At 45.1% G+C, this 230085-nt stretch carries 241 protein-coding genes, 17 tRNA genes, 7 pseudogenes and 1 riboswitch (2 of these 266 only partly in view); of the genes and pseudogenes, 71 read left to right on the top strand and 194 right to left on the bottom strand.

Annotated features, from left to right (window positions below; translation table 11 throughout):
* The 13 genes and pseudogenes from upp to AC5SXE_RS06625 all read right to left on the bottom strand — a co-directional run.
* Positions 1 to 356: pseudogene (upp, locus tag AC5SXE_RS06685) on the bottom strand (uracil phosphoribosyltransferase); it reaches 743 nt to the left of the window's first position.
* Positions 357 to 360: 4 nt separating this feature from the next.
* Positions 361 to 1302: a methylmalonyl Co-A mutase-associated GTPase MeaB gene (gene meaB, locus AC5SXE_RS06680; RefSeq protein ID WP_493916975.1), complete on the bottom strand. Its 942-nt coding sequence runs from the start codon at positions 1300 to 1302 to the stop codon at positions 361 to 363.
* Positions 1303 to 1329: 27 nt separating this feature from the next.
* Positions 1330 to 3141, bottom strand: a complete 1812-nt coding sequence (locus AC5SXE_RS06675; protein WP_303881683.1) for a hypothetical protein — start codon at positions 3139 to 3141, stop codon at positions 1330 to 1332.
* A gap of 47 nt (positions 3142 to 3188) precedes the next feature.
* Positions 3189 to 3410: a flagellar biosynthesis protein FliR gene (locus tag AC5SXE_RS06670; RefSeq protein WP_310849773.1), complete on the bottom strand. Its 222-nt coding sequence runs from the start codon at positions 3408 to 3410 to the stop codon at positions 3189 to 3191.
* A 32-nt stretch (positions 3411 to 3442) separates the two neighbouring features.
* Entirely contained in the window at positions 3443 to 3628 is a 186-nt protein-coding gene (locus tag AC5SXE_RS06665) for a hypothetical protein (RefSeq protein ID WP_493916974.1), read from the bottom strand.
* A 142-nt stretch (positions 3629 to 3770) separates the two neighbouring features.
* On the bottom strand, positions 3771 to 4760 hold the full coding sequence (locus AC5SXE_RS06660; protein ID WP_303882078.1) for a Gfo/Idh/MocA family protein: 990 nt from the start codon (positions 4758 to 4760) through the stop codon (positions 3771 to 3773).
* A 177-nt stretch (positions 4761 to 4937) separates the two neighbouring features.
* Complete coding sequence (locus AC5SXE_RS06655) at positions 4938 to 6197, bottom strand: bifunctional folylpolyglutamate synthase/dihydrofolate synthase (protein WP_493916973.1); 1260 nt, start codon at positions 6195 to 6197, stop codon at positions 4938 to 4940.
* 11 nt (positions 6198 to 6208) lie between these two features.
* Positions 6209 to 8875, bottom strand: coding sequence for a valine--tRNA ligase (locus tag AC5SXE_RS06650; RefSeq protein WP_493916972.1), 2667 nt, complete (start codon positions 8873 to 8875; stop codon positions 6209 to 6211).
* Between the two features lie 48 nt (positions 8876 to 8923).
* The gene (clpX, locus tag AC5SXE_RS06645) at positions 8924 to 10207 is read right to left on the bottom strand and encodes an ATP-dependent Clp protease ATP-binding subunit ClpX (protein ID WP_303882084.1); all 1284 of its coding nucleotides are present in this window, start codon (positions 10205 to 10207) and stop codon (positions 8924 to 8926) included.
* Between the two features lie 160 nt (positions 10208 to 10367).
* The gene (gene clpP, locus AC5SXE_RS06640; RefSeq protein WP_303882085.1) at positions 10368 to 10946 is read right to left on the bottom strand and encodes an ATP-dependent Clp endopeptidase proteolytic subunit ClpP; all 579 of its coding nucleotides are present in this window, start codon (positions 10944 to 10946) and stop codon (positions 10368 to 10370) included.
* The gene (gene tig / locus AC5SXE_RS06635; RefSeq protein ID WP_493916971.1) at positions 10912 to 12396 is read right to left on the bottom strand and encodes a trigger factor; all 1485 of its coding nucleotides are present in this window, start codon (positions 12394 to 12396) and stop codon (positions 10912 to 10914) included. Before tig ends, clpP begins: the two co-directional genes overlap by 35 nt.
* 77 nt (positions 12397 to 12473) lie before the next feature.
* Positions 12474 to 12557: transfer RNA gene (locus AC5SXE_RS06630), tRNA-Leu, on the bottom strand.
* A 16-nt stretch (positions 12558 to 12573) separates the two neighbouring features.
* Positions 12574 to 12649, bottom strand: a tRNA-Lys gene (locus AC5SXE_RS06625).
* A gap of 638 nt (positions 12650 to 13287) precedes the next feature.
* Here AC5SXE_RS06625 and AC5SXE_RS06620 point away from each other — a divergent pair.
* Complete coding sequence (locus tag AC5SXE_RS06620) at positions 13288 to 14247, top strand: PLP-dependent cysteine synthase family protein (protein ID WP_303883435.1); 960 nt, start codon at positions 13288 to 13290, stop codon at positions 14245 to 14247.
* Between the two features lie 261 nt (positions 14248 to 14508).
* Positions 14509 to 15177 carry a hypothetical protein gene (locus tag AC5SXE_RS06615; protein WP_303883436.1) on the top strand — a complete coding sequence of 223 codons (669 nt, stop codon included), beginning with the start codon at positions 14509 to 14511 and terminating at the stop codon, positions 15175 to 15177.
* Between the two features lie 138 nt (positions 15178 to 15315).
* Here the strand turns inward: AC5SXE_RS06615 and AC5SXE_RS06610 are convergent, their stop codons facing one another.
* The 4 genes from AC5SXE_RS06610 to AC5SXE_RS06595 all read right to left on the bottom strand — a co-directional run bounded on the left by AC5SXE_RS06610 (position 15316) and on the right by AC5SXE_RS06595 (position 16469).
* On the bottom strand, positions 15316 to 15552 hold the full coding sequence (locus tag AC5SXE_RS06610; RefSeq protein ID WP_303883437.1) for a tyrosine-type recombinase/integrase: 237 nt from the start codon (positions 15550 to 15552) through the stop codon (positions 15316 to 15318).
* Positions 15549 to 15752, bottom strand: a complete 204-nt coding sequence (locus tag AC5SXE_RS06605; protein WP_303883438.1) for a hypothetical protein — start codon at positions 15750 to 15752, stop codon at positions 15549 to 15551. The genes AC5SXE_RS06610 and AC5SXE_RS06605 overlap by 4 nt, the downstream gene beginning before the upstream one ends.
* A gap of 145 nt (positions 15753 to 15897) precedes the next feature.
* Positions 15898 to 15973 (bottom strand) — tRNA-Arg (locus AC5SXE_RS06600).
* Positions 15974 to 16250: 277 nt separating this feature from the next.
* Positions 16251 to 16469, bottom strand: a complete 219-nt coding sequence (locus tag AC5SXE_RS06595) for a hypothetical protein (protein ID WP_303883439.1) — start codon at positions 16467 to 16469, stop codon at positions 16251 to 16253.
* Positions 16470 to 16968: 499 nt separating this feature from the next.
* Between AC5SXE_RS06595 and AC5SXE_RS06590 the strand changes: the two genes are divergently transcribed.
* Both AC5SXE_RS06590 and AC5SXE_RS06585 read left to right on the top strand, forming a co-directional pair.
* The gene (locus AC5SXE_RS06590) at positions 16969 to 17664 is read left to right on the top strand and encodes an AzlC family ABC transporter permease (protein ID WP_493916970.1); all 696 of its coding nucleotides are present in this window, start codon (positions 16969 to 16971) and stop codon (positions 17662 to 17664) included.
* A gap of 2 nt (positions 17665 to 17666) precedes the next feature.
* Entirely contained in the window at positions 17667 to 17981 is a 315-nt protein-coding gene (locus tag AC5SXE_RS06585) for an AzlD domain-containing protein (RefSeq protein WP_493916969.1), read from the top strand.
* Between the two features lie 106 nt (positions 17982 to 18087).
* On the opposite strand, the gene AC5SXE_RS06580 is transcribed toward AC5SXE_RS06585, so the two are convergent.
* The 7 genes from AC5SXE_RS06580 to AC5SXE_RS06550 form a co-directional block, all read right to left on the bottom strand.
* Positions 18088 to 18768 (bottom strand): M48 family metallopeptidase, encoded by a 681-nt coding sequence (locus AC5SXE_RS06580; RefSeq protein WP_493916968.1) that lies wholly within the window; start codon positions 18766 to 18768, stop codon positions 18088 to 18090.
* A gap of 1 nt (position 18769) precedes the next feature.
* Positions 18770 to 21988, bottom strand: a complete 3219-nt coding sequence (locus AC5SXE_RS06575; protein ID WP_493916967.1) for a type I restriction endonuclease subunit R — start codon at positions 21986 to 21988, stop codon at positions 18770 to 18772.
* Between the two features lie 2 nt (positions 21989 to 21990).
* A complete protein-coding gene (locus AC5SXE_RS06570; RefSeq protein ID WP_493916966.1) occupies positions 21991 to 22215 on the bottom strand; it encodes a restriction endonuclease subunit S in 225 nt (74 codons plus the stop codon).
* 376 nt (positions 22216 to 22591) lie between these two features.
* The gene (locus AC5SXE_RS06565) at positions 22592 to 23212 is read right to left on the bottom strand and encodes a restriction endonuclease subunit S (RefSeq protein WP_493916965.1); all 621 of its coding nucleotides are present in this window, start codon (positions 23210 to 23212) and stop codon (positions 22592 to 22594) included.
* A gap of 333 nt (positions 23213 to 23545) precedes the next feature.
* Entirely contained in the window at positions 23546 to 23767 is a 222-nt protein-coding gene (locus AC5SXE_RS06560) for an AlbA family DNA-binding domain-containing protein (RefSeq protein ID WP_493916964.1), read from the bottom strand.
* Entirely contained in the window at positions 23739 to 26294 is a 2556-nt protein-coding gene (locus AC5SXE_RS06555; RefSeq protein ID WP_493916963.1) for a type I restriction-modification system subunit M, read from the bottom strand. Before AC5SXE_RS06555 ends, AC5SXE_RS06560 begins: the two co-directional genes overlap by 29 nt.
* Positions 26295 to 26562: 268 nt before the next feature.
* Positions 26563 to 26625 (bottom strand) — tRNA-His (locus AC5SXE_RS06550).
* Positions 26626 to 26749: 124 nt separating this feature from the next.
* On the opposite strand from AC5SXE_RS06550, the gene AC5SXE_RS06545 reads away from it, so the two are divergent.
* The gene (locus AC5SXE_RS06545) at positions 26750 to 27706 is read left to right on the top strand and encodes a tyrosine-type recombinase/integrase (protein WP_493916962.1); all 957 of its coding nucleotides are present in this window, start codon (positions 26750 to 26752) and stop codon (positions 27704 to 27706) included.
* An 83-nt stretch (positions 27707 to 27789) separates the two neighbouring features.
* Here the strand turns inward: AC5SXE_RS06545 and AC5SXE_RS06540 are convergent.
* Positions 27790 to 28968: pseudogene (locus AC5SXE_RS06540) on the bottom strand (IS3 family transposase).
* Positions 28969 to 29107: 139 nt separating this feature from the next.
* Here AC5SXE_RS06540 and AC5SXE_RS06535 point away from each other — a divergent pair.
* A complete protein-coding gene (locus AC5SXE_RS06535) occupies positions 29108 to 29314 on the top strand; it encodes a hypothetical protein (protein ID WP_310849738.1) in 207 nt (68 codons plus the stop codon).
* A gap of 92 nt (positions 29315 to 29406) precedes the next feature.
* Here AC5SXE_RS06535 and AC5SXE_RS06530 read toward each other — a convergent pair whose 3' ends face one another.
* The 8 genes from AC5SXE_RS06530 to AC5SXE_RS06495 form a co-directional block, all read right to left on the bottom strand.
* The gene (locus AC5SXE_RS06530; RefSeq protein WP_493916961.1) at positions 29407 to 29940 is read right to left on the bottom strand and encodes a hypothetical protein; all 534 of its coding nucleotides are present in this window, start codon (positions 29938 to 29940) and stop codon (positions 29407 to 29409) included.
* Positions 29941 to 30315: 375 nt separating this feature from the next.
* Positions 30316 to 30804 (bottom strand): DUF722 domain-containing protein, encoded by a 489-nt coding sequence (locus tag AC5SXE_RS06525; RefSeq protein WP_493916960.1) that lies wholly within the window; start codon positions 30802 to 30804, stop codon positions 30316 to 30318.
* On the bottom strand, positions 30801 to 31034 hold the full coding sequence (locus tag AC5SXE_RS06520) for a hypothetical protein (RefSeq protein ID WP_493916959.1): 234 nt from the start codon (positions 31032 to 31034) through the stop codon (positions 30801 to 30803). The genes AC5SXE_RS06525 and AC5SXE_RS06520 overlap by 4 nt, the downstream gene beginning before the upstream one ends.
* Positions 31035 to 31065: 31 nt before the next feature.
* Positions 31066 to 31254 (bottom strand): hypothetical protein, encoded by a 189-nt coding sequence (locus AC5SXE_RS06515; RefSeq protein WP_493916958.1) that lies wholly within the window; start codon positions 31252 to 31254, stop codon positions 31066 to 31068.
* The gene (locus AC5SXE_RS06510; RefSeq protein WP_323721439.1) at positions 31251 to 31748 is read right to left on the bottom strand and encodes a type IV toxin-antitoxin system AbiEi family antitoxin domain-containing protein; all 498 of its coding nucleotides are present in this window, start codon (positions 31746 to 31748) and stop codon (positions 31251 to 31253) included. Before AC5SXE_RS06510 ends, AC5SXE_RS06515 begins: the two co-directional genes overlap by 4 nt.
* Positions 31749 to 32459: 711 nt before the next feature.
* The gene (locus AC5SXE_RS06505) at positions 32460 to 33095 is read right to left on the bottom strand and encodes a DUF5906 domain-containing protein (RefSeq protein ID WP_493916957.1); all 636 of its coding nucleotides are present in this window, start codon (positions 33093 to 33095) and stop codon (positions 32460 to 32462) included.
* 168 nt (positions 33096 to 33263) lie between these two features.
* A complete protein-coding gene (locus tag AC5SXE_RS06500) occupies positions 33264 to 33833 on the bottom strand; it encodes a hypothetical protein (protein ID WP_493916956.1) in 570 nt (189 codons plus the stop codon).
* Positions 33823 to 34458, bottom strand: coding sequence for a phage NrS-1 polymerase family protein (locus AC5SXE_RS06495; RefSeq protein ID WP_493916955.1), 636 nt, complete (start codon positions 34456 to 34458; stop codon positions 33823 to 33825). The genes AC5SXE_RS06500 and AC5SXE_RS06495 overlap by 11 nt, the downstream gene beginning before the upstream one ends.
* A gap of 145 nt (positions 34459 to 34603) precedes the next feature.
* Between AC5SXE_RS06495 and AC5SXE_RS06490 the strand changes: the two genes are divergently transcribed.
* From AC5SXE_RS06490 to AC5SXE_RS06480, 3 genes are read left to right on the top strand one after another with little or no spacing between them, the layout of a single operon-like run.
* Positions 34604 to 34894 carry a hypothetical protein gene (locus AC5SXE_RS06490; RefSeq protein ID WP_493916954.1) on the top strand — a complete coding sequence of 97 codons (291 nt, stop codon included), beginning with the start codon at positions 34604 to 34606 and terminating at the stop codon, positions 34892 to 34894.
* Complete coding sequence (locus AC5SXE_RS06485; RefSeq protein ID WP_493916953.1) at positions 34891 to 35325, top strand: hypothetical protein; 435 nt, start codon at positions 34891 to 34893, stop codon at positions 35323 to 35325. Before AC5SXE_RS06490 ends, AC5SXE_RS06485 begins: the two co-directional genes overlap by 4 nt.
* Complete coding sequence (locus AC5SXE_RS06480) at positions 35322 to 35750, top strand: hypothetical protein (protein WP_493916952.1); 429 nt, start codon at positions 35322 to 35324, stop codon at positions 35748 to 35750. Before AC5SXE_RS06485 ends, AC5SXE_RS06480 begins: the two co-directional genes overlap by 4 nt.
* A 145-nt stretch (positions 35751 to 35895) precedes the next feature.
* Here the strand turns inward: AC5SXE_RS06480 and AC5SXE_RS06475 are convergent.
* From AC5SXE_RS06475 to thrS, 12 genes are all read right to left on the bottom strand, one after another.
* A tRNA-His gene (locus AC5SXE_RS06475) sits at positions 35896 to 35972 on the bottom strand.
* Between the two features lie 27 nt (positions 35973 to 35999).
* Positions 36000 to 36075 (bottom strand) — tRNA-Arg (locus AC5SXE_RS06470).
* Positions 36076 to 36134: 59 nt separating this feature from the next.
* Positions 36135 to 38507, bottom strand: coding sequence for an endonuclease MutS2 (locus AC5SXE_RS06465; protein WP_332636043.1), 2373 nt, complete (start codon positions 38505 to 38507; stop codon positions 36135 to 36137).
* Positions 38507 to 39055 carry a CvpA family protein gene (locus AC5SXE_RS06460; RefSeq protein ID WP_332636042.1) on the bottom strand — a complete coding sequence of 183 codons (549 nt, stop codon included), beginning with the start codon at positions 39053 to 39055 and terminating at the stop codon, positions 38507 to 38509. Before AC5SXE_RS06460 ends, AC5SXE_RS06465 begins: the two co-directional genes overlap by 1 nt.
* Positions 39056 to 39061: 6 nt before the next feature.
* On the bottom strand, positions 39062 to 39334 hold the full coding sequence (gene zapA, locus AC5SXE_RS06455) for a cell division protein ZapA (RefSeq protein ID WP_332636041.1): 273 nt from the start codon (positions 39332 to 39334) through the stop codon (positions 39062 to 39064).
* A gap of 5 nt (positions 39335 to 39339) precedes the next feature.
* Positions 39340 to 39654: a hypothetical protein gene (locus tag AC5SXE_RS06450; protein ID WP_493916951.1), complete on the bottom strand. Its 315-nt coding sequence runs from the start codon at positions 39652 to 39654 to the stop codon at positions 39340 to 39342.
* A gap of 14 nt (positions 39655 to 39668) precedes the next feature.
* Complete coding sequence (pheT, locus tag AC5SXE_RS06445; RefSeq protein WP_493916950.1) at positions 39669 to 42065, bottom strand: phenylalanine--tRNA ligase subunit beta; 2397 nt, start codon at positions 42063 to 42065, stop codon at positions 39669 to 39671.
* Positions 42062 to 43108, bottom strand: a complete 1047-nt coding sequence (pheS, locus tag AC5SXE_RS06440) for a phenylalanine--tRNA ligase subunit alpha (protein WP_332636038.1) — start codon at positions 43106 to 43108, stop codon at positions 42062 to 42064. Before pheS ends, pheT begins: the two co-directional genes overlap by 4 nt.
* Before the next feature lie 298 nt (positions 43109 to 43406).
* Positions 43407 to 43766 (bottom strand): 50S ribosomal protein L20, encoded by a 360-nt coding sequence (gene rplT / locus AC5SXE_RS06435; RefSeq protein WP_303884545.1) that lies wholly within the window; start codon positions 43764 to 43766, stop codon positions 43407 to 43409.
* 28 nt (positions 43767 to 43794) lie between these two features.
* Positions 43795 to 43995: a 50S ribosomal protein L35 gene (gene rpmI / locus AC5SXE_RS06430; protein ID WP_332636037.1), complete on the bottom strand. Its 201-nt coding sequence runs from the start codon at positions 43993 to 43995 to the stop codon at positions 43795 to 43797.
* 87 nt (positions 43996 to 44082) lie between these two features.
* The gene (gene infC, locus AC5SXE_RS06425) at positions 44083 to 44628 is read right to left on the bottom strand and encodes a translation initiation factor IF-3 (RefSeq protein ID WP_332636618.1); all 546 of its coding nucleotides are present in this window, start codon (positions 44626 to 44628) and stop codon (positions 44083 to 44085) included.
* Between the two features lie 216 nt (positions 44629 to 44844).
* Complete coding sequence (gene thrS, locus AC5SXE_RS06420; protein WP_493916949.1) at positions 44845 to 46716, bottom strand: threonine--tRNA ligase; 1872 nt, start codon at positions 46714 to 46716, stop codon at positions 44845 to 44847.
* Between the two features lie 204 nt (positions 46717 to 46920).
* Here thrS and AC5SXE_RS06415 point away from each other — a divergent pair.
* Together AC5SXE_RS06415 and rsmA are read left to right on the top strand one after the other, a co-directional pair.
* A tRNA-Pro gene (locus AC5SXE_RS06415) sits at positions 46921 to 46998 on the top strand.
* A 161-nt stretch (positions 46999 to 47159) separates the two neighbouring features.
* Complete coding sequence (rsmA, locus tag AC5SXE_RS06410; protein WP_493916948.1) at positions 47160 to 48002, top strand: 16S rRNA (adenine(1518)-N(6)/adenine(1519)-N(6))-dimethyltransferase RsmA; 843 nt, start codon at positions 47160 to 47162, stop codon at positions 48000 to 48002.
* 85 nt (positions 48003 to 48087) lie between these two features.
* On the opposite strand, the gene AC5SXE_RS06405 is transcribed toward rsmA, so the two are convergent.
* The 3 genes from AC5SXE_RS06405 to AC5SXE_RS06395 all read right to left on the bottom strand — a co-directional run bounded on the left by AC5SXE_RS06405 (position 48088) and on the right by AC5SXE_RS06395 (position 48963).
* Positions 48088 to 48162: transfer RNA gene (locus AC5SXE_RS06405), tRNA-Ala, on the bottom strand.
* Positions 48163 to 48182: 20 nt separating this feature from the next.
* Positions 48183 to 48259 (bottom strand) — tRNA-Ile (locus AC5SXE_RS06400).
* A gap of 146 nt (positions 48260 to 48405) precedes the next feature.
* Positions 48406 to 48963: a flavodoxin family protein gene (locus AC5SXE_RS06395; protein WP_493916947.1), complete on the bottom strand. Its 558-nt coding sequence runs from the start codon at positions 48961 to 48963 to the stop codon at positions 48406 to 48408.
* 495 nt (positions 48964 to 49458) lie between these two features.
* Here AC5SXE_RS06395 and AC5SXE_RS06390 point away from each other — a divergent pair, with 495 nt between their 5' ends.
* The 3 genes from AC5SXE_RS06390 to AC5SXE_RS06380 all read left to right on the top strand — a co-directional run bounded on the left by AC5SXE_RS06390 (position 49459) and on the right by AC5SXE_RS06380 (position 51199).
* Positions 49459 to 49953: a hypothetical protein gene (locus tag AC5SXE_RS06390; protein WP_493916946.1), complete on the top strand. Its 495-nt coding sequence runs from the start codon at positions 49459 to 49461 to the stop codon at positions 49951 to 49953.
* Positions 49954 to 50036: 83 nt separating this feature from the next.
* Positions 50037 to 50936, top strand: a complete 900-nt coding sequence (locus tag AC5SXE_RS06385) for a ComEC/Rec2 family competence protein (protein ID WP_493916945.1) — start codon at positions 50037 to 50039, stop codon at positions 50934 to 50936.
* Between the two features lie 41 nt (positions 50937 to 50977).
* Complete coding sequence (locus AC5SXE_RS06380; protein WP_332636034.1) at positions 50978 to 51199, top strand: DUF3006 domain-containing protein; 222 nt, start codon at positions 50978 to 50980, stop codon at positions 51197 to 51199.
* A 236-nt stretch (positions 51200 to 51435) separates the two neighbouring features.
* Here the strand turns inward: AC5SXE_RS06380 and AC5SXE_RS06375 are convergent.
* Positions 51436 to 51512 (bottom strand) — tRNA-Arg (locus tag AC5SXE_RS06375).
* A 390-nt stretch (positions 51513 to 51902) separates the two neighbouring features.
* Here AC5SXE_RS06375 and AC5SXE_RS06370 point away from each other — a divergent pair.
* Complete coding sequence (locus AC5SXE_RS06370; RefSeq protein ID WP_332636033.1) at positions 51903 to 52709, top strand: DUF169 domain-containing protein; 807 nt, start codon at positions 51903 to 51905, stop codon at positions 52707 to 52709.
* Positions 52710 to 53130: 421 nt separating this feature from the next.
* On the opposite strand, the gene AC5SXE_RS06365 is transcribed toward AC5SXE_RS06370, so the two are convergent.
* Together AC5SXE_RS06365 and AC5SXE_RS06360 are read right to left on the bottom strand one after the other, a co-directional pair.
* Positions 53131 to 53207 (bottom strand) — tRNA-Arg (locus AC5SXE_RS06365).
* Between the two features lie 13 nt (positions 53208 to 53220).
* Positions 53221 to 53297: transfer RNA gene (locus AC5SXE_RS06360), tRNA-Gly, on the bottom strand.
* Between the two features lie 655 nt (positions 53298 to 53952).
* On the opposite strand from AC5SXE_RS06360, the gene AC5SXE_RS06355 reads away from it, so the two are divergent.
* Positions 53953 to 57084, top strand: a complete 3132-nt coding sequence (locus AC5SXE_RS06355) for an autotransporter family protein (protein ID WP_493916944.1) — start codon at positions 53953 to 53955, stop codon at positions 57082 to 57084.
* A 274-nt stretch (positions 57085 to 57358) separates the two neighbouring features.
* On the opposite strand, the gene AC5SXE_RS06350 is transcribed toward AC5SXE_RS06355, so the two are convergent.
* Together AC5SXE_RS06350 and AC5SXE_RS06345 are read right to left on the bottom strand one after the other, a co-directional pair.
* A tRNA-Pro gene (locus AC5SXE_RS06350) sits at positions 57359 to 57436 on the bottom strand.
* A 12-nt stretch (positions 57437 to 57448) separates the two neighbouring features.
* Positions 57449 to 57523 (bottom strand) — tRNA-Ala (locus AC5SXE_RS06345).
* Between the two features lie 127 nt (positions 57524 to 57650).
* Between AC5SXE_RS06345 and AC5SXE_RS06340 the strand changes: the two genes are divergently transcribed.
* Genes AC5SXE_RS06340 through AC5SXE_RS06330 form a run of 3 tightly spaced genes read left to right on the top strand, consistent with a single transcriptional unit; the run spans position 57651 to position 60406 of the window.
* Entirely contained in the window at positions 57651 to 57839 is a 189-nt protein-coding gene (locus AC5SXE_RS06340; RefSeq protein ID WP_303882533.1) for a MoaD/ThiS family protein, read from the top strand.
* A 6-nt stretch (positions 57840 to 57845) separates the two neighbouring features.
* Complete coding sequence (locus AC5SXE_RS06335) at positions 57846 to 58784, top strand: tRNA lysidine(34) synthetase (RefSeq protein WP_303882534.1); 939 nt, start codon at positions 57846 to 57848, stop codon at positions 58782 to 58784.
* Positions 58763 to 60406 (top strand): Rqc2 family fibronectin-binding protein, encoded by a 1644-nt coding sequence (locus AC5SXE_RS06330; RefSeq protein ID WP_493916943.1) that lies wholly within the window; start codon positions 58763 to 58765, stop codon positions 60404 to 60406. The genes AC5SXE_RS06335 and AC5SXE_RS06330 overlap by 22 nt, the downstream gene beginning before the upstream one ends.
* Here the strand turns inward: AC5SXE_RS06330 and AC5SXE_RS06325 are convergent.
* The 7 genes from AC5SXE_RS06325 to AC5SXE_RS06295 all read right to left on the bottom strand — a co-directional run bounded on the left by AC5SXE_RS06325 (position 60354) and on the right by AC5SXE_RS06295 (position 67984).
* On the bottom strand, positions 60354 to 61274 hold the full coding sequence (locus AC5SXE_RS06325) for an RluA family pseudouridine synthase (protein WP_493916942.1): 921 nt from the start codon (positions 61272 to 61274) through the stop codon (positions 60354 to 60356). The genes AC5SXE_RS06330 and AC5SXE_RS06325 overlap by 53 nt on opposite strands.
* A 14-nt stretch (positions 61275 to 61288) precedes the next feature.
* On the bottom strand, positions 61289 to 61657 hold the full coding sequence (locus AC5SXE_RS06320) for a TraR/DksA family transcriptional regulator (RefSeq protein ID WP_493916941.1): 369 nt from the start codon (positions 61655 to 61657) through the stop codon (positions 61289 to 61291).
* Between the two features lie 27 nt (positions 61658 to 61684).
* A complete protein-coding gene (gene ileS / locus AC5SXE_RS06315; RefSeq protein WP_493916940.1) occupies positions 61685 to 64468 on the bottom strand; it encodes an isoleucine--tRNA ligase in 2784 nt (927 codons plus the stop codon).
* 104 nt (positions 64469 to 64572) lie between these two features.
* Entirely contained in the window at positions 64573 to 66501 is a 1929-nt protein-coding gene (locus AC5SXE_RS06310) for a TRAP transporter permease (protein WP_493916939.1), read from the bottom strand.
* Positions 66502 to 66540: 39 nt separating this feature from the next.
* Entirely contained in the window at positions 66541 to 67014 is a 474-nt protein-coding gene (locus AC5SXE_RS06305; protein WP_493916938.1) for a DUF1850 domain-containing protein, read from the bottom strand.
* Positions 67014 to 67664 carry a protein-L-isoaspartate(D-aspartate) O-methyltransferase gene (locus tag AC5SXE_RS06300; protein WP_493916937.1) on the bottom strand — a complete coding sequence of 217 codons (651 nt, stop codon included), beginning with the start codon at positions 67662 to 67664 and terminating at the stop codon, positions 67014 to 67016. Before AC5SXE_RS06300 ends, AC5SXE_RS06305 begins: the two co-directional genes overlap by 1 nt.
* Positions 67665 to 67907: 243 nt before the next feature.
* Positions 67908 to 67984, bottom strand: a tRNA-Arg gene (locus tag AC5SXE_RS06295).
* A 71-nt stretch (positions 67985 to 68055) separates the two neighbouring features.
* Between AC5SXE_RS06295 and AC5SXE_RS06290 the strand changes: the two genes are divergently transcribed.
* Both AC5SXE_RS06290 and AC5SXE_RS06285 read left to right on the top strand, forming a co-directional pair.
* On the top strand, positions 68056 to 69060 hold the full coding sequence (locus AC5SXE_RS06290; protein WP_493916936.1) for a tyrosine-type recombinase/integrase: 1005 nt from the start codon (positions 68056 to 68058) through the stop codon (positions 69058 to 69060).
* Positions 69061 to 69102: 42 nt separating this feature from the next.
* Positions 69103 to 69405 carry a hypothetical protein gene (locus AC5SXE_RS06285; protein ID WP_493916935.1) on the top strand — a complete coding sequence of 101 codons (303 nt, stop codon included), beginning with the start codon at positions 69103 to 69105 and terminating at the stop codon, positions 69403 to 69405.
* Positions 69406 to 69515: 110 nt separating this feature from the next.
* Here the strand turns inward: AC5SXE_RS06285 and AC5SXE_RS06280 are convergent, their stop codons facing one another.
* From AC5SXE_RS06280 to AC5SXE_RS06245, 8 genes are all read right to left on the bottom strand, one after another.
* Positions 69516 to 69950, bottom strand: a complete 435-nt coding sequence (locus AC5SXE_RS06280) for a DUF722 domain-containing protein (protein ID WP_310849646.1) — start codon at positions 69948 to 69950, stop codon at positions 69516 to 69518.
* A 4-nt stretch (positions 69951 to 69954) separates the two neighbouring features.
* On the bottom strand, positions 69955 to 70404 hold the full coding sequence (locus AC5SXE_RS06275; protein ID WP_310849645.1) for a hypothetical protein: 450 nt from the start codon (positions 70402 to 70404) through the stop codon (positions 69955 to 69957).
* A complete protein-coding gene (locus AC5SXE_RS06270; protein ID WP_310849643.1) occupies positions 70404 to 70901 on the bottom strand; it encodes a hypothetical protein in 498 nt (165 codons plus the stop codon). The genes AC5SXE_RS06275 and AC5SXE_RS06270 overlap by 1 nt, the downstream gene beginning before the upstream one ends.
* A 110-nt stretch (positions 70902 to 71011) precedes the next feature.
* The gene (locus AC5SXE_RS06265) at positions 71012 to 71173 is read right to left on the bottom strand and encodes a hypothetical protein (protein WP_310849641.1); all 162 of its coding nucleotides are present in this window, start codon (positions 71171 to 71173) and stop codon (positions 71012 to 71014) included.
* A 146-nt stretch (positions 71174 to 71319) separates the two neighbouring features.
* The gene (locus tag AC5SXE_RS06260; protein ID WP_310849639.1) at positions 71320 to 72672 is read right to left on the bottom strand and encodes a DNA primase family protein; all 1353 of its coding nucleotides are present in this window, start codon (positions 72670 to 72672) and stop codon (positions 71320 to 71322) included.
* Positions 72665 to 73480, bottom strand: a complete 816-nt coding sequence (locus AC5SXE_RS06255) for a phage NrS-1 polymerase family protein (RefSeq protein ID WP_310849637.1) — start codon at positions 73478 to 73480, stop codon at positions 72665 to 72667. The genes AC5SXE_RS06260 and AC5SXE_RS06255 overlap by 8 nt, the downstream gene beginning before the upstream one ends.
* Entirely contained in the window at positions 73477 to 73818 is a 342-nt protein-coding gene (locus tag AC5SXE_RS06250; RefSeq protein WP_310849635.1) for a hypothetical protein, read from the bottom strand. Before AC5SXE_RS06250 ends, AC5SXE_RS06255 begins: the two co-directional genes overlap by 4 nt.
* Positions 73819 to 73882: 64 nt before the next feature.
* Positions 73883 to 74107, bottom strand: coding sequence for a helix-turn-helix domain-containing protein (locus AC5SXE_RS06245; protein ID WP_310849633.1), 225 nt, complete (start codon positions 74105 to 74107; stop codon positions 73883 to 73885).
* 85 nt (positions 74108 to 74192) lie between these two features.
* Between AC5SXE_RS06245 and AC5SXE_RS06240 the strand changes: the two genes are divergently transcribed.
* Complete coding sequence (locus AC5SXE_RS06240; protein WP_310849630.1) at positions 74193 to 75287, top strand: hypothetical protein; 1095 nt, start codon at positions 74193 to 74195, stop codon at positions 75285 to 75287.
* Between the two features lie 181 nt (positions 75288 to 75468).
* On the opposite strand, the gene AC5SXE_RS06235 is transcribed toward AC5SXE_RS06240, so the two are convergent.
* The 54 genes and pseudogenes from AC5SXE_RS06235 to AC5SXE_RS05970 form a co-directional block, all read right to left on the bottom strand.
* Positions 75469 to 75537, bottom strand: a tRNA-Arg gene (locus tag AC5SXE_RS06235).
* A gap of 256 nt (positions 75538 to 75793) precedes the next feature.
* Complete coding sequence (gene ribF / locus AC5SXE_RS06230; protein WP_303884667.1) at positions 75794 to 76762, bottom strand: riboflavin biosynthesis protein RibF; 969 nt, start codon at positions 76760 to 76762, stop codon at positions 75794 to 75796.
* Between the two features lie 32 nt (positions 76763 to 76794).
* A complete protein-coding gene (gene truB / locus AC5SXE_RS06225) occupies positions 76795 to 77709 on the bottom strand; it encodes a tRNA pseudouridine(55) synthase TruB (protein WP_493916934.1) in 915 nt (304 codons plus the stop codon).
* Positions 77702 to 78721, bottom strand: coding sequence for a DHH family phosphoesterase (locus AC5SXE_RS06220; protein ID WP_493916933.1), 1020 nt, complete (start codon positions 78719 to 78721; stop codon positions 77702 to 77704). Before AC5SXE_RS06220 ends, truB begins: the two co-directional genes overlap by 8 nt.
* Positions 78693 to 79061, bottom strand: coding sequence for a 30S ribosome-binding factor RbfA (gene rbfA / locus AC5SXE_RS06215; protein WP_303884672.1), 369 nt, complete (start codon positions 79059 to 79061; stop codon positions 78693 to 78695). Before rbfA ends, AC5SXE_RS06220 begins: the two co-directional genes overlap by 29 nt.
* Positions 79042 to 79362, bottom strand: coding sequence for a DUF503 domain-containing protein (locus AC5SXE_RS06210; RefSeq protein WP_303884674.1), 321 nt, complete (start codon positions 79360 to 79362; stop codon positions 79042 to 79044). The genes rbfA and AC5SXE_RS06210 overlap by 20 nt, the downstream gene beginning before the upstream one ends.
* 5 nt (positions 79363 to 79367) lie before the next feature.
* Positions 79368 to 81389, bottom strand: coding sequence for a translation initiation factor IF-2 (infB, locus tag AC5SXE_RS06205; protein ID WP_303884675.1), 2022 nt, complete (start codon positions 81387 to 81389; stop codon positions 79368 to 79370).
* A gap of 22 nt (positions 81390 to 81411) precedes the next feature.
* Positions 81412 to 81711, bottom strand: coding sequence for an RNase P modulator RnpM (rnpM, locus tag AC5SXE_RS06200; protein ID WP_303884677.1), 300 nt, complete (start codon positions 81709 to 81711; stop codon positions 81412 to 81414).
* Positions 81708 to 82826, bottom strand: coding sequence for a transcription termination factor NusA (gene nusA / locus AC5SXE_RS06195; RefSeq protein ID WP_303884678.1), 1119 nt, complete (start codon positions 82824 to 82826; stop codon positions 81708 to 81710). The genes rnpM and nusA overlap by 4 nt, the downstream gene beginning before the upstream one ends.
* Before the next feature lie 27 nt (positions 82827 to 82853).
* Positions 82854 to 83339 carry a ribosome maturation factor RimP gene (gene rimP, locus AC5SXE_RS06190; RefSeq protein WP_323720492.1) on the bottom strand — a complete coding sequence of 162 codons (486 nt, stop codon included), beginning with the start codon at positions 83337 to 83339 and terminating at the stop codon, positions 82854 to 82856.
* A 192-nt stretch (positions 83340 to 83531) separates the two neighbouring features.
* A complete protein-coding gene (locus tag AC5SXE_RS06185) occupies positions 83532 to 83810 on the bottom strand; it encodes an HU family DNA-binding protein (RefSeq protein WP_303884681.1) in 279 nt (92 codons plus the stop codon).
* Positions 83811 to 83879: 69 nt separating this feature from the next.
* Positions 83880 to 85223: a ribosome biogenesis GTPase Der gene (der, locus tag AC5SXE_RS06180; protein WP_493916932.1), complete on the bottom strand. Its 1344-nt coding sequence runs from the start codon at positions 85221 to 85223 to the stop codon at positions 83880 to 83882.
* Between the two features lie 4 nt (positions 85224 to 85227).
* A complete protein-coding gene (locus tag AC5SXE_RS06175) occupies positions 85228 to 87027 on the bottom strand; it encodes a primosomal protein N' family DNA-binding protein (RefSeq protein WP_493916931.1) in 1800 nt (599 codons plus the stop codon).
* On the bottom strand, positions 87017 to 88246 hold the full coding sequence (gene coaBC / locus AC5SXE_RS06170; RefSeq protein WP_493916930.1) for a bifunctional phosphopantothenoylcysteine decarboxylase/phosphopantothenate--cysteine ligase CoaBC: 1230 nt from the start codon (positions 88244 to 88246) through the stop codon (positions 87017 to 87019). The genes AC5SXE_RS06175 and coaBC overlap by 11 nt, the downstream gene beginning before the upstream one ends.
* Positions 88247 to 88280: 34 nt before the next feature.
* A complete protein-coding gene (rpoZ, locus tag AC5SXE_RS06165; protein ID WP_303884688.1) occupies positions 88281 to 88493 on the bottom strand; it encodes a DNA-directed RNA polymerase subunit omega in 213 nt (70 codons plus the stop codon).
* Positions 88490 to 89074: a guanylate kinase gene (gene gmk, locus AC5SXE_RS06160; protein WP_303884689.1), complete on the bottom strand. Its 585-nt coding sequence runs from the start codon at positions 89072 to 89074 to the stop codon at positions 88490 to 88492. Before gmk ends, rpoZ begins: the two co-directional genes overlap by 4 nt.
* Positions 89064 to 89331: pseudogene (locus AC5SXE_RS06155) on the bottom strand (DUF370 domain-containing protein). The gene gmk and the pseudogene AC5SXE_RS06155 overlap by 11 nt, the downstream one beginning before the upstream one ends.
* Before the next feature lie 12 nt (positions 89332 to 89343).
* Positions 89344 to 90228, bottom strand: coding sequence for a YicC/YloC family endoribonuclease (locus tag AC5SXE_RS06150; protein WP_493916929.1), 885 nt, complete (start codon positions 90226 to 90228; stop codon positions 89344 to 89346).
* 75 nt (positions 90229 to 90303) lie between these two features.
* On the bottom strand, positions 90304 to 91446 hold the full coding sequence (gene hflX, locus AC5SXE_RS06145; RefSeq protein ID WP_493916928.1) for a GTPase HflX: 1143 nt from the start codon (positions 91444 to 91446) through the stop codon (positions 90304 to 90306).
* Complete coding sequence (locus AC5SXE_RS06140) at positions 91439 to 92080, bottom strand: lysophospholipid acyltransferase family protein (RefSeq protein WP_493916927.1); 642 nt, start codon at positions 92078 to 92080, stop codon at positions 91439 to 91441. Before AC5SXE_RS06140 ends, hflX begins: the two co-directional genes overlap by 8 nt.
* A complete protein-coding gene (gene cmk / locus AC5SXE_RS06135; protein WP_493916926.1) occupies positions 92070 to 92753 on the bottom strand; it encodes a (d)CMP kinase in 684 nt (227 codons plus the stop codon). The genes AC5SXE_RS06140 and cmk overlap by 11 nt, the downstream gene beginning before the upstream one ends.
* The gene (locus AC5SXE_RS06130) at positions 92750 to 93640 is read right to left on the bottom strand and encodes an HDOD domain-containing protein (RefSeq protein WP_493916925.1); all 891 of its coding nucleotides are present in this window, start codon (positions 93638 to 93640) and stop codon (positions 92750 to 92752) included. Before AC5SXE_RS06130 ends, cmk begins: the two co-directional genes overlap by 4 nt.
* Positions 93641 to 93671: 31 nt before the next feature.
* Entirely contained in the window at positions 93672 to 94439 is a 768-nt protein-coding gene (locus tag AC5SXE_RS06125) for a pseudouridine synthase (RefSeq protein ID WP_493916924.1), read from the bottom strand.
* Positions 94420 to 94968, bottom strand: a complete 549-nt coding sequence (gene scpB, locus AC5SXE_RS06120) for an SMC-Scp complex subunit ScpB (protein WP_493916923.1) — start codon at positions 94966 to 94968, stop codon at positions 94420 to 94422. The genes AC5SXE_RS06125 and scpB overlap by 20 nt, the downstream gene beginning before the upstream one ends.
* Positions 94949 to 95680, bottom strand: coding sequence for a segregation and condensation protein A (locus AC5SXE_RS06115; protein WP_493916922.1), 732 nt, complete (start codon positions 95678 to 95680; stop codon positions 94949 to 94951). The genes scpB and AC5SXE_RS06115 overlap by 20 nt, the downstream gene beginning before the upstream one ends.
* Before the next feature lie 76 nt (positions 95681 to 95756).
* Positions 95757 to 96746: a tryptophan--tRNA ligase gene (trpS, locus tag AC5SXE_RS06110; RefSeq protein WP_303884730.1), complete on the bottom strand. Its 990-nt coding sequence runs from the start codon at positions 96744 to 96746 to the stop codon at positions 95757 to 95759.
* Between the two features lie 219 nt (positions 96747 to 96965).
* On the bottom strand, positions 96966 to 97760 hold the full coding sequence (locus AC5SXE_RS06105; protein ID WP_493916921.1) for a Nif3-like dinuclear metal center hexameric protein: 795 nt from the start codon (positions 97758 to 97760) through the stop codon (positions 96966 to 96968).
* 68 nt (positions 97761 to 97828) lie between these two features.
* Positions 97829 to 97905 (bottom strand) — tRNA-Ile (locus AC5SXE_RS06100).
* A gap of 80 nt (positions 97906 to 97985) precedes the next feature.
* The gene (locus tag AC5SXE_RS06095) at positions 97986 to 98168 is read right to left on the bottom strand and encodes a ferredoxin (RefSeq protein WP_303884705.1); all 183 of its coding nucleotides are present in this window, start codon (positions 98166 to 98168) and stop codon (positions 97986 to 97988) included.
* A gap of 63 nt (positions 98169 to 98231) precedes the next feature.
* Complete coding sequence (locus tag AC5SXE_RS06090) at positions 98232 to 99023, bottom strand: phosphoribosyltransferase family protein (RefSeq protein ID WP_303884706.1); 792 nt, start codon at positions 99021 to 99023, stop codon at positions 98232 to 98234.
* A 6-nt stretch (positions 99024 to 99029) separates the two neighbouring features.
* Positions 99030 to 99896, bottom strand: a complete 867-nt coding sequence (locus tag AC5SXE_RS06085; RefSeq protein ID WP_310849588.1) for a 4-(cytidine 5'-diphospho)-2-C-methyl-D-erythritol kinase — start codon at positions 99894 to 99896, stop codon at positions 99030 to 99032.
* Between the two features lie 279 nt (positions 99897 to 100175).
* Positions 100176 to 100424 (bottom strand): Veg family protein, encoded by a 249-nt coding sequence (locus AC5SXE_RS06080; RefSeq protein ID WP_303884708.1) that lies wholly within the window; start codon positions 100422 to 100424, stop codon positions 100176 to 100178.
* Between the two features lie 186 nt (positions 100425 to 100610).
* Positions 100611 to 101060 carry a YbhB/YbcL family Raf kinase inhibitor-like protein gene (locus AC5SXE_RS06075; protein ID WP_303884710.1) on the bottom strand — a complete coding sequence of 150 codons (450 nt, stop codon included), beginning with the start codon at positions 101058 to 101060 and terminating at the stop codon, positions 100611 to 100613.
* Positions 101061 to 101179: 119 nt separating this feature from the next.
* Entirely contained in the window at positions 101180 to 101935 is a 756-nt protein-coding gene (locus AC5SXE_RS06070; RefSeq protein ID WP_303884712.1) for an ABC transporter ATP-binding protein, read from the bottom strand.
* Positions 101936 to 101938: 3 nt separating this feature from the next.
* Entirely contained in the window at positions 101939 to 103762 is a 1824-nt protein-coding gene (locus AC5SXE_RS06065) for a branched-chain amino acid ABC transporter ATP-binding protein/permease (RefSeq protein ID WP_310849585.1), read from the bottom strand.
* A 3-nt stretch (positions 103763 to 103765) separates the two neighbouring features.
* Positions 103766 to 104674: a branched-chain amino acid ABC transporter permease gene (locus AC5SXE_RS06060; RefSeq protein ID WP_493916920.1), complete on the bottom strand. Its 909-nt coding sequence runs from the start codon at positions 104672 to 104674 to the stop codon at positions 103766 to 103768.
* Positions 104675 to 104706: 32 nt separating this feature from the next.
* Complete coding sequence (locus AC5SXE_RS06055) at positions 104707 to 105867, bottom strand: branched-chain amino acid ABC transporter substrate-binding protein (protein ID WP_493916919.1); 1161 nt, start codon at positions 105865 to 105867, stop codon at positions 104707 to 104709.
* 185 nt (positions 105868 to 106052) lie between these two features.
* Positions 106053 to 107255 carry an aspartate kinase gene (locus tag AC5SXE_RS06050; protein WP_493916918.1) on the bottom strand — a complete coding sequence of 401 codons (1203 nt, stop codon included), beginning with the start codon at positions 107253 to 107255 and terminating at the stop codon, positions 106053 to 106055.
* 24 nt (positions 107256 to 107279) lie between these two features.
* The gene (gene dapD, locus AC5SXE_RS06045; RefSeq protein WP_493916917.1) at positions 107280 to 107978 is read right to left on the bottom strand and encodes a 2,3,4,5-tetrahydropyridine-2,6-dicarboxylate N-acetyltransferase; all 699 of its coding nucleotides are present in this window, start codon (positions 107976 to 107978) and stop codon (positions 107280 to 107282) included.
* On the bottom strand, positions 107960 to 108613 hold the full coding sequence (locus AC5SXE_RS06040; protein WP_493916916.1) for a 4-hydroxy-tetrahydrodipicolinate reductase: 654 nt from the start codon (positions 108611 to 108613) through the stop codon (positions 107960 to 107962). Before AC5SXE_RS06040 ends, dapD begins: the two co-directional genes overlap by 19 nt.
* The gene (gene dapA / locus AC5SXE_RS06035; protein ID WP_493916915.1) at positions 108598 to 109497 is read right to left on the bottom strand and encodes a 4-hydroxy-tetrahydrodipicolinate synthase; all 900 of its coding nucleotides are present in this window, start codon (positions 109495 to 109497) and stop codon (positions 108598 to 108600) included. Before dapA ends, AC5SXE_RS06040 begins: the two co-directional genes overlap by 16 nt.
* Before the next feature lie 419 nt (positions 109498 to 109916).
* Positions 109917 to 110879: a type IV pilus biogenesis protein PilM gene (pilM, locus tag AC5SXE_RS06030; protein ID WP_310849569.1), complete on the bottom strand. Its 963-nt coding sequence runs from the start codon at positions 110877 to 110879 to the stop codon at positions 109917 to 109919.
* Positions 110880 to 110981: 102 nt separating this feature from the next.
* Positions 110982 to 112076, bottom strand: a complete 1095-nt coding sequence (locus AC5SXE_RS06025; protein ID WP_493916914.1) for an iron ABC transporter substrate-binding protein — start codon at positions 112074 to 112076, stop codon at positions 110982 to 110984.
* A gap of 2 nt (positions 112077 to 112078) precedes the next feature.
* Positions 112079 to 112831, bottom strand: a complete 753-nt coding sequence (locus AC5SXE_RS06020; RefSeq protein ID WP_493917290.1) for an ABC transporter ATP-binding protein — start codon at positions 112829 to 112831, stop codon at positions 112079 to 112081.
* A gap of 54 nt (positions 112832 to 112885) precedes the next feature.
* Entirely contained in the window at positions 112886 to 113935 is a 1050-nt protein-coding gene (locus AC5SXE_RS06015) for a FecCD family ABC transporter permease (protein WP_493916913.1), read from the bottom strand.
* A 118-nt stretch (positions 113936 to 114053) separates the two neighbouring features.
* Complete coding sequence (gene larC2 / locus AC5SXE_RS06010; protein ID WP_493916912.1) at positions 114054 to 114560, bottom strand: nickel pincer cofactor biosynthesis protein LarC2; 507 nt, start codon at positions 114558 to 114560, stop codon at positions 114054 to 114056.
* 83 nt (positions 114561 to 114643) lie between these two features.
* Positions 114644 to 116428, bottom strand: coding sequence for a hypothetical protein (locus AC5SXE_RS06005; RefSeq protein ID WP_493916911.1), 1785 nt, complete (start codon positions 116426 to 116428; stop codon positions 114644 to 114646).
* Between the two features lie 191 nt (positions 116429 to 116619).
* Entirely contained in the window at positions 116620 to 117489 is an 870-nt protein-coding gene (locus tag AC5SXE_RS06000) for an Mrp/NBP35 family ATP-binding protein (protein ID WP_303881826.1), read from the bottom strand.
* 24 nt (positions 117490 to 117513) lie between these two features.
* The gene (locus AC5SXE_RS05995; RefSeq protein ID WP_416358705.1) at positions 117514 to 118431 is read right to left on the bottom strand and encodes an ATP-binding protein; all 918 of its coding nucleotides are present in this window, start codon (positions 118429 to 118431) and stop codon (positions 117514 to 117516) included.
* A gap of 30 nt (positions 118432 to 118461) precedes the next feature.
* Positions 118462 to 119340 carry an ATP-binding protein gene (locus AC5SXE_RS05990; RefSeq protein ID WP_323720511.1) on the bottom strand — a complete coding sequence of 293 codons (879 nt, stop codon included), beginning with the start codon at positions 119338 to 119340 and terminating at the stop codon, positions 118462 to 118464.
* Between the two features lie 150 nt (positions 119341 to 119490).
* Positions 119491 to 119844, bottom strand: coding sequence for a NifB/NifX family molybdenum-iron cluster-binding protein (locus AC5SXE_RS05985; protein ID WP_323720512.1), 354 nt, complete (start codon positions 119842 to 119844; stop codon positions 119491 to 119493).
* A gap of 100 nt (positions 119845 to 119944) precedes the next feature.
* Complete coding sequence (locus tag AC5SXE_RS05980; protein ID WP_323720513.1) at positions 119945 to 120415, bottom strand: NifB/NifX family molybdenum-iron cluster-binding protein; 471 nt, start codon at positions 120413 to 120415, stop codon at positions 119945 to 119947.
* On the bottom strand, positions 120381 to 120797 hold the full coding sequence (locus AC5SXE_RS05975) for a DUF5320 domain-containing protein (RefSeq protein WP_323720514.1): 417 nt from the start codon (positions 120795 to 120797) through the stop codon (positions 120381 to 120383). The genes AC5SXE_RS05980 and AC5SXE_RS05975 overlap by 35 nt, the downstream gene beginning before the upstream one ends.
* Positions 120798 to 120944: 147 nt before the next feature.
* The gene (locus AC5SXE_RS05970) at positions 120945 to 121418 is read right to left on the bottom strand and encodes a DUF134 domain-containing protein (protein ID WP_323720515.1); all 474 of its coding nucleotides are present in this window, start codon (positions 121416 to 121418) and stop codon (positions 120945 to 120947) included.
* Positions 121419 to 121727: 309 nt separating this feature from the next.
* Between AC5SXE_RS05970 and AC5SXE_RS05965 the strand changes: the two genes are divergently transcribed.
* The 5 genes from AC5SXE_RS05965 to AC5SXE_RS05945 all read left to right on the top strand — a co-directional run bounded on the left by AC5SXE_RS05965 (position 121728) and on the right by AC5SXE_RS05945 (position 125184).
* Positions 121728 to 123308 (top strand): AAA family ATPase, encoded by a 1581-nt coding sequence (locus tag AC5SXE_RS05965; RefSeq protein WP_323720516.1) that lies wholly within the window; start codon positions 121728 to 121730, stop codon positions 123306 to 123308.
* 181 nt (positions 123309 to 123489) lie between these two features.
* The gene (locus AC5SXE_RS05960; protein WP_493916910.1) at positions 123490 to 123687 is read left to right on the top strand and encodes a hypothetical protein; all 198 of its coding nucleotides are present in this window, start codon (positions 123490 to 123492) and stop codon (positions 123685 to 123687) included.
* A gap of 62 nt (positions 123688 to 123749) precedes the next feature.
* Positions 123750 to 124322 (top strand): FAD-dependent oxidoreductase, encoded by a 573-nt coding sequence (locus AC5SXE_RS05955; protein ID WP_493916909.1) that lies wholly within the window; start codon positions 123750 to 123752, stop codon positions 124320 to 124322.
* A complete protein-coding gene (locus AC5SXE_RS05950) occupies positions 124232 to 124753 on the top strand; it encodes an FAD-dependent oxidoreductase (RefSeq protein ID WP_493916908.1) in 522 nt (173 codons plus the stop codon). The genes AC5SXE_RS05955 and AC5SXE_RS05950 overlap by 91 nt, the downstream gene beginning before the upstream one ends.
* 20 nt (positions 124754 to 124773) lie before the next feature.
* Positions 124774 to 125184, top strand: coding sequence for a rhodanese-like domain-containing protein (locus tag AC5SXE_RS05945; RefSeq protein WP_493916907.1), 411 nt, complete (start codon positions 124774 to 124776; stop codon positions 125182 to 125184).
* A 72-nt stretch (positions 125185 to 125256) separates the two neighbouring features.
* Here AC5SXE_RS05945 and AC5SXE_RS05940 read toward each other — a convergent pair whose 3' ends face one another.
* Complete coding sequence (locus AC5SXE_RS05940; protein WP_310849512.1) at positions 125257 to 125682, bottom strand: bifunctional nuclease family protein; 426 nt, start codon at positions 125680 to 125682, stop codon at positions 125257 to 125259.
* Positions 125683 to 126047: 365 nt separating this feature from the next.
* On the opposite strand from AC5SXE_RS05940, the gene AC5SXE_RS05935 reads away from it, so the two are divergent.
* From AC5SXE_RS05935 to AC5SXE_RS05885, 11 genes are all read left to right on the top strand, one after another.
* The gene (locus tag AC5SXE_RS05935; RefSeq protein ID WP_493916906.1) at positions 126048 to 126242 is read left to right on the top strand and encodes a hypothetical protein; all 195 of its coding nucleotides are present in this window, start codon (positions 126048 to 126050) and stop codon (positions 126240 to 126242) included.
* Complete coding sequence (locus AC5SXE_RS05930; protein WP_493916905.1) at positions 126205 to 126849, top strand: M20 metallopeptidase family protein; 645 nt, start codon at positions 126205 to 126207, stop codon at positions 126847 to 126849. The genes AC5SXE_RS05935 and AC5SXE_RS05930 overlap by 38 nt, the downstream gene beginning before the upstream one ends.
* 207 nt (positions 126850 to 127056) lie before the next feature.
* Positions 127057 to 128646: an ABC transporter substrate-binding protein gene (locus AC5SXE_RS05925; RefSeq protein WP_310849504.1), complete on the top strand. Its 1590-nt coding sequence runs from the start codon at positions 127057 to 127059 to the stop codon at positions 128644 to 128646.
* 153 nt (positions 128647 to 128799) lie between these two features.
* Positions 128800 to 129810 carry an ABC transporter permease gene (locus tag AC5SXE_RS05920; RefSeq protein ID WP_310849502.1) on the top strand — a complete coding sequence of 337 codons (1011 nt, stop codon included), beginning with the start codon at positions 128800 to 128802 and terminating at the stop codon, positions 129808 to 129810.
* Positions 129811 to 129822: 12 nt separating this feature from the next.
* The gene (locus AC5SXE_RS05915; protein WP_303881390.1) at positions 129823 to 130710 is read left to right on the top strand and encodes an ABC transporter permease; all 888 of its coding nucleotides are present in this window, start codon (positions 129823 to 129825) and stop codon (positions 130708 to 130710) included.
* A gap of 8 nt (positions 130711 to 130718) precedes the next feature.
* Positions 130719 to 131687, top strand: coding sequence for an ABC transporter ATP-binding protein (locus AC5SXE_RS05910; protein ID WP_323720518.1), 969 nt, complete (start codon positions 130719 to 130721; stop codon positions 131685 to 131687).
* 12 nt (positions 131688 to 131699) lie between these two features.
* The gene (locus tag AC5SXE_RS05905; RefSeq protein WP_310849497.1) at positions 131700 to 132659 is read left to right on the top strand and encodes an ABC transporter ATP-binding protein; all 960 of its coding nucleotides are present in this window, start codon (positions 131700 to 131702) and stop codon (positions 132657 to 132659) included.
* Between the two features lie 23 nt (positions 132660 to 132682).
* The gene (locus AC5SXE_RS05900; RefSeq protein WP_323720519.1) at positions 132683 to 133126 is read left to right on the top strand and encodes an MOSC domain-containing protein; all 444 of its coding nucleotides are present in this window, start codon (positions 132683 to 132685) and stop codon (positions 133124 to 133126) included.
* A gap of 218 nt (positions 133127 to 133344) precedes the next feature.
* Positions 133345 to 134268, top strand: coding sequence for an acetamidase/formamidase family protein (locus AC5SXE_RS05895; protein WP_323720520.1), 924 nt, complete (start codon positions 133345 to 133347; stop codon positions 134266 to 134268).
* A 39-nt stretch (positions 134269 to 134307) separates the two neighbouring features.
* Positions 134308 to 135636: an APC family permease gene (locus AC5SXE_RS05890; protein WP_310849491.1), complete on the top strand. Its 1329-nt coding sequence runs from the start codon at positions 134308 to 134310 to the stop codon at positions 135634 to 135636.
* A gap of 149 nt (positions 135637 to 135785) precedes the next feature.
* Positions 135786 to 136544 carry a DUF364 domain-containing protein gene (locus tag AC5SXE_RS05885; RefSeq protein ID WP_303882906.1) on the top strand — a complete coding sequence of 253 codons (759 nt, stop codon included), beginning with the start codon at positions 135786 to 135788 and terminating at the stop codon, positions 136542 to 136544.
* A gap of 42 nt (positions 136545 to 136586) precedes the next feature.
* Here the strand turns inward: AC5SXE_RS05885 and selB are convergent, their stop codons facing one another.
* The 5 genes from selB to AC5SXE_RS05860 form a co-directional block, all read right to left on the bottom strand.
* Positions 136587 to 138509: a selenocysteine-specific translation elongation factor gene (gene selB / locus AC5SXE_RS05880; protein WP_323720521.1), complete on the bottom strand. Its 1923-nt coding sequence runs from the start codon at positions 138507 to 138509 to the stop codon at positions 136587 to 136589.
* Positions 138509 to 139912: an L-seryl-tRNA(Sec) selenium transferase gene (selA, locus tag AC5SXE_RS05875; protein WP_323720522.1), complete on the bottom strand. Its 1404-nt coding sequence runs from the start codon at positions 139910 to 139912 to the stop codon at positions 138509 to 138511. The genes selB and selA overlap by 1 nt, the downstream gene beginning before the upstream one ends.
* Positions 139913 to 140009: 97 nt before the next feature.
* Complete coding sequence (locus AC5SXE_RS05870) at positions 140010 to 141248, bottom strand: Zn-dependent hydrolase (protein WP_323720523.1); 1239 nt, start codon at positions 141246 to 141248, stop codon at positions 140010 to 140012.
* Between the two features lie 15 nt (positions 141249 to 141263).
* Positions 141264 to 142430, bottom strand: a complete 1167-nt coding sequence (locus AC5SXE_RS05865) for a M20 family metallopeptidase (protein ID WP_323720524.1) — start codon at positions 142428 to 142430, stop codon at positions 141264 to 141266.
* A gap of 37 nt (positions 142431 to 142467) precedes the next feature.
* On the bottom strand, positions 142468 to 143664 hold the full coding sequence (locus AC5SXE_RS05860) for a hypothetical protein (RefSeq protein WP_323720525.1): 1197 nt from the start codon (positions 143662 to 143664) through the stop codon (positions 142468 to 142470).
* A 444-nt stretch (positions 143665 to 144108) separates the two neighbouring features.
* Between AC5SXE_RS05860 and AC5SXE_RS05855 the strand changes: the two genes are divergently transcribed.
* On the top strand, positions 144109 to 144684 hold the full coding sequence (locus AC5SXE_RS05855) for a nicotinamidase (protein WP_323720526.1): 576 nt from the start codon (positions 144109 to 144111) through the stop codon (positions 144682 to 144684).
* A gap of 113 nt (positions 144685 to 144797) precedes the next feature.
* Positions 144798 to 145424, top strand: coding sequence for a sulfurtransferase-like selenium metabolism protein YedF (gene yedF, locus AC5SXE_RS05850; protein ID WP_323720527.1), 627 nt, complete (start codon positions 144798 to 144800; stop codon positions 145422 to 145424).
* A 43-nt stretch (positions 145425 to 145467) separates the two neighbouring features.
* On the opposite strand, the gene hemW is transcribed toward yedF, so the two are convergent.
* Positions 145468 to 146643, bottom strand: coding sequence for a radical SAM family heme chaperone HemW (gene hemW, locus AC5SXE_RS05845; RefSeq protein ID WP_323720528.1), 1176 nt, complete (start codon positions 146641 to 146643; stop codon positions 145468 to 145470).
* A complete protein-coding gene (lepA, locus tag AC5SXE_RS05840; RefSeq protein WP_323720529.1) occupies positions 146630 to 148429 on the bottom strand; it encodes a translation elongation factor 4 in 1800 nt (599 codons plus the stop codon). Before lepA ends, hemW begins: the two co-directional genes overlap by 14 nt.
* Positions 148430 to 148546: 117 nt before the next feature.
* On the opposite strand from lepA, the gene AC5SXE_RS05835 reads away from it, so the two are divergent.
* Together AC5SXE_RS05835 and AC5SXE_RS05830 are read left to right on the top strand one after the other, a co-directional pair.
* Positions 148547 to 149344, top strand: coding sequence for an adenine nucleotide alpha hydrolase family protein (locus AC5SXE_RS05835; RefSeq protein WP_493916904.1), 798 nt, complete (start codon positions 148547 to 148549; stop codon positions 149342 to 149344).
* Positions 149345 to 149393: 49 nt separating this feature from the next.
* Complete coding sequence (locus AC5SXE_RS05830; RefSeq protein ID WP_493916903.1) at positions 149394 to 149546, top strand: hypothetical protein; 153 nt, start codon at positions 149394 to 149396, stop codon at positions 149544 to 149546.
* A gap of 52 nt (positions 149547 to 149598) precedes the next feature.
* Here AC5SXE_RS05830 and AC5SXE_RS05825 read toward each other — a convergent pair whose 3' ends face one another.
* Positions 149599 to 150366, bottom strand: a complete 768-nt coding sequence (locus tag AC5SXE_RS05825; protein WP_323720531.1) for an HpcH/HpaI aldolase family protein — start codon at positions 150364 to 150366, stop codon at positions 149599 to 149601.
* 239 nt (positions 150367 to 150605) lie between these two features.
* Between AC5SXE_RS05825 and AC5SXE_RS05820 the strand changes: the two genes are divergently transcribed.
* Positions 150606 to 151613 carry a 3'-5' exoribonuclease YhaM family protein gene (locus AC5SXE_RS05820; RefSeq protein WP_323720532.1) on the top strand — a complete coding sequence of 336 codons (1008 nt, stop codon included), beginning with the start codon at positions 150606 to 150608 and terminating at the stop codon, positions 151611 to 151613.
* Positions 151614 to 151747: 134 nt separating this feature from the next.
* Here AC5SXE_RS05820 and AC5SXE_RS05815 read toward each other — a convergent pair whose 3' ends face one another.
* From AC5SXE_RS05815 to mobA, 8 genes are all read right to left on the bottom strand, one after another.
* Positions 151748 to 152377, bottom strand: a complete 630-nt coding sequence (locus AC5SXE_RS05815) for a response regulator (RefSeq protein WP_323720533.1) — start codon at positions 152375 to 152377, stop codon at positions 151748 to 151750.
* Positions 152346 to 153743 (bottom strand): sensor histidine kinase, encoded by a 1398-nt coding sequence (locus tag AC5SXE_RS05810; RefSeq protein ID WP_323720534.1) that lies wholly within the window; start codon positions 153741 to 153743, stop codon positions 152346 to 152348. Before AC5SXE_RS05810 ends, AC5SXE_RS05815 begins: the two co-directional genes overlap by 32 nt.
* 147 nt (positions 153744 to 153890) lie before the next feature.
* Positions 153891 to 155021: a succinylglutamate desuccinylase/aspartoacylase family protein gene (locus AC5SXE_RS05805; protein WP_323720535.1), complete on the bottom strand. Its 1131-nt coding sequence runs from the start codon at positions 155019 to 155021 to the stop codon at positions 153891 to 153893.
* A gap of 16 nt (positions 155022 to 155037) precedes the next feature.
* Positions 155038 to 155184 carry a hypothetical protein gene (locus tag AC5SXE_RS05800; protein ID WP_323720536.1) on the bottom strand — a complete coding sequence of 49 codons (147 nt, stop codon included), beginning with the start codon at positions 155182 to 155184 and terminating at the stop codon, positions 155038 to 155040.
* Between the two features lie 16 nt (positions 155185 to 155200).
* Positions 155201 to 156490: a TRAP transporter large permease subunit gene (locus AC5SXE_RS05795; RefSeq protein WP_323720834.1), complete on the bottom strand. Its 1290-nt coding sequence runs from the start codon at positions 156488 to 156490 to the stop codon at positions 155201 to 155203.
* A gap of 14 nt (positions 156491 to 156504) precedes the next feature.
* The gene (locus tag AC5SXE_RS05790) at positions 156505 to 157059 is read right to left on the bottom strand and encodes a DUF6305 family protein (protein ID WP_323720537.1); all 555 of its coding nucleotides are present in this window, start codon (positions 157057 to 157059) and stop codon (positions 156505 to 156507) included.
* Between the two features lie 77 nt (positions 157060 to 157136).
* The gene (ggt, locus tag AC5SXE_RS05785; RefSeq protein WP_323720538.1) at positions 157137 to 158846 is read right to left on the bottom strand and encodes a gamma-glutamyltransferase; all 1710 of its coding nucleotides are present in this window, start codon (positions 158844 to 158846) and stop codon (positions 157137 to 157139) included.
* A gap of 376 nt (positions 158847 to 159222) precedes the next feature.
* Entirely contained in the window at positions 159223 to 159933 is a 711-nt protein-coding gene (gene mobA / locus AC5SXE_RS05780; RefSeq protein ID WP_323720539.1) for a molybdenum cofactor guanylyltransferase, read from the bottom strand.
* A gap of 122 nt (positions 159934 to 160055) precedes the next feature.
* Here mobA and AC5SXE_RS05775 point away from each other — a divergent pair, with 122 nt between their 5' ends.
* Positions 160056 to 161090 carry a dipeptidase gene (locus AC5SXE_RS05775; protein WP_323720540.1) on the top strand — a complete coding sequence of 345 codons (1035 nt, stop codon included), beginning with the start codon at positions 160056 to 160058 and terminating at the stop codon, positions 161088 to 161090.
* Between the two features lie 107 nt (positions 161091 to 161197).
* Here the strand turns inward: AC5SXE_RS05775 and AC5SXE_RS05770 are convergent, their stop codons facing one another.
* Positions 161198 to 161716, bottom strand: coding sequence for a nitroreductase family protein (locus AC5SXE_RS05770; protein WP_323720541.1), 519 nt, complete (start codon positions 161714 to 161716; stop codon positions 161198 to 161200).
* A 259-nt stretch (positions 161717 to 161975) separates the two neighbouring features.
* Here AC5SXE_RS05770 and AC5SXE_RS05765 point away from each other — a divergent pair, with 259 nt between their 5' ends.
* The 6 genes from AC5SXE_RS05765 (at position 161976) to AC5SXE_RS05740 (ending at position 169811) form a co-directional block, all read left to right on the top strand.
* A complete protein-coding gene (locus AC5SXE_RS05765) occupies positions 161976 to 163556 on the top strand; it encodes an OpgD/OpgG family glucan biosynthesis protein (protein WP_323720542.1) in 1581 nt (526 codons plus the stop codon).
* Positions 163544 to 164383, top strand: a complete 840-nt coding sequence (locus AC5SXE_RS05760) for a hypothetical protein (RefSeq protein WP_493916902.1) — start codon at positions 163544 to 163546, stop codon at positions 164381 to 164383. Before AC5SXE_RS05765 ends, AC5SXE_RS05760 begins: the two co-directional genes overlap by 13 nt.
* Complete coding sequence (gene mdoH, locus AC5SXE_RS05755; protein ID WP_493916901.1) at positions 164358 to 165947, top strand: glucans biosynthesis glucosyltransferase MdoH; 1590 nt, start codon at positions 164358 to 164360, stop codon at positions 165945 to 165947. The genes AC5SXE_RS05760 and mdoH overlap by 26 nt, the downstream gene beginning before the upstream one ends.
* Before the next feature lie 218 nt (positions 165948 to 166165).
* Positions 166166 to 166897 (top strand): endonuclease/exonuclease/phosphatase family protein, encoded by a 732-nt coding sequence (locus AC5SXE_RS05750; RefSeq protein WP_323720544.1) that lies wholly within the window; start codon positions 166166 to 166168, stop codon positions 166895 to 166897.
* Positions 166898 to 166928: 31 nt separating this feature from the next.
* The gene (gene cls / locus AC5SXE_RS05745) at positions 166929 to 168392 is read left to right on the top strand and encodes a cardiolipin synthase (RefSeq protein ID WP_323720545.1); all 1464 of its coding nucleotides are present in this window, start codon (positions 166929 to 166931) and stop codon (positions 168390 to 168392) included.
* A 21-nt stretch (positions 168393 to 168413) separates the two neighbouring features.
* Positions 168414 to 169811, top strand: a complete 1398-nt coding sequence (locus AC5SXE_RS05740) for an MFS transporter (RefSeq protein WP_493916900.1) — start codon at positions 168414 to 168416, stop codon at positions 169809 to 169811.
* A gap of 192 nt (positions 169812 to 170003) precedes the next feature.
* Here AC5SXE_RS05740 and AC5SXE_RS05735 read toward each other — a convergent pair whose 3' ends face one another.
* On the bottom strand, positions 170004 to 170255 hold the full coding sequence (locus AC5SXE_RS05735; protein WP_323720547.1) for a hypothetical protein: 252 nt from the start codon (positions 170253 to 170255) through the stop codon (positions 170004 to 170006).
* Positions 170256 to 170366: 111 nt separating this feature from the next.
* On the opposite strand from AC5SXE_RS05735, the gene AC5SXE_RS05730 reads away from it, so the two are divergent.
* The 4 genes from AC5SXE_RS05730 to AC5SXE_RS05715 all read left to right on the top strand — a co-directional run bounded on the left by AC5SXE_RS05730 (position 170367) and on the right by AC5SXE_RS05715 (position 173083).
* Positions 170367 to 171020: a lactate utilization protein gene (locus tag AC5SXE_RS05730; protein ID WP_323720548.1), complete on the top strand. Its 654-nt coding sequence runs from the start codon at positions 170367 to 170369 to the stop codon at positions 171018 to 171020.
* 197 nt (positions 171021 to 171217) lie between these two features.
* The gene (locus AC5SXE_RS05725) at positions 171218 to 171832 is read left to right on the top strand and encodes a PAS domain-containing protein (protein ID WP_493917289.1); all 615 of its coding nucleotides are present in this window, start codon (positions 171218 to 171220) and stop codon (positions 171830 to 171832) included.
* 55 nt (positions 171833 to 171887) lie between these two features.
* Complete coding sequence (locus tag AC5SXE_RS05720; protein WP_493916899.1) at positions 171888 to 172220, top strand: PAS domain-containing protein; 333 nt, start codon at positions 171888 to 171890, stop codon at positions 172218 to 172220.
* A 20-nt stretch (positions 172221 to 172240) separates the two neighbouring features.
* The gene (locus tag AC5SXE_RS05715; RefSeq protein ID WP_493916898.1) at positions 172241 to 173083 is read left to right on the top strand and encodes an HD-GYP domain-containing protein; all 843 of its coding nucleotides are present in this window, start codon (positions 172241 to 172243) and stop codon (positions 173081 to 173083) included.
* Positions 173084 to 173194: 111 nt separating this feature from the next.
* Here AC5SXE_RS05715 and AC5SXE_RS05710 read toward each other — a convergent pair whose 3' ends face one another.
* The 7 genes from AC5SXE_RS05710 to trkA all read right to left on the bottom strand — a co-directional run bounded on the left by AC5SXE_RS05710 (position 173195) and on the right by trkA (position 178503).
* Positions 173195 to 173560: a P1 family peptidase gene (locus AC5SXE_RS05710; RefSeq protein WP_493917288.1), complete on the bottom strand. Its 366-nt coding sequence runs from the start codon at positions 173558 to 173560 to the stop codon at positions 173195 to 173197.
* A gap of 124 nt (positions 173561 to 173684) precedes the next feature.
* Positions 173685 to 173963 (bottom strand): P1 family peptidase, encoded by a 279-nt coding sequence (locus AC5SXE_RS05705; protein ID WP_493916897.1) that lies wholly within the window; start codon positions 173961 to 173963, stop codon positions 173685 to 173687.
* Between the two features lie 23 nt (positions 173964 to 173986).
* The gene (locus AC5SXE_RS05700; protein ID WP_493917287.1) at positions 173987 to 174169 is read right to left on the bottom strand and encodes a P1 family peptidase; all 183 of its coding nucleotides are present in this window, start codon (positions 174167 to 174169) and stop codon (positions 173987 to 173989) included.
* Complete coding sequence (locus tag AC5SXE_RS05695) at positions 174120 to 174422, bottom strand: hypothetical protein (protein WP_493917307.1); 303 nt, start codon at positions 174420 to 174422, stop codon at positions 174120 to 174122. The genes AC5SXE_RS05700 and AC5SXE_RS05695 overlap by 50 nt, the downstream gene beginning before the upstream one ends.
* Before the next feature lie 126 nt (positions 174423 to 174548).
* A complete protein-coding gene (locus AC5SXE_RS05690; protein WP_493916896.1) occupies positions 174549 to 175463 on the bottom strand; it encodes a DMT family transporter in 915 nt (304 codons plus the stop codon).
* A gap of 127 nt (positions 175464 to 175590) precedes the next feature.
* A complete protein-coding gene (locus tag AC5SXE_RS05685; protein ID WP_323720551.1) occupies positions 175591 to 177042 on the bottom strand; it encodes a TrkH family potassium uptake protein in 1452 nt (483 codons plus the stop codon).
* Positions 177043 to 177114: 72 nt separating this feature from the next.
* The gene (gene trkA, locus AC5SXE_RS05680; RefSeq protein ID WP_323720552.1) at positions 177115 to 178503 is read right to left on the bottom strand and encodes a Trk system potassium transporter TrkA; all 1389 of its coding nucleotides are present in this window, start codon (positions 178501 to 178503) and stop codon (positions 177115 to 177117) included.
* Positions 178504 to 178621: 118 nt separating this feature from the next.
* Between trkA and AC5SXE_RS05675 the strand changes: the two genes are divergently transcribed.
* The 6 genes from AC5SXE_RS05675 (at position 178622) to AC5SXE_RS05650 (ending at position 184369) form a co-directional block, all read left to right on the top strand.
* Entirely contained in the window at positions 178622 to 179611 is a 990-nt protein-coding gene (locus tag AC5SXE_RS05675) for an asparaginase (protein WP_323720553.1), read from the top strand.
* Positions 179612 to 179747: 136 nt separating this feature from the next.
* Positions 179748 to 180755: a hypothetical protein gene (locus AC5SXE_RS05670; RefSeq protein ID WP_323720554.1), complete on the top strand. Its 1008-nt coding sequence runs from the start codon at positions 179748 to 179750 to the stop codon at positions 180753 to 180755.
* 17 nt (positions 180756 to 180772) lie between these two features.
* Complete coding sequence (locus AC5SXE_RS05665; RefSeq protein ID WP_323720555.1) at positions 180773 to 182527, top strand: carbon starvation CstA family protein; 1755 nt, start codon at positions 180773 to 180775, stop codon at positions 182525 to 182527.
* 9 nt (positions 182528 to 182536) lie between these two features.
* Positions 182537 to 182794: a DUF7990 family protein gene (locus AC5SXE_RS05660; protein ID WP_323720556.1), complete on the top strand. Its 258-nt coding sequence runs from the start codon at positions 182537 to 182539 to the stop codon at positions 182792 to 182794.
* Complete coding sequence (locus AC5SXE_RS05655; protein WP_493916895.1) at positions 182730 to 183764, top strand: ArsA family ATPase; 1035 nt, start codon at positions 182730 to 182732, stop codon at positions 183762 to 183764. The genes AC5SXE_RS05660 and AC5SXE_RS05655 overlap by 65 nt, the downstream gene beginning before the upstream one ends.
* Positions 183761 to 184369 carry a hypothetical protein gene (locus AC5SXE_RS05650; RefSeq protein ID WP_323720558.1) on the top strand — a complete coding sequence of 203 codons (609 nt, stop codon included), beginning with the start codon at positions 183761 to 183763 and terminating at the stop codon, positions 184367 to 184369. Before AC5SXE_RS05655 ends, AC5SXE_RS05650 begins: the two co-directional genes overlap by 4 nt.
* Before the next feature lie 165 nt (positions 184370 to 184534).
* On the opposite strand, the gene glmS is transcribed toward AC5SXE_RS05650, so the two are convergent.
* The 39 genes and pseudogenes from glmS to AC5SXE_RS05455 form a co-directional block, all read right to left on the bottom strand.
* Positions 184535 to 186391 (bottom strand): glutamine--fructose-6-phosphate transaminase (isomerizing), encoded by a 1857-nt coding sequence (glmS, locus tag AC5SXE_RS05645; RefSeq protein WP_323720559.1) that lies wholly within the window; start codon positions 186389 to 186391, stop codon positions 184535 to 184537.
* Between the two features lie 363 nt (positions 186392 to 186754).
* Entirely contained in the window at positions 186755 to 188035 is a 1281-nt protein-coding gene (locus AC5SXE_RS05640; protein ID WP_323720560.1) for a DVU_1553 family AMP-dependent CoA ligase, read from the bottom strand.
* Positions 188032 to 189385, bottom strand: a pseudogene (gene trsS, locus AC5SXE_RS05635) (radical SAM (seleno)protein TrsS). Before trsS ends, AC5SXE_RS05640 begins: the two are co-directional and overlap by 4 nt.
* Complete coding sequence (locus AC5SXE_RS05630) at positions 189385 to 189849, bottom strand: DVU_1555 family C-GCAxxG-C-C protein (protein WP_493916894.1); 465 nt, start codon at positions 189847 to 189849, stop codon at positions 189385 to 189387. The pseudogene trsS and the gene AC5SXE_RS05630 overlap by 1 nt, the downstream one beginning before the upstream one ends.
* 239 nt (positions 189850 to 190088) lie before the next feature.
* Positions 190089 to 190331 carry a methyltransferase domain-containing protein gene (locus AC5SXE_RS05625; RefSeq protein WP_493916893.1) on the bottom strand — a complete coding sequence of 81 codons (243 nt, stop codon included), beginning with the start codon at positions 190329 to 190331 and terminating at the stop codon, positions 190089 to 190091.
* Positions 190229 to 190600, bottom strand: coding sequence for a class I SAM-dependent methyltransferase (locus tag AC5SXE_RS05620; RefSeq protein WP_493916892.1), 372 nt, complete (start codon positions 190598 to 190600; stop codon positions 190229 to 190231). The genes AC5SXE_RS05625 and AC5SXE_RS05620 overlap by 103 nt, the downstream gene beginning before the upstream one ends.
* Before the next feature lie 215 nt (positions 190601 to 190815).
* Positions 190816 to 191064, bottom strand: a complete 249-nt coding sequence (locus tag AC5SXE_RS05615; protein ID WP_493916891.1) for a hypothetical protein — start codon at positions 191062 to 191064, stop codon at positions 190816 to 190818.
* 1 nt (position 191065) lies between these two features.
* Entirely contained in the window at positions 191066 to 191368 is a 303-nt protein-coding gene (locus AC5SXE_RS05610; protein WP_493916890.1) for a hypothetical protein, read from the bottom strand.
* Positions 191369 to 191575: 207 nt separating this feature from the next.
* A complete protein-coding gene (locus AC5SXE_RS05605) occupies positions 191576 to 191878 on the bottom strand; it encodes a hypothetical protein (protein WP_493917306.1) in 303 nt (100 codons plus the stop codon).
* 142 nt (positions 191879 to 192020) lie between these two features.
* A pseudogene (locus AC5SXE_RS05600) lies at positions 192021 to 192119 on the bottom strand (hypothetical protein); the annotation flags it as partial.
* The gene (locus tag AC5SXE_RS05595) at positions 192106 to 192264 is read right to left on the bottom strand and encodes a hypothetical protein (protein WP_493916889.1); all 159 of its coding nucleotides are present in this window, start codon (positions 192262 to 192264) and stop codon (positions 192106 to 192108) included. The pseudogene AC5SXE_RS05600 and the gene AC5SXE_RS05595, both read right to left, overlap by 14 nt.
* 52 nt (positions 192265 to 192316) lie before the next feature.
* Positions 192317 to 192514 (bottom strand): hypothetical protein, encoded by a 198-nt coding sequence (locus AC5SXE_RS05590; protein WP_493916888.1) that lies wholly within the window; start codon positions 192512 to 192514, stop codon positions 192317 to 192319.
* A complete protein-coding gene (locus AC5SXE_RS05585; protein WP_493916887.1) occupies positions 192492 to 192878 on the bottom strand; it encodes a hypothetical protein in 387 nt (128 codons plus the stop codon). Before AC5SXE_RS05585 ends, AC5SXE_RS05590 begins: the two co-directional genes overlap by 23 nt.
* The gene (locus tag AC5SXE_RS05580; RefSeq protein WP_493916886.1) at positions 192844 to 193038 is read right to left on the bottom strand and encodes a hypothetical protein; all 195 of its coding nucleotides are present in this window, start codon (positions 193036 to 193038) and stop codon (positions 192844 to 192846) included. The genes AC5SXE_RS05585 and AC5SXE_RS05580 overlap by 35 nt, the downstream gene beginning before the upstream one ends.
* A gap of 170 nt (positions 193039 to 193208) precedes the next feature.
* Positions 193209 to 193959, bottom strand: a pseudogene (locus AC5SXE_RS05575) (molybdopterin cofactor-binding domain-containing protein).
* A complete protein-coding gene (locus tag AC5SXE_RS05570) occupies positions 193940 to 194509 on the bottom strand; it encodes a molybdopterin cofactor-binding domain-containing protein (RefSeq protein ID WP_493916885.1) in 570 nt (189 codons plus the stop codon). The pseudogene AC5SXE_RS05575 and the gene AC5SXE_RS05570 overlap by 20 nt, the downstream one beginning before the upstream one ends.
* Positions 194400 to 194648 carry a molybdopterin cofactor-binding domain-containing protein gene (locus AC5SXE_RS05565; RefSeq protein WP_493917286.1) on the bottom strand — a complete coding sequence of 83 codons (249 nt, stop codon included), beginning with the start codon at positions 194646 to 194648 and terminating at the stop codon, positions 194400 to 194402. Before AC5SXE_RS05565 ends, AC5SXE_RS05570 begins: the two co-directional genes overlap by 110 nt.
* 68 nt (positions 194649 to 194716) lie before the next feature.
* The gene (locus AC5SXE_RS05560; protein ID WP_493916884.1) at positions 194717 to 195943 is read right to left on the bottom strand and encodes a molybdopterin-dependent oxidoreductase; all 1227 of its coding nucleotides are present in this window, start codon (positions 195941 to 195943) and stop codon (positions 194717 to 194719) included.
* A gap of 365 nt (positions 195944 to 196308) precedes the next feature.
* A riboswitch (molybdenum cofactor riboswitch) is annotated at positions 196309 to 196430 on the bottom strand.
* A 221-nt stretch (positions 196431 to 196651) separates the two neighbouring features.
* On the bottom strand, positions 196652 to 197098 hold the full coding sequence (locus tag AC5SXE_RS05555) for a hypothetical protein (RefSeq protein WP_323720567.1): 447 nt from the start codon (positions 197096 to 197098) through the stop codon (positions 196652 to 196654).
* A gap of 3 nt (positions 197099 to 197101) precedes the next feature.
* Positions 197102 to 197917: a DUF3100 domain-containing protein gene (locus AC5SXE_RS05550; protein ID WP_303884149.1), complete on the bottom strand. Its 816-nt coding sequence runs from the start codon at positions 197915 to 197917 to the stop codon at positions 197102 to 197104.
* A gap of 48 nt (positions 197918 to 197965) precedes the next feature.
* On the bottom strand, positions 197966 to 198748 hold the full coding sequence (locus AC5SXE_RS05545) for a M20 metallopeptidase family protein (RefSeq protein ID WP_493917285.1): 783 nt from the start codon (positions 198746 to 198748) through the stop codon (positions 197966 to 197968).
* A gap of 43 nt (positions 198749 to 198791) precedes the next feature.
* The gene (locus AC5SXE_RS05540; RefSeq protein ID WP_493916883.1) at positions 198792 to 199169 is read right to left on the bottom strand and encodes a M20 metallopeptidase family protein; all 378 of its coding nucleotides are present in this window, start codon (positions 199167 to 199169) and stop codon (positions 198792 to 198794) included.
* Positions 199170 to 199183: 14 nt separating this feature from the next.
* A pseudogene (gene glyA, locus AC5SXE_RS05535) lies at positions 199184 to 200458 on the bottom strand (serine hydroxymethyltransferase).
* A 91-nt stretch (positions 200459 to 200549) separates the two neighbouring features.
* Positions 200550 to 200978, bottom strand: a complete 429-nt coding sequence (locus AC5SXE_RS05530) for a hypothetical protein (RefSeq protein WP_493916882.1) — start codon at positions 200976 to 200978, stop codon at positions 200550 to 200552.
* Entirely contained in the window at positions 200936 to 201493 is a 558-nt protein-coding gene (locus AC5SXE_RS05525; protein WP_493916881.1) for a S66 peptidase family protein, read from the bottom strand. Before AC5SXE_RS05525 ends, AC5SXE_RS05530 begins: the two co-directional genes overlap by 43 nt.
* 21 nt (positions 201494 to 201514) lie before the next feature.
* Positions 201515 to 201802, bottom strand: coding sequence for an oligopeptide/dipeptide ABC transporter ATP-binding protein (locus tag AC5SXE_RS05520; RefSeq protein WP_493916880.1), 288 nt, complete (start codon positions 201800 to 201802; stop codon positions 201515 to 201517).
* Positions 201753 to 202490, bottom strand: a complete 738-nt coding sequence (locus tag AC5SXE_RS05515; protein ID WP_493916879.1) for an ATP-binding cassette domain-containing protein — start codon at positions 202488 to 202490, stop codon at positions 201753 to 201755. The genes AC5SXE_RS05520 and AC5SXE_RS05515 overlap by 50 nt, the downstream gene beginning before the upstream one ends.
* 30 nt (positions 202491 to 202520) lie before the next feature.
* Positions 202521 to 203495 carry an ABC transporter ATP-binding protein gene (locus AC5SXE_RS05510; RefSeq protein WP_323720572.1) on the bottom strand — a complete coding sequence of 325 codons (975 nt, stop codon included), beginning with the start codon at positions 203493 to 203495 and terminating at the stop codon, positions 202521 to 202523.
* 18 nt (positions 203496 to 203513) lie between these two features.
* The gene (locus tag AC5SXE_RS05505) at positions 203514 to 204380 is read right to left on the bottom strand and encodes an ABC transporter permease (protein ID WP_323720573.1); all 867 of its coding nucleotides are present in this window, start codon (positions 204378 to 204380) and stop codon (positions 203514 to 203516) included.
* Positions 204381 to 204388: 8 nt separating this feature from the next.
* The gene (locus AC5SXE_RS05500; RefSeq protein WP_323720574.1) at positions 204389 to 205312 is read right to left on the bottom strand and encodes an ABC transporter permease; all 924 of its coding nucleotides are present in this window, start codon (positions 205310 to 205312) and stop codon (positions 204389 to 204391) included.
* A 330-nt stretch (positions 205313 to 205642) separates the two neighbouring features.
* Positions 205643 to 207256, bottom strand: a complete 1614-nt coding sequence (locus tag AC5SXE_RS05495) for an ABC transporter substrate-binding protein (RefSeq protein ID WP_323720575.1) — start codon at positions 207254 to 207256, stop codon at positions 205643 to 205645.
* A 287-nt stretch (positions 207257 to 207543) separates the two neighbouring features.
* On the bottom strand, positions 207544 to 208023 hold the full coding sequence (locus AC5SXE_RS05490) for an Hsp20/alpha crystallin family protein (protein WP_323720576.1): 480 nt from the start codon (positions 208021 to 208023) through the stop codon (positions 207544 to 207546).
* A gap of 188 nt (positions 208024 to 208211) precedes the next feature.
* Positions 208212 to 208700 carry a YbaK/EbsC family protein gene (locus tag AC5SXE_RS05485; RefSeq protein ID WP_323720577.1) on the bottom strand — a complete coding sequence of 163 codons (489 nt, stop codon included), beginning with the start codon at positions 208698 to 208700 and terminating at the stop codon, positions 208212 to 208214.
* Positions 208701 to 208718: 18 nt separating this feature from the next.
* Positions 208719 to 210683: a lytic transglycosylase domain-containing protein gene (locus AC5SXE_RS05480; RefSeq protein ID WP_323720578.1), complete on the bottom strand. Its 1965-nt coding sequence runs from the start codon at positions 210681 to 210683 to the stop codon at positions 208719 to 208721.
* Between the two features lie 110 nt (positions 210684 to 210793).
* Positions 210794 to 211297 (bottom strand): metal-dependent transcriptional regulator, encoded by a 504-nt coding sequence (locus AC5SXE_RS05475; protein WP_323720579.1) that lies wholly within the window; start codon positions 211295 to 211297, stop codon positions 210794 to 210796.
* A 134-nt stretch (positions 211298 to 211431) separates the two neighbouring features.
* Complete coding sequence (locus AC5SXE_RS05470; protein ID WP_323720580.1) at positions 211432 to 212601, bottom strand: ABC transporter permease; 1170 nt, start codon at positions 212599 to 212601, stop codon at positions 211432 to 211434.
* Complete coding sequence (locus AC5SXE_RS05465) at positions 212601 to 213677, bottom strand: ABC transporter permease subunit (protein WP_323720581.1); 1077 nt, start codon at positions 213675 to 213677, stop codon at positions 212601 to 212603. Before AC5SXE_RS05465 ends, AC5SXE_RS05470 begins: the two co-directional genes overlap by 1 nt.
* Positions 213677 to 215272, bottom strand: coding sequence for a sugar ABC transporter ATP-binding protein (locus AC5SXE_RS05460; protein WP_323720582.1), 1596 nt, complete (start codon positions 215270 to 215272; stop codon positions 213677 to 213679). The genes AC5SXE_RS05465 and AC5SXE_RS05460 overlap by 1 nt, the downstream gene beginning before the upstream one ends.
* A gap of 109 nt (positions 215273 to 215381) precedes the next feature.
* On the bottom strand, positions 215382 to 216509 hold the full coding sequence (locus AC5SXE_RS05455) for a DUF3798 domain-containing protein (RefSeq protein WP_323720583.1): 1128 nt from the start codon (positions 216507 to 216509) through the stop codon (positions 215382 to 215384).
* A 442-nt stretch (positions 216510 to 216951) separates the two neighbouring features.
* Here AC5SXE_RS05455 and AC5SXE_RS05450 point away from each other — a divergent pair, with 442 nt between their 5' ends.
* Both AC5SXE_RS05450 and AC5SXE_RS05445 read left to right on the top strand, forming a co-directional pair.
* The gene (locus AC5SXE_RS05450) at positions 216952 to 218391 is read left to right on the top strand and encodes an MATE family efflux transporter (protein ID WP_323720584.1); all 1440 of its coding nucleotides are present in this window, start codon (positions 216952 to 216954) and stop codon (positions 218389 to 218391) included.
* A gap of 47 nt (positions 218392 to 218438) precedes the next feature.
* Positions 218439 to 219809, top strand: coding sequence for an MATE family efflux transporter (locus tag AC5SXE_RS05445; RefSeq protein WP_323720585.1), 1371 nt, complete (start codon positions 218439 to 218441; stop codon positions 219807 to 219809).
* A gap of 113 nt (positions 219810 to 219922) precedes the next feature.
* Here AC5SXE_RS05445 and AC5SXE_RS05440 read toward each other — a convergent pair whose 3' ends face one another.
* The gene (locus AC5SXE_RS05440; RefSeq protein WP_323720586.1) at positions 219923 to 221083 is read right to left on the bottom strand and encodes an HD-GYP domain-containing protein; all 1161 of its coding nucleotides are present in this window, start codon (positions 221081 to 221083) and stop codon (positions 219923 to 219925) included.
* A 247-nt stretch (positions 221084 to 221330) separates the two neighbouring features.
* On the opposite strand from AC5SXE_RS05440, the gene AC5SXE_RS05435 reads away from it, so the two are divergent.
* The 5 genes from AC5SXE_RS05435 (at position 221331) to AC5SXE_RS05415 (ending at position 223523) form a co-directional block, all read left to right on the top strand.
* On the top strand, positions 221331 to 221804 hold the full coding sequence (locus AC5SXE_RS05435; RefSeq protein ID WP_493916878.1) for a tetratricopeptide repeat protein: 474 nt from the start codon (positions 221331 to 221333) through the stop codon (positions 221802 to 221804).
* Between the two features lie 67 nt (positions 221805 to 221871).
* The gene (locus AC5SXE_RS05430) at positions 221872 to 222306 is read left to right on the top strand and encodes a YrbL family protein (RefSeq protein ID WP_493916877.1); all 435 of its coding nucleotides are present in this window, start codon (positions 221872 to 221874) and stop codon (positions 222304 to 222306) included.
* 66 nt (positions 222307 to 222372) lie between these two features.
* A complete protein-coding gene (locus AC5SXE_RS05425; protein WP_493916876.1) occupies positions 222373 to 222651 on the top strand; it encodes a hypothetical protein in 279 nt (92 codons plus the stop codon).
* A 30-nt stretch (positions 222652 to 222681) separates the two neighbouring features.
* Complete coding sequence (locus AC5SXE_RS05420) at positions 222682 to 223197, top strand: DUF72 domain-containing protein (protein ID WP_493916875.1); 516 nt, start codon at positions 222682 to 222684, stop codon at positions 223195 to 223197.
* A complete protein-coding gene (locus tag AC5SXE_RS05415; protein ID WP_493916874.1) occupies positions 223194 to 223523 on the top strand; it encodes a DUF72 domain-containing protein in 330 nt (109 codons plus the stop codon). Before AC5SXE_RS05420 ends, AC5SXE_RS05415 begins: the two co-directional genes overlap by 4 nt.
* Before the next feature lie 127 nt (positions 223524 to 223650).
* Here AC5SXE_RS05415 and AC5SXE_RS05410 read toward each other — a convergent pair whose 3' ends face one another.
* From AC5SXE_RS05410 to AC5SXE_RS05395, 4 genes are all read right to left on the bottom strand, one after another.
* Positions 223651 to 224535, bottom strand: a complete 885-nt coding sequence (locus AC5SXE_RS05410) for a DMT family transporter (protein WP_493916873.1) — start codon at positions 224533 to 224535, stop codon at positions 223651 to 223653.
* A 300-nt stretch (positions 224536 to 224835) separates the two neighbouring features.
* Positions 224836 to 225618 carry a glycyl-radical enzyme activating protein gene (locus tag AC5SXE_RS05405; RefSeq protein ID WP_493916872.1) on the bottom strand — a complete coding sequence of 261 codons (783 nt, stop codon included), beginning with the start codon at positions 225616 to 225618 and terminating at the stop codon, positions 224836 to 224838.
* A 102-nt stretch (positions 225619 to 225720) separates the two neighbouring features.
* Positions 225721 to 226743, bottom strand: a complete 1023-nt coding sequence (locus AC5SXE_RS05400; protein ID WP_493917284.1) for a pyruvate formate lyase family protein — start codon at positions 226741 to 226743, stop codon at positions 225721 to 225723.
* A gap of 100 nt (positions 226744 to 226843) precedes the next feature.
* Entirely contained in the window at positions 226844 to 227257 is a 414-nt protein-coding gene (locus AC5SXE_RS05395) for a helix-turn-helix domain-containing protein (protein WP_493916871.1), read from the bottom strand.
* A gap of 196 nt (positions 227258 to 227453) precedes the next feature.
* Between AC5SXE_RS05395 and AC5SXE_RS05390 the strand changes: the two genes are divergently transcribed.
* The 4 genes from AC5SXE_RS05390 to AC5SXE_RS05375 all read left to right on the top strand — a co-directional run bounded on the left by AC5SXE_RS05390 (position 227454) and on the right by AC5SXE_RS05375 (position 229236).
* The gene (locus AC5SXE_RS05390; RefSeq protein ID WP_493916870.1) at positions 227454 to 228011 is read left to right on the top strand and encodes a hypothetical protein; all 558 of its coding nucleotides are present in this window, start codon (positions 227454 to 227456) and stop codon (positions 228009 to 228011) included.
* Positions 228012 to 228326 carry a hypothetical protein gene (locus AC5SXE_RS05385; RefSeq protein ID WP_493916869.1) on the top strand — a complete coding sequence of 105 codons (315 nt, stop codon included), beginning with the start codon at positions 228012 to 228014 and terminating at the stop codon, positions 228324 to 228326.
* Positions 228327 to 228674: 348 nt separating this feature from the next.
* Positions 228675 to 228833, top strand: coding sequence for a hypothetical protein (locus AC5SXE_RS05380; RefSeq protein WP_493916868.1), 159 nt, complete (start codon positions 228675 to 228677; stop codon positions 228831 to 228833).
* A complete protein-coding gene (locus tag AC5SXE_RS05375; RefSeq protein WP_493916867.1) occupies positions 228805 to 229236 on the top strand; it encodes a hypothetical protein in 432 nt (143 codons plus the stop codon). The genes AC5SXE_RS05380 and AC5SXE_RS05375 overlap by 29 nt, the downstream gene beginning before the upstream one ends.
* 122 nt (positions 229237 to 229358) lie before the next feature.
* On the opposite strand, the gene AC5SXE_RS05370 is transcribed toward AC5SXE_RS05375, so the two are convergent.
* The gene (locus tag AC5SXE_RS05370; protein WP_493916866.1) at positions 229359 to 229928 is read right to left on the bottom strand and encodes a hypothetical protein; all 570 of its coding nucleotides are present in this window, start codon (positions 229926 to 229928) and stop codon (positions 229359 to 229361) included.
* Positions 229925 to 230085, bottom strand: partial view of a hypothetical protein gene (locus AC5SXE_RS05365; RefSeq protein WP_493916865.1) — the 3' portion only. Its footprint extends 175 nt past the window's final position; 161 of the gene's 336 nt are visible here — the last part of the coding sequence; its start codon lies beyond the right edge, outside the window; it ends in the stop codon at positions 229925 to 229927. Before AC5SXE_RS05365 ends, AC5SXE_RS05370 begins: the two co-directional genes overlap by 4 nt.

The raw sequence follows: 230085 nt of genomic DNA, 5'->3' as shown, positions 1-230085 counted from the left end.
GTAAAGCCTCATCGATATTTATAACTCTGCCTCCCAACACCAAGATATTTGCATTGTTATGGAGGCGGCTCATCTTCGCCATGTAAGTATTGGTACAAAGAGCGGCGTATGCACCGCGAACCTTATTCGCTGCAATCGACATTCCTATGCCGGTGCCACATGATAGAATGCCGCGGTCACACTCCCCGTTGGCTACCATTTTCGCAGCCTTTATTCCGATATCAGGATAATCAACTGGTTCCTTATCTGAATCGGTCCCCAAATCCAACACTTCTATTTGCTCTTTGAATTAAGTATTGTTTAGCTGCATTTTTTAAAACGCAGCCGGCATGATCAGCTCCAAGAACGGCCTTCACCTTACTACCCCCTCGAAAAAATATCGCCCAGAATTTTGCCAGCTACTGTGTAAGGGTCGATCCTTCGGGCAGATAGTGCATCTATCAAATCCTCATCGCAGCATTCTTTCCACTTTTCTTCCACTATCTTTGCTATCTCTCGCTTTAAAATTTCTTCGACTTCCATCTTTATTCTTGTTGTGAACCTCTTTTTGCCTTCGGCACTTTCAGATAAGTATTTTTTATGGTCCAACAAAGCCTTAGAAAGTTCTTCTATCCCTTCGCCGCTCTCGGCGATGGTTTCAATTACCGGGGGCCTCCACGCCATGCTCCCGCAGAGATCTAGCATAACGTTGACTTCAGCAACTAGTCTATCGGCACCCTCGCGATCTGCCTTGTTAATGACGAATACATCAGCTATCTCCATTATACCCGCCTTCATTATCTGAACATCATCGCCCATGCCGGGAACGAGGAGTAAACAAACAGTATCGGCAATTTTCACTATGTCCACTTCAGACTGGCCCACGCCCACTGTTTCGATAAATATTACATCCTTGCCACAGGCGTCTAATATCATAGCAGCTTCGTATGCGGCCCTGCTCAGCCCTCCAAGGGATCCCCGGGTACCCATGCTTCTTATGAATACGTCTGGATCCAATGCATGACTTTGCATCCTGAGTCTATCGCCCAAAATTGCACCACCACTGAAAGGGCTTGTTGGGTCTACGGCTATGACGCCTATTTTTTTGCCAAGTTTTTTGAAACTGCTAATTAACTTATCTAAAAGAGTGCTTTTTCCGGCTCCCGGGCTTCCCGTTATCCCTATAATGTGGGCATTCCCAGTGTACGCATATAGCTCCTTCATTATCTGACTCGCAAAGGATGACTCGTTCTCAACCAATGAAATTAACCTTGCTATTGCACGATGATCTCCATCTAACGCTTTTCTTACAAGAAAGTTCATAGTTAATCCTCCTATCGGTTGCATTAGTTAGTAGTTGAATAAAAAATCCATGGGGATCCAGTCTCGGAAGGGGATGCCGTTTATATTCCCGAAAACGGCCAAAAGCGGCTCAAAAACAACCGCTTTGAGCAAAATGCTCTTTTCGGGGAGGCTTACAAAAACTTCCCCTTCAAGTCCCATTGACTTAGAGTCATCGCTTTGATGTGACGAGGAGAACTTAATTTTTCCTCCCGATATGTACGAAAGCATTGTCAAACTCAATGGCAATGGTCCGTCTTTCATGTGCAAATCAATGGCTATGCCTTCTCTGAGACTTAACCCTGCCAACATTAGCACAAAATCGTCAGTTATTCCAGAAAGATGGGGTCCTTGTTTCATCACAAGTCTGGAAGGCCACACGTTGCCAACGGTATAGATTTTCCTTAAAAAAATTTCGTAGTTATCTGCCAAAGCAATCTCAAGGACTGGCTTTTGGTTCATATAAGTTTTTCGTTCCCATTTGCTTGGGAGGAAGTTTTCGCCAAAACCCACTATAAGGGAAGGGGTCTTTTGCTCATAATTAGAAATTGCGGGAATATTTAAATTGGCCTTTAAGCGTAAAAAACCGAGATCGGGCCCTTTTTCCAACATATATAAGTTAGCAAAGGCGATGAGATTTTCTAATTTTAAAACTTGCTCGATCAAAAAGGTGTTTTTCAAAGCCGTATCAAGCGCTATAATTTTATCTTCATACCTTGCTAAACACCAGCAGTTTTCGAGTTTTTCTTCGATAGGTTTTTTTAGCGAATCTTTTAAGATGTTTCCTATGTATAGTGATCCATCCTCGCTCAAGACGACGTAATCTATTGGTGAAATCCATTCTACATCTCTTAAAAGTTCTACTTGCTCTTTAAAAACGACTTCCTTAGCCCAAGGATCCATGAAGATTACAGAGTTGGATCCCCTATCCGCAATGGCTACCAAGTAGCCGCCATAAGACAAAGCCAGTGGCTCAAAACGTCCTTCATCCGTTGGCGTCCAAGTATATGAAATATTTCCATCTTCAAGATCGACACACGTTAATTTGCCTTCTTTTACGTCGCCCACAAGTATAAATTTTTCGCCTATGACAACAGCATCCGAGGCAATTATAGGAAGGCTTGCCACCTTTTTAACGTGCATGTGTTCGAGGTTTTTGTTGTTTTCACTCACATTGACTTTATATATCTGCCCTTCCTTGGTTACGATAATCGCCTCGTCAAAATCCAAGGGCACTACTGAAACGGGATTGTCAATGTCAAATGGGACCGGTTTTTTGTTTCTTTCGATCATAAAAACTTTATTGCCTTCCGTATCAGAGATCCACAACCTACCTTCGAAAGAGCTTGCTTTTCCTAGGGCTTTTGTCTTCGGCTTTGAACCCAAGGGAAGATTGTAGAATAATGAGAAAGGTTGTTTATATGCCTGAATCGAATTGACTTCGATTTTACCTGACAATACATTCTTTAAAAAACTCTTTTCTTTTTCAATTTGATCTTCAATTAACCTGGCACGTACGTCTGCGCTTTCAACTTCCAAATAATAGTGTATAGATGTTAACGATTTATCCCACATGCCCAGACGCCTTTCGCATAAGGATCTTAAAAGATACACGCCTACCAGATAAATATTTTCTCGTTGGGCTGCACTTAATTCTTCAATGCAATTGAGATAATCTCCGCTTAAAAAATATCGCCTTGCAGCTACCATATGTTTTTCGGCTTCTATCTTGTTGACCTCCGGCAAAGTGTAGGTTACACTAGCATCTGCACATGATAATATATTAAAAAGCAAAATAAGTAAAATAATGGCAATTCGCATTATATCACCCCACGTCATAGCTGAACCTAGCTGAATTTGGTTTAAGTTCAGTTCAGTATGCTTATCCCAGCGAAGGCATAAAATCCCAGAACCACTGAAGCAGCAAGCATGAAGCCCAGAAGCACTCGCAAATAAAACACCCATAATGCTCCACCTGGCCACTTTTTCGAGTTGATATTATTAATGATCCTTGCGATTAGCAAAGAGGCCAGAAAAAGCCCCAAGGCCAACAATGCTTGTATATTCACATCGGGAATTGCGCGAAACATGAGACGACTGACACCTCTATCTTAAAAAAATATTAATGAAGTCCCTTTGAGTGTTTCTCATATATGAGTTTTAAAATTATATTTTCCATAAAAACCCTGTCAGGCCTAGAATACGTACATGCAATAATCACAACCGATAGAGCAGCTATGACAACTATCAATAAAATGACGATTTGACGAGCAAGGCTGTTTTGTTGCCACCTTTTTCTTTTCGTCAAGGTTGCATCACCTCATAATAAATAGAGGGAGCCTCTTTCTCCCTCTATTCTACAACAGTCTCCGTCATAAATAAACAAAACTGGCGAAAAGCTACTTTAACGTTGCTTCACTAGCAAATAAGTTCATAAAGACTAGTTTTATTTAGTGCGATGTTTTGATGCTTTTTTGTTGGCTTACCATATTATTATGTATCTGATTATTATGTATCTGTCTTAAAACCTCAATGGCCACCTCCAAGGCTCTTTTGCCATCAGCTATGCCGACCATCGGTTGCCTTCCCTCTCTAACGCAGGATATAAAATGTTGCAACTCCATTTTAAGCGGTTCGTGTTTCGGAAATACAGGATGTTCTATTACTTCCATCAATCCCATTCCGTTGTCTCTAATACATCTGTGTATGGACACGTCTTGACTCTCGTAATCAAGAGTTATGTATCGCTCTTTTTCCATGATTTCAAGCGTTCTAAGTCTCTTTTCGGAAACCCTGCTCACCAATATATGGGAAATAGTGCCGTTCTTAAAGGTAAGATGGGCAGAAGCGATATCTTCATGTTCAGTATATATAGAGCGCCCATATGCCGAAATCTCGCTTATTTCGGAACCCACCAGAGACAAAATAATGTCAATATCATGAATCATCAAGTCCAAAACTACGCCAACGTCGGCAACTCTAGAGGAAAAAGGGCCCAACCTCCTTGTTTGAATATAAAAAGGTGGTTTACAGATACCCCTCACATATTGTACGGCGCTATTAAAACGTTCTATATGTCCTACCTGAAGCACCAGGTTTCTTTTGGCGGCAATCTTGAGGAGATCTTCGGCTTCATTCACTGTCTTGGTGACCGGCTTTTCTATGAGCACGTGGATATTTTTTTCCATAACCTTTTTTGCCACCTCGTAATGTGCCACGGTAGGTACGACTATGCTCAAGGCATCGGGACGGGCCTTCATTAAAAATTGGTCTAAATTACCATAATATGGCACTTGAAGAGTCTCTCCCACGGAAGCAGCCCTTTCCTCATCGATGTCCATCACGCCCACCAGCTTGGTCTCCAAAAGCTCGGTGTATATCCTTGCGTGGTGATAGCCCAAATGACCCACCCCAATGACACCCACACGCAATGGATTCATGTTTTACTCACCTCTTGTAATTGAGTCCACATTTAAAAGCCTCTTTTACCATTATCACTTTATTTTCATGTTTTTGGCCTTACGCAAGAAAGAAAATCTTCATTCAAATATATCATTTTTTTTATTGCTCCCAATAGGTAAAGGCTGCCGCATATCACTATGTATTTACATTGGTTATCATACAGTGTTTTGGTTAAGATATTTTCTATTTCGGGTTCTATTTGAACTGATGAGTTGGGAAAGATGTCCTTTGCGATGGCTGCCAAGGTTTTCGAAGTCATGCTTCTTTCGAGATTGGGCACCTCGGTGCATATAAACTTTCGAATCGGCAAATCTGCTAATTTCCTTAAAGCTCCTTCGACAGTTCTTGTCCTTCATCATGGCCATAATGATTGCAAAAGTTTCGTTGGCTGGCAGTGCCAGTTTTAGTGAAGTAGCCAGTGCTTCCATTCCTTCAGGATTGTGCGCCCCGTCTAATATAAGTATTTTACCCCCATTGAGCCTCAGGACTTCGAATCGGCCTGCCCAAGAAGCTGATAGTAAACCCTCCCTTATGGATTTGTGCGATATCATTGGAAAGGTTTCCATTAAAAGAACTGCACCAAAAGCTGCTATCGCGGTGTTACGAATTTGGTAAGCACCTGCTAATCTTGTTTCCAAGGCATCGAAATAATGTCCACGAGAAGTCCACAGATCGTATACCACGCCGTCTATAGAAATATGCCATGGTCTTACAACACACTCTCGCGAAAATAAGTGACCCTCAGACATTATCTTTTTGCAACGAGCGACGAATATGTCTTCTATGCCATTTGCTTGGCCGCCAACATAAAGTGCCTTGATTATGGGTCTTATAGCGGCAAACTTCTCGCTAGCTATTTGTGAGAGCGTATCGCCTAGAAAGTTTGTGTGATCAAGGGAAATCGATGTAAAAACGGACAATATCACATTACCCAATAGATTTGTAGCATCAAGTCTTCCACCCATGCCTGCTTCAACAACTGCGACGTCTACGTTTTCATTCGCCATGATCAAAAAACTAATGGCAGTCATGAGTTCGAATGCTGTTGGGCGTGTTTCTGTTGTAGAATTGACTTGCAACGATTCCCTGACTTTATGCCAAGCATCACACCACTTTTGTGGGCTCAAGACAGATCCGTTAATGCGTAGGCGCTCGCCCATATGTATTAAATGAGGGCTAGTATATAATGCTGTCTTTAAACCTGAACTGGTTAAAATGCTTGCAAGCGTCGATGCTGTCGAGCCCTTCCCATTGGTGCCCAATACATGAATTGCTTTAAAATTTCTTTGTGGATTGCCAAGCGAATTCAAACACTTTGCTATCCGTGACAAGCCCGGGCGAATGCCCGGGCTTGATTCGTTTAAAATGTCCTGCTCCAAGAGATCAAAGGTTTTCACAATATCTTTATCGACCATTTCGGATCGCCTTAACTTTCTTTAAGCGAAGTAATGTTTTCATCAATCCTCTCAATGCGTTCCCTTGCTTTCTTCAGGCGTTCCTTCTCTTTTTCCACCACCTCTTTGGGAGCTTTTTGCAAGAAAGATTCATTGGATAGCTTCGACAAGCTTCTTTGTTCCTCTAATGCCAACTCTTCTTTTTCCTTCTTCAGTCTTTCGATCTCAGAAGGTATATCTATGATATCGCCTACTATCAAGTAGACATTGCCCCAAGGTAGCACTGAAACCAAGGAGCCCCTCGGCCTTCTTGAGACAAAGCTAATTTGGCCAACCTTCGACATGAGTTTTATCATGTCTTCATTTTCGGCGATCACCTTAGCGGCTGTCTCATCGGTGGGATCAAAAGCCAAATGAGGCACTACAACCTGAGGAGCTACGTTGGCTTCCGCCCTTAAGTTTCTAGCCGACCGAATGGTTTCTTGAACTATGTACATCTCCTTGGCAAGTAGTGCTGTTGTAGTCTCATCGAACATTTCTTCCACTGATGGCCATGACTCTTCTTCTATGGAATTCGAGCTAAAGCCGAATATGTGCCATAATTCCTCGGTTACAAAGGGAATAAAGGGATGAAGGAGCAGAAGAACTTTCCTGAAGACGTAATAAAGTATTTCTTGCGAGGCAACCTTTCTGTCGCTGCCTTCTTCTTCCTTTAACGCGGGCTTTGCCATCTCGATGTACCAATCGCAGAGTTCTCCCCATACGAAGTCATAAAGCAATCTGCTCGCTTCGCCGAAAAAGTAGCCCTCAAGAAAATCAGTGACCTCCTTGGTGACTTGGTTGGCGCGCATGAGGATCCATTTGTCGTGGAGTCTGAGATCGCTTTTATGCGCTATCCTTCCGTTTCCCTCGAAACCCTCTAAGTTCATTAAGGCAAAGCGCGCTGCATTCCAGATCTTGTTCATGAAATGTCTGCAGGATTCTATTTTTTGGGCGCTTAAGATGATGTCACGTCCCTGAACTGTTAGCGAAGACAAGGTAAATCTGAGCGAGTCAGCTCCATATTCGTTTATGACGTCCAAGGGATCTATTACGTTGCCCTTGGATTTGCTCATCTTTTGCCCCTTTTCGTCACGTACCAAGGCGTGTATGTATACATCCCTAAATGGTACGTCTCCCATGAATTTCAATCCCATCATTATCATTCTGGCTACCCAGAAGAATATTATGTCAAAGCCCGTGACAAGGAGCGATGTAGGATAAAAATATCTAAGTTCAGGCGTATCATCCGGCCACCCCATGGTGGAAAAGGGCCATAACGCGCTTGAAAACCAAGTGTCTAATACGTCTTCGTCTTGTTTTATTTCTTTTGAACCGCATTTTTCGCAATAGATCGGATCTTCTTCTGAAACCGTGACATGACCGCATTCATCGCAGGTCCAAGCAGGAATTCTGTGTCCCCACCAAAGCTGTCTTGAGATGCACCAATCCCTGATGTTTTCCATCCATTGGTAGTAAGTGTTGGTCCATTGTTCAGGTACCCAGCGAATTTGACCTTCCTTAACAACTTCTATTGCTCTTTTGGCCAACGGTTCGGTGCGGACAAACCACTGCTCCGACAAGAAGGGCTCCAAAACTGTATTGCACCTGTAGCAATGTCCGATGGCGTGTTCGTGGTCTTCGATTTTTACCAACAACCCGGCGGCCTTTATGTCCCTCGTGATTGCTTCTCTTGCCTCGAATCTGTCCATACCTTTATAGGGACCGGCGTTTTCGTTCATGCGACCATCTGCATCGATAACTTGAATAAGTTTGAGTTCATGTCGTTCACTAACCAAAAAGTCGTTGGGATCGTGGGCCGGAGTTATCTTGACTAATCCTGTACCAAAGGATGGATCGACCATCTGATCCTCGATTATGGGTACAATTCTGTCTGTCATAGGGACCCTTACTTTTTTGCCTACTAATCCGGTGTTTTCTTGGTCATCGGGGTTTACTGCTATTGCAACATCTCCCAATATGGTTTCGGGGCGTGTTGTGGCGACCACTACTGAACCTTCTTCGCCCTCGATGGGATAGGCAACGTAATAAAGTTTTCCTTTTGTTAACACATGTTCAACTTCTAAATCAGATAAAGCCGTATGGCAGCGCGGGCACCAATTAATGATGTACTTGCCTTTGTATATGAGTCCCTCTTTATACAAACGTACAAACACACACCTGACAGCCCTAGACAAACCCTCGTCCATAGTAAAGCGTTCTCTGGTCCAATCGCAAGAGGCCCCCAGCCGCTTTAGCTGCGAAATAATCCTGCCACCGTATTCGTGTTTCCACTCCCAAACCTTCTTTAAGAAGGCATCCCTGGTTATATCTTTTCTTTGAATGCCCTCTTTGGCTAATTCTCGCTCTACAACGTTTTGCGTAGCTATGCCTGCATGATCCGTTCCGGGAATCCACAGTACATTGAATCCCTTCATGCGCTTATAGCGACATACAATGTCCTGCAGGGTATTGTTTAACGCATGTCCCATGTGAAGCGATCCCGTTACGTTAGGCGGCGGTATGACCATGCTGAAAGGTTTTTTAGTTTCGTCGACCTCAGCGTGAAAAAGCCCTCTTTTTAGCCACCATTCATACCACTTTTGCTCTATCTCTTTAGGTTCGTACTCCTTTGGAATAAGCATATCGTCAGCCCGCATTTTGCAATGGTCTCTCCTTATATCTTAAGTTTTATGCCTTACGCAGCGTTAGGCTACTTCTTCATCTCTCGATATGTATACTGGAGATGCTCCTTCCAAAACGCACTTTTCGGTGATCCTCACCTTTGCAACTTCGTTCGATATATTGGGCAACTCGTACATTATGTCGAGCATTACCTTTTCCATGATCGACCTTAAACCTCTTGCACCAGTATTTCTTTTCTGAGCCTGGCGAGCGATGGCCCGCAAAGCTTTTTCCGTAAATTCCAATTCCACTCCCTCGTAGCTGAAAAGTTCTTTGTACTGTTTCAGTAAGGAGTTTTTAGGCTCTCTTATTATGTGCACCAATGCATCTTCATCAAGACCTTCCAGCGGAACAATTACCGGAAGCCTGCCAATAAATTCCGGGATAAATCCGTACGTCATTAGATCCTCGGGCTGCACTTCCCTTAATATATCCCACGATGCTTTTTGTTTAGTGCCTATTATATCGCCGCCAAATCCGATGACTCTTTTGTTGATTCTTCTTGCTATGATGTTTTCTATGCCTCCAAAAGCCCCGCCACAAATGAAGAGGATGTTTGACGTATCGACCTGGATGAAATCTTGGTAAGGGTGCTTCCTTCCTCCCTTAGGAGGAACGCTGGAAATAGTCCCTTCAAGCAGACGAAGAAGACCTTGCTGTACACCCTCGCCCGATACGTCTCGCGTGATCGAGGGCGAATAGCTCTTGCGGGCTATTTTATCGATCTCGTCTATGTAGACTATTCCTTTTTCCGCTAAAGCCACGTCATAATCACAGTTTTGCAGTAATCTAACCAAGATGTTTTCAACGTCCTCGCCCACGTAACCCGCTTCAGTCAGGGTTGTAGCATCGGCAATGGCGAAGGGTACATTTAATATTTCAGCCAATGTCTGGGCCAATAAAGTCTTACCGCATCCCGTTGGCCCCAACAGGAGAATGTTGCTTTTTTGAACCTCCACGTCGCTTTCGCTTTTTTTGTGCTTGACAATACGTTTATAGTGATTATGCACTGCAACCGAGATGACTTTTTTGGCGTATTCTTGTCCTATGACATGTTGGTCCAAATAAGCTTTTATCTCGGCGGGTTTTGGCAATACGAAAGTCTTGGAAACATCTCTCTCACGGCAATCTATAGTGTGTAAAATTCCTCTTTCTTCATTTAAGATAATATTGCATAAATGAATGCATTCATTGCAAATGCAAACACCTGGTCCTGTTATGATCTTTCCAACCTCATCCTGATCTTTTCCACAGAAGGAACATCGAAGCCCCTTCCTTTTAGGATCTTTGTCACTACCCTTTGGCATTTCCTTTTTCCTTCCTCCTTGAGGTCCCGTAGAAATATTTTGACCGGCCGCGAAGAATAACCAATCATATTATAGCCTAATCTCAGAAGTCTTTATAAACAAGCGAGAGAGCTCGTGCATTGCCCCCTCGCTTGTTTATAAAGGAGTTTGCATCAACAACCTATCGTTTTTCTATGACTTTGTCAACTATTCCATAGGATAGGGCTTCTTCTGCAGACATGAAAAAGTCTCTATCAGTGTCGCGGGCTACTTTTTCGATGTCTTGATTTGTGTGCTTTGCAATGATCTGATTGAGCCTGTCTCGTATATTTTTTATTTCCCTGGCGTGTATCTCTATATCAGTTGCTTGTCCCTGCACTCCCCCTAATGGTTGATGAAGCATTATCCTCGAGTTAGGGAGAGCTATTCTCTTGCCCTCAGTTCCTGCGGCCAAGAGTACGGCAGCCATGCTTGCTGCCTGACCTACACATATAGTTGACACAGGACACTTTATGTATTGCATCGTGTCGTATATTCCTAGCCCTGCCGTCACAGAGCCTCCAGGGCTGTTTATGTAAAGGTTGATATCCTTTTCGGGATCTTCGCTTTCTAGAAACAGCATTTGGGCCACGACTAAGTTGGCGAGATGTTCTTCTATGACCTCTCCTAGAAAGATAATTCTATCCTTCAGTAATCTGCTGTATATGTCATAAGCCCGCTCGCCTCTACCCGTCTGTTCTATCACTATCGGTACTAACATCCTCATTACCTCCTCTTGCTTCATTGCCCGAATCTTGTTCGCTTTCTTCTGTTTCTTCTTGTTCGGCCGATGCAGCCTTCATCTTTTCTAACAAGTCCTTCAGGGCTTTTTCATATTCTTTCTTTTCAAGTTCCCTCACATTTACAAAATCTAGGATTTTATCCAAGGTCTTTTCGGTCATGATATCATAACTCAGCTTATATAATCTATCTTGGTCAGACACGATAAAAGAGGACAATTCTTCAGCGCTTAAGTTATAGGCGGTTGCCATCCTTTCTACATGAGACCTGATGTCCCCCGGGTCCACCTTAATCTCAAAGCGCTTTGTAAGCTCCTCAAGTACCAGGGAATTTAAGACTCTCCTGAAAGCCTGATCTCGTACTTTTTTCTTATATTCTTCGAAATCAATACCAGATTGTTTCACGTACTCCTCCAAGGTTATATTATAGGCTTGCTTAATCCTTTGCTCCTCTTCGTATAGCAAGCTTTGAAATTCTCTATCTACCAGTCTTTCGGGCACATCTATCTTTGTTTGATTCACTATTTGCTGTAAGGCTAAATTTATCGCTTCGTTTTTTGCTCTGTTTTCGAGAACATCTTGTAGCTGTTCTTTGATGTGTGTTTTGAATTCATCTAAATCTTTGCCATCTGCTCCGACCTTTTTTAAAAATTCCTCGTCAAGTTCGGGAAGGATTTTTTTCTTTATTCCCTTTACTTCCATAGTATATGTAATGCGCTTGCCGGCCAGCTTACTGCCATCATCTGGATGAGTTATTGTTGTCGTTATGGTGCTTCCTGCGCTTTGTCCCACTAAATCCTTTTTTACGTTCTCGTCTAAATAATCGGCCGTTAAATCGATGGTGTCTTCCACCTCTTTGCCTTCAAAATCGAACTTCTCGATGTCATCGCCTTCTTCGCGTTCTACTTGAGCAGTGGCGTTTACGACAACGATGTCATTCTCCTCAATAGGTCTTTCTTCTTCAACGTCCACGTGCTCGGCATTTCGTTCGCGCAGATCCTTTATGACCTGCTCTACCATCTCATCGGTGACGATGGGCTTTAGTTTTGGAACTTCTATCTGACTCAAGTCTGGCAGTTCAATCTCGGGCGCGACTTCGTATTCTATCTCTAAAAGGACCGGCGAACCTTCCTTTACTTCGCCTTCCAATTTAACCCTAGGCTCGGCTATTAGTTCCAACCCATATTCCTCTTTAATTTGTGTCACCACTTCGGGTATTAGATTTTCTAAAGCCTCGCGATAAATACTTTCTCTGCCAAAATAGAGTTCGATGACATTGCGCGGCACTCTTCCTTTTCTAAATCCCTTTATGTTGGCTTTTTGACTTATTTCCTTAATAACATCCTTGACGGTTTCCTCGAACCTTTCGGGCTCAACTTCTACTTTTATCTTAACGATATTTTTCTCCTGAGATATAAGCTCGGACCTCATCGTCACCAAACTCCTTTCTTCAACATGAAAAAGCCTCGGTGTGTATTTTAACACCGAGGTCGCACCTAATATTTTAATGGTGCGAGAGGTGGGATTTGAACCCACACGGACGAAGCCACGGGATCCTAAGTCCCGCGTGTCTGCCATTCCACCACTCTCGCCCAAGGTCAATGCAAATGGTGGGCCGTACAGGGATCGAACCTGTAACCCCGGGATTAAGAGTCCCGTGCTCTTCCAGTTGAGCTAACGGCCCACATACAACCTCGTGATAAATAATACGCCAGACAGAATATGAATCCGCGACCAACTGATCCGAAACCCGTCATCGGCGCTTGAAATTTGAAAACCAGCCCTCTTTATGTGCCTTCTCGCCAATGTGGCTGGCTTTTCATGTCGCGAAAATTATATTACCATGCACGTATTTTATAAGTCAAGTTCAACGAGGCTTTATTTCAAATAGTGTGGAAAACTTCCGGTGGCAAGAACCCTAGCATAATCTTTTTGACGTAGACCTCCACGTTTCTTAAGCGTGTTACACATTTTCGCATAGGCGCTTGTAGTCTTTGATCCTTCCACGATTTGCAGGATACGAACTTAAGGCTATAATCCAACCTGTATAAACCACACCAAGTGTCCTGCAGGAAGCCAGTCGCGCATGTCGGGGGCAAAAGGTATAATTGTTTTACGTCGTAAGGCTTGAAGTTATATGACAATTCTTTCACCTCATCTGTATTTGAATATGCTTGAACTTAATGCCTGTAACTACTTTATTTTGTTGCATTTCGTGACCTTGGAGAGATGTGTTGTGAAACAGGTTCTTTTATTGTTATTTTTAAGGTTGTCTGGCGCAAAAAGAAAATCTGTGCGCGACATGCAGAGGAGAGATATCTGATGGAAAAGGTCTTTGATAGTGTATTGAAGACGATAGGAAAGACCCCAATGGTACAGCTTGACCGTCTCAAGGCCGCATGGAAGCTCGAGGGGACGCTTCTCGCTAAGCTAGAAAACCTCAATCCCGGATCAAGTAAAAAAGACCGGATCGCCCTGAGAATGATCGAGGAGGCCGAGTCATCCGGTGAACTTGAGCCAGGGCAACCCGTAGTGGAGCTCACTAGTGGCAACACCGGCACGGGGTTGGCCATAGTCTGCGCCGTCAAGGGCTACCCCTTTATAGCCGTCATGTCCAAGGGCAATTCCATGGAAAGGGCGCGGATGATGAGAGCCTTAGGAGCCGAAGTAATCCTAGTGGACCAAGCGGTGGGATCGCCGCCTGGTCAGGTTTCAGGACAGGACCTTGATCTGGTGGAAGAGCGTACACAGAAGATCGTGCAGAAACTCGGTGCTTTTAGGGCCGACCAGTTCAGGCTGGAAGGAAACATACGTGCCCATGAATACGGTACCGGCGAGGAAATCTGGGAGCAGACTGAAGGTTGCCTCGATGGCTTCGTCGATTTTGTCGGGACAGGCGGGTCTTTTGCGGGGTGTTCGAAGGCTCTGAAGAAGCATAATCCCGAGATCCGTTGTTATCTTCTGGAGCCAACTTCTTGCCCGTGGCTTGCAAAGCGGGAAGTGACCAATCCGAATCACAGGATCCAGGGTGGAGGTTACAGTCGAGACCTCCCTTTCGTCGATCCGTCACTGGTTACGGAATACCTGACGGTAACTGACGAGGAGGCCATTGAGGGGGCCCGGGCGTTGGCTCAGCACGAGGGGATATTTGGGGGGTTCTCCACAGGGGCCCACGTTTCTGCGGCTGCAAGGCTCCTGGAGGGTCAAGAAAAGGGAAGCACTCTTGTTTTTCTGGTCTGTGACTCGGGACTCAAGTACGTTAGTACCGACCTGTATCTCTAACGAGTGAAGTCAGTGCTGTAAAAAGGATGAGCGCAGGTAAGCGTGGCCCAGGTTGTAGGCGGCTAACTTCGTTTGGTTTAACATGAACCCCAGCCTTCGGACGTATCCGGACAATGTAGCGGAAATTATGATATGGACAGTATTCCAACCTATCCGAACACCTTAAGGCTTCAACCATACTTTCTGGTCAAATTGTCCGCACGAATTGGTAGTAATAGTCGCAATAAGTTTTACGTTCATAAGGAAGGGGGTCTTTAGGCATTGTTTAAATTTGACGAAAGTATAGAAACCTCTTTTCCTGGAGTGAAGATGGGATTCTTAATTATGTGTGGAGTCTCCTCTTCCCATCCGCATGAGGAAAGGGAAGTTAGAGAGGCGATTGCAGGATTACGTAAAAAATACGGCCAACTGGATAGGAAAGAGCTAAAAAAGCTTAACCCGATTCAGGCCTACGTAGCCTATTATAAGAGGTTTGGATATAGTTATCACGTTCTTGCCCAACTGGAATCCGTGTTGCAAGGGAAAAAATCACTGCATACCGAATCCGGCTTATTGCAGGCAATGCTCTTTTCTGAGTTAGAGAGTATGCTCCTTACTGCTGGCCATGATTTGGCCCAATTGCATCTGCCATTGCAATTGAAGGTGGCTACCGGTGCTGAGGTTTATCAATCCGTCTCTGGGAAAGAAGTGAGCACCGTAAGTGGAGATATGATGCTTTGTGATTGCAGTGCCACGATATCAAGTATTTTGAGAGGCCCAGATTACAAAAGCCGTATTATGCTATCTACATCAGACGTCCTTTTCTCAATTTATGCACCACCTGGGATTGATGAAAATTATATCAAAACCGATCTACAGAAATTAGAGAAAAGAATTATAGCTCTTTCCCAATCCTCGAAAACAGAACTGCTTCATGTTTTTTCCACTTAACTCGCCAAGAGTTAAACACTCTCAAAGTATAGGGCGTAAATATGGGTCTAATCTTTGCTATTTGTTTTTAAGTACAATTTCACTCCTACATATACATATATAATCGTAGACAATCAAGATGGTTTAAAGCCAAGCCAATCACCCCACCTTTTCCACCCTCTTCCTCGCTGGCACAAACTTGTTCAACGGCGAGGCCATAGCGTGCTGTTCTTTTATGTCGCCTAGGGTATAAGTTACATAACGCTTGGTCATCGTGAGGTTCGTATGTCCCATGATGCGCTGCCAAGAAAGCGTATCTCCGCCGTTTCGCAGGTAAGAAAGGGCAAGGGCATGGCGCAGGTAAGCAAGGTGCAGGTTGTAAGTAGCCGGCTTCATTTGGTCTGGCATGCACTCGAGTACGCACTTTCTAGTCTTTTGAGGATCGAAAGCGTCGGGATAGCGCTTGAAGAAGCGCGACAGATAATATGTGTAGTCCTGATGGTGCGTTCTGCCCTTCCTTCGGCCATCTTGAAGTATATAAATTCATCTGCCGTCTCTTGCCATGAAACGTCTTTCCTGAAAGGTATTACAACCATAAAAACACTCCCTTTCGCCTCATGCTGGCGGCAAGGGAGTGTAAAAGCAGCTTTTTCATGGACAACGGATTATGCATTTTTTGCCTAAATTGCAAGTTTAACGAAAAGTGTCGAGATTGCAGGTTATGCCTGTGTTTTTTAATCATGGCGCGCCCGGCAGGATTTGAACCCGCGACCAACGGATCCGAAGTCCGCCGCTCTGTCCACTGAGCTACGGGCGCACGAGAATTACACATCGGACAGCACTAGGAAAATTACCACAGGTAAGCGGATTAGTCAACAGACGACTATAAAATCTCCTACAAATATTTTACGCGATCTTATAAAATTTCGACTCCAGTGTAAAAAGCCCTCCCTTGCTAACTAAACATTGAACGACAGGTTGGGAAAATGCCGGCAAATCATCGTAACATATAAAATCATCGTAACATATAAAAGAAGATTTATTGGATAACACGCTGTCCTAAAAATCTAGAGTAAATTTCGTATGGTTTGTTTTTAGCCATTATTATTTATTAAATTCTCTGCTTTATCGTGCTGGTTTGGAAACAAGTCAGCAGGAACTTTTTCCCTGCCCAAAGTGCTTGCTACCATAAATCTGGCACACTTTGAGTTGTCTTTAAGACAATAGCGCTTCTTCATTATGCCGGCAGTTGCTGGCATATTCTCCATCTTATCACGGAAAAAATTGCAGGTTTTTAAAAGCGGACATTCCATAAAGTCTTTTCCCCCTTAATACTAGAAGATATTTATTTGAGTAATTTATTATCTTACAAATCTGCCATATCACTAATCCACAAACTGATGACACAACTCATCAATTAGACAACTTTGATTCTTGCTGTTGCCTACTTTTATAGACCTGACATAAAATCGATTTATTTAGCATTGTTTTTTATTTCGAAGTGGATTTCTAATCGGGTGTAACTTTATCTGGACGCAAATATCCGATACAGGCAATTGGCTTTACTAAATCGCACTGCATTATATCATATTGTATAATTTTTTTGTATTATATAAGATTTGACTTTATATGCTATTTTGAATGCAAGAAAAGGCCTCTTATTTGATACTTGCAAAGGCGATTTTTTTGATCTTTATTTTCCTTTAAGAGACGGCTAAAATAAAGTAAGAGACGGCTAAAATAAAGGTTACTGTTTATTACTGCGAAACTTTTTATCGCGCTTTAATTTTTACAAGAGGGGTGCCACAGAGGATGAACCATAAAAGTGCCTTAGATACTTTTTTGGAAGGGGTTCGCGACGAAGTTCCTTTACTGCTTGCCGTTATTCCCTTTGGCGTAATCTACGGCATTGTAGCTTTAGAGGCAGGTCTGACTAAACTTCAGGCTCAGTCCATGTCTTACATTGTTTTTGGAGGCTCTTCACAGTTTGTGGCGAGTAAATTAATTGCCGAAGCTGTTCCGGCGTCTTTGATCGTGCTTACGGTGGCAGTGGTAAATTTGCGTCATATGCTTTACAGTGCTTCAGTTGCACCCTATGTGCAGGACCTTCCCTTTAGATGGAAAGCATTGCTGGCTTATCTTTTGACAGATGAAGCCTATGCAGTAGTTATAAATTATTATCAAAGACAGGAAGAACACCGCTATAGTCATTGGTATTTTTTAGGCGCCGGCCTTATCCTGTGGATTACTTGGCAGATGAGTACCGCTGCCGGCATCTTTATGGGTAAAGTACTCCCCCCAAGTTGGCCATTGGATTTTTTCCTTCCCCTAACCTTTATAGCCATCGTAGTCCCTTTTTTAAAGGATTGTCCCAGCGTTGCCGCTGCTGTTGCTGCGGGGGTTTCATCTTTGATTTTTTATAAACTTCCCTATAGATTAGGTTTAATTGCAGCTTCCTTGGTCGGCATAACTACTGGATTCGTTTCTGAACATTGGAGGAAAAAATAGCTATGAACGTATGGCTGGTCTTGCTTTTAGGGGGAATTTTGACATACTTGACGAGATTGTCTTTTATCTTCCTTTTAGGAATTTGGGAAATGCCCTCGTGGATGCAGAGGTGTTTGCGGTATGTGCCTCCGGCTGTAATGACAGCTTTGATATTTCCGGAGCTTTTTATACAATCGGAAAAGTTTTTTGTTTCCTTTGGAAACGTGCGGTTATTGGCGGGCATAGCTGCCATCGTCACCGCACTTTTGACTAAAAGCATCCTTTTTACTATATTGGCGGGGATCCTTACCATGATGCTCTTTAATTTCTTAGTGTAAAGACGCAGTAAAAAATGAAGTGTTGTTCCTTCATCGAGGAGGTTGCGCACAATACAACCCATTGCGCGCGAAACTTTTAAACAGCTACTATTAGTTTCCTGCGTCATCATAATTTCAAAAGATAGCCGTTTCTTTTTAACCAATCTCTTTGTTTTTTATGATCGGGCATCAGCATTTTGACTTTATCCCAAAAAGATCTTCCATGGTTTCTTTCTTCCAGATGAACGAGTTCGTGGATGACGACGTAGTCCAGAACTGGCAAGGGAGCCATTACCAACCGCCAGGAAAAGTTCAAATTTCCCTTAGAAGAACACGAACCCCATCTTTTTTGAGCATTGGTTATGTTTATTTTGTTATATTTTAATCCTCGTTTCTTGGCGTAGAGATCGACCCTTTCGGAAATTTTTTCAAAGGCTTTGTCTTTATACCACTGTATAAATACTTCTTGCGCGTGCGGAAGCGCATATCTTGAAAGATAAAATGCGCCTCCTAATTTCAACGGTTCACTTTGGTCTTCTACTATATTTAATTTGTAGTATCTGCCTAAATACAGAAACCCTTCCCCGTTGACGAATTCTTTTGGGGAAAGTTTTTGGTTTCTAGTAGAGACCTCTTTTTGCTTTTTTTCGACCCAACGCCTGTGTTTAGAGACGATCTCAGCGATCGTCTCGTCATCAAGGTTAAAAGGAGCCCTGATGATCAATTTGGCATCGTCCGTCACGTACAAAGCTACCGTTTTTCTTTTCGTTCGGATTATTTTCTCGATCTGCACGTCCATGGGCTTCATTTTATTTTTCTCCATAAATGTGATAAGCAAGCTCGATCAATTTCTGCGCTATCTCGTTTCTTTTTTTGAACCAAGTTTTCTTAATACCCGTAACGTAAGGTTCAGACGATTCGCTTGCCATATAAATCATTTCAGGGGGTTGTGTTTTATTGCTGGGCTGTACGCTAATTAACAGGCGTGATATGATGTAGGACTTTAGCTGCCTCTGTTTTGTATAATTTTCCCAGAAGTCAACGACCTTGATTTCCCTTTTTGTGATTTCGATTACGTCTTTTGTTAAATCCACCAGAAAGTCTATGTCTTTCTTGCTCAGCTTTTCAATTGGTTTTTTACCGAACATTTCCCGCTTAAGGAGCCCGAAAAAGGGCATTTCCTTCCTGGGATCAAAGCCAAAGGTCTCTTCAGCGCTTCTGCCCTCTTTCATGGACTCCCTTATCTTTTCCAGTTCAAGGGCAAGGATTTCCCAGTTTTCTTTGTACTCTCTAAGAATTCTATTCAATAAATCAGAAAATCTCTCGTAGAATTCAGGGTCTTCTTCGAAATGTGTGCTGATATGTTCTACTATGGCATATTTCAGCTCTTGCGCTTTAGCCTTGCTCGACCTCTGCTTTTTTATTTTTTCCATAAAATTGTCGTCAAAAAGGGGTGTAGGAGGTATTTTAGGATCAACGCCCTTCGATACCAGATATTCCTCGACTATTTCCCTTATCTTTCTGCTTGCGTCTCTTATACTAAGCCTGTCATCCCTGTACCTGTTTCTAGCCGATTCTTTAATAAAATTAAGAACTTTCAAGTCTGCAGCGTATTTTAAGCCTTCCGGGTCAGGGAGGACGGCGTCCATGACCTTGTTAAATCGCCTCACGAGCATTATGAATTCGTTTCTCGTCTCCTCGTCGACCAAAAGATCTATGCATGCATCCACATCATCGCGCCAGTTCTTTATGTAGTTCTTTTTAAAGAAATCGTCTATTTGACAACTGATGTATCTTAATTCATCGATGCTTTGGGCCTTATCTTTGACCACCTGCGCAATTTCTTCTATGTCTTCGTCGGCGTAAATTGAAAGAGATTCCCTTAAATGCTTTAAGACCCCTACGTAATCTACTACAAAGCCGCAAGTCTTATTTTTGTAAACCCTGTTTACCCTAGCTATGGCCTGCAGTAAATTATGACCCTTGATCACATTATCCAAATACATCACCTGCTCAACGGGAGCATCAAAGCCCGTGATGAGCATGCTCTGTACGACCAAAATGCAGACGTCGCCGGAAATACCGTCTTCGCCTGTTCTGTCAAAGGGAAGTTTAAAGCTTCGTATGATCCTGTCATGCTTCCTTTCATCGGTGTAGGGTTGATATTCGGGGTCGTCATCGGGAAGTCCGGATATTACTACTTCTACTTTTATTTTTTCGAGCGCCTTTATGTCCTCGTTAGAGCCTTTCTTTTTCATTTCTTCTATCTTTTCTTTTAACGCCTCTTCAAGGGCTTTTTTATACCTTATGGCAGCAAGTCTAGAGACAGTGACGACCTGAGCCTTAAATCGATTAGGAAAGACATGGGTAATGTAGTGTTCTATCATGTCTCTTGCTTTGTCTTTTATGACGCTCTCGTTTTCTAAATAGGCCCTCCACGTGTACCTTCCCATAATTTTCGCCTTTTCATCGGCATCGATGATTGAAAAGACGTCCTCGAACTTCGCGTTTGCAGCTTCTTCGTCAGAAAGCTCTGCACTATGGATTCTACCCTCGTATACGATTTCAACGGTTACCTCGTCCTCGACGGCTTGCTTTATGCTGTATTTGTCAATATATTCCCCAAATGTCATCTCCGTTTTTTCGATGGGCGTTCCCGTATAGGCAATCCTTACGGCGTTTGGCAAGGCTCTTTTTAGGTTAGCGCCAAGCAATTTATATTGCGTCCTGTGCGCTTCGTCGATCATAACAAGAATGTTAGGCGATGTATTTAGCACGGGGAATTGAGTTTTAAGATCTCTTTCCTGAAATTTATGGATCATGCACATGACGAGATCCGGGGTATCTGTTTTTAAAAGCTTTTTTAGCTCCCGCGTGTTTCTTGCAAGGTGAACGGTAAATCCGACGCTTCTCGACGTATCTCTCAGCTGTTTTTCGAGGTCTCTTCTGTCTGTTACAAAGATAATTTTAAAATTTCTGAATTCGGGGCTATGGTACATCTCCCTTACGGTGAACATCATCGTCAATGATTTTCCCGACCCCTGGGTGTGCCAGACGATTCCCCCTCTTTCTTCCGGAGTTTTGCCCTCCCTAAGCCTTTTTATTATTTTTTTAACGGCTCTAAACTGCTGGTATCTTGCCACAACTTTGATGATGCCGCCCTTTGAGTCTTCCTTAAAAATTGTATAAGTATGAAGGATGTCCAAGAAGTTGTCTTTTGAGAGCATCCCCTGAACCAGGACCTGCTGGCTTGTGATGTTTCCTTTTGAATTTATGTCTGATAAAGCATAAGGGTAAGGATCTTTCCACTCAACGAAGTAATCGTAATCAGCGGTGATGGTGCCATATTTTGCAATTTGGTTGGACGTCGAGATCGTAAAAAAGTTATACCAAAAAAGCTTTTCATTTCCTTCCTTTATTCCTCTTCTGTTGGAGTATCTTAAGAGCCGAGTGATTCCCTCCGCAATCGGGTCTGCTGTTGTAGGCGACTTGCACTCGACGACGACCAAAGGCAGGCCGTTTACGAATAATACTATATCCGGTATTATGTGCTTCTCTGTGCCGGGGATGTTTACCTTAAACTGCGAGATGGCGATGAAAGAATTGTTTTTGGGATTGCTGAAATCTATGAATTTGACCGTTGGGCTTTTTTCGCCTGTCCTTCGGTTTTCGGATACCGAAGTGTTTTCAACGAGAAGATCGTGTATTTCGTTGTTGGCTTCCAGGAGGAAATTTGCAGTCGGCGTAGTTATCCTTCTTACGACCTCGTTTATCTGGTCTTCTTCGATCCAGGGGTTTATTTTCTCAATGGATTTTCTTAAAACGTCTTCAAGAATTATATCCCTGAAGCTTTCCCGTAAATGCGAGCATTCGTCATATAGGGGATCAAAGGACGGGCCAAAAGATTTAATTTCCCTTAGGTCCTGCGGGTCGCCACTATTTTGCTTATAAACATCCCAACCGAGCCCTAAAAGTTGGGCGAGGAAAGGATTTTCCACGTAATATTCTTCATCAAGCCTTTGGTACATCTTTAAGTCTCCTTGATTAAATGGTTAACTCGGACTTTTCCGGTCAACAAGTCCTGCATTAACCCTTGTTTTATCCTTTCAAGTTTTACTTTATACCGCTCTTCTTTTTCGATTACTTCGTCAATTTGAGATAGTACTGAGGCGATGCGATGTTGTTCGGGGAGGGGTGGGAGGGGAATTTGGATTTGTTTTATTCGAAAAAGGGCTAACTTGGGTTGAGCAATCAACTCCTACTAATTTAGCAATTTGATCTTGAGATTATAAAAAAAGCTAAATAAAATAAAGCTAATAAATCGCCTATCAAGGTATTGAATAATAGTGATTTTAGCTGCATTTGTCAGTACAAACTTGGCTCCATCTATTTCTCTTGGAACAAGAGCAATGAGTCCGATCGTTCCTGCAATAGATATCATAACGTCGTTACAAGAGATAGTATATTTCTGAATTCGTCGTCTTGTAGTTTTCTGTTATATACAATAGATTTCGTAAATCTATTGTCATATTTCGAATATTAACGAGCCTTACATATGGGAATAGGAGTCTCAAAATCTGAGAAGTCTTCCCCTTTAGGAAGTCTTGTTTCCACCTTTTATTTCTCCAATTTCACCTAAGCTCGACCACTTCCCACTCCTCTGGTATCCTGCCAAGTGGCGAGTCCTTGAATTTGTGCGTCTCCTCGCTTCTTATCTGACCCTTTTCGTCTATGCCTTTGGTCAGCAAATCCTGCATCAGGCCCTGTTTTATTCTCCTGTATTTTTCGATTATGGCATCGGTTTTTTCTATTGCTTTGTCTGCAGTTTCAAGGATTTCTGCTATTTTGCGTTGTTCAGTAAGAGGAGGAATTGCTATATTTATCGAATGCACACTGCTTCTATTTAAACCAGGTACAGCACTATGTGAATTCATTTCATCAAGGCGCAGTGTAAGTAAAAAATAATACATATATTTTATATCTATTTCTTTTTTTGGACTAACATAATAAGTTGTGTCTATTGGAAAAAAATCCAGGGGGGAATATTTTATTTCACCAACGCTTCCTTTTCGACCTATAATGATTCCTGGACCTTTAACCAAATATTCATTATGGTAACCTACGATGCCATTTGAACCGTAAACGGGGATATTGCCATTTTTTCTGTCCTGCTCTATTAGTCCTTTTCCGTAATGTAATTCTATAATATCTATCAGCTTACATTCTTTCCACCCTTCCGGAAGTTTTTTCAATATTTCATCCCCCATAAAACATAAACATTTCATTACTTGACTTGCCCTTTACTTTAGACATGCCTATTTTTCATTAAAGATGCAGCCCTTATCGTTTGTGCAATTAATTTGCAATTGTATAAAAGGACCCTGCTCCCCTTTTCGCGCTTCCTTCTACAATCTTTCTTTTTACAAGTTCTTTTAGATCTGCGGAGGCTGTATTTCAGGAGCAGTTATTTATTTTTTGATACTCCTTATTAGTAATTCGGCCATTTTTCTTTGCATACACAACTGCTTTAATTTGTCTTTCATTCAGCCCCAAATTTCTTAGGTATTCTTCCGTATAAATATCTTTCATGGACATAAGCTCGAATTCCGGTTGAGGTCTATTCCTACTGCTTCTTTGTCATTGCTAACGCCGACAACAATTACGCCGCCAGCAGCATTTGCAAAGGCCGATATCGTTTTCATGACGCCGTCGTTAAATTTTTCCTTGAACTCCAGCCTGCTGCCTTCCTCTTCTTCGAACAGTTCTAAAATTTCGCTTTCATACATTGTAATATCCCAACTTCTCAAGAAATTCGTCCAGCTTCTTTGTTTCTTCGTCCCTTTCCTCCTTTAGCGCAGCAAGAGAAACCTTGTATTTATCCCATAAGTTCTCAAAGATCTTTATGATCTCCTTTTTCTCTGCATTGAGGTGCCGGTTAAGTTGTTCTTCTACGATATCGTAGAATTTCTCGAGCAATAAACCCTTGGCCTCGGATTCCGTGAGTGAGTTTCTTTTTCTGTCGATTTTCCCCTCTTTAACTTTCACCTGTTGGCCAGTATTCTTGTCTTTTCTATATATTCCTTCGAGCTCTTCTGTTTTTGATTTTAGTTTCCTCTGCCATTTGCTTAATTCCTTATTTCTATCGTCGATTTTTTCGTGAAGTTGCCACATCTCCCGGATCATCTTTTTAGTCATATCAGATAGGGGCTCACCGTTAAATTTCGTCAAAGCCAGTGCAAAATTTTTGTTCCATTTTTGGTTTTTCGGGACGAGCAAGATGTCTTTTATTTCTTCTTCCAGGTATTGTTTAACCTTATTTGCCGTTTTACTTCCCTGCTCTTCTTCGTCCCAATCCTCGACTTCTTCTAAAAGCTCGTTTAGCTCTCCTTCGGCTTCGGCTATTTTGCTTTCCAGTTCCTCTATTTCTTCCACCTCGGCTTTAAAATATTTATCTTTAATTCTGTCGTCCTCGATGAGGTTTTTGCTCCAACCGGCGGAGACTATGGTTTTGAAATCATATTTCAGCTCTTCCCACCAGTTAACAAATATCCCCGAGACCCTAAACTCATCTAACAACCCAAGGGGCATTAAAGCTTCCTTTAGCCCCTTTATGGCCTTTATTCTAAAATCCCACAGGTTATTGTTCCCGCGAAATCTTTCGATTTTGGGATTTACCTCGTTCCACCATTCTTTGAGTCTGTCTTTATGTTTTAAGATAGTTTCGTTTATAGTATTCATGTTTTCGATAATATCTTTTATATCGTTCTTTTCTCTTATGTTTGTTTGAAACTCAAGATACTCCCCATCTTTTTCTTCGAATAAGAGGTTTAAAGGAACGTTGAACCTGCGAAAACTTCGTTCATATAAATCAACTTCTCTTTTTGGAACACCGCAAACAAGGTGGGCGCGGACATCTTCTATCTCGGGATCTGGAGAGTTATCGACATATCTTCTGATGTTAAGGTTAAAATCATTTTCTTCTATCTCTTTAAGGTCCACAAACCTCGAATATTTAGAGATCTTGAGCTTGTTATCGAAGACCATGACAATCTTTTCGATATCCTCCGGCCTAAGGTAATTTTGATTTCTTCCCTCGCCGTATTCCCTATCGGCATTGATGAACAAAATCCTGCCTTTCATATATTCCGGCTTGTTTTTGTTGATGACTATTACGCATGCTGGAATGCCTACGTTATAAAACAACTTTGGAGGCAAACCAATGATAGCTTCAATTAGATCATCTCTCGCAATACCTTCTCTTATGACCTTTTCCTGCGCGCCTCTGAAAAGAACTCCATGGGGCATTACGGTCGCCATGATACCATCATCTTTTAAGCTGGCGATCATGTGTTGCAGGAACATCAGATCTCCCTTTTTCCCAGTTTCGGGAGTAAAGCCGTACTTGAACCTTTCCGGGTAAAGCATGCTCGCTCTCGAGTAATTTTGAGAAAAGGGAGGATTGGCCAAGACCCTGTCGAAGCGTTTTATATAGCCTTTTTCTGTAAAGGCAGGATTTGTCAATGTATCCTCGTTTTCTATATGGGCATCAGGTATATCGTGAAGTATCATGTTCATCTTACATATTGACCAGGTCAATCCATTGAGTTCCTGGCCGTAAAGTGCCAGATTCTTTGGGTTCATGCCCTGCTCTTCCACGTATTGCCTTGATTCTATGAGAAAACCTCCGGAACCGACGGTGGGATCGTAAATTGACATGCCCTCTTGTGGTTTAACAAGCCTTACCATCAATTGTTTGACCTGAGGAGGCGTATAAAATTCCCCTCCTTTTTTACCCGCCGAGTCGGCAAACTCCCTGAGGAGGTATTCGTAGGCAGCTCCAAGTAAGTCGGGAAATTCAAAGTCGTCGTTTGTGAGCCTGTATTTATTAAAGTGATGAATGAGATCGATGAGCTGTTGATCCTTTAGGCGAGTTTTGCCCTTGACGGCGTTGAAGTCAATGTGCTTTAAGACCCCGTCGAGTTCGGGATTTGCTTCCTCCAGTGCGGCTAGAGCCTTATTTAACTGATTTCCCACGTCCTCTTTTAAGTTGAGGATATTTTCCCATCTTGACCTCGTCGGGACGAAGAATGTATCTTCATACGTATCGTGATCTTCCAAAAGCTCTGCTATCTCATCTTTCGAGAAACCCATGGCAGTGAACTTGTCTTTTAGTTCTTGTCTTTTTACTTCAAAGACGTCAGAAACGCGTTTCAAGAAAAGCATGCCGAAGATGTATTCCTTATATTCGGAGGCATCCATCTTCCCCCTGAGGATATCGGCGGCCTTGAAAAGATGGGTCTCCAGCTGTCTTAAGGTTATCTTGCCGTTATTCATATCGTCCTCCCAAGCTAGTGATCTGACGGTGAACATGGTGGCGTTAGAATTTTCAAAAAGAAGAACTATCTTTATGAAAAGGATACCAGCTCTCTGGGTGGCGTGCAAGATACACTCTATTTTGCTAAAAACATCTATCTTTAGCTGTATACTGCTGGAAATACAATGCTTGCAGTTCGGGAAAATGCGTAATTTCTAAGGCTATTACAGCAATCAGGCATAAAAAATCCCGACGCTTCAAAAAACCAGTCGGGACATAAAAATGGGGTGAGCGAGGGTCTCGAACCCCCAACCCCTGGAGCCACAGTCCAGTGCTCTGACCTATTGAGCTACTAAACTCTAACAGTAGCACACATGCGGGTTCTTAATCAACCTGTTTTCGGCAAATCGCAGCAAAATTGCCAAAGTCCAACGCTCCTAAATTTGCCCTTTCATAAAAACTGCAAGGCAAAATTATGAACCAAACGAACCGTGTGGTTTTATTTCAAGAGAAGTTTCAATCATGGGAGGATGCTTTGGAAGCCTTTTTACTTTTTAAGAAAGCTGATGGGCTTGCAGTTGGGACAATTGACGACTACCGCTACCATGTCACGAGGTTTTTTGGCCTATACCCCGATGCTTGGAACCCGTCCGACCTAAGCAGGGCAAGAGTTGCCGTTTTGTCCTATTTGGGCCAAGACGACATCGCACCGGCAACGTTCAACATCAGAAGGAAATACCTCAAAGCTTTCTTCTCGTGGCTGGTGGACGAAGGTGCTTACACAGGAAATCCCGTGGAAGGCATCAGGGCAAGGAAGGCCGAACCGAGAATCGTCCAGCATTCGGCCGAGACGTTGGCCAATCTTTTAAAGCTACCCGACAAGTCAACCTACTGTGGCAGGCGAGATTATGCCTTAATATGCCTTTCCATAGACACAGCCATAAGGCCAAGCGAAGCATTAGCACTTACTGTTGACGATGTCAACTTAAAAGAAATGACTGTGCTGGTCAGGGCATCAATCGCAAAGACACGAAAGAGCCGAACGCTACCCTTCTCCATTGAGACGGCAAAGGCAATACAGGGGTTAATTACCGCAAGGCCGAGGGAATGGGAAACACCGCTGCTCTTTGCCAACTACGAAGGAGACAGGCTAACGATTTCGGGTTGGAGACAGAGACTTAAAAAGGTTTACGCACCCAAGCTTGGCCTAAAGCGTCTTTCACCCTACGACTTACGGCATGATGCAGCACTCCACTTCCTGCGTAACGGCATGAACCCCTTTGCGTTGCAAACGATTATGGGACACACCACGCTTGACATGACCAAACGTTACATAGCCCTTGCCGAGTCAGACATAAGGGAAGCACACGATATGGCATCACCAGTGAAGAAGCTTTTGGGGAGCAAAAGAGGGTCAGGTAAGGCCAATTAGCATAAAATGAGGGGTAAGAAATGAAACCAAGACGCATGTGTGAAGTAATGAACTGGACTTCCCCCGCTTTAGCGGACATCAACCTAAGTCACTTTTATTAGATTTTTATATGTTCTCTCGAATTCCTCCGGGCTTTTGTAGTCAAGGGTAGAATGCAGTCTAGTACGGTTGTAGAATACCTCAATATACTCAAAGATTTCAATTCTGGCTTGAGCCCTGGTTTTAAACCCGCGATGGTACACGAGTTCTGCCTTCAAGGTCTTAAAGAAGCTCTCCATTGGAGAATTATCCCAACAATTGCCCTTGCGGCTCATTGAACATATATATCCTTCCTTTTCGAGCAGTTGTCTGTAAGCAAAGCTGCCATATTGACTGCCCCTGTCGGTATGAACGATCAGCCCTGGCATTGGACTGTCGGGTATGTATCGCCATATTCATGGCTTCAATGACCAGTTCCTGGGTCAACCGTTGTTTCATAGAGTATCCCACGATCTTCTTGGAGTAAAGGTCCATTACAGCCGCTAGGTATAGATATCCTTCGTAGGTGTGGATATAGGTTATGTCTGCAGCCCATTTCTCATCTGGACATCCAGCGATAAAGTTTCTGCCTAAGACATTATTTGCCACTGACATATTAGAACCCGAGTCGGTCGTGATCTTGAATCTGCGCCTCCCTACGGCCTTTAAACCTGCTTTTCTCATTATTCGTTCTATCCTCTTTTTGCTACAGTGAATGCCATCTTTTGCCATTTGTCTATGTATCCTGGGACTGCCATAGGTACGGCGGCTTTCGTTGTAGATATAAATTATACGTTCTTTTATGATTTCTTCCTGAATTTGCCTTTGGCTTAAAGGCTTTTTTAGCCAAGAATAATATCTACTACGAGATACTTTCAGGACACGACACATCGTCTTTACGTGAAATACCTTCGAGTTATCCAGGATAAAACGGTATTTCATTTCGGGACTTTGGAAAAGATGGCTACAGCTTTTTTTAGTATGTCCCGTTCCTCCTGGACGAGTGCCAATTCCTTCTTTAGGCGACGGTTTTCTTCTTCCAGATCCGTTCCCCGTCTTGCCTTGCCCAGGCCGGGGAATGCCCTATCTTTATATTCTTCCTGCTCTCTTTTCCATCTTGCGAGCATGCTACAGCTGATTCCCAGATCTTTAGCTATTTCACTAATACTTTTGCCGCTGGTATGGCATAAGTCTACTGCGTTGCGTTTAAACTCCTCGTTGTAATGTCTCCTCGCACTTCCCATGAACAAAACGCCCCCTTCAGGTTGGATTATATAGTCTTAACTTCGTGTCCTGCAAATCGGGGGAGGGCCAAACGGTATCAGGTACTACACAGAGAAGGCACCGATAATTGCTCGCGATTGTTATTGGGACGGACACAACATGGAAAGACACGGACGCAACACCTACCTTTACAAGACGCCAAGGGGGGTTACTTTGCGGTGTACCTCACACTGTGGCAGGGGGGAGATTGACAGACTGGAACCGTTACCCTTCTTGTACGAGGCGGTGGCACTGTACGAGCAGTTGCCGGAAATGGAGGTGAAATTTGAGGAAGCATTTCCGACCGTAGACGTGGAAGAAGCCTAAGACTTACGTAGAGGCCTCTAGGATGCCCTAGGTGGATTGTGCAAAAACTATGCGATATTATAGCTCGTAGCCTTAAGTGCTGTTCCCAGCACTTATTTTAATTTGATTTTATCTGGTTTTACATATCTTAATACGCCATTACGTATGTGATAGCTTTCAGCTATTCTGTAAATATTACCTGGATCGATATTAAATTGTTCAACAAAGCCTTCCCAGTTAATTTTATTGGCTATATCTCTATTAAAAATTATTTTTACAACAGTCTCCAGGCTGCTGTTGCCATATTGATCCGTCATTTCACCTAACGCAAACATCCCCACAGTATCAACTTTTGGGTTTTGATACAAAATGCTGCAGGCTGACAATACCGTACCACCGACACATCTAACCAGATCGGTTTCATCCCATACTTGTCCTATTTTGAAAAACACAGATAAATTCTTGTGCCCTGGATTAATTGCACTGTCTATGACTTTAACTTCAACAATGTTGTCCTTGAAGTTTCTGCATTCCCAAATCGGATTTAATCCTGAATCCTCTTTTAATGCTGCCGCAACTGTCTCAGGGGTTATTTCTGATGTTGGCCAAGAGGATGGTTTACTGCTGCCGTTTCTTTTGAAGAACATGAATGCAACAATCGCAATCAATCACTACCAATATTATCAAGCATCCAACACCCGCTGGTATGCCTTTTTGTCTATCTGTTTCTTTTCGCTCATTTCTCTGATCATTGTTTAGTATGCTCCCCCTCCTAACTTATGTTGATTATTTTCAAAAACCTCTCTTGGGCTTATTTATGACGCACATCACCTTTCCTAGAATTTTAATCATATCGCTTTCTATGTCCTCTTTTGTGAATATAAGTGGGGGATATGCTAAATTGTCTGCACGCAGTTCAATGCTACCATCTCTTTTTAAAAAAATCCACTTTATCGCTATCCGGGGCATGATGCCAGAGGCCTCTTTCTTCCATCAAGTTCACCTCTCCCCTAGGATCTCCCCTAGGATGGACATAATGAGAGCGAATGGGGGCGTCCTGGAAGGCCGGGAAGCATGTCTATCTCCCCGAGATGGCGTTTAACACCTCTGCACCTATAACCTGTAGCACACATTTCAATAGCCCTATTCCGAAGCCGGTAGAACGATCTCTCCGATATGGCTAACTCGCTTGCTACCGTCTGCCTCGATCGCTTTTTGAAGTAGTATAACTCCACTAACTGTTTCAGCTCGTCGGGTAACACCTCATAGGCCCGCTCTACCGCTGTCATCTTTAGCTGTAGCGTCTGAAACTCAACGTCTTTCTCCTTGGCCAACATCACCCTTTCCTCGATCGCCATTCCGGTGTGCTGGCCGTTGGCCCTTATGTACCCCTCAGACACGTTACAGCGAGCGATGAGGTACTGCTCACGCACAGCAAGACTCTTAGCCAACAGCGGGTAGTCGAACAACGTCCGCTCTACCTTGCGGAAAACGTCCTGACGGTCTCTCACTTACAAGCCACGTCGTATTGGCTCAGCTCCGTCAAAAGTGTTCTTATCTCGTCATCCAAAATCTGTGCTATTTCTCCCGGGTTCGTGAGGCCAAGTATCTTAGGTGCCACGGCTTTGGGGATCTCAAGCACACGACGCTTAATGTGCTCTACCATGTTGTTCGTCAAAAGCTCGATGTCTTTTGCTTTGTGCATGCTTTCTTTCAGCTTCTTGAGCTTCAGCTCTGACATCTTCCGCTTGGCCTTCTCGTGTTTTGCCTTTTCAGCCCAGTAGTTTTCCTTCGTTTCCTCGCCTGTCGGTTTCTGTCTTTATGTAGCTAAGATAAGCTTGCACGTTAGATGCTACCGGAAAGCTGCCATCCTTTTCCCCTATAACACCGGTCTTTATCAGCTCATCAAGCTCCTCAAGTGACACGCCAAGCATGCTTGCCATTCCTTCTTTGTCCGTCATTGCTCAATCGCCTCCTTTTTCTGTAAAAATAAGGCATCATAGTCTTTCAGCTCTTCTAAGGCCTCGCACAGTTCTTTTGTAATTGTGCTTTCCGCCTCCTCGACGGTCTCGACGCCCACAAGGACGGGGGCAAGCTTATACGGCACGCCAAGCATCTTATTTCTGAAAGTTACAAGTATTCCTGTCCATACATACTCGATCTTAGTCTCGTCGTGATATTTGCCCTGCGTGTATCCGAGCTTGAGCTCGGCCATTTGCCTTAACGTTTTCTCGTGCTTGGCCTTTTCCTGCCAGTAGGCTTCTTTCCACCCTTGTGTTTTTGGGCCCTCTCTCGCCTTCTGGTACGTTATAAACCTAGCAATATTTGACACAAAAGGAAACTCCCCCCGGCCAATTTTTTCGAGTATTCCAAGCTTGGCGAGCCTGTTAACATACTGTTCCGTTATTCCTAACACGTCAGCTAATGTCTTTGCGTTCACCGTGTTGTCTGCCATTTTTCCCCTCCCCTTTTGAATTGAAACTGCGAATTTTTTAGATGACACCTAGCCCTTTTTCGGGGCTCGACGCAACCACTTTCCCTTTTTATCTTGTGGAAGGACCCGTCAGCCAGCACAGTGCCATGTACAGTGCTTGCATGGTGCTTGCATGCGGATTTTCTATGCTCTCTGCTCTCTTGGCCATCATTATTCACCCACACCTTGCATTTGAGGCACTTAACCAACGTGTGCGGTAAGGGCTGCCTTGGCCCCAAGTACGCTCCACATCTAGGACAAGTTACCCCTTGGCCGTCAGCTTCCTTTACATCTCGTTTAGCGAGCAATCTTAGCCCTCCTTATTCTCGACTTACTCGCTACACACTCTCGAGTGTTCGGCGAGTGTATCGATTCATGTTTATGCCCCATAACTACTCTCCACCTCCATCAAAATGTCACACTTGCATTGCTAAAGTTTTGAGAAAGACTTTGTTGCTTTACTTTCCTACCGCAACTCACTGCTTCAATCGTGTTTAACTTTAACAAGCATTGTTTTCGTTGCAACAGTCATGGTTCTTTTATATATATACACAGTGCTCAAGTAACGGCTTAACACTTGAGCGAACAGGTAGAACTGAAAGAACAGGGTTTTACAACCTTTATATACACTCAGAAAAATTGTTGTAAAAAGGTGTTCTTTCTGTTCTATATTGTGAAGATTGCCACATGCTTTCACTGTGTAATTTCCTTCCATCTAAGGCCAATCCAGCTACGCTGTCGGCTATAACCTTTTTGCATTTCTTCGTAACCAAACCCTTTCATCTCTCTATTGATTCGGTCCCATGTGTACGCCGTCCTTCCCTTGGCCTGCAGCCACTCCGAGAATCTGTTTTTAAACTCCCCCTTGGGGATGTAGTCGTCCTGCGTGAAAGTTACAAAACAATTCTCCTCGATGAATGTCTGGAGTGGCGAGGAGAGCTTGAGATACAACTCACGTGTTTCGTCTGCCCCCTTGTGGCGTGTAAACACAAAATTACTCTCCATCAATTTTTCTAGCTGCTTTATTGCTACAAAAAACAAAGCCTCGTACTCCTCCGCATCGGCATTGGCCAGCCTCACTTCAAGCTGTGGATTCTCCTTGAACTTCTTGGGGAACTCGATAAGGAACAGCCTGCGATAAAAGGCTTCGGTGGTGTCACGTGAGCTTGGCACTTCATTTGTTAGAAATATTAGCTTGGCGTAATTCGTGAAGTGTATTGGATTCCTGTATTTCCTGTCGGCCTGGATTGTGTCGCCACCACACAGCTGCTTGAGCAGTCTAGTGTCCTCGATTTCGTTATATTCCAATTCACCGCAGATGTTTGCCAAGTTGACGAAACAAGCTCGGAAGCTGCGAACCCAGAACGCTGTATTTCCTTCATGGATGTATGAGAGACGTTTTCTGTGCCCAAAAGCCTCTCAAGTATTCTTGCGAATAGAGACTTACCGTTAGAACCACGGCCGTAAAGTATAAAAAGCTTTTGGTAGGGGTAGGCCCTATATAGACAGTAAGCCATTAAGCTCGTATAGCGTTACAGTTTCTTCTTTAGGCAAAAAACTCTCTATTAACGGTATAACAAGCTCGCTTAAAGCATCGGGGTTGTAGTCCCAAGGTAATTTCCACGTGAAAAAGTCATCGGCAAGGTAATTGCGTAATCTCTTGCTTCTTAGGTCATACACGCCATTGGCACAGGGGATGAGGTTTACGTCAGGTTCGGGTAACGCTTGGCCTTTCCATGAGCATCCTTTGACATCCGCCACTATTTCGTCAATGACGTAACGCTTCTTTTGCACATCTGGGAGGGCGTCCAATGAGGTTCTTAACTGCGACTCCACCAGGGATTGGCCGTCTTCACGCCACAAGCCAGCCTTGGAGTCAAACCAAAAGAGAGGTTCTCTCTCCCCCGGCCACCAGAACGTGTATCTTGCCATGAGAAGATCGGTAAATGGCCGGGGGTAGAATTTATCGACCACGATGATCTTATTGCCGTTTTTCGGCCTCTCACCTTCAGGTTCGGGTGTGCTGATATCTAACTTGTCCCACGTAGATAAAGTTTCACCAGTCATGGCAGACCCTCTCAATCGTCCAGCTTCCGTATGTGTAGCCCGGCCTTAGACGCCTGTCCCACTTGGCCCTCATCAGACCGCTTTGCCTAAACAGTGCGTCTATTCTTGCCCTGTCCCCGCCCGTCCAGAAGGCCAATATCCGACACAAAGCCATATCAGCTTCGCTGTGGCTTGGGTATCCCGATATATCACCCTTCCAAAGCCTCATAAATTTATCGCCCTGTGGGCTTTGTGTTATACGATCGAGCAAAGCCCTGTCGTCCAAGTTGCTTGTCATCCTTGGCCGTGGCATGACGGGTTGTTTTCTTTCCGTGAAGAACCGGCGGATTAGGATGTCAATACCAGCCTGTATGCATTTTAGCTCGTGCCTGTCCTCAAATGTGTTTCCGGTAACGGCGATGAACCTGTTAGCTCCGTAGATTTCGATGACCCCCTTCTTGCGACCGGCAAAGGGCAGTTTGGCGAACCCAAAGACGTGAAGGCCATGGCCAGACAGACTAATTTCCGTGTATGACGGACACAGGTTGATGATCTTTCTGGCGTTCGGGTGCAGTTTTCCGCCGTCGTCGATGCAATCGTCGAGGTCCAAGGCGACGAGGCCGTCGCCGTCGAGGGCGAAGCACACCGCCCCTCTACCTTTACTTACAGCCTCGTCGAAGGACAGCCATGTTGAGGGGTCGTTTGACTTGCCGAAGGGCCTTTTGCCACGCCTTGGCCTTGTCCTTGTCCTAATGATAGGATAAGAAAAAACATGATAGAAGGACTCTAAAATGACACCGAAAACCTCGCCGGGTTGGCGTAAACAGCTGGAAAAGGAATTAGGCCAGAAAATACCAAACGTAGTATGGAAACGTGTAATTGAGAGAGGTTATATCGACACAGCCAACGAAGAAGAGGACATAAAAGACGAAGAAGGGCTTAAATATCTTGTGGAGGTAATAGACCCTTTGCTTGAAGACTACGAGGTTTTTTCGTCGAGTCCCAAGCTTCCTATCCAAAGAAAAGGGGTAAACATTTACCCTCAGTTGAGATTAAACCCAATAAGCGATTTGAGGCATTGACGGATATCATTGCCACATTGGGCAATCGTGACGAAGGCGTTCGGAAGTTTCGTGATGAGGTATTGAGGGGAAAACTCCTATCACCAGAGGAAGTGCCGGAATGGATTAAGGCACAAAAGGTAAAGGAATCACATACACTTACGATATCGATGGACGTTGTTGCAGGTGATGAATTAGAGACAAGAGTTTCAGAGAGAGCAAAACAACTATTGGAAGCCATAGAAAAAGGCGAGAATTGGCTTTTATATGTAGATGGAACAAGTGGGTATACACTCCATTACATCGTGCCGGGTAAACAATACGTTGGAGCTATACCGATAAACAAGGACGGCATATTAGGCCAACTGAAACGCTTGGCCGAGAGCTTTAAAGACTTTGGCCCGAAGCATGGGCGGTTAACTTCATTCTTACGGGAGAGGCACGCCCGGTGAACAGGGGAACCATAACTTTTAGACAAACAAGCAGAGCATTAAAAATCATACTCGAACTTTCCCCATACCTCACAGGCAAAGAGGTGAAAGAACTTTACTTCAAGGAAAGGAAAGCCCTTCTAGAAATGGCTACAGGCAAAACAAAGGTGCGAGAGCTTACCGATAAACACATCGATTTGGCCGTGTTCGGCGTGAAAGAGTCGGGGTCGTGGACAAAAGAGATGCAAAAATGGAATGAGCGACATCCAGAGTGCAAATACACCAGTAAAGGCACATTCGCTAGGGACGTAAGGACAGCTTACGAGAGGATTACCGGGTGGAAGTGGGAGACTCATCAAAATCAAAATAGGAAAGCTAATACAAAAGAGAACGGGTTACCACAGATAACTCAGTTTAGCCATGAACGACAGAAAAAGCTTGGATAAAAATGCTGAAAGGAGGGGGGTCTTGCAGTTCACAAAAAGGCGTAGTTTTAGGAGTTACCAGAGCACAGTAAGAAAACAGTCCAACGCTCCAAAAATGAGCATAAAAAAATCCCGACGCTTCGAAAAACCGGTCGAGACATAAAAATGGGGTGAGCGAGGGGCCTCGAACCCCCAACCCCTGGAGCCACAGTCCAGTGCTCTCACCTGTTGAGCTACGCTCACCATTTCTTTGCGTATTATATCATATTTTGGCGTGCCCGGGGAGACTCGAACTCCCGACCTTTGGATCCGGAGTCCAACGCTCTATCCGCTGAGCTACGGGCACTTTAGCTTTTAGCCAATATACTATAAACAATGAAGGAAAATTTCGCAAGTCCCTTATTTTTAGGAACTGCCTTTATCTACGAACCTTACAATGGTGACTCCATGACCTCCCTCGCCAGGTCCGCCCAGACGGAATTCTTCGATATATGGAAGTCTTTTGCAAAGTTCGTGTACCTCTTGGCGCAGTATCCCCTCTCCATGTCCGTGGACTATCGTAACTTCTTTGTAACCCGCCCTAAAGGCCTTGTCCAGGTATGTTTCCACCGTTGGTATCGCCTCATTAACCCTCATGCCTCTTATTATTAGGGTGCTGGGAACATTTTTAGGTTTTTCTACGCTAATTTTAACTGTGGGCTTCTCTTTTTGTTCGCTTGTCTCCTCGAGGACCCTTAACCTTCTGAGGGAAACTTCTAAGCGCATTGGCCCTGATTGGACCGTTGCCGTCTCGTCATCTATCCTCTCAATGATGCCAGTAGCATTGGTGCCCAAAATTACGACCTCATCGCCTACCTTTGGAAGCTTTCCTTCGAGGATCGAGGATTTTCTCTCGATGCGGGCCAATTCGCGTTGCTCCACATCGTCCAAAATTTTATCCGTCCTTTTTTTGTGTTTGGCGAACCTCTTATGAGCTTCTCTTAAACTGCTGGTTTTCCTTAATTCCTTAAGCAGTAATTTGGCAGATTCCTGCGCTTCTATTATGATGTCCTTTGCTTTCTTTTCGGCTTCTGCCATGATGTGTTCGCGTTTCATTTCAATGGCCGCAAGTTGTCTTTCTAGCTCTTTCCTCATGGCATTTATTTTTGCTGTTTCTTTTGCCAGCTCCCTTTCTTTTTCTTCGAGCATGGATAGTTTGGTTTGCAGCTTTTCCATGAGTTCTTCCATGGAAGTATCGCGTGTCTTGAGCTCTCTTTCCGCAATTTCCAAGACGCTTTCGGGCATGCCCAGCCTTTTTGCGATTAGCAGGGCGTTACTTCTTCCGGGAACCCCTAAAAGCAGTTTGTACTTGGGCAAAAGGGTCTCAGGGTCGAAGTCTACGCTTGCCGTTTCTACGTTTGGCGTAGTTAGAGCGTAACGTTTTATGGGATTATGATGAGTTGTCGCCAATACAAGGGAGTTGTGCTTTAAAAAAGTCTCCAGTATGGCTATACCAAGCGCTGCGCCTTCATCGGGGTCTGTTCCGGCTCCGAGTTCGTCAATTAAAAATAAGGAGGCTTCGTCAGCTATTTCCAACATCTCGATAATTCGCTTCACATGGCCGCTAAAGGTGGATAAGTTCTGTTCGATGCTCTGCTCGTCTCCTATATCGGCTTCAAGGTGCGAAAATTGACCGATTCTCGACCCTTCCTTGGCCGGAATCGGCAACCCGCACCAGGCCAGATACACGCAGAGGCCAACGGTCTTTAGCGCGACGGTTTTACCTCCCGTGTTAGGACCTGTTATCACCAGTGCCCTGAAGTTCCTTCCGCAGTGTACGTCTATGGGAACGGCTTGCGGTCCCAAAAGGGGATGGCGTGCGCAGGTCAGATAAAAACCGCCTTTTTGTTCTATCTCCGGTAAAATCCAATCATGGGATTGCAAAAAGTAGTAAATTCCCCACAGCAAATCAAATTGGCCAATTAAGTCTTGAGCCCTAAGTATGGCTTTTTCTCTGGCCAAAAGCATCTCTGTCAGTTTTTGCAATATCCTGCGTTCTTCCTGTCTTTCGTCTTCCCTTAGCATGGCGATTTTATTGTTTATCGCCACTAAAGCGTTGGGTTCCATGTAGACAGAGTTGCCAGAGCTGGAGTAATCCACAAATACCCCTGGAAAGGAGGGGGCACTTTCTTTTTTGACCAACACGACGTAGCGATCATTTCGCAAGGTAATAACCTGATCTTGAAGCTTAGAAGTCAAGGACTGGTCTGAGAGAATCTTTTGCCCGATCGCCCGGGCCTGCCTTTTGGCGGCTGCGAGATTGCCTCTTATCTCGGCCAGCTTGCTGGAGGCGCTGTCGTACAGCCTTCCGTCATCATCGAGGACGGACAAGGAAACTACCTCTTCGCCAAAATCGGCAAATTCCCGTGCCCTCTGCGCTACTCTTTCGTAACCTTCCCTTGCAAGGTCAAAGGAAAGCTCCTTTATTCTTACGGTAAGTCCGAGCAAATATCTGAAAGGCAAGAGCTCTTCGCCAAAGAGTATTCCCCGGGATTTTCCTTCATCTAAAAAATCGTTGACCAGCACCATGCGGTCATCCCAGGGGAAATCCCCTTTTATGTCAATGTAGCGCTCAAATTCTCTGTACAAAGCCTGTCCTTCTCTTAGCATCTCGATATTGGACAAAGGTTTTATGTTTTCTACGTACTTCCTGCCTATTTCAGAACGTACGTGTTTGCTATAAAATTTTAATATTTTATCAATATCAAGTAATTGTCTTGTCTGATTGCTTGATATCATTACAAATGTACCTTTGTAATTAAATTTGGGAGCGCCAGATAGTTTATGACGCCGTTTTTTAGCAACCAGCCGCTAAGGTAATTCCAAACGTTACTTGCAAACATCATCGCTTTGCTTTGATCCATCCATGTCAGTATTCCATTTCCCAGATAGATAGCTGCTAACTCGAAGGCCAGGTAAAAGAGGATCAACATGATTGAGGCTTTGCAAAGCCCACAAAGAGAGCCAAGAATTTTGTCGATCATCGGGACGCGGCCAAAATAAACGATCTTTTTGACGAGCCTTCCAAGAAAAGAAGCAGTTAGGTTGACAACGATAAATATCAACGCAATGGCAATTATGTAGGCGACTATGTCGGGAAAGTTTAATCCAAACTTCAACATGCTCGCAAAGTTTGGAGAATATTTCCAAATTAACATGAAGCCGACGATTAAGCCAAGAAAGCCAAAAAGTTCGTTCAAGAAGCCACGTACAAATCCCTTAATGACAAAAAAGGCCGCCAAAAGAAGCGCTAAAAAGTCAGCAATAGTGGGCATGTCAAGCGTCATCGTTCATCACTCATCGCTTATCCTTGTTTGCCCTTCTGCTTCTTTTAAGGCTTTCTGTAAGCGTTTTTCTAAAGAAGCCATATTATAAGCCAAATGCAATGACGTTAGCAACAACCTCTCCTCTCGGCTAATGCGATGAGGTGTATGTGAAAATGCCTCTTTGAGCATTTCAATGACCCTTTCGGTCGTTTTTTCGTCCAGGCTGGTTTTAACCGAGTACCGCCTGCCCCCTAACGTCACTTCAATGGTTCTTAGCGAACTCTTTCTTTCCTCGCTCATGGATATCACGCCTGCTTTTCGTCGTTATTGCGCTTGTTTTCTTCTGCAACTCCTAGGAAGGCTGACAATTTTTGGTGCAACTTGGATATTTTTTCTTCGTATTCCGATCTTTCTTTTTTAAGTCTCATTAATTCCCGCTCAATGGTTTCGATTTGACGTTGGTTGTCTTTTTTTAGTCTGATGATCTCCAGGTCCTTTTCTTGGAGTTGTCCTTTCATCATTTCGATCTGTTTGACAAGTTTTTCGTTTTCCTCCCTGATCGCAGAAAACTTCCCACACAAGTTGTCGATCAACTGTTCCATTTTTTCCAGTGCTTGCACGTCCTTCACCTTCCCTATCTTAGTTTTAACCCCTTGGACACTATTTGGGCACGAAGCTCGTTGTGAAGTTCATCGACTTCATCGTCACTTAGCGTCCTGTCCGGGTGTCTGTATGCGAGGGTAAAGGAAAGGCTTCTGTGCCCCTCAGGGATGTTTTTACCCTTGTAAATGTCAAACAACCTGACAGAGGACACCAAAGCTGGAGAAAGTTGCCGAATTAGCCTGCTTATCTCGTTGACTGTCATGTCTTCGGGAGCTATCAAGGAGATATCCCTGTAAACGGCGGGATATCGATGAACTTCTCCAAATTTCGGAGCTTGTGGCCTTAAAAAAGGATCGAAGGCTACTTCAAAGACGTAAAGCGATGCTGGAAGTTCTAAGCGTCTTTCGATTGATGGTTTTATTTTTGTTATGTAGCCTATTTTTTGTCCATCGAATATCACATCGGCGGTTTGTCCTTCGTTGCCAAAGGGTTCTTTTCCAGGAAGTATGTCAAAATGTAACCTGAATGCCTTAGCCAGGGCCACGAGGTCGCCTTTTATCGTGAAAAAGTCGTCTTTATCGACGACGCCGTAGGGAGATCTGTCATCTTTGCCCAAAAAAATTGCCCCGGCTATGTGTTTTTCCTCTCGCAAGTTTGTGCCCTCTTTTAAAAATACGTTGCCTATCTCAAAAATCCGTATGGGGAAACGCCAACCCTTTCTCAAGTTATCGCATATGGCGTAAGCCAATCCCGGCAGTAAAAAGGTTCTCATGACGGATTGCTCAACGCTCAAGGGGTTCGCCAGGGGAAAAGGCATTGCCCTCAAATCAGAAGGAGGAAGCATCAAGTCCTTAGTGAATTTTGGTGAGATGAAGCTATAATTTAATATCTCGACGTAGCCGCGGCCCATCAAGATTTCTCTCAATTTTCTCTCAGCGCGAGACTCCATGCCTATGGTAGCCGAATCGTGAATCTTACCCGGCAGGCGAGGAGGCAATTCGTCATAACCCTTCAATCTGGCTACTTCTTCTATTAAATCTTCCTCTATTTCCACGTCCATCCTAAAACTTGGAACTTTAAAAATGATGCGCTCTACGGACGACGCTTGGACCTCAAATCCTAAAGGCAAAAGAATTTTCGGGGTTTCAGCCAGATCTTCGTCTCCCAGGTAGGTCTTTAATTTCTTGGAAGTCAAAGGCACCAATCTTTCGCCGGGATTGGCGTCTCCTTCCAAAATTACAGAAGTGTAAACTTTTCCGCATCCCCATTTATTCATTAAATCCAGGGCATATGATAAAGCTAGAGGCGCTTTAGCCCTATCTACTCCTCTTGCATAACGATATGCAGCTTCACTGTTTATCCCGAGACGCCTCGATGTCTTGCTGATGCGATGGGGCAAGAAGTGTGCCGATTCTATTAATATCCTTCTTGTGGTATCGTCTATTTCGCTGTTGGCGCCACCCATCACTCCGGCTAACCCTATTGGCAGTCCTCCGCTTGTTATTAAAAGGTCGTCAGAAGAAAGTTCGTGTTCCCTTCCGTCTAACGTAACTATCCTTTCGCCTTCGTAGGAAGATCTCACCGTTATTTCAGGCGCCGGCAACTTGTCGAAATCAAAGGCGTGCAAGGGTTGCCCCAAAAAGAGCATGACGTAATTTGTTACGTCAACGATGTTGCTTATCGGCCGGATCCCGCACAATGCAAGCCGTACTCGATACTTTACAGGAGCGGGCAAAACTTTCAGTTCATCGGCAAAACCCAATCCGTAAAAGGGACAGCCGGGATCCTTTAGCGTAACGCCTTGAAAATTTACCGGCCAATCGTGGGGCGTGTGCGTGTGGGGAAAGTCTATTTTTTTCAAAGAAGAACTTGGGAACAGGGCATGAGCTTCACGAGCGATTCCCGCCATGCTGAGCAAGTCACCCCTATTTGGCGTTATTGACACATCAAATATTACGTCTTTGATGCCAAGCCATGAGGCGGCGTCTTTGCCCAAAGGCGCGTCTTGGGGCAAGATCAATATGCCTTCTTCCTGCGTTAGCGAAGGCAGCCCCATTTCGTCTGCAGACAGCATCATGCCGTAGCTTTTGATTTCATCGAATTCCTCGATCCCGATGACTGTGCCGTCGGCTAAGACAGCACCGGGAGGAGCATAAGGAACAACATCGCCTTCCTTTACGTTTTGTGCCCCTGTGATGCATGTGGCCCTTCCTTCATCTCCCCACGTTAGCGTCACTACCATAAGGTTTTTTCGTTCCGGATGGGGAGTCAAATTTAATATTTTAGCTATGATGGTGCCTTTAAGTCTTTGAGCGGTGTAAGTAATCTCTTCAACTTCGGCCCCGGCCATTGTCAACTTTTCGGCAAATTCTTGGGCGTTTGCTGGAAGCTCTACGAGTTCGTTTAGCCAATTCCACGAAACAATCACTGACTAACACCTCCTGTGAGAAAGGCGATGTCTCCGGTAAATAAAATCCTCAAATCGTTTAGTTCGTACTTCAACATGGCAACTCTATCTATTCCCAGTCCCCAAGCAAATCCGTTGTAGATTTCTGGGTCGATCCCACCTGCTCTCAGCACCTTAGGATGGACCATTCCCATGCCACATATTTCAAGCCAACCCGTACCCTTACAGACCCTGCAGTTTGGGTCCTTGCCCGAACAGGCTATGCATTCCACGTCCATCTCAAGAGAAGGTTCCGTGAAGGGGAAATAACTGGCCCTAAACCTGGACTTTAGCGGTCTGCCAAAGATCTTATCGATGAAATGGACCATGCATCCCTTTAAATCGGATATGGAGACGTCTTCGTCCACCAAAAGTCCTTCCAGTTGGTGAAACATAGGAGAGTGAGTCGGATCACTGTCTCTTCTGTAAACCTTGCCGGGACAGACTATCCGCAACGGAGCTCCATATTTTAACATGGACCTTACCTGCACAGGAGACGTATGAGTTCGCAGTAAAAGCTCATTCCCCTCGAGGTAAAATGTGTCCTGCATGTCTCTTGCCGGATGATGGGGGGGTATGTTTAAAGCTTCGAAGTTATGAAAGTCGTCTTCGACTTCTGGACCGAGTGCCACGGAAAAGCCAAGTCCTAAGAATACATCTATAAGTTCGTGCATGACTTCAACGACAGGGTGAAATCCGCCCCAAGGTCTACCCTTCGGTGGCTGAGTTACATCGATGACATCCTTCCGCTCCTGTTCGTGTTCTTCTAAATCTGCAAGCTCTTCTGTCCGTTGTTCGATCAGATCTTCAATCGTAACCTTTAAGTCATTTATAGTCTTCCCCATTGTGGGGCGAACCTCCGGTGGAAGGGTGCCTAAACTCTTTAACATCTGGGTTACTATTCCCTTTCGCCCCAGATATCGAATGCGAAGTTCGTTTAGTGCCTCCGACCCTTTAGCGCGATCCAATTCTTTCATAAAGGTCTCTTTTACATCCTTGATAGCGTTAGATTCCAGATTCACCATTTCCCCTCCTTGTTCTGTGTTCTGTTTCTGAAATCAGTTTCTGCCAAGGCTCTGCCCAGGCGTTTTCCTAGCATCTCTTTCTTTGCATTGTTCATTATATCTTAACACTTCTTTAGTCAATGGTGATGTAGGCAGGATGACGTTTTTCTTTTCTCGTGCGATATAAAAATGCATTTATTAACGAAGTTAGCTTTTCGCCCTTATTTAAAAATCATATCAAAAAGGTTCCCATCACTACGAGCGATAGGAACCCAAATACCATGGTTTTTTAGCTTGATGGGGCCGTAAGTTTTTATTCTTATTGGACCAATGCCTCTTTCGCCTTTTCGACCAACTGCCCGAAAGCTTCGATGTCAGAGACGGCAAGCTCCGCTAACATCTTTCTATTGATCTCTATCCCCGATTTACGGAGTCCATTGATGAAGGTACTATAGTTCATGCCATAAATACGAGCTCCGGCGTTTATGCGCGTTATCCACAGTTTCCTGAAATCACGCTTCTTTGTGCGTCTGTCCCTATAGGAGTAACTTAGGGACTTAAGCATCGCTTCTCTAGACCGTCTAAACACGTTCTTTCTGCGACCGTAATATCCTTTAGTTAACTTGAAGAGTTTAGCTTTCTTTCTGTTGCTTGCACTGCTATCTTTTACCCTGGCCATGACTTTTCACTCCTTTTGCGTCTTGCAATTAATCGGAATAGGGCATCAGTTGTTTTATCTTTTTTGCGGCCGTACTCCCAAGATACCCCTTTTTCTTTAGTGCACGAATGCGCTTTTGGTTTTTCTTGCGAAGCAAGTGGCCACGACCAATCTTTTTATAAGCCACTTTTCCCGTTGCCGTTAATTTAAATCTTTTTTTTGCTCCGCTATGAGTTTTGATTTTCGGCATAAAAATTCCTCCCTTTCATCTTCCACGTCTATGTAAAGTAACCCTGAGATTCATTTGAACATGATTTTACGCTGCCTTAGATCCCTTTTAGTCTTTAGACGATTTACTTTCTGACTTTTGCAGGACGGGGACAAGCATCATCCGCATGTATCGCCCTTCCATTTTCGGCTGTGAGTCCACCTTCCCCAAACCATCGCAATCCCTGGCCACTCTCTCGAGCACTTCCCTACCTTTATCTAAAAATGACATTTCCCTGCCGCGAAAGAAGACGGAAACTTTGACCCTATGCCCATCGCGCAAAAATCTCTGAATGGCCTTGACCTTGAAGTTGTAATCGTGTTCGTCGATCTTCGGGCGCATTTTAATTTCCTTTATAGTTTGAGTTTTTTGCTTTTTGCGGGCCTCTTTATCCCGTTTTTGCTGTTGATACTTATACTTGCCGTAGTCCATCACTCGACAAACCGGCGGATTAGCATGAGGTGCGACTTCAACCAAATCTAATCCCCTACTTTCGGCTACCTGCAGGGCTTGTTCAATCGGAATAACGCCTACTTTAGTGCCATCGGCATCGATCAACAGGACTTCAGAGACCTTAATTTCCTCATTTACCCTCGGTTCATTTGCTTTCGCTATAACTGGTCACCTCCACAATAAATTAGGGGCTGGCAAAAACTAGCCCAGCCCCTTTTAGTCTATGTACTATCGACCTGTAAGCCCGGAAAGCTGCCTTTGCGCCACCAGGCGAGAGGGATGGGCCCTCTGCTTGTCACTTTATGCTATGAATTGCGATTACGCAGTATAACATGAAATTTGTTCAAAAGCAAGCGGCCTGCCGGAAGCCCGAGCCTTTTAAGTCTTCCTTAAGGGATGATATTCACTCTTTAAAAGTTCGATCAAAGACTCCAAGCTCATGCTTCCCAAGTCTCCCTTGCTTCGTTCCCGCACGGAAACGGTGCCACTTTCCACCTCACGACTGCCTATGATGAGCATGTAAGGGACTTTCTGTAATTGAGCGTCCCGAATTTTTTTACCCAAAGTTCCTTCTTTGGTGTCTATCTCTACTCGGATATCTTTTTTCTGCAAGACAGAAGCTATATTTTTTGTGTAAGAAAAGTACTCATCCGATACGGGCAATATCTTCACTTGAACGGGTGCAAGCCAGTATGGAAAAGCTCCGGCGTATTGCTCGATCAAGATGCCCAAAAATCTTTCCAAGCTGCCCAGTATGGTCCTGTGTATCATGACCGGCCTGTGAGGTTCGCCGTCAGGTCCTATGTAAGTGATATCGAATTTTTCCGGCATCTGGAAATCCAGCTGAATTGTGCCGCACTGCCAGTTTCGCCCAATGCGATCTTCCAGGTGAAAATCAATTTTAGGACCATAGAAGGCGCCATCGCCGGGGTTTAATTTGTATTCTACTCCTTGGTCTTCGAGGGCCTCCTGCAAGCCCTGCTCAGCCTCGTCCCAAAGGGCTCTTTCTCCCATCGCGTTTTCCGGCCTAGTCGATAACTCTATGCGGTAAGGAAAGCCAAAGACGCCGTATATGTATTGAACCATGTCCATGATGTCGATTATTTCGTCTTTTATTTGTTCTCTTGTTGTAAATATGTGAGCGTCATCCTGTGTGAAACAGCGCACGCGCATGAGGCCGTGAAGGACGCCCGATCTTTCGTGTCGATGTACTATGCCCAGCTCCGCCAACTTCAAGGGCAAATCGCGATAGCTTCTAAGCTGGGTTTGATACACCAAGATTCCTCCAGGGCAGTTCATGGGCTTTATGGCAAAGGGCTTGCCGTCTATTTCGGTAAAATACATGTTCTCCCTGTAGTGGTCCCAGTGTCCCGAGCGTATCCATAAGTCCTGATCCAATATCAATGGCGTCATTATTTCCTGATATCCCCTTTGGATATGTACCTTTCTCCAGAAATCCACAAGGACATTTAAGATGGTGACACCTTTGGCATGGAAAAAGGGAAATCCGGGCGCTTCGCTTTGCAAACTAAAAAGATCTAATTCTCTGCCTATGCGGCGATGATCCCTGCGCTTGGCTTCCTCTATTTTGTTTAAGTAAGCTGAAAGCTCTTCTTCCGTAGGGAAGGCTGTGCCGTATATGCGAGTAAGCATTGGATTTCTCTCATCTCCGCGCCAGTAAGCCCCAGCTAACGACAAAAGCTTGAAGTGCTTTATGTAAGATGTGTTGGGCACATGGGGACCTCTACATAGGTCTATAAACTCCCCAACTTTGTATAGGGTAACTTGATCATCTTCTATGGCATCAAGTAGCTCAAGTTTGTATGTATCCTTGCGCTCTTTGAACAAACGCATCGCTTCCTCTTTGCTCATAACAAGCCTTTCAAAGGGAATTGCTTCGGCTACGATTTTTTTCATCTCGTCTTCTATTTTTGGCAAATCTTCCTCGGTCAAAGTCGTCGGGACATCCATGTCGTAGTAAAAGCCATTCTCGATGGCTGGTCCAACTCCATATTTGGTCCCAGGATATAGTCTGTATACAGCTTGAGCCATTAAGTGCGATGTGGAATGCCTTAGTATCTCGATGCCTTCCGGGCTGTCTATTTCAATGGGTTCAATAGCTGCATCTTCATCTACTTTCATATCGAGATCACACAGTTTACCGTCTATCTTCACAGCAATGACCTTACCATTTATACCGCGTTCTTTAAGTATTTCTGAAGCTTTTTTAGGGTGTTTATTCACGGGCACTTATATTCCCTCCCACGTCTAATTTAATATCATTTTAAGATTATACCACAAATGCCAATCTACAATTTACAGGTCCATGACTAGATTTTGCATGCCAAAAGCCAAAAAGAAACGCCGCCATTATCCTCCACGAAGATGCCATTAAGATAATATCACGAATTTGCTTGACCCCGTCCGTGTTGCAGGTTAAAATATGTCTTGCATCGGGACGTAGCGCAGCATGGCCAGCGCACCTGCATGGGGCGCAGGGGGTCGGAGGTTCAAGTCCTCTCGTCCCGACCATTGTAAAAAAGGCGGGGGTTTCCCCGCTTTTTTATTTTCGCTATCCACGCGTACAATATTATATTATATTTCAAAGGTCTTTGGGCAGTTTGGTCAATGAGAAGTTCAAGGACAAAGATAATGGTTAGTTGTATTGAACAAGAAGGTGAAGTTTTAGGAAGATGAAAGACAATTCGCAAAGAGTTTTAAAAAAGGGCACAAAACACTACGCCAAAAAGTCGCTAGGGCAAAATTTCTTGATAGATCCTAACATTGCTCGCTGGATGGTCGATTTTGCCGAGATTGGCGATAGCGACGTCATCTTAGAAGTAGGACCCGGTAAGGGCATGTTAACTAAAGAGATACTTAAAAGCCCATGTAAATATTTACACGTCATAGAGATAGATAAAACCCTCGCCCCTTTTCTTGAGCCCTTGATAAGTGAATGCAAGTCCCGAATGGCTTTGATTTGGGGGGATGTGTTAGCGGTTAACCTAAAAGAACTTCAACCTACCCCAACGAAAGTTCTGGCTAACATACCTTACAATATTACTACCCCCCTGATATGGCAAATATTTGAAGGTCTAGTCCCCTTGGGGGCAACGCAGCTGCTTTTGATGCTTCAATTAGATCTGGCCTATAGATTGTGTGCAAAGCCAAGAACTAAAGATCGCTCTCCCCTTGGGATTACCATAGAAAGGATGGGACAAGCCCAAATCGTAAAAAAGGTGCCGCCTCAGGTTTTTTGGCCTGTTCCAAGGGTGGAATCGGCGATTGTCCAAATAACATTGGACAAAAATCTCAAATTGGCATCAGATTCCTCCTGGAGGAGGTTGCTTCGAGTTGCCTTTGCCAGAAGGCGCAGGACGCTCATAAATAACCTGGCATGCGTTTATGAGTTCTTTAAAGAAAAAGATCAAGCTTTGAAACTTTTAGAGGAGATGGGGCTATCGCCCACCGTCCGCGCGGAGGAGCTTGAGACAGATGATTGGCAGCGGCTATATGAGTACATTTCATCTCTATAAATGATGGGCTTACCCTAAAAAGTGCAATCACTAAGTGACTTGTAATAAAAAACGGGCTGGTCACAGCCCGTTTTAGTTATGTTCATGGTGGAGATGAGCGGATTCGAACCGCCGACCTCCTGCTTGCAAGGCAGGCGCTCTCCCACTGAGCTACATCCCCGAAGCATGTGTCCTAAAAAATGGTGGGCCGGAGTGGATTCGAACCACCGACCTCACGCTTATCAGGCGTGTGCTCTAACCAGCTGAGCTACCGGCCCATCGAGAAAGAATATAACACATCTTCGTTATTATTAGCAAGAACTTCTTGCCTCGCTTGGACAAATAGATGTTATCACGGTCAGCTTTTATGGTCAATGTCAAGTTGGTTATTTTTAAAGACAAACTGAAATGTCCTAGTTTTATTTTATGCTTGACCGAGGGCTTGTCCGATTTTCCTTGCTTCTTGCATTAAATCATCGTGTCTTGCGGCTTCGCCAAGTTCGTTAAGACCCGGAGTCTGCAAGACCTCTACTCCATCGAACCCAAGGGAAAGTAGCGCTTCTTTCATCTGATTTATATGTGTCTCATATTCTTTGACATTTTCATAGCCTTGAGATACCACAAGAGCAGCCTTTTTTCCTTTAGGAAGGCGACTTTCAAATTTCGGTGCAGGTCCTAAAAACGCAAAGAGCCTGTCTAATACTAATTTAAATTGAGCAGCTACGCCCGCCATGTATATGGGCGTTCCAAAGACAATGACTTCGGATTGTTCAATTCCTTCATAAATTTCTTGCATATCGTCTTTCACAGCGCATTTGCCCTGTTCCTTACAGGAATAGCATGCCTGACATCCTCTAATGTTCATTTCATTGGGATAAAATACCTCAAAATTCTCGCTGCCGGTAAATTTCAGTACTTCCCTGACGAGCACATCAGAATTTCCGTGCTTGCGCGGACTGCAAACAATTCCTATCGCATTCATTTTGCGCAACCCCCTTTTTTAAAGAATGTTGGCTCAAATTAAGTGCTTCATGTAACGCTTTAGAAAGCATTACTCCGCCTTAAGCAAAAAACTCAAAAATAATTTATTATTTTCACATGTATAGCTCAGGATTTAAAATCTTTAGATCTAAATATTATATTAGCATGCGGTTTTTCCCGTAACAAGTGCCATCTATTTCACTGGTGTGGGTTCTTGTAGCCGGTTAATCGTTCAAGATATTTATATTTGATTTCTGGCGATTCAATACTTCATTGCTGCTATTGAGAATTGACGCAAGGGAGGCAGATAAAATACTGGCGAATAATGTGCGCGTAATGTGCGCGAAAATGCCCCGAAATCTGTTCTGTACGATGACCTATTATATCTCCCTGACTTGGATGGCAATACCCGTAGATAGTATAACAGTAATGCTTAAATATTCATGTATGATATAATTTAAGCGCTATAAAAACAGTGTAAAGAGGTAAATGCCAGATGAAAAAGCTCAAACAAACACTTAAGTGGGTTCCGATAGTTATTTGCCTTCTGATTTCTATTGCCTTTGCTTTAATGCCTAAAGCTTCTTCCGCAGGCATGCAAACAATCCCCGAGGGCACACAAATTGCGCTCATAACCCGTGTTGTGGACGGAGAGATCTTTCAATTCAATGACTGCAAACATTTTAACGAGCTGTTATTGCTTAAAGGTTTTGATCTTGTCACTACTTTTTTGCCAAACGCTGAACATGAGAACCACTTATCAAGCGCACAAAGACATGCAAGAGAAGCCCAAGAAGACCTTCGGAACAAAGAAAAACTGAGCGAAGTGAAACTTCAAACTAAAGAGATCATAGTCTATATAACCAAAACTGGCAGCAAATACCACCGCGCCGGATGCAAGCATCTAAAAAAGTCATCTATCCCAATAACCCTGGAAGAGGCTAAAGAAAGAGGTTACACACCATGTAAGGTTTGCAATCCGCCGACTTAGGCAAAGAGGGCGCCATTGCTGCGGGTCTTATAATAGCAGGTAGCAGCTGCAGGTCAGTCCTTAGAAATTAGGAAGGTGTTTTTATGACCAAAAAAGTAACTACATTGTTATTAATGCTGCTTTTTCTCTTGGTCTCTCCCCTTCTTGCATCAGATCTTCAAGTCCACTTCATAGATGTGGGCAAAGGTGACAGTACTCTCTTTCATGTCGATGATTACGCCATGCTTATAGATGGAGGTACGCTCTCTAAGGGCCCTTATGTACTCGATTATATTAGCGCCCAAGGCATAAGCAAGCTGGATATAGTAATTGCCACTCATCCCCACGCTGACCATATAGGCGGGCTAATACACATTATAGACAATATGCCCGTAGGCGAGATACTTGACCCTGGGGTAGAACATACTTCACAGCTCTTCGAGGATTATCTTGATGCAATTTTAGCAAAGGAAGATATAACCTTTACTGAGGCCAGGGATGGAATGATTCGGCAGCTGGGGCCGCTTAAAATACAAATAATACATCCGGCAAAACCAGATCCAGGACACCTTAATAATTCTTCGATTGTAGCCAGAGTGGACTTTGGCGACACAAGCTTTCTCATGACTGGTGACGCTGAGCGGGAAGCGGAAGCAGAAATGCTTAACCGGCATTCACATTCAGTAGACATCTTGCATTCAGTAGACATCTTGGATGTAGATATCCTCAAGGTTGCCCACCACGGAAGTAACACTTCCACTACGAAGGAGTTTCTAACAGTTGTATCGCCAGACGTTGCAGTCATCCATTGCGGCAGCGATGACAGATATGGTCATCCTGATCCTGAAACCTTGGAAGTGCTTCATGCACATGGAGTTGAAGTCTATCGCACGGATATTCACGGTACCATAGTCATCACCACCGATGGGCAAACTTACGACATAAACACAGAATACGAGGCTGACCCCAGAGCACCGCCAGCCGCCATATGTAAGCAGGATTGAGAAAGACAAGTTCCAAAAATAACAAGAGGAATGATTGCGATATGAAAGCTGTTATTGACCGCTTCGAAGGAGATTACGCAGTTATGCTTTTTGTTCCCGATGAGATCCAGGTGGACATACCTCGTCGTCTGTTGCCCGAGGGTTGCAAGGAAGGCGACTGGTTCAACGTCATTTTTGAACTAGATCCAAAAGAAAAGGAAGAAAGAAGGACTAGAATACAACACAAAATGGAAATGCTTAAAAAAAGGTCAAAGGAAGATTAGCTTGTAGCGCGAATAAATTTTGGTGTCATTCTTTTTGAGATGTTACAAGTTGCAGGCTTTGTCTTGTTCGTCGTAGATCTGAGCTTATATCTTCGAGTCTATTGCAGTCCGTATGCGTGAGAAAATAAAAAACACTCCCTTCTCGCCTTGTGCTGGCGAAAAGGGAGCAAAAAGAAGGGGTGTAGAAAAGATACTTTGTGCGCTACAAACACGTTTTTCTGGTTTTCTCGGATAACTGGCGCGCCCGGCGGGACTCGAACCCACAACCTATGGATTAGAAGTCCACGAATCAGTCTCTTGCAACTTTTAACGCTGGCTGTATCCGAGCATCCACGCAACTACCAGTAAAATTGTCGCTTACTGCCGACACTGGAGCTACTTTTTACGTCTGCGAGGTGTATATTATCAACATGTATTTTAAAAGTCAAATTCAACGAGGTTTTTGACCGCGTCAACGGTTAAAAGGTGCCGGAGATAATTATAGATAAAATAACGAATAGATGGTTGATGATCGGTCTCTGGCGGAGGAGTTTTTTAGGCAGCCTGATTGAGTAGCAGATAAGACTTGATTACAGCATCTTTTATGTCTACTTGATGCTCGGGTATTTGAGCCCGCAAGTAATCTACTTCTGAGATTATGACCGCAAAGACGTTATTAGCATCTATGAGGGATTAATATAGCTCCACGAGGAGGAGTGGTTATATGACATTGGATGAGCTTCACAAACTGGGTACTGAGTTAGAACAGTGGCTTCGGATGAGGGTCCATCCTATAGCGGTGAAGATGCTGAAAAGCAGGGATGAAGTACCTGAGGGAGCAATGATCCCTACGCGTGATTGGGGACATAAATATTCCTTGTGTCAGAGTTTTGCTAAATCACAACGAGATGGCTGGATGATTGCGATGTTTAAAGAGGATAATTGGTGTTTTGAGCCTGTGGTAGGGTTGGGGTTTGCTGAGCGTATCCCCTATTTCCTTGAGGGACATCATCGGTATCCTGACAGCGTGAGAACACTTGAAGGAGCCTCTGAATGGTGCAGAAATATGCCATATCTCGAGTACGGCATATATCAGGGTATCGTCTCTGCCCCCATCAACACGTGCAATTTTATGCCTGATGTCATTGTTATGCACGTTAATAGTATGCAGGCCAGTCAATTGTTGATTTTAAGAAACTGGTTTGACGGAAAAGATCTACATTGCCAACTCTCTGGACATGCTGTTTGTGTGTACGCTGTGGTGCCCCCAATTCTTGCCAATGAATGCACGGTTGCCATACCCTGCAGAGGAGACCGTCGCTTGGCCTTTGCTCAAGATGATGAGCTCGTTTTTTCGTTAATTCCTTACATGCTTCCAGATTTTGTAGAAGGCACTCGTTTCCTTCAAGAACACGGCTGGGGCATTCCGATGGCTCAAGAGTATAAAGAAGAATACGACCTCAAACCCGCTTATGCAAAGATGGGCGAGATGCTTGGCATGGACATGAAGAAATCGCTACCCGGGCCGTAGAAGTATCAAAAATTTTAAGGTGTCCACACGTCTTCCCAGGCCCGAGCAAAAAATATTGCCTGGGCCTGCACAAAGAAGGGATGAAGGATATGGATCTTACTCGCCAGCTGGTGGACTTTGCAGCAATGGAATTGCGCTTGACCAATATGCCAACTAAGGCGGTGAAAACCGCAGCCTGAGCCAAGGACATCGGCGAGGTGCACGAGGCAAAATACATAGCACTTTTTAGCTTTGACCCTTTTGTATTTGTGGTCAAGGCAGGAGAGACAGAGCGAGAGGCTTTTTCCTGAAAAGGCATGACAACCATAAAATACTCCCTTCTCGCCTTGTGCTGGCGAAAAGGGAGCAAAAAGAAGGGGTGTAGAAAAGATACTTTGTGCACTACAAACACGAACGCGTTTTTCTGGTTTTCTCGGATAACTGGCGCGCCCGGCGGGACTCGAACCCACAACCTACGGATTAGAAGTCCGTTGCTCTGTCCAGTTGAGCTACGGGCGCTGCAAAAATAAACTGGAGCGGGAAACGGGATTCGAACCCGCGACCTGCGGCTTGGAAGGCCGCCGCTCTAGCCTACTGAGCTATTCCCGCCCCTTGACGCGATTAATACTAGCATAACGCATGTCCTTGTGCAATACCTGGAGGGTGAAATTTAACCGGCGTAGTTGACATTTCTAAACCTGATGTGCTTTAATAACTTATATCAATTTGAAGAGCTCAAAATATAAAACATCCTTCCATTACCTCGTAGATTGCCTAATGTCTCTAGTTATGAAGGTTTTTAAGAGGAAGCGACTAATAGGGGTAGGCCTTTAACTTCTTTGCGCCTTGCTTTTACCGAAGCAACGTGTATTGGAAGTGGGCCGATGCCGGGCGTCCGATGATATCATTTGTACTACTCGCCTACCAGAACGAAATATTCCCTTTATATTATTTATTTTTTATCTTGTTATTTTTTAGACATAGCCATGCATGGGCCATAAAAGAAGGGGGGTTCAGGCCAAAAGTCAAGGTCATGTATGAAGTTATATTTAATTTAAGTTAATTGAAGTTCCATCCTCATTCTCTTCTCCTGATACATAAGCCCGGCGGATTTTAATATGTGAATCTGGCGGGCCTTTAGTTCTTTCGCGATAAGCCTTTCACGCACCAGGAAATAGAGAAAGCCTATGAAAAGAAATGGATTCAGAAAAGCCTTTGAAGACGATACGCATTGAGAATGTAATCGAGAGAGGAGGTTTGAACAATGCAAAATGTGAGGAAGTTTCGAAAACTTCTTGTTTTTTTGTCTTTTCTTTTTATCGTCATGATATCGTTGCTTTGCTCCGACACGGCTTTAGCAGTAAAAGTAAATCCAGCAGGTACCACCATAAATGATACTCTCGAAGGGGACCGCGTGGACCCTAACTGCATAAACTACGGTATGATTGAGACATACCCAGATGGTAAATTCGGTATGCACTTGCCAGATAGAGGTTTTGCTTCAAATTTCGGCAGGGTCATCACCCATGGCCAGCGAGCCCACGGCATCTATGCCGCTATGCCCTACTCCACGGTCACGAACGAAGGTGGAGGTAGCATAACCACGTATGGTTATGATGCCTACGGCATCTATGTCCCTAACCTCTACTCCACGGCCACGAACAAAAGCGGAGGTAGCATAACCACTGAGGGACATTTAGATTGTGGCATTCGGGCCGACAACAACTCCACGGCCACGAACAGCGGCATCATAGATACCAAAGGACAATTTGCCTGCGGCATGTACACCACTTTCAACTCCACAGCCACGAATAAAAGAGGCGGAATTATAACCACCTATGGCAAATATGCCCATGGCATATTTGCCTATGAACACTCAACAGCTACGAATGAAACAGTGGGCAGTATAACCACACATGGCGAAGAAGCCCACGGCATATACGCCGTAAAAGGCTCCACTGCCACGAACGAAGGCAATATAACGACAAGGGGTCAAATAGCCCACGGCATGTTCACCCTTATCAACTCCACAGCCACTAACAGAGGCAATATAACTACAGAGGGTACTAATGCTTGCGGAATGTGGGTTGAAGACAACTCAACAGCCACTAACGAAAATGGAGGCAATATAATTACGTATGGTGCAGGTGCCTCTGGTATGACCGTCTCTAAAAGCTCCACGGCCACGAACAAAATTGGAGGTAGCATAACCACGCATGGTGAAAGCGCCGCTGGTATGTACATCTTTATTTCCACCGCAAACAACAATGGGAGGATTACCACCTATGGCAGGTATGCCGCAGGCATGGTGGTCGATTATAGCTCTACGGCCACGAACAGTGGCAGTATCACTACAGGGGGTACTAATGCTTACGGCATGTTGGTTGCAGACAACTCTACGGCCACGAACAGTGGCAGTATCACTACAGGGGGTACTAATGCTTACGGCATGTTGGTTGCAGGCAACTCTACGGCCACGAACGAAACTGGAGGTAGCATAACCACACATGGCGAAGAAGCCCACGGCATATACGCCATAAATGGCTCCACGGCCACGAACAAAATTGGAGGTAGCATAACCACGCATGGTGAAGGCGCCCATGGCATGTTCGCCCAATATGACTCTACGGCTACGAACGAAGGCGGAGATAGCATAACCACCCACGGTATTCTTGCCTATGGCATGTACGCCAGTGGCTTAAACTCCACGGTCACGAATAGCGGCAGCATAACCACGCGTGGTGAAGATGCCCATGGCATGAGTGTCGATAATGGCTCCACCGCCACAAACAGCGGCACTATAACGGTCAAAGGAGCAAATGCCCATGCGGTTTTCGTAAATAACAGCGCCTTCACCAACTCTGGCACCTTAGACAGCCTACATGGAAATGCAGTCACGGCAAAAGACAACAGCTCCGTAATCCTTAAAGACGAAACTAAACTTGCCAATTCCCATATTTTGGAAGGAGACGATACGTCCAGCTTAGAGGTCAACATGCGCCAAGACCTCTCGGCAGTTGTGAAAGATTTTGGCACGTTTACCCATAGCGGCACGGGTGCAGTTATCTTTGAGGATGGTTCATCCCTGTCCAAGTTCGAGAACAAAAGCGGAAAGACCATAAAGGTCGCCCCCAACGCCACCTTTGAAACGTCATCTTACACCCAGGAAACAGGTGCTTCATTGCACGTCTACGTCCCATCAGATCCCAATGCAGGCTATCCACTTAAAGTTAGCAATGAGGCTGGCGGTGCAGCTAAATTTGCTGGGAACCTCACTATAGGCTACACGGGCTACCCGCTGCCTGGAAAGTACACTTATATATATGTCGCAGGAGAAAGGGAAGGAAGTTTCAATAGCATCTCTTACATCGACCCGAAAGGCTTCTACACCATATACGAGCCAAAGTGGGTTTCAGGAAGCAGCTGGTATTATACTAGTTTGGTAGATTACGCCTTCTCCGAACAGGCCCTTGGTTTAGTCTCCGCCATAGAGGACTGGTCTCTCCTTCGCTGGATCATGGCAAACCACCTACAAGATGTAGCAAGTGAGATAGACAATTTAGAAGCAGGCAAAAAGGTATATTACGCTCACTTTCTTGCAAACAAGACGGACCGAGACCCCGCCGGCAGAAGTCCATTGGGCTATGAATCCGACACAAAGGGCTTGAGCTTTGGCTTCGACAAAAAGACAGATGAAAAGACAGTATGGGGCATCTATGCAGGCTATACCGAAAAGGATATCGACTTTACTGACGTAGTTCCTGCATCCTCAGACTGGGAAGAACAGGACAGCTGGCACATAGGAGCTTACATCTGCAAGCGCTACGATAAGTGGATCATCTCCGATACCTTGACCTACAGAACCACCGACCATGACAGCTTCAGAAGGCAAAAAGACGGAGATGCCAGGGCAAGCTTTGACAGCTGGGCGATCACCAACGACATCCGTGCAGGATATGTAGTCAAAGAAATAGGAGAAAACTCCAATTGGGAAATTGTACCTGAAATAGGAATTAACGTAGGACATTTTGACCGAGGCGGTTATACCGAGACCAACGGCTACACCTACGGCGACTACGATACGACCGTTACAGAAGGTGTAATAGGCGTGAGGTTTAAGGGAGAGTTTATCTCCAAGGACGGCTCGAGGTTTTCTCCTTACTTGAGGCTTTCCTATGTAAACGTCCTTTCGGGAGACGACGTTACCATAGACGAGACACGTTATGGAACAAAAAGACGGTTCACCGAAGAGCTCGATGACGACTACTTCGTCGCAGACCTTGGCATGACCCTTTATTCCGCAGATAACTTCAACGTCTCCTTAAGCTACAACGGAAGATTTGGAGACGACACCGACTCTCACGGCGGTTGGCTCAGGCTTGAGTGGAAGCGTTAAGGTATAAATACTAACTACAGGCCAAAGGAGGGACGATCCGGCAGCCTTAACTCAGAAAATCATCAATTTCTGAAGATGATCTCATAAGCGCCCTTCGATTGCTTTTCTTTACTGTCCTGCGCCTCACCGGTACAGGATTATTCACCGGTGAGGCTTTTATATTGTGCCGGAGTCCACAGAAAAATAAGCCATGACGCTTATAACGACGTCATGGCTTATTTCGTAACGCTATGTTCAGAGTTTAACTGGACTGATTCCTTGAAGTTTTCTATTTTGGTCGGGGCGAAAGGATTTGAACCTTCGACCCCCTGCTCCCAAAGCAGGTGCGCTACCCAGGCTGCGCTACGCCCCGACATTTGCTTCTTGGTGGAGCTGGGGGGATTCGAACCCCCGACCTTTTCCGTGCGAAGGAAACGCGCTCCCTCTGCGCTACAGCCCCTTCGGCGATCTCCATTGTAAGCGTCACTTTGGTTGCTTGTCAAGTATCATATCATGTGATATGGTATTTTTTCGCGTTGGAACTATGAAAGCGGAGTCAAAGAAATTGCGGGAGGTTGTGCATAGAGGTGAAGGTTCGCTATCGAGACAAGGAGTTTGAGTTTAAAGAATCCATGTCTGTAAATAAGTTGCTAAAGAAGCTTTCTCTCAGAAAAAGCGAGGTCGTCGTGATAAAAAACGACACTATCGTCACGGAGGACGAAATGCTTCGCCCCGGCGACGATGTTCGCATAATAGATACCGTTAGCGGAGGATAGACGCTCATGAAATGTAGAATTTGCGCTGGCAAGGCGATCATTGGACTGCCCCAGCATAATATGGCCTTATGTGCCGAACATTTCGATAACTGGATGTTAAAGCGCGTGTCCAAGGCTGTCGATGAGTTCAAAATGTTTTCTAAGAAAAGCAACATTCTTGTTGCGGTCTCGGGCGGCAAGGACAGCCTGGCTTTATGGGATATATTGGTGCGTCTTGGCTATAATGCCTCCGGTTTGTACATCAATTTGGGCATAGAAGAGGACGATTACTCCGACGAGAGTGAAGAATTCGCAAGGTCATTTGCGGAACGCGTGGGTCGTAAATTATACATTGTAGATATCAAAGAAAATCATGGAATGTCTATACCCGAAAAAGCTTACACGAAAAGGCGAAAACCTTGCTCGGCCTGCGGAGTAACCAAGAGATATTACATGAACAAGATAGCCAGAAACGAGAGCTTTGACGTAATTGTGACAGGGCATAATTTAGATGACCAAGCAGCGGCGTTGCTTGGCAACGTGCTTTATTGGAAGATTGACTATTTGGCTAAGGGAGCGCCTTATTCCCCGCCCATCGAAAGCGGTCAATTTGGCAAAGCAAAGCCCTTGGTCTTTTGCACAGAAAAGGAAGACGCCGTTTACTGTTTGCTCAAAGGCATACCTTATATACAAAAGGAATGTCCCTATTCTAAGGGCGCTACCTCTTTGCGCTGGAAGCACATATTGAATGAAATCGAAGAAAATTCTCCGGGAGCCAAACATGCCTTTTACTTTGATTACGTGAGAAATATTGATTTGTTTCAGGCCAAAGAAAAAGAAGAAGAGCTACCCCCATTAACGTGCGAAATTTGTGGGGCGCCTTCATGGAACTATGTTTGTTCTTTCTGCAGATTGTGGGATCTGGACAAAAGGGGAAATCTATCGTGCGATATGGACCAGAATTAGCATTAGCCTGGACTTTGGATATAAATGAGCGCTATAAGGGAAAAAAGCTTTTTCGCTGCGAAGCAGGCCGAGAATGGCTGGCCCTTCAATTTTCTCGAAACAACAATTGGCTTTGGCTAAGTTGGGACAACCAAAGTTGCGGTATGGCTGTGATAAATAAACAAGAGCTCGATATTTTAAAGGAACTAAGGGCCAAAACTCACCCTATCTCGGGAGCTATAAAAAGCCATTTGGTGGGAGGTTTTTTGGTTCAGGCATTTCAGATAAACAGGGATCGCGTAATTGCTATTGAATTTTCAAGGCCTTTAGGCGCAGGGGTTAACGTGTCTAGATTTCTTGTGTTTGAAGCCACTGGCAGGCAGGCCAATCTCATCATCCTTGACGACAAGCAAAAAATTATGGAAGTGGCAAAACACATTCATCCGGAGATCAACAGGTATAGGTCGGTTCTTCCCGGACTATTTTATACTCCCCCACCGCCTTTTGAAGGCCCGGACTTAGAAATTTTTAGCAAAAACGACTTGGCAAACATCACTAAATACAGAGGGATAGGTCAACCTCTTGCAAAGTTTTTGTTGAAAGAATGGGAACTTCGAAATTTAGATCTTGAGCCCTACCTAAAAGGGCTTTACTCTATAACCTTGCAAGAGTTGATTTGCCAAGAAATTGACGATTACTTGACGGCACTCCCCTTGCCTTTAAGCGGTTCTCGGAGAGAAGGCAAGTCTCCTCTTGAATCTTCAAAAAAGCTGCTAGATCAGTACTTCGAGCGAGAAAGGCACAAAATGCTCGAGCAAATTTATAAAATATTGGATGCAAAAAGACACAAGATAATCAACAAAATAAGAGGATTGTCAGCTCTCTTGTCAAATGTTGAAGAAGCGGAAAAATGGAGTCACTACGGTACATTATTGATATCTTATGCTCATAAGGTCAAAGATGGAGCACCCTTTGCTTGTCTGAAAAGCTGGGATGAACGCTATGGAAGGGTGGAAATAAAGCTTGATCCCAAGCTGTCTCCCATTGAGAACGCTAAAAAGTATTTTAAACTGGCAAAAAAATATCAAAGAAACGAAGAAAAGCTCTCAAGAGAGATGGAAAAGTTAAAGGACGCGCTCAACGAATTAGATGAATATCGCGAGTTTGTTTCCATGCTAAACGATGTCAGCGATGTGAAAAAGATACTAGACGATCTTTCTTCGGACGTTCTAAGCAAAAGGGGCCGAAAAAGCAGAGATTACGTGCCACCCTACAAAAGACTGGATCTAAAGGACGGCTTTATCGTTTACGTAGGGTTAAACGCAAAGGGAAATAGGCACGTTACCTTTAAGATCGCCTCGCCGGAAGACCTTTGGTTCCATGCAAAAGATGTAACAGGCGCTCATGTAATCTTGAAACTATCGGGTAAGCTGGCGAATGAAAAGATGATAAACTTCGCGGCTTCTCTAGCTGCTTACTACAGCAAGGCAAAAGAAGCTTCTTATCATGTCGTCGATTACACTCAAAGAAAACATGTGAAATCCTTGCCGAAAACAGGACCGGGGCATGTTACCTATAGCGACTTTTCTTCTACTCGTGTTTCTCCTGGTTTATGGCTCGAGCTCCTTGAAGAGCTGCAATAAGTTCGTGAGGCAAAAAAGACCTAAAAGACACAATCTCGCCGCTTCTTGGATGTGGGAAAGCCAATTTCCAAGCATGGAGGAAAAAGCGATCCTTGGGGACCCAATCGGCCTTTATTTTTGCCCCGTATAGCTTGTCACCCACTATGGGGCAACCCATTTCCTTGAAGTGCACTCTAATCTGGTGCGTCCTGCCAGTATGGATGATGCAGTGCACGAAAGAAAACTTCCCCGTGCTCCAAAGCACCCTGTACTCCGTGATGGCTTCTCTTCCGTGGGGCACGACGGCCATCTTGAGCCTGTTTTTTGGGTTCCTGGCGATAGGGCTTGTAATCGTACCCTTTGGTTCTTTCGGTTCTCCTATTACCAGTGCCAAATATTCTTTCTTTACGGAGCGTGACTTAAAGGAGTCCATCAGCCTTTGCTTTGAATAAAGGTTTCTTGCCACTACCATGAGCCCTGATGTGCCTGCATCTAGACGGTGCACTATCCCCGGCCTTTTTGAATCGGGTGACACCAATTCAGGATATCGGTGAATGAGTCCATGAGCCAAGGTGTTGCGCTTGTGTCCCGCTGCCGGATGCACAACTAAAGGGGCAGGCTTGTCTATTACTATGATGTCGCTGTCTTCGTAGACGACTCCAAACTGCACCGGTTCGGGCTCAAGCGTCATCTCCGCGCCTTCAACTTCCTGAAAGGTCATTTCAAGTTTCATCGGTTCTTTTATCTTCATAGAAGGCTTTAACCCCATCTCCCGCAGTGTTCTTTGAATATGACTGCGAGATTTGATGGGCAAGATCTTGCTTAAGGCGACATCGAGCCTTTCGCCGATAAACTCACTTGAGATTGCGACTTCAATTTTTTCAGGCATTTCTTAAGGCGTTGTCATCTCCGCTTATCAAGCTTTCTTTTGCACCCTATGCAGTAACGCGCCCAAGGAAGAGCCTGGAGGCGCTGCTCTTCTATCTGTTTATTGCACAGCTCGCATAACCCAAATTTTTCTACGTTTTTTTCAAGCTTTGCAAGGGCGTGATCAATGTTTATTAACATCACCTTAATGCTTTCTAATTTTCCGGCGATTTGCTCCTTGTTGATCATATTCATAGCTGTATCGACAAGATGATTTGTATCAAGAGTTGACAATTCGCCCAAATTTCCGCTGGTTGCTTCTAAGAGCAGCGCTTCTACAATTTTGGCAAGCTCTTCCTTTTTCTGAATCAGCTTTCTTTTTATCCCTTCATGGTCAATTTCCATAGATACACTTGCCCCCGCCATACTATTTTAAGATTGAGTCGCCAGCACCGTGTTACATCTGTCACAGACACCTTTTTCCGCCACCTCTGGTGCGTACATCCAACATCTGGGGCATTTCTCACCACAAGCTTTGGTTATTGCAATCTTGACGCCGGTTTCTTCGTCGGCATGGACTATAGGTGCTTCGGGCAACTCGTCCACCCAATTTACGTCCGATACTATGAAAACACCCTTCCACCAATAGGGAGAAAGAATGTCCCTTAATTTTGCAGTTTCGGAGTCAAGCTTTATGTTAACGCAGGCCTCCAGAGACTGCCCTATCAAATCCTGGCTACGAGCCGCTTCCAGAGCCCTGCTCACGGCACCTCGCAGCCACAAGATCCTTTCCCACTTGTCTTCCAACGATTCATGGTACAATTTTGGGTCCAAAGAGGGCCAATCCGCTAAAAATATGCTTTCAGGCAGCGCGTGATCTATTTCCCTTAAATGTTGCCATACCTCTTCGGTCGTAAAACTTAAAATTGGCGAGAGCATTAAGGTCAGCGTTTTTATTATATTCCACATCGCAGTTTGACAGCTCCTGCGCAGTTTCGAGTCGGCAGCCTCAACATATAACCTGTCTTTGTTAATATCGAGATAAAAGGCTGAAAGTTCATTTACGCAGAATTGATGAATCGTAAAGGTTGGCACGTGAAATTCAAAATCCTCAAAACCTCTTGTAACCTTGCTTATAATGCCCTGTAGCTTAGACAGGATCCAAAGGTCAACTTCTTCCATATCTTCGAGTGCAAGGCTATCGTTGTGCGGGTTGAAATCAAACAAGTTGCCGAGCATGTATCTCATGGTGTTTCTTACTCTCCTGTAAGATTCGACCAAGTTTTTTAGTATGGTGTCGGAAATTCTGATGTCATTTCTGTAATCGGTGGAGGCAACCCATAGTCGCAATATGTCGGCTCCGTGCTTTTCTATCACTTCTTGGGGTTGTACCACATTTCCAAGGGACTTTGACATTTTACGGCCCTCTCCGTCCACAATAAACCCATGCGTTAGGACCATTTCAAAGGGAGCCCTTCCCCTAGTTGCAACAGAAGTCAAAAGCGAAGTTTGAAACCATCCCCTGTGCTGGTCGCTTCCCTCAAGGTACATCGTAGCGGGCCATTTTAGTTCAGGGCGCGTCGTTAACACCGCCAAATGGCTCGTTCCCGAATCAAACCACACGTCGAATATGTCGGTTTCCTTCTTTAAAGATTTTGAGTTACATTTAGGACAAAAAGCAAGTTCATCGAGCAGCTCCTCGGTCTCCATCAGCCACCAGCAATCACTTCCATGATCGCGGATCTTGGCGCTTACCTTTCTTATCCTGTCGCTCGTTAAAATGAGCTCTCCGCAGTTATTGCAATAAAAAGCTGGTATGGGAACGCCCCAAATTCTTTGTCTGCTGATACACCAGTCGGACCTTTCGCGGACCATGTTGGCTATTCTATCCTGTCCCCAAGATGGGATCCACTGCACAGAAGAAATCGCTTTTAAAGAGTCTTCTTTGAACATGGACACGGCGATAAACCACTGGTTTGTTGCCCTGAAGATAATGGGTTTTTTGCATCGCCAACAGTGTGGGTAGGAGTGTATTATCTCCCCTTCCCCCAAAAGCCTTCCGTTTCTCTTTAAAACTTCCAACACTTTCTCCGAACCTTCTTCAAGGCTTAAACCACCTACAAGCGGCGTTTCGGGCATGAAGTAACCCCTTCCGTCTACAGGGTTGTATATTTCAAGGTCATATTTGATGCCTGTTTCAAAGTCTTCAGCTCCGTGGCCCGGTGCGGTATGAACACAGCCGCTTCCTTCGTCCAGGGAGACGTAGTCTCCAAGGACAAACACTATCTCTTTGTCATCGTAAAATGGGTGAACTGCCTTTAGACCTTCTAATTCTTTGCCTTTAATTTCATATAACACATTATTAAAGTTAATCCCGGTTTCACGTTCTACCTTTTCTAGCAACCCCTTGGCCAGGAGGTATACTTTATTGTTGGAGCTGGCTAAGATGTAGTCGAAATTGGGATGAACCGTGATTGCCAAGCTGGCCGGCAACGTCCACGGTGTAGTAGTCCATATAATGGCGTAGGCTTCCTTGCCCTCAAGGTTGGGAAAGCCTTCTTTTTTTAACGGATAGGCAACGTAAATTGAAGGAGAGGATATATCTTCATATTCTATTTCAGCGGCAGCTAGAGCAGTTTGACAGTCGGTGCACCAGTAAATGGGTTTTTGTCCGCGATATACATATCCACGATCTACCATTTCTGCAAAGGCTTCAAGCTCTATAGCCTCATATTCCGGCTTAAAGGTGATGTAAGGATCGTTCCAATCCCCTACCACTCCCAGGCGTTTAAATTCATTTCGTTGTATATCTATGAAACGAACGGCACACTCCTTGCATTTGCGCCTGAGCTCAATAGGATGAAGCGAGTCCTTATCAAGCCCTTCATCCTTTAGCGTTCGAAGTTCTATGGGAAGTCCGTGGGTATCCCAACCGGGCACGTAGGGGGAGAAATACCCTCTCATCCATTTATACTTTGGGATCATATCCTTTAATATCTTGTTAAAGGCTGTGCCTATGTGAATATTGCCGTTAGCGTAAGGAGGCCCATCGTGGAGAACGAAGGTCTTGTCCCTTTCCCCTTTGTTCATCAACTTCTGATAAATGTCGATGTCTTCCCAGAATTGAAGCATATCCAATTCTCTTTTTGCAAGGTTAGCCTTCATCGGAAATGAAGTTTTTGGTAGATTCAATGTCTCTTTGTAGTCGTCCGGCATTTATAAAACCTCCCAGTATCTTTGTTTAAGAAGGTGCCGCTCGAGTTAAGTGCGGCACCCTTTAAAATGCATTATACACATAATAGCTAAAAGATAATACTCTTTTATTGCACTTTTGCCCGTCTTTTTTGGAAAAGATAGGTAAAAGCTAATATTGCCATACCTATAGCGTCAGAGTAGAGGCCAGGTATTAAAAGTGCTAAAGCTCCGCCAAAGATTATTATCCGAAGCCAAAAAGGTATCGGAGCCTTGTAATATCCAATGGTTGACATGCCTAATAAAAATACTCCTATCACTGCCGTTATAATGGCCAATATGAATGGTAAAGGCGTTACATCGACCAACACGAGCATCGGGTTCATGACATATATAAAGGGCACGAGAAATCCTGCCAAGGCTAGCTTCACCGCCGTAATGCCCGTTTTCATCGGATCTGCTCCTGCGATGCCCGCGCCGGCATACGCCGCCAAAGCTACGGGAGGGCTTAAGTCAGCTGCAATTCCGAAATAAAGAACGAACATATATGCTGCCATTGGTGCAACGCCAAGTTGAAGTAAAGCCGGAGCCGCGATGGTGCTCGTGACGATGAAGTTTGCCGTCGTAGGAAGACCTGCACCAAGCAATATGCAAGTTACCATCGTAAGGAGCATGGTTATGAGCAAATTTCCTCTGGAGATCGTTATTATTAAACTTGCTATTCTAAGTCCTAGCCCCGTCAAGGTGGCCATCCCAACGATTATTCCCACAGTTCCGCAAGCGCATGCAACTCCAAGCGATCCCTTTGCCCCATTTACCAAGCCGTCCATCAGCTTCGGTAACGTGAGTCTTGTATCTTTAGATATAAAGGATACGGCAATCGTCGTCAGCACGCCATAATATGCTGCCTTCATCGGAGTGTAACCGCCGACGAGAAAATATACTATGGCAAAGAGGGGGATTAAAAGGTGCCCCTTAGATTTTAATAAACTCCAAAGCCGAGGCAGCCTCTCTTTCGGCAGTCCAAGCAATCCAAGCCTCGTGGCCTCAAAGTGCACCTGTACCATGACTGCCGCATAATAAAGTAGCGCCGGAATCACAGCAGCCAAGGCTACTTTTATATAAGGCACCCCAAGAAACTCGGCCATTATAAAAGCAGCCGCACCCATTACGGGAGGCATTATCTGCCCACCCGTTGATGCGACGGCCTCAACAGCACCGGCAAAGTATGGTTTGTACCCTATGCTTTTCATTAAAGGTATGGTAAAGGTGCCAGTGGTGCAAACGTTAGCAACGGAAGATCCAGATATGGTGCCCATAATCCCGGAACTTATCACAGCAACCTTGGCTGGGCCGCCCGTCGATCTTCCTGCGATGGCCAAGGCCAAGTCTATGACGAATTTTCCCATTCCTGTTTCCTGAAGAATGGAACCAAAGAGGATAAACATGAACACGAAGGTGGCAGAAACTGAGATGGGAACACCAAAGACACCTTCGGTGCCCAAATACATATGATTTATAATGCGGGCTGTGTTAAAACCCCTGTGGGCGAAGAGTGAAGGGAAGTATCGTCCATGGTAGCAATAAATTAGTGAAATTATGGCAAGTATCGGCAAAACGGGGTTCGATACCCTCCTTGTGGCTTCAAGGAGCATTGCGATGCCCAAAAAGCCTATAAAGACGTCCATTGGAGTGGGAAGTCCCGAACGCGTGATCATTTCATCGAAGTGTATAACTAAATAAAGTGATGTATAAGCGGCGATAACAGCTAATGCGAAGTCATACCAGGGGATTGTATCGCTAGGAGATTTTTTTGTGGCAGGGTACAGCAGATATGTTAAAAAGAGCACAAAAGCTAAATGTACCGCTCTTTGCTTCATCGCCAGAAGTTGGCCGAATCCCGCCGTATAGAGGTGAAAGAGGGACATAACTGCTGCTACTGTGAGGATAAGCGCGTTTTGCCACCCCTTTAATGTTCTATACCGCGCTTCCGCATCGTACTGTCTCATAATTTCGTCTAGATCGATAACCTGGTCCTGTGGTTTAATATTTTCCATCCGTTACCCTCCTTTTTATTTTAAACTTTACTAATTTCACTATAAGATGGATTTAAGGACCACGAAAAGGCAGATTGGCTGCTCAGGATAGTAAGAATATAGTTCATGGTTGGTCTTGCCGATCGTTAGCGTGTTTTTCCCGATAGCGGCATTTCCAACCCGGCAGCGAATATTTGTCCAGTGGCGTCTACCTCCTCGAAATATCAACCAGTCTTCCGTTTTGACCAATGAGCCGGGGTACTGATCGGACGTGGGAAGGCCGGCGTTATGTGACTTGATCCTTTCTTCGTATAACCATATTTGGCCTCCTTGCAATAGAAATACATCCTGCACGGGGGTTCTTTCTAAGCTGTGAACGTAGCTCAGAAAGATTTTTTGGCCCACAGGAATTAAAAAAACATCTGTGCCCCCTTTGTGTGAAATACACAACCAATAGTGAGGGGCAAAGAGCAAATAAGCGAGAGCAAATAAACACACAAGACCAATTAGGGTAAATTTGAGTTTTTGGGTCACTAAGTCTTCACCCCTGGCAAAAGAGGCACGAATGAGCAGTAATCATAATGCTTTTGTTCAAGTTTACCTTTGGTCTTCGTTATTTTAACTAGTTGTTCCACGTTAAAAGAGACGACTAAGGGTAAAACTAATCTGCCTTCTTCTGCGAGTTGGTCTATCCACGCCTTTTCTATTTCGGGTGCTGCCGCTGTCACGATAATGCAGTCAAAGGGAGATTCTTCTGGCCAACCGAGTCTTCCGTCTCCAATTTTAATCTTAATTTTATCCAAAAGGCCTAGTTCCTCGAAGACTTTTTTTGCACTTGCAGCTAAAGCTGCAATCCTTTCTATGGTGAAAACAATACATCCCATAGTGGCTAAAAGAGCGGCCTGGTAACCTGATCCTGTGCCAATCTCCAAGACTTTGTCCCCTGGGCGGGGATCTAGCAATTCTGTCATCTTAGCGACGATATAAGGTTGCGATATCGTCTGGCCTTCACCAATGGGAAGAGCACAATCGGCGTATGCTAGGTTCCTGAGGTTTTCTGGGACGAAAAGATGTCGAGGTAGCTTGGACATCGCCTCCAATAGGGCGGTGTTTTCAATGTTGCGTCTTTTTATCTGATTTTCTACCATTGTTTTAGCTTCCTCTTCCCACTTCTCAAACTTCACGGAAAACTCACCTATATTTCTTTAAAATATTGTTTTTAGGCCTGGCAACAAATAATTTTCAACGTGATTAGGATGTTTTTGATTAAATTTTGAATCAGTGAAATGGCGAATATAAGATATATGTGAAAGTAACCAAGTTCTTTGTGTCGTTGTTCTTTGTGTCGTTACTCTCGCTTGTTGTTAGGGTTGTCATTTACGCAAAAATAGACAGGCCAGACGACCTGTCTTCGACGCTTCTTAAAATGGCGGGCCTGGCCGGACTCGAACCGGCGACCTACGGCTTAGGAGGCCGTCGCTCTATCCTACTGAGCTACAGGCCCAACACGTTCGTGACTAATATTATCACGAACGTGGACTTGGGTTCAACACCTTTGGGAAAAATTCATAAAAATTGAGGGAGGCCGACGCTCCTAAATTTGCTCTTTTCGTAAAACTGCAAGGCGAAATTGTGAACCAAACGAGTCGTGTAGTTTTATTTCAAGAGAAGTTTCAAACCTGGGAAGATGCCCTGAAGTCTTTTGTCCTTTTTAGAAAAGCACAGGGCTATTCAAGTCGCACAATCAAAGATTACCGCTACCATGTGGCCTTATTGTTTAGAGAATGCCCGCAAGCCTGGAGTCCTCAAGACGCAAATAAAACGAGAATGGCCGTGCTTTCATACCTCGACCAAGACGGCATCGCTCCAGCTACGTTTAACATCAGGAGAAAGTATCTTAAAGCCTTCTTCTCGTGGCTAGCAGACGAGGGGGCTTATACAGGAAACCCGCTTGAAGGAATAAGGACGAGAAAGGCCGAGCCAAGAATCGTGCAGCATTCGGCGGAAATACTGACGAAGCTCTTAAAGCTTCCAGACAAGACAACCTACTGTGGCAAGCGGGACTACGCCCTATTGTGCCTTTCCATCGACACGGCTATTAGGCCTAGCGAAGCCTTGGCCTTGGAGCTTGAAGACGTCAACTTGAAGGAAATGACTGTGCTAATCAGAGCATCAATCGCAAAGACAAGAAAAAGCAGGACATTGCCCTTCTCTCTAGAAACGGCCAAGGCGTTGCAGGCATTAATAGCCTCAAGGCCAAGGGAGTGGGAAACACCGCTGCTTTTTGCAAATTATGAGGGAGACAGGCTGACCGTCTCAGGCTGGAGGCAGAGATTGCAGAAAAACTATGCACCAAAGCTTGGCCTTAAAAGGCTTTCTCCCTACGGCTTGCGTCATGATGCAGCACTTCATTTTCTTAGAAACGGCATGAACCCCTTTGCACTGCAAACAATCATGGGACATTCCACGCTTGACATGACGAAGCGTTATATAGCTCTTGCAGAATCAGACATAAGGGAGGCCCACGAGACGGCATCGCCTGTTAAGAGGTTTTTGGGAAGTAAGAAGCGTGTCAGGTAAGGCACATAAAGCATCAAAAAAAAATAAAAGGAGGAAGCAAAGATGGAACCAGGAAAAATGAAAGCAGTCATAGGCGGTGTAAGGTACGACACTAAAAAGGCCCAAATAATAGCTCACAATTGTTTTTGGGACGGGCATAACATGGAGCGAAACGGGCGGAATACTTACCTTTATAAGACACCAAACGGGCGTTACTTTGCTGTGCATCTTACGTTATGGCAAGGCGAACGGGACAGAATAGAACCGCTCACGAAGGACGAAGCCATCTACCTTTACGAGCGGTTACCCGAAAAGGAGGTGGAATTTGAAGAAGCTTTTCCCGGTGAGCCTGTAGAAGAAGCTTAGCAAGCCATTCTTGCAAAAAAGGGCCTCTTAGGAGCCTCCAGGAGGCCCTTAAGTTTTACCAAAAGGTATATTGGTATTCTTATAGGAAAACAAGCCCATTTTGGGCCAACTTAGGCTATGGCGTTTAATGCCCTTTCTCCTATAACATGAGCACAATACTCTAATGCTCTTTTTCTTAACCTGTAAAAACTCCTTTCCGAAATGGCAAGCTCTTCCATCACGGCAAACCTGGACTTTCTCTTAAAGTAATAAATCTCTACCAACCGCTTCAGGTCGTCCGGCAACATCTCGCAAGCCTTGCGAACTGCCTCTATCTTAAGCAGCAAGGCTTGATATTCTTTGTCTTTTTCCTTTGCCAAAATTACCCGCTCTTCTATGGAAGATCCAATGCCGTGACTGTCTAAGGTTATGTAACCCTCCGAGATGTTGCAGCGTGCAATGAGATACTGCTCAAGAACAGCTAGACGCTGGGCCAATAATGGATAGTCATATAAAACCCGCTCCACCTTTCGGAAAATGTCTTTGTTGACAGGCTTGCCCGTCATCACATTACTCCTTAGGGGGATACTCGCTCAATTCCGTTAACACAGCTCTGATCTCTTCGTCCAATATATTAGCTACCTCGCCGGGATTTTTAATTCCAATTATCTTTGGGGCAACGGCCTTTGGAATCTCAAGCACACGTTGCCTGTAATGCTCGAGCATGTCAGTCATCACACGTTTCACATCTTTGGCATCATGCATGCGATCCCTCAACTTTTTGAGCTTCAACTCCGACAACTTTCGCTTGGCCTTCTCATGTTTTGCCCTCTCCGTCCAATAGTTTTCTTTTGTCTCTTTGTCATCAGTTCCTGTTTTTAGATAATTTAAGTAAGCTTGAACATTAGACGTTATCGGATAACTTCCTTCTTCTTCGTGTATGATCCCCTGTAATGTCAACTCGTCCAACTCCTCAAGCGATAGATTCAACAACCTTGCCATTTCCTCTTTATCCGTCATTAATCCAACGCCTCCTCTTGTCCGGCAAACATGGTCGTATCATAGCTTTTTAGTTCATCTAAGGCCTCGCACATCTCCTTTCTGAGGGCCTGCAACGCTTCATCGGCAGTTTCGACACCTACCAGCACATTAGCAATTTTGTACGGCACACCCAAAAGTTTGTTTCTAAACGTAATGAGCATGTTCGTCATCACGTGCTCAATCCTTGATGCCTCATGAAGCTTGCCTTGTGCTTCGCCAACCTTAATTTCTGCAATTTGTCTTAAGGCCCGCTCGTGTTTGGCCTTCTCTTGCCAATAGGATTCCTTCCAATTTTGAGTTTTAGGACCTTCGCTCGCCTTTTGATATTCCACAAACTTGGTGATATTTGACTCCAAAGGAAACTTCCCACGTCCGTGTTTTTCAAGTACTCCGATCTTGGCGAGCTTATTAACGTATTGCTCTGTTATACCAAGCACCTCGGCCAAGGTTTTGGCGTTTACTATTCGGTTTTTCATCTTTTACCCCTCCCCGTGAGAAACTTGAAACTACAAATTTTTTCGTTCACACCTAGGCAAAAATCGGGGGTCGCAAGCATCGCAAGGCTTTTAAGTGCTGGAAGGACCCGCTACCTCCATTGGTGCCCTTTGCCCTCGTTGTTCACCCACAGCTTGCACTTAATGCACCTGGTCAAGCTGTGTGGCAATGGTTGCTTTGGCCCCAGATACGTCCCGCATTTGGGACATACAATATCTTGGTCATCATCCTTTGCAGTTCGTTTAACACACAACTCGAAAGCCTCCTTTAAAAATCATAACTTACACACTTGCACTCACTAAGGCGAGGTAACAAAGGTAACAGAAATAACGCCCTTTTATAATTAATGTTTTCTTAGTATATATCGGTTGTAAAACTGTGTTATTTCTGTTACTTCTGTTACTGTGCACTTTTCCACGTTAAACCAACCCAACTTCGCCATTTATTTTCACCTTTTTGCCCGCTCTCGAAACCGAGCCTTTCCATCTCAGAGTTTATTCTTTCTGCTGTGTATGCAGTCCTTCCTTTATTCTGCAGCCATTGTGCGAACTTTTCCTTGAACTCGAATTTAAAGATGTAATCATTTTGCATCCGTGTAATTTCGCAATTCTCTTCAATGAACGTTTGTAGCGGAGATGACAGCTTTAAATAAAGTTCCCTCGTCTCGTCTACATTTTTGTGGTGTGTAAATATAAAGTTATTCTCCATCAATTTCTCCAACTGCTTTATCGTTACGTAAAGCAATGCCTCATATTCCACATTGTCAGCATTAGCCAACTCCACTTCAAGGCGTGGGTTTTCCTTGAACTTCTTGGGAAACTCAATAAGAAACAGCCTGCGATAAAAGGCTTCTGTCGTATCCCTTGACATTGGCACCTCATTCGTAAGAAATATGAGCTTAGCATGGTTCTTGAAATATATGGGGCTTCTAAACTTTCTGTCAGCTTGTATGGTATCGCCACCACAGAGTTGCTTTAATAGTCTGGTATCTTTAATCTCGTCGTACTCAAGCTCTCCGCAAATGTTGGCAAATTTTTGATAAAGCTCACTTGCTGCGAACCTACTTTTTTGAATCTCCCCCATCGAAGTGTGTGATACATTATCTATCCCTAAGAGCGTCTCAAGTATTTTTGCAAAAAGAGACTTACCGTTTAAACCTCGGCCATATAACATAAACAGCTTTTGGTAAGGATAAGCCCTGTAGAGGCAATAAGCTATAAGTTCATACAGCGTTATAGTCTCTTCTTTAGGTAAAAAGCTTTCAAGTAAAGGGATAACCAGCTCGCTTATTGCATCAGGGTTGTAATCCCATGGCAATTTCCATGTAAAATAATCATCATGCCGATAATTGCGTAGTTGTTTTGTGTTTAAATCGTAAACTCCGTTAGCACATGGTATAAGGTTAACGTCAGGTTCCGGAAGAGGCTGCCCTTTCCACGAGCACCCCTTTACATCGGCGACTATCTCATCTATAACGTAACGCTTCTTTTGTACGTCAGGGAGTGCATCTAAAGATGTCCTAAGCTTTGACTCAACAAGCCCTTGGCCGTCTTCTCTCCACAATCCCGAGTTGGAATCAAACCAAAGGAGTGGTTCCCTAGCCCCCGCCCACCAAAAGGCGTATCTTGCCATGAGCAGTTCTGTGAAAGGTCTTGGATAAAACTTGTCTACGACGATGATTTTGTTGCCTTCATTTGCTTTTTGTGTGTCGATATCCAGCTTGTCCCATGTAGATAAGGCATTATCAATCATGGCAGGCCCTTTCTATCGTCCAAGTACCGTATGTATACCCCGCCCCAAGGCGTCTGTCCCACTTGGCCCGCATCAAACCGCTTTGACGAAAAAGGGAATCTATCCTTGATCCGTCTCCACCGGTCCAGAAAGCCAAAATACGGCACAAAGCCATGTCAGCCTCGCTGTGGCTTGGGTAGCCCGACGTGTCACCTTGCCAAAGTTTTAGGAACTTGTCGCCTTGCTTACTTTGGGCAATACGCTCCAGCAAGGCCTTGTCGTCCAGGTCGATCATTGACCTTGGCCTTAGCATGACGGGTTGTTTTCTTTCCGTGAAGAATCGCTTAATCAGAATGTCTACACCTGCTTGGATGTCTCTCAATTTGTGCATGTCCTCAAAGATATTTCCGGTAACTGCGATGAAACGATTGGCCCCGTATACCTCCAACACTCCTTTTTTTCGTCCCATAAACGGCAGCTTGGCGTAACCGAATATATGAAGACCACGGCCGGAGAGGCTAATTTCAGTGTAAGATTGACACAGGTCAATAATCTTTTGGGCATTCGGATGAAGCCTTCCGCTGTCGATGCAATCGTCTAAATCCAATGCAACGAGGCCGTCCCCGTCGAGGGCAAAGGCAACGTTGCCCCTGCCTCTTTTTATGGCCTCCTCAAAGGCCATCCATGTTGCGGGATCGTTTGATTTCCCGAAGGGCCTCTTGCCGTCACGAGGCACCCAATTCCTTTTGGCCTTCATTTGTGCCGGAACGTGCGACAATGCATCCGATTTAAGGACATTACCGGCCAATCCCATCACCTCGGCTTTCAATCCTCTGCTGATTCTTCTTTGCTCCAATAACCATTGAAGGGAAGATGCCAGCGGATCTCGCCATAAAACTGCCTTGGCTTTGCAAGCCTTTTAAATTTCTGAAAGTCTATGCAATACGTTGCATTCCAATCTTTCACTGTGACCTTAAGCTTTTTAACGTTGTTTTTTTCAAGTTCTTTCATGACTGCATCGTCCACGCCGAGCGATCCGCCCATGGCCCTGTAAAGTTGATCACTTCGGCAGGATCGTTTAAAGGTGTTGCCTTCAATTTGGCCAATGGTCACAAAACGATCTTTAAACCGCACTTGTACAGGTATACTCTTTGTTAACGTTTCCATGCTATACTCACCTCGTAAATGGATGTTTTTGCTGTGGCCCTCTCCCTGTGAGGGCCTTAATTTTTTACCCCTCGACAACTTTAGGTACGCCACGTTCATCGAAAAGCTCATCTACGGACACACCCAAAAGCTCAGCTACACGATGTTGGTGTTTTTTAGGAACGTAAAAACGTCCATGTTTCCAATGAGAAACAGCAGCTTCGCCAACCCCCAAAGTTCTTGCAATCTGTGCACCGCTAATGCCTTTATAATTCATGGCTATTTCAAAAACCGTCACGTTTTTTCTCATGTTAGTCACCTCCCTCAAATCTTTATATTGATTTGTACATGCTTATATGATAGTATTAGTAAAACCAAGAAAGGATGGCTCTAAGTTGACACCCAAGACTCTACAAGGTTGGCGTAAGCAGCTGCAAAAAGCATTGGATCAAAAAATACCAGATGCAGTATGGAAACGTGTAATTGAGAGAGGCTATATAGATATCGCCAATCAAGAAGAGGAATTGGAGACTGGAGAGGGGCTGGAATACCTTAAAGAACAGATACAAGAATTGATGGAAGATTACGAAGCTTTTTCGTCAAGTCCCAAGCTTCCTGCTCCAAAAAAACAGGGTAAAGACTCGCCCCCGGTCGAAATAAAACCTAACAGGCGGTTCGAGGCATTGACGGATATTATTGCCACATTGGTCAATCGTGACGAAGACGTTCAGAAGTTCCGTGATGAGGTTTTGGGGGGAAAGTTGCTATTACCCGAAGAAGTGCCGGAGTGGATTAAAGCACAGAAGGCAAGGGAATCACACACACTTTCGATATCAATTGCTGTAACCGCAGGTGAGGGGTTAGAATCAAGAATTTCAGAGAAAGTAAAACAGATATTGAACGCCATAGAAGAAGGCCAAAATTGGTTTTTGTATGTAGATAAAACTAGTGGTTATACACTTAATTACATTGTGCCTGGGAAAAAACACATGGGAGCTATACCGATAAACAAGGATGGCATTTTGGGCCAATTAAAACGCTTGGCCGGAAGCTTTAAAGATTTTTGGCCAGAAGCTTGGGCCGTGCATTTCATTCTTACTGGAGAGGTACGCCCGGTAAGCATAGGAACTATAACTTTTAGACAAACAAGTAGAGCATTGAAAATCATACTTGAACTTTCGCCATATCTTACAGGTAAAGAGGTGCAAGAACTTTATTTTAGAGAAAGAAAAGCTCTTTTAAAAATGGCTACAGGCAAAACAAAGGTGAGAGAGCTTACTGATAAACATATTGATTTGGCTGTCTTTGGTGTGAAAGAATCAGGATCGTGGACAAAGAAAATGCATAAATGGAATGCGAGACATCCCGAGTGCAAATACACTAATAAAGGCACGTTTGCACGAGACGTGAGGGCAGCCTACGAGAGGATCACTGGGTGGAAATGGAAAACACGTCCAAAGGAGGCGGAAAGCATGGATTGGCACAGGTAATTGATTTTAGTCATGAACGACAAAAAAGCTTATAAAAACTGAAAGGAGGGAAGCCTTGCAGTTCACAAATAAAGGCAATTTCTGGAGCTAGCAGAGCACAGTAGGAAAACAGGCCGACGCTCCTAAATTTGGACAAAAAAATTCCCGACAGGCCAAGAAGGCTGTCAGGAACTGGATTTACAGCTTTTGGCCGGACTCGAACCGGCGACCTACGGCTTAGGAGGCCGTCGCTCTATCCTACTGAGCTACAGGCCCAACAAGTTCGTGACTAATATTATCACGAACGTGGACTTGGGTTCAACACCTTTGGGAAAAATTCATAAAAATTGAGGGAGGCCGACGCTCCTAAAAACGCGTTTTTCACGAAATGTCGGGTTGACATTATGGAAGAAAACGAATTTCTTAAGGAGCTCAAGCTTGCGAAGGCAAGAATTTGGTAGTCTGACGCTCCAAAAAGCGTAATACTATGGGTCGAACATGATCAAACATAAGTAGAGCTAATATTGTCAAAAACGTTGAGTGGAATACAGTACCTTTAGGTAAGACTCATGGCTTCTCCAATGTTCGTCCAATGCAACCAGTAAGGATTCATGTTCATAAAACCATCTGCGGTAGATTTCTTTTACTCGCTCTATGTCATCTTTCATTTGCGCGATGAGTGCCTGTGCTGATTCAAATTTCCTCTCTTCCCGAATATGTGCTAAAAAAAGTACGATAATCATTTCGCCGTAAAGATCGCCTTCAAACCCGTCTAAGTATACCTCGGTGCGGATTTCCTCTCCTTTTTCGAAAGTTGGACTGTATCCTATATTTAAAGCTCCACACCACCATCGCTCTTGAGCTAACGTCGCTGTCGCATAAACGCCCAGAGGTGGAAAGAGCTTAGGCTCCGATAAAAGCAGATTTGCCGTAGGAAATCCCAATTTTCGCCCTCTATGCTCGCCTTCTATCACTTTAGAAATAATAAAGTAAGGGTATCCCAACATCTTTTCAGTCTCAGGCATGTGTCCCTTTTTTGTGAGCCTTCTGACCAAAGAGCTGCTCACAATAGTGCCATCTACTTTCAAAGGAGGAATTGAAGCGAAAAACCAACCTTTTTTTGCCAGGTAACTTTTAAGGAATTTAGCATCGCCCGTGCGGTTTTTGCCGAATTTGAAGTTTTCTCCCACGATGATTCCCCTTGCTTTATAACGGTTTTCTAGCTCTTCAATAAAGTCGGCGGGTGATAGATCTTTTATTTCATTAAAGGGTATTTTTAAAACTTTAGGTATTTTTAAAAAGGAGGCAATGTAATCCCTCTCGATGTCGGTGAAAAGAGGAACAAATTGCCTATTTCCCAAAATGATTTGAGGATGCGGAACAAAGGTCAACACTCCCCAAGGAAGGCCCATCCTGTTTGAGGCGTCCTTTGCTACGTCAAATAAGGCTTGATGTCCTTTGTGAAATCCGTCAAATGAACCCAAGACTAAGATCACCTTAGACCACCTCTATCGTGAATCGAAAGAAATTAAAGTGTAATGTTTGTAACAGGTTGAATTATACAACCTGATTTGCGCCACTCGATATCGCAAAAGGATATTAATTTCTTGCCCTCGACCACAAAAACTTTCGACGGCTCGAGAATTCCCCACCATTTAATTGGCGGTACGTGAAAAAGTTTTTGGCCTCTTGTTAAAGTTTCTTCGTCAAGCTCGCTCGCCTTGCAAGTACAAAAGCCCTTTAAAAGCTCCTGAGGCGGGAGTATCTTCTCTAGCAGTTCTTCCCTCGAAAGTTTCTCTATAAAACCAAGTGGGATTGCATTTTTCAGTTTAAAAGGACCAATATCGGTGCGCTCTAAAAAGGCTACATGAGCATAGCAACCTAATGTAATGCCGAGATCGCGCGCCAAACTTCTCATGTATGTTCCTTTTGAACAAACCACTTCTAGTACTAATTTACCTTCCTTGGTGATGGGGCTTATCCTTTTAACGCTTTGAATAAATACGATTCTAGGTGGTATATCAAAGGATTTTTTCTCCCTGGCGAGGTCATATGCCCGCCGTCCACTTATCGATACAGCGGAGACATTGGGCGGGACCTGAAACCTATGCCCCAGAAAACTTATCAAAGCTGAATCCACGTCTTCTTCCTTCACGTGTTTCCAATCGGTCTGGTTTTGAACCTCTCCGCTTGCGTCATCGGTATCGGTTTGCTCGCCGAGTTTTATGGTTGCAATGTATCTTTTGGGTAACTCCATGATGTAGGAAGACGTTCGCGTTAGCTTTCCTACGAGTAAAACCAATAAACCGCATGCCGGTATGTCTAAAGTCCCGGCATGTCCGACCTTGATTCGGCGTCCGATCTTTTTGCGGAGGATATTTACACAGGTGGCGCTGCTTATCCCTTTAGGCTTGTTAATTAAAATAAAACCTGCCTTAGACATTTTTTGCGTATTCCTCAAGCTCTTGTGAAACCAAGTCTAAAGCCCGTTCCAGTGGTAGGGAGAGCTTGCAGGCTGCTGCTTGTGGGTGCCCTCCTCCGTCCCATTTTTGAGCCAACTCCCTTACGGATATGCCGGTGACAGATCTAAAGCTTATGCGTACTTCATCTTCTCCTTCTGTAAGTAAAGCACTGATGGTGGCTCCCTTGACGTACAAAAGTTGATTTACTATCCCTTCAGCATCGTAAGGATCGGCGTTTAGTTTTTCAAAGTCCTCGAGCTTGATCCAACTGACGACTGCTTTGCCGTCTGACAACGAAAAGGCGCGCATGAAGGCAAGTCCCCATAGCCTTAAGCCTGATAGTCTTCTATTTGCATATATGTGCCTGAATATGTTTTCTGGATTTATGCCTGCACTCAAAACATCGTGTGCTATCGTATGTGTCTTTGGCGTGGTATTGGAGTAAGTAAAATGTCCCGTGTCGGTAACGATGCCAGTATAAATTCCTAACAGCGCATCTCTAGAGATGGGTTGCCAGCTTTCTTTAAATAAATCCCATATTATCTCAGCGGTTGCCGAAGAGGTGGGATCTACATAGTTGAGATGGCCGAACATTTGATTATCCATATGATGATCGATATTGACTATGAGCGTTAAGTTATTGTCGTCAAGGCCGGCAACGCACCTTTCTAAATTGCTCGTATCCAGGACAATTATGGCAGAATCAGGGCTCTTTAAATCGTAGGGGATGTTTTCGAGCACCTGATATACATCAACGTGGGGGAGGAATTCGTATACCCTTGGTACCGGATGAGTTCCTCCCCAAAAACATTTCTTCCCAATCTCCGTGCCCCAGCAATAAAAGGCGCTTCCCGATCCTATTGCATCTCCATCGGGCCTTTCATGAACAAAAATGGCCCAGGTGTCTTTTTTTGTTATAGCTTCAGCAATATCTTTTAGTGAAGGTGAATTGCTCATGGCCGAATCACTTATCATCTTCTTTGTTCCCAACATTCCCCTGTGCTATTTTGTTCAGGAGGGCCTCGATCCTTTGGGCACGCTCTTCGCTATCGTCAAATACAAAAAGGAGTTTCGGAGCGAACCTCAACCTCATTTGCCTACAAATGATTCCGCTTAAAGCTCCTGATAGATTATCCAAAGACTTGCTGATTTCTTCGAGTTCAGATTTATCGATAGAGGTGAAATATACCTTGGCCAAACTCAGATCGTTAGTGCATCTTACCTCAGTGATGACGACTTTTTTTAGAGCTGGATCCTTAGTATTATTCAATAAAAACTCAGAGATCCCTCTCATTATTTCCTTGTTAACTCGTTCAACTCTCAACCTGTCCATAGCATTCAACCTCTCGATCGAAACTGATTACCTCGAAGCCATTCTTGGCTTCAGCTAAAAGAACATGGCGTTCCACCGCATCGAGCATGGCTTCAGCCTCCTTAGCGGAAGATGTTACCGATGCTACGGCAATGTAAGCCAAATCCCAAGTATTGTCCGGGCCTAGATCGGTCACCGAGACGTTTAGCCTTTTTCTCAAAAGATCAATCAAAGATTTTACGACATGACGCCTGTCCTTTAGGCTCCCTGCTGAAGGTATCCTTAAAGTCATCAGTATTGTCGCTAAAAATATTTTGGGCATGCCTATCATGAAACATCACTTAAATGTCGTTTTTCTTCTACTATTTCATAAGCTTCTAGTATGTCTCCTTCTTTCAAGTCTTGGAATCCGGCCAAACCAATTCCGCACTCATAACCGGCGCTTACTTCTCGTACATCGTCCTTAAATCGTTTTAAGCTCAATAACGGGCCTTCCCATACGACGATCCCGTCTCTGATGACTCGAGCCTTGGCGTTGCGCCTTATGATGCCTTCTCGCACATAGCATCCGGCCACTTGTCCCACCTTAGGTACTTTAAATACAGCCCTTATCTCAGCTTCTCCAAGGATTTGTTCTTTTAACCTTGGGGCAAGCATTCCTTCAACCGCCGCTTTCACGTCATCTAAGAGATCGTAAATAGTCCGATAGAGCCTGATTTCTATTCCCTTTTGCTCTGCCAATCTTCTCGCGTTGCTGTCTGGACGAACGTTAAAGCCAACTATGATGGCGTTTGATGCGTCAGCGAGCATCGTGTCAGACTCTGTTATTCCTCCTACGCCTTCATGGATTATCTCAATTCCAACTTCCTCAACAGAAAGTCGCAACAACGATGATTTAATTGCTTCTAAAGTCCCTTGTACGTCTGATTTCAATATGAGCCTTAAGGTAGGTTTTTCTCCCTTTTTCATCTGTTCGAATAGTTCTTCAAAAGACGCCCTTTTTGCGGTTTGCATTTCTTGGTGTCTTTTCTTTTCTAGATATTGCTCTACGGCTTCGCGGGCTATTTTCTCATCCTCTACCTTTACAAATCGCTCTCCTGGTTGTGGTACGTCTTCCAAACCTAAAATTTCCGCGGGCATGCTTGGAGTGACTTCGTTGACGTTACGTCCCAAATGATCGATCATTGCCCTTACTCGACCCCAAGTGGTCTCAAAAAGCAAGACATCCCCTCTTCTTAGGGTTCCCTGCTGAACTATGACGGTAGCCACTGCTCCTTTACCTTTGTCCAATTCAGCTTCTATGACGACTCCCTCGGGATTTGCATCGTAATCTGCCGTAAGTTCGTGCATTTCAGCAACTAAAAGTATCATTTCTAAGAGCTGATCCACGTTTTGCCCGGTTTTAGCGGATATGTCTACCATGATCGTGTCTCCGCCCCAATTTTCTGGAATCAGGCCTAAATCCGCGAGTTGCTGTCTCACCCGGTCTGGTTTTGCGGCGGGTTTATCGATCTTGTTTATGGCCACAATTATCGGGGTGTTTGCTGCTCTAGCATGATTTAACGCCTCTATAGTTTGAGGCATTACCCCATCATCGGCAGCCACGATCAAAACCACTATGTCTGTGACTTTAGCACCCCTTGCCCTCATCGATGTAAAAGCTTCGTGTCCAGGCGTGTCCAAAAATACGATTTTCTTGCCATCATGCTCCACCACAGAGGCACCCATGTGCTGCGTTATTCCTCCAGCTTCCCTTGCTGTAACGTTCGTCTCTCTTATGTAGTCCAAGAGCGTAGTCTTGCCGTGGTCGACGTGTCCCATCACGGTTACTATGGGAGGTCGAGGCAATAGCTTCCTGGGCTTTGTTTGTCGCGCCACTTCGACCGGTTTAGCCTTTATTTCTTCTTCCTTTCTTTCCATGTCTTTTTCTATATCTTTTTCTAAGTCTGCTGGAGATATCTTTACGTCCACGTTATATACCTCGCTTATGATGTTTGCAATTTTTTCGTCTACAATTGCGTTAGCTGGCACCATAAAGCCTGCTGCTATCAGCTCTTTGACCATTGTCATTGCAGGTTTGCCGAGGCGGTTTGCTATTACTTCAACCGTCGAACCTTCCTTTATCTCTATGGCTTCCTTGACTGCAACGGCTTCTACATCCGGCTTGCTTGGTTTTGTTTCCTTTTCCTCTCGTAATGTTTCCTCGATTATTTGTGCAGTATCCATATCAATGGAGCTCATGTGACTTTTAGCCTCCACCCCTAGATCTTGTAATATTTGTAAGAGGTCTTTACTGCTGATGTCTAGCATTTTTGCCAATTCATATATCCTTAATTTCCTTTTTCCCAAATGCCATTCCCCCTTTGGAAAATCATTGGTTGGCATTTCCAATATTGTCTATCTTTTGCAACAACTCTTCATGCTTTTGCAACAACTCTTCGTAGATTTCAAAAGGAACATCCACCTTTAGAGCCCGAGAAATCAAGTTTTTCTTTTTTGCCAGTTCGATGCAGTTGCGGGCACTACAGATGTAAGCCCCCCTTCCCTGTCCCCTGCCGGTGAGATCGACATAAACACGACCATCGGGGGATCTTACCACTCTGATGAGCTCTGTTTTTGGCCTTGCTGTTTTGCAAGCTACGCAAGTTCGAGGACGTCTCCTTTTCTTCATTCTTTTATCTCCCATTCTTTGGGTAATTCCCCCTTCACTATATCCTCGAATAGATCTTGAAGAGTCGGAAGGCGGTCAGGTTCCATGACATGAATATCTATTTTCCAGCCAGTGAGCTTTGCCGCCAGCCTTACATTTTGGCCTCCCTTCCCGATGGCCAGAGACAGCTGATCCGGCCTAACGTAAACGTTTACCGCCTTATCCTCGTCAAGCCTTGGTTCAACTTTGACCACTTTTGCAGGTGATAGGGCATTTTTTATATACGTCATTGGGTCACTACTCCAAATAATAACATCAATTCGCTCGCCTGCAAGCTCATCGCTGATAGCTTTAATTCTACTTCCCCTTGCTCCGATACATGCTCCAACTGGATCTACGTTTGGGTCAAGTGTGGTAACAGCGATTTTGCTTCTAACGCCGGCTTCCCTGGCAATGCTTTTGATCTCGATGACCCCTTCTTTTATCTCTGGCACTTCTATTTCCAATAAATTCTTTAAGAGCCCAGGATGCGATCGCGACAACACTATGCGTGGTCCCCTCGAGGTCTTGCGCACATCCAGGACGTAAAACTTCATTCTCTGTCCGGGACGATAGGTTTCAGTGGGAATTCGCTCTTCGCGAGGAAGTATGGCATCAACTTTACTGCCTATTCGAATTAGAACTTGGCCCTCCTCGTCCTTGAACGGCTCTCCGATTACGATTTCGCCGATTTTTGCAGAAAAGTCGTTATATATGACTTGACGTTCAGCGTCTTTAAGTCGTTGCATGATGACTTGTCTTGCCGTTTGAGCTGCAATCCTACCAAAATCGCGAGGCGAAACTTCTATTTTGATTATATCTCCCGGATCGACGTCATAGCCCAATGACCTCGCTTCTTCCAGGGAAATCTCATACGCCGGGTTTCTTACAGTATCGACGACTTCCATCATCTCGTATATTTTTATAATTCCATTTTCTGAGTCGAGTTCTATCTCGACGTTCGAATTGGTGCCTTTATATTTTTTGTAAGCCGAGACCAATGCAGCCTCGATGCTAGAGATTATCACTTCCAAAGGTAATCCTTTGTCCGCTTCTATTTGCTTTAAAGCTCGAATAAAATCTCGTCCTAATTCCACTACTTTCATCTCCCTCATTAAAGACGATCACTTATCGTCATTGTTTTCTGGCACTAAGCGTGCCTTAGATATATTTTTAAAGGGAATCAATACATATGTATCATCTTCAAGAAGTAGCTGTATATCATTATTACTTAATACATCAACGATCTTACCCTTAAAGTTTCTGCGCGATCCGATGGGATCGTGTGTTTTAATGCGAACCATTTTGCCCTTATAATTTTTGTAATCCTTTAAGTAAAATAAAGGAGCATCTAAGCCAGGAGAACTGACCTCCAGGTAATATCTCCCGCCAAAGAGTTCTTCCTTGGCATCGAGTAATTTGCCCACTCTTCGGGATACTATTTCGCAATCTTTTATATTAATTCCTCCGGCGGTGTTTATGTAGATCCTTAAAATCATTCTGCCGTGTTCGTGAACCAGTTCCATTCCCACGAAGTCGTATCCCAATTTTTCTACTAAATTTTTTATTTCGTCCTCGATTTTTGACATTTCATCCTTTATTCCCGGCATAGCAGATCTTCCTCCGAAAATTGATTAATACTGAAGGCTGCTTTTTAAAAAAAGAAGAGTGGGATTTGCCCACTCTCCTAAACTTTGCACCCAATGCCCATTGTAATAAAATTCTATCATCCTTTGGCCTTATTTTCAAGAACTATCAATAGGCAAACAGGGTCATTCGAAAACGTTATCAACAAAATAAGACTACTTATTTACAGCTTCCTTCAACATCTTCCCTGCCCTAAAAGCAGGAACCTTTTTTGCAGGTATGTCGATGACTTCCTCGGGATTCTGGGGATTCCGGCCTTTTCTGGCAGCTCTGTTGCGAACCTCAAAGGTCCCAAATCCCATTATCTGAACTTCCTCTCCCTTTGAAAGAGCCTCGACGACACACTTGACAAAAGCATCAACGGCGCTGGCTGCATCCTTTTTGGTTAAACCTGTGGCCTTTGCGACTTCGTTTACGATATCACTTTTCGTCATTTTTCGCACCTCCTCGAATTTATGAATCTAGCCTACTATCGACAATTATCGATGGTTTAAACCCAGCGGTCAAGCCGTTTTACGTCTATTTCTCCAAAAAACCCTTATTGGGACGCCCTTGAAGCGACCAATTTTTACAATTTCATTTATAATTTTGCGCTCGAAGGGTTTATCTACGATATTTCGGTCATTTACGAAAAAAACAAATGTCGGCGGTGCCGATCCTACTTGAGTTACATAGTAGATATTTAAAAATCTCCCCTTGCCGTCTGAGGGTAGTCGTTGAAAGGATAGGATGTCGCGAATAATTTTATTCAAGGCGGAGGTTGGGATTCTGGTCTGCCAGCCATGATAAACATCATCGCAAATGTTAAAAATTTTATGCAAGTTTTTTTTGGAAACGGCAGAGGTCGTGATGATAGGTGCATCGTTCGTAAAGTATAGTTGTTCTTTGACGTATCTTATTATGTCGTCTCCCAGACGAGGTTGCCCTTCCGGCAAGAGGTCCCATTTATTTAAGGCGACGATAAGCCCCTTGCCCTTTTCGAAAACCAGACCTGCTATGCGTTTGTCTTGCTCTGTAATGACTTCAGTGACGTCCAAAACGAGTAAGGCAACATCTGCCCTGTCAATGGAACGTTCTGCCCGTAAAAGCGAATAAAATTCGATGTCATCTTTGAGCCTGCTCTTTCTTTTTAATCCGGCCGTGTCGATTAGGACATATTTCTTCCCTTCAAAGATTATGGCCGTATCGATTGAATCTCTGGTGGTCCCTGGAATATCGGTGACCATGGCCCTTTCTTCTCCTATGAGCGCGTTAAATATGCTTGATTTTCCTACGTTTGGCCTTCCAACTATGGCGATTTTAATCGCTGTTTCATCCTGCTCTGTTGTGTCTTCGTCTTCAATGTAAGCCGTCACGGCATCCAACAAGTCCGATATATTTCTGTTGTGTTCTGCACTTACACCTATTACTTCCTTAAATCCCAAGCTGTAAGCTTCATACACAAGGTGGTCGTGCAAGGGTTCGTCGATTTTATTGACAGCCACGACGACATTACAATTTTTTCGACGAAGAATCTCGGCAATCTTTTCGTCTTGGGGCAAAACGCCCTCTCTTCCATCTATTACGAAGATGATGACGTTCGCTTCCTCTATTGCTTGATCGATTTGTCTGCTCATCATCTCGAAGAGGGGTTCTCCTTCGATCGAATAGCCACCGGTGTCCACGAGGTAAAAAGTCTTACCAGCCCATTCAACTTGAGCGTAAATTCTGTCCCTCGTTACGCCTGGTGTATCGTCAACTATCGCCAATCGTTTTTGTATTATTCTGTTAAAGAGCGTGGATTTGCCCACATTTGTTCTTCCTATTATTGCAACTACGTTGCCCTTTTTACCCATCTTTCCCTTCACCGTTTTAATCTCTCCAAATTCTCGCCTTGGGAAACCCAATTTTTGATCGAGAGATATGAAAATAAGGCTCCAAAAGCTCCCTGAGCACCTTGATTTCTTTTGTTTTGATCCATAATTGAGCTTCGTCAGCTATTGGCTTATACACGGCAAACCCTGATTTGTCAAGCAGGGAAAAGACTTCTTCGATAACTTTTGAGGGACCGGTCATTTCAATGAGCAAGTTGAAGGGTGGGAAATTTAATTCGTACCTTTCTTTAAGCTCTTCGTCCCAGAACAATTGCCAACCAAGTCGCAGCCCCTTCTGCCATCCTCGATAGGGTCTTCTTGATTGAACGATTACCTTTCTTTTATCGGTATTTTTACCTCTAAAACGAGACTCCCATATCATGCTAAATGCTGCAAAGCGAGCGTCATACTGTGGCCTTCTAGCTTCAGCATCGGCATCTATCCACCCTACCAATCCAACAGGACAGTCATCGCAGAAAGATAAAGACAGTCTTGAGCCAACTATTATTCCGCCGTGTTCGAGCTCTTTTAACATCGAAGCCCTAAGTTTTTTGCCGCTTTTTTCCTTATACCACTTACATGTTGGTGCTGCGTCTCCAACAAGAGCGCGGGCAATCTCATAAAGCGCTTCGATGCCAGGTCGCCTTCCCACCAAAAGTCTCGACATGCATGAAGGACAAACCGTGGGTATTTCTGATTTTCTTCCACAAAAAAAGCACATCGTCTCGCCTTGGCTTATCCTGCAAAAGCTACCGCATTCGGGACATGTCATTGTCCAGCCGCATTCTTCGCACGAAATTTCTCCGGCATATCCCTTGCGATCTAAAATCCATATCACAACTTCTCCGCGGTTTATTACTTCCAGGGAATTTTTTAAAAGCATAGAACTTATGGGAAGTTCCGGGATTATTCTAGGCAGGATCGGCTTTGTCGAAGTTCTGATGTTAGCAAATTGAATCTGGTCTCTTACGTTTCGTTTCAATTGAGGTCTTTTTAAAAGATACAACCTGGATGAAGGAATTCGTCCGCCAAAGATTAGCCTTGATCCCCACATTTGGGCTCTTTTTGCTGCGATGTGACGTAATGACAGGTAAGGATATCTCACAAAAGTGTAGGAATAACTGGCCTCTTCCTCGATCAAAACAAGTTCTATCGGGGCCAGTGGAGCAAATAATGCACCTACAGATCCTATGACTAGGGACACTTCCCTGCGCCTTGCCCTTAGCCAGGCATCGAAGGTTTTTTTGCCTCCGCCGGAAGGCCATAAAAGTGCCCTTTCTTGTATTTCCTTTGGAAGGCGGTCCCAAAAGGACTTGGCCACCGCTTCCTCCGGGAATAAAATTAATCCACTTCCAACATTCTCAATTGTATCGATGTATCGTTTGTACCTTTCTTCATCGTCGATTTCATAGATACATTCTTCACTGTAAAAACTATGTGCGGGCTTTTGCGGTGAAGGATTAATATCGGTGACTTCGCACCCCTTTGTTATTGATGACGGACACATTAACTTTAAAATTTCGCCTTGACTGCAGAGATATTGACGAGATACCCATTCACTTAAACTCCATAGCTCCCAGCTGAGCACAGAAGTTTGATCCAATACCTTTATGATTTCTTTGATCTCGTAGTCTGCTTCGTCTTCTATGTTTTCTTTTGTAGCTAAAACAAACCCTACCCTTTTTCCGTGACGAGGGCCCATTGGAACTACCACTCGACAGCCTGCTTCTACAGGTTCAGAAACAGCATAAGTCAAAGGGTGCCACCATATGCCCGGTAACACTACGTCAACGTACATCTTCTTTAGCCAGGAACTTCATTTCTATGACGTCCCACAAACGCCAGGCTACTTCCTCCTTCGTGCCTTCGATCCTGGTCATGTGCCCATTTTTGCATATAATGGCGACCGAATTTGTATCAGACTCAAAGCCGCTTCCCTTAGCTGTTATATCGTTTGCCACTATCATGTCCATATTTTTTCTGTTTAATTTAGAGATTGCGTTTTCGATTAGTTCGTTGGATTCTGCTGCGAAACCGACCAAAATTTGGTCTTCTCTTTTTCTTTTTCCTACTTCTGCGGCTATATCGGGGTTTTCCTCCAGGGTTACCTGAATGCGATCCTTGCCCTCTCGCTTTATTTTTTGCTCAGAAGTTGTAGCAAATTTATAGTCTCCAACAGCTGCAGCCTTGACTATTATGTCAGTTTTTTCGCTTTCCTTTAATACGGCGTCATACATCTCTTCGGCCGTCGTCACATTTACTACTCTTAAGCCGTAAGGCGGCTCTATACAGGTAGGTCCTTTTATCAACGTAACTTCGCCACCGCGATACCAAGCCGTTTTGGCTATGGCAAAGCCCATTTTTCCCGAGCTTGGATTGCTTAAAAATCTCACGGGGTCCATAAATTCCCGCGTCGGACCTGCGGTGACTAAGATTTTTTTGCCGGCCAAATCCTTTTTCGGCGATAAAACCTTCCACAGGACTTCGAGTATTATTTCATTCTTGGGCAATCTGCCCTTGCCCTCATATCCACAAGCAAGCTCTCCTTCTTCAGGAGAAATGACCGTATAGCCAAGCGTGCGTGCGATCTCTACGTGTCGCTGTGTAGCAGGATGTTCCCACATGTGGACGTTCATGGCTGGAAATAAGATGACAGGAGCTCTTGTCGCAAGCATGGCAGTTCCTAATAAAGTTTCCGCCTCGCCGAGGGCAGCACGCCTGATAACATTAGCGGTGGCTGGAGCGATCAAAAAAGCTTCAGCCCAATCAGCTAGCGAAATGTGGGGTATTTCCCACCCATGCTCATTGCTTAGGAAATCTTCTTCCAGCCATGCCCTTCTGCCTGTCAAAGTAGATATCGTAAGAGGCGTGATGAAAGAGGTGGCAGATTGCGTCAAAATCACTTCCACATCATTGCCGTTTTTTCTAATGGCCCTGATTATTTCGGGGATCTTGTAGGCCGATATACCCCCGGATATACCGATTAGGATCCTTCGGTTAGACTTCCATTCCAACATGGACATCGATCCTTTTATTAATTTTATAAATCAGTTACAGTTTTTTGGTCCTTGGCTTAAACAAAATTTTTCCATTTTTGATTTCCTCGATTGCTGCAGTGATGGGTTTGTCTTCATCTCCTCCAAACAAGCGCTTTGCGGTATCCTCGCTCAAAATCTTCGCTCTTTTTGCGATCATCATGGTCAAAACGTATTTATTTGGAATATTATACTTTCTCATTATTTGATCAACGTCTACATATATCATATTTTTCCTCGTTCTCCTTTCCTATAGCTCATAATGATATCTACCAGCTCTTCCGCGGCTCGCTCGACGTCGTCGTTTATAATAGCATGATCGTAAATGTCTGCCAGCTTCATTTCTCGCGCTGCGTTATCAAGGCGTATTCTCAGGGATTCCTCACTTTCTGTCCCTCGAGACACAAGCCTCTGCTTTAGTGCCTCCTCTGATGGAGGTAGTATGAAAATTAATATAGCCTCAGGAAAGGCCTTTTTTACGTTAATAGCTCCTTGTACATCCAACTCCAGGATTACGTCTTTTCCCTCTTGCAAGTTTTTTATTACTTCGCTTTCGGGGGTTCCGTAATAATGGCCGTGAACCACAGCCCACTCCAGGAAGTTTCCCTCGCGTTGTCTTTTGGCAAATTCCTCAGGAGTTATGAAATAGTAATCTACGCCGTCAGTTTCACCTTCTCTGGGAGATCTTGTTGTACAGGATATAGAATATACCAAATCGGGGACCCTTTTAAAAAGTTCCTTTCGTATGGTTCCCTTTCCTGCTCCGCTGGGTCCGGATATGACAAACAAGCGCCCTTTTTTACAGGTCATAATTTGGAGCTGTCTGAACCGTTCCTTCGAAACGGCTAGCAATGGTTTCAGGTTGTATGGCCGAAAGTATTACGTGGTTGCTATCGGTCAATATGACTGGCTCGAGTTTTCCTGCCCTGAGTTGCATCGATTAATTGGCCTCTTTCCCTTGCTTCATCTCTAAGTCTTTTTACCGGAGAGGAATCGGGGTGAATTATGGCTATTATCCTGTTTGCTACAATGACATTTCCAAAACCTACATGAACTAACTTGCGCATTTCCATCAACTCTCATTCTACGTTTTGAACATGCTCGCGAATTTGCTCAAGCAAACATTTGCCTTCTACTACATACCAGCGAATCTGCGCGTTTTTTACTTTAGAAGCTATTGTGTTGATTTCCCGCAACATCTCTTGCAACAAGAAGTCTAACTTTTTGCCCTCCGAAGAAGGAGAGTTAAGGGTCTCACGAAACTTTATTATATGAGATTTGCTCCTTGTGATCTCTTCTTTTATGTCCCATTTGTCCGCCAAGAGGGCGACTCCGTCAAAGTGGGAAGTTTCATCTTCCTGAATTTTGCCAGGCAAAAGCAAGCTAATCTTGCGCTTTAGCTCTTCCAGTTCATCACGAAAAGCATTATCCCACTCTTTTTCGATGTTTGCTATCAAAATTTCGTATTTATCGATCGTTTGGATGATGAAGGAAGCGATGTGATCTCCCTCAATTCTTCTCATCTCGTTCCACTTAGACAGTGCTTCATTTAATACAGACAAGGTGTCTTCAACGACTTTGTCGTAAATGTCGAAGACGCACACCTCGGGTTGTTCTAAAACGCCCGGCAGGTCCAGTAAGATTTCAAGCTGTATTTCCTCGAGAAGTTTAAGCCTGCCATGAATCGACATCAATTCCTCAAAATAATTTCCAAGGACGTTTCCGTTAATTCTCGCAGTTTTTAAGTCAGGCGCAAATGAGGCGTAAAGGCTAACCGTCAGCTTGCCCCTTTTGAAACGATCTTTCAACTCTTCTCTAATAGGGTACTCTAATGCATATAGTTCCTTAGGGCAGCGTACGGCTATATTTTGGTATCTTGAATTTACACTATAAATGTCCAAACGTACTATGCCCCAATCAAACGTGCCGCTGGCGCTGCCGTGTCCTGTCATGCTTATTAGCACGGATGCTCCCCCCAATTTTATCTAAAAAATTGAATTTATCGTGTCGTTTAATCTTCTCTGATTATTGATTTTAATTCAAGCTAATTTAAAGGTATCTGCAAGGGATCTTGAAGCAGAATCCATTTGCATCAAGGAGCTTTCAATCCTTTTAAGCAATGAAGATATGTTGAACTTTCTCAATGCACTTACAGGAACGACCTCGCTTCCAGAGCGCATCGCCAATCGTTCCAACAAAGCTTCTTGCTGTCCGCTGTCTATCATATCTACTTTGTTAAGGACTATAATCCTAGGAATGCAGGCAGCTCCTATTTGATTTAATGTCTCTTCTACTACCGTTAGGGATTCCAGGGGGTCCTTGTCCAGCGGGTCTATGACGATCAAAAGTAGGTCTGCTTCGCTCACTTCTTCAAGCGTGGCTCTAAATGCCGCCACAAGTTCGATCGGAAGCTTTCGAATGAATCCCACCGTATCGGCAAAGAGGGCAAATTTGCCGCTTGGAAGTTTTACCCTTCTTATCTTGGGATCGAGTGTTGCGAATAGCTTATCAGCACAATAGATCTCGTCATCATGACATAAAGCTCTAAGAAGAGTCGATTTCCCGCTGTTGGTGTATCCTACAATTGCTATAGTTGGAATATCGTTTCTTTTACGTCTCTTTCTTGAATTAAAACGACTTTTACGGACCTTTTCGAGCTTGTGCTGCAATGTTTTGGCCCTTCGCTCCAATTTTCTCCGATGTCTTTCAAACTCCGTCTCTCCCGGACCTCTTGTGCCTATGCCCCCTCCCGGTTGAGACATCTGACGTCCTAATCCCTTTAAAAGTGGAATTTCATATTTACACAAAGCTAACTCTACTTGCAATTTAGCTTCAGCAGAATAAGCTCTTGCTTCGAATATTTTCATGATGACAAAAGGCCTGTCCCACACTTCTACGCCAAGGATAGCACCTATGTTGTGTAGCTGAGTCGGCAATAACGAATCATTACACACTACCAAAGAAGCATCTAGATTACTTATCAGGGCCTTCGTTTCGTACAGTTTGCCCTTTCCTATGAACGTGGCGGGATCGGGAGAGGTTCGCTTTTGATCGACCCTTCCCACGACTGTAATGCCTAAATTGGCCAAAAGTAAAGTTAATTCCTCAGCGAGTAAGTCTACATCTACATCAGCGCCTTGCCTTTCAAGGCAGATAAGCACAGCCTTCTTTTCGTTAACCAAGCTTGAGCATCATCTCCTTCATTTGTTGTTCTAATTGATCCAATACATAAAGACGCTTTTCTTTTTCCTTCATGTCATCGGGTAAATCTAAAGGATCTATCAATCTTCCAAAAATGACCTCTATTTTTTTGGGCTTTGGAACGGACGAGCCGCGAGGCATCGCCTCAAACGTACCTTTTACGCACACAGGCAAGATTGGAGCCTTTGCGTGAGACGCGAGCATAGCTACGCCGCCCTCCATGGGTTGTAGCTTCCCGTCGAATGACCTGCTTCCCTCAGGAAAGATTAAGATATCTTCACCTCGAGACAAAATTTCAAGTAAGGTTCTTAAAATGACGCCTGCTTTGTGTTCATCCTGCCTCGAGACGGGAATTGCTCCCAAGTGCCTTATGATGTAACTTAAAATAGACACCTTGAACAACTCTTCTTTTGCTAAATATTTCAATTTCCTCGGATAGGCTACTCCAACGACCACGGGATCTAAGTTGCTGTTGTGATTTGAAGCCACTATTACGGGGCGTCCTTCGGGCAACGCCGGCACATTTTTTATGTGCAGCCTGTTGTAAAGGGTCAGCAAGACTCGGCAAAAACCCTTGGAGAAGGCATAAAAAATTGTATTTTGCTCAAGCGTCACAACGCTTCACCTGTTCTACGTGATCTTTTACGAGCTTTATTACCCTCTCAACTACCTCATCGAGGGTTAAATCGCTTGTATCTAAAATTATAGCATCTTCGGCGGGAATTAGAGGGGATAGCTCCCTATTGCTGTCTTTTTCATCTCGTTGAATTATCTGATAATATACATCATCGAAGGCTATATCTACTCCGCGCTCCATCAGTTCCTTCCATCGTCTTATAGCTCTGGTTTTAGCATCTGCCTTCAGGAAAATTTTTAAATCGGCATCGGGAAATATGACCGTTCCCATGTCTCTTCCTTCGGCGATGAGGTCTTGGCCATCTTGAAGTTCTCTTTGAAGAGTAAGCAAATATTTTCTTACTACAGGCAAGGCGGAATAAAGCGAGACCATCTCGTCTACCTGTGGGGAACGTATGGCCTCTGTGACGTTTTCTCCGTTAATGTATATTTGTTGATCCTTGACTTTGAGATCTAGTTCCTTGAGGCATTCTTCAATTTTAGAGACATCACTGGGAGAAACGCTTCTTTGCAACAAAAAAAGGGTAACTGCTCTATAAATAGCCCCTGAATCAAGGTGCACAAACCCCAATTCTTGAGCAACCCTTTTGGCTACACTGCTTTTTCCTGAACCCGCAGGACCGTCTATGGTTATTATTTTACGTTTTCTCATACGATCTCCTCTGTTTTCATTTCTTCGTCCAATTGATACAAAATATTTACGGCCTCAGACAACAAGGACTCAATGTCGTCTTTTAAGTTGAATCGTTCTAATGCTTCTTCTGATATATTATGTTGTAATCCGTCAGCGCCGAGCCCAAAGCCCAAGATAAGACACATTACATTAGCTACGTGGACTATGTCAACAATAGCCCTGTAGGATTGTTTTTCTTCAGGCAGCTGCTCTGGCGTGTGATGGTAGCGGGCGGCCATGGAATAAATTTCAGGTAGTGCCCATTGATCTATGATCATGCCCCCTATCTCGGCGTGATCGAAACCTAAAACTTCTCTTTCCGCGTAAGTAAAAGGAATGGATTTTTCCTCGACCATCTTATTGATGACGGAATACCCGTAACGAACGTACTCATTAAGGACTATCTTACCGATGTCGTGTAGCAGTCCGGCGAGATACGCTTCTTCCAAATCGATGCCACCCACTTTTTCTCCTATATAACGTGAAAGATAGGCAACACCCAAGGAATGGCGCCATAGCTCGCCCTTATCCAGAGCGTAACCTTTCTGTGATTCGGCCATATAGGGATAGATGCTAGCGGCTAGGACTATACTTCTTAATGTCTTAAATCCAAGAAGAGCCACGGCCTCCGTCACGCTCGTAATGGTTCTTGGGATGCCGTAGTAAGCAGAATTTGCCAAGCGTAAAACTCGAACAACTAATCCTTGATCCTTCGAAAGTGATTTGGCAACATCAGAGGCGCTACTTCTTTCATCATCGATTTTTTTTAACGTTAAAATTACAAATTGAGGCAAGGACGGGATGTCTTTCACCCTTTTTAGTATACGCCTTTTTATTATTTCCTTTGGGCTTCCGTCTATCGACATAGCCTGCCCTCCTGCGCTTTTGAAAGATGAATTAAATTACGCCACCGTTACGAATCATAAGCGATAATTCCTCTCTTTGCAGCTTTAAAAAGGATCCCTCCTTCAAGGTTTTCAGTTGAAGATTGCCTATTTTTGTCCTTGTCAGCTTAATTACCTTGTATCCCAAAATTTCTGCCATTCGCCGCACTTCTCGTTTTACTCCCTCGTAAATTTCCACTTCGCAGCAATTTTCTGCGAGAGTTTTGACGCTTTTTGGCCTTATAAATTTCCTGTCAATTCGAAGTCCTTTTTTCCACTTTACTATGTCTTTCTGGGCAATGGGCTTATCGAGAACGACTTCGTATGTCTTTGTTATGTTATTTCGCGGATGTATCAAATTGTTTGCGAATTCGCCATCATTTGTAAGGATCAATAACCCAGTGCTATTTTTATCAAGTCTGCCGACGGGAAAGGGATTATAGTCCCTTAATTCCCTAGGAAGTAAATCTAAGACCGTCTTATACCTGGCGTCAGTTACGGCACATACGTAGTTACGAGGCTTGTTCATCGCTATGTAGACCTTTTTTAAGGGAACCACCGTACGCTCATCTACTGCTACTTTTGTATCACTGCTTATAGTAACCCACGGTCCCGGCGCAACCTGCCCATCTATTTTTACCCTTCCTTCGGCGATCAGTTTCTCGACCTTTCTTCTGGAGCCCAACCCACACATGGCCAAGTACTTATTTAGTCTAACAGACTCGTTGTACTTTGCGTTATTCCTGTTTTTTGAATTTTCATTAAGTGACATTTCCTTCATTTATTAACTCTTCTTCCGTTGGCAATTCGCTCAACGAGTTAAGGCCAAAGACCTCTAAAAACTCCTGTGTAGTTCTGTATAACAAGGGTAATCCCGTGCCCTTTTTGCGTCCGGCGACCCTTATCAGACCGGATGACAGCAGGGTTTCCAATACCTTATCGCTTCTTACTCCCCTAATTTCTTCTATTTCAGTCCTCGTGATGGGTTGCTTGTAAGCTATTATGGCAAGCGCTTCCATGGCTGCCTTGCTCAATCGCAACTTATATCCGTAGGAGCTGTTGTAGTTTTCAATGACGTCACTCAGATCGCTTGCCGTAGCCATTTGCCAACCTCCGGCAACATTGATCAGAGTGATGCCGTGATGCAAGTCGTAATGATCTTTAATGCAGCGGATAGCTTCTTCTACCGTTTCATGGTCTACCGAAAGTGCGTTTGCAAGTTCTGCTGTTTTTACTGGTTCTGTTGAAACAAATAAAATTGCTTCTATCTCCCTGGCAACTTTTTTAATTTCATTCCTTGAGTTTGACATAAATATCCCCAAATTGTTGCTTTTGATTTAAATAAATAATACCAATCCGGGCAAGTTCTAGCAATGCTACGATTGTGCTTACAACGAAACTTTTACCTGTTTTGTCTTTTAGCAACTCGAGCAGCGTTAATTCCTTGCGTCTCGACAAAGAATTTTTAATGTCCTCTATGCGAGCTTCGATGGTTTCTTCAGGGTCTTCTTTTATCAGTAAATTGACCATATCTTGTGCTGAAGGTTTGGTTTTAGAATTGAATTTATTTATCAAGCTCCACCATAGAGAGGCCAAAAAATAAAGATCGCCCACTTCGTAAAGGGGCCGCACCTCCTCAACTTGTCTGGTGAAATGTTTAGATCTTCTGTAAGACAGAATCTCGAAATAAATAGCTGCAACTCTGAAGGGGTGCAATGATGTTGAAGAAGGTGTACCGCTTGCGTCTAAAGTAACGTCTTCTTCTTTGTCTTCCTCGCCGATTTCGTCTGCAGTTTGAGGAAAAAGAGCACGAACTTTAGAAAGCACTAAAGTGGCTGCCTTGGTTAAAAATTCCGCTATTTCGCTCAAAGACATCTTCTCTGAACGTAACAAATAACTTGCATACACTTTGATAACCTCACTGACGTTTACTTGGGAAGCCTCTATTTGTCTGCTTTCCAACAAGTTTATGAGGGTAATCAAAGTGTCATAAAAATTCTCGTAATCAACCTTAACAGTCACGTGATTTCCCTTCTCCTCCTCCTTTTACCCTTTTTAAAGTCAAAAAGGGCGTCCCTTGAGCTTGGGTTTAATAATTTTAAAGGACAAAGCCTACCGCAGTTTTTACCTCTTCCATGGTTTTAGAAGCGACAATTGATGCCCTTTTTGCTCCATCTCGTAAGATATCCATCATCTCTGCTCCGTGGACCTCAAAATAGCGTCTTTGCTCTTGAATTGGCTCAAGTTTTTCCTTAATCCATCCCATTAGGACTTTTTTGCAATCTATGCAGCCGATGCCGGCTACCCTACACTCGCGAGCGAGTTCTTGTTTTTTTTCTTCATCTAGGGTAAATACCTTATGCAGCTCCCATACGGGGCACTTTTCGGGCTCTCCCGGGTCGGTTCTCCTCATCCTTGCGGGGTCTGTCATCATAGTTCTCACTTTGTCCCACATTTCATCTAGGTCTTCCGAGATGAAAAGGGCATTATTGTAGGATTTGCTCATCTTTCTTCCATCGATGCCAGGAATCCTTGGTGTCGGCGTGAGCAAGATTTCGGGCTCGGGAAAAACTTCCTTAAAGGTGTTGTTAAAGCGTCGTGCTAATTCCTTAGCTATCTCTATGTGAATTGATTGGTCTTCCCCCACAGGCACCTTGGTTGCCTTGTATAGCAATATGTCTGCAGCCATCAAAACGGGATATCCCAGGAAGGCGTAAGTTTGTAGATCTTTATCTGCAATATTTTCCAGTTGCTCCTTGTAAATTGGGTTCCTTTCAAGTCTGCCCAAAGGAGCAATCATTGATAAAGCAAGGTGCAATTCGGCGTGTCCGCTTACATGGGATTGCTGAAATATAACGGCCTTTTTGGGATCAAGTCCTACGGCAAGCCAATCTAGCAAAATTTCCTTACAGTTGTCCCTTATCGATGAACTGTTCATATACTCGGACATTAAAGCATGCCAATCAACAATACAATAATAGCAATCATACTCATCCTGTAGTTTTAGCCAGTTTGTCAAAGCCCCCGCCAAATGTCCTAGGTGCAATTTACCAGTGGGTCGCATACCGCTAAACACGCATTCTTTCATCATATCACCCCATCATACGAATAGCACATTTATAGAACATGTTAAAGTGTTTCTGTGAACAACGCTTTTACATGTATATTAAATATTCTTGCGACACATATCACGCAAAGTAAGGACTGAACTTTTTCATTTTTTATTGATTATTTTGACAATTATTATAATGAAACCGTGGCTTCCTTGGCCAGACATAATTGTCCAATTTTAACGATGGACTAAAGTTTAATCAAAGGAAATTATCCTCGGGGGACTGTAAACTTTGATGTCAGTTAAATCATGTACCTGGATTTCAAGGGATTGTTGCAGATCCTTGATGAACTTGGATAAACCGCTTCGTTCCATTTGGCCATGATCTACCAAAGCAATGTTTAAGCGTTGCTGCGCCTCGGCTATTTGATGATATTTCATGTCAGCTGTTATATATAGATCGACGTTAAAGTTTGCAGCATTAATCCACAGGTTTCCGCCCGATCCACCGCACAAGGCAATAGTCTTAAACCGTTTTTTTTCACCGTAAAATGCGATCCATGGAATTTGCCAGGCAGCGTTCAAGATTTTTGCCAATTCTTCCCGAGAGACCTCGCGTTTCATATATCCCCAAGCTCCCAGCCCAAAGGCTTCCTCCGGGCCTTCAGACAAGGGCTTAAAATCGGTGATCTCAATTGCCTCGGCCAACGCAACGTTTATTCCGTTATAAGACACATCCAAACAGGTATGAACCGCAATTAGGTTCAAGTTATCGTGGGCAGCTTTGTAAAATAGCGATTCAGCGTAATTTGAGGTATCCCAGCACTTGATAGGAGAAAGAATTGGCGGATGATGAGTGATTACGAGATTTGCTTTGAGCTCGTGCGCTTTTTCTATAACTTCAAGGGTCAAGTCCAACGCGACAACCACGCTTTCGACCTTGCAGTGTGGATCACCAAGGATCAGACCAGAATTGTCCCACTCCTCTTGTAGATCGAAGGGGACCATTCGGTCTATTTTGGTCAAGACATCCTTTACTGCATAATGCATAAAAACATCTCCTCGCGCTTAGTTGCAATTAACAGAAAAAGCCACCGCGAAGGTGGCTTTGATTACTTTGGTGGGCCCACCTGGACTCGAACCAGGAACCTTCCGGTTATGAGCCGGTGGCTCTGACCAGTTGAGCTATGGGCCCGACCTTTAGGCATTTATGATTATAACTACCAGTTCCTTTTAGGGCAAGTAGTAAGAGTCGTTTTATCGAAAAAAATTCGTCTACTTTTCTACAGTAATGCAACTAACAGGGCAACTTTCAGCCGCTTCCATCGCGCAATCTGCACCGCTTTGCTTTATCACCTTGGCTTTACCCATATCTTCGTCTAACTCAAAGACCTCCGGACATACTTGAGAGCAAACCCCACATCCTATACACAACTCCTGGTCTAGTTCCACTTTCATTTGCCTCCACCTCTCTTTTTGTCATACTATATCAGTAATTTCATTCTAGTCAAATGTTTTTTGTCATAGAACGCTCACATGAGGCTTCCCTTCGCGTTTTTCCAATACCAAAAGAGCTTTGTATTGAGAAATTGCCTTTTGTTCTGGCAAAGCTGATGCGATAAAGACACCTTTTCCCACCACGGAAGCCTCAAATTCGCGAGTCATCATTATCATACCTGATATTGTACTACCTCCTCGCATAAAGTCATCGATGATTAAAACCTTTGCCCCCTTTTTTAGATTGCGCGTTCCCATATACATAGTCCTTACTTCGCCTGTTCCTGAAGGATAATGTAAAGCCACGGCAGGGCCATCACTAGGTCTGTTTCTAAATCTACATACTGCTAAAGGAAGTCCCAGGCCCTGTGCCACGTAGAGGGCAATAGGTATACCTTTCACCTCAGTAGTCATCACCACATCGGCACCAGAATCAACAAACATCGATGCCAAGGCCCATCCTAACCATTGTGTATAGTATGGGTTAAATATGATGTCGCTATAGTATATCAATCCGCCAGGCAAAAACCTCTCTTCCTTCGAAAGTTCGTTGGCGAGACATTCAAGAAAATTCCTCCTGTCGGATTCGTCAAAAACGGGAACCAGGTAGGCTCCGCCACCTCTTCCTCTATCGATGACAATATTACAGCGACCTTCATCTTCCATTGCCTTTGATATTATCTCTATGTCATCGCTTATGACGGTCTTTGAGACTTTGAAACCTTTGGCTATATCGCTCAGCGAGAATGATCGAAAGGGGTTTTTGGTCAACCTCCACATTATTCTTGCAATGCGTTCTGTCCTGGGGATTTTCACTTCCAATCACTCCAGTACAAATATTTTGCTTATTTCGACCAGCTTCGAGCTCATAACCTCTTGTGCCTTAAGTGCTTCATATTTATCTGTAAAAAGGCAGAAGGCAGAAGAACCGCTTCCGCTTACGCTCCAAGCTAGGCTGCTTTTGAAAGTATTGCACAAATCGAAAAATTTATCGTAAAAATCGCTTTCTTTTCTCAGTATAGATATGAAATCGTTAGGAAGAAGACCTATTTTCTTTCGTCTTTCGAGGTTGCCGTATATGTTTAAGGCTTCGTAGATTGCGTGGGAAACAGGGACTATATTGATATTTCCCTTTTTCCGGTCCTCATCGAGTTTTCTATAAGCTTCTGCAGTTGAAATACTTTTGTCAGGAATGGCTAACAAGGCATATATACCCGTGAGCTGGTCCAGCAGTTTAAGCCTTTCGCCTACACCGGTCGCTAGTGCAGTTTTTGACTTTGATAAAAAGAAGGGAATGTCGGCTCCTATAGAGGCAAGCTCTGAAGGGTCAAGGTCAATATCATGCACCGTGGAAAGCCATTCCACCATCGCTGCTGCGTTGCCGCTGCCCGCGCCTATCCCACTGCCAATTGGTAAAATTTTCCAGATATCACATTCCATAGGAGGTAATTTAATTCCCTTTTCCCTCAAAAAATCGATCACCCTGTTTATAATATTAGTTCCTGAGATAACGATGTTGTGTGAATTAATCACGTCTTTTTGAGCAGGATCATTGAACTTTTTAACGCCTAACCATTCAACGGGACCGAGCTTGTGAAATAAAGTTGCTATTTCGTGATACCCATCTTCTCTAGGTACAAAGACTCTTAAGGTCAGGTTTATTTTTATGTAACTAGGGATGTAAATCAATATACTCTTACCTCCGATCTGGATTTCATCAATTTGTCTTACCTTAACCCGAATCCATTGCAAATATCGCACAAAAAGTGTACCAATTAATTGTGCTCAAATAAATAGGCGCTCTAAAAAAATAATTAAAGACCCCCACCTAGGCCTTGGGGGTCTTTTTTATATAATATCTTTATATAAAGGAGCTCTTTTTGATTTTGCGTTGCTTGGCTTCTACCTAGCCTTTAATGGTTTTAGTCTTTGTGTTGAAATGACATGAAAGAAAACAAAAAGCTTTCCTTAAAACTCGATTTGTTCCCCTGAGGGCAGAAACTTTAGCTCTACATCGCGCGTTAACAAATCAGCATAGCGGAACGAAACAGTGCTGTTCTGGGCTTTTACGAATAGCGTAAATATATTCGGATAGGTCTCCATGATTACACCCTCGTGCTCTTCTGCCTTTCGCCTTCCTTTTGACTGCCGGTATCTAACGCGAGCTCCGATGTGGGAAGCCAATTTTTCACGTATGTCAACCAACTTCTCACTCACCGGACATCACTCCTATAAGAACATTTGTACATATTTTATCATATCTTTATGAAAAATACAAGTAAAAACGCACGTTTTCATATTAACACATGAATATAATAAAAATGCTTAAACAGCCTCTTTGCAAGTATAAAAAGAGGCTGTTTAAACTTATAAGGCACGATTCGTGTATCTACTTAACTAGATTTACATTCTTTCGTATTTCCCCGCTAATTCTCCGTAAGCCAGTATGTGCCCTTTCATAGCTTTTTCAACTGCCGACTTGTTAGCTCCGCTTTTGAGTTTCAACGACGGAATATCTAAAGCATAGACTTTAAAGTAATACCTGTGTACGCCATGCCCTCTTGGCGGACAAGGACCTCCGTACCCTAGACGTCCAAAATCATTGATTCCTGCGACTCCTGGCGTTTCTCCCTCGCTTAAGCTTTCTTTTTTTGGATCGATATCAAAGAAAATGGCATGCGTGAACGTCCCGCCTGGCGCGTCCGGATCATCGACGATCAAAACTATGCTCTGTGTTTCAGGAGGTATCCCCTGCCAACTAAGAGGCGGCATTATATTTTTGCCGTCACAGGTGTACTTGGAAGGGATGAATTCACCTTCTTTAAAAGCTGTTGAAGTAATCTTTATCTGCATTTGCAACACCTCCAGGTTTGCGTTGGAACTAAAAGCAAACGCTAGATCGAGCAAAAGCAACAAAATTATACAACTAATAAGATTACTCAAAAATCTTGTTCTCATCTTTCTGCAGCTCCCTATTTATTCTCAAACTTCTTCTCCAAGGCGCTTCCGCCTAGATAGGCAGCTTTTACCCTATCGTCATTAGCTAGTTGACTTGATGGTCCTTCGATGCTAATTTTGCCGGTCTCGAGGATGTAGGCGTAATGTGCTTCAGCTAAGGCTTTTTTAGCATTTTGTTCCACCAACAAAATCGAGACGCCGCGTTCTTCGTGAATCTTTCTTATGGCGTTAAATATTTCTTTTACCAATATCGGTGCCAATCCAAGGGAAGGTTCGTCCAACAAAAGAAGGGTAGGTTTGGAAATCAGTCCTCTTCCGAGGGCAAGCATCTGTTGTTCCCCCCCGGAAAGTGTGCCGGCAAGCTGGTTTTTTCTCTCCAAAAGCACCGGGAAGAGCTCGAAGATCCATTGTTTCTCCGCTTCGACTTCTTTCTGAGACAGCCGTTCTCTTCCGCCATAAGCCCCGAGGTTTAAATTTTCTTCCACCGTAAGGGTGGAAAATACCCTTCTTCCCTCGGGTACGTGTGAAATCCCTAAAGAGGCAAGCTCGTGTGCAGGTACGAGACTCAGGTCTTTGCCCTTATAATATATTTTTCCGCTTTGCAAAGGCACTATCTTTGAGATAGATTTAAGCATGGTCGATTTGCCCGCTCCGTTTGCTCCTAAGACAGCTACTATTTGGCCTTCATAAAGCTTTAGCGATACATCCTTTAAAGCCTGAACAGCCCCATAGGTAACAACGACATTTTCCAGGACTAACAACTCGGACATGCCCTATTCCTCCCTGCCCAAGTAGGCTTCGATGACCTTTGGATGGTTGTAGATTTCTTTTGGTGTTCCTTCTGCTATTTTCATTCCCATATCCATCACCACGACCCAATGGGAAATGCCCATGACCACGTTCATGTCATGTTCGATTAGCAAAATGGTAAGGTTTTGTTCTTCTAAGAGGCTCTCCAAAAATACCATAAGTTCCTCCGTTTCTTTATCGTTTAAACCGGAAGAAGGTTCGTCCAGAATTAATAACCTCGGGGAGGATGACAATGCCCTTGCCAGTTCCAGGAGTTTTTGCTTTCCGTAGGGCAAGTTTTTGGCGAGTTCGTCATGCACGTCGCCTAATCCGGTTTTTTCGAGCCAATGCATGGCAATCTCTAATGCCCACTTTTCTTCCGCTCGTTGAGATTCGGTTCTTACGATCGAAGACAGTACGTAAGAGTTCATTCTATGATGAAGCCCGGCCATGACGTTTTCAATGCAAGTTAGATTGGGAAAAAGCCTGATATTTTGAAAAGTGCGCGCTAAGCCCAACTCTGCGATCTTGTGCGGTTTCAAGCCCGTGATGTCGTTGCCCTCGAAATAAACTCGACCAGATACCGGCTTATATATCCCGGTTACGACGTTAAATACCGTGGTCTTTCCTGCGCCGTTGGGCCCTATTATACTCGTTATCTTTCCTTGGCTAACGGCCAAATCGAACTCATTAACAGCGACGAGCCCCCCAAAGGTCATTGTCAGTTTATCGGTTGTTAAAATGTGATTTCCAATTGTATTTGGTTCATTAGAATTATTTTTGCTCGTGGTTTTTTTCATGTTTTGGCTTTTGTCAATTGCCTTTAATTTGCCCCTTACTTTTCCCTTGACATCATCGATATCACTAACTTGCAGTCTCAAAGCTTCTCTTTTTCGCGGCCAAATTCCCCCTGGACGAAATATCATCGTCAATACCAAGGCACCTCCGAAAAAAAGCATCCTGTAGTTTGCAACGATTCGAAAGATTTCCGGGAACACAGTTATAATGCCAGCCCCAAGGATAGAACCGGGTATGGAGCCCAAACCACCTAACATTACGATGCAAAAAAGCATGGAAGATTCCATGAAAGTAAAGGTATCCGGTGAAACGATCATTAATTTGCTCGCATAAATGTTGCCTGCTACTCCGGCTAATGCAGCTCCCATTACGAATGCTAAAAGTTTGAAGTGCCTTACATCAATGCCGCTCGTCTCGGCGGCAATATCGTCTTCGCGAAGATAATTCCACGCTCTGCCGATCCGAGAACGTTGCAGTCGAATTAGACATATTATAACTATGACCAAAATACCCCATACATAAAAGTAAAAACGAGTGGGAGAGTCTATTAAAAAAGGCCCAAGAGAAGGTCTCCCTACGCCGGTTATGCCATTTGGCCCACCTGTTAATCCGAAGGGGTTATTTATCAGTGCTAATCTTACGATCTCTCCTATGCCAATGGTTACAACGCACAGATAATCTCCACGGAGATGTATGATAGGAGAAGTGACTATATACGCAAAAAGGCCTGCACCTATAGCACTGAGTGGAATTAGCCATATTATTGGGATGCCATACAACGTATTTAAGATGGCTGTGATATAAGCGCCGATGGCGTAAAAGGCAGCATGTCCTAAATCAAATAATCCCGTCTCCCCTAATACGATGTTTAGGCTCAAGCCAAGTAGCGCGTATACTCCGAAGAAAAAAGCCACGTCTGTCCAGTAAAAGTTAGAAAAAAGAGGATAGAGGCAAAAAAGGAGAATGATGGCCAATAGCGAAAATTTAGATGTTCCTCGACCCTTACCCATGGGTTACACCTTTTCGGCGACCTTTTCGCCTATTAGTCCTGTTGGACGGAAAATTAATATGATGATGAGAATTAAAAATGTAAAGACATCCTTCCACGCACTCGATATATAGGCCGCTCCAAACATCTCGACTGTGCCAAGTAGCAGTCCTCCCAGCATCGCTGCTGGAATGTTACCTATGCCTCCAAGTATAGTTGCAGTAAAGGCTTTAAGCCCATAATTCCATCCCATGACAAAGGATATCTGACGATAGTACATCCCATTCATTACCCCTGCCACGCCGCCTAATGCTGGACCCAGAAAAAAGATGAATAACGTGATCTTTCTTACGTCGACGCCCAGGATTGTTGCCATTTCTCTATCCAGAGCCGTAGCCCTTATCGCTGCACCAAACGTCGTCTTTTGGACGATGTAATATAAAGTTAGCATCAGCATAAAAGATAAAATCAATATGAACAGTTGCATTATTGTTACGTGAAGCCATCCCAAATGTATAGCGTGCGTGGGGACTACCGAAGCGGGGTATGCTTGATATCTTGGTCCCCATATCGCCATTATCGAGTTCTGTAAAAATATGGAGACGCCTAAAGCGGATACCACCAAAGGTAGTCTGCCCGATTTTTGAACGGGACGGTAAGCCACTCTTTCCATCAAAACTCCCGCGCACCCCACCGCGAAGAAGGAAAAAAGGAGGGCCGCGATCATGCCTCCCCATAGACCAAATCTTTGGCTCGCGGCCCCTGCTCCCCATATCAGAAGGGAATATCCTAAATAGCTTCCCAAAGCAAACAAATCGCCGTGGGCGAAGTTAATCAACTTCATGACACCATAAACCATGGAATATCCAAGCGCGATGAGCGCGTAAAAAGAACCTATTGTTAGTCCGTTTAAAAGTTGTTCTAAGATTATCATAAGTCGCTCCTTTCTTTCCCTGTGTTATGGTGTTATGGATTGTAAACTACCATCTCTCCTTTTTCGGTCACTACGTACATCTTGTAGATTATTCCCCTTCTATCCCCCCGATCGGTGAAGCCTATGCTTCCCGTGATGCCATCGCAACCTTCCATGCCTGTTCGAAGGACGTTTAACATGGCGTCCGTTTCGGTAGAACCAGCTTTATCGATGGCAAAAGCCAATGCAAACAAGGCATCAGCAGCATAGACTGGCCATGGACTTGTTGGTATGGTGTTGTGCTTTTGCCTATAAAGTTCGAGGAAGCGTTTTGCCTTCGGGGTGTCCAGGTCGGTGGGCATGGGTTCTTGGGTCATGAGACATCCCTTAGCGTAATCTAAACCCGCTATTTTAATGAAATCTTCATTAATGGCAGCATTTCCCCCGACGAAGGGACATTTTATCCCCAGATCTCGACCTTGGCGTACAAGCAGCCCTGCTTCTGGAAAATATCCGGTGAAATACCATACGTCAGGATTTGTTTCCCGAAGTTTTGTAAGGATGGGCGTAAAATCCTTTTCCCCCGGGGTGATGGCATCGTAAAAGACCAGTTCAGCTATTCCTGCATCGAGGTACTGTTTAAGGGCTTTTTTGGCTTCTTCGGCCACACCTAATGCAAATGTCGTATTATCGTGCATGATCGCTATACGACGGGCTTTCATCTCTTCAACAGAGTATTCGCTGAAAAATTGTCCTTGCGTATCGTCGCGCCCGCAAGTCCTGAAGAAATATTTGCGTTCTTTGGCCAAGGTCAGTTTTACAGCTGTACTGCCATAACCTATGTCGATCATTTTATTCGCTTCGTATATATCTGCTGCTGGTTCGTTGACCGAGGAGCCGTAAGTTCCAATAACCGCAGCCACGCGTTGGGAAACAAGCCTTTGTGCTGCCAAAGCGCTATCTCGAGGGTTGGAGGCGTCGTCTGCTATTACGATTTCTATTTTGCGACCGCCCAGTATACCCCCTTCTTCTTGAATCATCTGAAGGGCAACCTCGACTGAGTTTTTAGCCATTTCTCCCTCGTAAGCCCATTGCCCGGTAATAGGAGCTTGAAGGCCGATTTTAATGGGTTTTTCCTGCGCGTAGGCAATCCCCAGAGGTAGGACAAACAGAAAAGCAAGGCAAAGACAAATCCATACTTTACCCTTTCGCATCTTTCATTCTCCTCCTCAATATTATTGTTTATTATAAATACTACTATGAACTGCAATCTAAATACAAGCAAAAAGCTGCATTTATGCTGTATTTATATTGCATAAATTATACTGCACACTTTGCCATCTCAATGAGTACCTAAATTTAGGGAGAATTTTTTAAAGGCAATATTTATCCCGAGCTTTCAAGCCAGGTCAAACTCTTCGGAGACTGCCTTTGCGGCCTTTTCTGCATTGCTTCTTGGAACTAATGTTGATATTTTTATCTCGGAGGTGCTCGTGCCAAGCAACTTTATTCCCTCTTTGTCAAGGGCAGCAAAAAATCTCGCTGCCACCCCTGGGGTTGAGTCTATTCCTACGCCTACGGCCGTTATCTTGGCCACCTCATCGTCTTCGACAAGCGCGCATTCACCATATTCGGATAAAATATGTTTCACAGTTTTGCGCACACTTTCGCTTACATCATCTGCAACGGTAAAGGATAAACAGATATTGCCGTTATTCTTGATCATGGAGATCATGTCTAAATTTATGTTTTGGGAAGCCAAGGTCATGAATAGATGAACCTGAGCCTTTTGTCCCCCGGGCAATGGGTTAATGACAAACTTTCTTTGATTTTTGTCCATCGCAACGCCAGTAACAACTGGTTGTTCCAACCACTCTGGTAAGGTGTTCACCACGTAAGTCCCCCTTTCATTGGAATGTGTGGAAGCAGAGTAAAGCTCTACATTAAATTTCTTAGCTATTTCAACAGCTCTGAAATGAATAACTTTTGCGCCCATGGATGCCAGCTCCATCAATTCATCGTACGTTATGTAGGATAGCTTTTTAGCTGAAGGCACTACCCTGGGGTCACAGGCAAATATACCAGGTACATCGCTATAGATTTCACACTTAGCATTTAACTTCGCGGCTATAGCGACAGCTGACGTGTCAGAACCGCCCCGTCCAAGGGTGGTCACATCTTTGAAGTCAGTGATGCCCTGAAACCCGGTCACAACGATGACGTCATTTGTCTTAAATTCTTCCATCAGCTTTTCCGTATTTATATCGATTATGCGTGCGTTGTTGAAATCGGGTGTCGTTATCATTTCCAATTGAAGGGCATTTAAAGAGACGGAAGGTACGCCCAAGTCGTTTAGCGCAATGGAAAGTAACGCTGCCGTCACCTGTTCGCCGGTTGACAGAAGCATATCGAGTTCGCGCGGTTCTGGGGTGCTGCTTATCTTTTTTGCCAAAGATATGAGCTCGTCCGTGGTCTTTCCCATGGCAGAGACCACAACGCATACCTTTTCTCCTTCTTGGATGACCCTTTTTATCTTTTCTGCTACCCTTTTTATTTTTTCGACCGTTGCGACCGATGATCCGCCATATTTTTGTACGATCAATGAAAGATCCCTCCACGTTTTTATTTATAGATTCCTCAAATCCTCAACGATCTTACTTTTATCGGCGACGTTTTCGTCTACTCTCTTGACGATACGTGCCGGTGCTCCAACGACGACAGTATTTTCAGGCACGTCTTTCGTTACGATGGAACCTGCGCCAACTATAGCACCCTTTCCGACTTTGACTCCTTCTAAAATGACGGCATTTGCCCCGATTAACACGTTATCTTCTATTACTACAGGGGTGGCGCTTGGCGGTTCTATAACACCCGCTATGACTGTGCCTGCTCCTATGTGACAGTTGGATCCTATAATGGCCCTTCCTCCAATGACTGCATTCATGTCTATCATTGTGCCAGGCCCTATGACGGCTCCTATGTTTATCACGGCGCCCATCATTATCACAACGCCCCTGCCTATTTCGACCATGTCCCGTATTATCGCCCCAGGTTCTATGCGAGCATCGTATTTAGTAAGGTCAGCTAAGGGAATAGCCGAGTTTCGAGCCCTTACCTCAACGTGAAAATCTCGAATGCGGTCTTTGTTTTTATCTCTTGCCCTTTTTATCTCCTTATAATCGCCAATTAAAACCCCAAAGTCAAAACTGCCAACGAAGTGCAAGTCGCCCCAATCAAGATCTCGAAGATCCCCAGCTACGAAAGCAATGGAAGGAGTCGTCTTTTTTGATTCGCTTATGAGTTTAATTATTTCTTGAGCTTGCATTGCAAGACCTCCTCAAAGGTATAAAAACCATCATTAACAGTCAATGCAAATTCTGCGGCCTTCAAGGCACCATAGGCGAAGACGCTTCTTGATATGGCTCGATGATTGAAGGAAAGGATCTCTCCTTCATTTGCAAAGATAACACTATGGTCCCCGGGCAAGCCTCCAATTCTCAAGGAATGCATGGAACAAGGCTTTCCTACGGCATTTTGAAGCATTATGGCCGTTCCCGATGGGGCATCTTTTTTCTTGTTGTGGTGTGCCTCTACGATTTCTAAGTCCCAGTCCTCAAAAAGTTTTGAGTAACTTGCTAGTATGATCTTTAAGGCGTTAACTCCGAAGGAAAAGTTATAACTTTGTATGACCGGGACTTTCCTCGCAAGTTCTTTTAACATTAAGAAGTCTTCATCGTTTAGCCCTGTTGTACCTATGACCAGAGCCGATTCGTGCTTTTTGCAAAGTTCTATCGTATCGGGCAAAGAGCTTCTGTGCGAGAAATCGACGATCACTTCAGGCCTCGTTTCGTCATTCCAAGTTTCATGGGTACTCACTGTTAGACATAAAGTATGACCCTCGAAAGCCTTCCTGATTTCTTGACCCATCCGACCCGTGGCTCCGATTAAACCATAACGCATGAAAGTATCCCTCCTTCTTCCATGGCCCCATCTACCTCAGCCATTGCCTTAGGTGAAGCCGGAATCAAGGGAAGCCGCAGTTCATTTCGACACAACCCGAGCTTGCTCGCTGCATATTTTACGGGAATCGGGTTAGTTTCGCAAAATAGACCTTTCATCAAAGGGAAAAGCTGGAGATGCAGGCGACGCGCTTCCTCTGTCTTTCCTTGCAGGGTGTAGCGTATCATATCCGAAGTTTCTTTAGGCGCTACGTTTGAAAGGACGGAAATTACGCCGTCTCCTCCGGCATTTACCAGATGAAATGCTTGATCGTCGTTTCCTGAAAGCACGGCAAAGTCCTGCCTCGTTCTTTTAACATTCTTGATTAACGCATCGACCTGTGCTTGGTTGCCCGATGCTTCTTTTATGCCCACTATGTTTGGGATTTCTGCAAGCCTGATAACAGTTTCAGGCAGGATGTTTACGCCTGTTCTTCCTGGAACGTTATAAATAATTATTTGTCCGCTTCCCAGGCGTGAAGCAACAGTTCGATAATGTTCATATAATCCATCTTGTGGCGGCTTATTGTAGTAAGGCGTAACAATTAACACCGCATCAGCTCCAAGCGACAGCGCCACGTGCGACAGTTCAACCGTTGTTTGCGTACAGTTTGAGCCCGTGCCAACCACGATGGGGATCCTTCCGGCAACTCTTTCGACGCAAAATCGGATGATCTTCCTTTTTTCGGTGCTGCTGATTGTGGTTGCCTCCCCTGTAGTTCCAAGTACCACTAAGAAATCGACGCCATTTCTGATTTGAAACTCCACCAATCTCTCCAGGCTTTCGAAATCAACCCTTCCTTTTTTAAAAGGTGTAATCAGTGCTGTACCGGTTCCTCTGAACATATCTATCCCTCCAAGTATGTGAATATAATAAAAAGCTCGTCCCAAATTTGGGACGAGCTTTTATACCCGCGGTACCACCCTTCTTGGACACCCTTGTTCGTAAAACAAATGTGCCCCTCTCGTTAGCCCTTTGACGGAGGCAACCCGAGCATGTACTCCGGCCTTTTTAGCCTTTCCATGCCAGCTCTCGCAAGCTTTGGGCCTTGCGGTGCACCAAGGGCGCCTCTCAGCTCGGTAAACGCCCATCTCTGTTGACGCCTTTATCCTCCGGCCTCTTGCTTCATCGCCGTTACGTTATAAAATCAAGTTGTATGAATCTTACAAGTATAATCTGGTCTTGTCAATAGGGCGAATCGTCTTGCCAAAAAAAATAAAGCGAAAACGCCCCCCGAAGTCGTCCGTTTTGTTGTTTACGGCAATCATATAATGTCCCTTAACGCCAGACCCAGTGGCGCTTCCCAACCGCCTCCCCTTGGCCGCTCTTTGAGTGGGAAGTTTTTCCAGGGATCAAGTAAAGTTACAGGAAGCGCCACGGCAGATTTCAAGGCGTCCTGTAGCTCTAATGCGAGTTTGGTCAGGCCGATCAAAAACAATCGATTTATTCCAAAATAGGGATAATGACCGTTGAGGTAATCAACGGTAAATTTGATTTCCTTGACGATGTTTTGAATCAAGTATTCTGAGTTCCTTTTGCGCCCTAACATTACAGGCCTGTAAAATATACCGTCACCCTTGTAACCTAGGGCTATCAGGGAAATAGTATCCCCCAGGAAAAAGGACAAATATCCCTCTTTACTGTCAAGTACATCGGCGAGGCCCTCGCTGCCTTTAGGATATATAAGAGCGCTTCTGAAGAGTGCTATCGATGTGGGCTCTAAGGCAGTAGGAAAAAAACCTGCTCTCGTGATGGCTTTCATGATTTTATCTATAAAGGATTTGCTCGATGCTATTACTAAGTACTTTCTAAACGATCCTCTCTGGCTTGAATCTTTAGGAGGAAAGGGAAAATCGATTTTTACTGCATCGTAATAAGCTTTTTCGCCCGTAAGCGGGAAGAATTCATCTAATTGCCAGTAAAGTGACTTTATCACTTCGTCAAAAGGCATGTTCCTAGGAAAATCGACAAAACCTTCATGGCTATCCCTCATGGGAATTCCAAAAGCTGCTTTAACCTTGCCAAACCTTCCAATCTTTTTCTTTAATTTTTTAAGCGCTACATATAGGGCCTCTGTATCGATGATGCTTTCCATTTGTATTACTTCTTTGGGGAGAAAAACTTTGGCGCGAGCGTTACATTTCAGGGATGTGCCTTCTTTTTTAAGCTCGACGTAGCGAAGTCCTCCACCCGAGATTGATATCCCGCAGTGAACGTTCTTCTTCATAAAAAACAACTCCTGTCCGAAGATGCTCAATTGATAATAACATCGATAATAACAGGAATCGAGAATTATCTCCAAATTATTTCTATCAGGCCTTGATGTTCATCATGGATGCCACACTACTAATCCCCCAAAGCTCCCTTTCATTTTGGTATATATTCTCTTTTCTTCTCCAAAGAGATACGAATAAATTTCTTCAGCCTTTTTTTCTGGATCTATATCATTAAAGTTTGACGGAATCACAACTTTGCCAATAAAGTAGGCGTTGGCAAAACAAGTACCCAAATTTGTCGTGTAATAATTATAAGGTAACGTCAAATAAACTCTGCCATCTTTGAAAGCTGACAAATTTTTATAAAATTCTGGATTTTCTCTAATGTCCTCTTCGACAAGATGTCTTCCGCCTCCATCGACGAAAATTATGTCTGGATCCCATACTAAAAGCATTTCTTTGTCAATTAGTACATATTCACCCTTTAAATTTCTCGCAACACTTTTTATCCCTAAAAACTCGAAAGGAAGGTATCTTCTAAAGGTACTTTCGATTCCATGGGCGCCCCTGTGTCCGATTCCGCCGACATAAACCGAAGGGGCCTCTTGGGCGAAACCTTTTGTACGATCTGACAGGTCTTTTTTCATATCCTCGAAAAATTTAACGAGGTCATCCGCTCTCCTGGAATTGTCCATGATACGCCCTATCAGGCCGAAGGAGCGATATACAGTTTCTTCGGATACCGTCTCGTCTCCGTAAGATAACACGACTACTGGAATGCCAAGCTTAGCCTGAAGCCTATCGGCGTTGTTTTTTTGCATATAAGTTATAAATATTAAATCAGGATTGCAATTTAAAGTTGCTTCCGGATCCGGACCTTGATTTATGGTTGCAGGTCCCCCTGGGCCAATGACTGGAAGCGTCTTGAATGAAGGATTAGCGTATGCATAAGGACGTCCCGTTGGATCTTTTTCCATCTCCTCCACTCCCACGACCTTGTCTTGTACATTCATGTATGTTATTAGACGGAGCGCTCCGGGCCCTGCACAAACGATTCTCTGGACAGAACCTTCGATTGACACGGATCGACCCGCCATATCCTCAATCGTTACCGCCTCTCCTCTGGCATGGTCCGTTGCCCAAAATGAACCGGCAAATATTGCCAAGACCAGTATTAAAAAACTCTTTTTGCAAAATTTTTGAATCATCTTTAAGCCCCCAGATTCATATTTTTGGCGAAGTAAAAATTATTTTTTGACTTCGATAGAGGCGTCACAATGATATGATCGCCTATTTGCGTCAACCTCACTTCTACCTTGAATACATCTTCTATATTTTGAGGAGTTATTATCTCAAGACCGCCGTAAGCATAAACTTTACCCTCCTTTAGCAACAAAAACCTGTCAGCAAATTGCAAGGCGAGATTAATGTCGTGCATGGAGAATATAATTGCCATTCCCATATCCTTCGCCATCATGTAAAGCAAATTCATTACCTCAATTTGATGATACAGATCAAGGCTACTTGTAGGTTCATCAAGCAAAAGCACTTTTGGTTCTTGAGCTATTGCTCTTGCTAACATTACTCGTTGAATTTCTCCACCTGATAGCTCTCTTACGGAACGAAGCGCGTATCTTTCTATTTCCATCGCTTGCAGTGCACAGTTGACAACATTGAAGTCATAGTCCGAAGGAGACCAGTAGATATGTGGTTTTCGTCCCAACAACACAGCATCAAAAACCGTGAGATCGCCTTCGTGATAACGCTGCGGTACATAACCTACATGTTTTGCGATCTCCTCGCATTTCATTTTGTTTAAGTTTTTTCCATCCAATATCACTATGCCAGATCTCGGTTTGAGCAGGCCGTTTAAACATTTAAGCAATGTTGATTTACCCGAGCCGTTCATCCCAATTACTGCCAATATAGAGCATGACGTGACTTCGATGCTGACTCCCTGCAGTACAATTTCTTTACTATACGCAAAAGAGACATCCTTAGTTTTTAAAATTTTCGATTACCTCCTTTTCATAAGCATGTACAAAAACAGGGGTGCTCCCATAAAGGATGTGATTATCCCCACTGGTAGCACGACAGGGGATAAGATGTTTCGAGCGATGGTGTCCGAGACGAGTAGCAGAAGTGCTCCTATGATGCAGGATTGAGGCAAAAGATGTCTGTGATCCCCGCCAACCAATAAGCGGGTTATATGAGGTGCCGCCAGTCCTATGAAACCAATGACGCCAAAGGTGGCTACGACCAAAGATGTAACGAGAGCTGCAAGCATAATGCTTATTTTTATTACCTTTCCGGCATTTACTCCAAGGGTTTTGGCGACCTCGGTGCCTTCCGTAATGGCATTCATGTTCCATCGATTGAGCATGAAGTAAATGAAAGACGGTAATAAAAAAATTGTCACCAAGAACAGATCCTTCCATGAAGCACGACTGACGTCGCCGAAGGTCCAAAAGACGATAGAAGCCACCTCTATGTCACTTGCAAAATACTGGATCATCATAGTACCGGCAGATGCAAGCGCGGAAAGGGCAACGCCGGACAGTATTATAGCCTCAGAAGATAGTTTTCTTTTTTGGCTTAATATCAAAATAACCCAGGTTGTCGCAGAAGCTCCTAAAAAGGCGAAAAACCCAATTCCCAACGAAAGAGAGTTTAATATCGAGAGATTTACCTCGGTAGGTTTAAAACCGATGACGGTAATGGCCAAGGCAGCGCCAAAGGCTGCGCCTTGGGAGATTCCAAGAGTGTAAGGGGAAGCCAGGGGATTGTGTAAAATGCACTGAAGAACTACTCCACTCATGGCCAATGCCCATCCCGCCAGAACAGCTCCAATTATCCTGGGAAAACGGATATGCCATATTATCGTTGAGTTGGTACTCTCTTCATTGCCTAACAAAGCACTTACTAAGTCTGCAAGACTCATTTTTGAAGAGCCCAAAGAAAGGGAAATCGCGCTCGTAAGCACCAACGCCACAATGAGGACAACAAAAACTCCATTACGGTGACGTGTATAGGACTTGTATGAATCGATGATCGGTTTATCGAGCATGTCATGTGTCTCCTAAGTTAGTGTTACGTTTATTATAAATCGTAATACTTAGTAGTCAAGGAGACTATAGGGAATCCTGCATCATACTAAGATTTTGTCCTTGCTTAGGATGTCTTTACTATGATAAAAGACAAAATATCATTTCCCCGATTTGAATATCTTCGCGGGACATGCCCGCAAGTTCCACTGCGGATTTCATGTTTTTAAAAGATATCGACGTTACATCTTCAAAGAAATGCATTGCTTGCTTTAGGTCTTCGTATTCAGCCTTGCAAGATATGGTTTCACCGAATTCATCAAACAATTCCTTTACCCTGACCTCGAAAAAGCGTTCAGGGAAATCTTTGTGATAAATGCGAATAGTCAGGGCACTTGTTGGTCCAAAGGACAAATGTTTTTGCTCAATAATTCGCAAGCCTAACGTATCCAGCTCTAAGGCAAGAAAGGCGCTTATTTCTTTGAGGCAAGCTTCAGGCATGTCAATAAAAAACAAAAACTCGTTCCGCCCTTTTTTAGTTGTTGCCGGGACAGCATGTACGCTCGATGCCCCCCGATCCATCAGGCCGTCAATTAGATATGGTAAACTTTCTCCCGAAATGTTATCGGTATTGACAAGAATCAGCATAGGTCTCCCCCTTTTTACCGTAAAGGAGAGGGGGCATTGGGACCCCCTCTCAAAAGCTCTCAAAAGGCATATGGTTAAAGCTCCTACATATCTTTCATGTCTTGCATAATGCGGATGGCTAATTTAGCCGCTCTCTGCGCTGTCTCCTTGCCTCCGGGAATTGCGCGAGTAATGTAAGCACCCTTTTCTGCTAGTTCTCCTGCCTCCTCCCAGCTCAACTTGCCCGCTGTTGCCGCTATTGCTGCAGGGATGACCACGTTAACGGTACAACAGCCGATGTACATAAGCTCCTGCGCCGCAACAGAAGCTACTGTTACGGGAAGAGACCATTCTGATTTTTTGTTCAGTATCACGTCAGGGGCAACTTTGTGTGAAAGGCCTTCAATTTTATACTCTTTTCCGTCGACGGTTACTGTACAATCGATATCAGCGTCAAATCCCCAGAACGTTTTTGCGAAGGGATGACTTCTGCGAGCACCCCCTGCAATTTTGGTGAATTTGATGGTTATTTCTTTTCCGAACATGCCACCAAGCAACATCCCCGTTCTTTCCTCTACCTTTTCTTTCCTCTTGGTATCGAGCTCACAACAGATGTCCTCAAGTGATTTGCCCGCTTGCAAGCCGTCCCAGGTGTATTTAGCTATACGGAATTCCATGTTGTTGCGAATTCCTTGGGTTGCTTTGATAACCACATTTGTAACAGGTCCCCTAATGATCTGTTCCGCTTTGCGAGCTACCATATTGGCTGAAGCGGCCGAAATTTCTGGATCGATCCACTCGTTTAATTTCATTTCGCGAATCATATCTGCTGCAGCTTCTTCGTCACCGCCCGTTTCTATCAATTTCATTGCAGCAACGACGCTATCGCTTACGAGGTGAGCAAGGGGTGGATTAACGGGACCAGCTCCGAAACCTGCACCGATCATCGGGCCTTCTTGGAAACATGCCATCATTTCGTTTAACGTCATCATTCCTACAACGGTCGGTGCCCCTACATCCTTTAAAATCATCCCTATATCTCCTATGAGCGTTGCCGTATCGTATTCCTTGTTAGTCCCCCTCATGTGGAGCTTCTCTGGTAGACCTGCAGCTTCGGATGCATGCTTACCGACAAGGTATCCAACTCCATGAACAAAAAATTCTCCGTAATCTTCTCCAATCATGCCGTCGGGATTTACGATCTCCAAAACAGCAGCAGCGGCAATTGCAGCAGAAAGCCAGGGGTTGGGATTGATTCCTACACCTTGATAGGCCTTGAACATCGCATCTACAGCCACCTTAGTCCCATTCTTAGCGAGGTCGAAGTAAATCATGTCTTCTCCAAGAACGCTGTGACCGTAAACCGCACCTCCAGCTACAAAGGGCGGGACATCAACTCCGCTGAAGCGACAGACCCTTCCCTCCTCTATGGCATCGTAAAGAGCTTTTACTGCAGGAAAGCCGGAAACCTTATTACTAAGCTTCGATGTAGGAATAGCTTGGACGCCGGCACGGCAGGCACCTGCTTTTATCCTTGCCATTGAACCGAGTTTTCTGTTACCTGCGGGAACGCCGGCCCTGGAAGCAGTCCCGGCAAGGTTTAAGAAAGCTGCTACGATCAAGGCAGCGTTCGCAGCGTCAGCCCCGGCATCTTTTGCAGCTTTTATCCCCTTGTCCATGATGATATCAACGGGAAGCTCTTCCAGGTTCGCGTCAGACAGTTTTATGCTTCTCCCACTTAAAATTTCAGTGACTATTGCATTAGCCACGCTGTACACGGCGAGGTTCAACATGCCGTGTCCCTTTGTCAACGCCTCAAGCCGATCACTGGTCTCGTTTTCAACGAAGGTATTCACAGCTGCAATGGATGAAAAAATTTCCCTATACACTTGTCACACCTCCTTTGCCTTCTCCTATTTCTTGGTCCTCTTTGGTTGCGCCTTTAACCACTTTTAATAATTTGTCTTTTTTACCTCCTCTGTTTTTAAAATAAAACACCACTATTGCATTTATTTAGTTTAGATAATGAAGTTTAATGCTTGAACAGGATTTTTGAAATTTAATATTACAATGGGTCGCATTAGTGTGATTGCGATTTAGGCTCATTTGAATTTATTTTTTCAGATCCTTTGAAGTGCTTTGTAATAATGTCAACAATACCGTTGAAACCTTCAGGGTTGTAATCTTCAATGCGACCTTTATCGCACAATTCCGAAAGTTTAGGATCAATCGGCAATTGGGTGAGAAGTGGGATCTTTATGGCTTTAGAAACGGTCTGACCTTTGCTTGTGCCGAAGACTTCGTATTTTTGGCCACAGTGTGGACATATGACGTAACTCATGTTTTCAACAAGGCCTAAAATAGGGATTTGCAACATTCTTGCCATTTTAATAGCCTTTTTCACTACCATTATAGCAAGATCTTGTGGTGACGAAACGATCACGATGCCGTCAAGCGGCAAAGACTGCATGACTGTAAGCGGTGCATCCCCCGTGCCGGGCGGAAGGTCTACAAATAAAAAGTCTAAATCTCCCCATTTGACATCAGTCCAAAATTGCCTTACGACGTTTGAAATTAGCGGACCTCGCCATACTACGGGGTCATCTTCCTGCGAGAGGAGAAGATTGATCGACATTATGGGAATTTTAAATATATCACTTACTGCCGGAAATATAGCAAACTCATTTCCCTTGGCCTTCTCCTTAATTCCGAACACCTTTGGTATGCTAGGCCCGGTTATGTCTGCGTCGAGTACGCCGACTTTATAACCTTGCCGCGCAAAAGTGGTGGCAAGAAGAGCCGTAACTGACGATTTTCCAACGCCGCCCTTCCCGCTCATTATCGCTATGACATGGCGAACGTTACTAAACTGTCCTTGGGGTAACTTATCGGTCACCGGACTGGATTCAAAGTTGTTTGTAATTTGATCGCCCTCGGTGTTGATATGCATTGTTTCTCATCCTCCTATTTGTGATTACTCAAGGTAAGTTGATACTTTTGCCCAAAGTTCACGTATTGCTTTTGAAGCCTTTCCTTCGTTGTGCCTAGAATGTTCGAAAACATGCGCTGTCGGCGCTATTGGAGGCATTCCCTTCGAAAGAGCTTTTACTACTTCTTCGTCGAAGGGAATCTTTCCAGCGAGATCTATTCCTTCGCCATGACAGTAATGTTCTATCTCCTCTGACTTTTTTTCGTCCAGATCATACTTGTTGATACAAACTAAGGCTTTTACTTTGAAGTGCCTTATCAATTCAAGCAACCTTTTAAAATCATGGATGCCGGCCACAGTGGGTTCTGTAATGATGAGGGCCAGATCTATTTCTGAGATGGATGCTATCACGGGACATCCTATGCCTGGAGGGCCGTCAGTAATTATGCAGCTTAACCCCTGACTTTTGGCTATTAATTGTGCTTCACGTCGTACTTGGGTCACCAGCTTGCCCGAGTTTTCCTCACCCGGTGTCATCCTGGCGTGAACTAGGGGGCCAAAAGATGTATCTGAGATGAACCAGTGACCTGAAAGGTGGTCTTTCAAAGTTATTGCATCCTTTGGGCAAGCCCAAAAACATACACCACAACCTTCGCAGGAAATGAGATCGATCTCGACCTTGCTGTCACTAGAGGCATTAATCTTGTCAATGGCTTCGAAGCGACAGCTTTCAACGCAAATGCCACAGCCGTTACACTTTCCGTAGTCAATCATGGGTTTTTTGGAGCCATAGAATTCCTTGGTTTGTCTTATATAGGGTTTAAGCAAAAGATGCAGGTCGGCTGCATCTACATCGCAATCGGCGAGCACTTTATCTTTGGCTAAAACTGCAAAGCTCCCAACTATTGAAGTCTTCCCGGTTCCGCCTTTGCCGCTTACAACCAGCAATTCTTTCACTTTCATATCATCCCTTCGGCCTCATGCCGTCTAGACTTAATGGATGGCCCCTTTATCAATCGGGTCATATTTAGCTAAAGCACAAATCCTTTCCCAAAGCTCCTTGAAAGCTTCTTTTAATTCAGGAAACTCCTCTACAAGTCGCCCTCCCCTGGCATAACAGGCTGCATACCTTCGATCAAATGGTATTTGCGCCAATATGGGTATTTCCTCTCCCTCACAATAATTTAATATGTCTTTGTTGCCTAGGTCTGCGCGGTTAATTACTACTCCAAAGGGAATTTGCAGATGCCTTGCCACGTCTACAGCCAAAATGAGGTCATTAAGTCCAAAAGGCGTTGGCTCCGTGACTAAGATGCAAAAATCGCAATCTTTAAGCGACGCAACCACTGAACAAGTTGTCCCTGGCGGTGCATCGATGATGGCAACGTCAGCTTGGGAAGTTTTGCCCCTTTTCTTTACCGCATTTATCACTGTAGGAGCCAGTGGGTTTCCTACATTTAGCCTTCCTTGAATGAATCCAATTTGGCCCGCCCACCCGCCTTTTATGCCGCCTATCTCCCTGGGGTTTTCGGATATAGCGCCTTCAGGGCAAAAACGACTACAGCCTCCACACCCATGGCAGAGCTCGGGGAAAATCACTACTTTGGTTCCAAGGACGATGATTGCGTTAAAAGCGCAGATTTCGCTGCACTTACCGCACCCAACGCATTTGCCTTGGTCAACTGCCGGCACGGGAAGGGTGACGATTTCTGAATATTTAAACTCGGGATGAAGGAACAAGTGCACGTTTGGTTCCTCCACGTCGCAATCCAAAATTTGCACGGATAAGATATTTTCGAGAGTCAAAGCAAGATTTACCGCCACGGTGGTCTTGCCTGTTCCACCTTTTCCACTTGCTACCGTTATGATCATCGTCCATCTCCATCGCTTCAAATTAATCGTTAACTGATCTGCATCCAAACCTTATTGATTGCACGAGCTAATGCTGAATCATGCAAGGATAAGACTTGTGACGTTCACCAGCCCTGATCCATGGTAATGAGATTTGTAGGGCACGACGTGTTAGACACACCCTTTGTGATGTTTTCCGTGTTCACAAAGGCTGGGGCCACACTGAAGCGATCCAGCCAGATATGAGTTCACTACCTCGGTGACAGGTCCAGAAACTCCCGTCACGATTTGGATATTTTTTTCAGCAAATAGCTTTTGGGCTTTTGAACCCATGCCGCCGGCAATTACGCATGTGACCCCGAGTTTAGAAAGGTACTCTGGCAAAAAACCAGGTTCATGCCCGGGGTTTTGGATCGCAACTTTATCCGTTATTTTTCCATCGTCCAAAGTAAATATCGAATATTCCGGACATCGTCCGAAGTGTGCGGCTACCATAGAACCATCCGTTGCCACTGCGATCTTCATATTCTGTCAACCTCCCGGTTATCCTAAGATTTTGATGATATTGCTAATTGTTAAATTAGAACAAAAGACTTTAATTTTTTTAAATCTTGTAATTATCACACTACGCTCTCGTAAGTTTGCCTTCTTTATACGCTTCAACTGCCTCGCGCACCCTGCCCGAGGTCATGGCATAGACTTCAATGCCGGCCTCTTTGAGAGCGCGCGCTGCCTTTGGACCCACCTTGCCCGTTACAAGGACATCGACCCCGTAATCTGCGAGAAGCTGGGCGCTTTGAATGCCTGCACCGCCAGCTTCAGTCGCATATTTATTGACGACCGCTTCGTGTTTTCCTGCGTCCAGATCGATGATGATAAAGTACTGACATCTGCCAAAGCGCGGATCTAAAGCCGCATCTAAGTCCTTGCCCTGTGCGGTAACTGCCAGTTTCATCTTGATTTCATCTCCTTTAGACGATTTGCCCTTCTTAGTTCGCTTTAATATTAGTGAAGCAGGGACAGCATTCGAAAACTTTTCAAATGCTGTCCCTGCTTTTACGTTACTTATCTCCTTCTGCCTCTTCACCTTTGACACAGGACAATTCTTCCAGACGTTTTTCGATGGCCTTGAGCTCACTTTTCAGAAGTTCCGCTTGTTGTTTTAAGAAGGCCGTTTCCTCTTCGGCCGCAGCTACATCTTGGGGAATCTCTTCAGGATACGGAGCCATCCATCCGTGGTAATAAGGGTAATAAGCCCTAGCCCAACCCGGCAACCCGGTTGCATAGTACATTCGTCTCCAGCCTCTGCCTCGACCAAACCCAGCTCCCCAACCACGCCTAAGTCCCCCCCTAAAGCCTGCACCTCGACACCAATAGGGGTTCATGTATCCCGGTACCGGATAGCCTGCACAATAGCCGGCAGCCCTCCCGGTCATTGCGCCCATGCCTGCTGGACCTGTTCTATCGCCTCTTGGCATTCTCTTACACCTCCCTTTTCGTTGTGGCGTAAGGTGGAAAATGGTCATATGTTCATAACAAATATATAGTAGTTATGAACATATGTCAATAACTTTAAAAAATAATTCTTAAATCTTTTATCTGGAAGCTTTGGAGGTGTTTTTTCTTTACTCTTGGCGCCAGCCTCTGCCATGGCGGCCCCTCGGGACATCTTTGACGTCTCTGGCCTCGTCAGCAAGGCGCACATGGCGGGCACCACATCGCGGGCATCTCATTTCACTAGCATTTCCTTCAGTGTCAGCGAGGGCCTCAAGCTCAAAGTCGCAGGATTTACATCTGCGGGGACGAAAAGCTATTTTGTAATTTCCGCCTTCTACTCGAATTGCCCTGCCTTCTACTAGTGCTCTTGCTATCTTTTGTCTGGCCGAGACGAGCACCCTTTGAAATGTGGGCCGTGAAATTTTCATCCTCTCCGCGCATTCTTCTTGTTCCAATCCCAAAAGGTCTTTAAGGCGAATGGCCTCTAACTCCTCCACAGCCAATACTTCCTCCTCGAGTTCTCGCAGCGGAACTCCTGTTGGCTTAAACACTGTTACTTGCGGAAGAAACTCGACACGTCTAAATTTAGGTGGTCTTGGCATATATACATCAACTCCAATTGTTAGCATTTCTTTTAATCATTTCTAAAAAATTTATTGTTAGGTAAATTTGCCGCTGATCAGTTTTCGCTTTAAGTTAGTGTCTTGCACGTATAATTTTGGACATATGTTTATTATATTGTAATTGCTTTGACGATTTTGCGTCAATAAAAAGCGCCCCAGGAGCTGGAAAGGTGGCGCTTAATGAGCATTCGGATCTTAATTTTCGATTTAAACAATGATATGATTTACCTGAAGCGAATGAACATTTTGGGAATGCCTTAAAAAACGCAGGCAGGGGTTTGAAATCACATGACAGAGATTGAAATTAACGAAGGCTTTCGCATGGCATTGGATCTCATGGAAAATTCAAATAAAAATGTCTTCATCACGGGACGAGCCGGTACGGGAAAGTCCACGTTGTTGTCGTATTTTCAGCAAAATACCAATAAAAAAGTGGCAGTTTTAGCCCCAACTGGTGTAGCCGCCTTAAACGTCAGGGGCCAGACGATACATTCTTTCTTTGGGTTTAAGCCCAACGTCACGTTTGATAAGATCAAAAAGATCAGCTCATCAAGGGGTTCAAGCAATATTTATAAAAAGATTGATACCATAGTCATCGATGAGGTGTCGATGGTTCGAGCAGATTTGCTCGACTGTGTGGACAAATTTTTGAGGCTTAACGGACCCGATAAGAAATTGCCCTTTGGTGGAATTCAAATGATCTTCATAGGAGACTTGTATCAACTCCCTCCTGTGGTTACAAAAAACGAAAAAGAGGTATTTAAGACCCTTTATGATAGTCCCTATTTTTACAGTGCCAAGGTTTTTGATTTCTTGGATATGGAGTTCATTGAACTCGATAAGATATATCGACAACACGACCAGAAATTCATAGACCTCCTTGGCGCAATTCGCAATAAGACCGTCACAGATGAGGACATGGAGCTTTTAAACAGCCGCGTAGTCCCCGACTTTGAGCCCGACCCGGATGAATTCTTCGTATATTTGACCACAACGAACAAGGGGGCAGAAGAAATTAACGAGCAGCAGCTTTCTAAACTGAAGGGCAAAACTTATATATTTAACGGCGCTATCAAGGGCGAATTTAGCAACGACTATTTGCCAACGGCTTCGAAACTTAAGGTAAAAGTTGGAGCTCAGATCATGCTTTTAAACAACGACTCACTTGGCAGGTGGGTAAACGGAAGCATTGGAAGAATTATTGATATTTACGAGGACGTCCTAGAGTTTGAGGACAAGAAAGAATACGTCATTGTAGCAGAGCTTTCTGATGGCAGAGAGGTAGAGATAACGCCTCACACCTGGGAGATCTTCCACCTTTACGTCGATGGAGATAAGTTGCAATCTCAAACGATCGGTAAGTTCACGCAGTACCCGATAATGCTAGCCTGGGCCGTTACCATTCACAAAAGCCAAGGAAAGACCTTTGACAAGGTAATCATAGATATTGGGCGAGGCGCCTTCGCTCACGGCCAAGTTTATGTGGCCTTAAGTCGATGCACTTGTCTGGATGGGATAATCCTAAAGAGGCCGATCAAAAAGGAACACATATGGATGGACTGGAACGTCGTGCGCTTTTTGACTAAATGTCAGTATGACAAGTCAGAAGAAGCACTATCTTTGGAGGAAAAGATTGATCTTATAAGAAAAGCCATCGTTGAAGATCAACCTTTGGAAATCGTTTACTTAAAGCCAAATAACGAAAAAAGCGAAAGAATTGTATGGCCGCACGAAGTTGGGGAAATGGAATACAGAGGCAAAAAGTATATAGGAATGAGAGCCTTCTGCAACGCCCGCAATGACGAGAGGACCTTTAGGGTAGATAGGATCTTGAAATTAAATGAAGCAAGAGAAACAATTTCTCACTAAAACTAAAACCTCAATAGCCAGCAGGGAAATCCGCACCTATTGATATCCAGAGCTTAGATTATTCATGTTTTTAACCCCATGAGTTGCTTTTCACTTGACAATGGTTACCCTATTGCGCTAAATTTAATAATACCATAGGGGGTAATGCATTTTTTAAAAAATCTTCAAGGAGTGAGTTTAAATGGGTAAGAAAGTTTTAATCATAGGTGGCGTTGCTTGTGGCGGAAAGACGGCAGCACGGCTTATGAGGATCGATCCCGAAGCTGAAGTCACGATTTTAGAGAAGGGTAAATATTTGAGTTATGCAGGTTGTGGCCTTCCCTTCTATGTAGGTGGTGTGGTGAAAGAATACAGCGATTTGATGACCACGCCAATATAGGAATTGTAAGGGACGAAAACTTTTTTAGAAAGGTAAAACACATCAATGTTCATACCAGTCATATGGCTACTAAAATAGATAGAAAAAACCACAATGTTATAGCTGTTGACCTTACTTCCGGCCAGGAAAAGAACTTTTCCTACGATAAGCTGGTCATCGCGACAGGTGCTTCACCCATAAGGCTTCCTTTGCCCGGTTCTGATTTACCAGAGGTTTTTACCTTATGGACCATGTCCGATGCATTAGCCATGAGAGCGGCCATAGATAGCGGCAAGGTAAAACGTGCCGTCATCATTGGCGGAGGCCTCATAGGCATGGAGGTCGTCGAAGCACTTTGCAATCGGGGCCTTGAGGTGTCCGTTGTCGATATTCTCGACAGACCTCTGCCTGCGATGATTGATCCCGCCTTTGGCAGATACCTTTTAAAAGCGCTTCAATCCAAAGGGGTCCATTTCTACGGTGAAGAAAGGGTTTTAGAGATAGTTGGCCATAACGGAGAAGTTAAAAATCGGTCAAGACCGATAAGAGGGAAATACCCGCGGATATGGTGCTCATGGCGGTTGGCGTGCGCCCAAATACGGCTATTGCTAAGGATGCGGGGTTGGAGATCGGAAAAAGTGGCGGAATCCTCGTAGATGAACACATGAGAACTAATGACCCCGATATTTACGCCGGCGGTGACTGCGTAGAGGTCAATCATATCTTGACGGGTCGGAAAACGTGGCAACCAATGGGTTCGGTTGCAAACAGGCAGGGCCGGGTTATTGCCGATAACATAGCGGGAATACCGTCAACCTTCCCTGGAGTTGCCGGAACGGCGATAATGAGGGCCTTCGAGTACACCATAGGAAAAACAGGCCTCACTAAAGAAGAGGCAATCAAAGAGGGATATGACGCTGAGGCGGTAACTATCGTAAATTCGGATATTCCTCATTTTATGCCCAACTCCGCCTTGATTACCATCAGACTGGTTGCCGATAAGAAAACTCGTCGTGTTTTGGGAGCGCAAGTTTTTTTGGCAAGGGTCGTGCCGATAAGCGACTGGATATCCTGGTCACGGCAGTGACTGGCGGTCTAACAATTGACATGCTTGGAAATACCGATGTGGCTTACGCTCCACCCTATTCAACTGCTTTGGATCCCGTGACGCATGCTGCGAACGCGTTAAAAAACAAGATGGACAACCTCATGAGGTCAGTAAGCCCCTTAGAACTGAAGGAAAAAATTGAAGAAGGTTGGAATCCTTTGTGTGTTGACGTCAGGACTCCGGAAGAAATCATAACTCAGGGTCAACTTCCCTACGATTGTGTTAACATTCCACTAGGTCTTCTATGGGAGAAAGCTTCTGAGCTTCCCAAAGATCGCGATATCGTCACATATTGCAAGATTTCCGTGAGAGGCTGGGATGCTTACTCCATCCTTCGTCGCCGTGGATTTGAGAAGGTATTTGTCCTTGAAGGAGGCATAGAGGGCTGGCCCTTTGAGCTTGCAAAGTGAACTTCATGAGATAATTGCAGTAAAACCTGAGGGCTTTTTTTAAAAAGTTGAACCTTGATATCGCATACCTGTTCAGCTGCGATCGACGTTTAAGTCCGAAGGATTTACCGTAAATTCGATCAACTTCAAGTTCATGTATATCGGGGCATTGTAGGCAAGGGCAATGGCTATAGCATCGCTTGGACGGGAATCAACTTCAAAGGTATATTTATCATGCTTAACGTATAAGCTTGCATAGTAAACGTTGTCCTTTATATTCGTTATGATTATTTGCTCGACTTCTGCTCCCAGCAAATCTAAAAGATTTTTAAGCAGGTTATGAGTTAGAGGACGGTTAGGAGTTATTCCCTGCATGTTCATCAAAATAGCCATTGCCTCGACCGGCCCGATTACGATTGGCAGAACTTTTGTTTCCTCTTGGTCACTTAACATCACTACGTGATTGTTGTTCTCGTCGACGACAATGCCTTTCACGAACACTTGTATATTATTAAACATGGCCTTCACCTCTTTTTATGTATATTATGAGATAAACCAGGCTCAATGTAAATAAGCACGTTGGATGACTTTTCATCAATTTATCAAAAAACAGGTCCAGCTTCCCCCTATAAATCATGACTTGTACCTTAGCCTACCATGTACGGTTTGTTACAGTTTTAGACTCACATATTACTTTATTACTTGTATAAGATTTGAGATGCTTGCAGGACTCTATAATGCCTAATTTAAAATAGCAGTCATAGACTTGAGTTTCATGCTAGCCAATCATGAAAGTGGTTGCAATAATATTTAATGTTTTATATAATGCTGAAATGGTTGAGTTCAATCAAAAGTACTTTCAACATAGGAAGGGGGAATTAGTTTTGACTGGGAACGAGGGGAATAAGAATGGTCTATTGTTTAAGTTTGTTGGTTGGATTGAACGCGTTGGTAATAAGTTGCCCCACATATTTTGGATCTTTTTGTTCTTCTGGTTTTTGGTGATTATTCTTTCCGGCGTATTTGAAGGCGTCTCAGCTATTGCACCTGCTACGAACGAAAAAATCGGATGGATTTGAGATCCGAATCGCCGGTAAGGGCGGCCATGTGGCTCATCCTCATTTGGCCAATGATCCAACAGCACCGGCTGCAGACATATATAACGCATTTCATAAATTGGTTTCCAGGGCGGCCAATCCTTTTTCTCCCGTGGTCATAACATTGCCAATGGTAAAAGCAAGCGATGGATACAACGTTATTCCCGAGTCGGTTGAAATTAGGGGCACATTGAGGACCTTTGATTCCAACTTGAGAGACAGGCTAATGAAAAGGATGCAGTCCATCGCCGAGCGTTACGCCGAAGGATGGGGTTGTTCGTCTTCCTTTGGGCTTTTTAGAGCCCCCTATCCTCCGCTCGTGAACGACTCAAGCCTTGTGGATTTTGTAACGGAAGCTTTGCAAGCCATCGGACCTATAGTCGAAGCTGAAATGACCATGGGTGGCGAGGATTTCGCATTTTATACGCAGAAAATTCCCGGCGCGTTCTTGCAACTTGGCATCAGAAACGAGGAAAAAAACATCGTTTTCCCACATCATCACCCCAAGTTTGACGTAGATGAAGACGTGCTGTGGAAAGGCGTTGCAGCTTATGCGTTGCTTGCTTATAAATACCTTCAGTTAAGCTAGCTTTAGTAAAATACTATTTTGTACTCGTCAAATGGGCGGATAGCTTTCTCTTGTAAAGCAGTTTCTGGAAGACAAAGAGAGGTGGCTGTCCGCCCTTGCGTTGCCTGCATGTGTGATGGGCAAAAGGGCGTGACCAACTTTTTTTGACACCACCATGATGTCTTGCTAGAATAACAACAATCAATAAAAGTAGGGGGTATGTATAATATGCGTAAGAGAGCGATAGTTTTAATATTGGCGTTTTTAAGCTGTTTTTTCTTTGCTACTCACTCCCCCGCAGCAACGCCTAAAGACTCGTTAGTCATAGCCGCAGACACACAGATATTAATTTCTCTAGATCCGGCCGTATGTTATGAAACATTAGCTGCACAAATAACAGAGGCAGGGTACTCAGGATTAACTCATATCGATTACGTGAACGGCGTATTGACTCCCGTACCTGGTTTAGCTGAGAGTTGGGAGATTCTCGAAGATGGCACAAAATATGTATTTCATTTGAGAGAAAACGCTCGTTTTTCGAATGGCGACCCTGTAACGGCCGATGATGTGGTGTTTTCCTTCCAAAGACTTTTAAGCATTTACAAGTCTCCTGCGTGGCTGTTGGAGGAAATAGGACTCACGAGGGAAAATATGCAAGAGACTATCACCAAGAAGGACGATCGCACTGTTGTATTAAAGACAAAACCGCTTGCACCTAACATTATTTTATCCATTCTCGGGGGCGCATGGGGCGGGATTGTAAACAAAAAAGTCGTGATGGCGAATGAAGTCAACGGTGATCTTGGAGAGGCCTACTTATTGGATAAGTCTGTCGGCGCAGGCGCTGGGCCTTACGAGATAGTCGAGTGGAAGAGAAATGACCACGTTTTGCTTCGTGCAAATCAATATTTTTGGGCCGGAGTTCCTGCCATAAAGCAAATTTTTATTAAAGACGTGCCGGAATCAACAACTCAGTTTCTGCTCGTTCAAAAAGGCGACGTTGATGTTGCCTGGAGAGTGACGACAGAGCAAGCTGCTCAACTTAGAGATTCGCCGCAAAAAGGTGTGAAATTGATCGCCGTACCCTCTCAGTCAAATGAATATATAGCTATGAATGCTCAGTGGGGACCTTTTAAAGATGAGCGAGTAGTTAAGGCTGTCAAATATGCTATTGATTACGATGCTATAATTAATTCAGTCTTGAGAGGTTTTGCCGTGCTCAATCAAAATTTCATACCGATCGGTTATTTTGGTTACATCGAGATGAATCCCTATAAAAAAGACGTCGCAAAGGCAAAACAACTGCTGAAAGATGCCGGATATCCGGATGGCTTTGAAGTGGAAATTTTGACTAACCCGACCCAGATCAGGATGGATGAAGCAGTGTTGGTTCAATCAAATTTTGCCGAGGTTGGAATAAAAGCCACGGTAACCACCATGCCAGCTTCTGAAATGTATGCTAAATTTAGGCAGCAAGGTCATCAGATAATCTTAGCAGGATGGGGCATAGACTATCCCGATCCCGATGCCTTGGCAAAGCCCTTTGCAAATTACAGGGTCAAGCAGCTTGCATGGAGGACTATGTGGTACGATGATCATGCCGCGGATTTGGCGGAAAAAGCCGGTTTAGAATTAAACGAAGAGCGACGACTTGAACTTTACAAGGAGCTTCAGGAATATTGGATCGAAAAAAGCCCATTCGTCATGCTCTACCAACCACTGGATTTTTGGGTCATAAGGGATAACGTGCTTGGATTTGAGGATGCAGCGGCTGGTTATAGCATTACCTTTGACTTTACAAAAATCTCAAAGAAGTAAAAACTAAGAATCACCTTATTTCGTTTCCATTAGAACTTAATTATACGTGGAAGTCAGTGTCTAAAGGGAAGGGGTTCTGTTTTTAAAGGCCCCTTCTCTGTTTAAAGTGTATAATATCTTTCTGACTAAAAGGCAGGGGGATTAAAATATAAAATGAGGCTTGAAACATTCGTCATAAAAAGGTTATTTTTGATGCTCATTGTCCTTTTTGGTGTTTCCGTGGTAGTTTTCGTTGTGGCTAGAGCAATACCTGCAGACCCGGTAGGAGCTATTTTAGGGGGTAACGCTCCAATAGAACTGGTTGATGAAATGAGAAGGCGCCTGGGCCTGGATAAACCTTTATATGCTCAGTTTGTTGATTTCATGTCTGGCGTGGTTAGAGGCGACTTCGGGATATCCATTAAGAGCAACAGGCCCGTTATAAAAGATATAGCAGAATTTTTTCCCGCAACACTTGAGCTTGCCATAGTGGCGGCTTTAATCTCCGTAGTTTTAGGAGTGCCTCTTGGAATTTTTTCTGCCGTACATCGAAACAAGCTAATAGATCACTTTTGTAGGGTATTTTCGATATTAGGCGTATCGATGCCGGTCTTTTGGACCGGACTTTTGCTTTTGATTTTATTTTATTATCGTTTGGGCTGGTTGCCTGGCAGTGGACGTGTTGGCATATTCACTTATTTGCCGCCCAAGGTTACCGGTCTTTTGCTGTTGGATTCTTTGCTTGCAGGAAATTTCGAAGCCTTTAAAGACGCTTTGTCGCACATAATATTGCCAGCTGTAGTTCTTGGATACTCCTCCACTGCGTCCATTGCCCGAATCATGCGCTCGAGCATGCTAGATGTCTTAAGACAAGATTTCATAAGGACCGCAAGGGCGAAGGGAATAGGAAGAAAGCTCGTCATATATAGACATGCCTTGCGTAACGCTTTAATACCTGTTGTTACTGTCATTGGGTTGACCTTTGGCGGCTTGCTTGAGGGAGCTGTTTTAACCGAAACTATATTTGGTTGGCCAGGCCTTGGGCGTTACATAGTAAATTCTTTGCTTCTTTTGGATTACCCAGCAATCATGGGAGGCACCTTATTTGTTGCCATCGTTTATTCCCTGGTTAACCTAGTTGTCGATATTATTTATGCTGCGTTGGATCCTAGGATGCGAGTTTAGGAGGGATCGTGCTTGCAGACGGAACGTTCAAACGTCGCTATATCGCGTCGTCAGCTTTTGATCGAGGATTGGAAACATACGCTTTACCTGTGGAGGCAAAATAGATTGGCCATGATTGGCACCATATTGGTGGCCTTTTTCATCGTGATAGCCATTTTTGCGCCCGCGATTGCTCCCTATGATCCGATAGAGATAAATATTTCAAGGAGCCTGCTTCCTCCTAGCAGTGATCACATATTCGGTACGGATCAGTTCGGAAGGGATATCTTCAGCAGAGTCGTATACGGAGCTCGCATCGAGGTTGGTATTATTTTGCTTGTAACCGTTATCAGCGGAACGATAGGGGTTGCCGTGGGCATCACGGCGGGCTATTTTGGTGGCATTATAGATGACGTTTTGATGAGGATTACAGATGTATTTTTATCTTTTCCCAATTTAATCTTAGCCATGGCTTTGTCTGCCATGCTTGGTCGAGGGGTATTTAATGCCATCATAGCGATATCTTTAGTGGGATGGACCGTGATAGCGAGGTTGGCGCGCGCTGAAGCCATGAAGATAAAATCCCTACCCTATATTGAAGCTATCAGGGCCCTTGGTGCCAGTAATACTAGAATATTACTCCTTCATGTATTGCCCATGTGCATGTCACCTGTGTTAGTCCAGCTATCCTTGAGGATGGGGTCAATTATACTAACCGCTGCAGGGCTGGGCTTCCTTGGCCTTGGAGCGCAACCTCCTACGCCTGAATGGGGTGCAATCGTGAGCGATGGTAGAAGCTACCTTGTACAGCAGTGGTGGATATCAACTTTTCCAGGTTTATTCATAGCGCTCGTAGTTTTAGGTTTTAATCTGCTTGGCGACGGTATACGCGATATCATGGACCCTAGAATTAGGAGGTAACTCGATCGATGGCGAGGTTGCTTGAGGTAAATAATTTGCGCGTCATCTTTCGGACATACAGAGGGATAATCAAGGCTCTAAATGGCGTTAGATTGTGGCTTAACGAAGAGGAACGTCTGGGGATCGTTGGAGAGACAGGTTGTGGCAAGTCGGTGTCTGCTCTCTCAATCATGAGGCTTATAGATGAACCCGGCGAAATAATCGAAGGGCAGGTTTTGTTTGAAGGAACCGATCTTTTAAAAATAACGGAAGAAGAGATGGATAAAACAGTTCGAGGCAAAAAGATGTCTATGATATTTCAAGAGCCCATCTCTGCCCTTAATCCCGTCTTTAAGGTGGGATTTCAAATCGCCGAGTCAATCGCTCATAGCAGTGAAATTAGCATGGGTGATGCCTACGAAAAGGCTCCCGAGATTCTTGAAATGGTAGGCCTTGACTGGAGAAGATCGATGGATTTATATCCTCACGAATTAAGCGGTGGCATGGCTCAACGAGTGATGATAGCCATGGCTCTTGCGGTGAAACCAAAGCTTTTGATCGCAGATGAACCAACTTCCGCATTGGATGTGACCATTCAGGCACAGATACTTCAGTTACTCGATGAACTTGTCAGGGTAGGGAGAAATGCCGTTATTCTCATAACTCACGATCTTGGGATTGCTTCGGAGTTTTGCGATAGAATTACCGTCATGTACGCCGGAAACGCTATTGAGATCTCAAGCTCGGAGGAGATTTTTGAAGAACCCTTGCATCCATATACCAAAGGGCTGATAGATTCTATACCCATCATAGGAGCTTCAAAGGTCCTATCGGGCATTCCGGGCTCTGTTCCTGATTTAATAGCCCCGCCTCCGGGGTGCAGGTTTCATCCCAGGTGCGATTTTTGTTTTGATAAATGTTGCGTAGAACTTCCAGATCTGAAGGAAGTAAAACCAGGCCATTTCGTGGCATGTCATCTTTATTCTGACAGTTTTTAAGGAGGCCAAAGCGTGGAAGCCCTCGTTGAGATAGAAAACTTGAGGAAATATTTTGATATTAAAAAATCGATACTATCAAGGCCACTTCAGGTTAAAGCTATCAATGGCATTTCCCTGAAGATTCCAAAGGGCGCTATCTTTGCCGTCGTAGGAGAGTCTGGGTCTGGCAAAAGCACGCTCGGAAGAGTAATACTGAAACTAATCGAGCCCACATCAGGGAAGATATATCTCAATGGCCAAGATATCACGATGCTGAAACCGAAAGAGTTGATCAAATACAGAAGGCAAATGCAGATCGTTCAACAGGATCCCTACAATTCACTACATCCTAGAAAATTAGTAAAGGATATCATCGGTGAAGGTTTAAAGATACACTATAAGCTTCCCTCTGACGAAATATACGTAAGGATAAAAGAAATCTTGGAGTGTGTCGGATTGCGAGAGGAACATATGTTTAGGTATCCTCACGAATTTTCCGGTGGGCAGCGTCAAAGGATTGCCATAGCCAGGGCTTTAGTGTTAAGACCCAAGTTCTTGGTTCTAGATGAGCCTACCTCAGCCTTAGACGTCTCCGTCCAAGCAAGAACTTTAGCTTTATTACAGGAGCTCAAAGAAAGCCTCGCACTGACCTATTTGTTTATAACCCACAATCTTGCCGTAGTAGACCACATTGCTTCCCACGTAGCAGTCATGTACTTGGGCAAGATAATGGAGATAGGAAGTAAAGACGATGTATTTTTAAAACCAAGGCATCCCTACACGATAAGCCTTTTAGAGGCCGTACCCAGCGTGGGCAAGGGGAAAAGGATTCGCAAAGTGCCACGTGGCGAGATTCCAAGCCCTCTTGATCCTCCTAAAGGTTGTCTTTTTCATACCAGATGCGTGGAAGCGAAAGAAATATGTGCAGAAAAAGAACCTGAAGAGACAGAAATTTCACCGGGTCATTCTTGTTGGTGTCATTTTTGTAAATGATGAACTAGGAGGTTTTGTTGAAGATGGCCAAAGTTCTAGCAATTTGCGTAAGTGATAAAAGACAGGAGCCCAAAAGGCCTGTAGTGGATGCTCGATTCATCGAAGGCAAGGGGATAGAGGGCGATTCCCACTTTGACTTTTCGACCCGTCATGTTAGCTTGTTGAGATATGAGGACATAAAACGCGCCGAGGAAAAGGCAGGTTTCGCTTTCCCACCGGGGTCTTTGGCAGAAAACCTCGTGATAGAGGGATTGCCCGACGAGATTCCCATAGGAAGCCACCTTAAAATAGGAAGTGATGTGGTCTTGCTCGTCATAGAAAAAGGCAAAAAGCCCAATGAGCCGCATTCATATGATTATCACGGGTGGTGCCTGCTGCCGGAAGTGGGTTATTTCCTCGAAGTGGTGAAAGGAGGCATTGCCAAACCCGGCGATGAGGCTGTGCTTGAAATTTGCACCGCCGATTAAGCCTGCGTCCATAAAGAACGTCCTCGGTGAGATGGTTCAACCGCCTTTTAAACAGACCCTTCAGCACAAATTTTAACTTTTTTAATTTAACTAGATGTATTTTTGATTAAGGCCGCTTGCTATGTGTGTTTATGCTATTCAAGCAAGCGGCCTTGACATTTGTAGTAGATTACTGATTAAATATATACTACATCAAAAATTAGAGGAAGTGATCAGAAATGACTGGAAAAGGAAGTCCACTTATCAATATATCTGATGAAACAACGTTTTTTTCCTTTGATCCGGGGTTAACTCCTATCGCCGAGGTAGAGCAAAATGTTTTAGTGAAGATTGAAACCAAAGATTGTTTTTCAAATCAAATTGCCAGCGAAGAACAATTAATCATGGATATCGACTTTTCAAGGATAAATCCTGCCACGGGGCCTATCTTCATAAAGGGTGCAAAAAGGGGCGATGCTTTAGCCGTCAAAATCCACAAGATAGATCTAAAACAGCAAGGGGCAATAGTTACTATACCGGAAGAAGGTCTCCTGGGAGATGAAGTCAAAGAAGCAAGGACTAGGGTATGCGATATTGGAGCAGAAGAGATTCAATTTTTGAATTTAAGCTTGCCTCTGAAAAAAATGATAGGCGTGATTGGCGTAGCAACACCGGAAAAAACTGCAACGGGGACTCCCGGAAGGCACGGAGGCAACATGGACGCCACAGTTATAACTGAGGGTGTAACTGTTTATTTCCCAATTAGCTACGAAGGAGCTTTATTTGGGCTGGGAGATCTTCACGCCGTGATGGGAGATGGAGAGGTTTGTGTTGCGGCATGCGAGACTCCCGGGTATGTTACAGTTGAATTCGAATCCTTAAACGAATTTGCGCCCCCATGGCCTTGTGTTGAGGCAAAGGACTGGCTATATATTATCGTTTCCGATGAAGACATAAATAAAGCCTTTTACGAAGCGACGGAAGTTGCCGTAAGAGCCCTCCAAAATGCTCTGAAACTTGATTGGCATGATGCATACATGTTATCCAGCATGGCAATGGACCTGGAGATATGTCAACTTGTAGATCCCCGCAAAACGGTTAGGTCAAAGCTTCCCAAAAGCTTAATATCGATTGAGGAGCTTCTTAAGTCAATATCCGCATGAATTCTCAAAAGTGCCAGATTTAATTAGGAGTGATAAACCATGACGGAGACTCAAGAGAACAAACAGACGGAGAAACAGGAATTAAAAAGAGTTCTAAAAATGTGGGATCTAATTGCATTTGCCATAATAACGATGGTCCCGATAGCGCCGATGGGCATTTATGGCGTAGTTGCCGTACTTAGCAAGGGTCACGTGCCTCTCGCATACGCCATAGCAGCTTGCGCTATGGTATTTACAGCTTGGGGATATGGTCAATTCGTGAAGCGATATCCTGAAGCTGGCTCAGTGTATGCTTACGTAAGAGAAACCATTGGTGCTAACGTGGGTTTTATAGCAGGATGGACGATCTTGCTGGATTACATTTTAATTCCGGCACTGGTCATATTGGTCTCTGCCCTTTGGCTGGAAGCCCTTACGGGCATTCCTATGATGATATGGGCCTTGCTATTTATCATCACAGCTACTGTTACAAATGTCTTGGGGATAGAGCTCACAGCAAAAGCTGCGAATGTATTGTTTTATTTTGAAGTTTTCGTTTTAATTGTTTTTCTAGTGGCAGCTATTCATAAAATTACAACAGATCCCGCTTTATCCTTCTCTTTGAGAGCATTTTATAATCCTGAAACTTTTAATTTTAAATATGTACTGAGTGGTACATCTGTCGCAGTTTTAAGTTTTTTGGGTTTTGATATTATGACTACCCTAGCCGAAGAAACATTGGAGGCCAGGAAAGTCGTGAGCAAGGCTGTAGTTCTTGTAATTCCCATTATTGGAATAATGTTTGTTTCACAGACTTACCTGGGTGCCATTATTCACCCCGGCTACGAATTCGCGGATCCAGATGTTGCCTTCTACTACATTGCAAGTGAAGCGGGAGGACGATGGTTACAAATTTTAGTCGTGTTCGGCACTATTCTCGCATGGGGCGTAGGAGATACAATAGCTGCGCAAGCCGGGATATCCAGGGTTTTGTATTCTATGGGTAGACAGGGGCACCTGCCGAGAATATTTTCGAAGTTGCACCCTACTCGCCAAACTCCGTACGTTTCCACTATTATAGTGGCGTTAATAACAATTCCTTTATTGTACTTGCTTACGCTCAAGGATATTTCTTCGCTTGTCAATTTTGGAGCTCTTACATCCTTTGCTCTAATGCATGTCGCATTGGCCTATAGATTGGTAAAAGTTGAACATAAGCCTCTAAGTATAGTGATGCCCATCATTGGTTTTTGTATAACAGCGGTTGTTTGGTATGGCCTTGACGTACTAGCCAAGAGTGTTGGTATTGTCTGGATAATTGTAGGGGTCATTTATCTTGCTTTTATTACTAGAGGCTTTAAGGTCAAAACGATTCTTCCTGTAGACTAGGCTACAAACTAGATATTATAAAAAGCTCAGCGGGCTTAAGTAAGAGGTCAGAGCCTTTAATTTGATAACGTTTCCAGGGTCGCAAGGATTTAACCGCGCTTGTTTTTAAGCGTGAATGTTATTGATATGGACAGAAGGGAGAAGATTATGTGATCGTTCATGAGCTTGTTGCTTCGTTAGAAGCGGAGCTCGGAAAGCTTAGGGTTAAAAAGGCCGTCATTGGCCTGCGTTACGCCTGCGTTATATTATCCGATGACAGCTGCGGCCTGGCTGCAGTTTTAGATGAAGGCTACTGCTGCAGTGATTATAATTGGTATACTCCGCTAGCCGGTTGTTCTGCTTTGGAGCTTGCACAAGGATTGTTGACTGCAGACCCCATTTTATCTTCCTTAGGTCTCGCTACAGTAAACGCGCTACTATCTCGAAATGCACCGCTGCAAGAAATCGAACCCATAGAATTGTTGAGCATAAATGAAGATGACGTCGTCGGCATGGTGGGTAACATTGCTCCACTGGCTAGACGCATCGCCGAGCGTGCTAAGGAAGTACTCATATTTGAGCGAAACCTTTCAAAGCATGCCAGGGACGTTCTTCCCGATTGGGCTGCCGAGTGGGAGCTGCCTCGATGCAGCGCGGTTTTCATCACGGGAACCACATTTATCAATAAAACGATAGACCACCTGCTAGATCTTTGCAAGGGTCGCGTCGTCATCATAGGCCCCTCTACTCCGCTGTGGCCTAAATTACTGCTTCCCTCTCGTCGATCGAGGGGTGTTGATGGACTTTTTGGCGTGAAAGTCTGCGATCCGGAGCTTGTGTGTCAAATCATTAGCGAGGGCGGAGGCACGCGATCCTTTTTGGGCAATGGTGCCGCAAAGGCAGCATTGGTTTATGATAATTCATCATAAGTCTTTGGAGATTTGCAAATAAAATTGTGTTTAAGGCTTTTTTTAAGATTTTTTAAGCAAAATCCTTTTATCTCCAACCCGCCTAGTTATTCCTCGGGCGTCAAAGTCCTCAAGCAGTGGAAGTATATATTTTCTGCTGGCGTTAGTAGCATCGCGCACCGAAGCTATGGTTATTTCAGAAAGCGAACGCAATATAGCTAGTGCCTTTTCCTCGACGTTTCGCGAGAGTAAAAATTCTCCGCCTATTACCCTAAGCTGTCCGCTTTGTCTGACGACTTCCAAAACTCGATTGAGTTTTCCTTTGTCCCATTTTAAATCTTTCATTGCCTCCTCGAGCGTTGGAAATTGAAAGCCCCTTTCATCGCAATAAGCCAACAGCCTTTTTATATCCTCTAAGATGTCTTCGTCAAGCACTGGTAATGCTCCGGAAAGCCTTACGATTTCTCCATCCATTTCGATAACGCTGTGGCTTGCGAGCAGCTTCAGCAATTCCTGGAATTGTTTTTTCGTCAGGGGAAGTTGCGTAAAAGATATCAAATCTGAAGCCTTCATTCCCGCCAAATGAGGATTTTCCTCGTGAAATTGCGCCAGCAGGCTATGCAGATTGTCTTTTATAGCTTCGAAATACGCAGATGACATCACTAAGGGCTGGTCTCCACATTCAACGAACATCACGCTTGAATCTTTTGCAATTGACTTCAACATGCTTTCCAGTTGTTTGGGAGTTTGCTGAGTCAGCGTGACGGCTTCGCCAAATTGCAATAAACCGTAACGTTCTATGATTGCTGTAATTTTTGATGTCAAATTTGATGCATTGGCAAGTTTATTTAAAAAACCTGCGAGTTCGTTTCTGGCCTTCCTGCCCTTCGGTTTTTTATCATAGGGGAAAAGGACTTCGCCTCCACCTATGGTGCGCAAGGGGGCATGAGATCTGATGACAAAACGCTGCCCTATGAGGGCAACGACGGGCTCGCTTAGCACTGCCTGTGCTAGGGCATCGTTTCCTGGGGTTATCTTTGTATCACTCAAGAGTGCGACTCTTGCCATTACCTCAGAAGTCCCTATATGAAAGTGAACCTGTTGCCAGTGTTTTAAGGGTTCAGGCGCGGATGAAAGCAGGATCAGCTTTACATCAAGACACTGCGTAGTTTTAAATAAGTTCTTCGTGCATACCACGTCGCCCCGCTCAAGCTCCGTGGATTTAATGTCAGGTAAGTTTAACGCTGACCTTTGCCCCGCCAGAGCTTCACTGACAGGTTTGCCATGTACCTGTATCGAACGCACCTTTGAGGTTCTTCCCAAGGGCAATATATCCACAGTATCGCCAACATGTATTTTCCCCTTATATACTGTTCCCGTAACGACGGTACCAAAGCCTGCTATAGGAAAGCTTCTATCGATGGGCATGAAAAAGGGGCCATCCGTATCGCGCGCCCTTAGTTTGTCTACAGTGGCGTCAATGACTTCAAGCAAGTGGTCCAGATTCATGCCCGTCATTGCAGAAACGCAAATTATTGGCTTGTCCTCGAGGAACGTATATTTAACTAAATCCTTTACATCTAATTTTGCAAGTTCAAGCGTTTCCTCATCGACCAGGTCTGCCTTAGTCATGACGACTAACCCCTCTTTAATTCCAAGCAACGATAGAATCTCGAGGTGTTCCCTTGACTGAGGCATGACTCCCTCGTCAGCGGCCACGACGAAGATTACGGCATCAATCCCGGCTGCACCTGCTACCATTTGCCTGATGAAACGCTCGTGTCCCGGAACATCTATGATGCTTATGATTCGGCCACTGGGAAGTTCAAGAGGTGCAAAACCGAGTTCAATAGTGATGCCTCGTTTTTTTTCCTCGATGAGTCTATCGCAATCAACGCCGGAGAGGGCTTTTATAAGCGTCGTTTTCCCGTGATCTATATGGCCTGCCGTTCCGAAGACGATGGTTGTCTCCCTGGGATCCGCCATTAAATATTCCTCCATGTTTCGGCTTTGGAAATTAAAAGGTCGTCCTCCCCAGGTCTCATCGTTCGAACGTGAAGGATTACCCTTTCCTGATCCACGTTGGCTATCACGGATGGTTCCAGTTGTCTTAAAAAAGCCGCAAACTTTGAGGGACCTATTTCTTCGGGTGGCGCAATGGCGACCCCAAAACCGCTTAATTCATCGTCAGGAAACGCTCCTCCGCCGACTACGTCTTTTACTTCGATGACGTCGATATTCCAACCTTCCTCGCTCCTCAACGATTCCCTCAATGAATTCGCCAGATTTGCTGCCCTCATCTTTAAGTCCTTTGGATCTGCCATGAGCATGGCCAATGTGGGAATTTTTGAATGCTCTTCCCTTAAATATATCCTTAAAGTAGCCTCAAGCGCCGCCAGAGTCATTTTGTCCACTCTTAAAGCGCGAAGCATGGGATGTTTTTTAAGCTTCGAAATTATGTCCTTCTTTCCCACGATGCCGCCGATTTGGGGTCCGCCAAGCAGTTTGTCACCGGAAAAAGTTACGATATCAACGCCATCTTTTATGCATTGGCCAATGGTCGGCTCTCCCTTTAGCTCATAGGTAGATAAATCCACCAAAGTGCCACTTCCCAGATCTTCCATTACCAATAGTCCTCTTGAATGGGCAAGATTTGTCAGGTCTTCTCTTCCCACTTCTGAGTGAAATCCCACTATTCTGTAGTTAGATGGGTGAACTTTTAGTATTAACCTGGTCTCTTCCGTTATAGCCCTTTCGTAATCGTAAAGGTGCGTCCTATTCGTCGTGCCAACTTCTACCATTTTTGCGCCGGAAAGGGCCATTATATCAGGGATTCTAAATGACTCTCCGATTTCGATTAATTCACCCCGCGAGATGATAATTTCTCCATCTGAGGCAAGTGCCGTCAGGCACATTAGGACGGCACTTGCATTGTTGTTTACCACTAAGGCTGCCTCTGCACCCGTTAATTGGCATAAAAGCCATTCTACATGGTCGTATCTGTGTCCTCTTTTGCCCGCTTCAAGGTCGTATTCGAGGTTGGTATAACATCTTGACGCATCGTGGACGGCTGCTATCGCTTCATCGGCCAGACAGGATCTGCCCAAGTTCGTATGCACTATGACCCCTGTTGCATTAATGACGGGCCTCATGCTTTTTTTTGAGGATTTCTCCAAGGTCCTTTTTACATCGCTCATTAATCTTTCGATGTCCACTTCCTTTATCTCGCCGCTGAGCATGCTTAATCTCCAGTCATCGAGCACGCTTTCGATGAGCGATTTTACAGCTTTACGCCCAATCATCGGATAGTAATCTTGCACCCACTCTAAGGACAATATTTTGTCCATAGATGGGATGTTGCGTAAATATCTGCTGACATCTTCGCTCATTTTTGATTAATCACTATCCCTTTGGCCAAAAATAAGACACGGCTCCTGCTATATATAATTTTAACTTCAAAGCCATACCAAGATTATAATCTATAGGCTATTGTGCCAGGTCTACCAAGGCGTTAAGCAGGACATCGCAACCGGTCTTTAAGTCTTCGTATTTAGTGTCTTCTTTTGGTGCGTGACTTATCCCTTCGATGCTTGGAACGAATATCATTCCAACGTCCGTCACTTCCGTTAGCAGTGCCGAATCGTGACCAGCCCCGCTATTCATTCTTAAGAAATTGACGTTGAGTTTTTCGGCGACACTTTGTATGACCGAAACTACTTTCTCCGACAACTTAACGGGATCCGACTCGCCAACCAGGTTTACCGAATATTGCAGTCCTCGTTCGTCTGATATCCTTTTTACCTCTTCCTTGATCAGCTGTTCCACCCTTTGGATCCCCTCTGTTCTTATATCGCGAATATCGATAGTGAAGGTCACCTTTCCCGGAATGACGTTAGTGACGTTTGGGAAACACCAAATTTTTCCGACGGTTGCGACTGTAGTGTCAAAGGCTTCGTGCATTGCGCAGTGTTCGACAAAGGATATTATATTGCTTGCGGCGACAAGTGCGTCCCGCCTCAAGTTCATGGGCGTGGTGCCTGCGTGATTTGCCATTCCCGTCAACGTGACCGCAAGTTGTTTAATTCCCACTATCGCCTCAACTATGCCAAGAGGAATTGATTTGGTATATAAGACGTTGCCCTGTTCGACGTGAAGCTCAAGCAAAGCTTTTACGTCACCCTTGCGAAGAACGTAATTTTCAAGCTCATCGGGGTTTAACCCAAAATTTTTAGCAGCGTCGTAAAAAGAAAGACCCTCATCGTTGGTTAAATTTTTGAGGTTCTCGACGGTGTATTTGCCAACCAAAGCCTTGCTTCCGACCAATCCTCCTCCGAAGGAGGCGCCTTCCTCCTCCACGAAGGCAATGAATTCGAGCGAATGTCTTATGGGAGCGTTTTGCTCCTTTATTACAGTCAATGCTTCCAATGCAGCTACAACGCCTGCTGCTCCGTCAAATTTGCCTCCGTGCAGCACGGTGTCAATATGAGAACCACACATGATGTGAGGAGCGCTTGAATCGGAACCTTTAAGCTTGGCCCTAAAGTTGCCTACCGGGTCAATCATAACTTCCAATCCCATGGATTCACAGGCTTTTGACAGAAAATCCAAAGCCTTTCTGTGCTCCGGCGAAAAAGATAGCCTTGTGCAACCCTTTCCCGGTGTCGAATTAAAACTGCTTAATGTTTCAAGATTATGCTTGATCCTCTCAATGTTTGTCTCAAGCACGCGTTTTCACCTTCTCTAGCTTTGATTTAAATAGTCAAGGGCATACTGAACGTAAAGGGCAACGCCTATCTCTAAAGCATCTTCGTCTATGTTGAAATTGGGATGATGATGGGGGTATGTAGTCTTTTTTTCCTCGTTGCCGATGCCCACCAGGGCTAAAGCTCCAGGGGCTTCCTTTAGAAATTCTGCAAAATCTTCTCCGCCCATGACCTTCTCGTATTCAATCAAGCCGTCCTTGCCCAATATTTTTTCGACTGCTCTTGTCGCTAAAGCGGAACACTCAGGATCGTTAATGACTGGAGAGGTAGCAAATTGATAATTTAAATGAGCCTCCGCCCTATATCCAGCAGCCACGTTTTTTGCCATCCTCTCTATGGCTTGAGGCAATACATCTTTAATTTTAGGATTAAAATAACGATTTGTGCCCTCCAATTTAGCTTCCGAGGCAAGCACGTTAAATCTTGTACCCGCTACTAACTTTCCAACAGTTACGACTACGGGCTCCAAGGGAGATAGCTCCCGGCTTACTATGGTTTGAAGCGCCATTACAATGTCCGAGGCCGCAACAAGGGCGTCAACGCCTTCGTGAGGCGCCGAGCCATGTCCTCCCTTTCCATTAACCGTGATGTCAAAGACATCTACAGCGGCCATCCTGGGTCCTGCCTCGACCGAGATTTTGCCCATGGGCAGTCCGCTCCAAAGGTGTATGGCGAATACGCTGTCAACGCCTTCCATTGCTCCGTCATCTATCATCTTTAAGGCGCCTTGCGCAATTTCTTCTGCAGGCTGAAAGAACAATTTTACACAGCCCTTCAGCTCGTTTTTGATCATCGATAAAACTTTGGCAGCTCCTAAAAGCATGGCAGTATGTCCATCATGGCCACAGGCGTGCATGAGGCCATCCGTCTTCGATTTATACGGTATATCGTTTTTTTCGTAAACCTCCAGGGCATCCATATCAGCCCTCAAAGCAACGGTCTTGCCGGGTTTTTCTCCTTTTATGATGCCTATGACTCCCGTACCTCCTGCCGTTGTGTAAGGTATACCAAGTTTATCTAGCTCTTCTTTGACCCTTTGAGAAGTCCTAAATTCCTCGCCAGACCTTTCCGGGTACATATGAAACTCTCTTCTAAGATCGATAACGTAGTCCTTAACATTCTTTGCTAACGCTTTAACGTCCATTTTTGCGAGTGCACCTCCAGCATAATTTTAGAGAATTTTATAGTAAGTTGACGAATATGCCTGCTAAAACAACCGAAGCTATGGTAACCGTTGTAAATCCGCCAACCAACATTTTAGGCAGCAGGGAATCCATTAAAAATTTAAATTCCTCTGGGTTTTCGGCCAAAGCCTTGGAAGCTTCCTCCGTCAGGACGTAATTAGGGGGGAAGCCATACAAAGCTGTTAAAGCACAAGCAAATGCCATTTCTTTTGAATAACCTAATAGCTTGCCTAAGGACATTGACAGTATCGCCATCCCGAGGACGCCTATAATTATTATCCCAAAAAGCGGACCAACCAATCTAATGATCATATCCGGCGTAGCCTCCGCTAAGCCTGCAAAAATAAAAGCCATCAAAGTTGTCATCATGAAGCCAAATGAATTGGACAGCTCTAAAGGCCTTCGTTCGATGAAGCCTATTTCGGCAGCTATAACACCGAAAATTAAACAAATTACGAAGCGGGAAACGACCTCATTGATGGCCGTGGCTGTCATGGCAGACGCCCAGGCTACAATCCCAAGTTTTAAAAGGTACATATAGGTTGTCCTGTACTTCGAGGGCACCTGGGGGACAATTTGTATCTTAGACGGTTTAATTATAGGATTGACACTTTCCGATGCCAGGGTTTTATCGACCTTGATCTCGCCGCCTCTATAGGCAGACAACAATCTCTTGCCCTCGCGTTTCAACGCGAGGGCAGTCAAAGGATACCCAAAAAAGCCCTGCGAGACGTACATTACAATGGCTAAAACGGAAAGTTCCAAAAATCCCTTGCTCATTGCCGCTTCCTGCATCATTAAAGCCGCTACAATCCCTCCCGTGAGAGGAGGCGTGGCAATGACAACCGCATCCCATCCGAATAAATATTTGCCTAAAGTCATGGTTCCAAGTGTTATTCCAACTATACCGGCTAAAGAAACTGCTACAGTTTTCCATTGCGCTGCCAGTTCCTTGATGTTAAGCATAGTGCCCATATGGACCAGCAGCAAGTACATGGATAAAGTTGCAAGTGGTTGACCTAAACATGCCAAATCAATAAGATTTTTTGGTAAAATTGTCCAGAAACCCAATAAGAATATGACTGCTGACACGAAAACTGACGGCACAAAGGCCTTTGTCTTGACAGAAACAACATCGCCAATGTAGAGAATAAGCAAAACTGTGGCAAAGGCAGCAATAAGATCAAAGCTCATGAAAACATCCTCCTTTAATTTTGAAATCTACTTATTAATATTGTTATTTTGTATATTATTATTTTTTATATTTTCATGTATGTTATTTTATCTTCTATTTTTAACGCTCAAGAAAGCTTTAACGCATGACATGCCAAATTTTTAACTACACTTGACAGTCATTTGGCAAGCGTGGTGTATCAATCAGCTGATATAATATAGCACTATAATATAATATAACTTATCTCATGGTAACATATGACATTTTCCGAAATTTTCTCCAATCTGTCAATAGGTTGTTTTTTTGTCATTTCCCTTTGTTATATAACTTACGAATGTTTCAAACAACGCTAAAACCAAGTTAAGACAAATACAAATTAACTAAATGAACTAGTTTAAAAATAATTTAAAGTTTGTTATTTTTGACTAGTTTCAAAAATTAAGTAAAATGAGAGGGGATTTGAAATGTCGATAGGTTCAGCAGATGCGCTGATAGTTGTAGACGTACAAGTTGATTTTTGCCCGGGCGGTAGTTTGTCAGTACCGGGCGGGGACGAGATAGTTTCCGTTGTAAACCAACTTGTAAAATTATTTGAAAAACAGGGTGGTCTCGTTATATTTTCGCGGGATTGGCACCCAAAAAATCACGTGAGTTTTAAAGACCAAGGAGGCCCCTGGCCGGCTCATTGCGTGCAGAATACTAAGGGTGCCGAGTTTCATCCCGAACTTTACATCCCCGACTCTGCCATCGTCGTGAGCAAGGCCACGGAAGCTTCAAAGGAAGCATACTCGGCTTTCGACGGCACTGAACTGTCTGAAACTCTCAAAGAAGCCGGGGTTAAACGAATTTTCGTATGTGGCTTGGCGACTGACGTTTGCGTGAAGTCAACGGCAATCGATGCGGTAAAGTTGGGATACGATGTTTATGTGATCGAGGACGCTTCACGGGGCATAACAAAAGAAGGCGTCGAAAAAAGCTTAGAAGAAATGGAAAAAGCCGGCATAAATATCATCGAAAGCTCTCAAATCAAACAAGCTTAAGTTAAATTTCAACATGCTCCAATAAGCAAACGTTTAAAATCTACGTTGCAAAAACCGGCATTTGCGAGGCCCATTTTGACAAACTAAACTACTCAAAGGGAGTGAAAAAAGGAATGAAAGTGGTCGACGCACGGGGGATGATTTGCCCGAAACCAGTTATATTGACGAAACAGGCCATAGATTCAGGCGAAAAAGAAATCGAGGTTCTCGTTGATAATGACGTTTCCTTTCAAAACGTCAAGCGATTCCTCAAATCACGCGGGTATAGTGTTATCGAGGATATAAAGCAAGATGATGGGACGTACGTCATTCGCGGGAAATACGAAGGGCCATCAGAAGACCGAACCGAGAGGCGCCAAACAACATCTTTAACTTCAACGACTTCAGCCCAAAATGATAAAAAATCCATAGGGATTTTGATCCTGTCAGACACGCTTGGCAAGCCAAATGACGGATTAGGCGAGGTGCTCATGAAAAGCTTTCTGGGTGTTCTGCTTGAGGAAGACGAGCCGCCCGTAGTTTTAGCGCTCATGAACGAAGGCGTGCTCCTGGCTTTGCCGGAAAATAGCGCGTGTGACACATTAAAAGATTTAGAGAAAAAAGGGACGACCATACTTGTATGTGGAACGTGCACCAACCATTTCGGGGTAACAGAAAAAGTCACTGTGGGAACCATCTCTAATATGTTTCAAATAACGGAAGCCATTATGGAGGTCGATAAGGCCCTAATTTACGGTTAAGTAATAGGGGCTTGACGAGTTAGGGTTTCGGCGAAGAGCTCGACTACAAAAACTGTTCCCACAGGGAATTTGCCACGCGAAAGCCCTTGGCTGAGAACGCGTGCTTTCCTTGAATGGTTTTTTTACAATCTTCAGGAAGCAGATGCCATACCTGAAGGAACTTCTTGTATGCCTGCCATCCCCATTTCCTTCTAAAAGCCCGAGCGGATACGCCCCACATTGTCCTTAAGGCAAGCATCGCCGATTCTGTTGCCGCCTTTTCGTTTGGCAAGATCTCTTCATAAACGATGGGAAGTTCACCCCTAGAAATACTATCGGCATAGAGCTTGATGTCACTGGCATTGCCATATCTGTATCCGTTTAGATAACCCCACGCGCTCGGTCCGATTCCTAAGAAGTTTCCGCCCTGCCAATAGGCAATGTTGTGCCTGCACCAGTGGCGGGGTAAGGAAAAGCTAGCTATTTCATATTGAATAAATCCCCTTTTAGGCAGGTACCATTGAGCAAACCTGTATAAAGGATACCCTTCCGTTAAACCCTCAGGTGGGTTTTCGCCCCAAGGAGTGTTTTCCTCTAACGTCAGCTCGTAGATCGATAAGTGGCGAATGCCAAATTTCAGGCAGTCTTTGATCGTCCTGTGCCAGCTTCGTATCGTTTGTCCGGGAAAACCGAACATCAAATCTACGCTGGTATCGAGGCCGCTTGCGACCAGTGCAGCTATGGCGTCAGCTGCTTCATAAACACCATGCGGACGTTTAAGCCAACTTAACTCTGCGTCATCCAAACTTTGGACCCCGAGGCTTGCACGTGTGATCCTCCAAGAGCGCCAAAGTTTGATGTGGCCTAGACTCAAAGTGCCCGGATTTGCTTCTACGCTTGCTTCGAGTAAGGGCAAAAAATTGACGTATCGCTCAAGTATGAGGATCAGCTGCTCCCAATGTTTTGAGCTTAAGACGGTGGGCGTGCCCCCTCCAACGTAAAGCGTCTGAGCGTGGATCTTGCCTCCGGTCAGGGAGGTCCACATTTTTAGCTCATTATCTAAAAGGTTTAAATAGCTTTCGATGTCCCCTGTTTTTGGGACCACGCTGTAAAAGGCGCAGTAAGGACATTTTTGAACGCAAAAAGGTATGTGAACGTAAAGAGAAATGGGACACGAGAGCGCCCAAGAAAAACTTTCGCTCAGAGGAATGATACTGTAATTTAAATTATCCTTCCTCATCGGCTTTCAAAAAGGCTAAAAATGCCTCCTGAGGAACTTGGACTTTGCCTATCATTTTCATCTTTTCCTTGCCCTCTTTTTGTTTTTCAAGCAATTTGCGTTTTCGCGTCACGTCACCACCATAACATTTAGCGAGGACGTTTTTGCGCAAGGGCTTTACGTTTTCTCTCGCTATTACGCGGCTTCCTATGGAGGCCTGTATGGCGACCTCAAAAAGCTGCCTGGGTATGAGTTCTTTAAGTTTTTTTATGACGTTTAAAGCGCGTTTGTAGGCATCGTCCTTGTGGCAAATAAACGAAAAGGCATCGACCGGTTCTCCGTGGATGAGCACATCCACCTTTACCAGATCCGATTTTCTGTAACCTACATGCTCGTAGTCAATGGAAGCATACCCTCTCGTCAAAGATTTCAAGCGGTCGTGAAAATCGACGATGAATTCCGCCAAGGGAAGGTCGTACACTAGCCTTACCCTTTCCGTGGTAATGTAATCCAGCGAGACGTACTCTCCACGTCTGTCTTGGCAAAGTTTCATTGCCTTTCCTACGTAATCGGCAGGCAGAAAGATCGTCAGCCTTATGTAAGGCTCCCTTATCTCTTCTATTTTTACGGGATCGGGGAAGTCAGACGGCTTGTGTGCTTCGATAACGCTTCCATCGTTTAATACGATCTCGTAGGCGACATTCGGTGCTGTGGCAACCAGATCGATTTCGAACTCCCTACGAAGTCGTTCAACGGTTATGTCCATGTGTAACAATCCCAAAAAGCCGCACCTGAAGCCAAAGCCGAGCGCCTCGGAGGTCTCTGGCTCAAAGACCAACGATGAATCATTCAGCTGTAATTTCTCTATAGCTTCACGTAGGTGAGGGAAATCGTCCCTATCGATGGGAAAAAGCCCGCAAAACACGACGGGCTTGATGCGCTTATAACCCGGCAAAGGCTTATCTGCCGGAGAGATAGCGTCTGTTATGGTGTCGCCGGCGCGGGCCTCCCAAATGGCCTTCACGTTTGCGATTACATAACCAACCTCTCCTGCTTTTAGTTCATTTGCCGGGGACATAGAGGGGGTAAAAAAGCCCACTTCTTCCACTTCGTATTCCCTCTCGGTCGCCATAAAAAGTATGAGTTGCCCCTTTTTAATGCGCCCATTTACCAGCCTGACATAAGATATTACTCCCCTATAGTTGTCGTAAACCGAGTCGAAAATGAGGGCCTGCAATTTGGCATTTGGGTCGCCCGAAGGAGGTGGAATGCGATTTACTATTGCCTCTAACACTTCGGTTATCCCTATGCCTTCCTTGGCGCTTGTTAATATGGCTTGCGATGAGTCCAGCCCTATTACTTCTTCGATCTGGCGTAAAACTTCTTCAGGACGTGCGCCCGGCAGATCTATTTTGTTTATCACGGGGATGATCTCCAATCCCTGCTCCACTGCCAGGTATGCGTTAGCCAAGGTTTGAGCCTCCACGCCCTGTGCGGCATCTACCACTAAAAGCGCGCCTTCACACGCTGCAAGAGACCTGGATACCTCGTAACTGAAATCTACATGCCCCGGAGTATCTATCAGGTTTAACACATATTCGTTCCCGTCTTTGGCCTTATACTTCATCCTGACGGGCACGAGCTTGATCGTAATGCCTCTTTCGCGCTCGAGGTCCATTGTATCCAGAAACTGCTGTCGCATTTTTCTAGATTCTATGGTATTGGTATGCTCAAGCAATCTGTCGGCAAGCGTTGATTTGCCGTGATCGACGTGAGCGATTATGCAAAAGTTTCTAATGTTGTTCATCCATTAACCACCCCATACACTTATGATACGTCATTTGACGCATCGAGAAACTTTGGATAGTCTATCAAAGCTAACATAGATTTATAAGTAAATTATATATTTTGGGAGGCAAAAGAAATGAAAAACAAACCCCCAAAGGCGCTGCTTCTTTTTTCAGGCGGACTCGATTCGCTGCTTGCCGGAGAAATTTTGCGCAGAAACAATGTACAAATCACATGGTTGACCTTTACAACTCCATTTTTTTCCGCTGAAAAGTCCGTTTCAGCAGCACGCCTTTATAATTTCCCACTAATTATAGCACCACTTCCCGAGAAAGCGTACATTGACGTACTTATCAACCCCCCGCATGGCTTCGGGAAACACATGAATCCCTGCATAGATTGTCACGCTTTAATGTTAAAGGTGGCAGGTCAGATGATGGAAGAAAGAGGATATGATTTTTTGGCTACCGGCGAGGTCTTGGGAGAAAGGCCTAAATCGCAAACATCAGCGGCTTTAAGGATGGTTGACGCTGCTTCAGGCTACGCTGATTATATTTTAAGGCCCTTGTCTGCCAAGCTGCTTCCTGCAACGGCTCCTGAACGGGAAGGCCTGGTAAATAGGGAGAATTTGCTTTCCATTTCCGGGCGCAGCAGGAAAGAACAAATGGAACTGGCAAAAAAATGGCAAATCACGACTTATCCTTCGCCCGGAGGTGGATGCCCTCTCACGGAGAAGTTTTTTTCTTTAAAGTTAAGACGATTAATGGAGGCTTTTAAGGAGCATTTTTCCTTCTACCATGCCGCCCTTTTGCGCGTCGGCAGGCATTTTTTGCTTCCTCAAAAGACTCATTTAATCATTGGGAGAAATGTCAAGGAAAACAAAAGGCTAATTCAGCTTCGGCTTCCTTCAATGTTGTTACTGACATCCGATTAACGTAAAAGGTCCAACGGCACTGCTTTATTCTCATGACGCTCCAGTTGTTATGGAAAATTTGGAGATATCTGCAAAGTTCGTAGCGCGTTACAGCGATCACGAAAACAGTGCCGTGAGGATCTTAATTACTTCCCCAGAGGATCGCCTCAATATCGTTACTAAACCGGCTCACCCCGCGGAATTGGAGAAATTTAGAATATAATTGTGCATTAGCAAAAAATACAGCCTTGGTAGCGAACTTTTGCTATCTTGTGTCATTTTAACATCTTATTTTTTACGCTGGTCACTAAACTTTTTACAGCATTAAGATAAATTGTGGCTTCAATGCCAAGGCCGACCAAGTTAAATCCTTCCCGTATACGATTTAAAGCTTCCTCGGCTGTACTTGCGAAGGTGCCCGCCGCCTTGCCGGCGTTCTTGCAAATTTGAAGCAATTTCATAGCTGCCTCTTTGACCCTAGGATCTTCTACTTTGCCGGGTATGCCTAAGGAAGCGGACATATCGAAGGGACCAAAAAAGATCATATCTACCCCCGGTGTATTTGCGATTTCTTCGAGGTTTGTCAACCCCTTAATATTTTCGCATTGCAAGGTGATAAATGTATTTTCGTTGGATTCCTCGAAATAGGAAGTTAGCTCATGACCGCCGTATTTCGAGGACCTTGTAAAGGCAACTCCTCTTTCTCCGATTGGATCATATTTGGCGCTTCTTACGGCCCTAATTGCATCCGAAGCAGTTTCAACCATGGGAACCAACACTCCGTCAGCTCCTACGTCCAGAGCCCATAAAATTTCTTTCTTGGAATTTTCCGGCACCCTGACCAAGGTGCCCATTTTATGAAGAGAAGCTACTCTCACCATGTCCTGCAGTTTCTCTATGGAATGAGGGCCGTGTTCTCTATCAAGCACAACAAAGTCAAATCCTCCCAACGCCAAAATTTCGACCGAATCGGTCGATGGCAGGATCGCAAATGTCCCCAGCAATGTCTCCTTATTCGATATTCGTCTTTTAAGGCTAAACATATCAAACAATTCCTCCTGTTCGTCATTTAATTATCTTTTGGCGTTACAAAACTTCTTATGGCGCTTTCTTAAACAAAACAGATAGCTGCATCTTTGTGTTGCTCTTCGTGAATAAAGTCTGCACGGCTGGCATTTGATCTTTATTCGTGGTATAAAATTTAAGTTAAAGATTATATACGTATTGATTATATATAAATATTGCAAAAAGTGAGGCAATTACGTTTACAAGGGTGATAAAGATGTCCGAGGAAAGATGTGTACCCATCGCTAGCATAAAAGAAAGCATGAAGTCCGGCGATAAGTTCAAAACCGTTGGAGTGCTTGCCACGGCGAGGCTAAAAAGAGATAAAAATAATCAACCCTACTGGGACCTGACCATCGTGGATGCAAGCGGAACGCTCTATGCCAGAGCATGGTCGGACAGCAAATGGTGGGACATTAGAGACGGAGAAAAGAAGGTACTCACTCAGGACGATTTAGGAGGTCTTAGCAGCGTCTCAAGACAACCTGTAGGAGTTTTTGGCGTTGTGACTAAATACAAGCAAAGACTCCAGTATCACATAAACCAAATTTACTTGCTCGACTCCGATAAGTATCCGCCAGAATCTTTTATAGAAAAATCGCCTGTACCGCTTGAACAAATGGAAGCGGACTTTTGGGCTATAGTGGATGAATGCGGCGATCCTTTGCGTACCTTTTTGCACACGCTTTTTAGCGAAGATTTGTGGGAACAGTTTAAAATCGCTCCAGCTGCTGTTAAAAATCATCATGCCTACGTTCACGGCTTACTTGAGCATACCCTGGATGTCACGAAAAGTGCCCGGGCAATTGGCTTTATTTATTTAAATAAAGGATTAAACGTAGATATGGATATTCTGACTGCCGGGGCACTGTTGCACGACATTGGAAAACTTAGCGCTTACTCAATTGATTTAGCTCCCCAAATTACCCTGCATGGTGCTGTGATAGACCACATCCCTTTGGGCTATTCCATGTTCATGGATTTTGCCAGAAAGTACGACCTCGATGAAAACATCACCTTAGCAATAGGCCATATCATAGTGAGCCATCACGGAAAAAAAGAATACGGATCTCCCGTTTTGCCAAGCACGCCGGAGGCTTTGATTGTCTCTGCTGCCGATGAACTTGACTTTCTCATTTACTGTTGGGATTCTGCATATCCTGCCGATGAGCTTTCATTATCTGAATACAACGGACCGGCCCAGCGGCGCTTTTGGAAAACATAAGCGTGAATCTTGCATGGTTTTACCAAAAAGCCAAAGATTTTTGAGCTGGCAACTTATCATATTTCACCGAAACAAATCGCTAAAATCGCCTAAATGTGGCACAAAACGAGGCTTTGACAAAACGAAAACTTCGCTTACTTCATTTGGTAGAGCGTTCTGGGACGGCCTGGTTTTCCTTCCGGGCTTTCTTGACTTTTAAATAAAGTCCCTTTTGCTACTAGGTATTCCAAATAACGATGGGCTGTCGGATAAGCTAGACCAAGGTTGTCACAAAGAAACTGCACGTCAAAAAACTCGGAATCTGCATTTGAAACTAGGAGATCAATTACTTTTCGAAGGGTTTCTTCAGATATCCCCTTCATTGGATAGCTTTGACGTGTCATTTTTCTATAGTGGGCTAGTTTTGCATGGACCTGAATTCGAGAAGCGAAATCTAAAAGGCGCACTGGTTTGTTCACGAAATCATCGGCCCCGGCAAGAAGAAGCTGGCGAGCAATTTGGGGACGCTCTTCAATGGTAAGGACTAGTAGTACCACTGTATCTGAAATTTCCCTTACCCTTTGAATAACTTCAAGGCCACTCATTTTAGGCATGTGATAGTCTACGAGTAGTATGTCGATCTGATTATTAATCACCCAAAGAAACACCTCGTCAGGTTCTGTCGTGGTTCGCATATCCCAGCCCTGAGATTTGGCCATTGCTTCCAAAGTATAAAGAACGCTTGTGTCATCATCAATTGCCCCGAGGTACAGGATTGTCTTCACCCCCTACCTCTTCCGTATTGCATAGAGGCAAAAGCAAAGCAATAGAAGCCCCACCCAGTTCATCGCTGGTTCCAAGAGACAGCTTTCCATTATGTTCTTTTGCGACGCTCCTTACGAAAGGTAACCCAAGACCAGTAGACCCCCAGGCGGAACGATGAGGCAAGGGCTCTTTTTCAAATCCGTACCCATTATCTTCTACTTTAATTAATACGTGATCCTTTGTGACCTCCGTTTGAAAGCGAATAATGGGAGACGAGTTTTCAGCTGTTGCTCGATGAGCATTGTCCAAGATGTTTACAATAGCTCTGGAGAGGAGTATGAGGTTTGCTTCAATGAAAGAGGTTGAAGAAGCGTTATGCAAGCTCACCTGAATGCCGGAACTCCAGGGGAAGGGACGTATTTGACTCAGAGTGTAATTCACAACGTGTTCCACAGAAATGCGGTGATGGACGTGAGGATTCAAAATTTCCGAAACCATCTTATTCATGTTTACGGACGCATCTTGAATTTCCTTCAAATGTGCTTTCTCTGCAGGGTTTCCCAGCGAATGTGACAAAACATCCGTCAATCCTATGATTACCGTAAGAGGTCGTTTGAGGTCGTGAACAAGTTGTTGGATTTCTATTACACTGCGATTTCGTAGCTGTTCTTCTCGTAAGGCGGAAAGTTCTCGCTCTTGACGACGTAGGCGTTGAAGCTGGGCCAGCCGCTTTTCATAATTTACAAAAAGCTCGATAGTAACAAGGGCGCCAGCAAAGACTCCCCCAAATGAAACCATTGCCATTACATTTAAAACCTTTGCTTTACCTGAAATCACTGCTATATTTTTTAGGACAGCAGAAAGCTCTCCCCATCCAAAACCATAACTGGTAAGAGCTGGAACAACATCTAGCCACTGAAAAGAAAAAAGCATTAATCCCAGCGCCATGGCCTTATTTGACCACCTTGAAACATCCCGCGTGAAGTATTGGATTAACATGACACTAGCGATGCTAAGGACAGCCGGCATTCCAAAATGAGGAATGCCAGGAAAATCAAAGACTGCCACCATTTGGTAGCATGCAGGAATAGCAAAAAGGGGGAGAAGCCGCTTTATTAAGGGTTTATTGAGATAATTTGCAAGACCATCGGCAAAGAAAAGCCACCCTTCGTAAAGAAGTAAGGCTTTTATTGTATTAACAAGCACTAGAACAGCTGAAGCTGCCATGAGATAACCGCTATCGTTATGCTCGACAGCTAACAAAAGATATTGAAAAACTGTATAGATAGGACGTTCGTAAAAACGCGAAAGAAACCACGCTATAAGAAGGAAGCATCCTCGCCCCATTTGCCTCCAATGGAGCGTTTTGTTGCCATCACGATACATTAAGACACTCCCCTCTTCTTTTCTTTCTCCCTTATTGTATCATTTTGTATCAATGTGTATCGAGTGGCATTTTTGTTCATATAGCTTCACCTTTATGGAATAGAAAGACACCTCTCAGCTTTTGTGTAAAGGCCGATAACCGTTGACTCAGGAGACGGGCGAAAGAAAAGCCTCTACCCCCTTATCAATAATATCATTGTAGTCGGGAATGTTATTTACTATTACACTTTTTTCTTCGCTGATAAAGCCCAGCATTTCCAGAAAAGTCATAATAGCCGTCACATGTCGGGCTGTGCGGAGAGCTATGGGCTGATCATCTTCATAAGGGATGAAGAGGTTCCCGAGTTCTGCTGCTTTCTGGTAGAATTTATCCTTGCCTGTCAAGGCCAGGGCTTCATCTGTACGTCCTCGCAGCCGACCTTGGATTGGATTGCCTGTCTCCATGAGGATGGCCATAACGTCTGTATGATCTCCCCACTCCCTGTGGGAGAGGCCTCTTAAATTTCGAGGCGATGGCTCCAGACGAAAAGGTATTCCTCGCCCTTCCAAATCCATTGCTGCCATGGCACCAAGTTCCAAGCCCTTTTCATGGGCCACTATGGCGTTGACCACGGGGTATTCCGGCGATGCTTCATGAAGATCAAAGGCCAAATCTATATCTTCCTTGCGAATTAGTTCTAAAATAGCAAAGGCAATACGCTGAGTTATAACACCATTTGGCTGTCCTGGATAGGCCCTATTCAAATTACGCATTTCGCTGCCTGCAAGCCGCTGTCCTGAAGGTTCGTGAACGTAAATATCAGGGTCTGGCCATTGATAAACAGGATTCGTATCTCTCGACCCATACCTAAAGGTTCTAACCGAACCGTCCGGAAGGAGGAACCGAATATATTGAGGATATCCTTCCTGAGGGGAGTTATGGGTGAAAGCCGTATTGTTTGCAAAGGGTATCACTATTAAACGTCCTTTCTGCACTTGGGCTCGTTCAAGAAACAATACAGCAGCTATATACCCAGCAGGCTCGTTAGGGTGTGTCCCACCTAAGATCAGAACCGTTCCCCCCGGCTCTTGGCCTTCCTGTATAAATACCGGTGTATCTGCCGGTGTGTTGCCTATGCCTTGAAACCAATCTGAGAGCATCCTTTTTTCGAAGCCATCAGCAGGTATCACCACATCAGGTTGTCGCATGGCAAGAAAGTTTCGTCCCGTGATGTACATGATCAACAGGGCTATGGCTAAAAGAATCATGGCCGTTTTACGAGTCCCTTTTACGTTCATTGTGCAATGGGCCTCCTCATTTTATAAGCAAAACCCTCATGATAAGAGGGATAATGACCATAATGGCAGAAGCCTGTTTCCAAAATTCTTCTTCTTGAAACATGCAGTGCACAACCACGAGAGAGATGAAAAGCGCTATTCCACGGTATATGAGCATTATCATTTTTTGTAATTCCTCCCTAAAAAAGAAAAACCGCCAATTTGTTCGCTAAGAGGATGACCGCTATCCCCCATAGAGCAGTGAGAATGCCGGGGAAGATGCAGTAACGAAGAACTTTTAAATAGTTATCTTCCCCCACTACTTTGGCAGAAAAAATACCGGCGAGGGCTGTGGGGGGCATGAGGTCTCCAAGGCCGGCAATAAGACTGAGAGCTGAAGCGACGATAATTTCATTGTGGCCCAACAAAGCCAATACAAAGGGAACACCCAACACCGAAGCCGAACCAAAAGCCGACACTGCCCCAAAAAGAGGGATAGATACTCCTATGCCTACGTAAAGGAGCCACGTGGGAAGAGCTAGAGCTGAAACTGTGACGAAACCTCGTACTCCTATTAATGTCATGATCTGAATAAACATGCCTACACCCATAAGAATTCCCATAACCGGCAGTGCATCGTTTATAGCATTAATTACAGTCTGTAGGGGGTGCCATTTTACGCCAGAAAAGAGGGCCGAAGCAGCGGCGAGAAGAAAGGTGAGTGGCATGCCTAAAGAAGGCCAATGAGACGGGAAGACGCGTTCTCCCGCAAACAATGCGATGAGGACAAGCAATGGAATAAAGAGTCGAAAAGAAAGTGGTTCTCGCTCCATGCGCTGTAGTTCTGCCTCCAGGCCAGATTCAGAAAAGTCACCTTTTTTGAGAGGAGGGTAGATAAAAAGAAAAGCAGTGAAGATGGCAAGAGGCAAGGTGCATATAATAAGGGGAATTCCAAATCCCGAGTAGGGCATATCTATCCCTCCGCCAATGATCATGGCCGGAAGGTTAACCGGAGGTGCAATCATGCCAAAGATTGCACCCATAGCAATAGCTGCTGCCGCTTTATGGGGGCAAACTCCCAGTTGGAGGAGGACCGGTGCTACTAAGGCTCCAGTGGTAAGAACTGCCGCTGTAGAAGAGCCGGTAATCATGCCAGGAACCATGATTATAAACATTAACCCCATAGAAAGAAACACCGGTTTTTTGCGAAATTTACGAATAATCCATGCAGCCAGGCCTTCTAGAAGGCCTGTGCTTTCCACTGTTTTCATAAAAATCATGGCTGTAGCAATGACAAGTATTGTATCGAGATAACCAAACATGCCCTCCACAAGGTGACGCAGGGGAAAACCTGCGTCACCTATGAGGGCTCCTGCTATGGCTGCGAAGGCCATTGCGATAGATACTGGAAACTTTATGGCAAAGGCTCCTACAGCAAATACTCCTATCATTGCTATTGTGTAAAGACCTTCTGGAAAAAACCACTCCACTATAGCCGGCAAGGCTAAATAACCCCCCACTCTCCCAGAACTTTTTTAAGAGGTATGTCAAGACTCTGAATACTTTCAGATTCTTCTACAGGGATCTTTTTTTCTTCTGCAATTTTTGTAAAATATCCATCATTATTGGCGCCTGTTACGTAAATAATGTGATCGGCTTGGGGTGCTGTTATCTCGAGAAAGGTATCCGTGAGAATGCCTCGTCTTGAATCACCACCCACGTGCATGACAAGGACTTTCAAACCCCGGTCTTTTGCTATGCTAAGGATTTTTTCTACCCTAGTCTTTTCTTGATCTTGATCTATTCCAGCAGCACCGAGACCTTTTGAGCTGCCCCCAACCACAATAATGAGAGCCTTATGATCTTTAATAGCATCTGGTTTCAGTGCCATGTCGAAGTCTGCCTCCACGTTCATTTTTTTCAAGATAACCTTAACCATCATGGCATCGGGGCTCTGGCCTGCGGAGGTAAGCGCTATTGTTGACGCCAAAGCCATGCTGTTGAACAAAACAACTATAAATATCGCTAAAACTATTGAGAATATTTTCTTTTTAAACATATCTTATGAGCCTCCAATGAAATGAAAAAGTAATTCGATTGGCGTCTCCTCATCGAGGGCGCCTTGTTAATTAAAAACTAGAACCCAACAGGAACACCCAAACGCCGGCAATCCGCTCCACCGTTCATTAAATCATTTTTGTATATAATGCCCTGTGAAGTGCCGAAATAATCACTATATGGACGAATATCAATTTTTTCTCCTATGACCTCTAGTGCTTTCAACGTCGGTTCTGGCATCTGATCCTCCGCTATGTAAGGAGATGGTTTGCCACTTACAGTATATGCGTACATGCGTGGGTAATTAATTGCTTCTGCCATATCCATGTTATAGTCGATTACATTAGAAATAATCTGCACAAGTGCCGAGATTATTCTCCATCCACCAGCACATCCTACAGTCATGAAAGGCCTATCATCTGGAGTTAAAATAATTGTCGGAGCCATGCTAGATAAGGGGCGTTTGCCAGGTTCAGGGGCATTTACACTTTTCGGGTCCTCTGAGAAATCATCCATCTCATTGTTAATTACAATTCCATACTTGGGAACGAATCCTGCCGCGTAATTATGCGTATTAGTACATGCAACAATATTGCCATCTGCATCAGCAACCGAGAAATGAGTTGTACCTGATCCAAGCCCGTTTGGGCCAGCAAAATAGGCAACCTTTTGATTTTCGTATTCCCATGGATCGCCGGGCTCAATTATAGACAAGATAGAGTCAATTTTTATTTGCTGTGCAAGTTTTTTTGCATAATCTTTGTTTGCTAGACCCCTTAATGGGACCTCGACAAAATCAGAATCAGCCATGTATTTTTCACGATCAGCAAACACCAGTCGAATTGCTTCTGCCGTGACATGCTGGCGTTCAAATGAATCAGGTGTCCATTGATCAAGGGGGAAGTTTTCAATGATGTTTAGCGCCTGCACAATATGTGTACCGCCACTTGACGAGGGCGGAGCGGAAAATATTTTGTAGCCGCGATATGTTCCTTCTATTGGTTTTCTAACCTTAAGTTCGTAATTTTTTAAGTCTTCCATTGTCATAATTCCGCCGAGACGATTGACCTCTTTGACAAAAGCTTCACCAATCTCGCCACTGTAAAATACATCAGGGCCTTTTTCTGCAAGGAGCTTGTATGTTTTCGCGAGATCGTTACGAACAATATGTTCTCCCGTCTGGTATGGTAGATCACCATTAAAAAAAGGCAGATCTTCAATTTTATAATAATCTACCAAAGGAAGGCTCATTTCGGCATACCATTTCGCTTGGTTTGGTTCAACTACCCACCCCTCTTCTGCTATACGAATTGCTGGAGTTGCTACATCGGCAAAAGACATTGTCCCATATTTGTCCAGTGCATAAAACATACCTGCAACCCAGCCTGGTACAGCTGCAGACATTCCGCCAATTGATTTCCACTTTTCTGTTTTTGCTTTTTCAGAAGCATACATGTCCCTCGTAGAAGCGGCAGGTGCCATTTCTCTGTAATCTAGAAAGATAACTTCGCCACTCTTGGCATCCCTGATTGTCATAAATCCCCCTCCACCAATTCCGGTAAAATGCCCCTCTACGACACTCAATGCTAAAGAGGTTGCGACTGCTGCATCAACAGCGTTACCCCCTTTCTTCATTATTTCTACCCCTGCCTCAGATGCAAGTTTATGTGCCGATGAAACCATACCATGTTTGGCGTATACTTCGTTGGATTTTGTTGTTGCAACAGCACTAACAGTACTTATTGCTAAAAACATAATACATGCCATACTCACTAATGCTTTTCTCATAATTCTTCCCTCCTTGAAGTGTTTTGCTTAATAGCAACCTACCCTAGGCTACAAGGTACAAACGCTTTCTTGGCTTTAGCTCTACCACTTTTAGCTTCATTGCCACTTGCTCAGCAGGAGAAGTACGTATTTACTATTGTTTAAATCGTTCCTATCTTAATATATAGTGTTATGATCAAGTAACTTGCAAACTCTCATTTATGTTCGTTAATGGATAAAACTCCATATGCTTTCCCCTGTAGCCTATTTCATTGTAGGAGGATGCTTACAAAAGGCTATATTTTCTCTCATATCTCTCATTGTTAAATTAAATGAATGGGCACAAAACATGAACACAAGGGGTGGGCATAACATTCCGGTGCAATTAACCGTGCAATTACGTGGCTACTGCTTGCCTGTTACTATCAGTCCCTTCGATTAAAGTTGCTTCAACCGTTGACATCTTCTGAATGCAGGTAAATATTTTTTGCGCTCTTTGTAAATCTTCGGCGCTATTTATATTGAAAAAAGAGATTTGATAATTTTTTATCACTCTCATCGCCTTTTCTTCAAGAACAGACACATTGACGAAGGGATAAAAGTCCTTAATCTTTCTTTTGCCTTGCTTATATGCCGTCTCAGCTGCTTTTAAACAAGAGCGATGATAAAAGGCGTGAAGTGGTTCTAAAAAACCGTTCAATCGGGGCACCAGGACTTGCGAACCACTTTTTCGGCTTTGATAAATGAGCTTAACCAAAGGTTTCTCGATGAAAGGCATGTCACATCCAACGAGAAAAATCCACTCTTCATTCGACCATTTCAGGGCTTCTATTAACCCGAGCAAAGGCCCTTGGTTTGGAATAGAATCGCATATCACGCTAACGCAGTTGGACGATAACAATGAGGAATGAATCGAGAGCAAATGACTGTAATCATTTGGCGAAACGACGAACAATATCCTGTCTGATATCGCTTTGATGTTTCTTACGATAATTTCTAAAAGGTAGGTATCCCCCATCTTTAGCAAAGCCTTATTGTATCCTAACCGCTTTCCCTTACCTCCAGCCAGGATGACGGCTGTAACGCCGCAGATAAGATCTTCGCACACGTTAAGGTCCCCGTTCTTTAAAGATTTGTTCTTGTATTATATAATCATCTGGACTTTCGTTGCAATGAAGTTGGTGTGGGCTGAAAGTAAGTCCAATTACGTTCAGGGGAGGTTAAAGAAGGGTGGAATACGATTGCATTGAAACAGCAAAACGTCTTCATGATAAATCCTTTGTAGCTGACACACACTTTGATCTTTTGCCCTTAGTATGGGGCAGGCGTCAAAGGGGAGAATCAAGGGTCATAGAAAATCGCTACATTCCCATATTTAAGCAGGGAGGCATAGACCTTGTAGTATCGTCGCTATTCGTGTCGGACGAGTATTTGCCAGAAATGGCATTGAGGCGAGCCTTGGACTACATAAGCTTGTTTTACAAAGAAATGGAAGAAAGCCCCGGCCTTTTTTCACTGTGCCGGAACGTAGAAGAAATAAAGAAAGCAAAATCTGCCGGCATGGTTGCAGTACTGCTTTCCTTTGAAGGGGCAGAACCTTTGGGCAACGATATAAACCTTTTGAGAATATTTTACGAATTAGGCGTGAGGGGTTTGGGGATCACATGGAGCAGAAGAAATTACGCGGCAGACGGTTGTCATTTTGAAGCCAAAGAAGAAGGGCAAAAAGGCGGACTCACGAACTTTGGAGTCCAGCTACTTCGCGAGGCAGAAAAGCTTGGAATGTACATCGATGTTAGCCATCTTAACGATGAGGGTTTAAAAGATGTCTTGCGATTTTATGAAAAACCAGTCATTGCCTCACATTCAAATTGTAGGACCTTGGCGCAATCCATGCGAAATCTCACGGATGAACAGATATTACAAATAGCCGGTCGTGGCGGCATCATCGGGATGAACGCCTGCAGCGAGTTCATCAAAGATTCAAATGAAGAAGTTAGCGCAAGAGACTTGGCAGATCATGCGGATCATATCTGCGGTCTTGTGGGGTCTTTTGATCATGTTTGTTATGGTTTTGATTTCTGCGATGAATTTCGCGAAGCTTCTCCATCAGTTGAAGAAAAACGCAATTACGATTGCATCAAAGGACATGCTAGAAGCTTTGAGCTTACGGCGGAACTTATTTCGCGGGGAATTGGCGAGAAAGAAATTGCAGGCATCATTGGAGGAAATTTCTTGCGATTTTTGGAACACACCATAGGTTAATGAGATTAATGCAAGATTCGGGAATGATCGCCTGACTTTGTCAGGTGGTTTTAGTGGTAAGGTGTTGTCCAGCATCATTCGAGAAAACCCCTTACCACTGTATTTAATTACCATTTGTTAATATGGATTTTATCCCATCTCAAGGACTCAAAAGGAACGGGCTCTTTTTGCTCTCCCGGGTATCCTATGGCAAGCAAACATACTACTCGATAGTTGTCCGGTATTCCAAGAATTGAACGTACGTATTCATCAGAACTAATTTTTTCAGAATACATGCGATTTCTTATTTGTATCCAGCAAGAACCCAAGCCGATTGACAACGCTGTAAGTTGTACGATAATGGCAGCTATGGAAGCATCTTCTATCCAGGTATCATTTACTTCTTCGCAGCCCAGCACCGCCAGGCAAAGGGGAGCTTCCTTCAAAAAGGCAGAACTTTGATTTCGCGCGTTGGCCAGTTTGCCTATTGTTTCTTTATCGTCGATGAAGATGAAGTCCCAGGAGTGCAGGTTTTTGGAAGTAGGTGACCTGAGCGCAGCTTCTTTTAAGATGTCGGTCTTTCCTTGTTCTATCGGCGTATCCTTAAAGCGTCGAATGCTCCTCCTTTTTCTCAAAAGCTCGATCATTTTGACCCCCCCTTAATTTAGACGCCTGAAACTTAATATATTTATGACGCAATGAACACCTCCATGATATAGTATCACGATGCAAACTTTAAGAACTTGAAATCCTTTCACTAAAATATACGAGATTTATCGGATGTGGCAAGGTGGCTTTTGTATGGTTAAATATACTTCGTCGAAATTGGGCTAAATTGCAATTTTAAAAAATCGTGTATGCGAATAAGGTTTTTCGACCTTAAGGGTTTGAAAGGAGTGCGTTTCGATGAAGAGATATAGGCTTTTCACAATGGTTGTCGCTTTGCTTTTAAATTTCATGCTCATCTTTCAGGTTTCTGTAGTTTATGGCAGCTCAAAAGACAGCATCCGACTCGAGAGTTTGGAAAAGGAAATTTGGGAGATGGCGCGCGAGCTTTCATTATCGACTTATCAAGGGTTTCTTGGCAAAGTACCTGAATCGTTGTCAAACCTATCATATGATCAATGGCGAGATATTCGCTTTAAACCTGAAAAGTCAGTTTGGCTCGACAAAAATCTGCCTTTCCAGATCAGATTCTATCATTTGGGTTTTCTGTATGACGTTCCTGTGAGGATCAACTTGGTAACATCCAAGGACATAAAGGAGTTTCGCTACGATCCTGACCTTTTCGATTACGGCAAGAATTCCTTGCCAGTTGAAACTTATAAAAATATAGGGTTTGCGGGTTTTAGGATTCATTACCCCCTAAATAGGCCTGATTATCATGATGAATTAATTTCGTTTCTTGGGGCAAGCTATTTCAGGGCCTTGGGGAAAAATCAGCGCTACGGAATATCGGCAAGAGGGCTTGCCATAGATACGGCACTTCCGACGGGGGAGGAATTTCCATATTTTAGAGATTTTTGGATTGTAGAACCCCAAAAAAGATCGAATCATATTACAATTTACGCCTTGCTCGATAGCCCAAGCTTAACAGGTGCTTATAAGTTTTTCGTACAGCCGGGCGAAAAGACTACAGTTGACGTAAAAGGATCCGTATTTCGAAGGAGAAATGTAGATAAACTTGGCATGGCTCCGCTCACTAGCATGTTTTACTATGGTGAAAATACGATTAATCGACCAGATGACTATCGCCCTGAAGTACATGATTCTGACGGGCTGTTAATTGCCTATGAGGCCGATAAATGGGAATGGCGGCCTTTGCTCAATCCTTCGCGATTAAACGTCTCGAGCTTCCCGGCAAATGATGTCTATGGATTTGGATTACTTCAACGTGATACGGAGTTTTGTAATTACCAAGACCTGGAAGCGCGATATGACTTGAGGCCCAGCGTGTGGATTGCCCCCAGAGAGCGTTGGGGGAAGGGCCGTGTGGAATTGATAGAGATACCTAGCATATGGGAGACTATAGATAATATCGTCGCATTTTGGGTCCCCGAAGAGCTGCCTCAAATAGGTGAGCCCGTCAACTTTTCCTACAGGATAAGCTGGCATTTGCCGAAGGGTTCGCCTCACGGGATGGGTTATGTGGTCTCCACGCGTACCGGCAAGGGAAAAGAAGACAATACAAGGTTGTTTGTGATCGACTTCCAAGGTAGAAGTATTGAAGCCATTCCGGCCGATACGGGATTAACGGCTGTTGTTACAGTGTCGGAAGGTGCTGAACTTGTAGAAAAGACTTTGATGAAAAACGAAGTCACCGAAGGTTGGAGGCTGGCTTTTCAGGTCCGAGTCAAGGGAGGAAGTACTATAGAACAACTTCAACCCGACAAACGACCCAAAATCAAGATCCAAGCTTTTCTAAAGAAAGGCGACAACCTACCGGACATTTTAACGGAGACGTGGAGCTATCAATGGCAACTATAACAAGAGAATTGGAAAAACGCATTTTAAACTATATGTGGTTTTTGGGCATAATACCGATTTGCTCTTTGAAACTTGCGCTAGAGGTCCTGGGCAAGCTATCTTCATCGCTCAAAAATTCATTCGCTAATTATTTTGATATCGTGATAGTCAATTTGTGCTCGCGCCTTTTAAAAGATAATGATTTGTTGGTTAGCCAAAGGTGGCCAAGCTTAAATGAACAAATCATGCCGTTGTTGTTAAACGATGAATGCGGGGGAATTAATTCCAGTCCGCCGATTAACAGGTCTTCCATGATCCCCAAGGGTTTTATGGTGAGTTTTTCGAATTTGTTCGATCTTCCCACGGGTGGGGCTTTATGGGAGGAAATAGCAAAAAACAGGCGCACTCTGCTTGCAGCTCTTGTGATCACATCTACATTTGTGGCCACTTACTTCATGAATCAGATATTAAATTTTAGAGGCATGACCTTTTTAGGCTATTTAATGATATTTACCTTTGCGATACTTTTTGCCTGGCTGTCCATCGGGTTTTGGACGGCTTTAGCCGGGTTTATAACAATACTCCGAGGCTTTGATCGTTATGCTCCGAGGGCTACATCGCGAAATATAGAAGAAACTACACGCATTGCCCTTGTGTTTCCTGTCTACAACGAAGATATTAATCGCGTTTTTGCAGGAATTGAGGCGACCTATCGTTCATTGGAGAAAACGGGAAAGCTTAAACATTACGACTTTTACATATTGAGCGATAGCAATGATCCTGATGCTTGTGTTTGCGAAGAACTGGCATGGGCCGAATGGCGTGAACGGCTTAATGCCGTCGGGTAATCTTTTTTACCGACGAAGAACGAGGAACGTAAAGAAAAAAAGCGGCAATATAGCGGATTTTTGCCGAAGATGGGGAAAAAATTATAAGTATATGATAGTCTTCGATGCCGATAGCGTGATGAGCGGGGATCTTTTGGTAGAAATGACTTCCATCATGGAGTCCAATCCCAGGGTCGGAATTTTACAGAGCGCACCAAAGGCGGTGGGTAGGCGTTCTCTTTACGGCCGCATCCAGCAGTTTGCCAGTTATCTCTATGGTCCTATATTTGCGGCAGGTCTTAGCTTTTGGCAATTAGGAGATGCGCAATATTGGGGGCATAACGCAATTATTCGGGTAGAACCCTTCATGAAAAACTGCGCGCTTCCGAGATTGCCGGGGGATCCTCCTTTTGGAGGTGAAATTTTAAGCCATGATTTCGTGGAGGCAGCTTTAATGAGGAGGGCCGGCTATGAAGTGTGGCTTTCATATGATTTGGAAGGAAGCTTTGAAGAAACTCCCCCCAACCTTTTGGAGGAATTATCGAGAGATCGTCGCTGGTGTCAGGGAAACTTACAACATCTCAGGCTTTTCCTCCTTAAGGGTATCATCCCTGCACATCGTTTCCTCTTTTTAAATGGAGTCATGGTATACGGGTCAGGTTTACTGTGGTTTTGTTTTATACTAATGAGCTCACTTCAGGCGATGCTAGAGGTTTGGATTGAACCGGTTTATTTCCCGCGAGAATACGCTCTGTTCCCTGAGTGGCCCGTATGGTATCCTAATTGGGCACTAACTCTTTTTGTAGTTGTTATGATACTGCTCTTCCTCCCAAAGGTATTTGGACTATGTCTTGTAATTTCCAAAAAGCAATCTCATTTCTTTGGCGGCACGTCAAAGCTCATAATGACCGTATTTTTGGAGATAGTATTTTCTATTCTTTTTGCTCCAATTAAGATGTTATTTCACAGCAAGTTTCTTTTCTTTGCGCTCCTGGGGAAAACCGTAGGTTGGGGACCTCAAGAAAGGTCCGATGTCGGTATAAGTTGGAGAGAGGCCCTTAGATTTCATTGGAGTGGCACGCTGACCGGGCTTATTTGGGGCTCTATTGTATGGATAGTCAATCCTACGTTTTGTATGTGGATTTCTCCAATTTTAATTTCCTTTATTTTGTCAATTTTCCTTACTGTCTGGACGAGTCGCCCTACAGCAGGAGAAACCTTTAAAGGGTGGGGATTATTTCTCACCCCTCAAGAGACAAATCCTTCATTGGAAATAAGGATTCTGGAGAAAGTTCTTTCCGATCCGCCAATATTATCTGAAGGTGGATTATGCCTGGCTTTATTTGATCCTTGGGTTAACGCCCTTCACAGAGGATTTATGCGCAAAAAACGCAGTATATCACGTGACGTTAAGGCAGAGATCACAACCAAGGTTCTTGGAGGAGACCACGAAAGTCTCACGAAGGACGAGGCTATGAAGCTCCTACGCTCCCCTGCCCTCCTCTTTGAACTTCACAAAAGGATATGGGAAAGCCCTAAAGATATGTTTGACAAGTGGGAAACATATCTTAACATCCCTGGATAACTAATAACTTACTCGTTCTCGCTATTGTTAGTTTTTTTCAAAAATATCGGCATTATGGGTGGCCAAAGTAAGATTTGATGTTAAAATAGTGAGTCAGGTTGTATGTACGCAAACATCTTGAAACTGACTGGATCGGTTTTGCTGAAATGACAATAGACAGCCGGGGAGACCAAGCTGTATCCTTTAAAGGCATGAAAATGATGAGGAGGCAACAGTGTATGCGTTTTGTGCTTTATAATATCCGCTACGCTACAGGTACGGGGTGGGATTACCACGTGCCCTTTCCCTTTTGGGGATGTTTTAGAAAAACTGAAAGAAATTTTCGGGATATTTCCAGTTTTTTGATCAAGCTAAACCCCGATATTGTCGGTTTGGTCGAATCTGACGGAGGTTCTTACAGACAAAATGGCAGAAGTCAACCCAAAGAGATGGCCTCCCAAATAGGAGGAATGTCCATATTTAGCTGTAAATATCCTCCGGAATCATTTATGACAAAGGCGCCTGTGCTGAAGGCGCAGGGAAATGCCGTTGTTACCAAGATACCACCGCTCGATTGTGACGTTCATTATCTAAGTTATGGCCTTAAAAGAGCTTTTCTTGAGGTAGAATACGAGGACTTTGTGCTTTATTTGGTTCATTTGTCCTTGAGGCGAAAAACCCGTGCAAAGCAGCTGGAAGAATTGAGCCGAAATTGTCTTTCAGCCAAAAAGCCAATGATATTGGCCGGGGATTATAATACATTTGGCGGCGAAGAAGAACTGGCTCCATTTGTCAAAAAGGTTGGACTCAAAAACGCGAACTCAGATTGTGTGCCCACATATCCTAGTTCATCGCCGCGAAAGCTGCTCGATTTTGTCCTTCATAGTCCTGAGATAAAGGTCAACAACCTTCTCATTCCAAAGGTGACGTTTTCCGACCATTTGCCAATAGTGTGTGACTTTTCGCTCTAGGGTTAACAAATACTTTTTGAGGTAGTAGAGCATGAATGATATTTCTGCATTACTCCCGTGGTTGTATAACATTACGTCTTTTTGCATCCGCATTGGGATGCTTTGCTACGTCCCCTTGAAACATGAACCACCGACGGCTGTTGCTTGGCTTTTGGCAATAAATATATGGCCATGGGGTGGTCTGATTCTTTATTCGCTAATTGGCTCCACTGGACTTCCCAGGGAGCGGTTAAGACGGCGATCGAAGCTTTTATCGGAACTGGGCAGTGTACTCCATGACTTGAGAGTTCATGTATTAAGCGAAGTTAACAATCCTGCCTTGAAGGAAGATCAAACGAGGATCAGCTACATGGCTTATAAAATGGTGGACATGAACCCCGTGGCAGGCAATACTGTTGAATTATTGAGCGATTTTGAAGAATATCTGGATCGCCTTTGTCATGATATCGATAACGCCGAAAGGTACGTCAATCTTCTTTACTATATATTTGCATACGACGATTTAACGAAGAAACTTTTTGATTCCCTGGAAAGGGCTGCCAAACGAGGTGTTAAATGCCACCTGCTCGTAGATTCCGTGGGTTCAAAAGAGTTTCTGAGACGGCACGCTTATTTATTGCGAGGCAGCGGCATTAAAGTCGTTGAAGTTCTCCCCCTCAGGTTGCTCAGGCGAACGACCTTCACCGCCCGCTATGACATCAGAAACCACAGGAAGATCGCTGTCATCGATGGGCAAGTAGCCTACACGGGTTCTCATAATATCATTGAACCTTCCTATAACAGGAAAGCCAGAGGGAGACTTTGGCGCGATCTTTCGGTCAGATTGACGGGCCCCGTTGTAATCCAACTTTTAGCTGTTTTTTACGAGGATTGGTACGTCGAGACTCACGAAGAGATACCTTTTAATGAATTGTTGTATTTTCTTCCGCACCTCAATACCGGTGGAAGTGCCGTATTGCAGACAGTCCCAAGCGGTCCGTCGATGCAATTGCAAAATTACCAGCGATTGGTTGTTTCCGCTTTGCTGAGCGCTAAAAAAACCGCAACTATCACTACTCCATATTTTATTCCCGACAGCCAGACGATGCACGCCATTGAGACGGCACGCATCATGGACGTTGATGTCAACCTCGTTGTCCCAGAAAGGGCGGACAAAGCCATAGTTGGCGGAGTCGCAAGAGCATATTTTACCCCTCTTTTGAATATGGGCGTCAACATATACCTCTATAAGGGCGATATACTTCACGCCAAGACCGTTACAATCGATGACAGATTAGCGTTTCTGGGAACCAGTAACTTTGACATTCGCTCCTTTGCTTTGGATTTTGAAGTTGACTTGATATTTTACAGCGAAACTGAAGTCTCACACGTACTCGAAACCCAGGAAATGTATATAGCAAATTCAAGAATCTTGCATCGAAGCGATTGGGAAAAAAGACCTGCCGTGGAACACGTAGTATATGGCATTACCAAGCTATTCAGTCCCTTGTTCTAACAGTGGAGGGGGTATGACCCCTTGACGAATGCAAATTTTAAAAGAACCGTACTTTTTGTTGCCGCAGCGGCTTCATTTCTGAGTCCTTTCATGATATCGACCGTAAACATAGCGCTTCCTGCCATCGGCCAATATTTTAGGGCAGATGCTGCGACGCTTGGATGGGTAGCCACATCATACATGCTGGCGACAGCCACGGCCTTAGTTCCTGTCGGCAAGGCAGCAGATGTCGCGGGTAGGAGGAAAGTATTTGCCCTGGGTGCTGCCATAATGGCTTTATTTAACTTTCTTGTCCTCTTTTCGATAAATTTACCCTTTCTTATAATTTGTCGCGTATTTCAGGGAATAGGAGGAGCTATGATCGTAACGACATCCGTGGCGATACTTGCCTCTGTATTTCCACCTGGAGAAAGAGGAAGTGCCATGGGGATAAATACTGCTGCGACTTACCTGGGATTATCCTTAGGCCCCTTTTTGGGCGGCATTTTAGTCCAAAACTTTGGATGGAAAAGCATCTTTATCACCGCTGGCACCTTGGGGTTACTTGTTTTATACATGATACTTCGGCACATAAAGACGGAATGGATTGCTTTCGAGGAAAAGCCCTTCGATATTTTAGGCAGTTTTTTGTATGTGATCTTTCTGCTTTCGTTCATGTACGGCATCTTTCTTATTCCCCAGGTTAAAAGCTTGTATTTCATTTTAACCGGCATAGCGCTTTCGATCGTCTTTTTTTGGTACCAATGGGTAATATCCAATCCGGTATTTAACGTTAGACTCTTCGTCGATAATCGAAGCTTTGCCTACTCAAATTTGGCTGCCCTCATAAACTACGCTGCGACCGCATCGGTAGCCTTTTTATTGAGCCTTTATCTTCAATACGCAAAGAATATGTCACCTCAATTGGCGGGACTTGTCTTAGTGATACAGCCGGCCATTCAAACTGCCTTTTCTCCTCTTGCAGGACGTATGTCTGACAGGATAGAGCCAAGATTTATAGCTTCTGCTGGAATGGCGCTTACGGCTTTAGGCTTACTTTTATTGACAACGCTGAGGGTAGATACATCAATGTCTTATTTAGCCATTGCATTATGTTGCCTAGGGTTTGGCTTTGCTCTCTTTTGTTCTCCCAACGTCAACGCCATAATGAGCTCTGTCTCGAATGAGCATTACGGCATTGCCTCCAGCTCTTTGGCAACGATGCGGCTGCTTGGTCAAACGATGAGCTTAGCCCTAGCTACCGCTATATTCTCCATAATGCTAGGCAAAGAGCAGATAAGTATGGCAAATATTGAGGTTTTTTTAAAAAGCATTAATCTGGCCTTTAAAATTTCAGCAATTACTTGTATCGTTGGAATTTATTTTTCTTATGTCAGGGGAGAAATTCTCACCGATAAAACAAGCAATGACTCGTCTTGATATTTTAAACTGCCTTTTACACACTATTTTTAAAACGATATTTTAGAATTAAGATTGCCCTATGGTCTTCTTGACAAACATAAAAGCAAGTCCTGCATTTGCTCACGCATTGCAGGACTTGCTTTTATAAGCCTATCATGTTATTATGCTACTGCGTTACTACGAAAGTAGACCTTAAACTTACGCTGTTTTTTAACCCCACGCCTTTTTTTCGCTCGCCTGCAAAGCTTCGTACAGCGCAGAGACGGTCTTTTGCTTAAAGGCTATTGCCTCCATCAGCTTGTTTTTAATGCTTTCGTCCTCGATCATGTGCCATGTGCCGGCCAAATCGCTCATGGAGTCAAGTTCGCCAATCAGCGCTTCCCTTATCAGTTCTGCCATCTCTAAAGGGTCATTTGTATGGGAATGGACGTGTTCTCCTTCTGGCATTACAACTTTACACATAAATACCCTCTCCTTAGTCGTGATCTTTTGTGCTCATTAATGTTATCATCTTAGTGATAACAGTCAAGCGGGAGGCAACTTTGCTCACAAACCAAAGAGGAGGGATGTTGTATGGCAGATTGGGAAAGCTTCAGAAAAAACCATTACGAGCTTTTGGGCAACGCTATTGTTAAAAATTTGGATAAAAAGGGTTACAGCGCGGAATACGTAGTGACTGCAGAAGAAGCAAAAAGAAAGATAATCGACCTTATACCTGAAAAGGCCAGTGTTGGCGTCCCTGGGAGCGTAACATTAAGGGAGCTCGGGTTGCTCGAAGAGCTCGAAAAAAGAGGCAACAAGATAGTTCATCACTGGGATCCAAACTTGGTTGGCGAAGAACGCATAAGAAGATTACAAGAGGAATTATCATGCGACGTTTTCTTAACGAGCGCGAATGCTTTGACCATAGACGGGACTATCGTTAACATTGACGGCACCGGCAACAGGGTGGCCGGCATGGCTTGGACAGCGGGAAAAATTATTTACATCATTGGAATAAACAAAGTCTGCGCCGGAGGACTTGAAGCGGCAATAGCTCGCGTTAAAAACTTCGCCACTCCTCCTAATGCAATGCGCTTGAACATCAAGACACCCTGTGCATCATTAGGTTATTGTGTAGATTGCGACGTGCCGGAACGAGTCTGTAGGGCCATGCTGATTTTAGAGCGGGCTCCCTCGGGCAGAGACTGTCATGTAATTTTAGTGGGCGAGATCCTCGGATTTTAAAATAACTTATATTCTACTAACTGGGTCATTGTTTTGATCTTGCTATCCATAAAAATACAATGACCCAGTTATGCTTTTTAAACGGTCATAATACATTTAAAAATTGATTACCAATCTGAGAGAGATTGAGAACAACTGGAACATAATAAAAAGCGCTGGACAATTACGTGTTTTTAGGGGGAATTAGAGTGTGGGATATGGAAACGCTATTGATCTTAATAGATTCTTCTCCTTTTATGGTCCTCTTCAAGGACAAGCAAGGCAGATGGATCTGGATGAACCAGTCATTTATAAAGGAAATGGGCTTGCCTCCTCGAGAAGAAATTCTGGGCAAAAGTACACAAGATTTGCTTCCCGAGTCAAAAGGCCTTCGCCGCGAAGATCGTGAAGTCATAACTAAAGGCGAACCTTTGCTTGGATTACTTAGAAAAGTAACCCTGCCATCTGGCAGAAAAAGATGGCACTTAACGGACAAAATACCCATAAAACTCTCCGGCGATGAAGTTGTTGGTATTGCTGTTTTTATAAGGGACGTGACCGAACAGAGGGAAGCTCAAAGAAAACTGGAGCGGTTAAATAGGGTGTTGGAGGTCATTCAAAATGTTAATCAACTAATAGTAAGGGAAAAATTGGGACGCAATCATTTACTTAATGAAATATGTAACATCCTGGTCAACGGCCAGTGCTACGAAAGTGTCTGGATCATTTTATTAGATCCTCAAAGAGGAGATCTTTTAAACATTTTTTCTTTGACAGAAACGAAGGTCGGAAATGAAGAGATGTTTAAGCCCACAATTAATATCTCTATTTGACCCCGGATTCGAAAGATGGCTTTTTGGCCATTCAAATATGAGGATTTAGCTTCGCATGGGTTGGCAACTTTCTAAACGTTATACAGGTAAAACCTTCATTACTTCTCGCTTAGAACATGGCGAGGAAACCTATGGGATAATATGTGCCTTATTGCCCAAAGATATTGAGCTGGAGAAAAAAGAAAAGGACCTTTTTTTAACTCTGGCAGATGATATAGCTTACGCCATGCGCAAGCTTGACATCAGGGATGAACTTCACAGGGAAAAGGTTTTTTGGGAGAAGCTGTTTAACGTTTCTCCTGAAGGTGTAATTTTATGCTCACCAGATGGTCGTATCTTAAGAGCCAACAATGCTTTTTGCCGCATCTTTGAGTTTTCTAGCCCCTGAAGAAGTGATAGGAAAAAACATTGACAGCGTCGTTGCTAATGAAAGAACACTTCGAGGAGGCAAGAAGCCTTACTGAGGCCGCGGCTCGTGGTGAAAGTGTTTCCGCTGAAAGCGTACGCCAAAAGGCCAACGGTACGCCTATCGACGTTTCCATACTTGGAGTTCCAATAAAGATAGATGAAAATTTAGCAGGTATTTACGCTATCTACCGCGACATTACTGATAAGAAAATCTACGAAAGGGCAATGAAAGAAAACATTGCCACTTTGTCCCATGCATGGAGACAAACAATAGAATTATTAGCGTCAGTCGGCGAACTTCGAGACCCCTATACAGCAGGGCACCAAAAGCGCGTGGCGGGACTAGCAAAGTTTATGGCAATGAAGATGGAACTTTCACCCGAAAGTGTTGACGCAGTGGAAATGTCCTCTTTGGTCCATGACGTTGGCAAAATCAAAGTGCCCGCTGAAATATTAAGCAAGCCCGGGCCCTTAGATGAGGTGGAATATCTTTTGGTCAAAACTCATCCTCAGGCAGGCTATAATCTTTTAAAGGATATAGACTTTCCCTGGCCCGTTGCTGAAATAGTACTGCAACATCACGAACGCCTTGACGGAAGCGGCTATCCTCAAGGCCTTAAAGGCAAAGAGATTCTGCAAGAAGCACGCATCATTGCCGTGGCAGATGTGGTTGAAGCCATGGCTTCAGACCGACCATATCGTAAAGCCCTGGGTATTGAGGCAGCTTTAAAGGAAATTAAACGTGGGTGTGGGACGCTTTTTGACGAAGGGGCTGTTGACGCATGTTTAGCTCTTTTCGAGGAAGGTCTTATGATCCCTTTGTTTGAAATGTACAGAACTTAAACATAAAATTACATAAATGTAATTACCCGACAAAAACCAATCATTGTTTAACGCCCTTTATAAAACACTGGATGCTTGGGTTTTTGCTTTGCTTAGCGCTAATTTGTGAGGTCAGTTTATGGCGTTGTATTTGTTAAGAACTCGGATCAATTCCTGGATGTCTATCTCCTCTTTGATATTGCCGTCACGTCCCATAATGGTTTTGGCCTTCAATATGGAGTTTATCACCGCTTCCTCCGTAGCTTCCACAGTTGCTAAAAACAGAGGTGACAATGCCTCGTTGGTCATTACCGTGTTTTTAAGTGCAATCTGGACAGGCTCATGAGGTATTATCGCAGCGGTCGAAAAGGCTATAAAGAAATCCCCTGAACCGTTACTTCCGTAAAATCCCGTTCGCGCAAGCCCTAAGCTTACGCGCTTTGCCACACGTTTCAATTGTCTATGATCTAAGGGGGCATCAGTTGCTACAACCACCATCACCGAGCCATTCAGGCTCTTGCGTCTCAGGAAAAGGCGTGAGGAAGATCTTCGCTATAGGCATAACGCCCGAGCTCCCGACCGACGGGAGCACAATTTACGGTAAGCATGCCATCGTAATTGGTCAGCACCAAAACGCCAACCGTAAAACCACCTCTGTTTTTGCGGTAACACGCGGGATGCTAGTCCCTATACCGCCTTTCCAACCCATGCAGGAACTTCCCGTGCCGGCGCCAACAGCACCCTCCTCCACCGGTCCTGACTTAGCATCACGCAAAGCACAATAAACGTGTTCCTTTTTAACGTGACGACCCTGAATATCGTTTAAGAAGCCGTCGTTCACCTCTCCGACTACCGGATTGACTGTGTCCGTTTGGATTCCTATTTCAGGATTCTGCTCCATTGACCACTCAATGAGGGCGTCTGCTACGAGGGGGGAACGTTTAAAGTGTTGGTCAAAAGTATTGGCGTCTCTAAGTTCCCAACCTCATTTATTTGGTGAAACCCCGTGGATTTGCCAAAACCGTTAAAGACAAACGCAGCAGCCGGGACTTTTTCCTTAAATATGTTGCCATCGTGCGGTAATATTGCCGTAACTCCTGTCCGCACGGGGCCTTTCCCCGGCACCAGTGCACCCTCTCCCTTCGATCAGCGTACAATGCCCAACCTTGACGCCCTTCACATCCGTGATGGCATTAAACTCTCCCGGTAAGAAGATGCCAATATCTATGCCTATATCTCTGGCCCTGGGCCGCTTGCGACTTCCTTGCACTCGGCACCGCAAATACTCGATAACGACAGTAACGCCAACGTTAACAATGCCGTCTTTAAAATCAATATGATCACTCCTCTGCGATCTCACACTACAAGTGCTCCTGAGATCGTTTTTTCACATCTTTTTATGTTAAAGGATCAATTGCATATGGTTGCCACTTGGCTTGTAAACTCGGAAGAATCTCTAAAGATAAACATGATTGAATTCTTGCCTTTAGGCACGGTTATGGAAAAAATGGTTAAATTTCTTTGTGATAAAGGTTTCCAGCTCGGTGAGCACTACCCCTGCGAACACTATCATCCCGCCAAGGATGACTTGGAAGTTAACTATCTCTTCACCTATTAAATAGGCAAACACGTAACCTGAGGGGCTTTCCAAAGAAAGCAAGACGGCGGCGTGAATCTCGGGACTGTAGCGTTGGGCAACGGTCTGAATGAGGAAGGGAATGACCGTGACAAACAAAGCCACGTACAAAATGCCCATCCATGCTTTTGTAGGTATTGCTTTAAATGAAGGCAGGGGCTCTATAAAAACCGCCAGGGCCGTCAAGATAATGCACGCTGAAGCGATTTGCACGACAGTGAGTGCTACCGGATCCATCTTTCTGCTTAAATTTCCAACGAAAAGCACGTGCAAAGCACAACCGAAGGCAAGCAGCAAGGAGAGTGCGTCACCAAGATTAAAACTCATGCCCGGCGTAAATGCCATGACAAGAAGCCCCGCAGTGGTCAGAAAGGCGCCGGCTGTAGCGATTAAGGAAGGCATTTTCCTATAAAAAAGGGCGTAAAGAAAGGGCACCATTACGACGTTGCTTCCCGCGATGAAGGATTGCTTACCGGGCGTGGTAAAAAGAAGGCCAAAGATGTGAGCTACAAAAGTTGAAGCCAAAAGGCTTCCAAGCAGGCATCCCAAGAAGACATCTTTTCGACTGAGCAGAGAAAGCCTTGAACGGAATATCAAACCAAGAAGGGCCGTGCTTAAAAGAAACCTCACGGACAAGAGCCACAGAGGCGACATAAACTTGAGCAACCAATTAGTTGTTCCAAACCCTGACCCCCAAAGCATGGCGGTCACAAAAAGGGCTGCATCTGCCAAAAGCACTGCCTTCTTATTTCCCTGTTCAACCATTTTTATTCACCTACAGCCATTTGTTGCTCTCATTTTACGTAATATAACTCAAATAGCCAGATAAAAGCACTTTGAAAAGGCATGTCATAACCATTTTCTCCCGCCTATTTTACTAATATTTACTCTTTCACTTCTTCCACGAATCTGGCAAAAATAAGGCCATCATGGGATACAATTCTAAGCGGCCAAAGAGCATGCAAAAAGATAGTATCCATTTGACCGGCGCTTCAAGGGTAGAATAATTATCCATGGGGCCCACGACACCAAGTCCCGGTCCTACGTTTCCCAAGGTTGCCGTTACGGCGGTGACGGAGGAGATCAAATCAAGGCCCATTAAGGATAAAGATAAAAAAGCAACCACAAAGACAATCATGTAAAGTGAAAAGAATGCGGTAATAGAAAGTATGACGTCTTTTTCTACCACTTCTTTGTTAAGCCTCATTGAGTAGTGGGCGCGCGGGTGAATTAGTTTCTTTAGCTCAATGCCTGCGTGTTTAAGTAAAACCATAACCCTTACTACCTTCATGCCGCCACCTGTAGATCCTGCACAACCGCCTATGAGCATGAGAATGAGGAGTAAAAGCTGGGCATAAGCGGGCCACTGTTCGAAGTCTGCCGTTACAAATCCCGTAGTAGTCAAGATGCTTACGACTTGAAATGAAACGTATCTGGCCGTCTCGGCAAGGCTGCTGTAAATCTGATTTTTTAGCAACACGAAAGAAATGGTCGCTATCGACCCCAAGACGATATACAAATAAAACCTGAATTCCTCGTCACGCCACCAAGCGGTAAAATCTTTCTTCATTAACTTGTAGTGCAAAGCGAAGTTAGCTCCTGCTATGAACATGAATATAGTTATGACGACGTCAACATAAACCGAATTGTATTGCCCAACGCTGCCGTTCAAAGTGGAAAAACCGCCCGTGGCCACAGTCCCAAAGGTGTGCGTGAGCGCTTCAAAGAAGGATAAACCTCCCAAATACAGAAGAAGCGTTTCTAAGGCGGTCAAAAGGACATAAACTCCCCATAGAAGAAGTGCTGTTTGGTGGATTCTTGGGGTCAGCTTTTCGGGCACGGGACCAGGTACTTCGGCGCGAAACAGCTGACGTCCGCCAACGCCCAGAAATGGCAAAACTGCTAACCCAAGCACGATGATGCCCATGCCCCCAAGCCAGTGGGTTAAGCTCCTCCAAAAAAGTATTCCCCTGGAGTTGGCCTCGATGTTTGCCAAGACGGTTGCCCCTGTTGTCGTAAAACCTGAGACGGATTCAAAAAAAGCGTCAGCGAAGGAAGGAACAGCTCCGGAGAGCCAGAAAGGTAAAGCGCCTATGGCCGAAGCTAAAACCCACGACAATCCAACCGCAACCAAAGCTTCCTTTGGCCTCATCTCTTCTCTGCTCAGCCTTCCTCCGATGAGGAGCAATATTGCACCCAAGGTTACGCCAATCATCATGGAAATAAATATAGGCCTGACATCGGGCGATTTGTCCAGGACGGCCCATCCCAGAGGCAGCAACATGAACAAGGACACAACTTCAACTATTAACCCAAGGACATTCGTTATAATTTTAAACCGCATCTCTTTTTCCTTTATTTTATATTTTTGGCATTTTTTGGCTAATATTTGATAATTGCATTAATTCTTATATTTCTATTTGCCGGTCATTTTTTCTTCCATGAACAAATTTAGAATTTCATCATAGCTAGGAGCATTCGTGTAAAGCAAGACACGATCGTTTGGTTTTAATGTGGTCATCCCCTCTGGCACGAAGATATCCTCCCCGCGCTGGACCAGTACGATAATGGCTGTTGGAGATATGTGGAGATCCATTATCTTCTTGCCGGTTACAAAAGCGCCTTCAGGTACGACCAAATCGATCATTTCTGCGTTTATCTGTTCAATTGTGGACATGGCAGCTCCCTTGGTGCGCAAGGTAACGTAGCGCATTATGGCTGCAACCAGCGCTTCATTTGGGTTGACCATGGCGTCTAACGAAAGCCTGCCCTCAAGTTTCCTGTAGGTGTCATTCCTTACAATTGCGATTGTTTTTTTGGCTCCAAGTTCTTTCGCCATTATGGCCACAAGTATGTTTAACTCGTCATTTGCCGTGGTTGATACGAACCCATCAGTCTCTTCGATGCCCTCGCTCAACAAGACATCTTCATCGGCAACGTCTCCTTGAAGGACTAAAGTTTTGTCCAGTTCCTTGGATATACGTTCACACTTTTGAGGATCCAAATCTATTAGTCGTATGTCCACATCCTTGTGGTTTTTCTCAAAACGCCTCGCTACCTGAAAACCTATCTTGCCCCCTCCCGCGATCATGATTCTTTTTAGCTTGAACGCGCTTTCAATGCTAAATAGGCTTTCGAGCAAGTGGGCGTCGTTTCTTAATGTAACAACGTAACACAAATCGCCTTCCTTTAAAACCGTATCTCCGCGAGGTATAAAACCTTTTTCGCCTTCTCGTTCTACGTATACAATAAGTGCATCGATGTCGGAACGGGATTTTCTTACTTCCTTCAAGCTACGACCCTCCATGAGGGATCCTCTGTTGACTTTCATCGCATAAAGACTGGCGATACCTCCCCACAGTTCATTTGCTACGATAACTGAACGTATCGATAGCATGTCTTCTATCGCCCCTGCAACAGATCTTTCCGGAGAGATCATTTCATCAATTCCAAGCGCGTCTGCCCAAATGTGACTGTCTGTAAATTCCAAGCTTCTTGCCCTGGAAATTACGTGTTTTACACCTGCTTTTTTGGCAATCCAACAGGACAAGATATTAACTTCATCTCTATCTGTGCATGCGATTAGCAAGTTTATATCTTCTCCTTCTCCCTCTCGCACTCCTGCTCGAGCCAACACCTGTGGCCTTGCTCCGTTGCCCGTAACTACCATCACGTCGAGCATCTCGTCAATTCTGGCAGCACGAGTCTCGTCTTGTTCTATGACTACCACGTCATGTCCGAGTTCGACCAAGTTTTTAGCTACATCGAAGCCTACGCTGCCCCCTCCCACCACAATGCTTCGCAAAATGATCACCTTCCAAGAATTTTTCTTTCTGCCTCGGATATAGTATTTTATCACTACGCCCCTTTTTTGTAATTAAAAAGGTGTTACACTTGTACATACGTTGAGGAGGTGGTTTAGGATGTCAGGGCGTCCTAATGTCTTAATCGTTGCTGCAGGCGGGACTATAGGCATGACGTACGATGAGCGCGCAAAAAGCTATGCTCCAACCTTGAACGCTGGTAATATGCTTGCTTGGCTTGAGTCCAAAGAACTTCCATGCGAAGTAACTGTAGTTGATTGGAGCCACCAACCCAGTAGCCACTATAACATACGCATGATGGCCGATCTTGCAGAGCTGCTAAGAAGGGAGGCTGGCCAGGGGATAAACGGCATCGTCGTAACCGCAGGGACCGATTCCATGGAAGAAATGGCTTACCTGGTTGATCTGCTTTGGCCCTATCCTTACCCGGTAATATTTACAGGTTCAATGATCCCTTCAGATCAATTGGGTTCTGACGGTCCTCTAAATTTGTACCACGCCTTGCTCGCTGCTTCTTCCGAATGCATCTGGGGACTTGGCGTTTTGGTGTGCTTTCAGGATCAATTGTTCGCAGCCAGCGAAGTCTGCAAGATCAATAGTTTTAAAAGAGACGCCTTAGCTGCGCCGGAACGAGGTCCCGTTGCCGAGATAGTGGGAAACAAGATACATCTCATAAAAAAACCTAAGCGTGGAAGGGTAATAGAAGGAAATCTCATCCCTGCAAGGGAAGTCGAGGTTTTCTGGGCAACACTCGGAGGCGGCGAAAGGATCTTGAAATTGCTGTCCGAAGACGAAAGCCTCGAAGGACTGATCTTAGCGGGTTTTGGGTCGGGCAATGTTAACCCGGCATGGGTTCCCCCGATAAGACAGATTATTCGACGCAACATTCCCGTAGTTATTACCTCCAGATGTCTTAGGGGACGGGTGGTGACATCCTATGCTTACGAGGGAAGCGCACAAAAACTGCTTGAGATCGGGGTACTTTCAGGAGGGAATCTCACGCCCCTGCAGGCGCGGCTCAAGCTCGCCGTAGGCATTGGTGCAGGACTTACTGGAAAGGATCTGCAAAGATATTTGCTGGAAAGTTAAAACCAGCCTCCATGAGTCAAAAGTTTGGCCTGATCGACATCGTTAAATGGCAAAAATATATCAAAAATATTAAAATGTACACGATAACTTTTATCGTCGATATAATCAAGAGAAAGGCGTCAAGGAGGGGACTTTGTTGCTGAAAGATGACACTGTTTTATTGCTCTTCGATAAAGATCATCCCTGCTGGGACGAAGAGACCGTCGCTTTGGCCGGAGAGGATAGCGAAGGCCTACAACGGCTTAAAACCCTTGGGTTGTTGCAGGAAACCGGTGGCATATACAGCCTGACCGAGAAAGGGAAGAATACCTTTAAAGAACTTTGCCAGGCCCAATTTGTTGTGATTGAGCCTGGGACAGCTCCCTCTGATTATGAAGAACAGGAAAAGGTCCTCTGGCGCACCAGGTTGCAATGTCTTTTAGATAACTCCTTCATAGCAAGATGGGGCATAAAAGAATACCATACCGGTAAAATTTTGGACTATGTCCCCGGCCTTTCCGGACAAGAAATATATCGCCTTCAAAACTTCACAAATTTGGAATGGACCTACCTTTCGCATCCCGATGTAGAAAAGATAAAAAGGGAGTTTCCCGTCACGGGACTGAAAGCTAGAGAAATTCAACCATGGAATCTTGAGCAAATTAGCGCGTGGCTTGAAGAAAACCGCATCTTTACGGGGCAGTTCGTTGTGGACTTACTTTACCTGTCGCGCTACGATTTCGCCTACTATATGAAGTTCCCAAAACATCCCAATGACGTGCATGGTTTGATAAACGCCGATAGATTCTTCTTCTTCCGTGCCCTTCTCCCTTTCGAAGAACACGTGCCTGCCATTGTTGAAACTATAGGGAAAGTCCATGTTTTTCTGCTAAATCAACGACACATGTACATTCCCGGATACGTGGACCTGGATTGGGCAGATCAGGATTCGCTAAGCTGGGTCATATGGGTCACGGAGACAGAAGAAGAAGCCTTAAGCTTGCTTGCCCAATTATCATATTTTGGCTCATCGCTAATAGAACCGGCCAAACCGATGGACATATGGATTATAAGCATAGAAGGACTAAAAGGCGTTAAAGAAAAGCAGGAAACTCAATTTGATTTGTTTTCTTTCATGGCCCATCCAGTGACCAGGACTATTTAAAAAGGAGGTTTGATATCATGAATACTTCTTTAGTGCTCATTTTAGGAATCATAATCTACCTCATTTGCTATTTGTGGTACGGGAAAAGCCTTGAGCGCAAGGTGGTTAAAGCCGATGATTCCAAACCCACGCCGGCTCACACTAAGTTTGATGATGTCGACTTTGTCCCTACGCATCCGGCAGTGCTTTTCGGGCATCACTTCGCCTCTATTGCCGGCGGTGCGCCGATACTCGGCCCTGCTTTGGCAATGGCCTGGGGTTGGTGGGCAGGGTTGCTTTGGATTTGGTTTGGAAACATCCTCATAGGCGCGGTGCACGACTACTTGTCGGTCATGGCTTCAGTGAGATACGAGGGAAAATCTATCCAGTGGATAGCCGGCAAGATGATGCGTCCTCGTACGTCTTATTTGTTTCAAGTATTCGCCTATTTAACTCTTGTCTTGGCCTTAGGAGCCTTTTCTACTTCGCTGGCTTATCTTTATGTAGCACGCCCTGACGTGGGAAGCATGTCGATGTGGTTCATCGTCGCTGCCGTTATTACCGGGTTTTTGCTTTACAAACTCAGGATTAATTTCTTGGTGGGCACCATTGTTGGCATCTTGCTCACACTTGTGGCCATATGGCTTGGATTTAAGACGCCATTAGTTTTAAGTTATAAAGGATGGTTAATCATCTTTTTCTTCTACATGATGGCAGCAAGCGCCCTTCCCGTGTGGATATTGCTTCAGCCGCGGGACTACTTAAACGCTTATATCCTCGTTTTGGGCCTTGCCATGGGAGTCGTTGCTTTGATCCTCGTTGGAGCAAAGATGGAGCTGGCGGCCTTTACGAGTTGGAGCCCAAACATTGTCGGAGGGGTGCCATCGCCTTACTGGCCTGTAATTCCACTCATCATTGCCTGCGGTTCCCTTTCGGGTATTCACGGACTCATTGGCTCAGGCACCACTTCAAAGCAACTTGACAAGGAAACTCAGGGCCTGATAGTTGGTTACGGAGGAATGTTAACAGAGGGCCTTCTTTCTACCGTGGTCACCATAACGATCGCGGCATTCGGGCTTTTGGTGTTTAAAGAAGCTGGCGGAAAGTTGGCCGAGATGGGCGTAATTGCAGACAATCTGAAAGAACCTTTATATATGGGCAAAAATTACGTGAAAGCCATTGATGCTGTCGGAGGACCTTTGGGGATATTCACTCAAAGTTATGGCATACTTTTCGAGCAGGCTTTTGGGATTTCTGCCCAGGTGGGAACGGTCTTTTCAAGCCTTTGGGTTTCGGCCTTTACGCTTACCTCCATGGATACGGGAAACAGGGTGTTGCGCTTTGCCTGGGAGGAAGTGTGGGAACCGTTAAAAGCAAGCCTTGGCGGGTTTCATAAAACAATTACAAACCGCTGGTTGGCTTCTGCCATACCTTCTGCTTTAAGCATAATGCTTGCTTGGAACAAGGCATATAACGTCTTATGGCCTGCCTTCGGTGGGGCAAACCAAATGCTGGCAGCAGCCACCCTTTTGACAGTGGCGCTGTGGGTGCTAAAGATGGCCGGGTCCTTGGAAAAACATGTCAGGTTCATAATCGCCTGCGCGGGGGCGCTATGGATTACCGTCTTTGCCGGGCTTTGGTGGTTTTTGTTCGCCGTCCCCTCTTCTTTACTCGTGCGCGGATTTGTAATTCTCGAGATAGTTTTAGCACTGGTGTTCATTTACGACTTTTATCGCTCAATGCAAGAAACTTCGCCTTTAAAAGGACAATACCAAGAGGCTGCAAGGCCTTAAAGCAACGACATGATTAGAGATTTCTTTAAGTTTTTCAAGACAATAGCACAGCGTCAGGCAACCGACTACGTTAGGACCGAACTTCAAGCCCTTGAGGAAACCTTCGCCTTCCTACTTTTGGGCGGTTTCTTCGGACTACCGGCCCCATCGATGGGGTTGGTAGTCCGGCTACTCCCCCATTTGGGGCAGGAGCTTGAATTACTTGAGAGGCGAGTGGCAGAAAGTGACGATCTTTTTGCGAAAATTTCGGGGATCCTTAAGATCTAAGCAAGATGCAGAAAAAGGCCTTACAAAGTCCTACGACACAATCGAGCGCTTCATAGTGATGGGCAAAGGAGGAACGGGCAAGACAACGATTTCTGCCATCCTTGCACGCTCCCTTTCCTCTGCAGGTCATGACACTTTAGCTGTGTCTTTGGATCCTGCCCACAACTTGGGAGATGTCCTAGGACATGCTTTAGATGATAAGCCAAAAAAGGTGTCAGATAAATTATTTGCCTTTGAGGTGGATTTAGACACTCATGTTCGGCGGTTTATCGACAAGAAATTAGATCAAATGCGGCCGCTCTACGGACATTTGCAAATTTTTAACGCCGACAAATTCTTGAAAGCCCTAGAGCAATCCCCAGGCATGGAAGAATTTGCCCTGCTTGAAGCAATAAAAGAAATAGGCAACTTCGATCAATCTTACGGGGCAATCGTGCTTGATACTCCACCCACGGGCATGACGCTTCGTCTGTTGACGCTTCCCGACCTAACACTTCTTTGGATCGACGAACTTATGGGACTGCGAAAAAAGATTTTAGAAAGGAGAGCCTATCTTCAGCATATCGAGGGATCGGGCAAAAAGATCGATTACCAAGATGACCCCGTCATGGCAGAACTTCAAAGATACAGGTGCGAAATAAAAGACATAAAGTCCTTTTTGCACGGGGAAGGTGCCTCGATATTGCTCGTTCTTCAGGCAGACAAACTTTCCGTGAAGGAGACCGAAAGGACCATAAAAAAGCTTTCAACCTACGGCTACGGCGTGAGGGCTTGTTTGATAAATAAAGCCCCGAAGAAAGATCCTTCCAAAGCTTACGCTTCAAGCGGCTTGGATGATCTCATGAAAGCTCACGGCGAAATTTCATGGATTGAGTTGCCCGACCTGGGAGAAAAGGTCTCAACCCCTCAAGGCTTGAACCTGCTGGGCAAAGAACTGATTAACTTTTTGCATATAGGTGATCTTAAGTGAACCGCGGCGTAATGGTTTTACTTCTGCTAGGGTTGGTGGCCAGCCTTCAATATTGGCGAGGCAGGAGACTAAACTTAACATTAATCAGGGAACTCTCAAGGCAGATGGAAGAAGCACTGCGCCCCAAGGAAAAAAACTACACCTGGATAGGAGGATATGTGGGCGTAGTGGCCGAATACGTCTTGGAGGATGAAAATTACAGCAAGGTGAAGGCCACTATATCGCTTTTGCCCCATCACAGCTTGCTTTACCTTCCCATTTCACTTCTTTTGGGCCGAAAAGACAGAGTGTACTTTTTAATTTATCCCAAAAGAAAGCTAAAGGGCAGGGCCCACGTCCTTTTTGGGAAAAAGCCTTCCTCATTAAAGGGTTTGCCTCGCTTTTCATTTGTCGACACAGTAACTTTAAAAGGCGTAAATTTGAAACGATACTATAACAGCAAAGACGAAGCTGAGTTTCTCACGAAGGTTGCATCGCGGGTAAAAGACCCCCGTTCCTTCGAGCATCTGGCGGCCAACGTCGAAGAAAACGCTTATTACGCCTCCGTGGTAGTGGGTCGAGGCGATATTGCAGACCTACTTAAATCCTTTCTCGCTGTACAATAGCGCTGATATTTGCAGCGATTTGTCTCCTGCTATTTCATTTAAAGAAGCCACATCTGCCACGAGGGGCTTCGCTTTAACAAGAGTGCCGGTTTTATCGAAGGCCATAGCCTCGACCAAAAAACGCAAGGTACTGCTAAGTTATTCGAACGATTGCCTTGAACGAACCTATTCCTCGGTGACGCTTTTTGTTAAATGGCGAGGACTGTCGATCTCGCAGCCCCGCTTTTTGGCCATATAATAGGCGAGAAGCTGCAAAGGGATCACCGTTACGAAGGGTGAAAACTCCTCGCGCGTTGGTGGGACGTATAAAACGTGGCTTGCATCATTTGCCAGCTGCTCGTCGCCATCAAATCCCACTGCGATAACGGGCGCGTGCCTTGCCTTCGCCTCTTTGATGCTCGATAACGTCTTTTCGTGGAGGCTGTCTTTGGGCGCTATAACCAATACGGGAACGTTTGAATCGATCAAAGCTATGGGGCCGTGCTTCATCTCGCCGGCTGCAAAGGCTTCCGCATGAATGTAGGATACTTCCTTTAATTTTAGCGCTCCCTCCAATGCCACCGGATAAGATATTCCCCTTCCAAAGAAAAGAAAGCTCTGACTGCCGGAAAAGTTTGACGCCAACTCCTCAACGACGTGCTCCCTTTCTATAGCGGTTTCTATTTTGTAAGGAAGTCGAACCAGCTCATCTATTAACTCCTTTTCCATTTGTAGATTAAGCGTTCCCCTCATTTTAGCGATGTAAATGGCGAGCAAATAAAGGACTGCAATCTGCCCGGTAAAGGTCTTAGTTGCAGCCACTCCGATTTCGGGACCAGCCTTGAGCAATAAAACATCGTCACAGCAACGGGCTAAAGTAGATTCCTGGACGTTAGTGACTGCCAAAGAGTATGCTCCCAACTCGCGTGCTCTCCTTTGAGCTGCAAGTGTATCGGCGGTCTCGCCGGACTGAGACACGAACACGGCGAGAGTATCGGGAGATAGACGAATATTGCGATATCTATATTCGGAGGCGACATCAACTTTTATATCGAGATCACACCAGCGTTCAAATGCCCTCTCGGCAATTAAGGAAGCATAATAAGATGTGCCGCAGGCCACCAAGTGAATTGCCTTAAGACGTCTTATAACTTTTTCATTCAAGGTCAATTCGCCCGAAAAGTCTACACTTCCATTTATCAATCTGCCTTCTAGCGTTGATCTGCAAGCTCCTCCCTGTTCATGGATCTCCTTTAACATAAAGTGAGGATAGCCGCGCCTTTCTGCCGAGGACAAATCCCAATCAATGAAAAAGTTCTTTTTCTGCAAAGGCGACCCCTTTGCATCGTAAAGCTTTATACCTTGACTTGAAAGTTCGGCAATCTCGCCGTCATCCATGGAGATCAGATTTTTGGTGTAAGGAAGTATGGCGAGCGTGTCGGTTGCACAAAGGGACTCACCTTCGCCCATGCCCAAGACCATGGGAAAGCCCCCGCGCATGCAGTAAATATGATCTATATCGTCTTCGTCTACAATGGCAAGTGCGTAAGAACCCTTGAGTTGTCCCTGCAAAGACGTGAGTGCTTTTAACACGTCCCCGTCGTAAAACTTCATCAGTAATTGCGCTATTACCTCGGTGTCCCTCTCGGACGTGAAATTAAACCCTTCGGCAAGAAGGGTTTCCTTCAGTTCGTGATAATTTTCTATTATGCCGTTATGGGCAAGTATGAGGTGTTTATCTCGATCGGGGCGAGAATGAGCCTTTACCAACGAAACGCCACCGTGATTGGCCCATCGGGCATTGCCGATCCCCTGATTACCCGAGGGGGCAATCTTTTTGACGATGCGTTCGAGATCTGAGACTTTGCCCGCCTCTTTTATAATTTCTATTTTCTTGCTATTGTTGACCGCTATTCCTACCGAATCGTATACTCTGTATTCTAACCGCTTAAGACCGTCTAAAAGCACACTACAAGCATTTCTATAGCCAATATAACCGACTATACCACACACGACTGCCTCATCCCTTCTACCGCAGCACACAAGAGGAAGATTGTCCTCCCTTTGTCCCGCAGATCGCTCTTCGGTTTTGTAAGAAGACTTCCTGGCCCATCTTCCAGGGCCACGGGGGCATCCGCCGATAGTTTCGATCCTCCCCCGACCTCGTCAACTGACTTGTAGCCAGTCCAGGCGCTAACCACTACTTCACAAATTTTAAAGCTTCTAAAAGTTTACCCTTGCACCTTCCACCTCCCCTTCTTAAGATACGCCTTCTTGAGAGTAAAGACGCCTCTTTCTTTACTTTTACCCAGTATAACCAAAAAGGTCAGGGCAATCAATATAAAGTAACCCAATTTGAAAGAACTTTAAGGTGCAATTCAGACAAGGAAGAAGAAAGAGAATTAATCAGCCTTCCCAATCCATCTTTGGGCTTTGATGTCGTATTGAGGAAGGGCCTGCTCTATTTGCGATGATCTCGCGGGGAACTCCGGGGATTTTCCGTAAAACTTCAACTGCTTCATCGATGTATTCCTGTTTGTCGTCCGTGACGGCGATGGTCAAAAATAACTTTTCAGGGATGTCGTCAGTGCACTCCAGGGACACTTTAAAATCTTCGATCCATGGCAAGCCCCAAAGGGCATCTTCGACATCGTAAAGGCGAAGTGGGACACCTCCTGCGCCCTTTCTGGGGAGGCGTCCGAGGACTTCTATGCGTTTTAAGGGCGAACCGCAAGGGCAGATGCCAGGAAGTACGCGGCCTTCGTCGCCCGTTCGGTACCGAATCAAGGGAAAAGACATACGGTTAAGGGTAGTAATGACTATCTCTCCCCACTCCCCATCAGGGAGGACTCGTCCCTTTCCGTCTACAACTTCAACTAAAAGGTCAAGTTCCCTGACGTGGCAGCCCCGTCTTGCGCGACATTCAACGGCGCAACCCCAACATGTTTCTGTGAGGCCATAATGGTTAAAGGTAGTGCATTCCCACAAATTTTCTATCCGCCGTCTTATCGAAGCAGGCACCATGTCGGCGCTAAGCAGGACGAAATCTGGTTTATACGCAGTCTTGCCTGCGATCCTTGCCATTTGACCAGAGAGGCCAACGATGGCATGAGGTCGAAATTCATCTATGGCTTGAATTGCCTCTGCATAGTTGTGGATAAGCCCGAAGACAAGCGTTTCGCATCCGAGGCGCTTCAAGGCGCGCTTTAGGATTTGACCTATGCTGTCGTGGGAAGGCCCTTCCATGAAGACGGCAACTTTGCCTTCCGGGGGCGTAAACGTCGTCATTCCGTACATGAAGAAATCTTCCGTTGCCTTGAGATCTTTTTCGGTAAAAAAGATCCTCTTAGGAGGGGCAGATGTCCCTGATGTACTTAAGGTGACGATGCGCCGTATCTCCGACTGAGAGACGGTGAGAAAACGCAATCCCGATTCCGCGAGATCCGATGGGAATGTAAAGGGAAGTTCGCTGAAAGGCAAATCCTTTACATTTCCAAGGCGATCTCGGTAAAAGGGAGAATAAAGTGAAGCATGCTCGAGAAGGCGGCTTAAGAGGTATTTTTGAGCCCTTTCTATTTCACTGCGATCTTTGATCCTCGCTTGCTTTTCTGCGGACGCATACCAGGGAAACTCTTTGACGAGGCGGCCGGCGATCCATGGGTCAAGGGGAGTCACTGGAATCTTCATCGGTGCCGATGCAATGCCCTACCGTCCCTGGCGGTTAGGTTCCAGGCACAGAAAGGTACAAGTCTTCCGTCGGGTGCTGCCACGTGGATACAGCAGAAGCGCAGACGTTCGAGGTCAAGGTTTTCACCGTCTTGGAAGGCCATGGCGCTTATGCTGAAGCTTCCTCTTTCGTAAAGTCGGATAAACCTTTCGAAGGCGTCTTCGGCCTGGGCACTTGCCTGCGGGCTTTCACATGTTTTTTGTAGTTTTTTGGACATGTCGGCTCCCCAGCGGCGGCGGATGCTGTCGACGGAGCTTTGAAATCCTTCGTCGGAGGATCGATCACTGCAGCAGCAGGGCTCGCTTGCCAGGGGAATGATTTTGTCAGGGGATTCTACGAGGTACACTGCCCGAAAGGAGCATTGTTCATGCTCGCACCGAGACGGCCGAAAATGAGATAAATTTGTCATCTCATCGGTCTGTGCCACCAGTTCCCTCATGATCCTTGGAAGCGTCAGACGTTTCCCGTCACATGGCGGTTCGGGGAAACGGCCAAAATAGCTGATGGGCTGAAAATGAATTCCTCTCACGACAGGAAAGCGTGAAAGCCCAAAACGGACGATATCTTCCCATCTCGTCGTCGTTAACTCCTTTTACAAGCGTGGGAACGAGCACGACTCCAAGGCCGGCATCTTTGACAGGCATCGATTGCCCGTATTTTGTCGGTCAAAAGCGGTCTTCCTCGCAGGGCTGTATACGTCGTTTCGCGAAGGCCGTCGAATTGCAGAAATACCCAGTTCAGTCCTGCTTGCTTTAACTCTTTGTGCGTAACCTGGACTCTTGTGCCAACCTAAGGCCATTGGTATTTAACTGAATTCCTGGAAATTCGAGGCTTGAAGCCAATCGAATAAGGTCATAGTTAAATCGTCTCTCAAGCGTGGGTTCTCCCCCTGAAAATTGCAGGATGGCACCTCGGTGCCTTACGATGCACATCATGTAACAACTTTTCCAAAACATAAAAATCGGGCTCATAAGCCATCTCCCGCGCTTGCAAAACATACCGGACACTTGAGCTGACACTTTTCCGTAACCTCAACTACTACGGTGCAGCTTTTTTGTAGGTGATCGATGCAGAGTCCACACCCTTCGGGACAAGTTTCAGGCGGTCTGTCTTCAGGCCTCTGCGAGGGGAAAGCGGTTTGAAGTCCAGGTCTCAAGATCAGGTGTTCCCTCCCAAACAAGACAGGAAAACTCTCCATGATTTGGACAATGTTTCCGCAGGAAAACATTATCTTTATCACTTTCCAGCAATGCCGGTATCTGTTTCAGGCAGATCGGGCATACGCTGTGCGTATTGCGCAAAATCGCCATTAAAGGAGTCGTCCTTCCCGTATATCAAAGCCGTGAGTTTCAAGAAGCTCTAAGGCCTTCTCCAACGTTTCCATTATCATCGGAAAACATTTTTGAAAGCATTGCTTCGGATCCGTAATCGGTTCGTAGCCCAGGATATTCCCGCAGTTGACGAGCCCGCCCTCTCCCCATTTTTCTTGAAACCATTCGTGAAGCTGGCCGATCATCTCGGGCAGTCTCGGATCTTTTTCTTCCCACGGCGCTCCTTTACCGGCATAAAACCCTAAAAGGCAACAGGCGCCGGTCAATGCCCCGCAGGTGCAGCCAGGAGAAAATGTGCCCCTGCAAAGGCCGTTCATCGCTGCCGTTAGGTCCTCGTTTTCTTTTCCAGTAAGTGCCAATCCAGCCAATATCATGACCTGCGAACAGCAAAATCCTTCCTGCCCCCATTGCATGACTGCAGTACTTGAGGTCCTCCATCTCAACTTCTCCCTCCTTCAATCTTCCTGATTAGACTCTGCCGCTTTATTCGGCGCCTTCAATTCTCGTCATCGCTCATTTACGTTTTTAATCGTAACCTTCATCGCCCAACTTTCTAGCACAACCAAAGGCCGTAACTTAAGGCTACAACATGTCTTTATGGGTGCTTCGATGACGCCTGCCCAAATCAGTTGGGCGGTACATTCCCGAAGCAACTCTGGGGTAAGCTTCGAAGAAAAACACCTCAAATCCATGGATTCGTGAATGCTTCGTGCAATTCAAGAGCGGACCTGGCCCCGCTAGCACATGAACCGTCCCAACCCTGGCGGTCATAACTGCGATTGAGGGCGAAGATGTCGGTCACCCCCAAAATTCCTCCGTCTTTTAATACCCTTGCAAGCTCTGACAAGGCTGGCGAGAGCTCCTTTTGCTGCGAAAGGACGCACTCACAAATCGCGCCGTCAAAACTGCCGTCTTCGAAGGGCATATGACACAAATCGGCCATGTCACTGACCTGGACCCTTTCGCTTTGCCTTCCGCGAGCAAATCGTCAGACCTGTCCAACCCAAGGGCATCGAAACCCTCTTCGACGAGAAGTCCTAAGGTCGCACCCATACCGCAACCCGCATCAAGAATGCGGGCCCCTGGAGGAAAGTCACATAAGCGTATCAACCTCCTTGAAAGTGCTTCTCCTCCCGGATGGAGTGCCTCGCCCATGACCTCGCGCCATTTTGGGTGTTCGTAGGGCAAAGACATTATTTGTCCTCCAATATCTTTTCCACCTCGAGCATTTTGCCCACTGCTAAGAGATTCAGGTACAAGAATAAAACCACATTGAGAACAGGCGGGAAGCTCTATTTCAAAGCGGTTGCCAAGATAAAGCGCTGCGACCTTGTGCAGCGTAAGCTCGCACGCCGCAGCTGCATCTCCAGCTTAGTTTCTCCGTGAAATCCTAGACCGGTTTTCCTTGTTCATGACATCAGCTCCATGACCATCCTGTGGCTCCAGGCGTTGATGATCGCAAAAGACTGATTATCTTCGCGGTATTCCACCCAAAAAGTGACGTTTCCTATCCTTGAAGAGGCAAGCCTGGTGCCGTCGGGAGAGATGAGATACCTTCCCGTCGAAGAAGCTTCCCACAGGGTTTGTTTGATATCGCTGTCCAAGATGTGACGATCTTCGAGTTTTTCGCGCACCGCATCGGAGACGGATATGGGCAAGTCATCCCACGGTTCCGGAGGTAGGTCGCAAGGACCAAGGAGCTTTAACGCGAAGCAATTCCCTGTTTTGTTGTCGTTTGGAATAACCTAAACGCACCTTTCCTGCGGATGGAGGAAAGAGAATGTCTAACAGATGAAAGACCGTTTTCCCAGACCCGGAAAGGCTTTCACGGCACATGGCACAATAGGTCAGAAAGTCGTTTTCGCTTTCCTTGAAGCCTGCGCAAGACGCCTTCATGTGCAAGGTCTGGGTCGGCCATGAGCTGGAGGCCTCCGTAACCGCAGCAGCGCGTGGTTTCGCCACCGAAGAGGAGCTCTTCGTAGGGTTGTCCCAGCGATTCGCAGTATCTTTCGAACGGACTCCCTCCATTCCGGTTCATGGCGGGTCGTGCAAGGGTCATGAAGAGCAAGCGTTTCCGCAGCAGGCTTTGCTTCAGGTATCCCCCTTTCGAGCAACACCTGCCATAAAGAGACCCTCGACACCTTGGGTATGAAGTTTTTAAACACCTCATTACAGGACGAACAGGCCATGATCAGCGTTGGGTTTCCCAACGGATTCAATAGTTTTTTCGATGCTTTTGATGACTTCTTCAACCTTGTCTTGCCTGCTGGCCCACCATGCAGGCGCACCGCAGCATCCAAGCAAAATGCCCATCTTGCCATCAAACATCTCGCCGAGGAAGTTTGCAACCCTTTCGGTCTGATCGGGCATCGCTCCGGCCAATTGGCAACCGGGAAAGAAAACGGCCTGCAGTGGTCTTTGCTCCGCTTCTAAATCCGGATGACCTTGGAGAGTTGGCGTGTTCCATGTCAAGGAGAGCAAACTCGTGGACTGAAGGAGGCATGATCTTTCGCTCCACCATTTGTTCCCGCGCAAAGCGACACAAATCGGCCATGGAAAAATCGTTGGGGCAAAGGACCTCGCAAAGGCCGCAAAGCGAACAGGAATTTATCATTTTATTGGCGCTGTGAGAGCCCCTGACTATGGCGAAATTGTTATAGATCTGCCGGGCGTAGATCTTGGGATATCCCTTGTACTTTTCAAGAAATGACACACTCGCGTACGCAGTAGCGGCATTCGCACCGAATGCAGCGTTTGGCTTCTTCTATCGGATCATCTTTTGGAGAAAGAGTTGGAACGCCTTCAAGTAGAGTGTAAAGCTTCGTCTCGAGCGAGAATTCCTTTTCTCTTCCCGACATTAGCGACGCGCCCTGAAAATAACGGTCGATGGAGTTGGCGGCGCGCTTGCCATCAGCCGACTCCCATATGGGTGAAGGCATGTCGCTTCGAGGGTAGCCTCCGGCGAAAAAGCCCTTGGTCGAAGTTTCGATAGGTGAAGGGATCTACATCATTTACATCGACGAGATGAGTCCATTCGGGATCATCGACGCCAACGTATAGGCGACGCTTACCTTCTTTTAAACCGTCAGCTGATTGGATCTTTTTCAAATGACCGCGTTACACCCATTCGCTGCAGGTTCTGCCAGGTAGTGACGAGTACTTCTTGGGGTAAAACTTCTTGCGGAAACATCAAAAGCCTGCCGCCCGGGATCTCGCCGTCAAAGACCATACTTACCTGGTAGCCTTTTTTTGCCAGTTCAATGGCGCAAGACAACGAAGAAAGACCCGCTCCGTAAACGGTCGCGGACAACTTCTTTGAAGGTAGGCGCAGTATCATCCCCATTTCCTTTGAGTTTTCAAGGCAAGCCCTTTCAAGCTTTCCTATGGAAATGGCGCCGCCCTTTTGAGCCAGGATGCAGGCATCCTGGCAGGGGTGGTCACAGATGCGGCCGATAATGTCCGGCAGTGGCATTGACCTTCGCCAGGATTTTTCTTGCTGCATCGAAGCGTTTTTGCGCCATGGCCCCGCAAAAGGCCCTCACGTCTACCTTTAGAGGACATGCCGCCTGACAGTAAGGAAGTTCATCTTGAATGCAGCGTTGCTCAAAATCATCGAGTTTATAGCGCTCCATGAATATTTCCTCCCCAGAATCTTACAATGAGCTCATATAACCAGACTGGTTTGCCCTGAAATTGTGCGCTTTCGGGGAATTCGATAAAAGCAAGTATCATGTCAGTTATCTTTTTATACGCCCGCCCTGACTTTAAACAGTCAAGGGCAGGCGCTTATTGGGCATTTTACCTAGACGCGTTCTCCTCTGAGGCCGGCAAGTATCTTTTCGGGCGTAGCGGGCAGACGGTGAACCCTCACCCCACAGGCATGGTAAATCGCGTTTCCAATGGCGGCGTGCGGGCTGGAAAGGGGCAGCTCTCCTACTCCAGCAGCGCCAAAGGGACCAAACTCGCGGGGATAGTTTTCGAAGTAAACTATTTCTATGTTGTCGGGGATATCCTTGATGTAGGGGAATCCTCCTCCGACGAGAGAGGAGTGTTTCTCGATGTCCTCGAAATCCTCCGAAAGTGCAAGGCCGATCCCCTGAGCTATGCCTCCGTACAACTGGCCGTCGGTCACGAGGCGGTTATTGACTTTTCCTATATCAGCCATCAGGGTCATCTTGTCTACGGCAACCTTGCCTGTTTCGGTATTAACTGAAACCTCGGCAAGAAAGACTCCATACATATAAACTACGAAGGGCCTTCCCTGTCCTTTTTCGTCGCAGGGCACGCCTGGAACGGTATATTGGCCAATGTACTTCAGCGGTTTGCCGGCACTGACGGCTTCGGCGTAGTTCATGTATGTCCCATCGGGCTTTCTGTAGAGACTTGAGCATTTCGGAACAGGCGATTTTGATGGCGCTGCCGGTCAACACCTGCTGGCGTGATCCGCCGGAAGGTCCCGAGTTGGGGGTTTTAGACGTATCGGGCCAGGTGAAGCGTATTCTGTCAGGCGTGATGCCCATTGGACGCAGCGCTTCATGTGCGGTCCCTACCATGCCCATGTCGGCACCTTGGCCGTGGTCCTCCCAGGCGGCTACGACTGGTGACGGTATCGTCGGGATTCAGGACTACCCATACCTCGGAACTATCCGGACCGTCAATCCCGCAGCCGTAAACGGCCATTGAAAGGCCAACACCCTTCTTGATCTTATCGGTGGATTCCCTCTTAGCCCTTTCTTTTGCCTCCTCGTACCTTGGCTTGATGGCTTCAAGCATCTCAGGATAGCTGAAGACTTCAGGTTCCTGGCCGCTCGGGTTTGTCGAGCCTGGACGATAGCAATTTTTGTAGCGTATCTCCCAGGGATCCATGCCGATCTTCTCAGCCAGCTCGTCAATGAGCAGCTCGGAAGAGTAAAGTGATTGCGGAGAGCCGTAAGCCCTAAAGGGAGAACCCCAGACGTGGTTGGTGCAGACCGTTCGTCCTATGCCCCTAATGTTAGGGATGTTGTAACCGGCTCCCATGAACTGTGCGCCTCTGAGCGTAAGCAAATCCCCGAACTCCGAGTAAGGTCCGTGATCTACGAGCATAGTCAGTCTCCATGGCAAGGATTTTGCCGTCTTTGTCTGCAGCAAATTTGATGTTCACAAAAAAGGGAGATCGCTTCCCCGTGTAGGTCATGTGCTGGAAGTAATTGTACCTGAGGAAACAGGGCTTGCCCGTCGCCAGGGCCGCTGCTCCAACCAATCCCTTCCATGGTCGGGCAGAACTTGTATCCAAAGGTGCCGCCCATGGGATTTGACACGAGCGCAATTTTATCGGGCTCTAACGCCAAGACCCGGAGCAATCATTAGTAAATGCAGATGTGCGCCGATGGTCTTGGAATGAATCTTTAGGACGCCGTTGTCATCAATGTAGGCAAAACCAACGTCCGGTTCTATAGTCATGTGAGGTTGTCTTTGCACGTAGAAATCGTCTTCCACAACGTAAGGGGCCTTTTCAAAGATTGGGGCTGTAGGTTCGCCCTTCTCAAGGTTTTGGATATAGTAAACGTTTGGCGTTCCGGGATGGATCTCCAGCGCATCTTCTGCCATGGCTGCCGGGGCGCTCATGTAGGCAGGCAGTACTTCGAGATCAACCTTGACCTTCTCGGCAGCGGCACAAGCGTTTTCATAGGTATCAGCGCAGACTATGGCAATGGCATCGCCGAACTGGAAGACCTTCTCATCACAAAGTATCGGCCGATCCCAACCATCTCCTAAGTTGGTCGGGAAGGTGATTAATCCGGTTATGCGATTTTTACCTTTGATATCCTTGTGCGTGACCACCTTGTAAACGCCAGGCATCTTTTCGGCCTCTGAGATATCGATGTTTTTGATATTTGCGTGGCTCACCGGTGCCTGGACGAGCGCCAGTTGGAGTGTGCCTTCGGGCATCTTTAGACCCAGGTCGGCGCCATAATCTAGCATTCCTGTCGCCTTGGCTACCGAAGTGGGCCTCGGATAGGTAGTGCCCCAAATCCTACCGTCTTCGGGCATTTTGAAATCCAGCTCCGACTCATCCATCTCTCCTCTTAGGACTTTGGCCGCGTCCATGACGGCATCGACGATGGGAATGTAACCTGTACAGCGGCATGCGTTGCGGTTTTTATGAAACCATTCTCTTACTTCTTCCCGAGTCGGGGAAGGATTATTGTCTAAAAGCACCTTGGCCGAGACGATAAAACCAGGGACACAGAAACCGCATTGAGTCACTCCGTGCTTAATAAAAGCCTTTTGGAGGGGGTGTAACTTTTGGGGTGTGCCAATCCCTTCGATGGTTGTTATGGAGTCCCCGTCATTGATCTTGTTGATCTTAATGGCGCATGAACGAACAAGTTTGTCGTTTAATATGACGTAGCAAGCGCCGCACTGTCCTTGTCCACAACCGACTTTCGTTCCTGTCAGACCCAGTTGCTCGCGCAAAACCTTCGCCAGGGTGTCCTTTCCATTTACTACGATGTTGCGTTCCACTCCGTTGACAAAGAACTGCTTTTGGATCATCTCTTACCACTCCTTCTCTTTCATAACGCGGCGCCTTCAAAGTCCATCTCGAATACGAGCCAATGGAACATTTCGGCACCTCTTACTCTCTCACCATATTTGCATGTCTACACTCGTCATGAAATCAGAGAAGAATTCTTGATGATTGACGATCCTATAAAACTACAGACCATTAAAGTAAAATTTCTGCAACACCTCCTTTAAGTAAAACCATATTGTCCGAGCAAAACGTCGCGTCCATCAAAATGCTTTCCGAAGCCCTAGCAAGCTTTGAGGAACAGGTACATATTAAGCTACACTACTAACAAGACTTATGAGGAAACTTGGCAATTTAAACAACCAACCCCCTTCCTCCTGGGAAGGGGGTTGTAATTCCATCTCCTCCTTTCCAAGCGGGAGGCCTTTTCGTTTCCGAAAAGACCCTATCGGTCAATGCTCATAGGTCAAATAACCCTTAGATACCATTGACTCGGAGGTCACATGAATACAACATCATCTACTTGCATGATTAATCATAATAAATGCAAAAACAAATGTCAACTGAATGAGTTACCTCACCTAAAACGTGAGCGAAACTATCAATGCATTGAGTGTGTCTTATCAGCTAGGGCCCTCGTCTTAAATGACGAAGGCCCCTTAACTTCTTTTTTACAAAATGTTACGAAGATTAAATAGTCTTCTTAACCCTCAAATCGAGAAAGTAGGTATTTAAATTTCTCCAATGAGCTTCAAGATTAATTGCGCGATGATCGTTGAACCTATGTAGGTGCCGATGAAAACTATGCAGGAGACGATCAAGATCCTCCATCCCGTCTTTTTAAGCATGCCAAGGTCCTTCCCAATTGAGATACCTGCATAGGCTAGAATTGGTGTAGTGAGAGCCAAAAAGTTAACTTTTTGCGCCCAGGCATTAAAAATTGTCGCACCCGGAAATCCAGGAATGGTTACTATGCATCCGATTGTGACGACGTAGGCTACAGCCGGAATTTTAACCGGAATGACTTTCGCACATATTACCCCAATAATGCTGATGGCGATTAAAAAGATCATACCGGGGATGGCATCGATCATCGGGATATTTGCTCCAACCAGGTTGCCAACCAAAGTAATGACGCCAATTATAATAAGTACTGCGAGAACTTCTATGGTCTTCATGAGTTACGCCTCCCCTGCTGCAGTTTGGCTCGGCTGAGTCCCATATTTTAAGCGGTAAAATTTCCTGTACAGCCATTCCGTCATCGGCAAGGCCATCCACAAGGACATGTAAACGCCATCCAAGCCGGTAAGCATGTTGCTTGCCGCCCCCAGAGCCTGAATCTTATCGGCCATGTCGGGGAACATTGCGCTTAAAGCGCCAACAGAAGCGGTCATCATGCTTGCGCTTCCCACTCCGGAAGCCATGGCTAATGCAAGGGGATGAAAAATTCCCAACGCTGCCGCAAAGGTCGCCATGAGACCGAAAAAAATCGTCCCAAACACCGTACCACATATGTAAACACCCATGACTCCTCGGCCTTCTGGGGTGTCCAAACCATAGATGTCGCCTATTAAAGCCACGTTAGGTTCTCTTGCGATCGAATGAGCTGCGCCTATGGTTTCTCGCTTGAGCCCTAAGTACACCGCCACGGGTACACCGATGATGACCGTACCGAGATTGCCAAATTCCTGCAATATCAATGCAGGACTCGTTCTTAATATCATTGGAATGTTTGGTCCTACCGTCGTTCCGTACTTTGCCATCAATAGCATTAAAGTAACTCCTACTAAACTGCCGGCATCGACCATGTCCTTTTGGCTGGCGAGCCTCAAAAATTTGGGCCCCGAAAGAATTCCCATTATAAGTGCATAAAGCATCGGCAGCAAAACCACCGTGCCTGGTCCGATGGGAAAGGAAAAGGCGCCAATCCATTCAGCTATAATGACGAAAATTAAAACTAAGATATGAAGCTTCCAATTTTTAATAGCTTCAATCATGTTAATGCCTCCTCTCGCGCTTTAGACATACCAATTATGTCAATGTAGTTATTTTGTATTACAGCTTTCGTTAGATCCGCAAGCGATCAGGGCAGTTAAAGCTAAAAGTGCTGCCCCTAGCGGAAGGGATTCTTCATCTGCCTTAAAATGCGGACTGTGCCACGGATGTACAGCATCGATATCGGGGTTGCCCACACCCAACCAGAAGTAACACCCCGGGACCCTTTTTTGATATAATGCGAAATCTTCACCTCCCATCGAAGGAATTGGCACAACGATGCCGTCTTCGCCAAAAATTTCCCGAGCTGCTTTCATGGCTATCTTCGTCGCCTCCGGATGATTTATAAGGGCAGGAAGGTCTCTGCGGTAGTTTAGCTCAACTTGGCATCCTAGGCTTGAGGCTGTATTTTCCACGGTCCTTTTCATCCAATTTTCGATCGAATCGCGCAGATCCTCATCGAAGGTGCGAACCGTGCCGAGTAACTTCACTTCATCGGGTATGACATTATTTGCCATGCCGCCACTGATGCTGCCAAAGCTGATCACCGCGGCCTTTTGAGGATCGACGTTTCTGCTCACGATCGTTTGCAAGTTCATGACTATAGAAGAAGCGCACACTATGGGATCAATTACACGATGAGGGTATGCAGCGTGTCCCCCCTTTCCTGTGACGGTTATAAATGTAGAGTCGACGGCTGCCATCAAGGGCCCTTCCTTTACCCCAACCTTGCCTGCCGGTATTTCGGGGTTGTTGTGCAAACCAAAGATCATCGAGACATCGGGGTTTTCGAGCACACCTTCCTCGATCATGGCCTTTGCTCCAAGGTTTATCTCCTCTGCCGGCTGAAAGATGAATTTGACGCTTCCTCGAAGCTCATCTTTCAGAGAAGTCTAAAATCTTTGCAGCCCCAAGGGCGCATGTTGTGTGTATGTCATGACCGCAGGCATGCATGACTCCTTCGTTTTTCGAGGCGTAAGGAAGACCGGTCATTTCTTTTACGGGTAATGCGTCAATATCTGCCCTTATGGCAATGGTGGGGCCGTCGTATGCCCCTTTTAACAGCGCGACCACGCCAGTTTTCCCCACATTTTCTTCGACTTCGCAGCCCAACTCTTTCATGTAAATTGCAATCTTTCTTGCCGTCTCAAATTCCTTGAAGCTGAGCTCGGGATATTGATGAAAATCCCTTCGTAAATTTTTTAGTTCCTCCGACAAGGACTTGCTGAAGCTCAACACTTCATCAGCGTACATTTTAACTACCCCCTTTATGGCAAGTTGTCCGATCGCGAGGCAAGTTCCGTTTTGGTCATGTAAATTGGATGGGCCATGCACAACTCGCGTACTTCTCGCTTAAAGCGTGCGAGTTGTAGCTCATCTTCGTTATCTAGCACCTTTGCGACGAGGTTGGCCACCCTTTTGGTGTCATCTTCGTCAAATCCTCTGCTGGTGACGGCGGCAAGGCCTATGCGAATCCCGCTCGTGACAGTTGGCTTTTCTGGGTCATAGGGTATCATGTTTTTGTTGACTGTCACGCCCACTTCTTCGAGCTTGCTCTCAGCCTGAGCGCCCGTCGTTTTCTTGCTCCTGAGGTCAACCAGCATTAGGTGATTATCTGTACCTCCTGAGACTATATCAAATCCGTTACTTTTTAGAACTTCTGCCATGACTTTGGCGTTTTTGATGACCTGGGCACCGTAGGCTTTAAATTCGTCGGTCATTGCCAGTTTGAAGGTAAGCGCCTTGGCGGCGATTATCTGAGGGATGGGTCCTCCCTGGATCCCCGGGAAGATGGCCTTATCGATACTTTCGGCGAATTCTTTTTTGCATAGTATATTTCCCCCACGGGCTCCACGTAGGGTCTTGGTGGTAGTAAAGGTTACGAAATCGGCGTAAGGGACCGGGGAAGGATGGACTCCCGCAGCGACTAAACCTGCTATATGGGCCATATCGACCATGAGATAAGCTCCTACTTTGTTTGCGATTTGCGAGAAGCGCTTGAAGTCTATGATCCTGGAGTAGGCGCTTGCTCCTGCGATTATTAGCTTTGGTTTTACCTCGCAGGCGATACGTTCTACCTCGTCGTAATTTATTAACCCGGTTTCTTTGTCTACACCGTAGCTATGGGACTCAAAAAACTTCCCTGATATGCTGACAGATGCACCGTGTGACAGAGTGCCCGCCGTGACTTAGGTTCATGCCCAAATATCTTGTCACCCGGGATTGAGGACCGCCATAAATACTGCAAGGTTTGCGTTGACGCCCGAATGTGGCTGTACGTTGGCATGCTCGGCACCAAACAGCATTTTGGCTCGCTCGATTGCGAGGCTTTCCACGACGTCTATAAATTGACATCCTCCGTGATAACGCCTGCCGGGGTAACCCTCGGCGTACTTGTTGGTCAACAATGACCCCTGAGCTTCAAGTATAACTTCGGGCACGAAGTTTTCTGAGGCGATGAGCTCAATCGTTAGGTTTTGCCGTTCCTTTTCCCCTTCTATTGCAGCGGCGAGCTCCGGATCGATGAAATGAATGAGATCCATGAAATAACCCTCCTTGATTAATTCTATTACAATAGCTTACACCAAAAGTGACATCTGGATTAATAATTTTTAGCGGATCTAGGGCGCAATGTTACCCTACGACGCCGGATTCTATGATCGTAAACGACGAATTGGCGCCATCGATTACTGCTCGAGCACCCAACGGCAGGGTGACCTTTTTTTCGCCGTGACCAAAATATCCGTTTATTAACGTGGGCCTGCCTGCTTTTGCCACTACGTCTTCAAATATCTTGTCTAAAGTAAAAGTCCTTTCAGGGTCCTTGTGAGTTATGTTCGTAAACTGCCCCAATACTATTCCTGAAGCGGTCTCAAGCTTGCCACCCAGCAACAGTTGGGTCAACATGCGGTCTATCTTGTAAAGGGGTTCGTCTATGTCTTCAAGTATCAAAATGCGATCCTTGGTGTCTATCTCCCATGGCGTTCCCATCAAGGCACAAACCAGGCTTAAGTTTCCTCCTATTGTTTCCCCTTCCGCCGTCCCTTCGACCAGGGTTTGCATCGGAGGATGCGCCATCGTAAGGTTTTAATTCCCCTATCGGCTCGTCGTTGCATATTGCCTTCAAGAGGTAGTCTTTTTCGTAACCGTGAGAAGCTGCCTTTTATCATATCCGTAGAAGGCATAGGACCATGAAATGTGCAAAATTGGCCATGCAAATTGAACATCAAATGAAGAACGGTTATATCACTGTATCCTAAGAAAACTTTGGGGTTTTTAAAGATCAGTTCCATGTCGATCAACCTTGGCAGACGGATGGCTCCATCGCCGCCTCTCACGCAAAATATTCCGTTTATTTTCGGATCGTCAAACATCGCGTGCATATCTTGGACACGAATGCCTTCCGGGCCTGCCATGTAACCGTAGGATTCATAGCAACTTGCGCCAACCTTGACGTTAAACCCCAGATCGGTTATCGCCGCGACGGCTTTTTCTAAGTCATCCAAGGGAGCCGGGCTTGAGGGTGCGATCAAACCAATCGTATCGCCTTGACGTAAAGCCTTTACTTTTCTCATCATCTTCACATCTCCTCATCGGTTTTAATAAAGCGGGAAATGACAGGCAAACCCTCTGTTTCCAATATATTGCATCTGCGGTTCCTCGCTTACGCATACGTCCCTAAGATAGGGACACCGGGTATGGAACCTACACCCTGATGGCACATTAACAGGGCTTGGTATGTCTCCTTCTAGGATGAGCTTCGCCCTATCTCTTGCATGAGGATCGGGCATGGGCACGGCAGACAAAAGGAACAATGTATAGGGATGAAGAGGATGATCAAATATATCCGCTGTCGGACCAATCTCTACGCACTTGCCAAGGTACATTACCCCAATCCTGTCGGATATGAAAGCTTACGACGCTCAAATCATGAGTGATGAAAAGCAATGTTAAGTTAAAACGCTCCTTTAAATCCATTAAAAGGTTCAAGATTTGAGCCCGGATTGAGACGTCCAATGCAGATACGGCCTCATCGCATACTATAAATTCTGGATTTAAGGCCAACGCTCGAGCAATGCCTATCCGCTGGCGCTGTCCGCCGCTAAATTGATGCGGAAAGCCCGACATGACAAATTCCTGCAGTCCCACCACGGAAAGCAGTTCCTTAACCCTTTCGACTATTTCCCTTTTGCTCATGTCTTTATTATGGGTTTTCAGCGGTTCAGCCAGTATATCAAGGATCCTCATCCTCGGATCCAACGAAGCGTAGGGATCCTGAAATATGATCTGCATGTCACGTCTCAGAGATCGCATTCGCTCTCTATCCAGCGAAAAGATGTTTTCGCCCTTAAAGAGCACTTCGCCCTTTGTTGGCTCGATGAGGCGAAGTATGAGCCTCCCAAGGGTTGTCTTGCCGCAACCGGACTCTCCAACAAGGGCAAGGGTTTCCCTGCTTGCTATATCTATATTTACATTTTCAACGGCATGTACAAATACCTTTTTCCTGCCTAAAGGCCCTGTCGAAAGGTGGAAAATCTTTGTCAGGTTTTTTGTGCTTATAAGCGCGTTCTCCATGGCTCTATTCGTCCTCAATATGTCTGGGCTTCAAGCAAAAAGCCAACATTTGACAAAATGTCCTTCCTCTATTGTAGTAAAGGGTGGTTCTTCCTCACGGCAAATGTCCCTTGCCTTATCGCAGCGATCGGCAAATCGACATCCCGAAGGCGGGTCAAGTAAATTTGGAACCACGCCTTTGATTGTATAAAGTTTCTTTGCTTTCCCCTTTTTTCCTATCCTGGGTATCGACCGAAGCAATCCCCATGTGTAGGGATGAGAGGGATTATCAAATATGCTGAAGACATCGCTCTTCTCGACGATCTTTCCGGCATACATGACGTTAACCTCGTCGCAAACCTCGGCAACCACGCCTAAATCATGAGTGATCAGTATAATTGACGTATTTATTTTTTTCATAAGTTCGAGCATCAAATCCAATATCTGAGCTTGTATGGTCACATCTAAAGCCGTCGTTGGCTCATCGGCGATTAGAAGCTTAGGTCCACATATCATGGCCATGGCGATCATGACCCTTTGTCTCATCCCGCCCGACAATTGGTGAGGGTAGGACTTCAGCCTGGAACGCGGTTCGGGAATTCCGACCAGATCTAAAATCGACAAGACGCGTTCAGTTATCTCCTCCGGAGATAAAGAAGAATGAATGCGAAGTGGCTCTCCCACTTGATGGCCTATAGTCAATACGGGGTTTAAGGAAGTCATGGGCTCCTGAAAAATCATCGAAATATCCTTGCCGCGCAAATCGGCCATTTCCTTATAGCTCAACTTGGCCAGGTCCTTATCCTCGAAGAGAATTTCCCCCTCTACGATCTTGCCGACCGGCGAAGGAATCAGGCCCATTATGGAAAGCCCGGTTACGCTCTTGCCACAACCTGATTCCCCGACCAGCGCGGTGAGCTTGCCTCTTTTGGCTTCTATATCCACGCCGTCAACCGCTTTTACGACGCCCCTTCTGGTGAAAAAGTATGTCCTGAGATTTCTGATCTTCAAAAAGTTGTCTTGCATCTCGCTAACTCCATTCACTCAACCTTTAAGGTAGGGATCTATGGCATCGCGCAAACCATCCCCGATAAAGTTGAAAGCTAGTACTGTTATTAATATGGCAAGCCCGGGGAGTATAGCTACCCAGGGAGCTGAAAAAAGGAACTCCTTTCCGTTTGAGACCAGAAGCCCCCAACTGGGAGTGGGAGGTTGGGCACCCACTCCCAAGAAGCTCAAGCTGGCCTCCGAAAGAATCGCATCGGGGATGCTCATCGTAAAAAGAACCATTAGCGAAGGCAGACAATTAGGGAATACGTGTTTTGCCATGATCTTAAAGTCTTTAACTCCTATTGCTTTGGCTGCCTCGATAAATTCCTTTTCCCTTATCGACAATGTCTGTGACCTCACGACTCTAGCCGCGCCTGCCCATCCGACCACGCTTAACGCTATAAACAGGTTAAACAAGGTAGCTCCTAAGGTGTACATAACTACGATCGCTAAAAGAAGCGAAGGAAAGGCCATCACCACGTCGGCCATCCTCATCACCCAATAACCAAGCCTACCTCCTACGTACCCACTTATCACGCCCAATACCGCTCCAATGGAAACGGCTATGAGGCTCGGTATCAGGCCAATGGCAAGCGAGATCCTGGCACCGTAAATTACTCGAGTAAAAAGGTCTCGGCCAAACATATCCGTTCCAAACCAATGATTTAATGAAGGTTTTAAGAAACGATTGTTGAGGTCAATCTCGTAAGGATCATAAGGCGTAACATAAGGTGCAAATATGGCTAAAACAACTAAAATAACCACTACAATCAGGCCAAATAAAGCAGTCTTGTTTTCCTTAAATGCTCGAATTACATCTTCAAACAGAGTCTCATGTGCTAGCGATTTCTCTTTTTCCATGGCCTGTCCTACTTCTCCAGCCTTATACGGGGATCTAAGAGAGAATACAGGATATCGGCCACCAAATTTCCCAGAATGACGAGAATCGTAGCAAAAAGGACGGAACCTTGAAGCAGTGGCATATCCCTGCTTTTAATGGCATCGACTGCTACCCTACCGACCCCGGGGATTCCGAACACGCTTTCGGTTATTACGGCTCCGGAAAGCAAGCTTGCCACCTGAATTGCCATTATCGTTACTACCGGCAGCAAGGCGTTTTTAAGGGCATGTCCGGTAATGACGGCCAGTTCCCTGGCCCCCTTCGATCTTGCCGTCCTGATGTAGTCGTTACGCATTACGTCGAGCAAGCTCGACCTGGTAAGCCTTGCAATGAGGCCGGCGGAACTCCATCCAAGCACAATGGCAGGCATGATTACGTATCGCCAGCCATAAAAACCCGATACCGGCAGCCAACCCAGTTTTAGGGCAAAGACGTACTGAAATAACAGGGCGGACCAAAATACGGGCATGGATACGCCGGCAAGGGAAAATCCCATGAAGAAGTAATCAGTCACCGAGTACTGCCTTATAGCAGATAAAATACCTGCAGGGATGCCTACGATCCACGAGACCAAAGCAGCGGAAAATGCCAACACCATCGTCCTGGGAAATGCCTGAAGGATCAAATCAGTCACGGAACGCTGCAATTTATAGGACGTGCCCAAGTCTCCGTGCAACAACCCCCACAGAAACCTGAAATACCTTATTATCCAGGGGTCGTCTAAGTGCATCTGGGCGCGAACCCTCGCTACTACGTCGGCGCTGACCTTTTCCTTCATCATCAAAGCCACCGGATCGCCCGGAACGACGTTCAGCAATACAAATACGAGAAAAGTCACGCACAAGAGGATAGGGATCGATATGAGCAGTCTGTTCAATATATATTTCCACACTTAATAAATCACCCTTCTTGCTGTGATATTGATCAAAACATCGAAAATGAATAACCAGGCTTTATCCTCAAAGAAACAGGTTTATAGGTTTTAAGAGAAGTCTTTAGGTAGCTCTGGCTAAAAGACACACCACAACATTCGTTAACGTTGTGCCGCTAAATTAACGTTGTGTGGGAACCCGACTTTTTTGAGGGAAACCCTATATCGCTTTTTTAAGATATCGTTTCATTCTCTGGTTTATCATCACCCATCAGGTGCCAAAAACCCTGTTTGCCCTATTGACTTTTGTTTCCTCTTTCTGCAACACGGCACCAGGCACCTTAATCGACGTCATTCGACATTCGTTTCGTAATATGACAGGTCGCTCCAACCGTTCCACGGAACGACGAATTTCTTCACCCTTGGGGCAAGCACGTATAGGTGTTCTATATTGAAAAAGGGCACCCATGCTGCCTGATCGTGGACGATCTTTTTTTCAAGTTCGCGATAAAGAGCTATGCGCTCCTTCTGATCGGTTATGGTCCTCGCGCGATCCAAAGCCTCAAAGACCTCAGGGTCGTTGTTGTTAAATGAACGTACTACAGTTCCGGATTTGCTAAAAAAAGTGTAAAAGAAGTTATCGGGATCGTTAAAATCGGCTGACCATACCTGCATGTAGTGATCCGAATCGCCTGTTTTTCTCACGGCATAGTATGTCGATTCATCGACCTGGCTGATCTTGACTCGAAAGCCCGCTTCTTTAACCATCGCTTGCACGAGCTCGTTCATTTTAGCCCAAGTCTGTCCCCAGGTGCTCACTTGGACTAAGGTCATATCCACTCCGTCGGGGTATCCAGCTTCGGTTAAAAGCTCCTTTGCCTTTATTGGGTCATAGACGATTGGCTCAAGATCCGGATTGTACCCTATTAGCCCCTTTGGCATGACGCCGTGGGCCAAAGTGCCGCGTCCATAAAACAAGGTGTCTAAAATCATCTTTCTGTCGATGGCCATTTGAAGGGCTTTGCGGACCCTTACGTCTCCGAAGGGTTCCTTTTTTTGATTGATGCACATGTAATATATCCCAACCCTTGGACCGCTCACGACGCGATCCTTCCATTTTGGGTTCTCAAGAAAATAGGGAATCTGAGAAAAGGCGTAGTCGCAATCAAAGATATCGATTTCGCCGGCCTCAAAAAGCATTCTCATGGTCTCCGGGTCAGTTACAACCCTGACAAATATCCTGTCCAGTTGCGGACGCCCGTGATAATACTTATCGTTGGCCACCAGCGTTACATGATCGTTCAGCACGTACTCCTTCATTATGAAAGGTCCCGTTCCGCAAGTCGTTTTCGCGGTGAGGCCAAATTGATCTCCAGCTTTTTCGGTGAATTTGCGATTAAAAATGCTCGCCTGCGGGCTGGCCATGACGGACAAAAAGGGAGCGAAGGGCTGGCTTAATGTGATCTGGACGGTGTATTTGTCCAACGCCTTTAACCCTTTGGTAGTATCTGCTTTTCCGTCAAGACGGTCTTGAGCCCCGTCCACGAAATTGAGGATATCCGTGTTCAGAGCTTGGGTTTTGGGGTCCAACATTCGATCGAAGGTATAGACTACATCGTCCGCGGTCAATTCCTCGCCGTTATGGAAATAAACGCCCTGCCTAAGATGAAAGGTATAGGTCTTACCGTCAGGAGTGACCTCCCAGCTTTCAGCTAAGCCGGGCACCAGGTCCGAAGCTCCGGATTCGAGGGTTATGCACTCTATCAGCCTATCGAAGCAATTAAGCGGCAACATATAGTAGGCGGTATTTTTCTGACAATCAGCGGTCTTTGGATCATCGGGATAGCTGATCCTCAACTCTTTCTCCTTGGCACTAACCATGGTTACCGAGCCCACTAAAAAAGTCAACGCGAGGGCGAGGAAGATTGTTGTAAATATATGAAATCTCTTTAAATTACTGCTCATTTTTCACACCCCCAAATCAAAGATTTTATGACCACTATCTTAACATCAGAAATATCGATAGTCCATGAGGAGCAGAGCTTTCAGGTCAGGGAACCCGCAATTAATACGCCCCGGAAGGGAGAAGCAGTACCTGAAGGCCGTATCCCCAAGTTGAAGCCACCTTTGTGGTGGGCATGCTAAACAATCCGATCGAATGCGGATCGACAAGAAAAATGCCTTTCACCCCCATATTCTAAAGTTAGGGTGAAAGGCATTAAAGCTACATTTTTAACTTTTAAATGTAAAAATTAGTCTTCGTATTCGATATCGATACGATAGCCGCCCTCTTCTTCGGGTTCCTTTTCCGGGATCGTTATCGTGAGCACCCCGTTTTTGTATCTAGCCTTGGCCTTATCGGGCAACACTTCAACGGGAAGGGCAATCACCCGTGAAACTTTACCGTAATAGCGTTCGGAACGAATTATCTCTTCCGACTCAACTTCTTTGGCTCCCGATTTCTCCGCTCTCAAGACGACCTTATCTTCATAGATCTTTATATCTATATCCCTGGGGTCAAGTCCCGGAAGTTCCGCTTCAACTATGACGTTGCCATCCTTCCGATACACATCAACTGTCACCGCACCTCCACCAAATACGGGTGGCATAAATCTGGAAGCAAAATCGTCAAACACTCTGCTGATCTCCTCTTGCAGTTTGTCGATACCCGTCCAGGATGGGTACCACCACATACCGCGTCCTCTTCTTTCGGGTAATTCAGGTCTTCTCATGGCTCACCACCTCCCCTACTCTTTTTGATCTTTCCTGACCTTCACTTTTATTGTAGCAAAAAAGGCCCTCAGTTCAAATAATATCGATAACGATTAGCGACGATTAACGGCGATTATTACAAAATAAACTTCATATTCTGATATATTCTCCGCCTTTCTTGCGTTTTCTGCAATTTTCCGGTGGTTGCTTACTCCTTTTTCAAATCGCAGATCAATCCTCCGGTGATCCTTACAAGTTCGTCCGGCGAAACGGGGAAAAAGGCATGATCGTTGCCTGCGGCTGCCCAAAGGATTTCGTATTTTTGAACATCTTCGTCGATCAGGGTTTTAATTTTCACGTCGTATCCTATGGGAGGAACACCTCCTATTTTGTAGCCGAAGTTTTCTTCTATATACTCTGCTCCCGCCATCTTGACCTTGCGAGCGCCCAAGTGCTTCCTTACCTTTTTTATGTCTACCTTGTTGGGACCGCTCATGAGCACTAATACTGGCTCATCGTCCACCAAGAAGATGAGACTTTTTAGTATCTGTTCCTCGGGAACGCCTATGGCTTTGGAGGCATCTTCGACCGTGAAGATCGTGTGGTCGCTCACAAAAATTTCACCGCTATATCCCAAGCTCTTCAAATCATCCCATACCCTTTGCACTTCCTCGGTGTAATGTCGATTGCAGCTCATAACGTCACAACTCCTTCTTTACGTTTTATCTCCATACAATGCCTTATATATCTTATAATTAGCGATGACCTTTCGCACGTACGTCAAGGTTTCATTGAAGGGAATGTCTTCAATCCACTGAGTTACGTCAAATTCACCCCCCTCGGGTAGCCATCGCGTCACATTGCCGATGCCCGCGTTGTAGGCTGCCAAGGCGAGCGGCAAGTCCTTTAGTCTGCCCAAAAGCCAGGAAAAATGTGCGACTCCCAAGCGTATATTGGTCTCGGGAGAATATATGTCAAATTTTTTGATCCCTAATTTCGCAGCTTCTTCATTGGCTGTAGCCGGCATTAGTTGCATCAAGCCGCTAGCGCCCACCCAACTTGTCGCGTTAGGGTTAAAAGCACTTTCTTGCCTCATTATGGCCCAGATGACGTTGGGATCTACGCCAAATTTCTCGCAAGACGCCTTCACCTCAACCTCGAAAGGTGTGGGATACAAGACCTCCAGTAAGCCTTTGGATATGGGTCCGTCACCTTTTATCGAGTACTCCAGTGGCCTTGCTATGTTATAAGCAAGATCGAAGTTGCCAAGCCAGCTGTAAAGTCGTGAACTCCTATAGCGAGCTGCAAGGTTGCTACTTTGAGATAAGATCTTACTTTCCCAAAATATGAATCCCCAAGCCTCCATCTGACTTGGCTTGCTCTGAAATTCCTCGGGAAGGCCATCTATGATTTTGCCCTCTATTTCTTCGGTTAAAAGGCCGTAATAAGACAATGGGTAGTTAACTTTTAATTTATTTAATAGCGCCTCGGCTTCCTTTGCATTTCCTGCGCTCTCAAAGGCACGTGCAGCCCAATAAAGCGTCCTTGCGGCCCATAGGTCATCTCCATCGTAAGCGCTTGCCCGCTTAAAATGCTCAGCTGCCCACGAGTGGTCTTCATTTTTCCATGCTTTCCACCCCATTCGCCACAAGACCTTCATCGAATAAAAATCATCTTCTCCCGAAAGAAGCCGATCCGACAGCGCGCGCGCAGTTGCCTCGTCACCGACATCTTCGTAGTATGAGATGAGGTGATATAAGGCAGCCCTAGCTACTTCACCATCCGGTCCTGCCAATATTTTCAAGACCTCCATGGCCTTTGCGTTTCCTTTGCTTGCAAGCATTGCCAGCCTTTCGACGGAAGCCAGGGCAAAATCCCGACCCCCTGCGGCAAGTTTGTGCCAAAGCGCGACTGCCTCTTCATAGTTTCTGAGCCTGTAGTTGGAGTAAGCACGGTAGTAACTGGCCTTATGCCAATGAGGAGAGCTTTCGTCTATCTTTTTTAATAACGCCTCAGCCTCTTTATAGTTGCCCTTTAAAAAGGCAGCATACCCGAGGTAAAAGGGAATTCGAGCATTGGTGTCCTCAGGAAACTGCTTTAAAAAATTCAAGGCAGTCGAATTTCGCGGTTGAATATCGAGCAGTGCAAATGCTTCTTCGAGACCGGCCGAATCGATGGAAAACAGCGCAGTCAAAGCTTGCACCCTTTGGGCATCATCCGAGGCAGACGACATCATGGCTCTGCCCCACTTTTCCTTTTCAATGCTTTCTTCTGTTCGAAAAAGCCCGTAGGCTACATAAAAACGAAGCGCCCGGGGGGAAATAGGCCAAAGCTTGTAAAGCAGAGTTCTTGCCTCTTCTTGCCGATTAGTCCTTTCAAATGCGAGGGCGGCATAAAATTCGCCATAAGGCTTTACCAAAGTGGGAAATTTATCCTGTATCTCAAGCAACACGTCCAGGGCTTCGGCATACCTGCTCTGAAACCAAAGCGCGTTGGCATAAACTGACCATTCTCGAGGCGATAAGTAGTCTTTGTGAGTTTTGAAGTATTCATCCAAGGCCTTCCATTGTTTCGCCACAAACAAAGTATCTACGCTTTGCGGCGAAGCTTCGACACTGGTAAGCCCTATAGAAAGGATAGCAAGGAACGACACAATAATTAAGGGAAGAAACTTTCGCAAAAACAGATCTCCCTTCTTCGCTAAACGTTAGCATTAGTATAATACATTCGACGATAAATTAAAAACAAGGGACCTGCAAAACCTGGCCGTAACCCTCCCTTGGAAAAGGGTTATTGAGCAACTTCGCTTTCTCGAGACATCTCGTGGCAGCAACAGGCAACACAGGCGAGGTTTTTATCGTCGCCATCATTTATGAACTTCCTAAAGTGCTCCAAGAACTTGGGTTTGGCATGGGGACAGGTAGACAGAAATTCTATAAAGGATAGAAAGCGTTCAAGACAGATGGGCGATATGTAATGTTCTATGGCACAAGCGTTGTCTTTTGCCTCATCGCTTGGCAGCTCCAAGACATCTTCAAAGAATTTATAGATCAGTTGTTCTTTTTGAATTAATGTCTTGGCCTTTTCCCTGCCCAAGGCGGTAAGCTCGAGATAGCCGTATGGCTCCTGCTCAACGTATCCATCTTCTTTTAACATGGAAACTATCCCTACAACGGTTGGAGCCCTCACCCCCATGACTTGAGCAATATCTTTAATGCGTACTGCCCTGTTTCTTTCGCTGAGCTTGTATATGGCCTTAATGTAATCTTCTTTTCTTGGCGTTAATCTAGACATTAGCATCACCTATCTTTTTTAGCTTAGTATAATTATGTACGAAATGCGTCCTTTAGTCAAATCGATGGTTTCGTTCAAAAGCGCACATAAAGGCTCAGCAAAAGCTCGTCTTGTCCAGATTAATCGTGATTCTTTTATTCTCCACCGATATCGGCTTTAAGCAATGCTATTCTTCTTTGTTCTTGTAAACTCTGCCATGCGTGCAGCGCCAAGGCGACGCCTATTACTCCATATGTCACAAAAACCCTGAAGTACTCCCCTATCATTGCGTCTCCAACAAGGTTTTTCCCTGCAAGGGGAGACACTATAAAGAGAGTATGAAACAAAAGCGTTCCGAGCAAAGCTTGGCCAACTGTGGCCTTTTTAACGGATGCTCCTCCAATCAATATGGCTGCAACGGCGAAAGTGCCAACCTGGACATGGCTCCCATAGGTATTGATGTTACCCAAGTTCTGGAGAAAAATAACTTGTCCAAGGCCAGCTAATATCGTTGAAAGGATAACAGCGATAATCCTGACTCTATTCACGTTGATGCCCGATGCCTCTGCAACATACATGTCCTGTCCCACTATTCGAAACTCCTGGCCTAGCTTAGTTTTTACAATGTAATGTATGAAGAGGCACAAGGCCAAAATCGCTAGGAAGGTTGCAACGGGTATTGACACGGGGAAAACGTGGCCCGGGATCTTCACCTGTATTTTCATGAGGTTATCCAGGGCGTATTGCATGGGCTTTATATCCAAAGTATTCCTCAGTCCTATGCTGCCGGGAATGAGCATCGACGGAACCCTTATGGGTATGATGTTTCCCATGAAGTAAAGACATATCAACTGGTAGATGCCGTTTGCAAAAAATCCCAATATGATTCCCGTGATCATTTCCTTACCTTTTGCGTGGTTAAAAAGTATTCCCGTTAACCAGCCAAACAGCATGGCTAAGGGTATAGATAAAAGCGCGGTTGTCAAAAAGCCAGTCATGCCGGCCATTTGCCAATTTACCGTGGCGACATAGGCAAATTGCCCGGCCATTGCCCCGAGGACAATGCCGAAGTTTAGTCCCATGCCGGCCAAAACTGGAATTATGAGGGAGATCACTAAAAAACTGTTTCGGGCCATCCGAGTGATGATCTCATTGAGTAAAAAAGGCAGTGGCAATCTGCTGTAGTACCCGCCAATGACGCACAGCACGAAGAAAAAAATGGGCACGATATTTTTGCGCAAAAACCACTTAAGCTCAAATTGACTTTTTTGTGATTCATGCATGTTATCTGAAGCCGAAAAGGGAGCTTTTTCTTCTTTAGCCATTAGGCGCCACCTCCGATTTCCCGGCGTGTCAATGCATAAAGGATGATCCCGTTGCTTATTATTATCCTTGCAACTTCAGCAAGATTCTCGGATATGACTAGGTTAGCAACGGGCATAGAAACAACTAGGATCGACTGGAAAAGAAAACAACCTACCGTGGCATGCCAGATGGTCGCTCGATTCAAGGTTGCTCCTCCTATTAGTATGGATGCCACAGCAAAAAAAGCCATAAAAAGAGGGGCCATGTAGAGTTGCAAAAAACCAAATGTCTGGGCGTATACGATGATGCCCACTGCCCCTAAGGCTTGAGAAACCACGGAACCTATTGTGCGATAACGGTCTATGGAAAGACCGCAAGATTCTGCAAAACGAGGACTTTCACCCACCGTCGAAAGAGCCACTCCGGTTTTAGAATGCATAAAAAGCCACACTATTAAGCAAAAAGCTCCATAAAAAAGCAGCAATCCCGTTGGTATCGTGACACCAAAGACATCGAAGGCAAGAAAATTATTTAAAATCTTGTCGAAGCGGCCCTCCAAGGCTATAGTTACACGTAGGCCACTTCCCCCGTAGGGCCAGATCATTTCAGGGCTTTTAAAGGGCGACAAAAACCAAAAAATGCACATAAGTGAGACGATTGAAAAACCAAAATATGTTCCCACCGTCATTTCCTGTCCCTTGACCTTGTTGAGCAGTAAACCATATAAGTAACCTGCTATGGCACCCAATGCTCCACCCAGACCGACGGCGAAGAAAAAGGCTTGAAAGCCTCTTAAATCAAGTTCTATGCTGAGTACGGCCGCAATTAGTCCACAGGAAATTCCCAGTGGAAGGCCAAAATTAGGCCCTGTCCCTGATCTTATCGTTGGAATCATGGCCAAAACCAGGATGCCGTTCATTCCGAAACGACTCAGCATGCTGGATAGTATCTGATCCATGGGAAGATCTAAGATCTGTGCGGCAATTAAAAGGATGATCAAAAAAAGGAGTATTATCGATCTGGCTACTCCAAAACTTGCGATGCCTTCTTTTATCCTTTGCCATATGCTATGTTCGTTGAAATCACCCGAAGTCATCAAAATACCCCCTCTTTAACAGCCGAAAGTTCCCCTGCCATCATTAAGCCAAATTCTTTGTCGCTTGCGTCAACAGGAAGGATACCCTGCAAGCGACCTCTGTAGATGATGGCAATCCGGTCACAAATGGAACGAAGTTCGGCAAGTTCGGAAGATGTCATGATAATTGTGACTCCCAGCTCTTGGTTCAGCTGCAAAAGCAGATCGAGTACGATCTTTTTAGCGCCCACATCGATCCCACGTGTCGGTTCAGAGACAAAAAGAATCGAAGGTTCCAAGGTGAGTGCTTTGGCTATGCAGACCTTTTGTTGATTGCCTCCACTGAGACGCCTCACTATTTGATTTGGACCGGTGCAGCGTATATCCAGATCTTTAATCATTTTAAGTGCGTGTTTTCGGATTAACTCTCTGTCTATCATGTTAAATAAATATTTTTTAAGAAACTTGCCTCGGCTCAACAAAGCCTGAACAACAATGTTCAACTCTATCGTTTCGTCTAAAAGAAGTCCCATTCCTCGCCTATCTTCTGAGACAAAGGCCATGCCACTGCTTAGCGCCGAAAGCGGAGAGTTAAGCTCAACTTCGCCATAGTTTGCGACGTGAACATGACCTCTGGCAGGATATAATCCCATGATGCCGTTGGCGATTCCTATTTTCCCATGACCGGCCAATCCGCCTATCCCCAATATCTCTCCGTCATGGACATTTAAAGACAGGCCCGAAACTCTTTCCCCCGGCATATCGACGTGAAGGTCTTTAATCGTGAGGATCGGTTCCCCATCTCCTTTAAAACCCCTGCGGGCTCGAGCTGATATATCGACTTTGCGTCCAACCATGAGTTCTGCGAGGACTTCAATGGTGGCTTCCGACGATGGAAGCTTTCCGACCACTTCGCCATCCCTGAGAACAGTGATATTGTCGGCCACCCGCAAGACCTCATTGAGCCTATGGGTTATAAAAAGGATAGAAATGCCTTCTCTGGAGAGCTTTTTCATTACCTCTATCAGCATTTCGGCGTCTTTTTCCGTCAGTACGGCTGTAGGTTCATCCAGGATCAGCAGTCTAAGTGAGTCTTTATCCAGCTCTCGGGCAATTTCGATAAACTGCATGAATCCAACGGGCAATCCAAGGACGGGCAACATTTCATCGATATTTAACTCCACCCGATCTAGTGCTCTTCTCGCATCCTTTCTCATTCTTTCAAAATCAAGGATTCCAAGTTTTTTTCCCAGCAACTTGCTCAATAAGTTGTCTTTAACGATTTCACGATTTATCTTTATATTTTCCGTTATGGTCAGCCCGGGCAACAACATGAATTCCTGATGCACCATGCCGATCCCTAATTCCAGAGCATCATAGGGCGAGTTTACTTCTACCGGCTCTCCATCGATAAAAATCCTGCCTTCAAAACCTCCCGTATTTCTTATGACTGGCATCCCAAACAAGATATTCATTAACGTTGATTTTCCGGCTCCATTCTCACCGACAAGGCCATGAATCTCGCCGGGTGCAACAGAAAGGTTCACAGAGCGCAAAACCTTGTTGCCGAAGTATTCCTTGCTTATATCTCGCATTTCCAGACGGGGAGCTTCCATTAAGAAATTCCTCCCTCCCTCAAATGAAGTAAGCTACAATGTAGCGGGGTCGCTCACAGGCGAGCAACCCCGCTAGAGCTTTTAATCTCTTTGTTTAAACGTATGCTTTCTATTTATTTGCGCCAAAGATTATCGACTCCCCAACGATGAGCAAGAAGTTATCTGCTTTTACTCCAGCTTCGACGTTTTCGTAGGATCTTATCCTTGACTCTTCTCCAAAATACTTGTAAAGCAACTTTTCCATATGAGCTCTATCGTATCCCGATACTTTGCCATCGGCGACATCAAAGGCATACTCAGTTGAAGCATAGGTAAATGCCATGTTGGCGGGAACTTTCCAAGTCGCAAATCTTCCGGCCCTGCCCGCTTCGACAACCTTTTCTTCAATGGCTTTTAATATGAATCCCACATCTCCGGCCTTATCCGGGGGTATTTCTATTCCGAGCGATCCAGGATATCCGTGATAAGGGCTGGGACAGCACTGCTCTGGGAAAAGGGCACCTGTCGTCATGACGGCCTTTATTAACGGTTCTTGCATTCCGCAGTTGGTGCTGAAAAAGGCGGTGTCCACGCCATATTTTTCTACCTGACGAGGAACGTCTTCCAGGACAAATTGCTGTGTTCCGGCTATGCCGGCATCTCCGGTCGGATCGGGTGCGTTGACGAAAACAAACTCGATCCCCCGCTTTTCGCATTCAGCCTTCATGATGTCTCTGCGCTCAGCGAGAAGAGGATAAGACATATGGCGAGGGAAGGAAATATGACAGAAGGTCTTAGCGCCCATTTTTTCAGCCAGCTCAATGATCGTGACACCACGCATCGGATTATCCGTCTCAAGACATATATCTGCTTTCTGGACGACAAGCAAGGGATCTTCATGGGGAACTATGTTGATGAAAAACATATCGGGACGAAATTCTTTAACCTTATCGATGGCCGCTGCCGAACCGGGAACGCCTTGCACCAACACTATGGCCTTTACGTCCGGGTCGGAAGCCATGCCCATTATTTGCTGAATAGTGGTTTCCTGCTCATCCATGAATTTGTCCGGATAGGTAACGTGAATTACCCTGTTTTCGCCGTATTTTTCAATCATTTCAAGTGCGGCTCTGTACTCTTCTTCTCCTTGAGATGTGGTGCCCGTCATGATCCCCACCTTGGTGGGTCCTGCAAAAGCCGCGCTTGCAAAAGCTATGACAACAATAGCAACCACCAATACGTGACATAACCTTCTCATTTAACCACTCCTCCTTATCGCGACGTCACGACGTCTTTGATAAATACAAATCCCCTGAACAAACAACTAGCCAACCTATGTTATGCTGCTTTTTTAACTTTTTCCCAGGACTACCTTTGCTCCATTCCCCCTTTCTTTATCTAGTATAATATATAATATACCGTATATATGATTCATGAAAGCTTCATATTGATTATAACTGAGACTATTTGATGTAGCAGATTTGAGGTCCATATCGTTTATATCATATTGTAGGTATACACAGAGGGTCAAGCTTGGAGTCTAGATAAGACGGACAATTTGCTAATTGCAGATTTATTCCTTTTTTATCCTTCGGCACATACAAATGTAAATACCTCTATGGTGCATGATATAATCTTTAAATATGCTATGATTGATTGAATTTTACGGAAGACCAAAAGTTGCAAGGAGCGATTTTTGTATGGCAAATGAGCGCGAACGAAGAATTGAAAAAAACTTAGTAGAAGGCGAACTTTCACGGTCCATATGGAAGCTTGCAGCCCCAATGATGATTGGCGGGTTGCTGCAAGATCTTTTCTCGATGGTGGACTTATATTTTGTCGGTGAATTAGGACACGTTGAAGTAGCCGCACTTGCTATTGCCGGTACAGTTGTAGCTATACTCATGATGCTGGTTCAGGGCATTGCCGTAGGAACGATGGCTCTCATCGCACACTTTACCGGAGAAGAAAATCACGAGATGTCGGATATTGTTTTAGGGCAAACGCTTATCCTGGGCATTATCGGATCGGGCGTCATGGTATTAGTAGCGCTTTTTCTTGTGGACCCCATTTTAAGGCTTTTTGGAGCCACAGGGGACGTTTTAATCTATGCGGGAGAATACCTTAAAATAAACTTCGCATTCGCTGTTTCCATTTTTATTTTTGTAGGGATAAACTTTGCTCTGCGCGGTTCTGGTGATGCCAAGACTCCTTTGTACGCGCTGATAATTGCAAACATCCTTAACATCATTCTTGATCCGATGCTCATCATGGGGTATGGTCCTTTCCCTGCAATGGGCGTAGCCGGCTCTGCCATAGCGACGGTTTTAACCCGAGGCATTGGCGTCTTATTTCTTTTAAGACATCTTCTCGTTGGACACTCTACGCTTCATTTAAAGCTCAAATACCTTAAGCCTCTTCCCCCTTTGATGAAAAGGATTATTAGTATTGGTTCCTTTGCCTCGCTTCAAGTCTTTATTCGTGAAGTGTCCTTCCTCTTTTTGATGCGCCTGGTCACGTCCTTCGGTCACGTGACTCTTGCGGCGTATGGAATAGGTGCGAGGCTTAGGACGCTCGTCATAGTGCCCGGCAATGGATTTGCTGGCGCTGCTGCCGTTTTAGTGGGACAAAATCTGGGCGCTGGAAAGCCCAAGCGGGCGCAAAAAGCTGCATGGCGCACCGTTGCATATTACGAGCTTATTCTCATCCCGATCATCATAGTTTTCCTGACCTTTGCGCCAGGTCTCGTAAGATTTTTCAACGACCATCCGGAGGTCGTTACTATAGGCAGCTCGTATTTACACTATCTAGCTTTGACATTCCCCTTTCTTGCGTTTTCGCTCATCCTTGGCCAGGCGATGAATGGCGCGGGAGACACCAAAGTGCCTACCATCGTCAACGCAATTGGTCAACTTGGTTTTAGAATACCTTTTGCATACCTTTTTGCACTCGTCCTCAAAATGGGTTATAAAGGGATTTGGCTTGGAATCAACGCTTCCGATATTGTCCAGGGTATTGGGATGATACTTGTCTTTAGCACCGGACGTTGGAGGAAGGCATTTGTAAAACATAAAAAGAAGCTGGCTCGCGAGGCGGGGTTCCTACAAGCTTCAACAGAGTGTTCTTCGTCCGGCTCTTAACCTGAAACAAGCCCACACTAGTTAAGAAATATAAGAGGAGAATAAATGTGCAGCGCAGAAAGACCGTAAACGTGGACATGGGGAAAGACCCTGTACCGCATGTGCTGTGGAGCCTTGCGATACCTTCCATTATCGCGACACTGGGACATACGATATTTCACATAGCGGACACAATGTTCGTGGCCTGGTTGGGGACCGTACCCCTGGCAGCCATGTCTCTCATATTGCCCGTTATATTCGTGGAGTATGCCTTGATGAGTGGCTGTACTATCGGAGCTACCACGCTCATAAGCAGGAACTTGGGCATGGGAAAACTTTATCGCGGACGCTACCTGGCAAATGCCACCCTTTCCCTCGTCTTCATGATATCCCTGTTGCCATGCATACTTTTAATCCCAAGCGTGAGGGATCCCTTCTTTGCCTTCATGGGCGCAAGCCCGGAGGCAATGGTCTACTTAAATAAGTATCTCTTTTGGCAAATTTGGTCTTTTCCCGTAGCTTCATGTAGTCTGCTACTGGATGCCGTTTACCGGAGCCAGGGGAATGCCATAGTGCCCATGTCCAGCCTGCTGATAGGAAATGCTGTAAATATAGCCTTAGACCCATTGTTCATGTTCACCTTTGGCTTGGGAATAGGCGGCGCTTCGCTTGCGACGCTCGTGGGCAGGTTGCTAACTTTGTTATACTCCATTTCAAAACTGAAGCAGCATAGCAAGATACACCCTAAGTTTAGTTTCGCGAGAAACACGATTCCTACCTGGCGCAATGTCACAGCCATTGGGCTTCCGCTTTCCCTATCCCAGATTAGTTTTTCGGTCGGTGCAGCTTTGCTCAACAGGATACTTGCCCAATACGGGGAAGCGGCGATAAGCGGATGGGCGCTTGGTAACCGCATAGAAGATATCGCCTTCCTGGTAGTATTTGGGTTCAATGCAGCTTTAGTTCCCTTCGTTGCCTACAATTTGGGCAAGGGCGATTACGGCAGAGTTAAGGCCGGATTTGTCTTTGCGGCTAAATGGTCTGCCATATTGATGTGCAGCATTGGAATCTTGCTATACATCTTTCCCATGTTCTTTTTGTCCATTTTCAAGCCAGATGGCCTGACATCCCTTTATTCAACGGCCTCCATAAGAGCTTCCACCACTGGCTATCCCATAGTCGCACTGACAATTATAATAGGCGGCGTATTCCAGGGTGCAGGGCACACGCACTACAACTTATTCGCCCAGGTTGCGCGTAATATTCTGGTTCGTTATCCGGCTGCGGTAACCTTAAACGCCCTTTTTGGCATTAATGGCATATGGTGGTGTCAACCCATTTCTTCTGTCGTAGCCTTTATAATATCGCTATATCTGTTTAAAAAACTGGAGTCTTCTTTTAATACATCATCCATCGAAACTGTTGAAAAAGCCGGTTAAAATCATAAAAATAATCCGCCAACTGTGTGGCGGACGACAACAGCGAAAGGCATAAGAATTGACCATGCTTTGCCCTTATTTTTAAGAGAATTTTCTATAAGCCCTTTGTTTCTTTATTCATTAAAATTGCCTATCACTCCTTTTATATAGAGACCAGGTGCTTGTTTTAGATTAATAACGTGTTCTTCTTCAAGAAACACGCCGTTAAAATCCGAGAGAACCATAACGACCGGTCGAATCATGTCGCCGTGGTTGGACGCAATTACGACTGCGGTGCTTTGATTGGACAACTCGACAACAGTACCCGGCGGATATAAGCCAAGAGCCAATACCAATTCCCTTGCCACTTCAGGATCAAAGTGAGTGTTTGCTCCCATGATTATTAAGGAGATGGCATTATAAGGAGATTCAGCAGTCCTGTAGACGCGGTCCGTCGTAACGGCATCAAATACATCAGCCACAGCGGCGATCCGAGCAACAAGCGGGATAGCGTCTCTTGTAAGTCCATCGGGATATCCCTTGCCATCTACTCTTTCATGATGCCACCTTATGATGGAAAGTATCACTAAGTCCTCTATGCCGTTTTGCCTCGCAAGGTTAAAGCCATCAACGGGATGAGCTTTCATAATTGCGTACTCTCTATCGTCCAAACGTCCGGGCTTGTTGAGAATTTCAAGGGGGATCAAAGCTTTGCCGATATCGTGAACCAAGCCGCCAATCGTAATTTTTTCTACTAACTTTTTATCCCTTCTGCTTAACCTTGCCGCCAAAAAACCGGCAAGCAATGCAACGTTAAAGGAGTGTACATAAGTATATTCGTCCTTTTCCCTCACCTTGATCAGGGATAAAGTTATAGCATCCGATTGCAAAATCTCTTGCGTTAAGATATGTCCCGTAACTATAAGAGACTCGTACAAGTCTCTGGCATCCTCACCGCTAGCTATCCTCTGATAAAGATCGCCGATTTGCTTCATAGTTTGATTTGCCAACTCTCGGTCGATTCGCTTGACCGGTACATCTAATTTTTCTTTATATTCCGCACCTTGACTAAAAAAATTATTCTGCAGGTCAACATCGCTCGAGTAAACGCTTATATATTCAATCCCTTCTGCTTTGAGCTTTGCGATCAAATTTTTCTTCGCTACACTGCTTAACCAAGAAAGATTTGAACCTCTAGGCAATATAAGTGCCTTAGCTTTTGATACGACATCCTCGGCCACAATTCCTTTGAATTTTTCTAAATCACTGACGGGGATCTTTTTTGCTTTTAACATACAAGATCACACCCTGGATTATCTTTTATTATTTAACAGTTCATGGTGCGGAACTTCGATCCATTAAAGGGCTATGAATTCTAAAGAAATTTACGCTCAACGTATCCATTTTATCATTTAAATGAAATGTTGTAATAGAAATATCAACAAAGTCTATAAAAAGTCAAAAACATTCTGTAGCGCAGTCAAATAAAACAGTCCATGTTGTACAATACATAAAGGATTTTTATTTAAGGAGGCGCCCCCTTTGAACGATACCATTGAAGCCTTGAACATAAAAAAATTGATTCAAGACAACAACTACGATGAAGCCCTGCGCAATGCGGAAAAAGCTTTGGACACAGCCCAAAGAGAACTTGGCGAAAATCATCCGGATCTGGTTCAATACTTGGACCTTTTAGCCGAAATTTATAAGGCGAACGGTAACCTAAGGGGCGCGAAAAAGGTTTACAAAAAAGCTCTAAGGCTTTGGATGAATGCCTTCCTTCCCAAGGATAACTATAAGTATTTCCTGGCCGATCTTTTTCCCATGTTTTTTAAATCGCCAGCTCTGCAACCGCGGTTTAAACCTGACAAGATAATAACGCTAAGGCCTGAGCTTTTGATCCACAGCGGCAGTAAAAGAGAGGCTTACGTGCATCCAGGGGACCCAAATTTATGCATAAAAGTTGACAGGCTTTGGAAAGAAGGGTTACCACATTTCTCCGAGAAAGCGACTTAAAAGACTCCTAATGCCCTGGCTCATAGATTTTTGGTCTAACCGAGAAGAAGCAAGAGTCTACCGCTCTGTGGCCCTTAAAATAGGCGAAGAATTTTTCGAACACGCGCCCAGATGTTATGGCATCGTGATGACCAACCTGGGACCCGGGCTGGTCGTCGAGCGCGTTAGTGACGAGGATGGCTCATTTTCACGACCCATCGACGTTTACGTGAAAAATAACCCAGACAAGTTGAAGCACGCCCTGGACCTTTTGGAAGACCTTCACGATTTTCTAATCGAACACGACCTTGTGATATATGACTGGGCCAATCCTGCTAATTTCCTGGTGCGCAAACATTCTACCAGGGGTGATAAATTAGTCGTCGTGGATTGGAAGACAGAAGGAACAGCTGATAAAGACCTGCCATGGCGCGACATCTTTCCGGCGTTGGCCAGAAAAAAAATGACCTTTGAGTACAATTGCCTGCGCGAAGATATAACGCGTTTAGGCTCCATTGCTTAACTTTTTAAGCGCTCTCTATTGATGCCATCGCAGCGGCCTCGTTTATAAAAAGGGTGACGATACCTCATGGTTAATGAGAATAAGATGTTAAAGCTGAACGAAGCAGAAAAGACGTGGCTTGAAGAGCTTGCTTCTGCGTGGGGAGTAAAGCTCATTTTTAGGGAATATCTGGGCGCCGATATGTTCGCCCGAATCACCATAAGCTTCCGAGGGAGAAGCCTGGGTGGAGATTCTTCAAAGCTTCGACCCCGAAGACTACTACGGCCAATGGGGAAACCGATGACATCACGCCATCTGAACTTTTCAGGTTCCTGCTCCTTCACGAAATCGCTCACCTACAGTTAGAACACGAAAAAGAAAAGATCCCGAAACTACGTGCGCACCAAAGAAGATTGGCAAGAGGTCATCCGAAAGCGGGAGACAAGAGCCGATCTATGGGCCAAAAGGCGACTCAGGGACCCTTGGCCCAGGGAAGACGAAAAAGGAAAGTGCCTAATCGGCTGCAGCGGGTGGTCTTACGAATCGTGGAACGGAAACTACTATCCACCTGACTTAAGGACTGGCGATAGGCTTTCTTATTACGCCCAAGATTTCCAAACCGTTGAAATAAACATGTCCTTTTACCGAACCCCTTTTGAAAACATGCTTCGGTCTTGGGCTAAAAAGGTTCCTCCCCGTTTTTATTTTGCCGCCAAAGGTTCAAGGAGGATAACCCATTACCGGCGCCTCAAAGGTTGCGAGGAAGAAGTGAAAAATTTCTTCGAGAGATTTGCCCTGCTGCCCCAGCTTTCATGCGTTTTGTGGCAGCTTCCGCCTTCGCTTAAATATGACGCTTCATTGCTGGACGAATTTTGCCACCTTTTGCCAAAACACCAGAAGGCAAGCCATTGAATTCAGGCACCTTTCCTGGTGGGATAAGCTCAGACGAAACTGCGGAAATTTTATCCAAACACGAGGTCGCCTTCGTTGGGATAAGCCGCAGGGGTTTTCCCGATGAAGCACCCGTGACGGCAGAGTCCAGCTATTTTCGCTTTCACGGATTGGGCAAAAATACTTACCTGTGGGACTACAGCGAAGAAGAACTCCTGCCTTGGGCGCAGCGCGTAAAGACGTTACTTGAAAAAGGCATCGACGTCTACGCTTACTTCAACAACGACTTCGAAGCCCTGGCGGTCAAAAATGCCAAGAAACTTTCAGAAATGGTGAAATTGCTTTAATCGGGCTAAATGGGCAAGGTCACAACTTGCCAATTAAGGGGCCAAGACGTTGCGGGAAATCAAAAAGGACAAAACGGCCCCGAACTCCTGCCAAAAGGACATTGATCCTCATTTTGGATCCTTCAATTTACCGCGACGCCGATGCTTTAAGAGCTAAAAATGACCCCGCAAGCACGAGGACCCCTCCGAAGTACTGAGTGATGCTCAGGTATTCCTTAAAGATTAAAAGAGACAGAACGACAGTTACGAGAGGTTCTGCCATGCTTAAGATCGCAGCTATTGACGGAGAGGTCAGCTCAACTCCGAGGAAGAAAGCAAGAAACCCGAAAAGGGAAACAAAAGCAACAAAACAGAGCAACACCCACGTGGAACTTGCATTGGGAAGGGCCAAACCACGCGCGGCCGACCCTAAGATGAGGAAAGAAATTGCAGAAAAGAAACAGACGTACGCGACGACTACCTGGTAGGGCACGTCTTTTATGATGAAGTTTCCGTAAAGGATATAAGACGTATATGATAAAGCCCCGAGACCGGCCAGCAAGACTCCTTTGATGCTGACTGAAATCGCAGTTTTTCCGGAAAGAAATACGAGGCCCGTGAAAGACACTCCTATCGCAAGAATGAGAGTTATTGAGAGATATTCTTTATTAATATAAGAAGAACCAACAGAAACCAAGGCGGGATAAGAATAAAAAATAAGGGCAGCCATGGACGCCGGGATGTATTTAAAACTCGAAAAATAACTAAAACTTGTGAGGGTAAAGAGGACACCGCCAAGTATGAATAATTGAAAAAGGTTCTTCCTGCCCACCATCAGCGCAGCTTTTCCCCTCCGTAAATAAAGCAAGCAGAAAAGAGCAACAGATGCAATAGTAAAACGCACCAAGTGAAAAGACATAACGCTGACATCTTTCTTATAGGCAAACACGGCAAGGATAGGGATAAATCCGTATAAGAAAGCGGACAAAAGGACAAAAAAAGCACCCTTATAGCGACTGGTCACGTCCTTCATCGACAGTAAACCTCATTTGTTGGATTAATGAGACTCCCAAAAAGATGATATAGATTATTATAGCAATAACAGGATTGATGACAAAACGACAGAGCAAGCGATCGATATTCTACGTTAACGTTCAAACAGCGACTGACTATCGAGCTTTAGCCTATCTTCGGTTTTTAGAATAAAGATGGGGCTGCTGAAAAAATGTCTGAATCTCCCGTAAATGAACTATAGTTTAAATAGGGGCTGAGCAAAAATAAAGCTACACCAAGTGTTCTTTATGTATATTTGTTTTTCAGCAGTCTTCATATTTTATTTAAAGCGGACAACCTCCACTCCTTCTTCGGCGATGATCTCCTCGAGCCTGCGTATATGCTCTTTGGAGGGTGCCTTGAAATCATGTCGAAACTCCTCGAGCCCCAGCAAGCTATACTTAAAGGTCCCGAGATTATGGTATGGCAGCATCTCCATTTTCTTCCATGTCATGTGTTGGTAAACAAACCGTGCAGTGTGCCTTATGTTTTCCTCGCTATCGTTGACGTCTTTGATAAGGGGAACGCGGATGACCGTCTCAATCCCCGTAGCGCCAATGCGCCTGATGTTATCGAGAATAACGCTGTTTTCCACTCCCGTAAGCCGCTTATGTTCAAGGCAGTCCATATGCTTAATGTCAGCAAATATAAAGTCCAGCTTTGCCACTATATCTGCCACCTCTTCCCAACTGAAAAAGCAGGAAGTCTCTACCGCCTGGGAAATGCCGAAGTGTGAAAGGGCGTTTACTAAGAGGCGCAACGACTCGGGAGAAAAGAATGGTTCACCCCCAGACCACGTAACGCCCCCGCCTGAAGCTCTATAGAAAATAAAATAGCGCTTAAGTTCTCGAACAATTTCTTCCACCGTCATAAAACGACCCATTATCTCGCGCATCCCCGAAGGCAGCATGCTTTCCTTGGGAACTGGTGTCCATGTCTCGGGATTGCAACACCAAAGGCACCGCAAAGGACATCCACTTAGGAAAACAGTGGAGCGGATCCCTTCTCCGTCGTTCACGGTAAAATGAAGTATCTGCGATACGCAGATTTTTTTGTCTTTCATCTTAAAAGTTAATAGGAGCCATGCTCCGTTCGGGCTATGATGGCATCCTGCATCTCTCTTTACTTTTCCGGGAATAAGGTCTTAACAGCTATGTTAGGCTCATTAAGCCTGCACAGGATCGTCATTTCCATACTTGGGGACGCCAAGAGCCTGATTGCGCAATTCCTCGAAACCCTCCCAATTTTTATCTAGGGCAAGGTTGAGCTCTCCCAGAGATGTAATTTTGTCCTCAAAGACAAGTTTCTTTATCGCGGCCAGAGAATTGGCCACTACCCCAAGGCCGATCCCGGTTAACACGGGCCCTATGTTATAATTTGCCCCACCCTTACTGAGATCTGCCCCCTTTTTCAGACATCCGTCTACGCAGGCCGACAAAAAGGGGCGCGGGACCATTTCCATATGAATTTTTTGGGCTACGACCGTTCCTATCACGGCATGTTCTATTAGATTAGAAAGTTGTCTAAAAAAGGCTTCTTTCACTTCCTCAAAATGGGCAAACTCCTCTATAGGTTTTTCCGGTAACCCCATAAGCTTACCCGACAGACGACTCTTCCCTTGATTTAATGCATACTCTAAGGCTGCTCCAAAGTTGACGTTAACGGCGGAAGTCCATTCTCCCGTCTTTCTGAAATGGGGAACGACACAACCACAATTGCTCCAATCCCTTGCATCTTCGGGATCGTACCCCATCTGAAGTAACATTTCATATCCTGCCCTATCGCTATGGATGGCGGGAAATCCCAACCCCTTGCTCACGAGTTCGGCCACGGCCATGAGGAATTCATCTGGGCAATCGGGATGAATTCGTACGCTCAAGCCCGGTTGATGGGTCTTGACGCTCTCCGTGGCCTTCAGGCAAATATAAGATAACTCATTGGTGCCGTCGCTTCCGTCTCGTTTTCGGCCACCCACGGTTAGATTTTGAAACTGGTTATATCCGGCAAAGTAATTGGCCGTGTTAGAGGAGATGGTCCACACCCACTCTGAAAGTTTAAGCCAGAGGCATTCCACGAGCTCTTGTGCCTTTTTGCGATCCAAACGGCCAGCCTTTACATCGGCTTCATAGAAGGGATACATATATTGGTCGAAGCGCCCGAGGTTTAGGGCAAGGGGATTTTCCGAGATGATTGATCATTAAAGGATCAACTTCACTAAGCTGTTCTACAGGAAGCTGAATTTTAACGAATATAGCCCCCAAAACATGGCGCCAGGAAGCACTCGAATTTTAACGGATCTGCGCCGCCCCAAAACATGGAGTTCGCGCGTTGTGGGCTTCGGAACAAGAATAAGCTCCTTTCTCGAGGACAATGGCCAAAATCTCAGATCTAGTCTCCCCATCAAAAGGAAAAACAGGATATACCCGAAATAGTCCGTTATCACTGACGATGGGAGAAATATTCTCTTTTGAGATGACCACCGTTTCTGACCTAGGAACCTCGGTAAGATCCGTGAGCGAGACTCGCAGTCCATTTGCTATTTTCCAGACTGTCTGGAGAGTGGGGTTTGATTCTCCGCGCTCGATTTGGCCCAACATGCTCTTGCTCACGCCTGTCAGTTCCGATACCTTATCGAGGCTGAGCCTGCGCTCCTCTCTAATTCTTCGGAGATTAGAAGCCAAAATCAGTTGCATATTTTCCATCGACAACTCCCCTCATTCTGTTTATTATAACGATCAATATGTGCGTTATAACGGTTTATTAACCATACCACTCTATTGGTGTTTTAGTCAACCTAGACTCGTTCGTTATCGTAAATAATACCGATGCGTCATTGTGACATGTTATAATATCTTAGTAGCAGATGAATTAATAATTTATTCAAAGGGGGATTGAGCCATGAAATCAATGAAAAAGGCAGCCCTTCTCCTTTTCTTGATAGCTGTCTCGATGCTATTTGTTAATTCTGCCTTCGCTGCCATGGGTGAAATACAAAGTTTTACTTTCAAAGGCACCGAAACGGACCTTCTGGGGATGAAAGAGACCTTGAAACCGGACGGCAAACCTGATGCTCATTTCATCGTTTCCATTAAAGGCGCCGGAGCTGTCACGGGGGTAGAGCTTAAAGCTCTAGGAACGGATAGGGCATGGGACACAATTCCCGGCAACGAGAAATGGGGAATGATCGTACAAGACGGCAAGGGAGAGGATTTAACAACTGCCTCGGGGTCCTTTTCGACCAAACCATTTCTCGCTTTAATTACCCTTCATCTCTACGTTGCCGACGACGGTACCGCCTTTTCGGAAACACGGGAATATGAGGTCACCGTTTCATTCATGGACGGGAGCACCGCAACGGCGAAGACAACCGTTCCGGGAATGCCCGACATTTTTAAACGCGAGGAAGTTGAAAAGGCCGAATTGCCTGCAGGTCCGAAGAATTATCGGCAGTCTTGATTGGGGATTGGAGACAAAGATGTCGTAGGTAAGTCAGAAAAGATCCATGGCGACGGCGTACGAGACGCCCACTTTAAGGTACGGTTTAACGCCATATCCGTAGTTGAAGAAATTTCGATAAGAAACGTGGACGGCACATCTTCGGCCTGGGATACCGTCCCTGGCAATGGCATATGGGCCATAGCGGTGTACACCGACGGCAAGCTGCGAAACAGGGAGGACGGAAGCGTAAAATTTGCCGTAGAGGGCGATACGACACTTGGACCTTTGGGTTGCCGACAACGGCTCCATTGCAGCCGGCGCTACGCGATATGAAGTGATCGTTAAGTTCAATGACGGCACGGTCTTGCGCAAAGTAGCAGAGCGTCAGGAAGTTGCAAAGCCGGTCCGTCGGACAAGGGCATCCTCTCTGCAGTGTTGATTGAGCCCTACAAGAGGGAGACCTGACCTCAAGAAGCGAGGCCCTGAAGGGCGACGGAAAGCCCGACTGGAAGATCGCCCTTGAACTGGTAGCCGAGGGAAAGATCATCAACTTCATCGTCCGCGGCGATGACGGAGCCTCGGAATGGGATACGATACCGGGAAACGGGAAATGGCTCGTTGCGGTGACGGACTCTTCCGGAAACGTCTTAAACGAAAGCAACGGTTCAGTTTCTTTGAGATGTGTCCGGGAAGAAGGACTTCAACCTGTGGCTCACCGATAACGGCACCATCACTGAGGGCGACGTGAAATATAAAGTCCTCGTGGTAATGAGCGACGGAAGTATCCTGGAAAAGGAGGTAATCCGCGCCGTTGAAGGAGAAGCGGGCTCCAAAGACTAAAGCGCCTCCCGGTGCTGCTCAGGTTTCAGACAAAATTCGGGCTACTTATCTTGGCAAGGGTCCGATGAACTACCTGAAAAAAGGCGAGGTTTCATCGCTTCTTGCCACGCCCGATGCGAACCCCGACGCCCACGTGCTGCTCAAGCTCATTAATACCAAGGGGACCATAGAAAGCATAACCATCAAGGCAAAGGACAGCAAAAGCGGAACTTGGGATACCATTCCGGGAAACGACATATGGAATATAGTAGTGACCCGCGCGGCATCTGGAGGGATGCTGTCCGATACGGACGGGTCCTTCAATATGGAGGTCGAAGGAGACACGGAACTGCACCTTTGGCTGGCTGACAACGGAAATTTCGGCGCCGCACCCGAGAAGTTCGATGTTTATCATCGCCTTTGAAGACGGGCGCTTGCTGAAAAACACCATAAAAAAGTAACCGCACAATCTATACGAAATGGGTCGCTATGTACATGAGCGACCCATTTTTTAGTTTACGTTAAACTAACCAAACAAGTCTGCTTTTAAGGCATTAAAATTCTAGTTCCAAGTTGACGAAGCTCGCCAGCAATTTTACCGCGCCTTCCACATCGTCTAGGCATACGGTTTCGCTTGGCGAATGGACGTATCTGGTAGGTATAGAAAGCGTCGCCGAAGGGATGCCTTCCTTGGTCCTTTGAAGGACTGCGGCATTTGTGCCTCCAAAAGTCAAAACTTCCTTTTGGTAAGACACGCCTGATTTTTGTGCAGCCTGCTCTAACAGTCTCGACGACCTTCCTGTGGCTTATCGAGGCTCGATCCTTGATCTTTATGGCAGGGCCCTTGCCCAAAGCCATGGCATGCCTTTTAAGCCCCTTCGGATGGTCGGCCGAATCGGTAACGTCTACGGCGACGCAAAGTTGAGGAGAAAAATCGTATGCAGCCACTGACGCTCCGACAAGTCCGATTTCTTCCTGAACGGAAAAAGACCCTATTACCGTGTGTTTCGGGTCTTTTAAATTTTTTAAGACTTCGACTAAAACGGCACAACCGATCCTGTCGTCCATGGATTTGGAAACAAGATACTTGCCGTTTTCTGTGAAAGTATGAATCATAAACGCCAAAGGTGCCTATGGGGACCAAACTTTCCGCTTCCTTTCGGTCGTAGAGCGCCGATGTCCACGAAAAGGTGGTCGAAGGTCAGGTTCGATAAATTTTTCTTTTGCTCATCCGGTGTTTCGCCTTCATAGTAAACCACTCCTGTAGCTTTGG

Source organism: Acetomicrobium sp. (genome assembly GCF_059026225.1).
Note: the sequence above shows the minus strand (reverse complement) of the source record. Positions and strands in the feature narration are given on the sequence as shown.

Excerpts from the sequence above, each read along its gene's own strand:
- meaB (WP_493916975.1), bottom strand. The coding sequence starts at position 1,302 with ATGAACTTTCTTGTAAGAAAAGCGTTAGATGGAGATCATCGTGCAATA.
- AC5SXE_RS06675 (WP_303881683.1), bottom strand. The coding sequence starts at position 3,141 with ATGCGAATTGCCATTATTTTACTTATTTTGCTTTTTAATATATTATCA.
- AC5SXE_RS06670 (WP_310849773.1), bottom strand. The coding sequence starts at position 3,410 with ATGTTTCGCGCAATTCCCGATGTGAATATACAAGCATTGTTGGCCTTG.
- AC5SXE_RS06660 (WP_303882078.1), bottom strand. The coding sequence starts at position 4,760 with ATGAATCCATTGCGTGTGGGTGTCATTGGGGTGGGTCATTTGGGCTAT.
- AC5SXE_RS06655 (WP_493916973.1), bottom strand. The coding sequence starts at position 6,197 with ATGGTCGATAAAGATATTGTGAAAACCTTTGATCTCTTGGAGCAGGAC.
- AC5SXE_RS06650 (WP_493916972.1), bottom strand. The coding sequence starts at position 8,875 with ATGCGGGCTGACGATATGCTTATTCCAAAGGAGTACGAACCTAAAGAG.
- clpX (WP_303882084.1), bottom strand. The coding sequence starts at position 10,207 with ATGCCAAAGGGTAGTGACAAAGATCCTAAAAGGAAGGGGCTTCGATGT.
- clpP (WP_303882085.1), bottom strand. The coding sequence starts at position 10,946 with ATGTTAGTACCGATAGTGATAGAACAGACGGGTAGAGGCGAGCGGGCT.
- tig (WP_493916971.1), bottom strand. The coding sequence starts at position 12,396 with ATGAGGTCCGAGCTTATATCTCAGGAGAAAAATATCGTTAAGATAAAA.
- AC5SXE_RS06620 (WP_303883435.1), top strand. The coding sequence starts at position 13,288 with ATGGAAAAGGTCTTTGATAGTGTATTGAAGACGATAGGAAAGACCCCA.
- AC5SXE_RS06610 (WP_303883437.1), bottom strand. The coding sequence starts at position 15,552 with ATGAAGCCGGCTACTTACAACCTGCACCTTGCTTACCTGCGCCATGCC.
- AC5SXE_RS06605 (WP_303883438.1), bottom strand. The coding sequence starts at position 15,752 with ATGGTTGTAATACCTTTCAGGAAAGACGTTTCATGGCAAGAGACGGCA.
- AC5SXE_RS06595 (WP_303883439.1), bottom strand. The coding sequence starts at position 16,469 with ATGGAATGTCCGCTTTTAAAAACCTGCAATTTTTTCCGTGATAAGATG.
- AC5SXE_RS06590 (WP_493916970.1), top strand. The coding sequence starts at position 16,969 with ATGAACCATAAAAGTGCCTTAGATACTTTTTTGGAAGGGGTTCGCGAC.
- AC5SXE_RS06585 (WP_493916969.1), top strand. The coding sequence starts at position 17,667 with ATGAACGTATGGCTGGTCTTGCTTTTAGGGGGAATTTTGACATACTTG.
- AC5SXE_RS06580 (WP_493916968.1), bottom strand. The coding sequence starts at position 18,768 with ATGAAGCCCATGGACGTGCAGATCGAGAAAATAATCCGAACGAAAAGA.
- AC5SXE_RS06575 (WP_493916967.1), bottom strand. The coding sequence starts at position 21,988 with ATGTACCAAAGGCTTGATGAAGAATATTACGTGGAAAATCCTTTCCTC.
- AC5SXE_RS06555 (WP_493916963.1), bottom strand. The coding sequence starts at position 26,294 with ATGAATAACGGCAAGATAACCTTAAGACAGCTGGAGACCCATCTTTTC.
- AC5SXE_RS06545 (WP_493916962.1), top strand. The coding sequence starts at position 26,750 with ATGAACCAAACGAACCGTGTGGTTTTATTTCAAGAGAAGTTTCAATCA.
- AC5SXE_RS06535 (WP_310849738.1), top strand. The coding sequence starts at position 29,108 with ATGGAAAGACACGGACGCAACACCTACCTTTACAAGACGCCAAGGGGG.
- AC5SXE_RS06530 (WP_493916961.1), bottom strand. The coding sequence starts at position 29,940 with ATGTTCTTCAAAAGAAACGGCAGCAGTAAACCATCCTCTTGGCCAACA.
- AC5SXE_RS06520 (WP_493916959.1), bottom strand. The coding sequence starts at position 31,034 with ATGTCAGAGCTGAAGCTCAAGAAGCTGAAAGAAAGCATGCACAAAGCA.
- AC5SXE_RS06515 (WP_493916958.1), bottom strand. The coding sequence starts at position 31,254 with ATGACGGACAAAGAAGGAATGGCAAGCATGCTTGGCGTGTCACTTGAG.
- AC5SXE_RS06510 (WP_323721439.1), bottom strand. The coding sequence starts at position 31,748 with ATGGCAGACAACACGGTGAACGCAAAGACATTAGCTGACGTGTTAGGA.
- AC5SXE_RS06500 (WP_493916956.1), bottom strand. The coding sequence starts at position 33,833 with ATGACTGGTGAAACTTTATCTACGTGGGACAAGTTAGATATCAGCACA.
- AC5SXE_RS06490 (WP_493916954.1), top strand. The coding sequence starts at position 34,604 with ATGACACCGAAAACCTCGCCGGGTTGGCGTAAACAGCTGGAAAAGGAA.
- AC5SXE_RS06465 (WP_332636043.1), bottom strand. The coding sequence starts at position 38,507 with ATGATATCAAGCAATCAGACAAGACAATTACTTGATATTGATAAAATA.
- AC5SXE_RS06460 (WP_332636042.1), bottom strand. The coding sequence starts at position 39,055 with ATGACGCTTGACATGCCCACTATTGCTGACTTTTTAGCGCTTCTTTTG.
- zapA (WP_332636041.1), bottom strand. The coding sequence starts at position 39,334 with ATGAGCGAGGAAAGAAAGAGTTCGCTAAGAACCATTGAAGTGACGTTA.
- pheS (WP_332636038.1), bottom strand. The coding sequence starts at position 43,108 with ATGGTGAATCTGGAATCTAACGCTATCAAGGATGTAAAAGAGACCTTT.
- rplT (WP_303884545.1), bottom strand. The coding sequence starts at position 43,766 with ATGGCCAGGGTAAAAGATAGCAGTGCAAGCAACAGAAAGAAAGCTAAA.
- rpmI (WP_332636037.1), bottom strand. The coding sequence starts at position 43,995 with ATGCCGAAAATCAAAACTCATAGCGGAGCAAAAAAAAGATTTAAATTA.
- rsmA (WP_493916948.1), top strand. The coding sequence starts at position 47,160 with ATGAAAGACAATTCGCAAAGAGTTTTAAAAAAGGGCACAAAACACTAC.
- AC5SXE_RS06395 (WP_493916947.1), bottom strand. The coding sequence starts at position 48,963 with ATGAATGCGATAGGAATTGTTTGCAGTCCGCGCAAGCACGGAAATTCT.
- AC5SXE_RS06390 (WP_493916946.1), top strand. The coding sequence starts at position 49,459 with ATGAAAAAGCTCAAACAAACACTTAAGTGGGTTCCGATAGTTATTTGC.
- AC5SXE_RS06385 (WP_493916945.1), top strand. The coding sequence starts at position 50,037 with ATGACCAAAAAAGTAACTACATTGTTATTAATGCTGCTTTTTCTCTTG.
- AC5SXE_RS06380 (WP_332636034.1), top strand. The coding sequence starts at position 50,978 with ATGAAAGCTGTTATTGACCGCTTCGAAGGAGATTACGCAGTTATGCTT.
- AC5SXE_RS06370 (WP_332636033.1), top strand. The coding sequence starts at position 51,903 with ATGACATTGGATGAGCTTCACAAACTGGGTACTGAGTTAGAACAGTGG.
- AC5SXE_RS06355 (WP_493916944.1), top strand. The coding sequence starts at position 53,953 with ATGCAAAATGTGAGGAAGTTTCGAAAACTTCTTGTTTTTTTGTCTTTT.
- AC5SXE_RS06335 (WP_303882534.1), top strand. The coding sequence starts at position 57,846 with ATGAAATGTAGAATTTGCGCTGGCAAGGCGATCATTGGACTGCCCCAG.
- AC5SXE_RS06325 (WP_493916942.1), bottom strand. The coding sequence starts at position 61,274 with ATGCCTGAAAAAATTGAAGTCGCAATCTCAAGTGAGTTTATCGGCGAA.
- AC5SXE_RS06320 (WP_493916941.1), bottom strand. The coding sequence starts at position 61,657 with ATGGAAATTGACCATGAAGGGATAAAAAGAAAGCTGATTCAGAAAAAG.
- ileS (WP_493916940.1), bottom strand. The coding sequence starts at position 64,468 with ATGCCGGACGACTACAAAGAGACATTGAATCTACCAAAAACTTCATTT.
- AC5SXE_RS06310 (WP_493916939.1), bottom strand. The coding sequence starts at position 66,501 with ATGGAAAATATTAAACCACAGGACCAGGTTATCGATCTAGACGAAATT.
- AC5SXE_RS06285 (WP_493916935.1), top strand. The coding sequence starts at position 69,103 with ATGGAACCAGGAAAAATGAAAGCAGTCATAGGCGGTGTAAGGTACGAC.
- AC5SXE_RS06280 (WP_310849646.1), bottom strand. The coding sequence starts at position 69,950 with ATGACGGGCAAGCCTGTCAACAAAGACATTTTCCGAAAGGTGGAGCGG.
- AC5SXE_RS06275 (WP_310849645.1), bottom strand. The coding sequence starts at position 70,404 with ATGACGGATAAAGAGGAAATGGCAAGGTTGTTGAATCTATCGCTTGAG.
- AC5SXE_RS06270 (WP_310849643.1), bottom strand. The coding sequence starts at position 70,901 with ATGAAAAACCGAATAGTAAACGCCAAAACCTTGGCCGAGGTGCTTGGT.
- AC5SXE_RS06260 (WP_310849639.1), bottom strand. The coding sequence starts at position 72,672 with ATGATTGATAATGCCTTATCTACATGGGACAAGCTGGATATCGACACA.
- AC5SXE_RS06250 (WP_310849635.1), bottom strand. The coding sequence starts at position 73,818 with ATGGAAACGTTAACAAAGAGTATACCTGTACAAGTGCGGTTTAAAGAT.
- AC5SXE_RS06245 (WP_310849633.1), bottom strand. The coding sequence starts at position 74,107 with ATGAGAAAAAACGTGACGGTTTTTGAAATAGCCATGAATTATAAAGGC.
- truB (WP_493916934.1), bottom strand. The coding sequence starts at position 77,709 with ATGTCTAAGGCAGGTTTTATTTTAATTAACAAGCCTAAAGGGATAAGC.
- AC5SXE_RS06220 (WP_493916933.1), bottom strand. The coding sequence starts at position 78,721 with ATGTTGGGAACAAAGAAGATGATAAGTGATTCGGCCATGAGCAATTCA.
- rbfA (WP_303884672.1), bottom strand. The coding sequence starts at position 79,061 with ATGGACAGGTTGAGAGTTGAACGAGTTAACAAGGAAATAATGAGAGGG.
- AC5SXE_RS06210 (WP_303884674.1), bottom strand. The coding sequence starts at position 79,362 with ATGCCCAAAATATTTTTAGCGACAATACTGATGACTTTAAGGATACCT.
- rnpM (WP_303884677.1), bottom strand. The coding sequence starts at position 81,711 with ATGAAGAAAAGGAGACGTCCTCGAACTTGCGTAGCTTGCAAAACAGCA.
- rimP (WP_323720492.1), bottom strand. The coding sequence starts at position 83,339 with ATGCCGGGAATAAAGGATGAAATGTCAAAAATCGAGGACGAAATAAAA.
- AC5SXE_RS06185 (WP_303884681.1), bottom strand. The coding sequence starts at position 83,810 with ATGACGAAAAGTGATATCGTAAACGAAGTCGCAAAGGCCACAGGTTTA.
- AC5SXE_RS06175 (WP_493916931.1), bottom strand. The coding sequence starts at position 87,027 with ATGTACGTTGACGTAGTGTTACCGGGCATATGGTGGCACCCTTTGACT.
- coaBC (WP_493916930.1), bottom strand. The coding sequence starts at position 88,246 with ATGTTGGAATGGAAGTCTAACCGAAGGATCCTAATCGGTATATCCGGG.
- rpoZ (WP_303884688.1), bottom strand. The coding sequence starts at position 88,493 with ATGATATATGTAGACGTTGATCAAATAATGAGAAAGTATAATATTCCA.
- gmk (WP_303884689.1), bottom strand. The coding sequence starts at position 89,074 with ATGACCTGTAAAAAAGGGCGCTTGTTTGTCATATCCGGACCCAGCGGA.
- cmk (WP_493916926.1), bottom strand. The coding sequence starts at position 92,753 with ATGAGAAAACGTAAAATAATAACCATAGACGGTCCTGCGGGTTCAGGA.
- AC5SXE_RS06130 (WP_493916925.1), bottom strand. The coding sequence starts at position 93,640 with ATGTCGATAGACGGAAGCCCAAAGGAAATAATAAAAAGGCGTATACTA.
- AC5SXE_RS06125 (WP_493916924.1), bottom strand. The coding sequence starts at position 94,439 with ATGAAGGAAATGTCACTTAATGAAAATTCAAAAAACAGGAATAACGCA.
- scpB (WP_493916923.1), bottom strand. The coding sequence starts at position 94,968 with ATGTCAAACTCAAGGAATGAAATTAAAAAAGTTGCCAGGGAGATAGAA.
- trpS (WP_303884730.1), bottom strand. The coding sequence starts at position 96,746 with ATGAAAGAATGCGTGTTTAGCGGTATGCGACCCACTGGTAAATTGCAC.
- AC5SXE_RS06105 (WP_493916921.1), bottom strand. The coding sequence starts at position 97,760 with ATGCATTATGCAGTAAAGGATGTCTTGACCAAAATAGACCGAATGGTC.
- AC5SXE_RS06095 (WP_303884705.1), bottom strand. The coding sequence starts at position 98,168 with ATGAAAGTGGAACTAGACCAGGAGTTGTGTATAGGATGTGGGGTTTGC.
- AC5SXE_RS06075 (WP_303884710.1), bottom strand. The coding sequence starts at position 101,060 with ATGCAGATAAAGATTACTTCAACAGCTTTTAAAGAAGGTGAATTCATC.
- AC5SXE_RS06070 (WP_303884712.1), bottom strand. The coding sequence starts at position 101,935 with ATGTCCGAGTTGTTAGTCCTGGAAAATGTCGTTGTTACCTATGGGGCT.
- AC5SXE_RS06065 (WP_310849585.1), bottom strand. The coding sequence starts at position 103,762 with ATGGGTAAGGGTCGAGGAACATCTAAATTTTCGCTATTGGCCATCATT.
- AC5SXE_RS06060 (WP_493916920.1), bottom strand. The coding sequence starts at position 104,674 with ATGATAATCTTAGAACAACTTTTAAACGGACTAACAATAGGTTCTTTT.
- AC5SXE_RS06055 (WP_493916919.1), bottom strand. The coding sequence starts at position 105,867 with ATGCGAAAGGGTAAAGTATGGATTTGTCTTTGCCTTGCTTTTCTGTTT.
- dapD (WP_493916917.1), bottom strand. The coding sequence starts at position 107,978 with ATGCAAGCTCAAGAAATAATTAAACTCATAAGCGAATCAAAAAAGACG.
- AC5SXE_RS06040 (WP_493916916.1), bottom strand. The coding sequence starts at position 108,613 with ATGCGTTATGGTTTAATCGGAGCCACGGGTCGGATGGGTCAAGAAATC.
- dapA (WP_493916915.1), bottom strand. The coding sequence starts at position 109,497 with ATGTTCAGAGGAACCGGTACAGCACTGATTACACCTTTTAAAAAAGGA.
- pilM (WP_310849569.1), bottom strand. The coding sequence starts at position 110,879 with ATGAAGAAGAACGTTCACTGCGGGATATCAATCTCGGGTGGAGGACTT.
- AC5SXE_RS06025 (WP_493916914.1), bottom strand. The coding sequence starts at position 112,076 with ATGATTCAAAAATTTTGCAAAAAGAGTTTTTTAATACTGGTCTTGGCA.
- AC5SXE_RS06015 (WP_493916913.1), bottom strand. The coding sequence starts at position 113,935 with ATGCTCGATAAACCGATCATCGATTCATACAAGTCCTATACACGTCAC.
- larC2 (WP_493916912.1), bottom strand. The coding sequence starts at position 114,560 with ATGCTGATTCTTGTCAATACCGATAACATTTCGGGAGAAAGTTTACCA.
- AC5SXE_RS06000 (WP_303881826.1), bottom strand. The coding sequence starts at position 117,489 with ATGCATATCAACACCGAGGGCGATCAAATTACAAACAACTTTGAATCC.
- AC5SXE_RS05995 (WP_416358705.1), bottom strand. The coding sequence starts at position 118,431 with ATGAAAGTGAAAGAATTGCTGGTTGTAAGCGGCAAAGGCGGAACCGGG.
- AC5SXE_RS05990 (WP_323720511.1), bottom strand. The coding sequence starts at position 119,340 with ATGATCATAACGGTAGCAAGTGGAAAAGGTGGAACAGGCAAGACCACC.
- AC5SXE_RS05985 (WP_323720512.1), bottom strand. The coding sequence starts at position 119,844 with ATGAAGATCGCAGTGGCAACGGATGGTTCTATGGTAGCCGCACACTTC.
- AC5SXE_RS05975 (WP_323720514.1), bottom strand. The coding sequence starts at position 120,797 with ATGCCAAGAGGCGATAGAACAGGTCCAGCAGGCATGGGCGCAATGACC.
- AC5SXE_RS05970 (WP_323720515.1), bottom strand. The coding sequence starts at position 121,418 with ATGCCAAGACCACCTAAATTTAGACGTGTCGAGTTTCTTCCGCAAGTA.
- AC5SXE_RS05965 (WP_323720516.1), top strand. The coding sequence starts at position 121,728 with ATGACAGAGATTGAAATTAACGAAGGCTTTCGCATGGCATTGGATCTC.
- AC5SXE_RS05960 (WP_493916910.1), top strand. The coding sequence starts at position 123,490 with ATGGGTAAGAAAGTTTTAATCATAGGTGGCGTTGCTTGTGGCGGAAAG.
- AC5SXE_RS05955 (WP_493916909.1), top strand. The coding sequence starts at position 123,750 with ATGGCTACTAAAATAGATAGAAAAAACCACAATGTTATAGCTGTTGAC.
- AC5SXE_RS05950 (WP_493916908.1), top strand. The coding sequence starts at position 124,232 with ATGGTGCTCATGGCGGTTGGCGTGCGCCCAAATACGGCTATTGCTAAG.
- AC5SXE_RS05945 (WP_493916907.1), top strand. The coding sequence starts at position 124,774 with ATGCTTGGAAATACCGATGTGGCTTACGCTCCACCCTATTCAACTGCT.
- AC5SXE_RS05940 (WP_310849512.1), bottom strand. The coding sequence starts at position 125,682 with ATGTTTAATAATATACAAGTGTTCGTGAAAGGCATTGTCGTCGACGAG.
- AC5SXE_RS05925 (WP_310849504.1), top strand. The coding sequence starts at position 127,057 with ATGCGTAAGAGAGCGATAGTTTTAATATTGGCGTTTTTAAGCTGTTTT.
- AC5SXE_RS05920 (WP_310849502.1), top strand. The coding sequence starts at position 128,800 with ATGAGGCTTGAAACATTCGTCATAAAAAGGTTATTTTTGATGCTCATT.
- AC5SXE_RS05910 (WP_323720518.1), top strand. The coding sequence starts at position 130,719 with ATGGCGAGGTTGCTTGAGGTAAATAATTTGCGCGTCATCTTTCGGACA.
- AC5SXE_RS05900 (WP_323720519.1), top strand. The coding sequence starts at position 132,683 with ATGGCCAAAGTTCTAGCAATTTGCGTAAGTGATAAAAGACAGGAGCCC.
- AC5SXE_RS05895 (WP_323720520.1), top strand. The coding sequence starts at position 133,345 with ATGACTGGAAAAGGAAGTCCACTTATCAATATATCTGATGAAACAACG.
- AC5SXE_RS05890 (WP_310849491.1), top strand. The coding sequence starts at position 134,308 with ATGACGGAGACTCAAGAGAACAAACAGACGGAGAAACAGGAATTAAAA.
- selB (WP_323720521.1), bottom strand. The coding sequence starts at position 138,509 with ATGGCGGATCCCAGGGAGACAACCATCGTCTTCGGAACGGCAGGCCAT.
- selA (WP_323720522.1), bottom strand. The coding sequence starts at position 139,912 with ATGAGCGAAGATGTCAGCAGATATTTACGCAACATCCCATCTATGGAC.
- AC5SXE_RS05865 (WP_323720524.1), bottom strand. The coding sequence starts at position 142,430 with ATGGACGTTAAAGCGTTAGCAAAGAATGTTAAGGACTACGTTATCGAT.
- AC5SXE_RS05860 (WP_323720525.1), bottom strand. The coding sequence starts at position 143,664 with ATGAGCTTTGATCTTATTGCTGCCTTTGCCACAGTTTTGCTTATTCTC.
- AC5SXE_RS05855 (WP_323720526.1), top strand. The coding sequence starts at position 144,109 with ATGTCGATAGGTTCAGCAGATGCGCTGATAGTTGTAGACGTACAAGTT.
- yedF (WP_323720527.1), top strand. The coding sequence starts at position 144,798 with ATGAAAGTGGTCGACGCACGGGGGATGATTTGCCCGAAACCAGTTATA.
- hemW (WP_323720528.1), bottom strand. The coding sequence starts at position 146,643 with ATGAGGAAGGATAATTTAAATTACAGTATCATTCCTCTGAGCGAAAGT.
- lepA (WP_323720529.1), bottom strand. The coding sequence starts at position 148,429 with ATGAACAACATTAGAAACTTTTGCATAATCGCTCACGTCGATCACGGC.
- AC5SXE_RS05835 (WP_493916904.1), top strand. The coding sequence starts at position 148,547 with ATGAAAAACAAACCCCCAAAGGCGCTGCTTCTTTTTTCAGGCGGACTC.
- AC5SXE_RS05830 (WP_493916903.1), top strand. The coding sequence starts at position 149,394 with ATGGAAAATTTGGAGATATCTGCAAAGTTCGTAGCGCGTTACAGCGAT.
- AC5SXE_RS05825 (WP_323720531.1), bottom strand. The coding sequence starts at position 150,366 with ATGTTTAGCCTTAAAAGACGAATATCGAATAAGGAGACATTGCTGGGG.
- AC5SXE_RS05820 (WP_323720532.1), top strand. The coding sequence starts at position 150,606 with ATGTCCGAGGAAAGATGTGTACCCATCGCTAGCATAAAAGAAAGCATG.
- AC5SXE_RS05810 (WP_323720534.1), bottom strand. The coding sequence starts at position 153,743 with ATGTATCGTGATGGCAACAAAACGCTCCATTGGAGGCAAATGGGGCGA.
- AC5SXE_RS05805 (WP_323720535.1), bottom strand. The coding sequence starts at position 155,021 with ATGAACGTAAAAGGGACTCGTAAAACGGCCATGATTCTTTTAGCCATA.
- AC5SXE_RS05800 (WP_323720536.1), bottom strand. The coding sequence starts at position 155,184 with ATGATAATGCTCATATACCGTGGAATAGCGCTTTTCATCTCTCTCGTG.
- AC5SXE_RS05790 (WP_323720537.1), bottom strand. The coding sequence starts at position 157,059 with ATGTTTAAAAAGAAAATATTCTCAATAGTTTTAGCGATATTTATAGTT.
- ggt (WP_323720538.1), bottom strand. The coding sequence starts at position 158,846 with ATGAGAAAAGCATTAGTGAGTATGGCATGTATTATGTTTTTAGCAATA.
- AC5SXE_RS05770 (WP_323720541.1), bottom strand. The coding sequence starts at position 161,716 with ATGATCGAGCTTTTGAGAAAAAGGAGGAGCATTCGACGCTTTAAGGAT.
- AC5SXE_RS05765 (WP_323720542.1), top strand. The coding sequence starts at position 161,976 with ATGAAGAGATATAGGCTTTTCACAATGGTTGTCGCTTTGCTTTTAAAT.
- AC5SXE_RS05760 (WP_493916902.1), top strand. The coding sequence starts at position 163,544 with ATGGCAACTATAACAAGAGAATTGGAAAAACGCATTTTAAACTATATG.
- AC5SXE_RS05750 (WP_323720544.1), top strand. The coding sequence starts at position 166,166 with ATGCGTTTTGTGCTTTATAATATCCGCTACGCTACAGGTACGGGGTGG.
- cls (WP_323720545.1), top strand. The coding sequence starts at position 166,929 with ATGAATGATATTTCTGCATTACTCCCGTGGTTGTATAACATTACGTCT.
- AC5SXE_RS05735 (WP_323720547.1), bottom strand. The coding sequence starts at position 170,255 with ATGTGTAAAGTTGTAATGCCAGAAGGAGAACACGTCCATTCCCATACA.
- AC5SXE_RS05730 (WP_323720548.1), top strand. The coding sequence starts at position 170,367 with ATGGCAGATTGGGAAAGCTTCAGAAAAAACCATTACGAGCTTTTGGGC.
- AC5SXE_RS05725 (WP_493917289.1), top strand. The coding sequence starts at position 171,218 with ATGGAAACGCTATTGATCTTAATAGATTCTTCTCCTTTTATGGTCCTC.
- AC5SXE_RS05720 (WP_493916899.1), top strand. The coding sequence starts at position 171,888 with ATGGGTTGGCAACTTTCTAAACGTTATACAGGTAAAACCTTCATTACT.
- AC5SXE_RS05710 (WP_493917288.1), bottom strand. The coding sequence starts at position 173,560 with ATGGTGGTTGTAGCAACTGATGCCCCCTTAGATCATAGACAATTGAAA.
- AC5SXE_RS05705 (WP_493916897.1), bottom strand. The coding sequence starts at position 173,963 with ATGGAGCAGAATCCTGAAATAGGAATCCAAACGGACACAGTCAATCCG.
- AC5SXE_RS05690 (WP_493916896.1), bottom strand. The coding sequence starts at position 175,463 with ATGGTTGAACAGGGAAATAAGAAGGCAGTGCTTTTGGCAGATGCAGCC.
- AC5SXE_RS05685 (WP_323720551.1), bottom strand. The coding sequence starts at position 177,042 with ATGCGGTTTAAAATTATAACGAATGTCCTTGGGTTAATAGTTGAAGTT.
- AC5SXE_RS05675 (WP_323720553.1), top strand. The coding sequence starts at position 178,622 with ATGTCAGGGCGTCCTAATGTCTTAATCGTTGCTGCAGGCGGGACTATA.
- AC5SXE_RS05665 (WP_323720555.1), top strand. The coding sequence starts at position 180,773 with ATGAATACTTCTTTAGTGCTCATTTTAGGAATCATAATCTACCTCATT.
- AC5SXE_RS05660 (WP_323720556.1), top strand. The coding sequence starts at position 182,537 with ATGATTAGAGATTTCTTTAAGTTTTTCAAGACAATAGCACAGCGTCAG.
- AC5SXE_RS05640 (WP_323720560.1), bottom strand. The coding sequence starts at position 188,035 with ATGAAGATTCCAGTGACTCCCCTTGACCCATGGATCGCCGGCCGCCTC.
- AC5SXE_RS05625 (WP_493916893.1), bottom strand. The coding sequence starts at position 190,331 with ATGCCCTTCGAAGACGGCAGTTTTGACGGCGCGATTTGTGAGTGCGTC.
- AC5SXE_RS05620 (WP_493916892.1), bottom strand. The coding sequence starts at position 190,600 with ATGTCTTTGCCCTACGAACACCCAAAATGGCGCGAGGTCATGGGCGAG.
- AC5SXE_RS05595 (WP_493916889.1), bottom strand. The coding sequence starts at position 192,264 with ATGTCGGGAAGAGAAAAGGAATTCTCGCTCGAGACGAAGCTTTACACT.
- AC5SXE_RS05585 (WP_493916887.1), bottom strand. The coding sequence starts at position 192,878 with ATGCCACTGCCGGACATTATCGGCCGCATCTGTGACCACCCCTGCCAG.
- AC5SXE_RS05580 (WP_493916886.1), bottom strand. The coding sequence starts at position 193,038 with ATGGAGCGCTATAAACTCGATGATTTTGAGCAACGCTGCATTCAAGAT.
- AC5SXE_RS05560 (WP_493916884.1), bottom strand. The coding sequence starts at position 195,943 with ATGATCCAAAAGCAGTTCTTTGTCAACGGAGTGGAACGCAACATCGTA.
- AC5SXE_RS05555 (WP_323720567.1), bottom strand. The coding sequence starts at position 197,098 with ATGAAGACCATAGAAGTTCTCGCAGTACTTATTATAATTGGCGTCATT.
- AC5SXE_RS05550 (WP_303884149.1), bottom strand. The coding sequence starts at position 197,917 with ATGATTGAAGCTATTAAAAATTGGAAGCTTCATATCTTAGTTTTAATT.
- AC5SXE_RS05540 (WP_493916883.1), bottom strand. The coding sequence starts at position 199,169 with ATGTACGCTGATGAAGTGTTGAGCTTCAGCAAGTCCTTGTCGGAGGAA.
- AC5SXE_RS05530 (WP_493916882.1), bottom strand. The coding sequence starts at position 200,978 with ATGCAAACCCTGGTCGAAGGGACGGCGGAAGGGGAAACAATAGGAGGA.
- AC5SXE_RS05525 (WP_493916881.1), bottom strand. The coding sequence starts at position 201,493 with ATGATGAGAAAAGTAAAGGCTTTACGTCAAGGCGATACGATTGGTTTG.
- AC5SXE_RS05520 (WP_493916880.1), bottom strand. The coding sequence starts at position 201,802 with ATGTACCTTGGCAAGTGCGTAGAGATTGGTCCGACAGCGGATATATTT.
- AC5SXE_RS05515 (WP_493916879.1), bottom strand. The coding sequence starts at position 202,490 with ATGGAGAACGCGCTTATAAGCACAAAAAACCTGACAAAGATTTTCCAC.
- AC5SXE_RS05510 (WP_323720572.1), bottom strand. The coding sequence starts at position 203,495 with ATGCAAGACAACTTTTTGAAGATCAGAAATCTCAGGACATACTTTTTC.
- AC5SXE_RS05505 (WP_323720573.1), bottom strand. The coding sequence starts at position 204,380 with ATGGAAAAAGAGAAATCGCTAGCACATGAGACTCTGTTTGAAGATGTA.
- AC5SXE_RS05495 (WP_323720575.1), bottom strand. The coding sequence starts at position 207,256 with ATGAGCAGTAATTTAAAGAGATTTCATATATTTACAACAATCTTCCTC.
- AC5SXE_RS05490 (WP_323720576.1), bottom strand. The coding sequence starts at position 208,023 with ATGAGAAGACCTGAATTACCCGAAAGAAGAGGACGCGGTATGTGGTGG.
- AC5SXE_RS05485 (WP_323720577.1), bottom strand. The coding sequence starts at position 208,700 with ATGAGCTGCAATCGACATTACACCGAGGAAGTGCAAAGGGTATGGGAT.
- AC5SXE_RS05475 (WP_323720579.1), bottom strand. The coding sequence starts at position 211,297 with ATGTCTAGATTAACGCCAAGAAAAGAAGATTACATTAAGGCCATATAC.
- AC5SXE_RS05470 (WP_323720580.1), bottom strand. The coding sequence starts at position 212,601 with ATGGCTAAAGAAGAAAAAGCTCCCTTTTCGGCTTCAGATAACATGCAT.
- AC5SXE_RS05465 (WP_323720581.1), bottom strand. The coding sequence starts at position 213,677 with ATGACTTCGGGTGATTTCAACGAACATAGCATATGGCAAAGGATAAAA.
- AC5SXE_RS05460 (WP_323720582.1), bottom strand. The coding sequence starts at position 215,272 with ATGGAAGCTCCCCGTCTGGAAATGCGAGATATAAGCAAGGAATACTTC.
- AC5SXE_RS05455 (WP_323720583.1), bottom strand. The coding sequence starts at position 216,509 with ATGAGAAGGTTATGTCACGTATTGGTGGTTGCTATTGTTGTCATAGCT.
- AC5SXE_RS05450 (WP_323720584.1), top strand. The coding sequence starts at position 216,952 with ATGGCAAATGAGCGCGAACGAAGAATTGAAAAAAACTTAGTAGAAGGC.
- AC5SXE_RS05440 (WP_323720586.1), bottom strand. The coding sequence starts at position 221,083 with ATGTTAAAAGCAAAAAAGATCCCCGTCAGTGATTTAGAAAAATTCAAA.
- AC5SXE_RS05425 (WP_493916876.1), top strand. The coding sequence starts at position 222,373 with ATGGTTAATGAGAATAAGATGTTAAAGCTGAACGAAGCAGAAAAGACG.
- AC5SXE_RS05410 (WP_493916873.1), bottom strand. The coding sequence starts at position 224,535 with ATGAAGGACGTGACCAGTCGCTATAAGGGTGCTTTTTTTGTCCTTTTG.
- AC5SXE_RS05405 (WP_493916872.1), bottom strand. The coding sequence starts at position 225,618 with ATGAAAGACAAAAAAATCTGCGTATCGCAGATACTTCATTTTACCGTG.
- AC5SXE_RS05395 (WP_493916871.1), bottom strand. The coding sequence starts at position 227,257 with ATGGAAAATATGCAACTGATTTTGGCTTCTAATCTCCGAAGAATTAGA.
- AC5SXE_RS05390 (WP_493916870.1), top strand. The coding sequence starts at position 227,454 with ATGAAATCAATGAAAAAGGCAGCCCTTCTCCTTTTCTTGATAGCTGTC.
- AC5SXE_RS05370 (WP_493916866.1), bottom strand. The coding sequence starts at position 229,928 with ATGATTCATACTTTCACAGAAAACGGCAAGTATCTTGTTTCCAAATCC.